Source organism: Leucobacter sp. GX0328, from assembly GCF_053567315.1.
The window spans coordinates 1,301,636-1,531,058 of record NZ_JBSGPC010000001.1 but is presented as its reverse complement, the minus strand read 5'-3'; the positions used below and the strand labels follow the sequence as shown (position 1 = coordinate 1,531,058).

The 229,423-nt window shown below is 68.2% G+C and carries 195 protein-coding genes, 3 tRNA genes, 1 pseudogene and 1 riboswitch (2 of these 200 cut by a window edge); of the genes and pseudogenes, 66 read left to right on the top strand and 133 right to left on the bottom strand.

Annotation, left to right across the window (positions count from 1 at the left end; genetic code table 11):
- Nucleotides 1-2,081, bottom strand: the 5' portion of a protein-coding gene (locus ACUYTF_RS06965) for a glycosyltransferase (RefSeq protein WP_449279521.1). The gene continues 403 nt to the left of window position 1, outside the view; the window shows 2,081 of its 2,484 coding nt (coding positions 1-2,081); its start codon is at nt 2,079-2,081; the stop codon falls past the left edge of the window.
- A gap of 220 nt (nt 2,082-2,301) precedes the next feature.
- Here ACUYTF_RS06965 and ACUYTF_RS06960 point away from each other — a divergent pair, with 220 nt between their 5' ends.
- Nucleotides 2,302-3,393, top strand: coding sequence for an NAD-dependent epimerase/dehydratase family protein (locus tag ACUYTF_RS06960; RefSeq protein ID WP_434141783.1), 1,092 nt, complete (start codon nt 2,302-2,304; stop codon nt 3,391-3,393).
- Nucleotides 3,377-4,543 (top strand): acyltransferase family protein, encoded by a 1,167-nt coding sequence (locus ACUYTF_RS06955; protein ID WP_434141784.1) that lies wholly within the window; start codon nt 3,377-3,379, stop codon nt 4,541-4,543. The genes ACUYTF_RS06960 and ACUYTF_RS06955 overlap by 17 nt, the downstream gene beginning before the upstream one ends.
- 59 nt (nt 4,544-4,602) lie before the next feature.
- On the opposite strand, the gene ACUYTF_RS06950 is transcribed toward ACUYTF_RS06955, so the two are convergent.
- Entirely contained in the window at nt 4,603-5,673 is a 1,071-nt protein-coding gene (locus tag ACUYTF_RS06950) for a glycosyltransferase family 2 protein (protein ID WP_449279520.1), read from the bottom strand.
- A gap of 14 nt (nt 5,674-5,687) precedes the next feature.
- Nucleotides 5,688-6,575 carry a hypothetical protein gene (locus tag ACUYTF_RS06945; RefSeq protein WP_434141785.1) on the bottom strand — a complete coding sequence of 296 codons (888 nt, stop codon included), beginning with the start codon at nt 6,573-6,575 and terminating at the stop codon, nt 5,688-5,690.
- A gap of 230 nt (nt 6,576-6,805) precedes the next feature.
- Here ACUYTF_RS06945 and ACUYTF_RS06940 point away from each other — a divergent pair, with 230 nt between their 5' ends.
- Both ACUYTF_RS06940 and ACUYTF_RS06935 read left to right on the top strand, forming a co-directional pair.
- Entirely contained in the window at nt 6,806-8,866 is a 2,061-nt protein-coding gene (locus ACUYTF_RS06940; RefSeq protein WP_434141786.1) for a hypothetical protein, read from the top strand.
- A 12-nt stretch (nt 8,867-8,878) separates the two neighbouring features.
- Nucleotides 8,879-9,937: a glycosyltransferase gene (locus tag ACUYTF_RS06935; RefSeq protein ID WP_434141787.1), complete on the top strand. Its 1,059-nt coding sequence runs from the start codon at nt 8,879-8,881 to the stop codon at nt 9,935-9,937.
- A 6-nt stretch (nt 9,938-9,943) separates the two neighbouring features.
- On the opposite strand, the gene ACUYTF_RS06930 is transcribed toward ACUYTF_RS06935, so the two are convergent.
- On the bottom strand, nt 9,944-10,609 hold the full coding sequence (locus tag ACUYTF_RS06930) for an acetyltransferase (protein ID WP_449279519.1): 666 nt from the start codon (nt 10,607-10,609) through the stop codon (nt 9,944-9,946).
- A gap of 90 nt (nt 10,610-10,699) precedes the next feature.
- Here ACUYTF_RS06930 and ACUYTF_RS06925 point away from each other — a divergent pair, with 90 nt between their 5' ends.
- Entirely contained in the window at nt 10,700-11,818 is a 1,119-nt protein-coding gene (locus ACUYTF_RS06925) for a DegT/DnrJ/EryC1/StrS family aminotransferase (RefSeq protein ID WP_434141789.1), read from the top strand.
- 41 nt (nt 11,819-11,859) lie between these two features.
- Here the strand turns inward: ACUYTF_RS06925 and ACUYTF_RS06920 are convergent, their stop codons facing one another.
- The 3 genes from ACUYTF_RS06920 to rfbA are packed head-to-tail and all read right to left on the bottom strand — an operon-like array spanning nt 11,860 to nt 14,933.
- On the bottom strand, nt 11,860-13,083 hold the full coding sequence (locus tag ACUYTF_RS06920; protein WP_434141790.1) for an ATP-binding cassette domain-containing protein: 1,224 nt from the start codon (nt 13,081-13,083) through the stop codon (nt 11,860-11,862).
- A 36-nt stretch (nt 13,084-13,119) separates the two neighbouring features.
- On the bottom strand, nt 13,120-14,022 hold the full coding sequence (locus tag ACUYTF_RS06915; protein WP_434141791.1) for an ABC transporter permease: 903 nt from the start codon (nt 14,020-14,022) through the stop codon (nt 13,120-13,122).
- 53 nt (nt 14,023-14,075) lie between these two features.
- On the bottom strand, nt 14,076-14,933 hold the full coding sequence (gene rfbA / locus ACUYTF_RS06910) for a glucose-1-phosphate thymidylyltransferase RfbA (RefSeq protein WP_434141792.1): 858 nt from the start codon (nt 14,931-14,933) through the stop codon (nt 14,076-14,078).
- Between the two features lie 126 nt (nt 14,934-15,059).
- On the opposite strand from rfbA, the gene ACUYTF_RS06905 reads away from it, so the two are divergent.
- The 3 genes from ACUYTF_RS06905 (at nt 15,060) to ACUYTF_RS06895 (ending at nt 18,428) form a co-directional block, all read left to right on the top strand.
- Nucleotides 15,060-15,920 (top strand): glycosyltransferase, encoded by an 861-nt coding sequence (locus ACUYTF_RS06905; RefSeq protein ID WP_434141793.1) that lies wholly within the window; start codon nt 15,060-15,062, stop codon nt 15,918-15,920.
- Nucleotides 15,921-16,023: 103 nt separating this feature from the next.
- Nucleotides 16,024-17,025 (top strand): dTDP-glucose 4,6-dehydratase, encoded by a 1,002-nt coding sequence (gene rfbB, locus ACUYTF_RS06900; protein ID WP_449279518.1) that lies wholly within the window; start codon nt 16,024-16,026, stop codon nt 17,023-17,025.
- Nucleotides 17,026-17,027: 2 nt separating this feature from the next.
- Complete coding sequence (locus ACUYTF_RS06895) at nt 17,028-18,428, top strand: sugar nucleotide-binding protein (protein ID WP_449279517.1); 1,401 nt, start codon at nt 17,028-17,030, stop codon at nt 18,426-18,428.
- A gap of 34 nt (nt 18,429-18,462) precedes the next feature.
- Here ACUYTF_RS06895 and ACUYTF_RS06890 read toward each other — a convergent pair whose 3' ends face one another.
- The 6 genes from ACUYTF_RS06890 to ACUYTF_RS06865 all read right to left on the bottom strand — a co-directional run bounded on the left by ACUYTF_RS06890 (nt 18,463) and on the right by ACUYTF_RS06865 (nt 28,749).
- A complete protein-coding gene (locus ACUYTF_RS06890) occupies nt 18,463-20,559 on the bottom strand; it encodes an acyltransferase family protein (RefSeq protein WP_434141796.1) in 2,097 nt (698 codons plus the stop codon).
- 123 nt (nt 20,560-20,682) lie between these two features.
- Complete coding sequence (locus ACUYTF_RS06885) at nt 20,683-22,206, bottom strand: sulfatase-like hydrolase/transferase (RefSeq protein ID WP_449279516.1); 1,524 nt, start codon at nt 22,204-22,206, stop codon at nt 20,683-20,685.
- 230 nt (nt 22,207-22,436) lie between these two features.
- On the bottom strand, nt 22,437-24,119 hold the full coding sequence (locus ACUYTF_RS06880; RefSeq protein WP_449279515.1) for an LTA synthase family protein: 1,683 nt from the start codon (nt 24,117-24,119) through the stop codon (nt 22,437-22,439).
- Between the two features lie 64 nt (nt 24,120-24,183).
- On the bottom strand, nt 24,184-25,815 hold the full coding sequence (locus tag ACUYTF_RS06875; RefSeq protein WP_449279514.1) for an LTA synthase family protein: 1,632 nt from the start codon (nt 25,813-25,815) through the stop codon (nt 24,184-24,186).
- Nucleotides 25,816-25,958: 143 nt separating this feature from the next.
- Nucleotides 25,959-27,380, bottom strand: a complete 1,422-nt coding sequence (locus tag ACUYTF_RS06870; protein ID WP_449279513.1) for an LCP family protein — start codon at nt 27,378-27,380, stop codon at nt 25,959-25,961.
- A gap of 28 nt (nt 27,381-27,408) precedes the next feature.
- Nucleotides 27,409-28,749 (bottom strand): LCP family protein, encoded by a 1,341-nt coding sequence (locus tag ACUYTF_RS06865; RefSeq protein WP_434141800.1) that lies wholly within the window; start codon nt 28,747-28,749, stop codon nt 27,409-27,411.
- Nucleotides 28,750-29,032: 283 nt separating this feature from the next.
- Between ACUYTF_RS06865 and ACUYTF_RS06860 the strand changes: the two genes are divergently transcribed.
- Complete coding sequence (locus ACUYTF_RS06860; protein ID WP_434141801.1) at nt 29,033-30,175, top strand: glycosyltransferase; 1,143 nt, start codon at nt 29,033-29,035, stop codon at nt 30,173-30,175.
- Between the two features lie 56 nt (nt 30,176-30,231).
- On the opposite strand, the gene purE is transcribed toward ACUYTF_RS06860, so the two are convergent.
- Entirely contained in the window at nt 30,232-30,762 is a 531-nt protein-coding gene (purE, locus tag ACUYTF_RS06855) for a 5-(carboxyamino)imidazole ribonucleotide mutase (protein ID WP_449279512.1), read from the bottom strand.
- Between the two features lie 62 nt (nt 30,763-30,824).
- Between purE and ACUYTF_RS06850 the strand changes: the two genes are divergently transcribed.
- Together ACUYTF_RS06850 and ACUYTF_RS06845 are read left to right on the top strand one after the other, a co-directional pair.
- On the top strand, nt 30,825-32,579 hold the full coding sequence (locus ACUYTF_RS06850) for a DUF222 domain-containing protein (protein WP_449279511.1): 1,755 nt from the start codon (nt 30,825-30,827) through the stop codon (nt 32,577-32,579).
- Nucleotides 32,580-34,371: 1,792 nt separating this feature from the next.
- A complete protein-coding gene (locus ACUYTF_RS06845; protein ID WP_449279510.1) occupies nt 34,372-34,857 on the top strand; it encodes an FHA domain-containing protein in 486 nt (161 codons plus the stop codon).
- A gap of 261 nt (nt 34,858-35,118) precedes the next feature.
- Here the strand turns inward: ACUYTF_RS06845 and ACUYTF_RS06840 are convergent, their stop codons facing one another.
- A complete protein-coding gene (locus tag ACUYTF_RS06840; protein WP_449279509.1) occupies nt 35,119-36,270 on the bottom strand; it encodes a 5-(carboxyamino)imidazole ribonucleotide synthase in 1,152 nt (383 codons plus the stop codon).
- A 167-nt stretch (nt 36,271-36,437) separates the two neighbouring features.
- On the opposite strand from ACUYTF_RS06840, the gene ACUYTF_RS06835 reads away from it, so the two are divergent.
- Complete coding sequence (locus tag ACUYTF_RS06835; RefSeq protein ID WP_449279508.1) at nt 36,438-38,159, top strand: DHA2 family efflux MFS transporter permease subunit; 1,722 nt, start codon at nt 36,438-36,440, stop codon at nt 38,157-38,159.
- A 10-nt stretch (nt 38,160-38,169) separates the two neighbouring features.
- Entirely contained in the window at nt 38,170-38,670 is a 501-nt protein-coding gene (locus ACUYTF_RS06830) for a MarR family transcriptional regulator (protein WP_434141808.1), read from the top strand.
- Between the two features lie 61 nt (nt 38,671-38,731).
- On the opposite strand, the gene ACUYTF_RS06825 is transcribed toward ACUYTF_RS06830, so the two are convergent.
- Entirely contained in the window at nt 38,732-39,430 is a 699-nt protein-coding gene (locus ACUYTF_RS06825; protein ID WP_434141809.1) for an endonuclease/exonuclease/phosphatase family protein, read from the bottom strand.
- A 170-nt stretch (nt 39,431-39,600) separates the two neighbouring features.
- Here ACUYTF_RS06825 and ACUYTF_RS06820 point away from each other — a divergent pair, with 170 nt between their 5' ends.
- Complete coding sequence (locus ACUYTF_RS06820; RefSeq protein ID WP_434141810.1) at nt 39,601-40,005, top strand: TIGR02611 family protein; 405 nt, start codon at nt 39,601-39,603, stop codon at nt 40,003-40,005.
- Here the strand turns inward: ACUYTF_RS06820 and ACUYTF_RS06815 are convergent.
- From ACUYTF_RS06815 to ACUYTF_RS06805, 3 genes are all read right to left on the bottom strand, one after another.
- Entirely contained in the window at nt 39,992-40,648 is a 657-nt protein-coding gene (locus ACUYTF_RS06815; RefSeq protein WP_449279507.1) for an SOS response-associated peptidase family protein, read from the bottom strand. The genes ACUYTF_RS06820 and ACUYTF_RS06815 overlap by 14 nt on opposite strands.
- Nucleotides 40,649-40,702: 54 nt before the next feature.
- The gene (locus ACUYTF_RS06810; RefSeq protein WP_449279506.1) at nt 40,703-41,581 is read right to left on the bottom strand and encodes an EamA family transporter; all 879 of its coding nucleotides are present in this window, start codon (nt 41,579-41,581) and stop codon (nt 40,703-40,705) included.
- A gap of 222 nt (nt 41,582-41,803) precedes the next feature.
- Entirely contained in the window at nt 41,804-41,989 is a 186-nt protein-coding gene (locus tag ACUYTF_RS06805) for a CsbD family protein (protein ID WP_449279505.1), read from the bottom strand.
- A 267-nt stretch (nt 41,990-42,256) separates the two neighbouring features.
- Here ACUYTF_RS06805 and ACUYTF_RS06800 point away from each other — a divergent pair, with 267 nt between their 5' ends.
- From ACUYTF_RS06800 to ACUYTF_RS06790, 3 genes are all read left to right on the top strand, one after another.
- Nucleotides 42,257-43,366: a fatty acid desaturase gene (locus ACUYTF_RS06800; protein ID WP_434141814.1), complete on the top strand. Its 1,110-nt coding sequence runs from the start codon at nt 42,257-42,259 to the stop codon at nt 43,364-43,366.
- 127 nt (nt 43,367-43,493) lie between these two features.
- Nucleotides 43,494-43,796 carry a hypothetical protein gene (locus tag ACUYTF_RS06795; protein ID WP_449279504.1) on the top strand — a complete coding sequence of 101 codons (303 nt, stop codon included), beginning with the start codon at nt 43,494-43,496 and terminating at the stop codon, nt 43,794-43,796.
- Nucleotides 43,793-44,017 (top strand): hypothetical protein, encoded by a 225-nt coding sequence (locus ACUYTF_RS06790; protein ID WP_449279503.1) that lies wholly within the window; start codon nt 43,793-43,795, stop codon nt 44,015-44,017. The genes ACUYTF_RS06795 and ACUYTF_RS06790 overlap by 4 nt, the downstream gene beginning before the upstream one ends.
- A 64-nt stretch (nt 44,018-44,081) precedes the next feature.
- Here ACUYTF_RS06790 and ACUYTF_RS06785 read toward each other — a convergent pair whose 3' ends face one another.
- The 6 genes from ACUYTF_RS06785 to ACUYTF_RS06760 all read right to left on the bottom strand — a co-directional run bounded on the left by ACUYTF_RS06785 (nt 44,082) and on the right by ACUYTF_RS06760 (nt 47,032).
- The gene (locus ACUYTF_RS06785; protein WP_434141817.1) at nt 44,082-44,210 is read right to left on the bottom strand and encodes a hypothetical protein; all 129 of its coding nucleotides are present in this window, start codon (nt 44,208-44,210) and stop codon (nt 44,082-44,084) included.
- A gap of 151 nt (nt 44,211-44,361) precedes the next feature.
- Nucleotides 44,362-44,766 (bottom strand): arsenate reductase/protein-tyrosine-phosphatase family protein, encoded by a 405-nt coding sequence (locus tag ACUYTF_RS06780; protein WP_434141818.1) that lies wholly within the window; start codon nt 44,764-44,766, stop codon nt 44,362-44,364.
- Nucleotides 44,763-45,131, bottom strand: a complete 369-nt coding sequence (locus ACUYTF_RS06775; protein ID WP_434141819.1) for a metalloregulator ArsR/SmtB family transcription factor — start codon at nt 45,129-45,131, stop codon at nt 44,763-44,765. The genes ACUYTF_RS06780 and ACUYTF_RS06775 overlap by 4 nt, the downstream gene beginning before the upstream one ends.
- Complete coding sequence (arsB, locus tag ACUYTF_RS06770) at nt 45,118-46,182, bottom strand: ACR3 family arsenite efflux transporter (RefSeq protein ID WP_449279590.1); 1,065 nt, start codon at nt 46,180-46,182, stop codon at nt 45,118-45,120. The genes ACUYTF_RS06775 and arsB overlap by 14 nt, the downstream gene beginning before the upstream one ends.
- Before the next feature lie 244 nt (nt 46,183-46,426).
- Complete coding sequence (locus ACUYTF_RS06765) at nt 46,427-46,873, bottom strand: hypothetical protein (protein ID WP_449279502.1); 447 nt, start codon at nt 46,871-46,873, stop codon at nt 46,427-46,429.
- A gap of 67 nt (nt 46,874-46,940) precedes the next feature.
- Nucleotides 46,941-47,032: transfer RNA gene (locus ACUYTF_RS06760), tRNA-Ser, on the bottom strand.
- 109 nt (nt 47,033-47,141) lie between these two features.
- Between ACUYTF_RS06760 and ACUYTF_RS06755 the strand changes: the two genes are divergently transcribed.
- Nucleotides 47,142-48,020 (top strand): exodeoxyribonuclease III, encoded by an 879-nt coding sequence (locus ACUYTF_RS06755; protein WP_434141821.1) that lies wholly within the window; start codon nt 47,142-47,144, stop codon nt 48,018-48,020.
- Between the two features lie 27 nt (nt 48,021-48,047).
- Here ACUYTF_RS06755 and ACUYTF_RS06750 read toward each other — a convergent pair whose 3' ends face one another.
- Nucleotides 48,048-48,734, bottom strand: a complete 687-nt coding sequence (locus ACUYTF_RS06750) for a hypothetical protein (RefSeq protein ID WP_434141822.1) — start codon at nt 48,732-48,734, stop codon at nt 48,048-48,050.
- Between the two features lie 83 nt (nt 48,735-48,817).
- Here ACUYTF_RS06750 and ACUYTF_RS06745 point away from each other — a divergent pair, with 83 nt between their 5' ends.
- Nucleotides 48,818-49,687 carry an exodeoxyribonuclease III gene (locus tag ACUYTF_RS06745; RefSeq protein WP_434141823.1) on the top strand — a complete coding sequence of 290 codons (870 nt, stop codon included), beginning with the start codon at nt 48,818-48,820 and terminating at the stop codon, nt 49,685-49,687.
- 25 nt (nt 49,688-49,712) lie between these two features.
- A complete protein-coding gene (trpS, locus tag ACUYTF_RS06740; RefSeq protein WP_434141824.1) occupies nt 49,713-50,723 on the top strand; it encodes a tryptophan--tRNA ligase in 1,011 nt (336 codons plus the stop codon).
- Nucleotides 50,724-50,892: 169 nt separating this feature from the next.
- Here the strand turns inward: trpS and ACUYTF_RS06735 are convergent, their stop codons facing one another.
- Complete coding sequence (locus ACUYTF_RS06735; RefSeq protein ID WP_434141825.1) at nt 50,893-52,218, bottom strand: HipA domain-containing protein; 1,326 nt, start codon at nt 52,216-52,218, stop codon at nt 50,893-50,895.
- Nucleotides 52,211-52,432 (bottom strand): helix-turn-helix domain-containing protein, encoded by a 222-nt coding sequence (locus tag ACUYTF_RS06730; protein WP_434141826.1) that lies wholly within the window; start codon nt 52,430-52,432, stop codon nt 52,211-52,213. The genes ACUYTF_RS06735 and ACUYTF_RS06730 overlap by 8 nt, the downstream gene beginning before the upstream one ends.
- Before the next feature lie 387 nt (nt 52,433-52,819).
- Here ACUYTF_RS06730 and ACUYTF_RS06725 point away from each other — a divergent pair, with 387 nt between their 5' ends.
- The 7 genes and pseudogenes from ACUYTF_RS06725 to ACUYTF_RS06695 all read left to right on the top strand — a co-directional run bounded on the left by ACUYTF_RS06725 (nt 52,820) and on the right by ACUYTF_RS06695 (nt 62,286).
- Nucleotides 52,820-55,036, top strand: coding sequence for a bifunctional lysylphosphatidylglycerol flippase/synthetase MprF (locus tag ACUYTF_RS06725; protein WP_434141827.1), 2,217 nt, complete (start codon nt 52,820-52,822; stop codon nt 55,034-55,036).
- The gene (locus ACUYTF_RS06720) at nt 55,033-55,896 is read left to right on the top strand and encodes a DUF1345 domain-containing protein (RefSeq protein WP_434141828.1); all 864 of its coding nucleotides are present in this window, start codon (nt 55,033-55,035) and stop codon (nt 55,894-55,896) included. The genes ACUYTF_RS06725 and ACUYTF_RS06720 overlap by 4 nt, the downstream gene beginning before the upstream one ends.
- Before the next feature lie 109 nt (nt 55,897-56,005).
- A riboswitch (FMN riboswitch) is annotated at nt 56,006-56,151 on the top strand.
- Between the two features lie 75 nt (nt 56,152-56,226).
- On the top strand, nt 56,227-57,465 hold the full coding sequence (locus ACUYTF_RS06715; protein WP_449279501.1) for a bifunctional diaminohydroxyphosphoribosylaminopyrimidine deaminase/5-amino-6-(5-phosphoribosylamino)uracil reductase RibD: 1,239 nt from the start codon (nt 56,227-56,229) through the stop codon (nt 57,463-57,465).
- Between the two features lie 2 nt (nt 57,466-57,467).
- Nucleotides 57,468-58,061 (top strand): annotated as a pseudogene (locus tag ACUYTF_RS06710) (riboflavin synthase); the annotation flags it as partial.
- 9 nt (nt 58,062-58,070) lie between these two features.
- Entirely contained in the window at nt 58,071-59,582 is a 1,512-nt protein-coding gene (gene ribA, locus ACUYTF_RS06705; RefSeq protein ID WP_434142193.1) for a GTP cyclohydrolase II, read from the top strand.
- Entirely contained in the window at nt 59,579-60,100 is a 522-nt protein-coding gene (gene ribH, locus ACUYTF_RS06700; RefSeq protein ID WP_434141830.1) for a 6,7-dimethyl-8-ribityllumazine synthase, read from the top strand. The genes ribA and ribH overlap by 4 nt, the downstream gene beginning before the upstream one ends.
- 146 nt (nt 60,101-60,246) lie before the next feature.
- Nucleotides 60,247-62,286 (top strand): ABC transporter transmembrane domain-containing protein, encoded by a 2,040-nt coding sequence (locus ACUYTF_RS06695; protein WP_434141831.1) that lies wholly within the window; start codon nt 60,247-60,249, stop codon nt 62,284-62,286.
- Here ACUYTF_RS06695 and ACUYTF_RS06690 read toward each other — a convergent pair.
- From ACUYTF_RS06690 to ACUYTF_RS06675, 4 genes are all read right to left on the bottom strand, one after another.
- A complete protein-coding gene (locus ACUYTF_RS06690) occupies nt 62,238-62,483 on the bottom strand; it encodes a hypothetical protein (protein WP_449279500.1) in 246 nt (81 codons plus the stop codon). The genes ACUYTF_RS06695 and ACUYTF_RS06690 overlap by 49 nt on opposite strands.
- A 163-nt stretch (nt 62,484-62,646) precedes the next feature.
- Nucleotides 62,647-63,867 (bottom strand): acyltransferase family protein, encoded by a 1,221-nt coding sequence (locus ACUYTF_RS06685; RefSeq protein ID WP_434141833.1) that lies wholly within the window; start codon nt 63,865-63,867, stop codon nt 62,647-62,649.
- Between the two features lie 77 nt (nt 63,868-63,944).
- Nucleotides 63,945-64,982: a DNA topoisomerase IB gene (locus ACUYTF_RS06680; RefSeq protein ID WP_434141834.1), complete on the bottom strand. Its 1,038-nt coding sequence runs from the start codon at nt 64,980-64,982 to the stop codon at nt 63,945-63,947.
- A gap of 279 nt (nt 64,983-65,261) precedes the next feature.
- A tRNA-Thr gene (locus ACUYTF_RS06675) sits at nt 65,262-65,333 on the bottom strand.
- Between the two features lie 122 nt (nt 65,334-65,455).
- Here ACUYTF_RS06675 and ACUYTF_RS06670 point away from each other — a divergent pair.
- Entirely contained in the window at nt 65,456-65,950 is a 495-nt protein-coding gene (locus tag ACUYTF_RS06670) for a gluconokinase, GntK/IdnK-type (RefSeq protein ID WP_434141835.1), read from the top strand.
- A 64-nt stretch (nt 65,951-66,014) separates the two neighbouring features.
- On the opposite strand, the gene ACUYTF_RS06665 is transcribed toward ACUYTF_RS06670, so the two are convergent.
- The 3 genes from ACUYTF_RS06665 to ACUYTF_RS06655 form a co-directional block, all read right to left on the bottom strand.
- Nucleotides 66,015-67,592 (bottom strand): alpha/beta fold hydrolase, encoded by a 1,578-nt coding sequence (locus ACUYTF_RS06665; RefSeq protein ID WP_434141836.1) that lies wholly within the window; start codon nt 67,590-67,592, stop codon nt 66,015-66,017.
- Nucleotides 67,589-68,794, bottom strand: coding sequence for a DNA polymerase III subunit delta' (locus tag ACUYTF_RS06660; protein WP_434141837.1), 1,206 nt, complete (start codon nt 68,792-68,794; stop codon nt 67,589-67,591). The genes ACUYTF_RS06665 and ACUYTF_RS06660 overlap by 4 nt, the downstream gene beginning before the upstream one ends.
- A gap of 156 nt (nt 68,795-68,950) precedes the next feature.
- Entirely contained in the window at nt 68,951-69,577 is a 627-nt protein-coding gene (locus ACUYTF_RS06655) for a YigZ family protein (protein WP_434141838.1), read from the bottom strand.
- Between the two features lie 50 nt (nt 69,578-69,627).
- Between ACUYTF_RS06655 and ACUYTF_RS06650 the strand changes: the two genes are divergently transcribed.
- Entirely contained in the window at nt 69,628-69,996 is a 369-nt protein-coding gene (locus ACUYTF_RS06650; RefSeq protein WP_434141839.1) for a S4 domain-containing protein, read from the top strand.
- 282 nt (nt 69,997-70,278) lie between these two features.
- Here the strand turns inward: ACUYTF_RS06650 and ACUYTF_RS06645 are convergent, their stop codons facing one another.
- Complete coding sequence (locus ACUYTF_RS06645; protein WP_449279499.1) at nt 70,279-71,847, bottom strand: LuxR C-terminal-related transcriptional regulator; 1,569 nt, start codon at nt 71,845-71,847, stop codon at nt 70,279-70,281.
- A gap of 117 nt (nt 71,848-71,964) precedes the next feature.
- Here ACUYTF_RS06645 and ACUYTF_RS06640 point away from each other — a divergent pair, with 117 nt between their 5' ends.
- Entirely contained in the window at nt 71,965-72,873 is a 909-nt protein-coding gene (locus ACUYTF_RS06640) for a 3-methyladenine DNA glycosylase (protein WP_434141841.1), read from the top strand.
- Nucleotides 72,874-72,980: 107 nt separating this feature from the next.
- Here ACUYTF_RS06640 and ACUYTF_RS06635 read toward each other — a convergent pair whose 3' ends face one another.
- From ACUYTF_RS06635 to ACUYTF_RS06620, 4 genes are all read right to left on the bottom strand, one after another.
- A complete protein-coding gene (locus ACUYTF_RS06635; RefSeq protein WP_449279498.1) occupies nt 72,981-79,481 on the bottom strand; it encodes a DUF5979 domain-containing protein in 6,501 nt (2,166 codons plus the stop codon).
- 274 nt (nt 79,482-79,755) lie between these two features.
- Complete coding sequence (locus ACUYTF_RS06630; protein WP_434141842.1) at nt 79,756-80,832, bottom strand: Rv2578c family radical SAM protein; 1,077 nt, start codon at nt 80,830-80,832, stop codon at nt 79,756-79,758.
- Nucleotides 80,833-80,895: 63 nt separating this feature from the next.
- Complete coding sequence (locus tag ACUYTF_RS06625) at nt 80,896-81,192, bottom strand: chorismate mutase (protein ID WP_434141843.1); 297 nt, start codon at nt 81,190-81,192, stop codon at nt 80,896-80,898.
- Nucleotides 81,193-81,196: 4 nt separating this feature from the next.
- Nucleotides 81,197-82,483: an adenylosuccinate synthase gene (locus tag ACUYTF_RS06620; RefSeq protein WP_434141844.1), complete on the bottom strand. Its 1,287-nt coding sequence runs from the start codon at nt 82,481-82,483 to the stop codon at nt 81,197-81,199.
- 251 nt (nt 82,484-82,734) lie between these two features.
- On the opposite strand from ACUYTF_RS06620, the gene ACUYTF_RS06615 reads away from it, so the two are divergent.
- The gene (locus tag ACUYTF_RS06615) at nt 82,735-83,148 is read left to right on the top strand and encodes a RidA family protein (protein ID WP_434141845.1); all 414 of its coding nucleotides are present in this window, start codon (nt 82,735-82,737) and stop codon (nt 83,146-83,148) included.
- On the opposite strand, the gene ACUYTF_RS06610 is transcribed toward ACUYTF_RS06615, so the two are convergent.
- From ACUYTF_RS06610 to ACUYTF_RS06580, 7 genes are all read right to left on the bottom strand, one after another.
- Nucleotides 83,141-84,442 (bottom strand): TRAP transporter large permease subunit, encoded by a 1,302-nt coding sequence (locus ACUYTF_RS06610; RefSeq protein ID WP_434141846.1) that lies wholly within the window; start codon nt 84,440-84,442, stop codon nt 83,141-83,143. The genes ACUYTF_RS06615 and ACUYTF_RS06610 overlap by 8 nt on opposite strands.
- Nucleotides 84,433-84,957 (bottom strand): TRAP transporter small permease subunit, encoded by a 525-nt coding sequence (locus tag ACUYTF_RS06605; protein ID WP_434141847.1) that lies wholly within the window; start codon nt 84,955-84,957, stop codon nt 84,433-84,435. Before ACUYTF_RS06605 ends, ACUYTF_RS06610 begins: the two co-directional genes overlap by 10 nt.
- 80 nt (nt 84,958-85,037) lie before the next feature.
- Nucleotides 85,038-86,057 carry a TRAP transporter substrate-binding protein DctP gene (gene dctP, locus ACUYTF_RS06600; protein WP_434141848.1) on the bottom strand — a complete coding sequence of 340 codons (1,020 nt, stop codon included), beginning with the start codon at nt 86,055-86,057 and terminating at the stop codon, nt 85,038-85,040.
- An 86-nt stretch (nt 86,058-86,143) separates the two neighbouring features.
- Nucleotides 86,144-87,148, bottom strand: a complete 1,005-nt coding sequence (locus ACUYTF_RS06595; RefSeq protein WP_434141849.1) for an ornithine cyclodeaminase family protein — start codon at nt 87,146-87,148, stop codon at nt 86,144-86,146.
- A 243-nt stretch (nt 87,149-87,391) separates the two neighbouring features.
- On the bottom strand, nt 87,392-88,627 hold the full coding sequence (locus ACUYTF_RS06590) for a helix-turn-helix domain-containing protein (protein ID WP_434141850.1): 1,236 nt from the start codon (nt 88,625-88,627) through the stop codon (nt 87,392-87,394).
- 4 nt (nt 88,628-88,631) lie between these two features.
- Nucleotides 88,632-89,045, bottom strand: coding sequence for a DUF3151 domain-containing protein (locus ACUYTF_RS06585; RefSeq protein WP_434141851.1), 414 nt, complete (start codon nt 89,043-89,045; stop codon nt 88,632-88,634).
- An 8-nt stretch (nt 89,046-89,053) separates the two neighbouring features.
- Entirely contained in the window at nt 89,054-89,545 is a 492-nt protein-coding gene (locus ACUYTF_RS06580) for a YajQ family cyclic di-GMP-binding protein (RefSeq protein WP_434141852.1), read from the bottom strand.
- Between the two features lie 262 nt (nt 89,546-89,807).
- On the opposite strand from ACUYTF_RS06580, the gene ACUYTF_RS06575 reads away from it, so the two are divergent.
- Nucleotides 89,808-91,274, top strand: a complete 1,467-nt coding sequence (locus ACUYTF_RS06575; RefSeq protein WP_434141853.1) for a cation:dicarboxylate symporter family transporter — start codon at nt 89,808-89,810, stop codon at nt 91,272-91,274.
- Between the two features lie 136 nt (nt 91,275-91,410).
- Here ACUYTF_RS06575 and ACUYTF_RS06570 read toward each other — a convergent pair whose 3' ends face one another.
- The 3 genes from ACUYTF_RS06570 to ACUYTF_RS06560 are packed head-to-tail and all read right to left on the bottom strand — an operon-like array spanning nt 91,411 to nt 93,484.
- Complete coding sequence (locus tag ACUYTF_RS06570) at nt 91,411-92,124, bottom strand: hypothetical protein (RefSeq protein WP_434141854.1); 714 nt, start codon at nt 92,122-92,124, stop codon at nt 91,411-91,413.
- Entirely contained in the window at nt 92,121-93,080 is a 960-nt protein-coding gene (locus tag ACUYTF_RS06565; protein ID WP_434141855.1) for an ATP-binding cassette domain-containing protein, read from the bottom strand. The genes ACUYTF_RS06570 and ACUYTF_RS06565 overlap by 4 nt, the downstream gene beginning before the upstream one ends.
- Entirely contained in the window at nt 93,077-93,484 is a 408-nt protein-coding gene (locus ACUYTF_RS06560; protein ID WP_434141856.1) for a GntR family transcriptional regulator, read from the bottom strand. Before ACUYTF_RS06560 ends, ACUYTF_RS06565 begins: the two co-directional genes overlap by 4 nt.
- Before the next feature lie 123 nt (nt 93,485-93,607).
- On the opposite strand from ACUYTF_RS06560, the gene ACUYTF_RS06555 reads away from it, so the two are divergent.
- Entirely contained in the window at nt 93,608-94,387 is a 780-nt protein-coding gene (locus tag ACUYTF_RS06555; RefSeq protein WP_434141857.1) for a GDSL-type esterase/lipase family protein, read from the top strand.
- A 33-nt stretch (nt 94,388-94,420) separates the two neighbouring features.
- Here the strand turns inward: ACUYTF_RS06555 and ACUYTF_RS06550 are convergent, their stop codons facing one another.
- Together ACUYTF_RS06550 and ACUYTF_RS06545 are read right to left on the bottom strand one after the other, a co-directional pair.
- Nucleotides 94,421-94,921 (bottom strand): glutathione peroxidase, encoded by a 501-nt coding sequence (locus tag ACUYTF_RS06550; RefSeq protein ID WP_434141858.1) that lies wholly within the window; start codon nt 94,919-94,921, stop codon nt 94,421-94,423.
- Nucleotides 94,922-94,955: 34 nt separating this feature from the next.
- Nucleotides 94,956-95,717 (bottom strand): HAD-IA family hydrolase, encoded by a 762-nt coding sequence (locus ACUYTF_RS06545; RefSeq protein ID WP_434141859.1) that lies wholly within the window; start codon nt 95,715-95,717, stop codon nt 94,956-94,958.
- A gap of 348 nt (nt 95,718-96,065) precedes the next feature.
- On the opposite strand from ACUYTF_RS06545, the gene ACUYTF_RS06540 reads away from it, so the two are divergent.
- Entirely contained in the window at nt 96,066-99,812 is a 3,747-nt protein-coding gene (locus tag ACUYTF_RS06540; RefSeq protein ID WP_449279497.1) for an efflux RND transporter permease subunit, read from the top strand.
- A gap of 240 nt (nt 99,813-100,052) precedes the next feature.
- Here the strand turns inward: ACUYTF_RS06540 and ACUYTF_RS06535 are convergent, their stop codons facing one another.
- From ACUYTF_RS06535 to ACUYTF_RS06510, 6 genes are all read right to left on the bottom strand, one after another.
- Entirely contained in the window at nt 100,053-100,448 is a 396-nt protein-coding gene (locus ACUYTF_RS06535; RefSeq protein WP_434141861.1) for a transcriptional repressor, read from the bottom strand.
- Nucleotides 100,445-101,305, bottom strand: coding sequence for a metal ABC transporter permease (locus tag ACUYTF_RS06530; RefSeq protein ID WP_449279496.1), 861 nt, complete (start codon nt 101,303-101,305; stop codon nt 100,445-100,447). The genes ACUYTF_RS06535 and ACUYTF_RS06530 overlap by 4 nt, the downstream gene beginning before the upstream one ends.
- Nucleotides 101,302-102,318 carry a metal ABC transporter permease gene (locus tag ACUYTF_RS06525; protein WP_434141863.1) on the bottom strand — a complete coding sequence of 339 codons (1,017 nt, stop codon included), beginning with the start codon at nt 102,316-102,318 and terminating at the stop codon, nt 101,302-101,304. The genes ACUYTF_RS06530 and ACUYTF_RS06525 overlap by 4 nt, the downstream gene beginning before the upstream one ends.
- Nucleotides 102,318-103,145 (bottom strand): metal ABC transporter ATP-binding protein, encoded by an 828-nt coding sequence (locus ACUYTF_RS06520; RefSeq protein ID WP_449279495.1) that lies wholly within the window; start codon nt 103,143-103,145, stop codon nt 102,318-102,320. Before ACUYTF_RS06520 ends, ACUYTF_RS06525 begins: the two co-directional genes overlap by 1 nt.
- Nucleotides 103,142-104,311, bottom strand: coding sequence for a metal ABC transporter solute-binding protein, Zn/Mn family (locus ACUYTF_RS06515; RefSeq protein WP_434141865.1), 1,170 nt, complete (start codon nt 104,309-104,311; stop codon nt 103,142-103,144). The genes ACUYTF_RS06520 and ACUYTF_RS06515 overlap by 4 nt, the downstream gene beginning before the upstream one ends.
- Nucleotides 104,312-104,701: 390 nt before the next feature.
- Nucleotides 104,702-107,734: a family 43 glycosylhydrolase gene (locus tag ACUYTF_RS06510; protein WP_434141866.1), complete on the bottom strand. Its 3,033-nt coding sequence runs from the start codon at nt 107,732-107,734 to the stop codon at nt 104,702-104,704.
- Nucleotides 107,735-108,363: 629 nt separating this feature from the next.
- On the opposite strand from ACUYTF_RS06510, the gene ACUYTF_RS06505 reads away from it, so the two are divergent.
- Together ACUYTF_RS06505 and ACUYTF_RS06500 are read left to right on the top strand one after the other, a co-directional pair.
- A complete protein-coding gene (locus ACUYTF_RS06505) occupies nt 108,364-109,758 on the top strand; it encodes an amidase family protein (protein ID WP_434141867.1) in 1,395 nt (464 codons plus the stop codon).
- A gap of 126 nt (nt 109,759-109,884) precedes the next feature.
- Nucleotides 109,885-110,967, top strand: a complete 1,083-nt coding sequence (locus ACUYTF_RS06500; protein WP_434141868.1) for a sn-glycerol-3-phosphate ABC transporter ATP-binding protein UgpC — start codon at nt 109,885-109,887, stop codon at nt 110,965-110,967.
- Between the two features lie 75 nt (nt 110,968-111,042).
- Here ACUYTF_RS06500 and ACUYTF_RS06495 read toward each other — a convergent pair whose 3' ends face one another.
- From ACUYTF_RS06495 to ACUYTF_RS06425, 15 genes are all read right to left on the bottom strand, one after another.
- Nucleotides 111,043-112,104, bottom strand: a complete 1,062-nt coding sequence (locus ACUYTF_RS06495; RefSeq protein ID WP_434141869.1) for a Gfo/Idh/MocA family oxidoreductase — start codon at nt 112,102-112,104, stop codon at nt 111,043-111,045.
- The gene (locus tag ACUYTF_RS06490; RefSeq protein ID WP_434141870.1) at nt 112,101-113,117 is read right to left on the bottom strand and encodes a Gfo/Idh/MocA family oxidoreductase; all 1,017 of its coding nucleotides are present in this window, start codon (nt 113,115-113,117) and stop codon (nt 112,101-112,103) included. The genes ACUYTF_RS06495 and ACUYTF_RS06490 overlap by 4 nt, the downstream gene beginning before the upstream one ends.
- A 263-nt stretch (nt 113,118-113,380) precedes the next feature.
- Nucleotides 113,381-114,277: an inositol monophosphatase family protein gene (locus tag ACUYTF_RS06485; RefSeq protein ID WP_434141871.1), complete on the bottom strand. Its 897-nt coding sequence runs from the start codon at nt 114,275-114,277 to the stop codon at nt 113,381-113,383.
- Nucleotides 114,274-115,029, bottom strand: a complete 756-nt coding sequence (locus ACUYTF_RS06480; protein WP_434141872.1) for a UTRA domain-containing protein — start codon at nt 115,027-115,029, stop codon at nt 114,274-114,276. Before ACUYTF_RS06480 ends, ACUYTF_RS06485 begins: the two co-directional genes overlap by 4 nt.
- 131 nt (nt 115,030-115,160) lie before the next feature.
- Entirely contained in the window at nt 115,161-116,351 is a 1,191-nt protein-coding gene (locus ACUYTF_RS06475; RefSeq protein WP_434141873.1) for an ABC transporter substrate-binding protein, read from the bottom strand.
- Between the two features lie 48 nt (nt 116,352-116,399).
- A complete protein-coding gene (locus ACUYTF_RS06470) occupies nt 116,400-117,236 on the bottom strand; it encodes an inositol monophosphatase family protein (RefSeq protein ID WP_434141874.1) in 837 nt (278 codons plus the stop codon).
- Nucleotides 117,236-118,333: an ATP-binding cassette domain-containing protein gene (locus ACUYTF_RS06465; protein ID WP_434141875.1), complete on the bottom strand. Its 1,098-nt coding sequence runs from the start codon at nt 118,331-118,333 to the stop codon at nt 117,236-117,238. Before ACUYTF_RS06465 ends, ACUYTF_RS06470 begins: the two co-directional genes overlap by 1 nt.
- A 1-nt stretch (nt 118,334) precedes the next feature.
- Nucleotides 118,335-120,200, bottom strand: coding sequence for an ABC transporter permease subunit (locus tag ACUYTF_RS06460; protein WP_434141876.1), 1,866 nt, complete (start codon nt 120,198-120,200; stop codon nt 118,335-118,337).
- 327 nt (nt 120,201-120,527) lie between these two features.
- On the bottom strand, nt 120,528-120,923 hold the full coding sequence (locus ACUYTF_RS06455; protein ID WP_434141877.1) for a PIN domain-containing protein: 396 nt from the start codon (nt 120,921-120,923) through the stop codon (nt 120,528-120,530).
- Complete coding sequence (locus tag ACUYTF_RS06450) at nt 120,914-121,171, bottom strand: type II toxin-antitoxin system prevent-host-death family antitoxin (protein WP_434141878.1); 258 nt, start codon at nt 121,169-121,171, stop codon at nt 120,914-120,916. Before ACUYTF_RS06450 ends, ACUYTF_RS06455 begins: the two co-directional genes overlap by 10 nt.
- A gap of 222 nt (nt 121,172-121,393) precedes the next feature.
- On the bottom strand, nt 121,394-122,206 hold the full coding sequence (locus ACUYTF_RS06445) for an SDR family oxidoreductase (protein WP_434141879.1): 813 nt from the start codon (nt 122,204-122,206) through the stop codon (nt 121,394-121,396).
- Between the two features lie 169 nt (nt 122,207-122,375).
- Nucleotides 122,376-123,446, bottom strand: a complete 1,071-nt coding sequence (locus ACUYTF_RS06440) for a Gfo/Idh/MocA family oxidoreductase (RefSeq protein ID WP_434141880.1) — start codon at nt 123,444-123,446, stop codon at nt 122,376-122,378.
- The gene (locus ACUYTF_RS06435) at nt 123,443-124,312 is read right to left on the bottom strand and encodes a TIM barrel protein (protein ID WP_434141881.1); all 870 of its coding nucleotides are present in this window, start codon (nt 124,310-124,312) and stop codon (nt 123,443-123,445) included. Before ACUYTF_RS06435 ends, ACUYTF_RS06440 begins: the two co-directional genes overlap by 4 nt.
- A 64-nt stretch (nt 124,313-124,376) precedes the next feature.
- Nucleotides 124,377-125,606: a Gfo/Idh/MocA family protein gene (locus ACUYTF_RS06430; protein ID WP_434141882.1), complete on the bottom strand. Its 1,230-nt coding sequence runs from the start codon at nt 125,604-125,606 to the stop codon at nt 124,377-124,379.
- A gap of 163 nt (nt 125,607-125,769) precedes the next feature.
- A complete protein-coding gene (locus tag ACUYTF_RS06425) occupies nt 125,770-126,981 on the bottom strand; it encodes an MFS transporter (RefSeq protein ID WP_434141883.1) in 1,212 nt (403 codons plus the stop codon).
- Nucleotides 126,982-127,129: 148 nt separating this feature from the next.
- Here ACUYTF_RS06425 and ACUYTF_RS06420 point away from each other — a divergent pair, with 148 nt between their 5' ends.
- Genes ACUYTF_RS06420 through ACUYTF_RS06410 form a run of 3 tightly spaced genes read left to right on the top strand, consistent with a single transcriptional unit; the run spans nt 127,130 to nt 129,847 of the window.
- Entirely contained in the window at nt 127,130-128,311 is a 1,182-nt protein-coding gene (locus ACUYTF_RS06420; protein ID WP_434141884.1) for a Gfo/Idh/MocA family protein, read from the top strand.
- 52 nt (nt 128,312-128,363) lie between these two features.
- Nucleotides 128,364-129,467, top strand: a complete 1,104-nt coding sequence (locus ACUYTF_RS06415) for a substrate-binding domain-containing protein (protein WP_434141885.1) — start codon at nt 128,364-128,366, stop codon at nt 129,465-129,467.
- Nucleotides 129,468-129,517: 50 nt separating this feature from the next.
- The gene (locus ACUYTF_RS06410) at nt 129,518-129,847 is read left to right on the top strand and encodes a nuclear transport factor 2 family protein (protein WP_434141886.1); all 330 of its coding nucleotides are present in this window, start codon (nt 129,518-129,520) and stop codon (nt 129,845-129,847) included.
- 84 nt (nt 129,848-129,931) lie between these two features.
- Here ACUYTF_RS06410 and ACUYTF_RS06405 read toward each other — a convergent pair whose 3' ends face one another.
- The 7 genes from ACUYTF_RS06405 to ACUYTF_RS06375 form a co-directional block, all read right to left on the bottom strand.
- Nucleotides 129,932-130,852: an ATP-binding cassette domain-containing protein gene (locus tag ACUYTF_RS06405; protein WP_434141887.1), complete on the bottom strand. Its 921-nt coding sequence runs from the start codon at nt 130,850-130,852 to the stop codon at nt 129,932-129,934.
- Nucleotides 130,849-131,895 (bottom strand): ABC transporter permease subunit, encoded by a 1,047-nt coding sequence (locus ACUYTF_RS06400; RefSeq protein WP_434141888.1) that lies wholly within the window; start codon nt 131,893-131,895, stop codon nt 130,849-130,851. The genes ACUYTF_RS06405 and ACUYTF_RS06400 overlap by 4 nt, the downstream gene beginning before the upstream one ends.
- A 32-nt stretch (nt 131,896-131,927) precedes the next feature.
- Nucleotides 131,928-132,938: a substrate-binding domain-containing protein gene (locus ACUYTF_RS06395; RefSeq protein ID WP_449279494.1), complete on the bottom strand. Its 1,011-nt coding sequence runs from the start codon at nt 132,936-132,938 to the stop codon at nt 131,928-131,930.
- Between the two features lie 252 nt (nt 132,939-133,190).
- Nucleotides 133,191-134,120, bottom strand: coding sequence for an NAD(P)-dependent oxidoreductase (locus tag ACUYTF_RS06390; protein ID WP_434141889.1), 930 nt, complete (start codon nt 134,118-134,120; stop codon nt 133,191-133,193).
- Nucleotides 134,121-134,137: 17 nt separating this feature from the next.
- Nucleotides 134,138-134,920: an aldolase/citrate lyase family protein gene (locus ACUYTF_RS06385; RefSeq protein ID WP_434142199.1), complete on the bottom strand. Its 783-nt coding sequence runs from the start codon at nt 134,918-134,920 to the stop codon at nt 134,138-134,140.
- A complete protein-coding gene (gene iolD / locus ACUYTF_RS06380) occupies nt 134,917-136,866 on the bottom strand; it encodes a 3D-(3,5/4)-trihydroxycyclohexane-1,2-dione acylhydrolase (decyclizing) (RefSeq protein ID WP_434141890.1) in 1,950 nt (649 codons plus the stop codon). Before iolD (ACUYTF_RS06380) ends, ACUYTF_RS06385 begins: the two co-directional genes overlap by 4 nt.
- A gap of 207 nt (nt 136,867-137,073) precedes the next feature.
- A complete protein-coding gene (locus ACUYTF_RS06375; RefSeq protein ID WP_434141891.1) occupies nt 137,074-138,546 on the bottom strand; it encodes an aldehyde dehydrogenase family protein in 1,473 nt (490 codons plus the stop codon).
- Nucleotides 138,547-138,659: 113 nt separating this feature from the next.
- Here ACUYTF_RS06375 and ACUYTF_RS06370 point away from each other — a divergent pair, with 113 nt between their 5' ends.
- Nucleotides 138,660-139,538: a TIM barrel protein gene (locus ACUYTF_RS06370; protein WP_434141892.1), complete on the top strand. Its 879-nt coding sequence runs from the start codon at nt 138,660-138,662 to the stop codon at nt 139,536-139,538.
- Nucleotides 139,539-139,783: 245 nt separating this feature from the next.
- Here ACUYTF_RS06370 and ACUYTF_RS06365 read toward each other — a convergent pair whose 3' ends face one another.
- From ACUYTF_RS06365 to ACUYTF_RS06340, 6 genes are all read right to left on the bottom strand, one after another.
- Nucleotides 139,784-140,908, bottom strand: a complete 1,125-nt coding sequence (locus ACUYTF_RS06365) for a substrate-binding domain-containing protein (RefSeq protein WP_434141893.1) — start codon at nt 140,906-140,908, stop codon at nt 139,784-139,786.
- 92 nt (nt 140,909-141,000) lie between these two features.
- Nucleotides 141,001-142,014: a LacI family DNA-binding transcriptional regulator gene (locus ACUYTF_RS06360; RefSeq protein WP_449279493.1), complete on the bottom strand. Its 1,014-nt coding sequence runs from the start codon at nt 142,012-142,014 to the stop codon at nt 141,001-141,003.
- Nucleotides 142,015-142,111: 97 nt separating this feature from the next.
- Nucleotides 142,112-142,909: a glucose 1-dehydrogenase gene (locus ACUYTF_RS06355; protein ID WP_434141895.1), complete on the bottom strand. Its 798-nt coding sequence runs from the start codon at nt 142,907-142,909 to the stop codon at nt 142,112-142,114.
- A gap of 73 nt (nt 142,910-142,982) precedes the next feature.
- On the bottom strand, nt 142,983-143,888 hold the full coding sequence (locus ACUYTF_RS06350; RefSeq protein WP_434141896.1) for an ABC transporter permease subunit: 906 nt from the start codon (nt 143,886-143,888) through the stop codon (nt 142,983-142,985).
- A gap of 9 nt (nt 143,889-143,897) precedes the next feature.
- Nucleotides 143,898-144,833 carry an ABC transporter permease subunit gene (locus ACUYTF_RS06345; RefSeq protein ID WP_434141897.1) on the bottom strand — a complete coding sequence of 312 codons (936 nt, stop codon included), beginning with the start codon at nt 144,831-144,833 and terminating at the stop codon, nt 143,898-143,900.
- Between the two features lie 57 nt (nt 144,834-144,890).
- The gene (locus ACUYTF_RS06340) at nt 144,891-146,207 is read right to left on the bottom strand and encodes an extracellular solute-binding protein (RefSeq protein WP_434141898.1); all 1,317 of its coding nucleotides are present in this window, start codon (nt 146,205-146,207) and stop codon (nt 144,891-144,893) included.
- A gap of 339 nt (nt 146,208-146,546) precedes the next feature.
- Here ACUYTF_RS06340 and ACUYTF_RS06335 point away from each other — a divergent pair, with 339 nt between their 5' ends.
- Together ACUYTF_RS06335 and ACUYTF_RS06330 are read left to right on the top strand one after the other, a co-directional pair.
- Nucleotides 146,547-147,470 (top strand): TIM barrel protein, encoded by a 924-nt coding sequence (locus ACUYTF_RS06335; protein WP_434141899.1) that lies wholly within the window; start codon nt 146,547-146,549, stop codon nt 147,468-147,470.
- A gap of 97 nt (nt 147,471-147,567) precedes the next feature.
- Nucleotides 147,568-148,734, top strand: a complete 1,167-nt coding sequence (locus ACUYTF_RS06330; protein WP_434141900.1) for a Gfo/Idh/MocA family protein — start codon at nt 147,568-147,570, stop codon at nt 148,732-148,734.
- Between the two features lie 150 nt (nt 148,735-148,884).
- Here the strand turns inward: ACUYTF_RS06330 and ACUYTF_RS06325 are convergent, their stop codons facing one another.
- The 6 genes from ACUYTF_RS06325 to ACUYTF_RS06300 all read right to left on the bottom strand — a co-directional run bounded on the left by ACUYTF_RS06325 (nt 148,885) and on the right by ACUYTF_RS06300 (nt 154,751).
- Nucleotides 148,885-149,073, bottom strand: coding sequence for a hypothetical protein (locus ACUYTF_RS06325; RefSeq protein WP_434141901.1), 189 nt, complete (start codon nt 149,071-149,073; stop codon nt 148,885-148,887).
- Between the two features lie 49 nt (nt 149,074-149,122).
- The gene (locus tag ACUYTF_RS06320; RefSeq protein ID WP_434141902.1) at nt 149,123-149,899 is read right to left on the bottom strand and encodes a TIM barrel protein; all 777 of its coding nucleotides are present in this window, start codon (nt 149,897-149,899) and stop codon (nt 149,123-149,125) included.
- Nucleotides 149,900-149,942: 43 nt separating this feature from the next.
- Nucleotides 149,943-150,995, bottom strand: a complete 1,053-nt coding sequence (locus ACUYTF_RS06315) for a Gfo/Idh/MocA family oxidoreductase (protein WP_434141903.1) — start codon at nt 150,993-150,995, stop codon at nt 149,943-149,945.
- A gap of 213 nt (nt 150,996-151,208) precedes the next feature.
- Nucleotides 151,209-152,264: a substrate-binding domain-containing protein gene (locus tag ACUYTF_RS06310; protein ID WP_434141904.1), complete on the bottom strand. Its 1,056-nt coding sequence runs from the start codon at nt 152,262-152,264 to the stop codon at nt 151,209-151,211.
- A 78-nt stretch (nt 152,265-152,342) separates the two neighbouring features.
- Nucleotides 152,343-153,350 carry an inositol 2-dehydrogenase gene (gene iolG / locus ACUYTF_RS06305; RefSeq protein ID WP_434141905.1) on the bottom strand — a complete coding sequence of 336 codons (1,008 nt, stop codon included), beginning with the start codon at nt 153,348-153,350 and terminating at the stop codon, nt 152,343-152,345.
- Between the two features lie 363 nt (nt 153,351-153,713).
- On the bottom strand, nt 153,714-154,751 hold the full coding sequence (locus ACUYTF_RS06300) for a substrate-binding domain-containing protein (RefSeq protein WP_434141906.1): 1,038 nt from the start codon (nt 154,749-154,751) through the stop codon (nt 153,714-153,716).
- Nucleotides 154,752-154,937: 186 nt separating this feature from the next.
- Between ACUYTF_RS06300 and ACUYTF_RS06295 the strand changes: the two genes are divergently transcribed.
- From ACUYTF_RS06295 to ACUYTF_RS06285, 3 genes are all read left to right on the top strand, one after another.
- Entirely contained in the window at nt 154,938-156,140 is a 1,203-nt protein-coding gene (locus ACUYTF_RS06295) for a Gfo/Idh/MocA family oxidoreductase (protein ID WP_434141907.1), read from the top strand.
- A gap of 26 nt (nt 156,141-156,166) precedes the next feature.
- Nucleotides 156,167-157,162 carry a TIM barrel protein gene (locus ACUYTF_RS06290; RefSeq protein WP_434141908.1) on the top strand — a complete coding sequence of 332 codons (996 nt, stop codon included), beginning with the start codon at nt 156,167-156,169 and terminating at the stop codon, nt 157,160-157,162.
- A gap of 88 nt (nt 157,163-157,250) precedes the next feature.
- Entirely contained in the window at nt 157,251-158,270 is a 1,020-nt protein-coding gene (locus ACUYTF_RS06285) for a Gfo/Idh/MocA family oxidoreductase (protein ID WP_434141909.1), read from the top strand.
- Between the two features lie 158 nt (nt 158,271-158,428).
- On the opposite strand, the gene ACUYTF_RS06280 is transcribed toward ACUYTF_RS06285, so the two are convergent.
- A complete protein-coding gene (locus tag ACUYTF_RS06280; protein ID WP_434141910.1) occupies nt 158,429-159,352 on the bottom strand; it encodes a TIM barrel protein in 924 nt (307 codons plus the stop codon).
- A 163-nt stretch (nt 159,353-159,515) separates the two neighbouring features.
- On the opposite strand from ACUYTF_RS06280, the gene ACUYTF_RS06275 reads away from it, so the two are divergent.
- Nucleotides 159,516-160,565 carry a Gfo/Idh/MocA family oxidoreductase gene (locus ACUYTF_RS06275; RefSeq protein ID WP_434141911.1) on the top strand — a complete coding sequence of 350 codons (1,050 nt, stop codon included), beginning with the start codon at nt 159,516-159,518 and terminating at the stop codon, nt 160,563-160,565.
- A gap of 233 nt (nt 160,566-160,798) precedes the next feature.
- Here ACUYTF_RS06275 and ACUYTF_RS06270 read toward each other — a convergent pair whose 3' ends face one another.
- Nucleotides 160,799-162,280 (bottom strand): sugar porter family MFS transporter, encoded by a 1,482-nt coding sequence (locus ACUYTF_RS06270; RefSeq protein WP_434141912.1) that lies wholly within the window; start codon nt 162,278-162,280, stop codon nt 160,799-160,801.
- Between the two features lie 122 nt (nt 162,281-162,402).
- Between ACUYTF_RS06270 and ACUYTF_RS06265 the strand changes: the two genes are divergently transcribed.
- Together ACUYTF_RS06265 and ACUYTF_RS06260 are read left to right on the top strand one after the other, a co-directional pair.
- Nucleotides 162,403-163,218 carry a TSUP family transporter gene (locus ACUYTF_RS06265; protein WP_434141913.1) on the top strand — a complete coding sequence of 272 codons (816 nt, stop codon included), beginning with the start codon at nt 162,403-162,405 and terminating at the stop codon, nt 163,216-163,218.
- Between the two features lie 174 nt (nt 163,219-163,392).
- Nucleotides 163,393-164,478, top strand: coding sequence for a transaldolase family protein (locus ACUYTF_RS06260; protein ID WP_449279492.1), 1,086 nt, complete (start codon nt 163,393-163,395; stop codon nt 164,476-164,478).
- A 120-nt stretch (nt 164,479-164,598) separates the two neighbouring features.
- Here the strand turns inward: ACUYTF_RS06260 and ACUYTF_RS06255 are convergent, their stop codons facing one another.
- From ACUYTF_RS06255 to iolC, 8 genes are all read right to left on the bottom strand, one after another.
- Entirely contained in the window at nt 164,599-165,471 is an 873-nt protein-coding gene (locus ACUYTF_RS06255; protein WP_434141915.1) for a TIM barrel protein, read from the bottom strand.
- Between the two features lie 94 nt (nt 165,472-165,565).
- Nucleotides 165,566-166,582, bottom strand: coding sequence for a Gfo/Idh/MocA family oxidoreductase (locus ACUYTF_RS06250; protein ID WP_434141916.1), 1,017 nt, complete (start codon nt 166,580-166,582; stop codon nt 165,566-165,568).
- Between the two features lie 72 nt (nt 166,583-166,654).
- Entirely contained in the window at nt 166,655-167,578 is a 924-nt protein-coding gene (locus ACUYTF_RS06245; protein WP_434141917.1) for a TIM barrel protein, read from the bottom strand.
- A gap of 275 nt (nt 167,579-167,853) precedes the next feature.
- Entirely contained in the window at nt 167,854-169,779 is a 1,926-nt protein-coding gene (iolD, locus tag ACUYTF_RS06240; RefSeq protein WP_434141918.1) for a 3D-(3,5/4)-trihydroxycyclohexane-1,2-dione acylhydrolase (decyclizing), read from the bottom strand.
- A 36-nt stretch (nt 169,780-169,815) separates the two neighbouring features.
- On the bottom strand, nt 169,816-170,736 hold the full coding sequence (iolB, locus tag ACUYTF_RS06235; protein WP_434141919.1) for a 5-deoxy-glucuronate isomerase: 921 nt from the start codon (nt 170,734-170,736) through the stop codon (nt 169,816-169,818).
- Nucleotides 170,737-170,892: 156 nt separating this feature from the next.
- On the bottom strand, nt 170,893-172,407 hold the full coding sequence (locus ACUYTF_RS06230) for a CoA-acylating methylmalonate-semialdehyde dehydrogenase (protein WP_434141920.1): 1,515 nt from the start codon (nt 172,405-172,407) through the stop codon (nt 170,893-170,895).
- A gap of 110 nt (nt 172,408-172,517) precedes the next feature.
- Nucleotides 172,518-173,417 (bottom strand): Cgl0159 family (beta/alpha)8-fold protein, encoded by a 900-nt coding sequence (locus ACUYTF_RS06225; RefSeq protein WP_434141921.1) that lies wholly within the window; start codon nt 173,415-173,417, stop codon nt 172,518-172,520.
- 2 nt (nt 173,418-173,419) lie between these two features.
- Nucleotides 173,420-174,373 (bottom strand): 5-dehydro-2-deoxygluconokinase, encoded by a 954-nt coding sequence (gene iolC, locus ACUYTF_RS06220; protein WP_434141922.1) that lies wholly within the window; start codon nt 174,371-174,373, stop codon nt 173,420-173,422.
- 165 nt (nt 174,374-174,538) lie between these two features.
- Between iolC and ACUYTF_RS06215 the strand changes: the two genes are divergently transcribed.
- Nucleotides 174,539-175,303: a UTRA domain-containing protein gene (locus ACUYTF_RS06215; RefSeq protein WP_434141923.1), complete on the top strand. Its 765-nt coding sequence runs from the start codon at nt 174,539-174,541 to the stop codon at nt 175,301-175,303.
- Between the two features lie 3 nt (nt 175,304-175,306).
- On the opposite strand, the gene ACUYTF_RS06210 is transcribed toward ACUYTF_RS06215, so the two are convergent.
- Nucleotides 175,307-176,545 (bottom strand): glycosyltransferase, encoded by a 1,239-nt coding sequence (locus ACUYTF_RS06210; protein WP_434141924.1) that lies wholly within the window; start codon nt 176,543-176,545, stop codon nt 175,307-175,309.
- 42 nt (nt 176,546-176,587) lie between these two features.
- Between ACUYTF_RS06210 and ACUYTF_RS06205 the strand changes: the two genes are divergently transcribed.
- The 6 genes from ACUYTF_RS06205 to ACUYTF_RS06180 all read left to right on the top strand — a co-directional run bounded on the left by ACUYTF_RS06205 (nt 176,588) and on the right by ACUYTF_RS06180 (nt 184,629).
- A complete protein-coding gene (locus ACUYTF_RS06205) occupies nt 176,588-178,051 on the top strand; it encodes a SulP family inorganic anion transporter (RefSeq protein ID WP_434141925.1) in 1,464 nt (487 codons plus the stop codon).
- 119 nt (nt 178,052-178,170) lie between these two features.
- On the top strand, nt 178,171-178,380 hold the full coding sequence (locus ACUYTF_RS06200; RefSeq protein ID WP_434141926.1) for a cation transporter: 210 nt from the start codon (nt 178,171-178,173) through the stop codon (nt 178,378-178,380).
- Nucleotides 178,377-180,677, top strand: a complete 2,301-nt coding sequence (locus ACUYTF_RS06195; RefSeq protein ID WP_449279491.1) for a heavy metal translocating P-type ATPase — start codon at nt 178,377-178,379, stop codon at nt 180,675-180,677. The genes ACUYTF_RS06200 and ACUYTF_RS06195 overlap by 4 nt, the downstream gene beginning before the upstream one ends.
- Before the next feature lie 51 nt (nt 180,678-180,728).
- Nucleotides 180,729-181,766: a cation diffusion facilitator family transporter gene (locus tag ACUYTF_RS06190; protein ID WP_434141928.1), complete on the top strand. Its 1,038-nt coding sequence runs from the start codon at nt 180,729-180,731 to the stop codon at nt 181,764-181,766.
- 58 nt (nt 181,767-181,824) lie between these two features.
- Nucleotides 181,825-183,255, top strand: coding sequence for an MFS transporter (locus tag ACUYTF_RS06185; RefSeq protein WP_434141929.1), 1,431 nt, complete (start codon nt 181,825-181,827; stop codon nt 183,253-183,255).
- Nucleotides 183,256-183,336: 81 nt separating this feature from the next.
- Entirely contained in the window at nt 183,337-184,629 is a 1,293-nt protein-coding gene (locus ACUYTF_RS06180) for an AAA family ATPase (protein ID WP_434141930.1), read from the top strand.
- 30 nt (nt 184,630-184,659) lie between these two features.
- On the opposite strand, the gene ACUYTF_RS06175 is transcribed toward ACUYTF_RS06180, so the two are convergent.
- On the bottom strand, nt 184,660-185,700 hold the full coding sequence (locus ACUYTF_RS06175; protein ID WP_434141931.1) for a biliverdin-producing heme oxygenase: 1,041 nt from the start codon (nt 185,698-185,700) through the stop codon (nt 184,660-184,662).
- Nucleotides 185,701-185,796: 96 nt separating this feature from the next.
- On the opposite strand from ACUYTF_RS06175, the gene ACUYTF_RS06170 reads away from it, so the two are divergent.
- The 4 genes from ACUYTF_RS06170 to ACUYTF_RS06155 all read left to right on the top strand — a co-directional run bounded on the left by ACUYTF_RS06170 (nt 185,797) and on the right by ACUYTF_RS06155 (nt 188,986).
- On the top strand, nt 185,797-187,095 hold the full coding sequence (locus ACUYTF_RS06170) for a serine hydrolase (protein WP_434141932.1): 1,299 nt from the start codon (nt 185,797-185,799) through the stop codon (nt 187,093-187,095).
- 78 nt (nt 187,096-187,173) lie between these two features.
- Nucleotides 187,174-187,244: transfer RNA gene (locus ACUYTF_RS06165), tRNA-Gly, on the top strand.
- Between the two features lie 114 nt (nt 187,245-187,358).
- A complete protein-coding gene (locus tag ACUYTF_RS06160; RefSeq protein ID WP_434141942.1) occupies nt 187,359-187,877 on the top strand; it encodes a methylated-DNA--[protein]-cysteine S-methyltransferase in 519 nt (172 codons plus the stop codon).
- Between the two features lie 32 nt (nt 187,878-187,909).
- Nucleotides 187,910-188,986, top strand: coding sequence for an AI-2E family transporter (locus ACUYTF_RS06155; RefSeq protein ID WP_434141943.1), 1,077 nt, complete (start codon nt 187,910-187,912; stop codon nt 188,984-188,986).
- A gap of 2 nt (nt 188,987-188,988) precedes the next feature.
- Here the strand turns inward: ACUYTF_RS06155 and ACUYTF_RS06150 are convergent, their stop codons facing one another.
- On the bottom strand, nt 188,989-189,654 hold the full coding sequence (locus ACUYTF_RS06150) for a TrmH family RNA methyltransferase (RefSeq protein WP_434141945.1): 666 nt from the start codon (nt 189,652-189,654) through the stop codon (nt 188,989-188,991).
- A 78-nt stretch (nt 189,655-189,732) separates the two neighbouring features.
- Here ACUYTF_RS06150 and ACUYTF_RS06145 point away from each other — a divergent pair, with 78 nt between their 5' ends.
- Nucleotides 189,733-190,257 carry a MarR family transcriptional regulator gene (locus ACUYTF_RS06145; protein WP_434141946.1) on the top strand — a complete coding sequence of 175 codons (525 nt, stop codon included), beginning with the start codon at nt 189,733-189,735 and terminating at the stop codon, nt 190,255-190,257.
- On the opposite strand, the gene ACUYTF_RS06140 is transcribed toward ACUYTF_RS06145, so the two are convergent.
- From ACUYTF_RS06140 to ACUYTF_RS06095, 10 genes are all read right to left on the bottom strand, one after another.
- Nucleotides 190,254-191,150: a TIGR01777 family oxidoreductase gene (locus tag ACUYTF_RS06140; protein ID WP_434141947.1), complete on the bottom strand. Its 897-nt coding sequence runs from the start codon at nt 191,148-191,150 to the stop codon at nt 190,254-190,256. The genes ACUYTF_RS06145 and ACUYTF_RS06140 overlap by 4 nt on opposite strands.
- A gap of 49 nt (nt 191,151-191,199) precedes the next feature.
- On the bottom strand, nt 191,200-191,643 hold the full coding sequence (locus tag ACUYTF_RS06135) for a pyrimidine dimer DNA glycosylase/endonuclease V (protein WP_434141948.1): 444 nt from the start codon (nt 191,641-191,643) through the stop codon (nt 191,200-191,202).
- Nucleotides 191,640-193,877 carry an MMPL family transporter gene (locus ACUYTF_RS06130; RefSeq protein ID WP_434141949.1) on the bottom strand — a complete coding sequence of 746 codons (2,238 nt, stop codon included), beginning with the start codon at nt 193,875-193,877 and terminating at the stop codon, nt 191,640-191,642. The genes ACUYTF_RS06135 and ACUYTF_RS06130 overlap by 4 nt, the downstream gene beginning before the upstream one ends.
- Before the next feature lie 151 nt (nt 193,878-194,028).
- Nucleotides 194,029-195,045 (bottom strand): TIM barrel protein, encoded by a 1,017-nt coding sequence (locus ACUYTF_RS06125; protein ID WP_434141950.1) that lies wholly within the window; start codon nt 195,043-195,045, stop codon nt 194,029-194,031.
- The gene (locus ACUYTF_RS06120; protein ID WP_434141951.1) at nt 195,042-195,908 is read right to left on the bottom strand and encodes a TIM barrel protein; all 867 of its coding nucleotides are present in this window, start codon (nt 195,906-195,908) and stop codon (nt 195,042-195,044) included. The genes ACUYTF_RS06125 and ACUYTF_RS06120 overlap by 4 nt, the downstream gene beginning before the upstream one ends.
- Nucleotides 195,909-196,000: 92 nt before the next feature.
- A complete protein-coding gene (locus ACUYTF_RS06115; protein WP_434141952.1) occupies nt 196,001-197,212 on the bottom strand; it encodes a substrate-binding domain-containing protein in 1,212 nt (403 codons plus the stop codon).
- Nucleotides 197,209-198,330, bottom strand: coding sequence for an ABC transporter permease subunit (locus ACUYTF_RS06110; RefSeq protein ID WP_434141953.1), 1,122 nt, complete (start codon nt 198,328-198,330; stop codon nt 197,209-197,211). Before ACUYTF_RS06110 ends, ACUYTF_RS06115 begins: the two co-directional genes overlap by 4 nt.
- Nucleotides 198,327-199,385 carry an ABC transporter permease subunit gene (locus ACUYTF_RS06105; RefSeq protein ID WP_434141954.1) on the bottom strand — a complete coding sequence of 353 codons (1,059 nt, stop codon included), beginning with the start codon at nt 199,383-199,385 and terminating at the stop codon, nt 198,327-198,329. Before ACUYTF_RS06105 ends, ACUYTF_RS06110 begins: the two co-directional genes overlap by 4 nt.
- A complete protein-coding gene (locus ACUYTF_RS06100) occupies nt 199,382-200,974 on the bottom strand; it encodes an ATP-binding cassette domain-containing protein (RefSeq protein ID WP_434141955.1) in 1,593 nt (530 codons plus the stop codon). Before ACUYTF_RS06100 ends, ACUYTF_RS06105 begins: the two co-directional genes overlap by 4 nt.
- Complete coding sequence (locus ACUYTF_RS06095; protein WP_449279490.1) at nt 200,971-202,071, bottom strand: Gfo/Idh/MocA family protein; 1,101 nt, start codon at nt 202,069-202,071, stop codon at nt 200,971-200,973. The genes ACUYTF_RS06100 and ACUYTF_RS06095 overlap by 4 nt, the downstream gene beginning before the upstream one ends.
- Nucleotides 202,072-202,165: 94 nt before the next feature.
- On the opposite strand from ACUYTF_RS06095, the gene ACUYTF_RS06090 reads away from it, so the two are divergent.
- On the top strand, nt 202,166-203,353 hold the full coding sequence (locus tag ACUYTF_RS06090) for an ROK family protein (protein WP_434141958.1): 1,188 nt from the start codon (nt 202,166-202,168) through the stop codon (nt 203,351-203,353).
- A 10-nt stretch (nt 203,354-203,363) separates the two neighbouring features.
- Here ACUYTF_RS06090 and ACUYTF_RS06085 read toward each other — a convergent pair whose 3' ends face one another.
- The 3 genes from ACUYTF_RS06085 to ACUYTF_RS06075 form a co-directional block, all read right to left on the bottom strand.
- Nucleotides 203,364-204,506 carry an alpha/beta hydrolase fold domain-containing protein gene (locus tag ACUYTF_RS06085; RefSeq protein ID WP_434141959.1) on the bottom strand — a complete coding sequence of 381 codons (1,143 nt, stop codon included), beginning with the start codon at nt 204,504-204,506 and terminating at the stop codon, nt 203,364-203,366.
- Nucleotides 204,507-204,577: 71 nt separating this feature from the next.
- Nucleotides 204,578-205,414 carry a glycerophosphodiester phosphodiesterase family protein gene (locus ACUYTF_RS06080; RefSeq protein ID WP_434141961.1) on the bottom strand — a complete coding sequence of 279 codons (837 nt, stop codon included), beginning with the start codon at nt 205,412-205,414 and terminating at the stop codon, nt 204,578-204,580.
- Between the two features lie 165 nt (nt 205,415-205,579).
- The gene (locus tag ACUYTF_RS06075) at nt 205,580-206,536 is read right to left on the bottom strand and encodes an aldo/keto reductase (protein ID WP_434141962.1); all 957 of its coding nucleotides are present in this window, start codon (nt 206,534-206,536) and stop codon (nt 205,580-205,582) included.
- A gap of 122 nt (nt 206,537-206,658) precedes the next feature.
- Between ACUYTF_RS06075 and lipB the strand changes: the two genes are divergently transcribed.
- Nucleotides 206,659-207,324, top strand: a complete 666-nt coding sequence (lipB, locus tag ACUYTF_RS06070) for a lipoyl(octanoyl) transferase LipB (protein ID WP_434141963.1) — start codon at nt 206,659-206,661, stop codon at nt 207,322-207,324.
- Nucleotides 207,321-208,340, top strand: coding sequence for a lipoyl synthase (gene lipA / locus ACUYTF_RS06065; RefSeq protein ID WP_434141965.1), 1,020 nt, complete (start codon nt 207,321-207,323; stop codon nt 208,338-208,340). The genes lipB and lipA overlap by 4 nt, the downstream gene beginning before the upstream one ends.
- A gap of 270 nt (nt 208,341-208,610) precedes the next feature.
- Here lipA and ACUYTF_RS06060 read toward each other — a convergent pair whose 3' ends face one another.
- The 8 genes from ACUYTF_RS06060 to ACUYTF_RS06025 all read right to left on the bottom strand — a co-directional run bounded on the left by ACUYTF_RS06060 (nt 208,611) and on the right by ACUYTF_RS06025 (nt 218,303).
- On the bottom strand, nt 208,611-209,711 hold the full coding sequence (locus ACUYTF_RS06060) for a hypothetical protein (protein ID WP_434141966.1): 1,101 nt from the start codon (nt 209,709-209,711) through the stop codon (nt 208,611-208,613).
- Nucleotides 209,712-209,991: 280 nt separating this feature from the next.
- Nucleotides 209,992-210,714, bottom strand: coding sequence for an aquaporin Z (gene aqpZ / locus ACUYTF_RS06055; protein WP_434141967.1), 723 nt, complete (start codon nt 210,712-210,714; stop codon nt 209,992-209,994).
- 28 nt (nt 210,715-210,742) lie between these two features.
- Entirely contained in the window at nt 210,743-212,098 is a 1,356-nt protein-coding gene (locus ACUYTF_RS06050) for a D-serine ammonia-lyase (RefSeq protein ID WP_434141968.1), read from the bottom strand.
- 87 nt (nt 212,099-212,185) lie between these two features.
- Nucleotides 212,186-213,118, bottom strand: coding sequence for an aldo/keto reductase (locus ACUYTF_RS06045; RefSeq protein ID WP_434141969.1), 933 nt, complete (start codon nt 213,116-213,118; stop codon nt 212,186-212,188).
- Between the two features lie 62 nt (nt 213,119-213,180).
- A complete protein-coding gene (locus ACUYTF_RS06040) occupies nt 213,181-214,110 on the bottom strand; it encodes a diacylglycerol kinase family protein (protein WP_434141970.1) in 930 nt (309 codons plus the stop codon).
- A 34-nt stretch (nt 214,111-214,144) separates the two neighbouring features.
- Nucleotides 214,145-216,409 (bottom strand): AAA family ATPase, encoded by a 2,265-nt coding sequence (locus ACUYTF_RS06035; RefSeq protein WP_434141972.1) that lies wholly within the window; start codon nt 216,407-216,409, stop codon nt 214,145-214,147.
- Between the two features lie 187 nt (nt 216,410-216,596).
- A complete protein-coding gene (locus ACUYTF_RS06030; protein WP_434141973.1) occupies nt 216,597-217,238 on the bottom strand; it encodes a TMEM175 family protein in 642 nt (213 codons plus the stop codon).
- A 192-nt stretch (nt 217,239-217,430) separates the two neighbouring features.
- Entirely contained in the window at nt 217,431-218,303 is an 873-nt protein-coding gene (locus ACUYTF_RS06025) for a shikimate dehydrogenase (RefSeq protein ID WP_434142202.1), read from the bottom strand.
- Nucleotides 218,304-218,482: 179 nt separating this feature from the next.
- Between ACUYTF_RS06025 and ACUYTF_RS06020 the strand changes: the two genes are divergently transcribed.
- The 3 genes from ACUYTF_RS06020 to ACUYTF_RS06010 all read left to right on the top strand — a co-directional run bounded on the left by ACUYTF_RS06020 (nt 218,483) and on the right by ACUYTF_RS06010 (nt 222,755).
- Nucleotides 218,483-220,270: a TIM barrel protein gene (locus tag ACUYTF_RS06020; RefSeq protein ID WP_434141974.1), complete on the top strand. Its 1,788-nt coding sequence runs from the start codon at nt 218,483-218,485 to the stop codon at nt 220,268-220,270.
- Between the two features lie 98 nt (nt 220,271-220,368).
- Complete coding sequence (locus ACUYTF_RS06015; RefSeq protein ID WP_434141975.1) at nt 220,369-222,309, top strand: FAD-dependent monooxygenase; 1,941 nt, start codon at nt 220,369-220,371, stop codon at nt 222,307-222,309.
- A complete protein-coding gene (locus ACUYTF_RS06010; protein WP_434141976.1) occupies nt 222,306-222,755 on the top strand; it encodes a MarR family transcriptional regulator in 450 nt (149 codons plus the stop codon). Before ACUYTF_RS06015 ends, ACUYTF_RS06010 begins: the two co-directional genes overlap by 4 nt.
- Nucleotides 222,756-222,799: 44 nt before the next feature.
- On the opposite strand, the gene ACUYTF_RS06005 is transcribed toward ACUYTF_RS06010, so the two are convergent.
- The 7 genes from ACUYTF_RS06005 to ACUYTF_RS05975 all read right to left on the bottom strand — a co-directional run.
- A complete protein-coding gene (locus ACUYTF_RS06005) occupies nt 222,800-223,501 on the bottom strand; it encodes a TetR family transcriptional regulator (protein ID WP_434141977.1) in 702 nt (233 codons plus the stop codon).
- A gap of 64 nt (nt 223,502-223,565) precedes the next feature.
- On the bottom strand, nt 223,566-224,549 hold the full coding sequence (locus tag ACUYTF_RS06000) for a phosphotriesterase family protein (RefSeq protein ID WP_434141979.1): 984 nt from the start codon (nt 224,547-224,549) through the stop codon (nt 223,566-223,568).
- A 13-nt stretch (nt 224,550-224,562) separates the two neighbouring features.
- The gene (locus tag ACUYTF_RS05995) at nt 224,563-225,582 is read right to left on the bottom strand and encodes a DctP family TRAP transporter solute-binding subunit (protein ID WP_434141980.1); all 1,020 of its coding nucleotides are present in this window, start codon (nt 225,580-225,582) and stop codon (nt 224,563-224,565) included.
- Nucleotides 225,583-225,654: 72 nt separating this feature from the next.
- Nucleotides 225,655-226,929 (bottom strand): TRAP transporter large permease, encoded by a 1,275-nt coding sequence (locus tag ACUYTF_RS05990; protein ID WP_449279489.1) that lies wholly within the window; start codon nt 226,927-226,929, stop codon nt 225,655-225,657.
- On the bottom strand, nt 226,926-227,486 hold the full coding sequence (locus ACUYTF_RS05985) for a TRAP transporter small permease subunit (RefSeq protein ID WP_434141983.1): 561 nt from the start codon (nt 227,484-227,486) through the stop codon (nt 226,926-226,928). Before ACUYTF_RS05985 ends, ACUYTF_RS05990 begins: the two co-directional genes overlap by 4 nt.
- A gap of 167 nt (nt 227,487-227,653) precedes the next feature.
- A complete protein-coding gene (locus ACUYTF_RS05980; protein WP_434141985.1) occupies nt 227,654-227,929 on the bottom strand; it encodes a hypothetical protein in 276 nt (91 codons plus the stop codon).
- Between the two features lie 11 nt (nt 227,930-227,940).
- On the bottom strand, nt 227,941-229,423 hold the 3' portion of the coding sequence (locus ACUYTF_RS05975) for a hydantoinase B/oxoprolinase family protein (RefSeq protein WP_434141987.1). 485 nt of this gene lie beyond the right edge of the window; 1,483 of the gene's 1,968 nt are visible here — the last part of the coding sequence; the start codon falls outside the window, past its right edge — the gene reads right to left on this strand; the stop codon is at nt 227,941-227,943.

Here is a 229,423-nt window from a genome sequence, read left to right as displayed (position 1 = left end):
ACCACCATGGGCAGCTCGGCCCAGAGGTAGTCGAGGATGCGGGTGCGGAAGCTGAAGGTGGTCTCGATGTGCGAGTGATGGGTGCTCACGCCGAGGTCGGCTTCGACCAGATAGTTGCCGCGGTCCTTGTAATCGACCCATGAGCCGTTGAAGAAGACGTTGCTGTCTGCGACGCCGAGCTCCTGGGCGAGGGCACGCGAGTCCCTGACGATCTTCATCTCGGGCACGCCCGGGTGCGGGTGCTTGGTGCCGAGGAAGTAGAGCTTCACCTCGGGGTGGGTCTCGGCGACCTTCGCGACCGCACGGATGAGGGCTATCGGGTCGAACCAGTTGTAGAGCCCGCCGCTCCACAGCAGCAGCTTGTCGTTTTCACCGATGCCCGGGTGCACGCCCTTCAGCACCTTCTTCTCGTGGGCAGGGGGCTCGGCCTCGAGGCCGAACGGCACGACGCTGATGAGGCCGGTGAGGTCGGGGTCGTCGGCGTAGTTCGCGGGATTGATGCGGCCGAGGGCTGCGAGCTGCCCGAGGTAGAAGTGCCGCTGGCGTTCGGAGGCGCACAGGAAGTAGTCGCCGCGGGTGAGCTGCTCGTTGAGCACCGTCGTCGCGTCGGCGGTGGCGCGAGTCCACGCTTCCTCGCCCTGCGGGCGGCCCTGTTCGAGCTGTTCGAGGTGCATCGGGTCGTAGATGTCGACGACGAGTACCTTCTGGGTCTTGCGGATCGACGGGAAGAGCGCCATCGCAAGGCCCTGGAAGATGATGACGTCAGCCCAGCCCTCGTGCTGAGCCATCGCCTTGTTGTCGCCGGGCTTCACGGTATCGATCTCGAAGTCCGCGTCGAGTGGTTCGTTGCCGGCGAGGCTGACAATCCGCACATCGTTGTCGGGAGCGAGAGCTTCGGCCATGTGCCAGGCTCGGATCGCGGGGCCCGCCATCTTCACGCCGAGCGGGTCGCCCGTAATGATGAGCACCCGTGTGCGCGCCGGCTCGTTGAGCACGTCGAACGATTCAGTGATATGTCGATATCCCTTCATGAATTCCTTCCCGACGAATGACGGGGCATTCGTTTCGAGGAAGAGCTTATGCATCGCATGCTCTGGCTTCACTCGGGTCGCTTGGATCTCCTTGCGGGAAGCGGTGAGCGACGGAAGCTCCTGAATGAACTGGTCGATCGCGTAGAGCGTTGCGATCGTGTCCTTCGAGATCGCTTCGGTCAGCTCGTGATCGGCTCCTGCATTGCGGATGTCGTACGACGTCGAGTCCAGGTCGCCTCGAGTGATGCTCCGACGGACTGCGAGCAGCAAGGTCGCTGCGAGGGTTTCATCGATCTGCTCCGAACCGAGGTTCTTGTAGAGCGTGTAGAGCGCGTTGCGCTCGAGCAGGTAGGTCTCTTTATACGCACCGAGCTTATCCATGCTCGCGTGGTGCTTATGGTAGGCGAGCGAGGCCGGTTCGTAGACGTAGCGGTAGCCCTTGAGGTTGAGGCGCCAACCGAGGTCGACGTCCTCGAAGAACATGAAGAAGCGCTCATCGAAACCGCCGAGCTCTTCGTACACGCTGCGGCGCACGAACATCGCGGAGCCGGTGCCGAAGAGCACGTCGTGCGGCACGTCGGGCTTGTCTGGGATCTCGAGCCCGGAATACGGTTTGTAGCCCATACCGAACCACGTGAGACCGGCATCGATGAAGTCGACCTTGTCGCCTTCCCAGTTCAGCACTCGGCTCGCCACTGCGCCGATTCTCGATGATTCGTCGAATCGGCGCACTGCCTCGCGCACCCACCCGGTGTCGGGCTTCGCATCGTTGTTGAGGAAGCCGACGATGTCGCCGGTGCTGTGTTTCACCCCGAGGTTGCAGCCGCCGGCGAACCCGAGATTCTCCTTTGACTTGATGAGCTTTACGTGAGGAGCGGCCGCTGCGATCCGCTCGGCGCTGTCGTCTCCCGAAGCGTTCTCGACGACAACGATCTCGAGCTGCGCCTTCGGCCAGTCGATACTGTCCAGATGGCGAACGGCTTCGATCGTGTCTTCCGCTCCACGAAAATTGACGAGCACGATGGAAACCGACGAATGGTCTGCGTTCATGTAGTTCGATCTCCTCTAGGCGAAAAGCCGGATTGCTCCCGGTGAAGCAGGCGTAGGACAGGTCACGAGCCTCACGTTATATCTACAGCCATCGTAGTTGCTCGCCTTTCGGCGCTCCTGATCGGCCCGGGTTGCACTGGCGAATTCGCCTATATCCCGGGGTGGTCGGCAATAATAGTGAGGTGCGGCCCTTCCGCATCGATTCGTCTAGGAGTGATTTGTGACCGGAACAGACCTTGCCCATCGCCCCCTTGGGCGCACTCTCGTCACCGGTGGGGCAGGCTTCATCGGCACAGCGATCTCTTCGCTCCTCGATACGGCCACTCAGATTGTCGCGTTCGACAACCTGCATCCGCAGATCCACGCGACTGGCGAACGCCCGACAGAGCTCGATAGCCGTGTCGAACTCGTCGTCGGAGATGTCAGTTCGGCTGAGGACTGGGATCGCGTGCTCAGCAATTTCAAGCCCGATACCGTCATCCACCTTGCGGCAGAGACCGGAACTGGTCAGTCCCTGAGCGAATCCACTCGCCATGCGACCGTGAACGTCGTCGGCACGACCCAGATGCTCGATGCGTTCCGTCGCAATGAGGCCATGCCTCAGCGAATCGTGCTAACCAGCAGCCGTGCCGTGTACGGTGAAGGCGCATGGGCCGATGCCGAGGGTGCGCTGCACTACCCGGGTCAGCGTTCCGTAGCACAGCTCGAGGCTGCGCAGTGGGACTTCGAGGGACTCGCTCCCGTCGCGATGGATGCCTTGGTCGTGAATCCGAGCCCGGTGAGCGTCTATGCCGCCACGAAGCTCGCCCAGGAGCATCTCGTGCGCACCTGGGCCGAATCGTTCGACATCGAGGCGGTCATCGTGCGCCTGCAGAACGTCTATGGCCCCGGGCAGTCACTGATCAACCCGTACACCGGCATCATGTCGCTGTTCTGCCGTATGGCTATGGGCGGCAAGTCGATCCCGCTCTACGAAGACGGTGAAGTCCGTCGTGATTTCATCCTCATCGATGACGTCGCCAGCGCTGTCGTTGCTGCCGCGAGCGTCGCCGGCGTCGACAGCGAGCCGATCGATATTGGACTCGGCACGATGCACACCATCGGCGATGCAGCACAGCTCATCAGCGCGGAGTACGGCGCCCCTGCGCCCCACGTCAACGGCGCATACCGCCTCGGCGACGTCCGCCATGCATGGGCGAACATCTCGCGCGCCCGCGAGGTGCTCGGCTGGGAGCCCCAGGTCGATCTCGCTCAAGGCATCCATCGTCTCGCTGCTTGGATCAACGAGCAGCCCGATGTCCAGCCCGCCTAAGGTCGCGATGGCAGAGCCCACGAAAGGTAAGACCTCGAGCCGTCCGAAGTTCGGCGCACCGCTGGACCCGAAGAACAACAGCCTGAACCTCATCAGGTTGTTTCTGGCCTCGCTCGTCCTTTTCGCCCACACCTACTTCATCATCGGGCTCCCGCCGGAATCGCAGCCGCTCCTCGGCGATCAGCACCTTGGGGTCTGGGCGGTGGCCGGATTCTTCGCGGTCAGCGGATACCTCATCACGGCGAGCCGCCAGCGTTCCCGCTTCGCCGACTTCCTGATCCTGCGCATCGGAAGGATCTTCCCGGCCTTCATCGTGGTACTCCTCGTGACCGCGTTCCTGTTCGGGCCGATCGCGCACTTCATCAATCACGGGACTCTCAGCGGGTACCTGCGAACCGGCACGAGCCCGATGAGCTATATCTTCTTGAATCTCTTCCTCGAGGTGCGCACCTACGCGATCGGCGACACGCTTTCGTACGTCCCGTACCCTGATGCTTGGAACGGCTCACTCTGGACGCTCTACTACGAGTTCCTCTGCTATATCTTCGTCGGCGTCTTCCTGATCTGGCGCCGCGCGCGCACTTCCGTGTGGCCGATCATCCTCGCGTTCTTCGTATCGGTGCTGGTCTACGCGAAGATCGATTTCTTCCTGTCATTCGTGGATGGCAACCCCTCTTTCCGGCTGCTGGCGATGCTCTTGCCGTACTTCCTCGGCGGCGCCGTCGCAAGAGTCCTGCTCCCGTACTTCGGTCTCCACTGGCTCTCCGGCGTAGCGTCCCTGCTCATCGTGATCTTCGGGATCGAGTTCGGCCCGAGTTGGACGGCCGAGCTGCTCGCGCCGCTGCTCGCCTACGGCCTGCTCTGGCTCTCCACTGTGATTCCTCAACCCAAGTGGATCGCGCAGAACGATGTCTCCTACGGCATCTACGTGTACGCATTCCCTGTGCAGCAGCTCCTAGCGGTGTTCGGCCTCGTCACGCTCGGGCCGATACTGTTCAGCGTTCTTGCTCTGTCGATCACCGCCGTCTTCGCTGTCAGCAGCTGGTACCTCGTCGAGCGCCCCGCACTGCGCCGCACTCGGTTGGCCACCGGCCGCAGCGCCGACAGAGTCAGTCAACCACCGGCAGAGAAAGCCACGGTCGCCCCTTAGGCGATACGAACAAAGGGCGCGTGCGGTGTATACCGCACGCGCCCTTTGTGTTCTGCGCGCTACTTCCCGCGCAGGCTGCGTACCTTGCGCGTCACCTTCCGCAGGGGCGCGGTCACCTTCCATGACGTGCTGTTCAAGAAGTCGTTCACGACCTGCATATCGACGACGGCACGATCCTCTACTTGCTTCACGGATTCCACGATCGACGCCGGTGCGCCCTCGGGCAGAATCGACGGGCGAGAGTTCAGCTTCTTCCGGACACGATCCTCCGACGCCTTCCACGATGCGCGGTCATGCTCGGTGTAGCTCGACGTCACACCGGTCCAGAGTCGGTAGATTGCAGTCAGCTCGTCGATCGAGTGCACGCCGAGCAGAAATGCGCCGCGGAGGATGAGGTCCCAGTCCTCGCAGACATCCAGCACTTCGTCGAAGCGCTCTCCCCAGAGGAAGAACAGCTCGCGGGGGAACGCCACGGACATGAATGGCGAGTGGTTGACCTCGAGATGCCGCTCGTACTCGAAGTTACGAAGATACTCGGCTTTCGGCCACGTCAGCGTGCGGAACCCCAGGACTCCGCCGGGCCACACTTCGGAGCGAACCTTCTGCGTCGAAGCGATCGCACGCAGCAATCGGCTCGGGTTCTGCTCGGCGGCGCTGTGGAAGGCCTCAACCCAATTGCCGAACACCATGTCGTCGTCATCGAAGAAGACGAAGTATCGACCGCGGCCCACCTCGATGGCTTCATTCAGCGGGCGCGAACGGCCGCCGCCCTGCACATCGATGAGCTGAACACGAGACCTGAAGCTCGGCATCTGCCAGTCGACGATCTCCCGAAGCGACGACAGGACTGCTTCATCGGTATTGTGCGCCATTAACAGGAGTTCGAAGTCCTGATCGGTCTGGCCGACCAGAGTCAGAAGCGCATCCTGCAGCGCTTCAAGCTTCTTACCCTGAGTGCGCATCACGACCGACAGAAACGGCCGATCCTCATCGATCTCTCGCCCGGCTTTCAATACACTCAGCACCTCGGCGAGCGACTTCTTCAGTCGCTCGTCCGCATTGCTACCGGCGATATCTTCGAGCCATCGCTCAGCGGCGGGGCTGTGCACGTCAAACGCATCATTCGTCATCTTCACATGCCCTTCTAGTAGCGGTGCTCGGTGTAGTTGCCGGCCACGAACCTGGCCACTTCGTTCTCCGCGTCAATGCGCGCGGGCAGCTTGCCCTGCGCGCGACGCTGTTCGAATGCGGCCAGCGCCTTCTGCAGGTCGGGATTGCTCGAACGAGAGAACGCGCGGAGGTTCTGCTTGAGCACGTCATCCCGCGAGTACTTGAACGCGAGCAGCAGCGCGGCTTCAGCGGAGTAGTAGCGCTCCGCATTCGATGAAGGCCAGTCACCTGTCGGAGTCAAACGCTTGTCGTGGAAGAGGCGTGCTGCGGCTTGATACACGACGCGCTTGCCCGCCAGACGGACGCGCCAGGAGAAATCGACATCGTCGCAGTAGAGGAAGAAGGTCTCGGAATCGAACCCCTCGAGCTCTTCGAAGAGAGCGCGGGGAATCAGGGCGCAGGCGGTGGAGCCCCACTCGGTGTCGCCGGTAAGAGTGTCATACTCCTTCGGATGCTCGACGGGGATCTGGCGCGCCTCGATAAAACCGATGTCTTCCGCAGCCGTTCGCAGAAGTACAGAAAGAGTATTCGGGTCCATGAGCGCGTCGGGGTTTAGGATCACCAGTTGAGAGTGCGAGCCGAGCTTCGCCAGACGGTTGTGCCCGCCGGCGGACCCGAGGTTGTCGCCGAACACATCATGTTCGAACTCGCCGCCTTGCGCTTCGACCAGGGACCGAATCTGCTCGAGATGGCCGTCTCCGAGAACGGGTACCGGACTGCCATCGCCCAGTCGAAATGCCCAATCCCCCAGGAGCCCGGAGCCCCGAGCGATGCGTGCCGAATTGCTCACAGCTTCTGCAGCTCGGAGCAGATCGGCAGGGTCATTCGTATAGACGACCGACTGCACATCTAGAGATTCCACGGATTGTCTTCCTTCGTTCGGTTTCAAACGTCAGCCCGCATCTTCCTGATGGGACTGCACACAGCGCTTTCGTAGGTGGGACCGACAACGGTCGACCAGGCACACTGCTCAAAACGAAAGCACACTACACTTATTCGGATATGGTCGGTGCTACCAGGAGGCTACCTAGAATGACGCAGAGACGGTCACGGTCTAGTCTACGACACAGACTGCTCACCGGACTCTTCGCCTTGTCGCTGCTTCTCAGCTTTGGCGCAGTTGCAGGCACTCCAGCGCAGGCAGCTCCTGTCACCGGCTTCAATCCCGGCAACATCATCAGCGATGAGAACTTCTATAACAGCAACGCGATGACTGCTGCAGAGGTTCAGGCATTCCTCAATAAGCAGGTGCCCCGTTGCACAATCGGCGACCCTGGTCGCGCACCGGGCACGGCCATCTACGGCACGACCGTCGCAAGCAACTGCTTGAAGGACGCCTACTTCTCTACATCGTCCCGGGCCGCGAATGCGTACTGCGCGAGTTACGCGGGCAGCCCTTCCGAGAGCGCAGCGACGATCATCACGAAGGCGGCTCGATCCTGCGGGGTCAGCCAGAAGACGCTGCTCGTCATGCTCGAGAAGGAACAGTCGCTCGTCTCCGACACCTGGCCCACAGTGCGCCAGTTCAATGTCGCCATGGGGTACGCCTGCCCGGACAGCGGACCGAACAACTCGGCGAACTGCGACCCCTCCCAGACCGGGTTCATGCAGCAGGTCTACCGAGCGGCCTGGCAGATCAAGGTCTACAAGGCGCATCCGAATAACTACAACTATCGCCCGGGATGGAACACCATCCAGTGGCATCCGAATGTCGCCTGCGGTACGTCGCAGGTCTACATCGAGAATTGGGCGACTGCCGCTCTGTACATCTATACGCCGTATCGCCCGAACCAAGCAGCACTCGATGCAGGATGGGGCACCGGAGACTCCTGCTCCACCTATGGCAACCGAAACTTCTACCTGCTCTTCACCACGTGGTTCGGCAACGCCCAGGCGCCAGACGGAACCCCCTTCGGCGAGCTGAAAGACTTGTGGGCGACGAATAACACCATCCACCTCTGGGGCTGGGCGGTCGACCTCGACGACCGTCAGGCGCCGCTCCAGATACATGTCAAGTTCGGCCCGTCCTGGGCAGCCACGACCGCCAACGCCCCGAATGGCAGCGCCGAGGCCCTGTATCCGGGGTCCGGACCCAACCACGGGTTCGGCCTCGCGTTCACCGCACCGCCCGGTGCGCAGCAAGTCTGCGTGTACGCGAAGAACATCGGCTCAGGCGCAGACCGCCTACTCGGCTGTCAGGAACTCACCGTGCCCGACGGCTCACCCGCAGGCAAGCTCGGAGACCTCTGGGCGACTCCTGGGACCATCAGCATGTGGGGTTGGGCGCTCGATCCTGACACTGTCGACCCGATCGTGCTGCATGTCTCGATCAATGGCCGATGGGCAGTTGTGAACGCCGATGCTCAGAACCTGTCGACGCAGGGGCTGTACCCGAATCACGGAACCAACCACGGCTTCAGCGCGAGGATTCCCGCTGACGCCGGATCGAATAAGGTCTGCGTGTACGCGATCAACCAGGGCCCAGGCAGCAACACCACATTGGGGTGCCGCACTGTAACCGTGCCGAGCGGAAGCCCCGTCGGACAGGTGAAGGAGATGTGGGGTGAATCCGGCGTCATCAAGATGTGGGGTTGGGCCCTCGACCCGGACACGGTGAACCCGATCGACCTGCACGTATCCATTAACGGACGTTGGGCCGTTGTACCTGCGAACGCGCAGAATCTGTCGACCCAGGCGAGCTATCCGAATCACGGCACGAACCACGGTTTCGGAGCGGTCATCCCGGCCGATCCCGGCAGCAACAAGGTCTGCGTCTACGCGATCAACCAGGGCGCCGGCTCGAACACGACGCTAAAGTGCCAGGACGTCGTCGTTCCGAGCAGCGACCCTCGTGGCGAGGTGAAGGAACTCATCGGCTTGCCCGGTCAGATCAGCATGTGGGGTTGGGCCGCCGATCCCGACACCACCGACCCCATTGATCTGCACGTCAGGGTCGACGGGACGCAGTGGTACGTTGTTCCCGCAAATGCACCATATTCAGCAATGGCACAGCTGATGCCCGAAGTCGGTTTGAATCATGGGTTCGGGGCCCGCATCCCAGCCACACCGGGTTCGCATGAGGTGTGCGTGTTCGCCGTCAACGCGGGTCCCGGCTCAAGCAAGACCCTGCGCTGCGCCACTGTGACTTCATAGGAGACTATAGGTATGAACATCTCGCATAACCCCGATTCTCCTGCCCCGGGCTCTGTCGGCAACGTAGGCAGCCGCGTCAAGAACCGCGCACTGCGCCTGGCCGGCATTCAGCGTCTGGCCGAGAACCAGGAGTCGGCAGCTCAACAGCGTGCCGCCGAGATCCTCGACGCCGCCGTCGCAAATCGTCAGGAAATGCGTCAGGAGGTCAATGCGCTCGGAGCACAGATGACCGCAATGCTCGCGGAGATCCGGGTCCGCTGGCAGCAGGAAGACGAGCTGCTCCAGTTCCTGTCCAGACGAGTTCGAGTCGAGATCGAGAGCGATCGACTCGAGCGGGCCAGACCGAACGAGATGATCGAGCTCCTACAGGGGATGCGGGAGAGTTCTGACTACAACGCTGCCTGGGAGGAGGAGCTCCCACTGGTATCGGTTCGGATTGCAAGCTACCGCGACACCGAGGCATTGGTGAATCGGGCTATTCCATCGGTCCAGGCTCAGAGTCACACGAACTGGGAACTGATCATCGTCAACGACGGTCCGAACACGGAAACTCGCGCCGCTGTCGAGGCGATCGGAGACAGCCGCATCCGGTACGAAGAGTTCCCGACGAGAAGTAGATACCCTGAGGACCCGCACCTTCGTTGGATGGTCGCCGGCTCTCCGGGCATGAATCGTGGCGCAGAACTCGCTCGGGGCAGCTGGATCGCTCCGCTCGACGACGACGACGAATTCGACTCAGATCACATCGAGCGATTGCTCGATGTCGCGCGCTCCTCCCGTGCCGAGTTCGCATATGGAGCGATCCGGCAGAAGCGCCTGCTCACCGGAGACGAAGCACGCATCTACAGCGATCCCCCCGTCGCAGGACAGATCAGCATGCAAGCCGCCATCTACCATTCCGGTCTGCGGTTCATGGAGTACGACACCGAGAGCTGGAGAGTCGACGAGCCAGGCGACTGGAACCTTATCCGCCGCATGAAGGACATTGGCGTTCGCATGTCGAGCACCGAGGACTACGTCACTACTGTCCATATGCTCCCCTACCATGCGAAGGACGCAGCCGGGGAGTGAATTCAGTCACAGTGCGGTGAGCCAGTCATCCAGCTTTCGCAGCTCCCGCGAGGGACTGCCAACGACCACTGTTCCCGGCGCCACGTCATCGATCACAACCGCACCTGCACCGATCACCGCGCCTTCACCGATTCGCACTCCATCGCGAAGGGTTGCGCCAATTCCCACGAAGACGCCCTGTTCGAGGATGCAGCGGCCGCCCAGTGCTGCACCCGGAGATACGGTGGCGTAATTGCCGACCACGCATTCGTGACTGATGATTGCCCCGGTGTTCACCAGCACGTGATCGCCCAGCACGACTCTCGCCATGACTTTGGCGCCTGGGGCGATCACTACGCCTGCGCCTATCCTGGCACTTGCAGCGATCGTCGCGTCTGCCGCAATGACCCCCCCGTAATGCACACCCGCCCATCGGTCCAGAAGCATGCGTTTGAGGCCAGGCGCCCCGATCGCCGCAATCACCGGAGACTGCGCAAACGCTTCTCCAGGCTCTGCGATATCTACAGTTCTCGGGACGTGTTCTTCGGATTGAAGAAACTGTCGCTCGACTGCGAAGAACTGGACCTCATCCTGACAGTAGTCCAGCATCTCAATGGCTTGTCCGCCTGCCCCAAGGAAACCTACTTTGCGGCTGCTGCCTCGCAAATCGTTCAATCTCTGCGCCTCGCTCACGAACCTCATGGGTAGTTATTGGAACCAGCGTAACCGCCTCAGCTAAGCTGACTGAGGTTTCACCCCTCAACGAGAGGCATCCATACCTGCATGTCTGCACTTATCCCATTCATTCGCCCGGCTCTTCCCACTGCGCAGGTGCTCTCGCACGATCTCGAACGAATCTCCGAAGCCAACTGGTTCTCGAACTTCGGGCCGATCGAGCAGGCATTCCGCACCGAGATCGCCGACTTCATCGGCGATGACGAGCTCGCTGTCGTCACGATGAATAATGCGACAACAGGTCTGATGGCGGCACTCGCCGGGCTACTTCCACGCGGCGATAACACTGAATCGATCGCGGTAGCCACGTTCACTTTCGCGGCCGGAGCGCAGGCAGTCATCTGGCACGGCTATCGACCTGCATGGTTCGATATCGACCCGGTGACGCTTCAGCCAGACTTGGATTCGTTCAATGCTCTGCACGAGAAGAATCCGCGGATTCGAGCGATCCTCCTGACTCAGACCTTCGGAGTCGGGGCTGCCGATATCGACGCTTGGGAGGAATTGGCGAGCTCACACGGGATCCCGCTCATCCTCGACTCCGCCGCAGGTTTCGGCTCCGAGTACCCAGACGGGGAGCGACTCGGTTCACGAGGCGACTGCGAGGTGTTCTCGTTCCATGCCACGAAGCCATTCGCGATCGGTGAAGGCGGAGCGGTCACCACGCGAGATCACACCCTTGCGGAGAACCTCCGAAGCTTCACGAACTTCGGATTCGCTGCCGGTGTCGGAGCTATTGCTGTCGGTCTGAACGGAAAGCTGCAAGAGCTCAACGCGGCAATCGGTCGCCATCAGCTCACCGACTTCGAGGATACGTTGACGAAGCGGAAGGCCGTCCTCCGTCAATACTCCGATGAGTTCGCAACACTACCGGTTTCGTTCCCCACGAACATCGAACGCTCCTCGATCTGTTTCGCTTCGATGATCGTCGATCACCAGGCTTCCGCACCTCGCGTGTTCGCTTCTTTGCAAAACGCTTCGGTGGAGGCCCGTGCGTACTACGCACCCCTCCTGCACCGGCAGCCGTGGCTCGAGCAGTTCCCGCAAATGGTGAGTCTGGAGCACAGCGAATCGATCGCGGATAGGATCGTTTCCCTGCCCGTGCTCACGGACATGCAGCCGGACGAGATCCGCAGAGTCACAGCTGCCGTGCGCGATTCGTTCTGAGCGAGCACCGCGTGACCGGCGACCGCGACGAGTAGGTCTTTTCAGCCTTCGAGGTCGACCCGACCATGGTCGAGCAGTCGCGGCTTGCCGTAGATCACACCGCTGTACAGCGGATCCGGTTCGACGGTGATAGTCGCTGCATCCGGGAACGTGTGGATCTCCACTCCGTCGGCATCCCGAAGCGCGAGCTGGATCGAGTAGGTCCCCGGCCCGGCATGCATGTCATCGAGCACGAAGGAGAGCCGCCGAAGCCCTTCAACCGGAACGGCAGAGGGCTGAAGACGTGCAGTGCTCGTCTCGAACACCTCCGTGCCTCCCCCGACCGGGGCGACGCTGATCACGAGATCCCAGTCTTCCAATGGCTCCTCTGACCGAAGGTCAACGGTCAATTCGAGGCTATCCCCGGGAACGAATTGCTGACCGACTTTGCCGTGTAGAGGCTTCGCCATGGCCCCGACCACTCGGCCGGTTCTCTTCGTTGCTTCTGACCGCCCCGCGACATGCAGGCGATGCTCCTCGAGGATCCTCCGGAACTCGTTCACGGCGACTGCCGGTGATCCGGAGTAGAAGACCCGTCCGTGATCGAGAAGCACGGCCTGGTCGCACATTTCTTCTACGGTCGAGAGGGTGTGGGTGACCAGGATGATCGTACGACCTTCCTGCTGGAACTGACGGATACGGTCCAAGCACTTCTTCTGAAACGCTTCGTCGCCGACAGCAAGCACCTCATCGACAAGAAGCACGTCCGGGTCGGTGTGCACGGCGACGGCGAAAGCGAGCCGAACGTACATTCCAGACGAATAGAACTTCACCTGAGTGTCGATGAACTGGCCGATCTCGGAGAACTCAACGATGTCATCGAAACGGGAAGCGATCTGCTCTTCGGTAAGCCCGAGCATCGACGCATTCAAGTAGACGTTCTCCCGGCCGGTGAGGTCGGGGTGGAAACCGGCGCCGAGCTCGAGCAGCGCAGCCATCTGGCCCCTCGTCGATACGGTCCCACTGGTCGGGCTCAAGATCCCGCCGATCATCTTGAGCAGAGTGCTCTTGCCCGATCCGTTATGCCCGATCAGGCCGACCGTGTGCCCGGCTTCGATCTGAATGCTCACATCGTTGAGCGCCCAGAACTCCTCACGGTGCTCCCTGCCACGCCTACCGAAGGTGACCACCCGTTCCTTGAAGGAATTGTCCTGGCGGATCTTGAATTCCTTCGAGACCCCTTCGACCGAAACCACAATCGGCCGGGCAGTTTCAGAGCTGCTCATTTCACTTCCATATCTCGCGGTAGACGTCGCGGAAAATCAGAGGGCCTGGGCGAAGTTGCCCTGCATGCGACGGAACAGCATGTAAGCCCCGCAGAGAAGGATCGCAGCGAAGCCGCACTCCACCCAGAGCATGGACCAGAGGCCATCCGGGAAGAACCCTGGGTCGTTCCCGGCCCCCCAGAGCGCGCGCTGGAACCCCAGGACCGAGACGGTAAGAGGGTTCGCCGTATACAGGGACAGCAGGATCCCTTCCCCGAGAATGCCCTTCACCATCGACCAGCTGTACACGATCGGAGAAGCCCACATCAGCACCATGGTTCCGACCTCGACGAGATATTGAACGTCCCGCAAGTAGACGTTCATCGCGGCGAGGACCAATGTCATCGACGTCGCAAGCATGAGGGCGAGAAGAAATGCCGGTACGAGGTATCCGAGCTTGTCCCAAGTGGGGGAGCTCCGGAGCACCAGCATCGCGATCAGAAGAATCGTGAGCTGAATAGCAAAGTTGACGAGAGCCGAGCCGACTGATGAGAGCGGGAGGATCTCGCGCGGGAAATACACCTTCTTCACCAGGCCACTATTGTCTACGACCGCGGAGGAGCCCGACATCAGGATCTCGGCGAAGAGACCGTAGACCGCGAGTCCGGTGAAGATGTAAATAGCGAAGTCCGGGATTCCCCGTTCCGCACCGAGGAACTTGCCGAGAACCAGGTAGTAGATCAGCAACTGTGTGAGAGGGCGAGCGAGCGACCAGAACACGCCCAGGACGCTGTCCTTGTAACGCGCCTTCAGATCTCGACGAATCAGGTGCCCCAGCAATGCCCGGTTCATCCAGAGGTCGCGCAACGAGCTCGCAAGCCGCAAGCCCTTGCTCGTCGACCCGACAATGCGCATCGGCTCCTGCGCCAGGCGAGCGTACCGCTCAGGGGCAGAATTCATGCTTTGCCTTTCCAGATATTACGCAGTACGACGTGCGCCGCAAGAGATAAACCTTACCGTAGCGTGGTGAGATACTTCCCGTATCCGCTCTTCAGCAGCGGCCGTGCAAGCTCCGCGAGCTGCGCATCGTCGATCCAGCCGTTGCGCCATGCGATCTCTTCGATGCATCCGACTTTGAATCCCTGACGGTCTTCGATGACACGAACGTATTCCGATGCCTGCATCATCGATTCGAAGGTGCCGGTATCGAGCCACGCGGTGCCACGGTCGAGCGTCTGCACGTTCAAGCGGCCGGCGTTGAGATATTCCTCGTTCACACTCGAGATCTCGAGCTCCCCACGAGCGCTCGGCGTGATCGTCTTCGCGATGCGCACGACGTCGTTGTCGTAGAAGTACAGCCCCGGTACCGCGTAGTTGCTCTTCGGAACGGTCGGCTTCTCTTCGATAGAGATCGCCTTCATGTTGTCATCGAACTCGACGACGCCGTATGCCTCCGGGCTGGAAACGTGATACGCGAAAACAACCGCCCCTTCGATCTCAGTGTGCTTCCGCAGGTTGGTACCGAGCCCCACGCCATGGAAAATATTGTCGCCGAGCACCAAGGCGACGCTATCGTCGCCGATGAACTCCTCGCCGATGATGAAGGCCTGTGCGAGTCCGTCGGGCGACGGCTGCACTGCGTACTCGATCTGCATTCCGAGGTGCGACCCGTCGCCGAAGAGTGCCTGGAACTGCTCGTTGTACTCCGGAGTCGTGATGATGAGGACTTCGCGAACCCCTGCCATCATGAGGGTCGAAAGGGGGTAATAGACCATCGGCTTGTCATAGATCGGCATGAGCTGCTTCGAGATGCCTTTAGTAATAGGCCACAAGCGCGTACCGGAACCACCGGCAAGAATAATGCCCTTCATAGGGGTCACTTCCTTTCAAGAACTGCAGTCAATCCTACGAGGTCACTGCTCCGCATCGCCTCAGCACTGCCGCGAATGGCATTCCGCACAAGTTCGAGAGATTCGCTGCGATCTAGAATGAAGGCCATGGCGAACCCCAGAGTTGCTTTCATCACCGTGAGCTACGGGTCGGGCGAAGCCCTGACCGAGTTTCTCGAATCGCTTCGCGAATTCCACTCGGCGCACCATCCGGTCGTCGTCGTCGACAACAAGCCGGATCATGAGAACGTCGCCGAGATCGCCCGAACGTTCGGTGCTGCGTACGTTCCACTTCCGACTAACCCGGGCTATGGCGCGGGCATGAATGCCGGGGCGCAGGCCGTTGGCGGCGACGTCGATGCTTATTTCTATTGCAACCCGGATGTCGTGTTCCTCGAAGAAACCGCAGAGTCTCTCGCTGCCGTTCTGACTGCCGACAAGCGGCTCGGCTCCATCGGCCCGAAGATTCTGAATGAAGACGGAACGGTCTATCCCTCGGCACGCAACATTCCGTCTGTCTCGACAGGCATCGGGCATGCACTCTTCAGCAAGGTCTGGAAAGGCAACCCCTGGAGTCGCGCGTACCAGAACGCCACGGAGTACGACTCGCCGCGGCCGAGCGGCTGGCTCTCCGGCGCCGCAGTCATGGTCCGTGCAGACGTGAACCGCGAACTCGACGGTTGGGACGAGGGCTACGTGATGCATTTCGAGGACATCGACCTCGGGTACCGCATCGGCCGCGCTGGGTACGAGAACCGCTTCGAACCGTCAGTGGCCATCGTGCACAGCGGCGCCCATTCGACGAAGAAGCATGCCGTCGCGGTTGAGCGCAAGATGACCAACAGTGCGATCAGGTTCATGTCGAAGCGCTATGCGGGAGCGCTCAATGCTCCGCTCCGCTGGGTGATTACAGCAGGTCTGCGAGTGCGAGGCACGCTCAAAGTACGCGCCGCCCAGCGCTCGAATTAGGGCACTGGCACGAGTCCACAGGCATCGCGCTCGCCGACGAAGTTAGGATGGGATGCGTGCGCCCACCCCGGCGCTGTTCTGTCTCATTGTCTGGAGGACCGCCGTGGCCCGCAAGATTCTCGTGACCGGTGCAGCCGGCTTCATCGGATCGAACTTCGTTCACTACCTCGTCGCGAACACCGACGATGTTGTGACTGTACTCGACAAGTTCACCTATGCAGGGAACGAAGCCTCGCTCGCAGGCCTGCCCGACAGCCGGGTCTCAGTCGTGCACGGTGACATCTGCGACGCTGAACTCGTCGACGATCTCGTCGCCGCGAGCGACATTGTCGTCCACTACGCCGCCGAGTCCCACAACGACAACTCGCTGCACGACCCGCGTCCGTTCCTCGACACCAACATCATCGGCACCTACACGCTGCTCGAGGCGGTGCGTCGTCACGAGAAGCGCTACCACCACATCTCGACCGACGAGGTCTACGGCGACCTCGAACTCGATGACCCGAACCGTTTCACCGAATCGACGCCATACAACCCGTCGAGCCCCTACAGCAGCACCAAGGCCGGCAGTGACATGCTCGTGCGTGCCTGGGTGCGCTCGTTCGGCGTGCAGGCCACGCTCTCGAACTGCTCGAACAACTACGGCCCGCGTCAACACGTCGAGAAGTTCATCCCCCGCCAGATCACGAACATCCTCGTGGGCGAGCGCCCGAAGCTCTACGGCGAGGGTCTCAACGTGCGCGACTGGATTCACGCAGACGACCACTCCTCCGCAGTGCTCCGCATCGTCGAAGCCGGCCGCATCGGCGAGACCTACCTCATCGGTGCGGATGGCGAGAAGAACAACAAGGATGTGCTCGAGCTCATCCTGACCGGCATGGGCCAGCCCGCCGACGCCTACGATCACGTCATCGACCGCCCGGGCCACGACCTGCGCTACGCGATCGATTCGACCAAGCTGCGCACCGAGCTCGGCTGGATGCCTTCGTTCCCCGACTTCGAGCAGGGGCTCGCAGCCACCATCGCGTGGTACCGCGACAACGAGGCCTGGTGGCAGCCGCAGAAGGCTGCGACCGAGGCGAAGTACAAGGAGCAGGGTCAGTAAGCATGGCGGCCAAGCAGCTCTCGATCCGCGAGACCACGATTCCGGGGCTCGTGCTTCTCGATCTCCCTGTCCACGGCGACAACCGCGGGTGGTTCAAGGAAAACTGGCAGCGCGAGAAGATGGTCGCACTGGGCCTGCCCGATTTCGGCCCGGTGCAGAACAACATCTCGTTCAACGACAAGACAGGCGCCACTCGCGGCATCCACGCCGAGCCCTGGGACAAGTTCGTCTCGGTGGCCACCGGCAAGATCTTCGGGGCCTGGGTCGATCTGCGCGAGGGGCCGAGCTTCGGCAATGTGTTCACCGCCGAGCTCGACCCGTCGACCGCCATCTTCGTTCCCCGCGGCGTCGGCAACTCCTACCAGACGCTCGAGGACAACACGGCGTACGTGTACCTCGTCAACGATCATTGGAGCGCCGAGGCCCAAGGCGAGTACACCTTCCTGAACCTCGAGGATGAGACCGCTGCCATCGAATGGCCGATCCCGCTCGCAGAGGCTGAGCGTTCGGAGAAGGACCTCGCGCATCCCCGACTCGCGGACGTGGTCCCGATGAAGCCGAAGCGCACCCTCGTGCTCGGCGCGAACGGTCAGCTCGGCAAGGCACTGCAGCAGGTGCTGCCAAGCGCGGATTTCGCCGCACGGGACCGCATCGACCTCGCATCGGCGAACCCTTTCGCCGGCGTGCGATGGGCCGACTACGACACGGTCATCAATGCTGCGGCATACACGAAGGTCGATGAGGCCGAGACCGATACGGGTCGCGTCGACGCGTGGGCGGCGAACGTCACCGGCGTCGCTGCGCTTGCCCTCGCTGCGACCGAGCACGGCCTCACTGTCGTGCATGTGTCTAGCGACTACGTCTTCGACGGCACGAAGCGTCTGTACACCGAGGCCGACGTGTTCGCACCGCTCGGCGTATACGGTCAGACGAAAGCAGCTGGCGATGCCATCATCGCGACGGTTCCGCGGCACTACATCGTTCGCACCAGCTGGGTCATCGGCGACGGGAACAACTTCGTGCGCACTATGGCGTCTCTCGCCGAGCGCGGCATCGACCCGTCGGTGGTCAACGACCAGCTCGGACGCCTCAGCTTCACTGAGGACATCGCCGCCGGCATCGCGCATCTTCTGGGCGTCAAGGCGGATTACGGCGTCTACAACCTCAGCAACGAAGGCCCCGTGATGTCCTGGGCAGAGATCGCAAAGCAGGTCTACGCCGCCACCGGGCACGATGCAGAGCGCGTCAGCGGCATCAGCACTGCCGAGTACTTCGCGGGCAAGTCCGTCGCTCCGCGGCCGCTGAACAGCGCGCTCGCGCTCGACAAGATCGAAGCGACCGGGTTCACCCCGCGCACGGCTCAGGCTGCTCTGGAAGCCTACGTGCGAAGCGCCGTTCTCTGAGCCGCTTGAGGCCCGACTCGTATCCGGGCCGGGCCTAAAGCGGCCACCAGAACGGCTTCGTATTGACTGCACGTTGTGCACGGTCCACTGGCGTACCTTCGGCGTACACGTTCTGCGGCCACCATTCGACCTGATCGGTGATCGCGTCAGTAAATTTCTGCGCGAGCGTTCGCATGTACGTTCCTGTCAGGTGGCTTTCGTCGAAGTAGGTCACCACGCCCCCTTCAACTGGCCTGCAGATGTTGTCCGGGCAGATGTAGTCGTTGATGTCCACCCAAATCGCCCCTATTGATTCGATCTCTCCGATGTAGTCGGGGTCCGGACTCGTGCTGTACCAGTAGACGCATTCGTCGCTCTCGAACCCGTTCTGCACCGCGCATTCGAACAGCGAGCTCGGGTTACGCGGAGTATCCCGCATTGCGACGAACTGCGTGCTGGGTGAGGCCGCGGAGAGGGCCTTCATCCATTCCACGAGTTCGGGCTCAGCAGGCTCGGAATCGAAATCGGTCCGCGTCGCCGGCAGCACGACGAGGTCCGGCTGCTCGTCAACGATGTATGCGGCCACCTGGTCCCACATCACAACGCATTCCTCACCGATGTCGACCCGGTTTGAAAAGTAGCAGAAGGGCGTGAACTGCGTTCGAAATTCCCAACCAGGATTTCGGTTCACCGCCTCCAGAAGCGCACCGTTCAGCTGCGCCGTGTGGGAGCTGCCGACGGTGAGAACGGTCTTCTCGGGTTGCTTCGTCTCAGCGGGAATCTCATAGCATCGAGCGCTGATGTACGGGTCGTCCTGCGCGCATTCGGCGCCGGCGAACACCCAGTCGTTCGATGCCACTGTCTCGGCCGGCACCGGTGCGGGTGTCGCATCGGGATTCCCGATGGCGTTGGCTCCCACGTCGGCGATAACCGTGCCTTCGACGAAGTCGAGGTCGGCCGAGCGCTGCTGCTCGACTGCGTGCGCACCGGCTCCGGCTCCGACGAGTACCAGCGCCGCACTGAGCGCGATAGTGATCGGGCTCCTCCACCCGAACCGCGGCATCCAGAGCTTCTTCGGAGGCAATTCGGCCTTGGTCCACCGCGCGATCGGTTGTTCGACGAGACGCGCGATCACGAAGCTGAGCACAAACGATATGCCCAGCACGACAGCCCCCTGCCACCAGTTCAATCGCTCGAGATCCATGGCGAAGAGGAAGAGGATGAGCACAGGCCAGTGGGTGAGATACAGCGCATAGGTGTACGAACCGAGCGAGTTCAGCACGCCGGTCGCAAGGATTCGATCGGCACCGTACTTGGTGGGCGGCCCGGTCGAGATGATGACGAGCGCTGCAGCGCCCACGGGCCAGAGCGCCGCCCAACCGGGGAAGCTCGACTCGACGGGGAGCACGAAACCGCAGGCGAGCATTGCGCAGATACCCGCCCACGAGGCGACGACACGGAACCAAGTCGCCGCGCGAATCCAGGGATGAACGAGCGCGAGTATAGAACCGACTGCGAACTCCCAAGCGCGTGCTCCGGTATCGAAGTATGCGAACGCCTGGTCTTGGCTCGTCAACCAGACCGAGTAGGCGAACGAAGACGAAGCGGCCACGATGAAAAGCACCAGGAGCACCTTCCGCGGAGACAGCTTCAACGCTCGGGCGACGAGATCCCCGAAAAGGTGGATGAGAACGAATGCGATGAAGATCTGCCCTTGCACGGACAACGACCAGAAGTGCTGGAACGGGCTGGCGTCGATCTGATTGGTATTGAAATAGTCGACCAGTGCATTCTGGAGACGAATGTTCTCAACGTAGAAGAGCGAAGCGACCGACTCCCCGACCGATTCGTTCCACCTGCTCGGCGGCAGGACCAAGAACACACCCGCCAAGATGAGCAGTAGCGCCGATACCGCAGCCGGAAGCAGTCGCGAGAACTTGTGCACGAGGAACGAGAACGGTCGCGTGATCGAACCGCGTTCACTCCGTGCGACCAGCGACCGCGTCATGAGATATGCGGACACCAGCAGGAATACATCCACGCCGCCGGAAACCTTGTCGAACCAGACGTGGAAGGTAGCAACCATCAGCAACGCGACGGTACGCAGGCCCTGAATCTCAGGGATGAACTCTAACTTCACTTCGCGCCGCATCCACCGTTCCCGGATATCAAGACTTGAGCCAAACCTTCAGCTTAGGGAACCAACACTGCATGAACCATCCACTCGAGGTGACGACTGCGTGAACAGGCTCTGAGGCAGAGAGCGTCCACTGCTTCAGCGGTCCGCCGCCTCCGACGTGTTCGCACCTGATTCGTCCCAGAGCTTCTCATACAGCCCCGGAGATCGGGAGGTGATCACCTCGCTGTACTCATCACGAGTGAGACTCGTGATCGCCGACTTATCGTCGTCGAAGCCATCCGGGCTGACGAGCGCCGATACGCCTACGCCGGCACGGTGATCACTGCGGCCGAGGCCCAGCACATCGAGCAACGTGGCGTAGACGGACAACTGGTCGATCGAGGTCCGCTCGATCTCGGTTGCGTCCGGATTCCACAGCCTGTTGAAGAGCGGCCGGTCTGTCAGGCCTCGCATCTCCTCGTAGAACGGTTCGCCCTCGCCCGTCATCTTCGGATGATCACCGGTGATGAATACGACGGTGTCTTCGAGATAGCCCATCTCCCGCATGTAGTCGACAAAGCCTGCCACCTGCTGCAGCGAGCACTCCGTGGCAGCTGCCATCTTCTCCGTCTCATCGTCTGAATCGGTCGGGCAGTACTCATGGATGAACGCCGGAGCATGCGGATCCACGGTAAGCGCTGTCAGGTTGAACGGTTCACCGCTGTCATGCAGGCGGGTAACCTCGGCTTTCGCCTGCTCCATCAAGCGCCCATCCGACAAGCCCCAAGGCGACATCTGGGTCTCGCCCATTTCATGCCAGTCGTTGTAGTCGAGAACTTCGTCATAGCCGTGCGTCTTGAGGAAATCCTTCTTCGAGGCGAAGCTGGCATCCGCGCCACCGAGAAACACACTTCGGTAGCCGGCATCGTCCAGAACGTCACCGATGCAGACGGCGCCGGGCATATATCCATCGCTGTCCGTGCCGATATCGTTCGGGCTGCCCGCCGTCGCAAAGATCCCCGCACCGCGGAGGGGAACACCGCATTCGGTGCCGACGACGCCAGCCATCGTCCATCCGCCGCCTTCGTAGGTCTCCAAGCGGTCGAACTTCTGCCAGTCTGCAGTGGCTTCCTCGAGTGACTCGTTCAAGTTCCGACCGAACAGCGACGGGTCGCTGAAACTTTCTTCTCCTGACTCGAGGAAGATCATCACCAAGTTCTTCGGTTTGTCCTCCCGTTGAACAGCGTTCCGATAGGTCTGTTCGGCGTCGGGCACCATGTAGTACTTCTCCATGGTGACGGAGGTGACGATCGATCGGATGAACGTGTCCAGACCGACCACTTGCACGAACACCGCCAAACCAGTCGAGAATGCCACGATCGCAACGAGCGGCTTGACCGCTCCCCTCCATCGAGAAACCCCTCGAGCACTCGGCAGCTCGGGATGAGTGTGCGCAGCACGAGGCCCGGTAATCCTCCGCGTCACGAACCGTACGAGCAGTGCTGCAACGACCAGAAGTGCGATCGGGATGACGATTGCCTGCCAGATGAACGTTTCGATGTAACCGGACGGGACGCCTTCGCCGCCGCCGACCAAGTTCATGATCATCTGGTCGACCGTGATCGGTCCGAAAGTACGCCGGATCCAAATCGCTGCGCCGACAAAGATGGCGCCGAGCACGAGAAGCAGCCAAAAGACCACTCTGCCGCCTACTCGAAAAAAGCCCCGCCAGAACCGTCGTTCAGAGCTAACCGACTCAGCATCTACCGCTTCGCTCCCCGACACTTCCGACAACCGCAACTCCTCGCATCCCAGGCAGCCGATGCGGCCGCATAAGTGTTTCACCTTACGGGGTGGCACTGAACGTTTCCTTGAACGACGGATACCGTTCACTCTTCGTCGGCGCTCCCCTATCCCCCGAGGGCGATGGCGTCAGTTTCCGCTGAGCGCCCCCAGAGCTGCTCGTAAAGATCCTTGGAGCGCGAGAGGAGGAGATCTTCATAGTCCTCCGGCCCGAGTGCGACCGCGCCCACCTCGGAACTACCATCCATCAGAGCAGACACACCGACACCGGCCCGACCATCGGAGCGGCCGAACCCCAGGGATTCCAGCAGAGTAGGAAACAAACTCAGCTGATCGGTCTCAGAGCGCTTGATCTTCGCCCCGTCTGGGTCCCAGAACCGGTTGAACAGAGGCCTGTCTTCGAGGTCGCCCAGTTCGGCGAGGAATGGCCGACCTTCACCGATCATCCTCTTGTGGTCGCCGGTGATCATTACGACGGTGTCCTCGAGATAACCCATCTCTTCCATGTACTGAACGAAACCGGCGACCTGTTCCATCGAGCAGAGGGTGACTTCCGCCATGACATCATCCGGATCGTCCGAATCTGTCGGGCAGTACTCATGCGCGTACACGGGCATATGCACATCAAGCGTCAGCAACGTGAGGTTGAAGGGTTGACCCGAATCGTGGAGTGCAGTGATCTCCTCCTTAGCCCGCTCCATGAGCCTCCTGTCCGAGAGCCCCCATTCTGCAAGTTCGGTCTCTCCGAGCTCATCGGCCCAGTAGCTTCGGTCCTTCACGGTGTCATACCCGTGCGCGACCAGGAAGTCTCGTTTAGATGCGAACGTCGCATCTGCTCCCCCGAGGAACACGTTGCGGTACCCGGCGCCGCTCAGCACATCGCCGAGACACACCGCGCCGGACATATACGCGTCCTCGGCCTCACCGATCTCGTTCGCGTCCTCACCAGCAAGAACCATGCCAGGCGCCCTCAGCGGCACGCCGCACTCAGTGCCCACGATCCCTGCCATAGTCCAGCCGTTTCCGGGGTACGCCTCGAGGCGATCAAAGCTATCCCAGCCATCGGTCGCAGTCTCAAGCGGTTCATTCAAGTTACGCCCGAACAACGCCTCGTCGCTGAACGATTCCTCGCCGGATTCGAGAAAGATCAGCACAAGATTCTTCGGTTTCTCCTCCACTACTCCGACTGTCCCGGCGGCCGCATCCGGGCTCGGCGCAACGTAGTAGTCGGACATCGAAACGCTCCCGCTGTAGGACTTCACGAACGCGACCAGGCTGACTGTCTGCGCGAATCCCGCCATGCCGATAGCGAAGACCGCGAAGGCCGCCATTGTGCGCAAGGCCGTCGAACGTGGTCGGGAGAGTGCTTCCGTCTCCTGCTGAGCATGCCGAGCAGAGCGCGATTGCCACCGGAGCCGGAACCTCCGCGCCAGCACGAGCGCGAGAACGACTGCGCCGAGCAATGCGAACGGAACCACTACCGCCTGCCAGAAGAAGCTCCGCGCATACAGCCCCGGTGCAGCCTCACCGCCGGCGGTGAGGTTCATGAGCATCTGATCCACGGAGATCGGACCGAAGGTGTGCCTGATCCACCATGTCGCACCGAGAAGCACTGCGCCCAGCACTGCGAGCAGCCAGCAAGCACCGATACCGAATGCTGCCAAAGCCCTCTTGCGAATCCGCCGTTCTGTCGGCACCTCAACACCTCTCCTGTGCACAGCACTGCGCATTTCATTGCGCGTCAGAAACGAGTCCGAATAGCCCCTTACCCAGACGAGCAGTTGTTCCAACTGCTGAAGACCAGGATCGAGTCTAGGTAAACAATGCGTGCAGTTCTACCCGCACGCATGCGATCTATTCTGCAGAGGCCCTGTCCGGGTTCGGATCGTTGGGGTCGAAGAAATCGGCATCGACGGTCTGCCCATGGGGAAGGCCCCACAGCTTCGCGTACAGGTCGCCCGAACGCGACTCCACCGCTTCGCGGTAGTAGGCGGGCCGTAGCGCGAGCATGCCCGTCTTCGCGCTCGCCGGCACCGTCGCCGAAACACCGACGCCGGCGCGGTGGTCTGCGACGTCGAAGCCGAGCAGGTCGAGCATCGTCGCGTACATGCTCAGCTGGTCGACGTCGTCGCGCGCGATCTCCGCGCCATCGGGCGCCCAGATGCGGTTGTAGATCGTACGGTTCTCGATCTTCGCGAAGTCGCGGTACTCCGACTGCGCGACGACGAACTTCTCGTGGTCGCCCAGCAGCACGACCACCGTGTCGTCGAGGTAGCCCTGCTCCTCGATGTGCTCGACGAACCCGGCGACCTGCTCCATCGAGCAGCGCAGCGCCGACGTCAGCGCGACCTCGGTGTCGGCATCGCAGTAGTCGAAGAGGTACACCGGCTCATGCGAGTCGAGCGTCAGCATCGTGAGGTTGAAGGGCCGGCCGGCCTCGTGCAGGCGGTCGACCTCGTCCTTCGCCCGCTCCATAAGCGAGCGGTCCGATGCGCCCCACTCCGACTCCTCGGTGACACCCTCTTCGCGCCAGTACTCGAGGTCGTGCACCTCGTCGAAGCCGTGCGTGCGCAGAAAGTTGCCCTTCGACGCGAACGACGCATCGGCGCCGCCGAGGAAGACGTTCTCGTACCCCGCCTGCTGCAGCACATCGCCGAGGCACGTCGCGCCGGCCATGAACTCGCTCGAGTGCGCGCCGATCTCGTCAAGGCGGCCCGCCTGGGCCGTCTGCGTGCCGCGCAGGGGCACCCCGCACTGCGTGCCGACGATGCCGGCCATCGTCCACCCGCCGCCGTCGAACTGCTTGAGGTTCTCGATGCGCTGCCAGCCCTGCGTGACGCCCTCGAGCGGTGCGAACGCGTTCTCCTCGACGTACCGCTCGTCGCCGAACGCGTTCTCGGCCGATTCGAGATAGATGACGACGAGGTTCTTCGGGTCGGGGTTCTCGGCGACGGTCGGCGCGACGTAGTAGTCGGCGAGCGAGAAGTCGGTCGTGAGCGACCGCACGTACCCGGCGAGGTCGACGGTCTGCGCGAAGAGGCCCGCACCTGCGCACAGCACGCTCACGGCAGCGAGACCGGGCAGCCACTTCGGCGTCGCATCAGCGCCGCGGCGCAGGCGGCCAGGGCGCAGATCCCTGCTGCGCGCGTTGCGCTGCACACGCCAGAGCATCGCCTTCACGGCCGCGTACGCCGCCAGAATCACCGCGGCCGGCATCACGAGCACCTGCCACGCGAAGCTCGACAGGTACCCGTCGGGCACGCCCTCGCCGCCGCCCGAGAGGTTTGTGAGCATCTGGTCGACGGTGATGAGCCCGAAGGTCGTGCGAATCCAGATGGCGGCCCCGATGAGGGCACCGCCGAGCAGCGCCCCGACCCAGCCGAGAATGCGGCGGATAGTGCGCCAAGAGCGGTGCGCGGCGCGCCGGGGTGCGGGCGACGCCGTGTCGCTCCCGCCCTTCTGCGGGCGCAGCTTTCGCAGCAACATCAGCGCACCCATCCCTGCCGTCGATCAAGCGAACACGAACCACCGGCGCACATACGCCAAACAGTCGATTGTAGGTGCGTGAACTGAGGATAAACTCAGTCGGCCCCGGCGCGGAAATCGCCGCGGCGGCGGGTGCGTCTCCCCTACTCCTCGGGAGCGGGCGAGGCTGCCGCGACGCCGTCGGCGACGAGCTGCTGAATCACGGCGTAGTCGGGCAACTCGGGGTCGACCGCGGGCGGTGCGAGCTCGACGGCGACCGGGTCGTACTCCTTCGCCTTCGTCGCGAGCGTCGCGAAGCGGCCGAGCATCGATTCGGGAATGTCGGTGCTCACGACCTCCGTGCCGCTCTTCGCGATCTCCTGGAACCGCAGCAGCACGTTTGCCGGCTTCATCTGCGCGAGAATGGCGCGCTGCAGCTCGCGCTGATGCAGCATGCGGTCGTAGTCGCCGTTCTGCAGCCCGTGGCGCACACGAGCGAAGGTCAGCGCCAACTCGCCGTTCATGTGCTGCACGCCGGGCTCGATGTACGAGTCACCATCGACCCACTCGCCCGTGTACTCGTCTTCGTAGCCGCCGAGCGGAATCGGCTGCTCCACGTTCACGGTGACGCCGCCGAGCGCGTCGATGAGCGACGAGAAGCCGTCCATCTCGATCATGACGTAGAACTGCACGGTCAGACCGGTCGCGCCCGAGACCGCATCCTTCATCGCCTCGAGGCCGGGGCTCGACCCCTTCGACACGGCGTCGGCGTACATGCCCTCGTACGACGGCGAGCCCGACTGGTCGAGCTCGGTCAGCATCGAATTGAGGTAGCCGGTGCCGTAGCAGTAGTAGCCGCCGCCCTCGACGATCTCGTAGTTGTTGACCTCGTCGCAGAACCCCTCGGGGTAGACCGGCGCCATCGGCGACGTCTCGGGGAAGGGCATGTCGGTGAGCTCGCGCGGCAGGCCGACGATCACCGACTGCCCGGTCTTCGCGTCGACGCTCACGAGCGAGATGCTGTCGGGGCGGGTGCCCTCGCGGTCGGCGCCCGGGTCGACGCCGAGCAGCAGGATGTTGTAGCGGCCGTCGACCGGCTCGACCGACGGGGCACCCGCGAAGATGTCGAGCACGCCGCGGCTCGCCGACACCACCGAAGACGCCCACACGGCCCCGCTGCTCGCGAAGAGCGTCAGCACGACCGCCACGGCGGCGACCGGGGCGCGCCAGCCCGGCGACACCTTCACGATACGGGTGAGGCGCAGCGTATCGAAGCCGAGCACGAGCCAGAGCACCGCGTAGGCGACGAGCAGCCACTGCACGACGAGCAGCACCCAGGCGTTGGTGACGACCGTCAGCGTCGCGGTCGGCGCGACGAGCATGCCGACGCCGGCGAGAACGAGCAGCAGCAGCGCGAACCCGGTCGCCGCGAGGCCGAAGCGCCCGAGCCGCCGGTTGCCGGCGAGCACCTGCGCGCTGCCGGGCAGCACGAACCCGAGAAGCACCAGCCACCGCGCCCGCTTGTTCATGAGCGGGGCGGATTCGGCGTCGGGATAGCGGATCGGCCGCTCGAGGTCCTGGCTCACGCGCGTTACTTTATCTCAGCTCGCCGCCTTAGAAGACGGTACGCCCCGAGGTGCACGTTTCTTCTGCCGCGGGCTGGCCCGTGATCGTCGACGGCAGCTGCACCGGCGCATTCGGGTCGGCGCTCGGCGTGTCGGTCGCCGGCGGGGCGATCGTCGCGGGGTCGGTCGGCACGCCCGTAGCGGGGTCGATCGGCCAGCCCGTAGCCGGGTCGACCGGCCATCCGGTCACCGGGTCGATGGGGTAGCCCGTCGCCGGGTCGATCGCGGGAGCGGTGCCCTCTGCGCCCGCGTCGGTGACGCCCTCGCCGACGGCGGTCACCTGGATCGCCTGGCCCGCCTTCACGGCATCCATGAGGATCGCGGCCGACGCAGAGTCGGGGGTGAGGCGCCCCTCCTCGTACGGGTGGGTGAAGGTCGGGTACTGCACGAAGTTGATGCGGTTCAGGTCGATGTCCTTCACCGTGCTCGCGGCCGACTGCATGAAGGGCACGCTCGCCATGTTGTCCGAGAGCGTCATGTTCTCGACCGCAGCCTTCGCGAGGCCGAACACCTTCAGCGGGTCGCCGAGCGTGTCGGCGCTCTTGAGCTGGCGCACCATCGCCGACATGAAGACTTGCTGGTTGCTGATGCGGCTCGTGTCGCCGCCGTCGCCGACGCCATGACGGGTGCGCAAGAACTGCAGCGCATCGAGGCCCTGCAGCCAGTTCTCACCGGCCGGCAGGTCGAGGCCGGTATAGGGATCGCTGATCGGTTCGGCCAGGCACACGCCGACGCCGCCGATCGCGCTCGTCATATCGATGACGCCGTCGAAAGTAATGAGGCCGGCATAGGGCACGTCCATTCCGGTGAGCGACGAGATCGTCTCGGCGACGCAGGGCAGGCCGCCGACGCTGAGAGCGCTGTTGATCTGCTGCTCGCTCATCGCGGGCGTGTATTCGGGCTCGCCGTTCGGCCCCGGGCAGCTCGGAATGGGCACCATCAGGTCGCGGGGGAAGCTGATGACGGTCGCGTTCTGGTGGTCGGCCGAGACGTGCAGCAGCAGGTTGACGTCGTTGAGCTCGCCCTCCTCGCCGTCGTCGAGCACCGAGCCGGCACGGCTGTCGGAGCCGACGAGCAGCACCGTGAACTCGCCCTCGAGCGCCTTGCCGTTCAGGTCGACCGTGTCGACGCCCGGCTCCTTCGCCAGCGTGACGGTGTTCAGGTCTTGCGTCAGCCCCCACACGGCGTAGGCGACGGTCGCGACCCCGCTGAGCCCGAACGCGATCACGCCGGTGAGCAGCAGCTTGAGGCCGTTCGTCCAGGCGTTCGACCGGCGCAGCTGTCCGTGCCTGACGCGGCCGAACTGCTCACCTTCGCGGCTTCTGCTCATCTGTCTATATGGTCCCATCGTGGCACGGGCGCGGGCCCGTTCGATTCTGCTGCTGGCGACCGGGGTGCCGGCCTGCGCCGCTCCCGGCGCGAAAGTACGTGAAGAATCTACCCGACCTTCTTTGGGGAATACCGAGAAGAGCACGGGGAGGTCACAATTCGACGTTCTCGGCGAAGCACGCGATATTCCCAGCCGCGCACTCCATAGAATGAATCATGGATCAGGTGTCACAATCGATGCACTTCGATTCACATGTACAGGCGCAGTTAGAGGCGGGAGACCAGTGACAGCACTCACGCTCATCGCCGAGCCCTTCCCCGACTGGGAGGCGCCGCAGCATCTCGCAGCGGCCCGCGACCTCACCATCGGGGTCGCCGCCACCGCGCCGCGCGCCTGCAGCGCCCGCTACCTCGCGTCACGTGGAGCGCACATCCCCGAGTTCTCCTCTCCGCGCATCCGCGCCGAGCACCTGCCTGTGCCCGCGAAGTCGCTGCCGCTGATCTGGCGGTCGGGGTCGGCCGCGCGCCCGCTCGATGGCGAGTTCGTGCACGCCGTGACGCCGTTCGTGCCGCTGCGCCAGCGCGATGACGACGACGGCTCCCAGAACACCGTCACCATCACCCATGGTCTCGCATGGGAGGCGCCCGAGCTGCTCGGCGCCTCGCAGGCCCGCCTCTACCGCAGTTTCGTGCGCCGTGCCGCGAAGTACGCCGATGCGATCCTCGCGACCTCGCACTCCGTCGCCAACCTGCTGCAGCAGCACTACGGCGAGGACCTGCCCGTGCAGGTGCTGCAGCTCGCGACCCCGCAAGAGTTTCTCGAGCCGGTCGACCGCGCCGAGCGTGCGGCGGCCCTCGGCCTGCCCGAGCAGTACGCCGTCACCACCGCGACTCGCGGCGACCACGGCCGCCTCGAATGGATCTTCGACGCGCTGCGCGCCAACGGATCGCTGCCGCCCGTCGTCGTGCTCGAAGGGCTCGACCCGACGGCGCCGGTGAAGCCCGGGCCGAAGCCCGCCGCGAATGCCGCCCCCGGCGAGCAGGTCGAAGAACCGGCGATCCCTGTCGACCTCGCCGGCCGCGTGCTCATGGTCACCCCACGCGACCTCAGCGACGTCGGCGCCGCCCTCGCGGGCGCCTCGCTGCTGCTGCAGCCGCAGAGCTACGCCACGACCGGATACACCGTGCTCGGCGCGCTCACCGCGAGCGTGCCCGTGCTGCACGCAGGCCACCCCGCCACGACCGAGCTCGTGATCGACGCCGGCATCATCGCGGAGACCTCCGGCGACTTCGGCGCCGAGTTCACCCGCCTCATGGGCGATGCCGAAGAGCACGCCCGTTACACGGTGCTCGCGCTCGACCGCAGCCGCGCCTTCAGCTGGCACAACACCGCCTGGCAGCTCTGGGAGACCCACGCGAACCTGTAGCTCGCGCCGGGCCCGGCCCGAGCTACGAGTTCTCCCGTAAGCCTTTCCCCCGGAAGCTATTCGGCTGCGATGCGCGCCTGCAGCGCAGCGTTCTTCTCCGCGACCATGTCGCTGAGACCGCGCGCGTAGTCGTCGAGCTGCGTCGCGAGCTGCGTGTCGGTCGCGCCCAGAATACGGGCGGCGAGCAGACCCGCATTCTTCGCGCCGCCGATGCTCACGGTCGCGACGGGGATGCCGCCGGGCATCTGCACGATCGACAGCAGCGAGTCGAGGCCGTCGAGCTTCGCGAGCGGCACCGGCACGCCGATGACCGGCAGCGTCGTCATCGACGCGACCATGCCGGGCAGGTGCGCCGCGCCGCCCGCGCCGGCGATGATCACCTTGAGCCCGCGGCCCGCTGCGTCGTGCGCGTACGACACCATCTTCTCGGGGGTGCGGTGCGCGCTGACGACCTCGACCTCATGCGCGATGCCGAAATCGCGCAGCACCTGCACGGCGTCGCTCATCACGTTGAAGTCGCTGTCGGAGCCCATGATCACCCCGACGAGCGGAGTCGTGCCGGCGGTGGTCGATGCGGGTTCAGTCATGGGAATATCGTAGCCGTCCGCTGCCGAAACCGAATGTCGGTGGCATGGTTCATCATCGAAGCATGGACATCTTCACCGACCTCACGACCCGGGTCGTCGCCCTGCGCGACCGGCTCGGCGAGGTCGCGCGCACCGAAGATCTCCCGGCCGCCGTCGCCGCGCTCGACGACGCGGCGATCGTCGAAATCATCACCGCCGTGTCGGGCCTCACCCGCACCATCGAGCAGATCGGGCTCGCAGCCACCGGCGTCGCGAGCGCACGGTCGACGCGCGCGGCCGGGCACTCAGGGCTCGCGCAATCGCTCGGGCACCGGTCGCCGGTCGCGCTGATTCAGCACGCGACCGGGGCGACCCGCGGCGAAGCCCTGCGCCAGGTGCGCGTCGGCGAGTCGTTGCTCGAGGCGTTCGGCCCCGGCGCCGGGCCCGTTTCGGCTGCCGGGGCCGGGGCTTCCGGTGAAGTTGACCGGTCGGTACTGCCGGGCGAAACCGCCGGCCCGCGCCCCGAGCTCTGGCACGCCCCGCTGCGCCGCGCACTCACGGCCGGCGAGATCTCTTCCGCCCAGTTCGATGCGATCAAGAAGGGGCTCGGCGAGCCGCCGCTGCCCGCCGACGCTCTGCCGGATGCGCTCCCTGCTGCGCTGACTGCTGCGCAATCAGGCGATGCACAATCTGGCGATGCGCAGTCTGGCGATGCATCGGAGGCGTCTGCCGCGCACACGGCCGCCGTGCGCGAGGCCTGGTCGCAGGCGGCAACGGCGCTGCTCGAAGAGGCCGAGCACAGCACCGCCGAAGAGCTCGCCAAGTCCGCGCGCAGCCTGCGCGATCTGCTCGACCCCGATGGGGCGAACGCGCGCTTCATGCAGCGCTACGAGGCCCGCTCGTTCCGCATGTGGATCGATGCGGAGGGGCAGCACCGCGGCAGCTTCGTCTTCGATGACGAGTCGGCGGCGATGCTGCGGTCGGTCATCGATGCCGCGCTGCGCCCGCGCCGCGGCGGGCCCCGCTTCGTCGACCCGAATGAACGGGCGCGCGCCGACGCGCTCATCGCCGACCCGCGCACCAACGATCAGCTGAGCTTCGACCTCATGATCGATCTGTTCAAGGCCGGCGCCCTCGCCGATGCGAAGACCGTGCTCGGCGCGAAGCAGGCCGGTGTGCGCATCGTGCGCGTCGTCCCGCCCGCCGTCGATGACGCGACCGGCGCGGCCTTCGGTGCCGGTACTGATTTCGGCGCAGCTGCCGGCAATGCAACCGGCGGAGCTTCGCGGGGCAGCGCGCACTGCGAAGACGGGCTCGCGACGATCCCGACCGCCGTCGCCGACCAGCGCATCTGCGACTCGGGCACCGTCACCGTCGACGTCGCCCCGAACGGCGACCCGCTCAACCTCGGCCGCGAACAGCGCCTCTACTCGTCGCGGCAGCGCATCGCCCTTTCCGTGCGCGACGGCGGGTGCCGCTGGAACGGCTGCGACCGCCCCGCCTCGTACTGCGAATCGCACCACATCGACCACTGGGTCGCCGACGGGGGTCGCACCGATATCGACCGCGGGCTGCTGTTCTGCAGATTCCATCACCTCCAACTGCACAACCGCGGGTGGAAGGTGACGCGGCACGGGCTCGGCCCGTTCATGCTGCATCCGCCCGATGGCGGCGACCCGATTCCGCTCGAACGACGTGCGACGCTCGACTACGCCCTCGCCGATGCCTTCGCAGATGCGTTCGCCAACGCACTGTCACCGCCCGGCACGGGGCACGGAACCGGCATCGGCATCGGCATCGGTCTCAGCACGAGCATCGGCAACCGAAGGGCTGCGTGAGGAATCGGGGCTGTCTTTCTGAGGACGCCCACGAAGCTGCGGGGCGAAACTCTCGGGTGCGCGAGGCGCTGTCTCAGCACATCGACGACAGTGCATGTCTCGTGCTCTCATGCCTCCGTTTTCATGTCTCAGTTCTCATGTCACAGTTGCCTTTCCTCTGGCCGCATGATGTGCGGGCTGCGCTTCTCCCCCGTAGACTTTCGCCATAGGGCGCGCACAGAGATCGACGTGCAACCCCTGAAGCGAAGTCAGATCACAGCAGATCGCGCGCACGGTTCGCCCGTGAGCGCCGGGAGATTCTCCGATGTCACAGCCGAACCCGCCGCACCCCCAGGCGTGGGAGCACCCGGAGAACGCTGCTGCGAATGCCCGGTCTTCTCAAGACGCGCAGGAGCAACCTGAGCCCGCAACACCTCCGCCGCCACAGCATCCGCATCCACAGGCCCTGCCGCCGCAGGCAATGCCGCCCCAATCCATGCCACCTCAGGCCCGCCCTCCTCAGTCCGGCCCACCGCATGCACCGCATGCAGCGGTACCTCCTGCAGCAGCGCCGCCCGGGCCGCCGCAGGTTCAGCCTCAACAACCGCAGCCCCAAGAACCGCAATCGCCGCGATCGCAATGGCAGGGCCAGCAGCAATGGCAGCCGCAGCAGTCTGCACCCCTGCAACCGGCATCCCAACAACCGGCACCGCAGCAACCGGCACCGCAGGCTCCGCAGCTGGCGCAGTGGTCCCAGCAGGCTCGACCCCAGCAGGCACCGCAGCTTCAGCAGGCGCCGCAGCCTCAGCAAGCACCGCAGCCTCAGCAAGCACAGTGGCCCCAGCAGGCACCGTCATTCCAGCAAGCACAGACCCAACCGCAGCAGTACCTCCCGCCGGCCCCGCAGCCCCCGCACGACCGGCAGCAGTTCGCGCGCCCGGCCGAACAGCTGCCCCCGCAGTCACCGATACAGCAACCCTCACCTGCACCCCCAGCGCCCCAGGCCCCCGCGCCTCAAGGATTCGCACCTCAGGGATTCGCGCCTCAGCAGCCTGCGCTTCAGCAGCCAGTGCCTCAGGCTCCGGGCCAGGCTCATCCACACACGCAGCAATTCGCACCTCCGCACTCAGCGCCTCAACAGTTCGCGCCCCCGACGCACTCCCCTCCGCAGTTCGGGCAGCCGCCTCAGGCGCCGATGCCCACTTCGGAACTCCAGGGAGACCCCGCCGCAGCCGCGCCTGCCCCTGGCAAGCCCCAGGAGCGCAAGCAGCGCAAGGCCCGACCGGCGCCCCCGCCCGCGCCGAGGCCCGCGCCGCGATCCCAGCGCGAGGTGAGCGATGTTCCCCTGGTGCTCCCAGGGCCTCCATTACTGACGACCCGCACTCCTGAGCCCGCCGTCTCCGAACTCGACCCCTCGATGCCGGTCCCGTCCGATCCCATCGAGGCCGAGCCAGCGGCTTCCGGGCCGACCCCGCCGGAACCCGCTCAGCCTGGCCTCGCAGAACCCGCCGCACCGGCATCGCAGCCACCGGCGCCTCGACCGCAGGAGCCTCAACCGCAAACGCCTCAGCCACCGGCGTTTCCAGCACCGGCACGGCCTCAGCAACCGATGTCAGCGTCTCCGGTGGCCTCGCCCACACCTGCACCTGCACCTGCGGCAGCGGCGCCTACGGCCCCGGCTCCGGCTCCGGCTCAGTCACCAGCACCAGCATCGGCACCAGCACCGGTCGAGCAGGTGCAACCGCCCCAACCTCAATCGCAGCAGTCGGAGCCGAAGCAGTCGGAGCCGCAGCAATCAGAGCCGCAGCGCTCGATGTTCGCCGCCCCGGTCGCGCAGCAGCCCGCTCAGCCGAACGTGCAGCCGGAGCCCCGGCCCGAGCCGGCAGCCGCTCCCCCGGCAGTCGATTTCGACGACGAAGAGTTCGAGGCGACCATCGTCATCCCGCGCAGCAACACCGCGACGCGATGGAAGCTCATCGACCTCGACGGCACCGCGTACGCGCTGCACGTCTCGAACGTGTTCGGCCGCAACCCGTCGCCGCAGGATGCCCCCGAGAAGGCGCAGCTGGTGTCGCTCTCCGATGCGGAACGCGTGCTCTCGCGCACGCACGCCCTGCTCGAGGTCGACGGCGACACCCTCTACGTCACCGACCTCGATTCGACGAACGGCACCGACGTGATCGACGCCGACGGCGACCTGCTGCTCGAATGCGAACCCCGTGTACGGGTCGCAGTGCCGGCAGGGGGCAGCCTCAGCCTCGGCGGCCGCGACGTCACCTTCGAAGATCCCGGCGCTTGACCGCGTCCGAATAGCAGTGTGCAGCCCCGCCGCTCACGCTCAGACCGAGCGGTCGGACTTGCCTACCACCTGCGACGAAACTGACACGCCACTAGCGACCAAACTCACATCGGGCCAGCGACCAAACTCACGCACGGCCGACCGAGATCCGCATGAGTACGCCGAGTATCGAGGACCTGGGCACCCGCCCTCGATGCACGTAGTGATGCGGTATTCGATCGGCTCGGTTCACACCGCCGGCGTCACGTATGGACCGGCCTATCAGTCGAACATGGCGGCGGCGGCGCGCGCCTCCGCGAGCACGGATTCAAGCTCGTCGCCCGTCACCGTCACGTGCCCGACCTTGCGGCCCGGTCGGGGCTGCTTGTCGTAGCTGTGCACCTTCGCGCCCGGGTGGGCGGCGAGCACCTGCGCGTAGCGCATCGGCATCGGACCTTCTGCGGGGCCGCCGAGCACGTTCACCATGACGGCCGCCGGGGCGGTCATGGCGGTGTCGCCGAGCGGCAGATCTGCGACGGCGCGCAGGTGCTGCTCGAACTGGCTCGTCACCGACCCCTCGATCGAGAAGTGGCCCGAGTTGTGCGGGCGCATCGCGAGCTCGTTCACGAGCACACGGCCGTCGCGGGTCTCGAACATCTCCACCGCGAGCACGCCCGTGACCTGCACGCCCTCGGCGACGGTCACGCCGATGCCGGCGGCGACGTCGAGGTTCTCGGGGTTCTGCACGGGTGCCGGAGCGAGCACCTCGGCGCACACGCCGTCGGCCTGGATCGTCTCGACGACGGGCCAGGTGCGAATCTCGCCGCTCGGGCGCCGCGCGACCAGCTGCGAGAGCTCGCGCACGAAATCGACGAGCTCTTCGACGAGCAGGCGACCGCCTCGGCCGTCTTCGGCGAGAGTCGCGAACCAGTCGCGCACCTCGGCCGCGCTCGAGACGACGCGCACGCCCTTGCCGTCGTAGCCGCCGCGCGCCGTCTTCACGACACCGCGGCCGCCGTGCGCATCGATGAAGGCCTGCAGCTCCGTCTCGTCCGAGACCGCGGCCCAGTCGGGCACGGGGACGCTGAGCTCGCCGAGCTTCTCGCGCATGAGGATCTTGTCCTGCGCGTACTGCAGCGCGTCGGGGCGCGGGTGCACGGCCTTGCCGCGGCGCTCGAGCTCGCGCAGAATCTCGCCGGGCACGTGCTCGTGGTCGAAGGTGACGACGTCGACGGTGTCGGCGAAGGCGTACACCGTCTCGGGGTCGCGGTAGTCGCCGACCATGTCGGCCGCGCGTGCGGCGCTCGATCCCTCTGCCTCTGCGAGCACGCTGATGCGCAGCCCGAGATGGATCGCCGGAGGCACCATCATGCGGGCGAGCTGCCCGCCCCCGATGACGCCGATGTTGATGCTGCCGCTCTCGCCCAAAGCCATGCCCCCTATTCTGCCCTACCGACCTGGTTCCATTCTTCGATGCCGGAATGCGGCAGCCCGCCGCGCCGCAACCCGCTCGACCCCGATGGTTGACGTGCATCAACCATTCACGTATAGTTGACGCTCATCAACCAATTCGTCCGTTCCGGAAGGATCCCGTCACCTCGATGACCCAGACCCAGCAGATGCCGCCCGCGGGCGTGCTCACCGGCCGCGCCAAGAATCTGGCGCTCACCGGCCTCTTCCTCAGCATGTTCGTCTCGATGCTCGCGATGAACGTCGTGGGCACGTCGATGCCCGTCATCATCTCGGACATCGGCGGCACCCAGGCCGCCTACACCTGGGTCATCACCGCGACGATGCTCGCGAGCGCCATCTCGACCCCGATCTGGGGCAAGCTCGCCGATCTCACGAGCAAGAAGGTGCTGCTGCAGCTCGCCCTGATCGTCTTCACCCTCGGCTCCGCCCTCGCGGGCATGGCGCAAGACCCCACCTGGCTCATCGTGTTCCGCGTGTTCCAGGGCCTCGGCGCGGGCGGCCTCGGCGCCCTCGGCCAGATCGTGCTCGCCGAGATCATCAGCCCCCTCGAACGCGGCAAGTACATGGGCATCATGGGTGCCGTCATGGCCGTCGCCACCGTCGGCGGCCCCCTCATCGGCGGGTTCTTCACCGACACCATCGGCTGGCGCTGGAACTTCTACGTCGCCGCCCCCATCGCCGTCGTCGCGATCATCATGCTGCAGCGCACGCTGCACCTGCCGACGCTCAAGCGCAAGATCAGCATCGACTATCTCGGCGCGGTGCTCATCTCGACCGGCTTCTCGAGCCTGCTCATCTGGGTCACCCTCGGCGGCCAGCAGTTCGAATGGTGGTCGTGGCAGACGCTGGCCATGGTCGGCGGCGGCATCGTGCTGCTCGCGCTCGCCGTGGTCGCCGAGTTCAAGGCGGAAGAACCGCTGATCCCGCTCACGCTCTTCAAGAACCGCACCTTCACCATGTCGGTCATCGCGAGCCTCGCGGTCGGCCTCGCCATGTTCGGCACCGCCGTCTTCCTCGGCCAGTACATGCAGCTCGCCCGCGGCCGCTCGGTCATCGAATCGAGCCTGCTCACCATGCCGATGATGGGCGGCGTGCTCATCTCGTCGACCGTCGTCGGCCAGATCATCACGCGCACCGGCAAGTGGAAGCGCTACATGATCATCGGCGGCTTCGGTCTACTCGCCGGCCTCCTCATGATGGGCCAACTGCGCTACGACACCTCGTACTGGTACGTCGGCATCTCAATGTTCGTGCTGGGCGCCGGCGTCGGCATGACGATGCAGAACCTCGTGCTCGTCGTGCAGAACACGGTCGCGCCGACCCAGATGGGCGCCGCGAGCTCGGCGGTCACGTTCTTCCGCACCATCGGCGGCACCGCCGGCATGTCGGCCATGGGCGCGATGCTCGCGGGCCAGGTCGCGCAGTACATCAAGGACGGGCTGGCGCAGCTCGCCCCGACCGACCTCAAGGGCGCCGAGGTGCTCTCGGGCGGCGTACTGCCGAAGGTCTCCGAGCTGCCCGCCCCCATCCGCGAGGTCGTCGAAGCGTCGTACGGCATGGGCATCGGCCACATCTTCCTCGCCGCCGCCCCGATCGCGGTCATCGCGCTCATCGCCATCGCGCTCATCCCGAACATCCCGCTGAGCACGAAGAGCAACTCCGAACTCATCGCCGAGATGCAGGCGAAGCGGGCGAAGAACGCCGGGTCGGGCGACGCCGCGGGCGATGTCGCGGGCGATACCGAGACCGACGCCGAGCGCGCCTCGGACCCGGTGCTGCTCGACGCGTCGACGGGGTCGATCACGCTGCCGACGCACCGGCCGTCGAACGCGGCCGGGTCGAAGCGCTAGGCTCGCGATCATGAGTCACGACGCCGATGTGATCTCCGAGATCATCGTCGAGTTCTCGGAGATCTTCGCGTTCGCCCGCACCCGTTGGGCGAAGTACGCCGAAGAGACCCATGAAGACCTGCGCGGCGCGGGCATGATGGTGCTGCAGCTCGTCACCCGCAAGGGCCCCATCACCGCGACGGGCATCGGCCAACTGCTCGTCATGGACAAGGCCGTCGTGAGCCGCCAGATCACGAAGCTGCGCGAGCTCGGACTGGTCGAGGCCGAGCCCGCGGCCGAAGACCGCCGGGTCGTGCTGCTCACCGCGAGCGCCCGCGCGAAGGAGCTGCTCGAGGGGCTGCACCAGCAGTGGGCGCACACCTATCACGAGCGTTTCGCCGACTGGAGCTCGGCAGACCTCGAACAACTGCGCAACGGACTGCACCGCTTCAACGCGTCATCGGATGCGCAGCGCCCCGACGGGCCCGCGCGCCGCTGCGCCGAAGGCCACCGGCACGAACCGGAGGCATGACGCCCGGTGATCCCTGGGCCGCCCGCTGTTCGAGAGCGGCTCCAGGGATCGCCTCACCCGTCTACGCCGCGGCCATCTCGCGCACGCGCTCCTCGCGCATCGTCGCCGACACCATGATCGGCAGGTGGTCCGAAAGGCCGCGGTCGAGCGTGCGCACGCTCGAGATGTCGAGCCCCGCCGACGTCGCGAAGTCGAAGTGGCCGCGGAACATCTTGTACCGCGTGTAGGTGCGCTTGTCGCTCAGGCTGAGCTCGTACCCGCGCGAACGCATCTCGGTATCGAGGCGCCCCTTGAACACCGGGTAGTTGTAGTCGCCCACCATGAGCGCGGGCAGGCCCGGGCCGAGTTCGCGCAGCTCGGCGAGCGCCGCATGGATCTGGTGCCGGCGCAATGAATTCAGCGCCGTCAGGGGCGCGGCGTGGAACGACGCCATCACGACATCGCGGCCCGTCCGATGGTCGTGCAGCGAGACGCCGAGCAGACGCTCGTGCGCCGGCGCCAGCAGCCGGTCGTGCATCGACTTCTTCAGTTGGAACGTCTTCGCCGCGCGGGCCTCGAAGCGATCGGAGCGCACATACATCGCGAGCCCCAACCGGTTGCGCGACGTCGTATGCGCGAGCTGCATGTGCCCGAGGTGCTCGGGCAGGGCGACCGATTCCGCCTCCTGCAGGCACAGCACATCGGCCTCATGACGCTCGGCCAGCTCGCCGAGCTCGCACACCGCACGGTTCTTGCGCAGGTTGTAGCTGATGATCTGCACTATCGAGCCCTTCGTCGGGAATGCCGACGACCGCCGACAGTCACCACCATACGCGGGAGAGCCTGACGCGAACCTGGCCGTTCGGGCATTCACCTATGTATTCGCTTCGAGTTCGCACGAGAGGCGCATGCTCGAAGTCGGCTTTCAGTCGCCGGGCGTACGCTCGCCGCATGACCGACCCGTACGCGAAAGACGCCGCCCGCGCGCACCGCATGAGCCGGCGCGTCGGCGCCTTCATGGCACGGTGGCGGCGCTGGCTGCAACGGCGGCCCTGGCTGAACACGCTGTACAAGATCATCGTCACCGCGCTCGGGCTCGCCATCGTCGCGATCGGGCTCATTCTCGTGCCGCTGCCCGGACCGGGCTGGCTCATCGTCTTCCTCGGCCTCACCGTGCTCGGCTCGGAATACCACTGGGCGAGGCGTCTGCTCGGCGCGCTGCGCCGCATCCTCGCCCGGTTCTGGGAGCGGTGGCACGCCTGGCGCGCGGCACGCAAGGCGGCGCAGGCGGCGCAGCCCGCTCAGGGGCGCCAGGCGCCTCCGACCTCGCAGATGCGCGCACTCACCTCGCGGTGAGCGCGCGCGAGATCTCCTCGCTCCCGGCCTGCACCTTCGCGACCAGTGCGGCATCACCGGGCCGCGCCGGGTCGAGCCACTCGTCGTGCAAGCCCGCAGGCAGCACGAGCGGCATGCGCGAATCGCCCCGCGAAGTGACGACCGAGGCAGCCTCGCCGATGCCCGCGCGGGTGACGAGCGAGTAAGAGATCGTGGTCGCACCGCCCACGATGCGCGGAGACAGGATCGCGGCCATGCCGAAGGACTCGCCGCCCGGCAGACGCCAGACCTTTCCGCCCTCGGAATACCAGTCGGCGGGCAGGATCGCGCGATGCTGGAACGGCTCCCGCCACTTCACGAGGAGCGCGTCATCGCGGCTGTTGAAGGCCGTGAACCTCGCGGGCGCTCCCCCGACATGCAGCCACCACCAGCCGAGATCGACCCGGCGCGCTCCGCCGGCATCCTGCCAGATGACGGGGTTGAGATTCGTGCGACCGTCCTTGCGCACGCGGCTCGTGGAGGCTTTGCCGCCCCACTCGCGCATCCACGCGGCGACCACCCCGGCGGGCACCGGCTCGTCGAGCGGCGCGACCTGTGCGAACTTCACTCCGGTGCCGGGCCCGTCGTCGCGGCGGCCACCGCCGAGGCCGTAGCTCGCGCACACCGTCAGGCCCCGTACCCGAGTGCGATACGTGCGGCGCGAAGCAGGCTCATGCCGCTACCGTACCTCGGTTTCGGCGGCGCCGACCCGCTTTCCGCTGCGCTGCGCCGCGGCGCCCGCGAGCACGACGAGGGCGATCCCTGCCAGCTTCATCGCCGTCGGCCACTGCTGCAGCGCCACCATGCCGATGAGCATCGCGAACGCCGGCTCGATCGAGAGCAGCGTGCCGAACGCGTTCTGCGTCATGCGGCGCAGCGCGAGCATTTCGAGACCGAACGCCATCACGGGCGAGAGCAGCGCGATGCCGGCGGCCGCGGCGACCACCCACAGCGGCACCTGATGCGCGAAGAGCGGCGGCACCCCGACCGGGGCCGTGCACACGACCGCGATCGGGAAGGTGACCGCGAGACCGCTGATGCCCGAGTAACGGTCGCCCACGAACTGGGTGAACACGATGTACAGCCCCCAGCACGCACCCGACGCGAGCGCGAACGCGATGCCGATGACGTCGGCCTGCCCGTGCCACGGCTCGGTGAGCAGCACGACCCCGCCGAGCGCCATGACGGGCCACACGAAAGCGCGCAGGCTCTTGCTGGCGATGCCAGCGACGACGAGCGGGCCGAGAAACTCGACCGCGACGGCGGTGCCGAGCGGCAGACGCTCGATCGCGAACAGGAAGAACATGTTGTTGCCGCCCGTGACGATGCCGAGCCCGAGCAGCGCCGGAATGTCGCGGCGCCTGATGCTGCGCAGCTTCGGGCGCGCGATGCACAGCACGATGAGCGCACCGAAGGCGAGACGCAGCCAGGCCGTCGCCGCCGGACCGATCACATCGATGAGCGGCACCGAGAGCGCTGCCGCGAGCTGCACGAGCAGCATGGCGGCGACCGCCTGGGTCCACGGCGGGATCCATTCGAGACTGCGGTTCTGATTCATCGCCACTTCGTGCCTGGGGTCGTGCGGGGCCTCGCCGGTTCGAGTTCAGCGGTGCCCGGGAAGGGACGGAATCGGCTCGGAAACGGAAAAGCGGGAACCACACGAATTTACCAGGCGCGCATGGGGCGAACGGCACGGCACTGCCCCGGAGCCGAGCCGAATGCATCGGCCCGACCCCGGGGCAGTCGGTTCGCCGCGGCCGTCAGCGGCGGTCGGTCTCGATCAGCGGTCGAAGGCGTCCTTCGCGGCGTCCTTCGCACGCTCGGCGGCGCCCTTGAGCTCGCCCTTCGCCTGTTCGGCCTTGCCCTCGGCGACCTTGCCCTCATCGCCGGTCATGTGCCCGACCGCCTCTTCGATCTTTCCCTTGGCCTTGTCCATACCGGCCGACATCTTCTCGGATGCACCCATGAGTCGTCTCCTCTGCTCTCGCGTCGGTTGATCCTGCATCCCCGACTCCCGATCGGGAACGGCACCACTCTCGCAAGCGTCGGCGCCGGTCGATAGGGGGTTGCGTTCGCCTCGGCCGGTGTGCAACCCGGGATCGCGCCCTCGACGTCACCAGTATGCATGTAACGCCATGGTCGACCCGTTACGGTGGCACCAGCGATCGGCGCCCGCCTTTGGCTTCACCAGCACTCTTCCGAGAAGAGCTGCATTCAGGAAGCAGGCTGCGCAATGCCCTCTATTCCACCGTCGCATCTCACGGGCTTGAGCCCGCTCCGCCCCACACGAGCGAGAAGCAGCGACTTCCCCCCGGTGGCGAAAGCGTACCGGCAGGTGTCGGAGGTGGCGCGCGAGACCGGGCTGTTCCAGCGCACGCCCTGGTTCTACGTCTGCGTCGGCCTCGGTATCCTCGTGGCGCTGGGTGCCGCCGCTACAGGTTTCGTGCTGCTGGGGCACAGCTGGCTCCAGCTGCTCATCGCTGCAGCGCTCGGCATCATCTTCACCCAGGTCGCATTCCTCGCGCATGAAGCGGCGCATCGCCAGATCCTGCTCCAGGGACCGAAGAACGACCGCCTCGCCCGAGTGCTCGCGGGGTCGATCGGCATGAGCTATTCGTGGTGGGACTCGAAGCACTCCCGGCACCATTCGAACCCCAACCGGGTCGGCAAAGACCCCGATATCGCGGTCGACACGATCTCGTTCATCGAGGAGGACGCCGTCGAGGCGCGCGGCCTGCGCCGCCTGATCACGCAGCACCAGGGGTGGCTGTTCTTCCCCCTGCTCACCCTCGAAGGGCTCAACCTCCACGTGCAGAGCCTGCGGCACCTCGTGCAGCGCGGCCCGGTCAAGCAGCGCTGGCTCGAGCTCGGCATCATCGCGCTGCGGTTCGCGGCGCTCTTCGTTCCCGTGTTCATGCTGCTGCCGCTCGGCATGGCCTTCGCCTTCATCGGCGTGCAGTTCGCCGTATTCGGGGTGTACATGGGGGCGTCGTTCGCCCCCAACCACAAGGGGATGCCGATCATCGCGCACGACGCCCGGGTCGATTTCTTCTCGAAGCAGGTACGCACGTCGCGCAACATCCGCGGCGGATGGTGGGCGACCATCCTCATGGGCGGCCTCAACTACCAAGTCGAGCACCACCTGTTCCCGAGCATGGCCAGACCGCACCTCGCGAAGGCGCGCGAGATCGTGCGCGAGCACTGCCGCACGCTCGACGTCCCGTACACGGAGACATCGCTCTGGCGCTCGTACGCCATCGTGATCGCCTACTTGAACCGCGTCGGGCTCGCAGCGCGCGATCCGTTCGAATGCCCGATCGTCGCGGAGCACCGGCGGGCGTAGAGTCTTCGGCGTGCGACCGACCTCTCGCCCCGGCACACGGCGGGCCTGGGGATGTCTCACCTCCGCAGTGCGATGACAGAGGCATCGCCTACGCTCGTCGCATACAGTTTCGAGAGGAGCCTCCGCCATGTCCCGTGCCGAACCGATCCAGATCGAGGCCGACTCGTGGATGCTCATGCGCAACCCGTCGAACCACCCCGTCGCGATCGTGAACCGCATCACCGATACCACGGGCGAGGCGCGCTTTCTCGTACTGACCTGGCACCCGAACCCGGCGATGCGGCGCATGACGGGCATCTACACCAGCCTGGAAGACGCCGACTCCTCGGTCACCTCCGACATGGCGCCGGTCGAACGCGTGCACCGCATGAACGCGGGCCCGCCGAACGGCCGCCCCGCTCAGCACAGCCCGAACGGGCGGCGCGCATGAGAATCCGCGAGACCCGCGACTTCGGCGAACAGCACTCCCGATTCGACGCATCGGCCGCCGAAGAGACGCTGCGCGAACTCGAGGCGCAGTATGCGGCCGGCGAGGTCGAACGCCACGCCTACTTCGAGAAGAAGCAGTCGCTCGTGCGCCTGTTCCTCAAAGCGACGACGAACCCGAAACGGCGGCGCACCGAGAGCACCGAGAGCGCCGGCGGCGAGTAGCGCGGGCGTTCCCGTTCCGACCTCGGCTTCCGCTCCGGCCTCGGCGCCGGCTCCGGTGCCGGTCTCAGCCGAGCCGTTCGGGTCGATAGGCGGGCAGAGGGATCGTGTCGTCCAGCTCGGCTTCCGGGTGCTGCGGGTCCGAGATCGGGGTCGGCTCCGGCCGTGCCCAGGGGCTGCGCTCTGTCGCGGTCATGCTGCACTCCTTCGTACGGGAAGGCCAGTATCGAGGCGCAAGCTGAGCGCGCATTCACGGGGTGCAGAGGGGAGGCATAGCTACGACGTTCGCCGCGACGCAGAGCCCGGTTCCCCACGACTCGGCGCCCGGAGCGAACGCGCGAACCCCTTCAGACGAGCAGATCAGCGATGAGCCCTTCGACGCGCGCCCTGATCTCATCGCGGATCGGGCGCACGGACTCGATGCCCTGCCCAGCGGGGTCGGCGAGCTGCCAATCCTCGTAGCGCTTGCCGGGGAAGAACGGGCAGGCGTCACCGCACCCCATCGTGACTACCGCGTCTGAGACCTGCACGGCTTCGGGGGTGAGGATCCGGGGTTGTTCGGCCGCGATATCGATGCCGACCTCGCGCATCGCCGCCACAGCGACCGGGTTGATCTGCTGCGCAGGCATCGAGCCGGCGGAGCGCACCTCGACCCGGTCGCCGGCGAGTTCGCGGAGCCAACCGGCGGCCATCTGGGAGCGCCCGGCGTTGTGCACGCAGACGAAGAGCACAGTCGGTTTCCGGTCAGTCATGGTGCGACCCTCTCGTCAGGTGCGGTGAGCGCGGCGACTGCCGGGCCGAGCAGCACCGTCGCGGCTTCCCGACGCGCCTCCGCGATGCGGTAGTAGACCCACGTGCCGCGTCGTTCTGAGGTGAGCCACCCCGAATCCCTGAGCACCTTCAAGTGGTGCGAGATCGTCGGCTGCGACACGTCGGCGAGATCGTTCAGGTCGCAGACGCAGGCCTCGCCGCGGGGGTCGGCGGCGATCGCCGACAGCATGCGCAACCGCAGCGGGTCGGCGATCGATCGCAGCACTCCCGCCGCTTCGGATGCGATGTCGACGCCGAGCGCCCGCGACGACGTCGGAGCGCACTCCGCGGGGTCAGGCGCGGTCATCGGCGATCCCTGCATGGGGGTCCGTACCGAACCAGGCGCGTGCGGCCCGCAGCGAGACGTAGACCAGGCCGACGAGCACAGGGACTTCGATCAGCGGGCCGACGACGCCCGCGAGGGCCTGGCCGCTGGTCGCGCCGAACGTGCCGATGGCGACCGCGATCGCCAGCTCGAAGTTGTTGCCCGCCGCGGTGAACGCGAGCGTCGTCGACCGCGCATAGCCGAGGCCGATGGCCTTGCCGACCCACAGCCCCACCAACCACATGACGGCGAAGTACACGAGCAGCGGGAGCGCAATCCGGGCGACGTCGAACGGATTCGTCGTGATCGCCTCGCCCTGGAGCGCGAACAGCAGCACGATCGTGAACAGCAGCCCGTACAGCGCCCAGGGTCCCGCCTTCGGGATGAAGGTCTCCTCGTACCAGGGGCGCCCGCGACGCCGCTCGCCGATCCACCGCGTAGCGAACCCGGCGACGAGCGGCACTCCGAGGAAGACGGCCACGTTCAGGGCGATCTGCCCGATCGACACGTCGAGCCCCTGCGGGTCGAGGCCGAGCCAGCCGGGCAGGATCGTGAGATAGAACCAGCCGAGAACGGCGAACATCACGACTTGGAACACCGAGTTGATCGCCACCAGCACAGCGGTCGCCTCTCGGTCGCCGCACGCCAGGTCGTTCCAGATCACCACCATAGCGATGCACCGCGCCAGGCCGACGATGATCAGGCCGGTGCGGTACTCGGGCAGGTCGGGGAGCAGCCACCACGCGAGCGCGAACATCAGCGCGGGCCCGATGAGCCAGTTCAGGATCAGGGACGAGAAGAGCAGCTTCGCATCGCCCGCGACCGCGGCGACCTTGTCGTAGCGAACCTTCGCCAGCACCGGGTACATCATCACCAGGAGCCCCAGCGCGATCGGCACGGAGATGCCGCCGACCTCCATTCGCGCGAGCAGCCCGGAGACGCCGGGAATGCAGCGTCCCAGCAACAGGCCGGCCACCATGGCGAGACCGATCCACAGCGGCAGCCACCGATCCAGCATCGACATGCGCCGCATCGGAGGGGCGGCCGCTGTGAGCTCTTGATTCGACACGTGTCTATATTGACGCCTGTCGATACAGGGCGCAACTCACGAGCAGTGCGACCATGCGGGCACCGCTCGCGCCGGCGCCGTTCCTGACCCATGGGCAAGAAGGAGCGGCTGAGCTCCTGGTCACCCCGCGGCCCCGCAGCTCTTCGCAGGGGTCTGTCGTGGAGTGCGGCTCGTCGCAGGACCGCCTGGGATCCCTGACGACCTCCGGCTAAGCGGCGGCCCGGGCGGGCGCTTCCGGCCGGTCACGGCGGACCCAGAGCGCAGCGTGCCCGAAGAACAGGATCGCGCCCGCACCGAAGGTCGTCACGATCAGCGTATTCGTATGCGCGTCACGAGCGGAGGCGCACGCGAGGTCTGCCCGGAGCGATTCGATGTCGTTCTTCAGGATCTGCTGGTTGTGCGTCTGCATGGCCGGGGCCTGATCGCTCGAGAGCTCTTGGCCGCGGTTCACCGTGGGCGGATCCCACCTGGATGGGCCGGCATTGGAGCACCGGAGCGTGATGCCCTCGTTTCCAGCGCCGTCCGAGGCGACTACGGCGGTAGGCGTGTGGAACCAAGTGAACATCACGATCGCGACTGCGGCGAACACCAGCACGAGATAGGCGGGCCGCTTTCCGCGTCCGGGCGAAACGGGCGTCTGCTGGGTTTCATTCAATGCTCTGCTCTTCCTGTCGAGAATAACGAAAGCCCCCGCTCTCGCAGGGGCTTTCGTGTTGTTCAACTGGCGGAGACGGGGGGATTTGAACCCCCGGTCAGGTTTAAGCCCGACCCTTCATTAGCAGTGAAGTCCGTTCGGCCGCTCCGGCACGTCTCCATACGCGAACAACGTCAATCATTCTAACCGGATGAAACCGCGCGCAGGAAATCGCGGGCGCCGAGTGGCGCGGCATCCTCCGCAGTTCGCCGGAAGATAGGCTGGCTGCATGCGCATCGCCACCTGGAACGTCAATTCGATCCGCACCCGTTTCGGCCGCGTCGTCGACTGGCTCGTCCGCGAAGACATCGACGTGCTCGCCATGCAGGAGATCAAGTGCCGCCCCGACCAGTTCCCGGTCGAAGCCTTCGAGCAGGCGGGCTACCAGCTCGAGATCCACGGCCTCAATCAGTGGAACGGCGTCGCGTTCGCGAGCCGCCACGAGATGACCGACGTCTCCCGCGGATTCGCGGGCATTCCCGGCTTCGGCAAACCGATCAAGGGGCAGGAGGAGCTGCAGGCCGGCGGCTCGAACGATCTGCCCGTCGAGGCGCGCGCCCTCGGCGTCACCGTCGGCGACCTGCGGCTCTGGAGCCTCTACGTGCCCAACGGCCGCGGGCTCGACGACCCGCACATGCCCTACAAGCTGAACTGGCTCGAGGCGCTGCGCGCCGACACCGCCTCGTGGCTCGACGAGAACCCCGACCTGCCGCTCGCCCTCATGGGCGACTGGAACATCATCCCCTTCGACTCCGATTGCGGCGACCCCTCGTTCGTGCCGGGCCGCTCCACGCACATCTCGCCCGAAGAGCGCGCGGCGTTCGCGGCCTTCGAACCGTACCTGCAGGATGTGGTGCGCCCCATCGTGCCCGAGGGGTACACGTACTGGGATTACAAGGCGGGCAAGTTCCCGAAGAACGAGGGCATCCGCATCGACTTCATCCTCGGTTCGCAGGCCTTCGCCGACGCCGTCACGGGCGCGAGCATCGAGCGCGAGGAGCGCAAGGGCGACTCCCCCAGCGATCACGTGCCGGTCGTCGCCGAGATCGACGTCGAGCTGCTCGGCGGCACCTTCGAAGACGAGTTCGACCGCCCCATGGTGTTCTGACGCGCGACCCGATGCGCCACCGGCCGGCTACGTCACGCGGGCGTACAGCTCGCCGCCGAGCCCTGGGCCCGCCGACCCGATCTCGGCGATGAGCACGCCGCCCTGCGCCCAGAAGTACACTTTCGACGAGTCGATGCCACCCTCCGACTGCCACACGTATACAGTCTCATCGCCCACCTGCTCCTGCGCGAGCCCGTCGGCTGCGAGGGAGCTCGCGACGGCGGCCAGCTGATCCTCCGTCGCACGCGTCGCGAACAGCGTCGTGCGCGCGCCCGAGTTCGGCACGCCCCACATGCAGCGCACCGTGTCGGGCGACGCCTGCAGCACCCCGCGCACCGTGTCGTTGAACCCGGAGTTCAGCCAGTAGTCGCCCTCGCCCGTGGGTTCGAAGCCCGGGTTGAACATGTCGAGCATGTCGCCGCGGGCCCAATCGGGGCCGCGCATCGCCTGCACATCGGCGAGGGGCAGCACGGTCTCACAGTCGGGAATCGGCGCTCGCGCATGCTCCGGATCCTGCTCGGGATTCTGCTCCGGTTGCTCATCCGGTGGAGGCGAGGTCGGCGGGGCGCTCGTCTCGGCCGGGGCCGACGTCGCGGCCGACGGCGCGGAGGTCGTCGCCTCGGACTCGGCGCCCGCAGCGCAGCCTGCGAGAACGGTCGCACCGAAGAGACCCAGGGCGACGGCCCCGGCACGCATCCTCGCGAGCTTCGGCATACTCCCAGTCTGCCCGCCCCTCTTGCGGAAGGCTACCCGCCACCCCGCGCCACGCACGGGCGACTCGAACTAGACTGGAGCCCATGGCTGAATCTCTGCGTGTGGCATCCGTCAACGTGAACGGCATCCGTGCCGCCTTCCGCAAGGGCATGGGCGAGTGGCTCGACGCCAGCGGCGCCGACATCGTCGCGCTGCAGGAGGTGCGCGCCGCCGATGCCGACATCGCGAAACTCATCGCCGCGGCCGACGACGGCGGCTGGCACGTGCTGCATGATCCCTGCGAGATCAAGGGCCGCGCGGGCGTCGCCCTGCTCAGCCGCACCCCCGCCCTCGCGCACCGCGTCGGCCTCGGCGGCGCCGACCTGCAGGCGAGCGTGCAGTCGTCGGGCCGATGGCTCGAAGCCGACTTCGCCTTCGGCGACTCGCAGATCACCGTCATCAGCAACTACACCCACTCGGGCGAGGTCGACACCCCGAAGCAGGAGGCCAAGTGGGCCTTTCTCGACGCGATGGGCGTGCGCATGAACGAGCTCATCGATGAGCGCGACCACGTCGCCATCGTCGGCGATTTCAACGTCGGCCACCGCGAGCTCGACATCAAGAACTGGAAGGGCAACGTCAAGCGCTCCGGCTTCCTGCCCCGCGAACGCGCCTACTTCGACCGCTTCTTCGGGCCCCGCGGCGAACTCGTCGCCGGCGTCGACGGCAGCGAAGGCACGGGCTTCGGCTGGACCGACGTGGGCCGCACCTTCGCCGGCGAGGTCGACGGCCCGTACAGCTGGTGGTCGAACCGCGGCCAGGCCTTCGACAACGACACGGGCTGGCGCATCGACTACCACGTGGTGACCCCGCAGCTCGCCGAGCGCGTCGCCGACTACCGCGTCGACCGCTACCCGTCGTACGACACCCGATGGTCCGATCACGCGCCCGTCATCGTCGACTACACCATCTGATTCCGAAAGCGAACACCCCCACGCAATGAGCGAGATCACCGCCAAGCCCGTCCTCTTCTCGGGCATGCAGCCCTCCAGCGACTCGCTGCAGCTCGGCAACTACATCGGCGCGCTGAGCCAGTGGACGCAGATGCAAGAGGACTTCGACGCCTTCTTCTGCGTCGTCAACCTGCACGCCATCACCGTGCCGCAGGATGCCGCCGAGCTCGCGGCCCGCACCCGCCGCACGGCGGCCCAGTACATCGCGGCAGGGATCGACCCCGCCAAGTCGACGCTGTTCGTGCAGTCGCAGGTGTCGGCGCATGCCGAGCTCGCCTGGGTGCTCAACACGATCACCGGCTTCGGCGAGGCCGGCCGCATGACCCAGTTCAAGGACAAGTCGCAGAAGCAGGGCGCCGACGCGGCGTCGGTGGGGCTGTTCACCTACCCGGTGCTGATGGCCGCCGACATTCTGCTCTACCAGGCCGAGTCCGTGCCGGTGGGCGAGGATCAGCGCCAGCACGTCGAACTGACCCGCGACCTGGCGACGCGCTTCAACTCGCGCTTCGGCGACACCTTCGTCGTTCCCGAGGCGCAGATCCCGAAGGTGAACGCGAAGATCTACGATCTGCAGAACCCGACGGCGAAGATGTCGAAGTCGGCCGAGACCGAGGCGGGCCTCATCAAGGTACTCGACCCGGCGAAGGTCACCACGAAGAAGATCATGCGCGCCGTCACCGACGACGACAACGAGATCCGCTTCGACCGCGCCGCGAAGCCGGGCGTCTCGAACCTGCTCACGATCTTCTCGGTGCTCTCGGGCCGCACGATCGATGCGATCGTCGAGGAGTACGCGGGCCTCGGCTACGGGCACCTGAAGAAGGGCGTCGCCGAGGTCGTCGAGGCGAGCCTGACGCCGGTGCGCGAGCGCACCGAGGAGCTGCTCGCAGACCCCGCCGAGCTCGATCGTCTGCTGGCCGCCGCGGCCGAGCGCGCGAACGAGGTCGCGAACCGCACGCTCGACCTCGTGTACGAGCGCGTCGGCCTCATCCGCTGACCGTTCGGGGCGCCGACCGATCCCTGGCGAGGCGCCCCGCCCGCGCCTGCCCTGGTCTGCGGCTGCCCGCACTTGCCCGCCGGACGGGCCGTCGCCCTTCGCGCATGCGGGAATATGTGCAGAATCACGCGAGAATTCTGCACTCATTCGGGCACACGGCGGCGATCACTCAGCGCAGCGCGAGTGCCGGCGGCAGACGCCGGGTCCATACCTCGTCCCCGCGCAACAGGTTCTCGGCGCGTTCGCGGAGGTAGCTGCGTAGGCGCGCCAATTCGTGCGCCGTCGACGCCACTGACCTGGTGCCGGCTGCGGGAGCTGCGCCCGGCTCGTCTTCGCCGATACGGGCGAGTACTTCGACGATGCTCTCGCAGGTGGCTGCGATGACCGCTTCCGCGCGGGTCGGCGCCATCCCCCAGCCCGTAGCCTCCGCCATCAGATGTTCACCGGTCACCCCGTTCGCATCGCTGCTTCCCGCGATGCGCATCGCGAGAAGTTCGGCTTCAGCCGAGAAGAGCAGCTGCGGCACCACGTCGTAGATGTCGGCGAGAGTCGCTGCAGCAGTCGGATCGGCGAGCGGCGGCAGCATCACCGAGAAGTTCTTGGCGTGCGCGTCGGTGTTGCCTGCGACGACATTCAGCACGGTCGCCGCGAGCAGCCGCTCCCGATCGGAGGGGCCCGAGTCGAAGAGCGAGCGGCCCCGGTCGAGAAGCGCGGCGATGTTTCGCAGGCTTGCACGGTCATTCACGTTCTCGTACTTGTCGTTGCCACCCCACGGAAGGCGGAGCGCCTGCGCGCAGTCCTCCTGATGGATGCGTTCGATCGTCCCGTCGTCGAGCTTCCGTCGGTCATATCGTTCCACGACCAGCACGCTGCGGGCACCGGCGGATTCGACCGATGCACGATGCTGCGCCAGGTCGAGTTCGCGCGCCAGCCGGTTCATGAAAGCTTCGGCACGCACACGTGCGCCGAACTCCGCCGGTACCGGTTTCAGCAGATGCGTCGACGGGGTGCTGCCTCTGCCGATGAGCCATCTGCCGGTGGGATCGTCGCGCGTCAACGCCACCTTCTGCTGAACGCCGGTCGCGGCCGAACCTCCGCCGCCGACCGCTCTGCCCCGAAAGTAGCCGTAGGCGCGGTCGAGAATGCCGGCGAAGTCCTGCTCCTCGATCTCGATCGGAGGCACCAGGGGCCTCGGCTCCCCCACTGTCACGCTGCCGCCGACGTCGGCTCCGACTTCGGCGAGCAGACCGAAGAGGTCGTTCGACGCCACCCGGGCCTCGCGCGCCAGCCTGTCGAGCCCGACGCCTTCGGGCAGCAATCCGCCGAAGAAGGGCGCCGGGTCGCCCCCATCGGCGCCGAAGGGCAGCGAGTTCGAGAGCACGGCGGAGTTCAGCGGCGCCCAGCCCTCCCAGCCATCGGCCCAGCGGAATCGCCCATCGGGGTCGAGCTCCCCGACCTCGACCCCGGACAACCGTACCGCGAGCGATTCAGGCATCGTCGACGGTCCCGGTGAGGCGGATGCCGAGCTGAGCCAGCACCGCGAAGTAGCGGTCGTTCATCTGCTTGCCTCTGCCCGATTCGAGCTCGGACAGCCAGCGGTGCGTGACGCCGAGCCGGGCCGCGAGCTCGCGCTGAGTCAGCCCGTGGCGCGTGCGCACATGGCGTACCAGGCGCCCCATGTCCTGCGTCGACGAGACCAGCGCTTGCATGTCGCCCCCTGTGATTACGAATTCGTGAACACCCTGCCCTGACTACATTATCGTAATCAACAGCGCCTGACTACCATTTCGTACACCTGACCGTTCGGGGGGGCGGCCGATCCCTGGCGAGGCGCCCCGCGCGTGCCATACGTGCTTCCCCTGAGCTCTCGGCGCGCAAAGCCGTCACCCGTCGCGCGTGCGGGAAAATGTGCAGAATCACGCACGGATTCTGCACCAGAACCCGCACGCGACGCCGTGCCGCCCGTACCGCGAGCGCCGACCGACCCAATGCCGCCCGCAGCAGCCCGACACTGCCCGCAGTCGATCCGCGCACCACTGCAGCGAAGAACGCGGCGAATCTCGAGAATCCGCCCGTCGCAGCCATAGGCTTAGGCCATGGAGAAAGCCCCGACCGCAGTGCCCGCGAACGCCCCCGCGACCCCGCCCGAGCACACGCGCGCGCACCGATTCATGCGGGTAGCGCGTCGCACCCCGTTCACGATCGCGCTCGTGCTCGCGCTGCTGGTCGTCGGCGCCGTCACCGGCACCCTGTTCTCGGTCGCGAACGCGCAGGCCGCGTACGAGACGCTCGGCACCGGCCTCCCCGCATTCGCGGAGGGCCGCTGGTGGACGGTCTTCACCTCACCCTTCATCCTGAAGCACCCGCTCGTCTACCTCACGCTGATGCCGCTCGTCATCGGCGGAGTCGGCTGGGCCGAATGGCGCTTCGGCACGCCGCGTACCATCGGCCTGTTCCTGGCGGGCCACCTCGTCGGTGTGCTCGGCGCCGCCGCGATCCTCACCCCGCTCGCGAACTCGGGGTGGCCGTGGGCCGAGAAGGTCGCCGCGAGCCTCGACGGCGGGCCGTCGTGCGGCGCACTCGCCGCGCTCGTGTTCGCGATCGCGACGCTGCCCGCGCCCTGGCGCCTGCGCGCCCGCCTCGCCGTCGTGCTGTGGGCGGGCATCTCGGTGCTCTACCTCGGCCGCATCGACGATCTCGAGCACGCCGTCGTCATGGCCGCCGCTCTCATCGTGAGCGGCTGGCTGCCCGCGTTCCGCCGCCCGAAGAGCCGCCCGACCCAGCGCGAGTGGCGGCTGCTCGCCTTCGCCAGCCTCATCGCGATCGGGGCGATCCAGGTGCTCGACCTCATCGTGCCCTACTCGGGGCCGCTCGGCAGCAACCGGCCCGAGGCGTCGCTCGTCGACATCGCGATCGACGTCGTCGTCATTCTGCTCATCGCCAACGGCATTCGCAAGGGGTACCGGGTCGCCTGGATCGTCGTGCTCGTGCTCGGCGGCTTCAACGTGCTCACCGCCGCGATCGTGCCGGCCGTGCTGCCGCAGCTGCTCGAGAGCGGAGCAATCGACTCCATCGCCGAGGCGCTCGGGCTGACGCTCGCCCCTGCCGTGCTGTGGCTGCTGCTCATCGTGCTGCTGATCGCGGCGCGCGGGGCTTTCCGCGTCTCGATGCGGCATACGAAGCGGGTGCTCGCGGCCGAGCCGCAGACCCGCGACGAGCTCATCGCACGTCTGCGCCGTTTCGGGGGCGGCACGATCTCGTGGATGACGACGTGGGAGGGCAACCAGCGCATCGCGGTCGACCTGCAGGGATCGGTCGATCTGCAGGGATCACCCGGCGCCGGTGCAGGGAACACCGAGGCCGAGGCCGGCTCGATCGCGTACCAGGCGTGGTCGGGCGTCGCGATCATGCTCGGCGACCCGATCGTGCCGCAGGGGCACGAGGGCGAGGCGCTCGCCCAGTTCGAACAGGTCACGCAGTCTGCCGGCCTCATCCCGTGCGCGTTCTCGGCGGGGGCGGCGAGCGCGGCCGCCGTGCCCGAGGGGTGGCGCTCGGTCATCGTCGCCGAGGACACCATCGTCGACCTGCCCGGCCTGCAGTTCACCGGCAAGCCGTGGGCCGCCGTGCGCACGGCGATCAACCGCGCGGGGCGCGAGGACATCGAGTTCCGCATGACGCGTCTCGCCGACGAGCCGTGGAACGTGCTCGCCCAGGTTCGCGCGATCTCCGAGCAGTGGACGGGCGACAAGGGACTGCCCGAGATGCGCTTCACCCTCGGCACCGTCGAAGAGGCGCTCGACCCCGAGACCTACGTCGGGCTCGCGGTCGACGCCGGTGGCAACCTGCACGGCGTCACCTCGTGGCTGCCCGTGTACGGCCCGGCCGAAGCGGGCGGCGAGCCCCGCATCGTGGGCTGGACCCTCGATCTCATGCGTCGCCGCGACGGCGGGTTCCCGCCCGTGATGGAGTTCTTGATCGCTTCGTCGGCGCAGTGGTTCTCGCAGGAGGGCTACGAGTTCGTATCGCTCTCGGGAGCACCGCTCGTGCGCCCCGCAGAAGCGGCGGCGGGCCCGGTCGATCAGGTGCTCGAGCAGATCGGCGGTCTCATCGAGCCGCTCTACGGCTTCAAGTCGCTGCACAAGTTCAAGCAGAAGTTCAATCCGCGGCACGAGTCGCTGTACCTGCTGTTCCGCGACGAGGGCGATCTACCCCGCATCGGTATCGCCATCACGCGCGCCTACCTGCCCGACGCGTCGCTGCGCGACCTGGTCGCCGCGGGGGCCGAGGCGAGCGCGGGATCGGGGTCGAAGTGACGGGCGAGCACGCGGGTGCGCACGCGGGCGAGCACGCGGGTGCGCACGCGGGCGAGCACGCGGGCGAGCGCGACGAGCCGAGCGCAGCGAGCGACGGCGCAGCGCTGCCGGGCGCGATCCGCCGGACCGGCAGCATCGCGATCCCGAAGACCGCGCGCCCCCTCGACCGGTTCAGCCACCGCGCGCTCACCGCGTTCGCCGTCACGGGCGAGGTGATCGGCCTGCTGCTGCAGCTTCTGCTCGTCTGGGTCGGCGCGTACACCATTTGGGGCACCGACGTGCCGGAGGCCGAGACCGTGCTGCGCTTCATCTGGTGCGGAGTCGCGGCGATCTACCTCGGTGCGACCGTCATCGGGCTGAACATCATCGTGCGTTTCGAGACCCCCGACCCGCGCGCGGTTCGGCTGCTCATCGGCCATCCGCTGACGCGCATGCTCTCGACGGTCGTCGGGCTGGGCGCCAGCCTGCTCGGGCTCACCGTGGCGACCGATCTGATCGCGAGCATCAGCGCAGAGTCGCACGATGTATTCGCCGAACTCAGTTCGATCACGGCGATGCTGCTGTCGTGGGCGATGTTCAACTGGGGCTACGCGCGCATCTACTACTCGCGCTATCACCGTTCACCCGCGGTCACGCTCGTCTTCCCGGGCACCGCCGAACCACGGCTCGTCGACTTCGTCTATCTGGCGTTCACGAACGCGACCACCTTCGCCGTGTCAGACGTGCAGGTGACCGATACGCGTATGCGGTGGACCCTCGTGTGGCACACCACCCTGGCGTTCTTCTTCAACGCGCTCATCCTCGCGCTGACCATGAACGTGATCATCAACGGCCGCATGTTCGCCGATCTTCTGAACTAGGGGTCGCTCCCGAACATCACCGCCCGGTCGACGCCGGCGGTGCCGGGGTCGCTTCGTCCGGCCTCAGCCGACTCACAGCCCGCACCCACGGTTCGGGCGAGTACAGTGGTGAGCGTTCCGGGGTCGGTGAGAATCCGAACCGGCGGTGAAAGCCCGCGACCCTCGCCCATGCGAGGCTGAATCGGTGAAATTCCGATGCCGACAGTGATGGCTGCGATATGTGTCGCAGTCGAGTCTGGATGAGAGGAACGCACCCTTCGCGTACGCGGAGGGTATTTGCCGCACCCCGGTTCGCCTGGCATTCGCCGCCGAGACCTCGGGGAGGAGCACATGCTCGAGCGACAGATCATCGAAGACGCGATGCGCCGCGCCCTCGTGCTCGCGCACCGCGGCCCGTACGACGACCCGAACCCCCGCGTCGGCTGCGTCGTGCTCGGGCCCGGCGGCCGCATCGTCGCCGAGGGCTGGCATCTCGGCTCGGGCACGCGGCACGCGGAGGTCGATGCGCTCGCCCAGCTGACTGCGGAGCATCGGGCCCGCGCTCGCGAGCTCACCGCCGTCGTCACGCTCGAGCCCTGCAATCACACGGGGCGTACCGGCCCCTGCACGGCGGCCCTGATCTCGGCCGGCATCGGTGCGGTCGTCTACGCTCTGCCCGACCCGGGGCGGGCGTCGGGCGGCGGGGCGAACGCGCTGCGCGCCGCGGGTGTGCGCGTCTTCAGCGGCGTGCTGGCCGACGAGGCGCGCGAACTGCTGGCGCCGTGGTTGGCGCGGCAGGGTGCGGGCTCGCGGCATGAGCACCGGCAGCGCCCCCGACAGGGATCGTCGTCGGCTCTGCCCCGCCCAACGGCACCGTACGACCGCCGCCCGCACGTCACCGTGAAGTGGGCGCAGACTCTCGACGGCCGGGCCGCTGCGGCCGACGGGTCGAGCCGTTGGATCACGGGACCCGAAGCGCGCGCGGACGTGCACCGGAGGCGCGCCGGGGCCGACGCGATCCTCGTCGGCACGGGCACACTGCTCGCCGATGACCCGGAGCTGACGGCGCGGGCCGCCGACGGAACGCTGCTCGTGCCCGCGGTTCGGCAGCCGATGCCGGTCGTGCTGGGCCGCCGAGCGATCCCGGCCGATGCGCGGGTGCTGCAGCACCCGGCGCTCGCGGCTCGCGGCTGGGATGCGCCGTGGCAGCTGAGCGGCGTCGACCTCGCCGCCGACCTCGCCGCACTCGCCGAGCGGGGCGTGCACCGCCTGTTCGTGGAGGGCGGGCCCGCCGTCGCGAGCTCGCTCATCGCGGCCGGCGTCGTCGACGAGGTGCTCGTGTACCTCGCTCCGGCACTGCTCGGCGGGCCGCGCCTCGCGCTCGGCGATATCGGCATTGCGAGCATCGACGGCATCGCCCGCCTGCGGGTCGACCGCGGCACCGGCCGCGGCACCGGCCGCGAAGACCTCGGGGTCGAGCGGCTCGGCGACGACCTGCTCGTGCGCGGATCGCTCTTGCACCCTGCTCTGCACCCGGTCGAGACACCCGGTCCACCGGCCGAACCACCCGTCGAGAGAAGGAAGAACTAGACGTGTTCACAGGACTCATCGAAGAGATCGGGGAGATCGTCGCCGTCACCGCGGCGGGCGACTCGACCCGGCTCGAGATCGCCGGCACGCTCGTGACGAGCGACGCCGCGCATGGCGACTCGATCTGCGTATCGGGCGTGTGCCTCACCGTCGTCGACCGCGGCACGACCGCCGACGGGCGCGGCACGTTCACGGCCGACGTCATGGCGCAGACGCTGCGCATGTCGGCCCTCGCCTCGCTCCGCTGCGGCGATGCCGTGAACCTCGAGCGCTCGGTGCGGGCCGATGCCCGGCTCGGCGGCCACATCGTGCAGGGTCACGTCGACGGTACGGCCGAGCTCGTGTCGGTCGCACCCGGCGACGCCTGGCGGGTGCTGCGCTTCGCCATCTCGCGAGATCTCGCGCCGCTGCTCGTCGACCAGGGATCGATCGCGGTCTCGGGCACCTCGCTGACCGTCTCGGCGATCTCGCCCGCAAGCGCGACGGAGCAGTGGTTCGAGGTCTCGCTGATCCCTGAAACACTGGCCGCCACCACGCTCGGCGCGCTCGCCCCGGGCGACCGCGTCAACATCGAGACCGACATCATCGCGCGCCATGTCGCCCGCATGCAGGAGTTCGCGAGCGCACCGGTCGCCGGAGGGATTCCGACCCCGGTCGCCAGCCCTTCGCTCGCGCCTGCGCACGGTTCTGCGCACGATTCTGCGCACGACCCCGCTCAACCCGACGTCTCATCGATCGACGAGGCGATCTCGGCGATCCGAGCCGGCCGCCCCGTCATCGTGGCCGACGATGAAGATCGCGAGAACGAGGGCGACGTCATCCTATCGGCCGAGCTCGCCACCGCCGAGACGATCGCGTGGACGGTGCGCTGGTCGTCCGGTCTGCTGTGCGCCCCGATGACCGACGAGATCGCCGACGCGCTCGAGCTGCCGATGATGGTCGCCCGCAACCAGGATGCCCGGGGCACCGCCTACACCGTGACCGTCGATGCGGCTCGCGGCATCACGACCGGCATCAGCGCGAACGACCGCGCGACGACGCTGCGCGCGCTCGCGAACCCGGATGCCGTGCCCGACGATGTGCGCCGCCCCGGACACGTGCTGCCGCTGCGCGCCGTCGCCGGCGGCGTGCGCGCTCGTGCCGGGCACACCGAGGCCGCGGTCGAGCTCATGCGGCTCGCGGGGCTGCGCCCCGTCGCCTGTATCGCCGAGATCGTCGCCGACGACGGCGACATGATGCGCCTGCCCGGCCTGCTCGAGCTCGGCGACCGGGAGGGGGTGCCGGTCATCACGATCGAGCGCCTCATCGCGTACCTGAATGCCGCCGACGGTGCCGCCAGTACCGTTCGCCGCGCCGGCCGCAGTGTCAGCCGCCGCGCCGAGACCCGGCTGCCGACGCGCCACGGCGAGTTCCGCGTGCTCGCGTATCGCGACCGCCGCGCCGGTATCGACCACCTCGCGCTGCTCGCGCCGACGTCGGCGGGCGAGCAGCCCACCGGCGAAGCCCTCGTGCGCGTGCACTCGGAATGCATCACCGGTGAGGCGTTCGGCTCGCTCCGGTGCGAGTGCGGGCCGCAGCTCGACGCGGCACTCGCGCTCATCCAGCAGCACGGCGGCGCGCTCATATACCTGCGCGGGCATGAGGGGCGCGGCATCGGCCTCACCAACAAGCTGCGCGCCTATCAGCTGCAGGATGACGGCCTCGACACCCTCGATGCGAACCTGCGCCTCGGGCTCCCCGCCGACGCACGCGATTACACGGCCGCCGCCGAGATGCTCGCCGACCTCGGCATCGACCGCGTGCGCCTGCTTAGCAACAACGCCGACAAGGCCGAGCAGCTCGCCGAGCACGGCATCGCGGTCGCCGAGCGGGTGCCCCTCGTCACCGGCATCACCGAGCAGAACGTCGCCTACCTCGAGACGAAGCGCGACCGCATGGGGCATCTGCTCCCCGAGATCATCGCACCGGACTCCGCTCAGGACTCCGCTCCGGCATCCGCACCGGTCCCCGTGCCGATCCCGTTCCCCGTTCCAGCACCCGGCGCCGAACTCGGCGCCGACACCACCGGCACCGGCACCGACACCGACACCGACACCGACCCTGAGGAGCAGCCATGAGCGGCGCAGGCGCCCCCGATCTCTTCGTCGATGCGCAAGGCGTGCGCGTCGCCATCATCGCCGGTAGCTGGCACGAGGAGGTGATGGCGCCGATGATCGCGGAGGCGCAAGCCGCCCTCGAGCGCGCCGGCTCGGAGTCGGAGCTCGTGCGCGTCGCCGGCTCGTTCGAGCTGCCGCTCGCCGCGCAGGTCGCGCTGGCTCCGCACGACGGCGCCCCGCCCCGCTTCGACGCCGCGGTCTGCCTCGGCGTCATCATCCGCGGCGGCACCCCGCACTTCGACTACGTCTGCAACGCCGTGACCGACGGGCTCGCCCGCGTGCAGCTCGACACCGGCCGCCCGGTCGGCTTCGGCGTGCTCACCACCGACGACGAGCAGCAGGCGCTCGACCGGTCGGGCCGCCCCGGGGCCCCCGAGTCGAAGGGCCGCGAAGCCGCCGAGGCCGCCCTGCACCTCGTCGCCGCAGTGCGGGCGCTGCGGGGGCCGGCCGCGTCGTCGCAGACTGCGCACGGGCGATGACCGGCGGGGGTTCGACGTCGGCGATCCCTGGCGAGACCGCGGCCGCAATCATGACCGAGCCCTCGACCGTGACCGCGCCCGAGACCGCGCCCGAGACCAGTGCTCCCATAAGCCCGCGCCCAGGCCGCTCCCATAGAGTGGAAGCCGTGGCAGAGCACCCCGAAGCACCCGCGACCGACCGGGCCGAATCGACCGCCCCGACCACCGCGGCACCGGCGCCGAAGACAGCCCCGACGACGGCGCCGAAGGGGCCCCGGGCCTCGCTGAAGCAGCTGATCCCGTACCTCTTCGAGCAGCGCGGGCCGCTCGTGCTCGCGATCGTGCTCGGCCTTGTCGCCGCGGTCGCGTCGTTGCTGCAGCCGCTGCTGCTCGGGCAGGTCATCGAGCGCGTGCAGCACGGCGACCCGCTCGCGCAGTTGCTCGTCGTGCTGAGCATCATCGTGGTGGTCGGCGCCGTGCTCAGCGGCCTGCAGCATTACGTGCTGCAGCGCATGGGCGAGGGCGTCGTCCTCGCGAGCCGCAGGCACCTCATCGCGAAGATTCTGCGCCTGCCCATCTCGCAGTTCGACCGCCGCCGCACCGGCGACCTCGTATCGCGCATCGGCAGCGACACGACCCTCTTGCGCGCCGTGCTCACGCAGGGCCTCGTCGAGGCGATCAGCGGCATGCTCGTCTTCGTGGGCGCACTCGTCGGCATGCTCGTCATCGACCCCGTGCTCTTCGCGATCGCGTTCGGCGTCGTCGTCTCCGCGCTCGTCGTGGTCGTCGCGGTGTCGCGCCGCATCCGCCCCGCCGTCACGCGCGCTCAGGAGAAGGTCGGCGACCTCGCCGCCCAGGTCGACCGCACCATCTCGTCGATCCGCACGATCCGCGCGGCCGGCGCCGCGGAGCGCGAAGAAGCGGCGACCGTGCAGGACGCGACCGAGGCGTACGAGCTCGGCCTCAAGGTCGCCCGCATCTCGGCGGTCATCGTGCCGATCTCGTTCCTCGCGATGCAGCTCACCTTCCTCGTCGTGCTCGGCCTCGGCGGCTTCCGGGTCGCGACCGGCGCCATCACCATCGCCCAGCTCGTCACCTTCATCATCTTCCTGTTCCTGATGATCATGCCGCTCGGCCAGGCCTTCGGCGCGATCGCCGCCGTGAACCAGGCGCTCGGCGCGCTCGGCCGCATCCAGGAGATCGCGTCGCTGCCCACCGAGACCGAGCACGACGCCGCGCTGTCGCCCGTCGGCCGCATCGTGCCGCTGAGCGAGGCCGTGCCGGCTACGGTGTCGGCGCCTCTCGATGCTGCTTCGGCGCCCGGTGCTGCTTCCCGAGGCGCTTCCGCTGCCGACCTCCCCTCGCCGGCCCCCGCGATCGCGTTCGACGACGTGCACTTCACCTACCGCTCGGCCGCCCCCGACCGCGCCGACGCCCGCGCGCTCGTGCGCCGCGGTTCGCGGCGCGACGCCGAGGCCGCCCCCGCGCCGATCATCGAGACCCCCGTGCTGCACGGCGTCAGCTTCACGGTGCCCCGCGGCTCACGCGTCGCCCTCGTCGGCCCGTCGGGCGCCGGCAAGTCGACCATCCTCGGCCTCATCGAGCGCTTCTACGACCCCGACTCGGGCACGGTCTCGCTCTTCGGCGCCGACCTGCGCATGCTCGACCGCGCCGAGGTGCGCGCCCAGATGGGCTACGTCGAGCAGGACGCCCCGGTGCTCGCCGGCAGTCTCCGCGACAACCTGCGCCTCGCTTCCCCCGACGCGAGCGACGCCGCCTGCGAACGGGTGCTGCGCTCGGTGAATCTCGGCGGGCTGCTCGACAGGGATCCCTCCGCCTCGCTCGCCACCGCCCTCGACCTGCAGGTCGGCGAGAACGGGCTCCTGCTCTCGGGCGGCGAGAAGCAGCGCCTCGCGATCGCCCGCGCGCTCCTGACCGCACCGCCCATCCTGCTGCTCGACGAGTCGACAGCCTCCCTCGACGGCGTGAACGAGCGGCTCATGCGCGAGGCACTCGACTCAGTATCAACGGGGCGAACGCTCATTGTGATCGCGCACCGGCTGTCGACCGTCGTCGACTCCGACAAGATCGTAGTGCTCGACAAGGGCCGCGTCGTCGGCGAGGGCACGCACGCCGAGCTCATCGAATCGACGCCGCTCTACCGCGAGCTCGCGAAGCACCAGCTGCTCGTGCCCGACGAGGCGTAGCCCTCGGCGCTCCGGGTACCGGCACCCTGATCCGGTGCTGCCCGTCGGCGCGCACGGCGATCCCTGGCCCGCAGCGCGCCCTCGCCCTCGCCCTCTCCCTCGCCCTCGCCCTCGCCCTCGCCCTCGCCCTCGCCCTCGCCCTCGCCCTCGAGCGTAGAGTCGTCGACCGGACGTATAGGGGAAGCACGGTGATTCACGTACCCGCCGGTGCTTCACCTATACAGTCGCGCCGATGGAGTGCAGGGCGGCACCGACCGCGCGCAAGGCAGCACCGACCGCGCGCAGGGCAGCACCGGCCGCGCGCAGGGCAGCACCGGCCGCGCGCAGGGCAGCACCGGCCGCGCGGCAGCCGCACACCGCTCAGCCGCGCTTCAGCAGCCAGTCGATCTTCGGCTCGATGACGGGCCCGAACACGACCGTCACCCACCGCATCGACAGCAGCGCCGACAGGGCGACCGCCATGATGACGAGCGCCGGTACGCCGAGCAGCCCCCATGCGTGCACGTCGTCGATCACACCGCTCGTGCGCAGCAGGTAGACGATCGGCCCGTGCAGCAGGTACACGAACAGCGTGCGCGAGCCCCACTTGGTGCAGAACGTGGTGCTGCGGGGCAGCACGATGAGCAGCGCGAAGGTGAGCAGAGCGGCGAGGAAGAGCAGCGCGGCCGTCGCCGGGATGCCGACGAGCGCGGTCGACCACCAGGTGTCGGGCTGCAGCGCGCCGATCGGCGCCCGCTCGAGCGTGGTCTCGTAGCTGTCGCGCCAGGTGAGCCAGCGGTCGAGGCGCCAGATCTTGATGAGGTTCGGCACGCACAGGAACACGAGCGCGAGCGCCGCGAACACCGCCCACGCGAAGACCCGCAGGCGCTTCGTCGGGCGCGTGAACCAGATGCCGTCGATCCAGCCGCGATCCCTGGCGAGCCACCCGAGCACGAAGAACGGCAGGAACACGAGGGTGCGCGCCGCCGAGAATTCGGTGCCGAGCACGGGGCTGAGTCCGCTCGCGAGGGCGAGCACGCACGACACGACGAGCGGGTGCCGCAGCCTCGCGATGTAGGGCAGCAGCAGGCGCATCGTGACGAGGGTGACGAGAAACCAGAGGGTCCACGCCGGTTTGATGAGGAAGCCCTGGCCGGGCGCCTGCCCCTCGAGCACCAGGTGGATGAGCGCCCAGACGCCCTCCCACACGAGCCACACCGCGAGCAGCTGCAGCGTCGAGCGCACGATCTTCGGCGAGCTGTCGGCGCGCGAGAACATGCCCGACAGCAGAATCATCGCCGGCATGTGGAACAGGTAGATGTAGACGTAGATCGCGAAGCCGAACTGCGATTCGGTGCGCACGGTCGACACCATGTGGCCGACGAGCACGAGCACGATGAGTGCGAAACGGGCGTTGTCCCAGAGCGCGATGCGGGGCTTCGGGTGCAGTTTCGGGGCGGGCTCGGCGGTCGCAGCGGCGGGCTCGACAGGGATCGCCGCCTGCGCGGCCGGTGCCTGCGGTGCCAGCGGTGCCGCCTGCCGGGCAGCGTCGTCCCCCGGATGCGGCTCGCGCTGCGCGGTGGGCGGGGGCTGTTCGGTCACGATTTCTACCCTAAGCGCTTCGCGGCGCCGTTCTGACCACCTGTTCAGGGGCGCACGCTGCACCCCCTCCCGGGCGCTCAATCCTCGCGCAGCAGCAGGAGTACGCGCTGCTCGTCGACGCTCAGATAGCGCCTCGCCCGCAGCCGCACCCGGTGCACGCGCGCGATCTCCGCGGGATTCTCGAACGCTTGCAGCACCCGCGGGTCGATGTACGACGACTTCGCTACCGCCGGCGTATTGCCGAGCCGCTCGGCGACGAGGGCGATCGCTCGTCTGCGTGCCGCTGCCGCGTCACGGCTCTCGGCCGCTGCGTCCGACGCGTCGTCGGTGCTCCCCGAGTCGTCGGCGACGTCGCGCGCCCAGCTGAACAGCGCACTGGCCGCGACGACCGTGCCGCCCCAGGTGCGGAAGTCCTTCGCCGTGAACTCCTCGCCCATATGCCGTTTCACATACGCGTTGACATGTCGGCTGTCGAGCCGATGGATCAGCCCATCCTCGTCGAAGAAGCGGAACACCTCATCCCCCGGCAGACTCTCGAGTCGCGCGATCACCCGGGCGACGCGCGCGTCTCGCACCATGCGCCGCTGCCGGCGGCCGCTCTTGCCGACGAAATCGAACCGCACCGCCTCGGCGCCCGGCGTCACATGCTCCCACTCGAGCGTCGTCACCCCGCGGCCGCCGCCGCGCGACGCGTACGCGGCGTTGCCGACGCGGAAGAACTGCTCGTCGATGACCCGGACGACGCAGGCGATGACGCGATCGCGCGACAGGCGCCTCCGCCGCAGGTCGCGGTCGACGCGAGCGCGCATCGCCGGCAGGCTCTCGGCGAAGCGCACCATCCGGTCGAACTTCTCGCGCTCGCGCCTGCGCCGGTATGCGGGATGGTAGATCGCCTGGGTACGGCCCGCGGCGTCGACGCCGGTCGCGAGCACCTTCGCCCTCGGCGACCGGGCGATCTCGACGTCGCGCCAGGCCGGCGGTACGGCGAGGGCGTTCAGCCGCTCGATCTCGGCCGTTCTCGTGATGCGACGGCCCTGCAGACGGTAGATCGCCTCGTCGCCATCGTACTCGCGGGTGATCGGGCGGCGCCGAGCAGCGGCTGATGGTGCTGCCATCGGTTCCTCCGCCCGCATCGATTCTCTGCCCGCCCGGTTCGCTGCTCGCCCGGTTCTCTGCCCGCCCGGTTCTCTGCCCGCCCGCTTCGCGTACTCGTTCGTGCGGGAGCCGGCCCCGGTCGGGCCTGCGCGATCGGCCCGCTCGAGCGGGCCCCAGAGCCGACCCTAGCCTCGCCGAGAGAATGTGTCAGCGGGGTGGCGCATCGGCACGCTTTCCTCTAGACACACGAAAACGGGCCGGACCGGTAGTTTCCTACCGATCCGACCCGTCCGATTCGGAGCCGACTTGGGGATTTGAACCCCAGACCTGTTCTTTACGAGGGAACTGCTCTACCCCTGAGCTAAGTCGGCCTGGCGCGAAACGAGTTCCGCACACGAGCAATAATATTAGCACGATGAACCGTCGCGTCGTGCCACCCCGGCACCGGGGCGCCGCACGACCCGGCCCGAGGTCGAGATCGGAGCCGCACCGCATGCCCGCCAGCACCCGCATCGTCGTTCTGGGCCCGAGCGGCTCGGGCAAATCGACGGTCGGGGCCGCTCTCGCGGAGCGCCTGGGCGCCGAGTTCATCGACGCCGATGACCTGCATCCGGCCGAGAACGTGGCGAAGATGCGTGCGGGCGCCCCGCTCGACGACGCCGACCGCGCGCCCTGGCTCGCCCGCGTCGGCTCCGCGCTCGCGGCACGCGAACGGGCGGTCGTCGCCTGCTCCGCTCTCAAGCGGGCATACCGCGACGCGATCCGCCGCCACGCGCCCGACGCCGCCTTCGTCGAGCTCGCAGTCGATGCGGCCGAGCTCGACCGCCGCATGCGCGACCGGCCGGGCCACTTCATGCCGCCCGCCCTGCTGCGCTCGCAGCTCGCCGCGTTCGAGCCGCTCGCCGATGATGAGCCCGGCTTGCGGGTCGCCGCCGATGAGCCGGTCGACGCGATCATCGACACCATCCGGTCGTGGCTGACGGAGTAGGGATCCCTGGCCCGCCGAACCCGGCACGAACCGCGAACGGCCCGCGGCGCTCAGCCCGCCGCGCTCAGCCCGCCGCGCACTGCGGGTCGCGCGACGGCACCTCGCTCTGCACGAAGTAGGCGTCGACGACCCGGTCGATGCAGTCGTTGTCGCCGTAGGCGGTGTGCCCCTCGCCGTTGTAGGTGACGAGCACGCCGCTCTCGAGCTGCCCGGCGAGCGACTGCGCCCAGCGGTACGGGGTCGCCGGGTCTCCGGTCGTGCCGACGACGAGAATGGGGCCTGCGCCCGCCGCCGTGACGCCGTCGCGCGACTCGACGCCCGAGACCGGCCACGCCGCGCAGCCGATGTCGCCGTAGCCCTGGAACCGCCCGATCGTCGGGGCCAGCTCGGCGAGTTCGGCAGCCTGTTCGCGCATCAGGTCGCGGTCCATGCCGCTCGGATAGTCGAGGCAGTTGATCGCCATGAACGCCTCGGTCGAGTTATCGAGGTAGCGGCCGTTCTCGCGACTGTAGTAGAAGTCGGCGAGCATCAGCCCGACGTCGGCGTCGCCCTCGTTCACGCTCGTGAAGAGGTCGTCGAGGTAGCCCCAGTTGCTCTGCGCGTAGAGCGGGGTGATGATGGCGGTGAGCATCGTGCCGCTGCTGAGCCAGCGGCCGTCGGTGCCCTGCAGCGGAGTCTCGTCGACCTTGTCGAGCTGCGCACCGATCTGCTGCATGCCGCGCGAGACCGGGCCCGTGAACGGGCAATCGGAGCGCTTCAGGCAATCTGCGAGGTAGGCCTCGAGCGCCTGCTCGAAGCCGCGCGTCTGCTCTTTCACGACCTCGTACTCGGTGGTCGTCGGGTCCATCGCGCCGTCGAGCACCATGCGCCCGACTTTGTCGGGGTAGGCGTCGGCGTATCGGGCCCCGATGTAGGTGCCGTACGAATAGCCGAGGTAGTTCAGCTGCGGGTCGCCCACGATCGCGCGCAACAGGTCGAGGTCTTGCACCGTCGCCGCCGTGTCGACGTGCCCGAGCAGGGCGCCGGTGTTCTCGGCGCAGGCCTGCCCGAATTCCTCGGATTCGGCGTATGCCGCGTCGATCCAGGCGTCGCTGCCGGCTTCGAGGGCGGCATCGGCCGCATCGCCGAGCCCGAAGAGGTAGTCGTCGAGCCCGGCCGCGTCGAGGCACGAGACCGCGCTCGAGCTGCCGACGCCGCGGGGGTCCCACCCGATCAGGTCGTAGTCGTCGAGCACCGCGGGCTGCGCCGCGTACTCGGCGCCGTTCCAGACGTAGTCGGCGCCCGAAGCGCCGGGCCCGCCGGGGTTCACGAACAGCGAGCCCTGGGGCTGCTTGCTCTTCGCGACGTGCTTCACCATATGCAGGGTGATGCGCTCGCCCGAGAGGTCGCCCCAATCGAGCGGCGCGTACACGTCGGCGCACTCGAGGCGGTCGCCGCAGGCCTGCCAGACCGGCTGCTGGCTCTGGAATCCGTCGAGGGTCGCTTCGGGCGCGGCCGGCAGAATCGGTTCGGGCTTCACGTGCGGCGTCTGCGAGAACAGGCCGGTGAGGGCGGCGCAGCCGCCGAGTGCCGGGGCGGCTGCGAGGGCCAGCGCGAGCAGCGCGACGGCCCCGACGCGGCGGGCCCGCACGGCGGCGGTCACGCGCGCACTCCCGGCTCGGTCTTCGACGCGGCCGATCCCGTCGCGATCGCGGCGAGCAGCGCCTCCATCACGAGCCCCGGGGTGATGGCGCGCAGCAGCCGGTCGCGCGCGGTCTCGATCGCGGTGACGGCGGCGAGGGCGCGCTCGGCCCCCCAGCGCTCGGCGAGCTCGTCGATGCGGGCGGCACGCTCGCTGTTCACGAGGTCGGGGCGGTCGGAGTGCGCGTTCGAGGCGCCGTCAGCGCCTTCGCCCGCGAACATCGCGGTGAGCAGCACGTCGCGGTACAGCGAGAGCAGGTCGGTGAGGATGCGGTCGAGGCCGTCGACGAGGCTGCGCTTGGCGCGCCGCTTCTGGTCTTCTTCGAGCGCGCGCATCTGGGCGCGCATCTGCGGCGGGATCGCGGCCCCCGCGGCGATGCCGAGACTGCGCATCGCCTCCTCGCGTTCGCGGGCGTCGAGCTGCTCGGTGATGGCCGCCGCATCGGCCTCCGCCAGCTTCACGAGCCGGGCGGAGGCGGCCATCGCGTCGCCGAGCGTCTCGATCGAGAGCGCGGTGTCGAGGGTCTGCTCGCGGCGCTGCAGCGCTTCGGCGTTGCCGGCGAGACGTCGGGCCATGCCGATGTGGCTCTGCGCGAGGCGCGCAGCGCGCTCGGCGAGTTCGAGGTCGATGCCGTCGCGCTCGGCGAGCAGGCGCGCGATCTCGGCGGGCTGCGGCGTCACGAGCCGCAGGGCGCGCGTGCGCGAGCGGATCGTCGGCAGCAGATCGGCCTCGCTCGGGGCGCAGAGCACCCAGACCGTGCGCTCGGGCGGCTCTTCGAGCGCTTTCAGCAGCACGTTCGAGGTGGTCTCGGTCATGCGGTCGGCGTCTTCGATGACGATGACGCGGTAGCGGCCCTCGGCGGGCGAATAGTACGAGCTCGCGACGACTTCGCGGGCCGCATCGATCTTGATGATCGCGGCCTGGGTGGTGAGCACGCCGAGGTCGGGGTGCGTGCGCCCGCTGACCTGCGAGAACACGTGGTCGAGGGTGCGCTCGTCGCGTGCGATGAGCGCGGCGGCGAAGCGGTACGCGATGTTCGAGCGGCCCGACCCGGGCGGGCCGGTGATCAGCCACGCATGGGCGGGTACGGCTCCGGGCGCGGCGGCCTGCTGCAGCGTGCGCACGGCCTCCGGTTGACCGACGATCTCATCCCAATAGCCCACCCAGCAAGCGTATCGCGCGCCTGCGACTTCGAGCTGGGCCGCGGCACATGCAGGCGTCTCGGGGGCGCTTCGGGCGCACCGGGGCGCTGCGGGCGCACCGGGGTGCTTCACGCGCGCCTGTCTCGTCAGGGATCGCGAGGGATCGCCGGGCGCGGCTCAGAGGTCGACGTACGCCGATGCGCCGGCGCGCACCTCCGCGGTCCCGGCGCTCGCCTCGGCGGCGAGCGACGCGAGCGCGGCGACCTCGTCCTCAGCGACCGCGAAATGCTGCGCGACGCGGTCGCTGTACTCCGCCTCGCCGACTGCGTACCCGCGGCGGCGGGCCTCCGCCTCGATCGACCCCGCGACCTCGTAGGAGCAGACGACGACCACGTCGCGCCGCAGCCCGCGCCGCACGCGCCGGGCCTGCAGCACGGCCTCCGCGACCGCGCCGCGGTAGGCACGGGTGAGACCGCCCGCCCCGAGCAGCACTCCGCCGAAGTACCGGGTCACGACGGCGACGACATCGCTGAGCCCCGCCGAGACGAGGGCGTCGAGCATGGGGGCGCCGGCCGTGCCGCTCGGTTCGCCGTCGTCGCTCGAGCGCTGCACGCGCCCGTCGGGGCCGAGTACGAATGCCGAGCAGTGGTGGCGGGCCCGCGGATGCTCGCCGCGCACCTCGGCGATCGCCTCGCGCGCCGCCTCCTCGCTCTCGGCCCGCACGAGCCGGGTGAGAAAGCGGGAGCGCGAGATCTCGATCTCGGTGTCGGTCTGCCCGTCGACGGTCTCGTACTCCTCGCGCATGCCTCCCATTCTGCCCGCCCCGCCCGCCGCTTTCCCGTACGATCGATGCCATGACATCCGATTCCGTGCGCCTCGACGCGTGGGTGTGGGCCGTGCGATTGGCGAAGACCCGCAGCCAGGCCACCACCGCATGCCGCGCCGGGCATATTCGGGTGAACGACAAGCCCGCGAAGGCCGCCCAGGCCGTGCGCGTCGGCGACACGGTACGTGCCCGCCTGCACGAGCAGGAGCGCATCTACCGCGTGATCGGCCTCGCTGCGCGACGCGGCAGCGCGACCGAGGCGGCGAAGTATTTCGAAGATCTCACGCCCCCGCCGCCGCCCCGCGTCGAGCGGCCGGCCGCGGTCATCCGCGACCCGGGCTCGGGCCGTCCGACGAAGAAGGATCGCCGCGACCTCGAGCGGCTGCGCGGGCACTAGCTGCGCCCGCCGGCTCCGTCGCCGGCCGAAGAGTCGCCACCGGCCGTAGGCCCGGGGACAGTCGCATACGCTTCGCAATGGGGGGATCGTGTCGCGCATGCGACTATCCGCAGGCCTACGGCAGCTCCAGCGAGACGTCGCAGCGGCTCACGACCTCTGCAGTGGTCTCGGCATACAGCGGCCACGTTCTCACTTTAGGATCGCTATGCGCCGCACGCTCGCAAAAAAGGGTGGTTCCGGGGGTGAAAGTTCGGAAGCGGGTCGGGCGGTATCCGCTGCCGATCAGAGGAGGCCGCGCTGCTCGCCGGCCGTGACCGCGGCAGCGCGCGACCCGACGCCGAGCTTGCGGTAGAGCGAACCGAGGTTGCCCTTCACCGTGTTGATCGAAATGAACTGCGCTTTGGCGATCTGCTCGCGCGACAGCCCCTGCGCGAGCAGTCGCAACGATTCGAGCTCCCGGTCGGTGAGGTTCTCCTGGCCCTCGCCGATGAACACGAACTGGGGTGCGACCGTATCGTCTGCGGAGGGCCATGCCGGGAAGCGCTGTCGTGCGAAATCGCGCAGGCCGCGTGAGAAGTACGGGATCTCATCGGCGCGGATCGCATCGGGTTCGGCGAGCACCAGCGCGATGATCGCGGCGCACGCTTCCTCCTCCCCCAACGCCCAGTAGCATTCGGCGACCGTCGCGCGGCGCCAGACTTCGAGGCGCCTGAGGCCAGCGGTCGCTTCGCGGAGGTTGAGCCCGATGCGCAGCGCCTCGTCGAATCGGCCGGACGCCATCTCGATCAGGGCGAGCACGAGCCGGGTGAGGTGCAGCGACCGGTCGGCGCTCTCGATCTGCGCTCGCGCCTCGCCGAGATCCCCCTGCGCTGCCGAGGTCACCGCCGAGCAGATCGCTTGGATGCTGCCCGCGTACCCGTCGCCGGCAACGACCGGCAGCGGCAGTTGGGCGAAGACCGCGGCCCGCCGCACGGCTTCGGGGAGATTGCTCGCGCGCTGCAGCGCGTACTGCAGCGCGGCGAAGTAGAACGGCCAGCTCTCGCCGAGGCTGCTGAGCGTCACCGCATCGATACGGGCGAGCGCCTCCGCCGCGGGCGCCCGCACGAGCGCATCGGCAAGCGCGTGCAACGCATCGAGTTCAGGTTCGACCCAACTCGAGGTGCGAGGGATGCTCTCCGCCTCCTCGAGCAGCGCCCGGGCCTTCACGACGTCGCCGTAGAGCGCTTCGATGACCGCGGCGCGCACGCACGCGTCGCGGGTCAGAAAGTGCAGGGCGGGCACGCGTCCGTGCATGCGGGCGTTCGTGAAGCTCACGAGCGCCTCGGCGAATCGGCCCGCGAGCATTGCGGTCAGACCGTACTGCACCGAGCTGAAGAGCGCCCAGCCGCGGTTCCAGTCGTACACCGGGCGCATCGGGGTCTTCCGGGTGAGCAGTGTCTCGGCCCCGGCGAACGCCTCGGTCATGCGGCCCTCCAGCCGCAGACTGAACATGAGGCCCGCGGCGGTCAGGTTCTCGACGACGGCGACGGCCTCCGGCGACTCGGCCTCCGGCGCACCGGCGCCGGCGTCGGGCGCCGCGGGCCGTGGCGCGTTCGGGTCGGTAAGCATGATGGCGCTCAGGGCGCGGAGCGTCGGGCCGACCGCATCGCCGCGCTCGAGCAGGGCGGCCACGATCTCGGCGAACCGGTGGGGTTCGATGCCGAACCAGGCGGCGAGCAGATTCCGTTCGATGAGTTCGCCGACGAGCGAGTACTCGCGCGCGACGAATGCGGCCTCGATGCGACCGACGATTCGGGCCAACGGCTCTGCACGGTCGAAGTCGCCCGTCGAGGCAGGGTGCAATACATCCACAGTGACCCGAGTCTCCCCTATACACGGGACGCCGTTCTCCGCGCGCGGTGCGCGCGGCGCCCTGACCGATCCCCCGCATTGAGAATAACCCAATCGGCGAGGAGATACACTCGCCGGATGCCCCACCGTTCGTCCCCGATCCGGCGATCCGCCGCGCCCGAATGGCGGGCCGCGGAAGCCGCGCATCAGGCGCGCGCCGATGCCCTCGCGGTCGAGCACCGCGAGCGCCGCCACCGCGGCGAGCGGCATCCGGTCCAGGACTTCCTGTGGACGTACTATCCGATGAAGCCGCGCGAACTGCGCCGCTGGCATCCCGGCGCGGGCGTCGTGCTCGCAGACGCCGCCGATCGCGAGGGCTGGCGGTTCTACCGGGCCGCCGATCGTCAGGGATCGCTGACGCTCGACCTCGACGACTTCTTCGCGCGCCGCGGCGCGGCGGTCGACTACGTGGAGACGCTGCTGCGCGGCAGCATGGACCGGCCGCCGCGCTTCAGCTGCTTCGGTCTGCACGAGTGGGCGATGGTATATCGCATGACGCCCGAACAGCTGCGCCACACTTCGCTGCCGCTGCGCGTCGGGCAGGCGGCCACCGATCGGGTCGTCGAGTCGCACCCGATCTCATGCACCCATTTCGATGCCTTCAGGTTCTTCACCGAGCCCGCCCGGCCGCTGAACACGCTGCAGCCGACGCGCGGGACCCAGGCCGAACTCGAACAGGCCGGATGCCTGCATGCCGGCATGGACCTCTACAAGTGGGCCGGCAAGCTCGGCCCGATCGTGCCGGGCGAGCTGCTGCTCGACGCGTTCGTCTTCGCCCGCGACATCCGCGAGGTCGATATGCGGGCGTCGCCGTACGACGTGAGCGCCTACCGCGGGGCGTCGGGAGCAGTGCTCGAGGCGATCCCTGTCGAGACCGCCGAGGGCAAGCGCGAGTACGCCCGTCTGCAGCGCGGCTTCACCGAGCGCGGCAACGCCTTGAGGCACCGCGTGCTCGACGCGATCGCGGTCGCCCGCGCCGCACGGTAGCGAGCCTGAACGGTTCTGCCGCCGGCGCGTCACCGCAGCCGTGAACGCACGGGCCCGGCCTGCTTCCGTTCAGGAAGCGGACCGGGCCCGTGCGCGTGCTCGTGCGGCTACTCGTTCGACGTTGCCGTCGACGTACGGCGCCGGATCAGCAGCCCCGCGCCGACGAGAATGCCGAGCAGCGCGACGATGCCGAGGCCGGCGAGCGAACGGCCGCCGGTGGTCGACAGCCACTCACCGAGCGACTGACCGTTCTCACCGGGAACCACGGGCTTCGGGCCCTCGAACCCGTTGGTGAACAGCACATGCGTGCCCGACTCGTTCAGCACGACGCCCTCGCGCTCGACGCCTTCGGTCGTGTCGCCCGCCACCGTCACCGTCGTCTCGACGGCATGACTGCTGTCGGTCTCGGTGATCGCGCACTTGGCGCCCGCGGGCAGGTCGGTCACGACCTCCTGTTCGCCGGCCTTCACGGTCGCCTTCCGAGTATCGACGGTCTCGCCTGCCACGCACTCGACGAGGAACTCGAAGCTCTGCGCACGCTGCTCAGAGGTCAGGTCGTACTCGCTCGTGCTGCGCACCGACTTCTCGATGACGAGGTCACCGAGCGCGTAGGTGTTCGCGAACGAGAGGAGCGTCGCCTGCGCCGGCTCGGAACCCGCGCCGTTGTCGCGGATGCGGAGCTCCGCCGACAGACCGTCCTCGCTCGGGTTGACCCCGGTCGAGGCCTCGACCGACCGGCCGATCTCGCCGAACTCGCCCACTACGGGCCCGCTCTCGGGGTTCGATACCTCGACGGCGTCGCAGTTCGCACCGATCGGCAGGTTCGGCACCACGACCGACTGGCGCTCGGCGGCCTCGGTGCCGGGAAGGTTTCCGGGAACCTGCAGCAGCGCGTAGTCGCCGAGATCGAGGGCCGTGCGGCCGCCCGTGCCATCGGGCACGGTGCAGCTGAGCGCGACCGGGAACGACTCGGGGGCGTTGCGCGGATCGCCGAGGATGTCCTTCGAGACCACGAGGTCGGCGGTCTTCAGCGTCACACCGGCGACCGGCGGTGCCTTCGGCAGCGGGATCGGCGCTCCCGTTATGTCCCAGGCCATGACGCCGCTCTGGTTCCAGGCGACGCGTGCGTCCTGGTAGTCGGCGAGCGTCGGCTGCAGGCCGCCCTCGGCGTGATCGATCACGCGGTTCTGCGTCTCGAAGTTCACGATGACGTTCTGCCCCGGTGCCAGCGGAGTGGCTGCGAGGTCGAGCGTCACGCGGATGCCCGCGATATCCGCGTCGGAGCCGCCGCCGGCGAGATAGTCGGCGAGCGAGGTCCACACGTTCGCCGGGTTCGCGGTGCTCGAGCAGGTGGGGTCGTCGGTCCACCGGTTCGGGGCCGTCGAGCCCGTGCTGTAGCAGGCCTCAGCGTTCGTCGTGACCTCGATCAGCGCCTGAGTGCCCGCCGGCATCTTCGCGACCTGCAGCGAGGCGGAGTCGATCACGGGTCGGAAGTTCGACCCGCGCTCGAAGCCGTAGCCTGCGAGGAGGTTGTCGCCCGGAGTGGGGAGCATGTCGACGATCACCATCTTCGACAGCGGGTTGGTGCCGATGTTGAAGTAATCGAGGTTCCAGCTATCCGTCGCACCGACCGCCGTGTAGGCGATGCAGGGCGTGCGCGTGTAGCCGTCGGCGCTCCAGCTGCTCGAGGAGCAGGCCTCACCGGTCGGCAGGTTCGTCGCGCGATCGACGCGGCTCCCGCCGTCGACGAGGAACTCGCCGTCGGTCTCGACGATCTCTCCGTTCACGGTCTTCATGCCGTTCACATAGGTGCCGACGAGCGGCGACACGTAGTTGGTGTTGCTGCACTCCTCGTTCGAGGCGGGAGCGTTCGGCGCCTGCCCGTTCTTCGTCGGCTGCGTGCAGGCCGCGAGCGGCTCGCCCGTATCGACGACGACCTCGTTGGTGGCGCGCTGGCCCGTCGTGAGACCGGGCTGCAGAATCAAACCGAGTTCGATGGTCACGACCTCGCCGGGCTTCATGGTCGAACCCTCGGGCCAGGTGAAACCGAGCTCTCGGCCGTCATCGGAGAGCGCCACGGCGATGACAGCCGGATCGACGGTCAGGCCGTCGCTCGTCGAGCTGAAGCCCGGCTGCTCACCGTCCCACACGAGCGTGGTCGGCAGCTGGTCGGTGACCGTCTCGATGGGCAGCAGGCTGTTGCCCGTGTTCGTGAAGATCAGCTTCCACTTGAGCGAATCCAACGGGTTGACCTGATGGTTTCCGGTGTCGTTCGGCGCCCGCTTCTCCACCTTGATCTTGTGCTCGCCCTGCGAGAAATCGATCTCGGCATCGGCACCGTCGGTTGCGGTGTCGGTGTCGGTGCGCGTCGCGATCGTCGTCGCCGAGTTCTCGACCGGTGCGGCCTCGCCGTGCCAGTCGATGCCGGCGTCGGCGCGCAGCTGCACGGTGAACGGCATGGTCGCCGAACCCCAGCCCGAGCTCCACGAGGTGGCGCCGAGCGGGAAGAGCTTGCCGTCAGCACGGTCGAAGACGGTGCGTACACCGATGACATCGGCGAGGCCGCCGCCGTCGGCGGTGAAGGCGCCGAACTCGACCCAGTCGGTGCCGACGAGCACGTACTGCGTCGTCCGGTCGACACTCGTCGGCAGACCCGCTGGGCCGAAGGAGACGAGCTGGAACTTCTGCCAGAAGCCCGGCGTCTGATCCTCGATCGTCAGGTCGTGCAGCGGAGCCGTCGAGTTACCGGGGGTGGCCTTCAGCGTGACGGTCGCCGGCGCCTGCGGGTCGGCCTCGTAGATCGTGCCGTTGTCGGCGCCGGGCAGCGTGTTCGTCACGGCGATCGACTTGGCGAGCTTCACTTCGATGCGCGCCTGCGAGAGATCGACGTGCGCGTCATCGCCGCTGGTCGGGCGGCTGCCCGGGTTCACAACGAGGTCTTCGCCGAGGGCGAAGGCATCGTTCGAGACGCGCACGGCGGAGCCCGTGGGGCCGCCCGTGACGGGGGAGCCGCTCGCACGCTTCTCGGCGCGCAGCTGCACGTCGATGTTCATGACGAACTTATCGCCGGCGATGATGCGGTTGCCGTTGATCTCGGGCGAGGTGCCCTGATACGTCACCGAGACACCGATCACGTCGGCCAGCAGTGCGCCTGCGTCGCCGGCCTCGATCTGCGCGATCGAGAAGCTCTGCGTCGCCCCGAGGCCGTCGTTGTAGAGCCACAGCTCGACGGTGCTCTGCGTCTTGTCGATGTACGCCGGCAGCGCAGCGAAGCTGAGGCCGGTGACATTGAACTGATCGAAGTGATTGGTCGCAGCCTCGTTCGAGAAGACACGACCGGCGAACGGGCTCTGCCCCATCAGGCTGTTGCCCGAGGTCGCGCTCGCGACGTCGGTGACGCGCAGGCGCGACAGCTTCATGATGCCGGCCGCGCCGCCCTCGCTCTCGGAGGCGTTCTTCGCGGTGAGCGAGTACCGCGTCGTCGGGTAGTCGGCCGGATCGAGATCGCCGTAGTTCGGCGCGACGAGCGCACCCTTCGTCACGGACTTCTCGAGGCTTACGTTCGGCGTGCCGTCGATCAGGTTGATCTGATCGTTATCGGTATCGACAGCGGGAGCGCCACCGCCCAACGGGTTCGCCTCGGCCCGGAAGACGTTATCGATGCAGCCGAAGTCGCCGGGCGCGGCACCGCAGTTGAAGCTCGCGTTGGAGGTGACCCACTTCGGCGATTCCTGAGCCGTGCCGCGTGCGCGGTCGCGCAGCTGCCAGTCGAGGGTGTACCCGCGAATCGCTGCCGAGGCGGAGACGCCCGACCCCACTGCGGGGGCTCCGATGTCGCCGACCTCGGGGGCGGCAGCGGCGGCGCGCGACTGCGCGTTCTCCTCGACGGTCAGGCGGATGCCGAGCGCCCAGCCGCGCTGGTTCGCATCCAGCGTGTACCCGACGAAGCCGTTCGACCCCATCCAGCCGTTCGTCGGCGCCGTGACGGCAACCCATTCCGTGCCGTTGTAGAGCTCGACCGCGGTGATCGAATCCCACTGCAGGGCGGGATCCTGCGCCAGAGTGATCGCCTTTACTCCTCGCAGATCGAACGCCTCGAACACGGTGCCGACGCCGTCCGCGGTCGGGTTGTTCGGGTCGGTGAGCACGACGCTCTCGTAGCCGGGCGCGGTCAGCGCCCAGCGCTGCTGCGAACTCGCGGTCGCACCCGACTGAGATGTGAGCAGATCGGGCTTCAGCCAGTTCTTGTCGGCCCAGAGCGGGCCGGGGCCGAACGCCTCATCGGGTCGAATGCTGCCGGTCGCGGTTGCCTCATCGTCATCCGTGACGACGCGGTCGCCCAGGGTGCCGGTGCCGTCGGCGGTCGCCGTGTTCTCGTACGGCGTCGCCTTGAGCGGGTCTTTCTCGTCGACCGGCGCCGTCGGAGCATCGCTCAGACGCAAGGTGTCGCGGGCCTCGAATCGGAGGTTCGGCTTCACATTGGTCGAGGTCGGGAAGCCGTTCGGGTTGGTGTAGACATACCGCACACCGGTGACATCAGCGCCGCCGGGCACCGGGATGTTCACGGCCGAATCGGTCGTGAGCGTCTCGAAGTCGGTCCAACCTCCGTCGGCATCGCGCAGCTGGATGACGAGGGTGCCACCGGCCGGCACCTGCACGGGTGCGACGATCTCGGTGAGGTCGTAGGCATCCCAGAAGGTGCCTGCGCCCTGGATCTCGTCGGTGACGACGATCTTAGTCGGCTTGGTCTGGCTGCCCGAGGCGGTGGCCGTCGTCGGCAGCTGCACGATGACGTCGTCACCGGGCTCGACGATGCTCGGGCTGACGCGCTTGTCGATGACGACATCGATGGCGGGCGCGACGACGGTGAGGTGCGCCTCGGCGTCATCGGCGACGGGGTCGAGGCCGTTGCGCTCGCCCGTGACGTCGACGACGTTCTTGAACGGACCGGCGGGCGCATTCGCCTCGCCGAGGTTCTCGCTCGTCTTGATCGAGTAGCGGATGTCGGCGAGCGCGCCGGGCTCGATGCCGGTCGTGCTGGTGTATTCGATCTCGAAGCCCGTGATCGCACCGGGTGCGGCGGGCAGCGGCGAACCGGCGGTGATGACCGGCAGCGTCTGTCGGTCGCCGTTCGGCAGGATCCAGGTGACGGTCGCCTCGGTCGCACCATTCGGCCAGGCGGCGTCCGGGTTCGTATTGTCGAAGCCCGCGAACGCCAGGTCATCGGAGAAGTACTCGGCGTCGGCGCCGTCGGCCGGTTCGCGCACGGTCAGCGAGTCGAGCGAGGTGCTCGCGGGCACGTTCTTGTTGCGGGCGTGGAGCACGACGCCGACGGTGTCGCCGCCGACCGCGGTGAGCGAGGTCAGTTCATTGCCGGAGGCGTCGAGGAACGACTTGCCCGCTTCGACCTCGATCTGCTCGGGGCCGACGACGAGGTTCGCTTCGGCATCCTTCGAAACCGGGGGCTGACCGTCGACCACGACCGTGGCGCGCACATCGTTCTCGGCCGTGTAGCCCTCTGAGATCTTGCCCTCGGTGGTGCGGTGCGTGCCGCGCTGCTCGACGTCGAAGCTCTGCGAGACGGCGGTGCCCGGAGCGAGATCGCCCGTGTAGGTGGTGCGCACACCGGCGATATCGCTCGGCGTCATCGTGTCGACCCAGGGAGTCCAGTTCCAGCTCGTGCCGTTCCAGTGGTAGACCTCGACGGTTGCCGATTCGGCCCCGGCGGGCAGGTTCGTGGTCGGGTCTTCCGGGTCCGCGAAACCGGCGAAGTCGACGTAGTTGAAGGGATTCGCGGCGTCGAGCGAGGTCGCGCCGTCGGGGGCCGCCGTGGGGTCGGCGGGGTCTTGCAGGGAAAGGCTCGTGGCGTTCACGTTCGAGGACTGCGTACCGCCGATCGTGACCTGCGAAGGCGCGCCGATCTGGAAGCCCTGCTCCGCCGGGCTCCAGGCTTTGGACGGCGTGACGTCGACGACGACGGGCACAGCGACCGAGATCGTGGCGTCATCGGTCTGCGTGATGGCCTCGTTGCCGTCGGCCTCGAACACCGCGGTATTGACCAGGTCCGCGTTGTTCCACTCCCAGTCCGGGGACAGGTCTTCCGGAATCTTGATCTGGTAGGTGAGCACGCCCTGATCATCTGCCGACATGCCGATGATGCCGTCGACTGCACGATTCACACCGACTGTGATCATGCGGTTCTCGACGCCTGCACCGATGGTGCCTGCGTTCCCGCCGCCATCGGTAACGCCGGGGAGCACCGTCGAGACATCGTTCGGGCTACCGTTCACGGTCGCCGAGAGACCGAGGATCTCCCAGCCTTCGAATGCGGCAGGAAGCACATCGGTCACCGTCACCGGGGCCACCACGCTCTGATTCTCGACGCTGAAGTTCACCGAGTAGGTCACGATCGTGCCCGGCGTCAGGTCGCGGACGGCATCCTGCCCGTCCACCTTCTTGACGAGCTGCAGCACCGAACTCGGCCCTGCGCTCGCAGCGGTCGAACCGAGCGCGACCGTGCCGATGCTCAGCGCGAAGGCGGCGATGACCGCTATTGCTTTCCTGGCTTTCGGGCGCCACGAAGTGCGCTCCCCAACGTTGCTACGCATGTGCGAAGAACTCCCCTGATGGTCCATGAACGCGAAGTCGCAGGTGCAGACCTCGGCAGAGATGAGGCGTCGAGCGATCTCCCCCAAGACCATGCTCAATTCGAGCGATGCTTCAGCACCCCCGATGAATCCCCAATGCGATCCTAACCGCTACTGAGAGATGACGCAAAAATTACGGACACAGGGACGATGCGATACGGATTATGGGAATGCCGTCGAGGCAGACACCGGTTCCCTGACACGGGCCGTTCGCACCGGCCGCGGCCCCGCAGCTTCAGAACAGGGTCGGCGCCGGCTCGCCCGGCACCGCCGCGGGCACCCGCTCGGGGCCGCCGGTCGATTCCGCGATCCGCCGCCCACCGCGGCGCTCGAGCCCGTGCTTGCGGATGAGCGGCCTGATGCGCCCCGCGAGCTCGAGCCGGTACGCCTGCGGGGCGCGGCTCGATGCCCCCGGGAAGAGCGCACGGTAGCGCGGCAGCAGCTCCGGGCAACGCTCTTCGAGCCACGCGAAGAACCACGGCTTCACATGCGTGCGCAGGTGCAGCGGGCCGTAGATGACCGAGCGCGCCCCGGCCGCGGCGATGTCGCGCAGCAACCGGTCGAGCTGCGCCGACGAGTCGGTGAGGTACGGCAGCACCGGCATCACGAACACCTCGGGCTCGAAACCCGCATCGCGCGCCGCCGCGATCGTCGCGAGCCGCGCGGCCGTCGTCGGGGTGCCGGGCTCGATCGCCTGCTGCAGCTCGGGGTCGCCGATCGCGATCGACATCGCGATATCGACCGGGGCGCGCTTCGATGCATCGACGAGCGCCGGCAGATCGCGCCGCAGCAGCGTGCCCTTCGTGAGAATCGACATCGGCGTCGAGGCTCGCGCCAAGGCGTCGATGATGCCGGGCATGAGGCGGTAGCGCCCCTCCGCCCGCTGGTACGGGTCGGTGTTGGTGCCGAGGGCGACCGTCTCGCGCCGCCAGCTCGGCCGCGCGAGCTCACGGCCGAGCACCTCGGAGACGTTCACCTTGACCACGATCTGCGAGTCGAAGCCGCGACCGGTGTCGAGTTCGAGGTAGCGGTGCGATCCTCGAGCGAAACAGTAGCGGCATGCATGGGAGCAGCCGCGATACGGGTTGATGGTCCACGAGAACGGCATCGACGAAGCGCCCGGTACGCGGTTGAGCGCGCTCTTCGCGATCACCTCGTGGAAGGCGATGCCCTCGAACTCGGGCACCCGAACGGTGCGCAGATGCCCGGGAACGGCGGCGACCTCGCCGAGCTCGAGCCCGGGCAGCGCCGGCAGCGCCGACGGCCCGGCACCATCCGCCGCACCGCGCGCCGACTGACCGCTCCACCTCATGCGATTATTCGAACACATGTTCGAATAATGCGCAAGGCGGGCGGCCCGGCGGTGGCGAGAACGCTACTTCTCGGCGGCGATCTCGATGTGGTGCTGAATCACCTCGGCGACCACGAAGTTGAACCACTTCTCGGCGAACTCGGGGTCGAGGTGCGCGTCTTCGGCGAGGCTGCGCAGGCGCGCGGTCTGCCGCGCCTCGCGGGCGGGGTCGGAGGCCGGCATCTCGTGCTCGGCCTTCAGCCGCCCGACCTCCTGCGTGCAGCGGAAGCGCTCCGCCAGCATGTGCACGAGCGCCGCATCGATGTTGTCGATGCTCGCTCGGAGGCTCTCGAGGCGCTGCTGCGGGGTCGCTTCGCTCATCGCATCACCCCACCAGGTCGTGCAGCACCACGACCTGTTCGCGCTCGGGGCCGACGCCGACGGCCGAAATGCGCGATCCGCTCATCGCCTCGAGCGTGCGGATGTAGTCCTGCGCGTTCTTCGGCAGATCCTCGAAGGTGCGGGCGCCCGAGATGTCCTCGGTCCAGCCCGGGAACTCCTCGTAGATGGGCTTCGCGTGGTGGAAGTCGCTCTGGTTCACCGGCATCTCGTCGTGGCGCACGCCGTTCACGTCGTAGGCGACGCACACGGGGATCGTCTCGAGGCCGGACAGCACGTCGAGCTTCGTGAGCACGAAGTCGGTCACGCCGTTGATGCGCGCGGCGTAGCGCGCGATCGGGGCGTCGTACCAGCCGCAGCGACGCAGGCGCCCGGTCGTCGTGCCGTACTCGTGGCCGACGGTCGCCAGGCGCTCGCCCATCTCGTCGAACAGCTCGGTCGGGAAGGGGCCCGCGCCGACGCGGGTCGTGTAGGCCTTGACGACCGAGATGACGCGGTCGATCTGGTGCGGCGGCAGGCCCGAACCGGTCGATGCGCCGCCCGCGGTCGCGTTCGACGAGGTCACGAACGGGTAGGTGCCGTGGTCGATGTCGAGCATGGTCGCCTGGCCGGCTTCGAAGAGCACCGTCTTCTCGTTCTGCATCGCCTCGTGCAGCAGCAGGCCGGTGTCGCAGACCATCGGCTCGAGCATCTCGCGGTAGCCCATGAGATCGGTGATCACCTCGTCGGCCTCGATGGCGCGACGGTTGTAGATCTTGACGAGCACCTGGTTCTTGAACTCGAGCGCGGCCTCGACCTTCTGCCGCAGAATGCTCTCGTCGAAGAGATCCTGAATGCGAATGCCGACACGGTTGATCTTGTCGGCGTAGGCGGGGCCGATCCCTCGCCCCGTGGTGCCGATCTGCCGCTTGCCGAGGAACCGCTCGGTCACCTTGTCGAGCGTGCGATGGTAGGCCGTGATGACGTGCGCGTTGGCGCTGACCTTGAGGCGCGAGACGTCGACGCCGCGGCTCGACAGCGCGTCGAGCTCCTGCTTCAGCACGCCGAGGTCGATGACGACGCCGTTCGAGATGACCGGCACGACGCCCGGGGTCAGAATGCCCGAGGGCAGCAGGTGCAGCGCGTACTTCTCTTCGCCCACCACGACCGTGTGGCCGGCGTTGTTGCCGCCGTTGAACTTGACGACGTAATCGACGCGACTTCCGAGCAGATCGGTCGCGCGACCCTTGCCCTCATCGCCCCACTGGGCTCCGGTGATCAGTACTGCGGGCATTTCAGCCCCTTCCTTTGCAGCTTAGGCAGATACTTCCCCAGTCTAGCGAAGCGCGCTCCCGGCAGCATTTCGGCCAGGGATCGCCTCGCGCCCGGCGGCTCGCCGAGGTTCGCTCCCTCCACGGTTCGGCCCGGCTTCGGCGCTACGCTCCTCGGAGCATCAGGTGCCGTGGAGCGGCCGCAGCCCACCCATTTCCGACAGCCCGCCAGCGCTCCGGCACGCGTGGATCACCCGCAGAATCGAGGCCCCGAATGTCGCAGAAGATCGCCGTACGCACCGAGCGCGCCCCGGCCGCACCCCACGCCTTCTCGCAGGGGGTGCGCAAGGGCGGCATGTTCCAGGTGTCGGGCCAGGGCGCGGTCGACCCCGCGACGGGCGAGCACATCGCGCCCGACGATGTCGCCGCGCAGACCGCGCGCACGCTCGAGAACATCCGCGCCATCCTCGAGGCCGGCGATGCGACGGTCGACGATGTCATCATGTTCCGCGTCTACCTGACGCGGCGCGAGGACTTCGACGGCATGAACGCAGCCTACGAGGCCTTCATCGCCGAACATGCTCCGAGCGGGGTGCTGCCCTGCCGCACGACCGTCTTCACCGGGCTGCCGCACCCCGACATGCTCGTCGAGATCGACGCGCTCGCGGTGATAGACCAGTCTACTTAATACCCAGCAACGTCCCCGGAAGCCATAGTGCGAGCTCGGGAACGAACGTCGTGAGCAGCAGCGTCGGCAGGTATGCGAATACAAGAATGCAGAGCATCGGCCGCAGCATGCCCTTCACTGGTGTATTGAAAATACGGGCTCCGAGGTATAGAAATGGAGCCGTCGGGGGCGTCACATTACCCATACCAAGGTTCACGCCCAAGATGGCCGCCATGTGATAGGGGCTGACTCCGAGTTCCAGGCCGATCGGCACAAGGATCGGCGCGCAGAGGAGCGTGCCGCTCACATCATCCATCAACATACCAATGACAATGAGGAACACATTGATCATCAACAGGATGACGTATTTGTTCTCCGAAACCAGCAGCAGTACATCCAGAATCTTGTCCGGAACGTTCTCCATTACCAGAATGCGGCTCAGCACCATGATCACGGCGAGCATCACCATGATGACACCGGTAGTATTCGCTGTCTCAACAAGGGTCTCCTTGAGCCCTTTCAGTGTGAGCTTCCGGTAGAAGAACATGCCGACAGGGATCGCATATACCACCGATACCGCTGCCGCCTCCGTCGGGGTCATGACGCCGAAGTAGATCCCACCGAGAATAATGACCGGCATTACCAGCGCAGGGGTAGCGAACAGAGTCGACTTGCGTGTATTAAGAAGCCACTCGCGCTTCGTGACAGGCGCGCTCAGCACGATGTTCTGATCGCGTCGGGACATCGTCCAACCGACGATCGATATGAGAACTGTCAAAATGAGGCCAGGGATCAGCGTCGAAAGGAAAGCTGCGAGCACCGACAACTGTGCCGACCATGCGAAGAGAATCTGGATCGAACTTGGCGGGATAAGCATGCCGATCGGCGCGGCGGCGGCAAGCACTGCGGCTGCAACACCCATGTTGTAACCGCGTGCACGCATTTTCGGTGCCATGATCGAACCGATCGCAGAGAGCGTGGCCGCCCCACTACCACTGATCGAACCGAAGACGGCACAGGTCACCGTCTGCACGATATTCAGCGCGCCTCGCACTCGGCCGACGAAGTTCTCGACCACGCCGACGAGCGCTTCACCGATTTCGCCCTTCGCCATGACACCGCCCGCCATAACGAATAGTGGTATCGCGAGCAGCACAACTCCGTTCAACGAATTGTAAGCGGTCGGAATCAGGAAGCTCGGCTCGTATCCAAGAGCAATCACCAGCCAGATGATGACCGCACCGAAGGCATACACGATCGGCACGCCGACCACGATCAGTGTAATGAGCAGGAGAAAACCAAAGATCAGCGCCATGAACGTACTTCTTCCATCATGTCGTCGTAGTTGTCATCAGATACCCGGAATGTGCGCACCGCGTGATAGCCCGTGTACAGGAACATCATCACGAAACCCACGAGCAGCGGCACATGCGCCAACACCAGTGGAATCTTGAGCGCGGACGTCCTCGCACCCCGATCAACGCTCCACAGCACATAATCGAAGCTCCACTTCGCAAACACCACGAGCACTAGGAGACTCACTCCAAGCACAAAGAGCCGGTGTACGCGTTTAGCACGAGGGCTCTTCAACAGATTCTCGATCAGGTTGCCCTGAATATGATTATCGTTCCGACTTGCATAGAGCCCACCGACCCAGTACAGCCAGATCGCGATCACACTGACCATCTCCTCCATGCCGAGAAAATCAACATGGAGCACATAACGCGTGATTACACCAACGGTGACGAGGCCCGCGGTGAGGATGCTCGTGATGATGAGCACAGCCCGCTCAAGCCGCAGCAACGGGCGCCACAGTTCTTTTTGCTTCACTCTTACCTCGTTCCAGGACGCACTCCTGCAGAAAGGTGGGGCCGGGGTATGTGCCTGCCTCGGCCCCTCCCTACTCCTGCCTAGTTCTGCGCCTTCATTAGAACGCCGAGCAGTTCCTCGCCGAGCACCTTCTCGTACTTCGGCCAAGCGACTTCGCGAACGTGCGTCGCCATCGCGTCGAGCTCGTCCTGCGTCGGTTCGTAGATGTCGATACCTGCATCCGCCATGGTCTTCATGGCATCCTCATCGAGAGCCTCACGCTCGTCGGCCACCAGGAGCGCTTCGGCAGCAAAGGTCTCCTGCATGATTTCCTGTTGTTCCGGCGTCAGGCTTTCGAAGGTGTCCTTATTCACGATCGTGACTACCAGTTCCATAATGTAGCGAGAGTCGACGAACTGTTTGATGACATCGCCGAACGAAGTCTGATTCACATAGGCGGATCCGCCCACCCAGCCGTCAGCCACACCGGTCTGCAAGGCGGAGTAGAGATCCGCATATGGCACCGACACTGTGTTGTAACCCATTGCTTCGGCGGTCCACAAGAACGAGTCGACCGGAGGAACACGCACAAGCTGCGGATGCTTCTTTCCGGGATCCATCGGATCACTGAGCGGATCGACCATGCCGACACCCATGAAACCGTCGAGATAGATATTCAGGGTTTCAATCCCCTGCTCACCCTGAATCTCATTGAGTTCGTTGAAGAACTCAGAGCCCGGGGCGTAGAGTTCCTTGGCCTCGTCGAAGGTGGTCACAAGGTACGGCATGGTCAGCATTTCGAGGCGCTCGTCAAAGTTTGTGGGAATGGTGATGGTCGCCATGTCAATGGTGCCTGCCATCACTTCTTCATACACCTGTGTATAGTCGCCCAATTGGTTCGACGGGTAGACTGAAATACTCACCTCGCCATCAGTCTGCTTCTCGATCTCGGCTGCTGCCCGCTCAACCGATTGAACATCCGCATGTTCTTCGGGGTACATGGTTGCAAGCTTCAGCTCTGTGCCGCCCGCCGGCGCCCCTCCGGCGCTACCTCCAGAACAGGCAGCGAGCGTGCCGACCATGGCAACCGCCAAACCGACGGATATCATCTTCTTCTTCATTGTCTACATCCTTTCGACCTTGAACTGATTGAAACTTCCGAGCTATGCGGGCCCTGCACAATAGAGCACGGCCATCTTTGGAGCCGCTACAGCGGAAGGACGGTTCCGATGCCCTGGTCAAGCGCTTGCACGTAGAGGTTCTTCGCCGTCGCGATATCGGCGAGACCGGTCCCGATATTAACGGTCATGATGCACTCGCTCTCACTCTCACGCCCCGGATGCTTTCCGACGATCATTTCCCCAAGTTCCAACGGCACTTCGTCGAATCCCCTAAAGAAGCCCATCTCTTTGAAGCTCTCGAACTGCCCCTGGTCGTCGGTGAAGAACTTCGAAAACGGCGCCCCTGATGCTGCCTCAGGCGTGTACAGCGCGAGGTCGTCGACAGGCAGCGCTGTGGCGCCCGGCTTGATCATGTCGGCGGTGATGAACTCCCATTCCGGCTTCACGATGCTGGGAACGGCCGAGAACAGCAGGTCACAATCGATCACCGCCTCTTCCCGCTGCCCCACGATCTGAATATCGAGCTGCGGGTAGAGCGCACTCATCTCCCGGCGATATTCTTCAGCGGCAGCAGGGTTGCCGTCGAACACCCGCACTGACTTAAGATTCGGCATCGTGCAGACCAGTGCTTCGAGGTTGATACGGCCCTGAACTCCGGTGCCGATTACGCCAAGGCTTTCTGATGATTCGTTAGCGAGGTATTTGGCGGTCAGTCCAGTCACCGCGCCTGTGCGGACCATCGTGATCCACGTGCAATCCATCACCGCGAGGGGAATGCCGGTATCGACGTCGTTGAGCAGGTAAAGACCACTGATGTAAGGGTGCCCGAGTTCGCGTGCGTGCACGTATCCCGAGACGACTTTGACTCCTGCAGCTTCCATCGCCGGAATGAACGCGGGCATGGAATGAATGAAATCACCCGGGTGGGTATCGGTCAGGGTATGCAGCGCGGTTTTCGCGGGCATTGCGTAGTCACCGCGCCCCTTCTCCCGATACGCCGATTCCATCCAATCGATCACCGTCGGCATCGTGACACCCAGGCTTTCGACCTGCGCACGGTTGAGGTAGAGGAGATCTTTTCCCAGTTCCATAGAGGTGTTGTCCTTGCTCGCTACGTATACGCGACGCGCCGGCGCCTCGGGGAGAGAACTCGCCGGGCGCCAGATCGCAATCTGCGTCCTATGACGTGGCCTCGCCTCGCAACCGACACCGTAGAATTCGCGGGCCGCCTCAGCGGGGAGCACGTTAAATTACATTCAACGGCAGGCCGCGAGCCGTGTCATTGGCATTCTGACGAAAAGAATCAATGACTATTGCTACAGACGTAGCAATAGCTAGGTCTGTTGTATTTCCTCGACAAGATGTCCGATCGAAGACCTGGTCAAAGCAATCCTCAGCCACAGATCGAACGCAAGGAAGCGATGCCCAGTCATCTGAAGGTTTACTCCCGTCGCACCCTGGAGCTGCTGTATCCGGTAGTGCATCGTCGTACGGTGCACCGACAGCAGTTTCGCGGCTTCTCCGATACCCGCTCCGGAATGCAGCAGTGCCCCGATCGTCTCGAACGCGAAGCCATCTTCATCGAGCAGCATGCTTTCGAGCATCCGAAGCCCCGCCGACTGTGGAGTTCCGGGTGGCAGAGTAAGAGATCTCGCCAACCCCTTGATCTGCGGCCACGCAAGCAGAGGATCCGGTCCGCCAAGATGATGTCCGAGGAATGCGGCTAGAACCGATTGTGCGTACAGTTCGCGCACCGCTGTGATATCTCCGAGCTCACTCAACCCGAAGCTTCCCCGCGTTGGTCCTCGGAACTCGTCTCCGCAGAGTGATGAAGCAGCGAGTGCAAAACGGTCGATCATAGCCGTGAGGTCGGATTCGTTCCCCACTTCCCGACGGTACACCGCGACGCTTAATCCATCTGGCTCTACGCTGCCAACGAATCGGAAACCGTGATCGATAATGTAATCGGGAAGGTCCCGCATGAATGCATCGGCACCCGCACGGAATTCATCACGCACGTCATCGCAGTAATAGCTCACCACGGCGAAGCAATGCCGAACGCCCTCCGGCGCTTCGAACTGCATCAATGACTCCCGATGAGTTGGACGTCCGGAAATCAAATCGAAAAGCTGAGACTGACGACCTGCATCACGGAACGAACCTTTATCAAGACGCTCCGCAAGCAATTCACGCATCCGAGAAAGGTAGCTCTCGATGAGCTCCTCTTGCAGTTCCCTTCCCAGATCCATGAACCACAGGAATGCGACAAGTTGTCCTTCGATATAGATGCGATACCCGATCCTCGGCAGAATCGACAACTCATCATTCCCCGGGACATGGATCGGCCCCTCCGCCCCATGCGCAAGATATGGTGCGAAGAATTCTCGGTACGCAGGCGGAATCTTGCGCTCAAGCATGAGTATCATCCGGTACTCATCAGCATCACCGTAATGCCGACTGACGGCGAGCAAGCGTCCCGCGGCATCGTCGACCGCCACAGACTGATGAATCCGGGCCGCTAGGGCATCGGCAAGGCCCTGCAACTCATCAATGAGACTCGGACGATCCATACTGCTATTGCGCGTCGAGCGCCGCGATCGCCGCGGGGTCGGCCCCGTTCAAGAACTCGGTGAGGCGCTCGACCTCGCTCGTCTCGCCGATGCGGCCGGCGGAGCGGCGCAGCGCGTAGAGCGCCCGCAGCACGCCGCGGTTCGGCTCGTGCGACCACGGCACGGGGCCCGCGCCCCGCCAGCCGGCCCGACGCAGGGCGTCGAGCCCGCGGTGGTAGCCGACACGGGCGAAGGCGTACGCTTCGATCTCGCGCCCATCGGCATTCGCGGCATCGGCCAGCACGGCCCATGCCAGCGGCGAATCGGGGTGCTCGCGCACGATCGCTTCGGCATCTGCGCCCGCGGCGAGCGCGGCCTCGACCGCGCCGTCGGTCTGCAGCAGCGTGGGCTCGGGCCCGAGCAGGTTCTCGCCGATCATGCCCGCGCCTACCGGAAGTTCACGAACTGCAGTGCAGTGTCCACATCGGCGCCCTTGAGCAGCGCGATGGTCGACTGCAGGTCGTCGCGGCTCTTCGACGAGACGCGCAGCTCATCGCCCTGGATCTGCGACTTCACGCCCTTGGGGCCCTCGTCGCGGATCAGCTTGTTCAGCTTCTTCGCGGTCGCCTGGTCGATGCCCTCCTTGAGCTTCGACTCGATGCGGTACTCCTTGCCGCTGGCGTAGGGCTCGCCGGTGTCGAGCACCTTGAGCGACATGCCGCGCTTGATGATCTTCGACTGCAGCACGTCGAGCACCGCGTTCGCGCGCTCCTCGGAGTTCGCCTTGATCAGGATCATGCTCTCGCCGCTCAGCGACACATCGGCCCCGACGCCCTTGAAGTCGTAGCGCTGCTCGACCTCCTTGCGCGCCTGGTTGATCGCGTTCTCGACCTCCATCGAATCGATCTTGCTCACCACGTCAAACGAAGAATCAGCCATGCGCTCCAGCCTACCGGGCAACCCCGACTGCAGGGATCGCTCCCCGCGCCGCCACCCGCATCGTTGAATGTTTCGTAATAGATGAAATAACCTTCACGAATACTTTGCTACACTCTTCGTTGGTTCGGGTGCACTGCGGCCCCGTCGCACAAGCCGCAGCCGCGCCTGTGCGACGGGTCGCGGAGCCGCCCCTCAACTTGTCGCGTCGACGAGCCGCATCGCTCGCACGCGCCACGCTTCGCAACTCTCGGAAGGACTCCTCGTGTCAACACCCACGGCGACCGCCCAGCAAGCCGCCCGCAAGCGCCGCCTCCCTGCCTGGATGACCTCGTTCGGCTGGCAGATCCTCGCCGGCCTCGTGCTGGGTCTCGTGCTCGGCACGGTCGCCCTGCAGCTCGGCTCCGACGCCGAGGGCAACGCGAACGGCCTCCAGGCCACCCTGAAGGTGCTCGGCTCGAGCTATGTCAGCCTGCTCAAGGCCGCCGTCGTGCCCCTCATCTTCACGGCGATCGTGTCGAGCATCGTCGGCCTGCGCAAGGTCACGAACGCCGCCCGCCTCGCCGGCCAGACCCTGCTCTGGTTCGCGATCACGGCCCTCATCGCGGTGTCGATCGGCATCGTGCTCGGCACCGTGCTGCGCCCCGGCGCCGTCGCCTCGCAGAGCCTCGAGACCGGCGACCCGTCGACGGTGGGCACGTGGTGGAACTTCCTCATCGGCCTCGTACCGACGAACTTCCTGGGCCTCGGCGTCGGCGCTTCGGTCGACGAGACCACGGGCGCGATCAGCGCCGCCGCGAACTTCAACGTGCTGCAGGTCATCGTGATCTCGGCGGCCGTCGGCATCGCAGCGCTGAAGATCGGCAAGAAGGCGGAGCCTTTCATCGCGCTCACCGAGTCGGCGCTCGCCATCATCCAGAAGGTGCTGTGGTGGATCATCCGCATCGCCCCGATCGGCACCATGGGCCTCATCGGCAATGCGATCGTCGAGTACGGCTGGGACAAGATGGGCTCGCTCACCGCGTTCGTCGGCGTGCTCTACCTCGGCCTCGCGCTGGTGCTGTTCGTCGTCTACCCGATCCTCGTGAAGACGCACGGCCTCTCGATCAAGCAGTACTTCTCGGGCGTCTGGCCCGCCGTGCAGCTGGGCTTCGTGAGCCGCTCATCGATCGGCACGCTGCCCCTCACCGAGCGCGTCACCGAGCGCAACCTCGGCGTGCCCCGCGGCTACGCTTCGTTCGCGGTGCCGCTCGGCGCCACGACCAAGATGGACGGCTGCGCCGCGGTCTACCCGGCGGTCGCCGCGGTCTTCATCGCCCAGTTCTTCAACATCGACCTCTCGATCATGCAGTACCTGCTGATAGTGATCGTCTCGGTCGTGGGTTCTGCGGCGACGGCGGGCACGACCGGCGCGATCGTGATGCTCACGCTGACCCTCTCGACGCTGGGCCTGCCCCTCGAGGGCGTCGGCCTGCTGCTCGCGGTCGACCCGATCATCGACATGGGTCGCACTGCGGTCAACGTCGCGGGCCAGGCGCTCGTGCCGACGATCGTCGCGAAGCGCGAGGGCATTCTCGACGAACAGCTCTACAACGCTCCGCGCAAGGGCCTCGCGTTCGATAACGACGACGTCGACGAAGCACTGGAGCAGCCGGCCACCGAGGCACCGGCCGCCGAGGCACCGGCCGCCGAGGTCGGCACTGCAGCAGAAGCCGAGCCGGCTCGCGCGTAACCCGCGCTGCTGCACGGGCAGCCCGACCTGCCCGCTCACATGCGAATGCCCGATCTGGTGCGTTATTCCGAGGAATACTGCACCAGATCGGGCATTCGCGTGCGGTGAGGCCCTGAGGTCGTGAGGCCGTGCTCGCCTACCTGACCGAGGCCCTGCGCATCGCGAACCAGGTGGCGACGAGGCACACGATGACGGCGATGACGGTTGCGACGCCGAGGCCCGCCACTGTGACCGAGGCGATGATCTCGCCGATGCGCGGCGCGATGATCAGCACGCCGAGCGCGACGACGAGGCCGAGGGCGAGGCCGACGACGGCGGGTCCCTTCGGGCCGAAGCGCACCCATACCGCACCGAACATGCCGCCCGCCGTCAGGCAGAAGAGCACGCCGACGAACGAGCGCACGACGAGTGCCACCGGGTCGCCCGCGCCGACCACGTAGGTGTCGAGCACGTAGACGCCCGCGAACCAGTGGTTCGTGACGAGCTCGAGCCCGAGCAGCACGAGCAGCAGCAGTGCGATGTACGCCGACTGCACCGCGTTCGCGATGACGGTGCCGAGGATGAAGTCGCGGCGCGTCGTGCCGAGCGCGAGCGCGAACGGATACGTCGTGGCGATGGCCTGCACCCCGTAGTAGATGAGGAACCCCGGCAGCGCCCACATGATGGCGCTGTTGTACCGGGCCCCCTCGATGTACTCGGTCGTCGAGGCGGCATCGCCGAGCGCTCGCTGGATGGCGATCGCGATGACGACCGAGATCGCCATCACGATCGCGAGGATCATCAGGGGCGCCACCATGAAGGTGGAGGCCTTCACCAGATGCAGGCGGGTGACTTTCAGTATGCGGTTCATGATGCGCTCCTTCCGTTGTGCGCTGCTCCGGCGAATGCGCCGGATTCCCGGTCGCCGCCGGCAGTACCTTCGTCCGCACCCTCGACCGATTCGCCGACGCCGAGGGCCGCGACCAGATCCTGCAGCGACACCGCGCTGATCTCGAGCCCGTCGACCTCGGCCGCCTCGCGGTCGGCCTGCGATACGGCGCGGCCGATCACGGCGGTGCCGAGGCCGCCGATCGTGCGCCGCGAGAGCACGGGGCGCCCGGCGACGAACTGCTCGAGCGCGCTCGAGCGACCGGCCACCTGGTAGGCGCCGCCCCTGAACTCGTCGACGTCGCTGTGGCGCACGACGCGCCCCTGGTCGAGCACGATGACGCGCTCGAGCATGCGATCCATCTCGTCGATCAGGTGCGTCGAGAGGATGATGGTGCGCGGGTGCTCGCCGTAGTCGCGCAGCAGCTCCTCGTAGAAGATGCCGCGCGCGGTCGCGTCGAGGCCGAGGTAGGGCTCGTCGAAGAAGGTGATGGGAGCGCGCGACGCGAGGCCGATCACGATACCGAGGGCCGAGAGCTGCCCGCGCGAGAACTTCTTCACGATCGGCTTCTCGGGGATGCGGAAGCGCTCGATGAGCCGGTCGGCCAGCCCGCTCGACCAGTTCGGGTAGAAGATCTTCGCGGCGGCGATCGCGTGCTTGAGCTTGTAGTCGTCGGGGTAGCGCTGGTTGTCGCGCACGAAGCACATGCTCTCGATGGCCTCGGGGCGCTCGAACGGGTCGCGCCCGCCCAACAGCACCTGGCCCGAGGTCGGGCGATCCTGCGCGGTGAGCAGCGACATCAGGGTCGTCTTGCCGGCGCCGTTGCGGCCGAGGAGGCCGGTGATGACGTCGGCCTCGATGTCGAGGGTGACGCCGTCGAGGGCGCGGGTGCCGCGGTAGCTGCGCGTGAGGTCGCGGGTGGAGATGGCGGTGGTCATCGGGCTTCCTCCTGGTTCCGGAGTTCGGGTTCGGCGGCCTGCGCGGCCGCCTCGGTCTGCTGGTCGATGATCGCGACGATCTCGGCGGGGCCGAGGCCGAGCGAGCGTGCCTCCGCGAGCAGCGGGGCCACGAAGCGCACGGCGAACGAGCGGCGGCGCTCCTCGGCGATGAGGGATCGCGCCCCCGGCGCCACGAACATGCCGATGCCGCGCTTCTTGTAGAGCACGTCGCGCTCCACGAGCAGGTTGAGCGCTTTGCCGGCGGTCGCGGGGTTGATCTGCAGGTGCGCCGCGAGTTCATTGGTCGATGGCACTGCTTCCTCCTCTGCGTAGATGCCCCGCAGCACCTCATCGGCGATGCGGTCGGCGAGCTGTTGGAAGATCGGGCGGCTGTCGTCGAACACTCGATCCCTCCGTTCACTGGTTAATTACTTCACTAACGAACCTACGTACCTCGCGCGCATCTGTCAAGCGTTCGAGCGAAATGGCCGACGCGCCGGCGCGGGCGACGCCGTATCCTGGTGTCCGTGAGCGAGGCGGAGCGGCAGCAGTCGGGCATCAGGTACGTCGCCATCGGCGACAGCTTCACGGAGGGCGTCGGCGACGAGCAGCCCGACGGCTCGGTGCGCGGCTGGGCCGACCTGGTCGCGCAGGGCCTCGCCGACGCGACGGGCGAGACGGTGCACTACGCGAATCTCGCCATCCGCGGGCGCCTGCTCGCACGCATCATCGCCGAGCAGCTCGAGCCCGCGCTCGCCCTCGGTCCGACCCTCGTGAGCTTCAACGGCGGCGGCAACGACATGCTGCGCCCGGGCACCGACATGGCCTGGATCACCGCCGAATCCGAACAGGCGCTGCGCCGCATCCAGCAGACCGGCGCGACCCCGCTGCTGCTCGCGGGTGCGAACCCCACGGCGGGCCTCCCCGGCGGCGAGCGCGTGCGGCGCAAGGGCGACGAGCTGGTGCGGGCGGCGACAGGGATCGTCACGCGCCTCGGCATCCCGTTCACCGATAACTGGAGCGACGCCGAGCTCGCTGGCCGTCAGTACTGGTCGCACGACCGGCTGCATCTGGCGCCGGTCGGGCATCACCGGGTTGCCGCGAACGTGCTGCGCACCCTCGGCTACGAGCCGCCGGCCGACTGGGTGTTCGCGGCCGAGGCGACGCCGGCCCCGACGGCGCGCGAGCAGCTGCGATACACGCGCGAGCACGTGCTGCCGTGGATCGGCCGGCGCATCACCCGCCGTTCGAGCGGCGACGGACGCACCGCGAAGCACCCCGCCTGGGTGGCCGTCGACCCGCGCTAGTCGCGGGCGCAGCCGGCAGGCGGCCGACCGACGTCAGCTCGCGAGCGCTGCCTCGATCGCGGCGCGGATCGCGGGGTCTTCGGGCGTCGTCGCCGAGCGGAACCGCACGACCCGAGGCGCTCCCCCGCCGGCCGGGTCGCGGTCGACGACGAACTTCTCGAAGTTCCAGCGCACGAGCCCGGCCTGCCCCTCCGGGTCGCGGCCCTTGCGCAGCTCCTTGAAGAGCGGGTCGGTGCCGCGGCCGTTCACCTTCGTCTTCGCGAGCAGGCGGAACGCGACGCCGTAGTTCAGCGTGCAGAACTCGGCGATCTCGGCATCGGTACCCGGCTCCTGCATCAGGAACTGGTTGCACGGGACGCCGACGACGGTGAGACCGCGCGGGCCGAACTCCTCGTGCAGCGCTTCGAGCCCCGCGTACTGCGGCGTGAACCCGCACTTCGATGCGACGTTCACGACGAGGGCGGCGCCCGGAGCGATGTCGCCGAACTTCGCCCGCTCGCCGCCGGGCAGCTGCACTTCGATGTCCCTGATCATGCCGCCCACGCTACTCCTCGAACCCGTGCGGCGCTCAGGAGACGATCGGCGCCCCGTCGAGCTCCGCGACGAGCGCCGGCAGCTCGCTCATGCGCCGGAACACGCGCGACGCTCCCGCAGCGAGGAGCACGTCGGCGTCGGTCGAGACCGGTCCGCCGTACGAGAAGCCGAGCACGGTCGCTCCAGCCGCGACGCCCGCGGTCACGCCCGCAACGGTGTCCTCGACGACGAGCGCGTCGACGGGGTCGATGCCGAGCGCCCGCGCGGCCGCCAGGTAGACGTCGGGCGCGGGCTTCGAGCGGGGCATCTCCATGCCGCTGAACACCCTGTCGCCGAAGTAGCCGGCGATGCCGGCCTTCGCCAGTTGCATCTCGACCTTGGGCCGGTCGGCGCCGGTCGCGCAGGCGATGCGGCCGCCGAAGTGCCGCGACACCGCGGCCACGGCTTCGGGGGCGCCGGGGATCGCCTCGAGATGCGCTCGCAGACGCTCGTCGCGCAGCGCCCGGAAGCCGGCGAGCCAGTCTTCGGTGATGCGGAACCCCGTGTGCTGCTCGATGACGCGCCACTCGTCCTTCAGCGCCCGCCCGATGAAGCGGCGCAGGCAGTCCTCGGACGAGATCGGCCACCCGAGCTCGTGCAGCATCTCGCGCAGCGTGCCGTTCGTGATGAGCTCAGAGTCGACGAGCACGCCGTCGCAGTCGAAGAGCACGCCCGCGAAGCGGCCGCGCGGCGAGTCGATTCGCCCCTCGTCCCGGTACGTCGCCGCACACTCGTCGACAGCGGTCTCCTCGGCCATGCGCGCTCCTCCGTTGCATCCCGCCCGGTACCCGCGGCACCGGCCGTTCGCCTCCCATTGTGGCCCACCCGCCGCGGGGCTCGGCATCGCGAGACGCACCCGTTTGCGCGAAACGCACCCGTGAACACCGTAGTCACGCCGTCATCTCGGGCACAAGGGGGCGCCTCGCACCACACGCTGAGAGCCTTCGGGAGCATTCCGGTTTTCCCTCTTCATACCGCGGGATGAGCGGAATGGTACTTCAGGATGATGCGGCGCCCCCTCCGCGCACGGCAGTGTGGAATCATCGACCGTTCCGCGGGCTCCGCGCCCCGCCGCGGTCGCCGATGCACGACGACGAAAGCGATCATGACCTTCCTCACACGCACCAGCCTCAAGAACCGGCTCATCGTCGGCCTCACGACCCTCGCCGTCGCGGTGGTCGGCCTCTTCTCCATGAGTGCGCTCAAGCAGGAGCTCATGCCGACGATGCAGGTGCCGATGGCCTTCGTGAGCGTGCAGTCCCAGGGCCTCGCACCCGAGGAGATGGCGCGCACCATCACGGAACCGGTCGAGCAGGCGCTGCAGGCGGTGCCGGGCGTCACGAAGGTCTCGTCGACGACGTCGAGCGGTTCGGCCGAGATCATGGTCGAGTGGTCGTTCGGCGAGAACGACGACGAGACGTTCCGCGCCGTGCAGGGCGCGGCCGATGCGCTGAAGGCGGGCTTCCCGACCGGCACCGAGGTGGCCGCGTTCTCGGGCGGCTCCGATTCCATGCCCGCGATGATGCTGAGCGCCGGCAGCGAGCAGGGCGAAGACGGCGCCGCGTTCGGCGAATCGATCGCCGGCACCGTAGTCCCCGCACTGCAGGGCGTGCCGGGGGTGCGGAAGGCCGAGCTCGCCGGGCAGGAGCAGCAGCGCATCATGATCGATCTGCGCCCCGCAGACGTCGCAGCGCTCAAGGTCGACCCGGCGATGCTCGACGCCGTACTCCAGGCGCACGGCGCGGCCCTGCCCGCGGGCGCCGCCGAATCCGAGAACGGCCAGACCTCCGTCACCGTCGGCGTGCCGCTCGGCGCCGAGGGCACCGCCGAGACCGCCATCGCCGAGATCGGCGCGCTGCCCATCGCGACCGCCGATGCCGAGGGCAACCCGGTCATCGTGACCGTCTCGCAGTTCGCCGACGTGCACCTCGAGACGAAGCCGGCGACGAACATCTCGCGCGTCAACGGCAAGCCCGCGCTCACGCTGCAGATCATGCCCGAGCAGGGCGCCAACGTCGTCGACATCTCGCACGCCGTGAACGCCGAGCTCGACCGCCTCTCCCCGATCGTGCACGCCGAATTCGTGACGATCTTCGACCAGGCGCCGTACATCGAGCAGTCGATCCACGACCTCTCGGTCGAGGGCGGGCTCGGTCTGCTCTTCGCCGTGCTCGTGATCCTCGCATTCCTGTGGTCGTGGCGTTCGACGATCATCGCGGCGATGTCGATTCCGCTGTCGTTGCTCATCACGCTCATCGGCCTGTGGTGGAGCGGCAACACGCTCAACATTCTCACGCTCGGCGCGCTCACGATCGCGATCGGCCGCGTGGTCGACGACTCGATCGTCGTGATCGAGAACATCAGCCGCCGCCGCGGCGACGGGCCGCTGACCGTCGAGGGCGTGGTCGCGTCGGTGCGCCAGGTCGCGGGCGCCATCACCGCGTCGACGCTCACTACGGTCGCCGTGTTCCTGCCGATCGCGTTCGTCTCGGGCATCGCCGGTCAGCTCTTCCGCCCCTTCGCCGTGACCGTGTCGATCGCGCTGCTCGCATCGTTGTTCGTGGCGCTCACGATCGTGCCGGTGCTCGCGTACTGGTTCATGAACCGGCGGGCGAAGCGCGGCGGCCCCGGCGCCGTCCGCGCACCGGGCGCAGACCCCGACCCCCACGACGACCTCGCCGAGATCCACACCGCACCCGACCGCCTGCAGAGCACCATCATGCCGGCGCTGAACGCGACCCGCCGCCACCCGGTCATCACGCTCGTCGGCTCCGTGCTCGTGCTGTTCGGCACGATCGCGATGAGCTCGCTGATCCCGACCGACTTCCTCGGCTCGTCGGGCGCCGAGAGCCTGCAGGTCATGCAGACTCCGACGAAGGAGCAGTCGAAAGATCTCGTGAAGGCCGCCGAACCCGTCGAGCAGGCGCTCGCGAAGGTCGACGGGGTGAGCGACGTCATCACGTCGATCCCGGTCGGCGGCAGCGGCATCGCGGGCGAAGACCCGACCGTGAGCTACGACGTGCAGCTCGACGACGGCGCCGACGCGACCGTCGTGAGCGACGCCGTCGGCGACGCCCTCGACCGGGTGAAGGATGCGGGCGAGGTGAAGCTGCTGACGCAGGACGCCTTCGTGGCGGGAGCCGCGGGCTCGGGCATCGCACTGCAGATCCGCGGCAACGACCCGGCGGCGCTCAGGCTCGCGAGCGAGAAGCTCGAGCAGGAGCTGGCAGATGCGCGGGGCGTGCAGTCGGTCGAGAGCGACATCAAGGGCGATCAGCCCGTCGTACGCGTGAAGCTCGACGAGGTGCTGGCCGCGAAGCTCGGCTTCGACCGCGCCACGGTCGCGAAGGCGGTGCAGGACGCGCTCGAGGGCCGCCACGCCGGCCGACTCATGCTCGAGGGCAACGAGCGCGACATCGTCGTGCGCACGCCGGGGGCCGAGCGCACTGCCGAGAAGATCGGTGAGATCATGCTGCCGGTCACCCCGCAGCAGACCGCCGAGGCGCAGAAGGTCGCGAACGACGCGCTGCGCGAGAAGGCCGAGGCCCAGGCCGAGGAGGCCCGCATCAAGGGCGAGAACGAGCTCGCGAAGCAGATCGGCGAGGCCGCGAACGCGCGCGCCGAGATGGCCGCGCAGCTCGACCAGCTGAACGCCCAGCTGGCGCAGCTCTCAGCCGCCCCGGTCGTGACCGCGCCCCCGGCCCCGCCGGGCCCCCAGCCGTCGCCCGAGGAGGAGGCCGCGGCCGCCGCCGAGGCCGAGCGCCAGGCGCAGATCGCGGCCCTGCAGGAGGCCATCGCGGGAGTGCGCTCAGGCATCGAAGGCGCCGACGAGCAGATCGCCGCGATGCGCGAATCGCAGGCCGAGGCAGCGCAGCAGATGGCCGAGCAGGAGGCCGCCGAGGCCGAGCAGAAGGCCGCCGCCCAGATCACGGGCACCGCGATCCCTGTCTCTGCCATCGCGGCCGTCGAGGAGGAGCAGACCGCCCCCGTGATCATGCGCACCGATGGCGAGCGCCAGGTGACGCTGACCGTCACGCCGAAGTCGGGGCAGCTCGATGCGGCGAGCGCCGCGATCGACCGGGCCATCGCCGAGACCGACCTGCCTGGGGGCGTCGTGTTCGACCTCGGAGGCGTGAGCGCCGAGCAGGATGAAGCCTTCGCGCAGCTGGGCTTCGCGATGCTCGCCGCGATCATGCTGGTGCTGCTCGTGATGGTGGCGACGTTCCGCAGCTTCCGCGGACCGTTCGTGCTGCTCGTATCGATCCCGTTCGCGGCGACCGGCGCCATCCTCGGGCTGCTCATCACCGGCACCCCGCTCGGGCTGCCCGCGCTCATCGGCCTGCTGATGCTCATCGGCATCGTGGTCACGAACGCGATCGTGCTCATGGATCTCGTGAACCGGCTGCGCACGGCGGGCGCCTCGCTCGACGAGGCGGTGGAGCACGGCACCCGACTGCGCCTGCGCCCCATCCTGATGACGGCCGCCGCAACCATCTTCGCGCTCATCCCGATGTCGCTCGGCCTCACCGGAGGCGGCGTGTTCATCTCGAAGCCGCTCGCCATCGTCGTGATCGGCGGCCTCGTATCGTCGACGCTGCTGACGCTCGTGCTCGTGCCGATCCTCTACACGCTCGTCGAGCGGCGGCGCGAGAACGTGCGGCTGAAGCGGGCGCGGCGGCGGGCGCTGAAGATCGTGTGGACGCGCAGGTTCGCGCCGGGGCAGCCGGCAGCGCTCGCGGCCGCCGCGGAGAACGATCGAGCGGTCACCGAGGTGCTCGACGATCTCGGCGACGGTTCCGCCTCGGACGACGGTTCGGGAGCGCGCCCGGGCGGCCCGAACCGCGGGGCCTGAAGCCCCGGGGTCTGAGGCCCGGGACTGAAGCCCCGTGGTCTGAGGCCCCGGGGTCTGAGGCCCCGCCCAGACTCGCCGCCGGGCGCGCAACCGCCTGCAGCGCCCGGCGGCGCACCTACCGTGGAGCCGAATGGTGCACACATCCCCCTTCGGTGCACCGTTCGGCTCCACGTTTCTCTGCGCTCAGCGCGCGGGTTCGCGGGGGAGCATGCACCGGCAGGGATCATGCCCCGGCAGATGTCACGCCGCGCGGCAGCGGGCGCAGAGCCCGAAGAGGTCGACGACGTGCTCGATCTCGGAGAAGCCGTGCTCGGCGGCGACGCGAGTCGCCCACTCCTCGACGACGGTCGCCGACAGCTCCACCGCCGTGCCGCAGCCGCGGCAGATGAGGTGGTGGTGGTGCCCCTGGGTCGCGCACGAGCGGAACAGGTTCTCGCCCTCGGGCGATTGCAGCGAGTCGGCCTCGCCCGTCTCGCTGAGGCTCGATAGCGCACGATAGACGGTCGCGAGCCCGATCGTCGAGCCGCCGCCGCGCAGCGCCTGATGCAGCTGCTGGGCGCTGACGAATCCGTGCGCCTCGGCGAGCGCCGCGCGCACGGCTTCGCGCTGCCACGTGTTGCGCTTCGGCTGCGTCATGCTCCACCTCCGACTCCGATGCCGCTTCCCACCGTAGCGCGAGCTCCGCCGGCCGCGGTGAGCCCGGCGACGAACTCGGCCAGTCGACGCACGCCGAACGCGAGCGCGAAGAGGCCGGTGAGCACGAGACCGATGGCGCCGCCGGCCGAGGCGCCGAACTCGCGCGACACCCACAATCCGATGAGGCCGCCCGCCACGCCGATGACGGCGGACACGACGGGGATCCACTCGAGACGACGCACCAGCACGCGCGCCGCGGCGGCCGGTGCGATGAGCACCGCGACCCCGAGGATGGCCCCGACGGCCGGCATCGCGACGACGACCGCCGCGGCGATCACCCCGGTCACGACGACTTCGACGGGCCAGGCGCGGTAGCCCGACGCCGTGAAGCCGACGGGGTCGAAGGCGTGGAAGACGATGCGGCGCCAGCTCACGAGCAGCAGGCCGCCGCCCACGACGATCACTGCGGCGGTCGCCGCCACGTCGCCGGCGGTGACGCTCAGCGGAGAACCGACGAGCAGCGCGTCGACGGGGACGCCGAGGCCCGGGTTGAGACTCGCGAGCAGCGTGCCGAGCGCGAAGCCGAACGACAGCACGATGCCGCTCGTCACCTGGCGACCCTGGCCGGGCAGTCGCGACAGCAGCGTCATGAGCAGCACGAGCACGAACGCGAAGAGCGCCTGGCCGAGCAGCAGGTTCCAGCCGAGCACCGCGAACACGACGCCGCCCGGGAAGGTCGCATGGCTCAGCGCGACGGCGAAGAAGGAGCGGCGGCGCAGCACGATCAGAGTGCCGGCGATGCCCGAGAGGATGCCGAGCAGGGCGAGTTCGAGCGCGGCGGTGGCGAGGTAGCTCATGCGCGGCCCTCCCGCGCCGACCCGGCGGTCGTCGCGCAGTCGGCAGCGGCCGGCGATCCCTCGCCCGAATTTCGGCTCTCACCCGAATTTCGGAGCGAAATCGCCGTTCTGCTCCGAACGACGGGTGAGCGCCGAAGTTCGGGCGCGCGCAGCATCACCACGCGCACGAACGCCGCGAGCAGGTAGCCCGCGATGAGCAGCAGCACGACCACGGCACCGGGCGAGACGCTCGCGCCGGTGCCGATCGACCATTCGAACGACAGCCACAGGCCGCCGACACCGGCCGCGAGCGGCAGCAGCACGGCGAGCGGGATGAGCAGGGCGAAGCCTCGGGTGAGGAGGCGCGCCGCGGCCATCGGCACTGTGAGCAGCGCGATGACCATGAGCACGCCGAGGGCCTGCACGCCCGCGACGACGAGCAGTGCGACCGCGATGCCGAGCACGATGTCGGCCGCGAAGGGGCGGTAGCCGGCGGCCTCGGCGCCCGCGCTGTCGAAGGCGCGGTAGAGCTGCACCCGCCAGCTCGCGAGCACGATGAGCACTGCGAGGGCCGCGACGATGACGACCTGCACGAGCTGCGCGCTCGTGACGGTGAGGAGGCGGCCGAAGAGCAGATCCTGCAGCTGCGAGACGTAGCCCTCCTGCCGCGACACGAGCACGATGCCGAGGCTGAAGAGGCCGGTGAGCACGACGGCGATCGCAGCGTCGGCGCCGACTCCGCCGCGGCGTTCGATCACGGTGAAGAGCACGGCGGCGAGCACCGCGGCGACGGCTGCGCCCGGCAGCAGGGCCGAAGTGCCGCCGATCGCCGCGCCCACGACGAGACCCGGGAAGACCGCGTGCACGAGGCCGTCGCTCACGAACTCGAGCTCGCGGAAGCTGATGAAGAGCCCGACGACGCCCGCCGCGACCGCGAGCACCGCGACCGTGACGAGCGCGCGCCACATGAAGGGCAGCGCGAAGATCTGCACGAAGCCCGGGTCGCTCACGAGCACGGCCAGATGCGCGGCCATCACTCGACCTCGCGCGCCGTGGTCACGGTGTGCTCGTCGAGCTCGACCGTCTGATCGTGGAACGCGTGCTGCACCGCCTCGAGGGTCAGCGCCTCGTCGACGGGCCCGAACGCGGCAGGGTGGCCGGGCTGCTCGGGGGCGTGGCCGCTCGACAGCAGCAGCGCGTGGGTGCAGGCCCGCTGCGCGATCTCGAGATCGTGGGTCGACACGATGACGGTGCGCCCCTCGTCGCGGATCTCGCGCACGAGAGAGAGCAGCGCGTCGCGGTTCTCGCGGTCGAGGCCGTTGAACGGTTCGTCGAGCAGCAGCAGCCGAGGGTTCGAGACGAGGGATCGCGCCAGAATGCCGCGCTGCTGCTGGCCGCCCGAGAGCTCGCCGAAGCGGCGCTTCGCGAAGGGGGCGAGCCCCACCCGGTCGAGGGCGTCGTCGACCGCCGCACGGCCCGCAGCGCCGATGGGGCGCAGGCCCCGCGAACGGTAGAGCCCCATCGTCACGACCTGCTTGAGCGTGACCGGCATCGAGGTGTCGCGGGTATCGGCCTGCGGCAGCGCGCCGACCTGCGGGCGTGCGCGCACCGGGCTCTCGCCGAGCACCGCGACCGATCCCGATACGAGGTCGGCGAGCCCGAGGATACCGCGCAGCAGCGTCGACTTGCCCGAGCCGTTCGGGCCGATCAGCGCGACGGCGGCGCCGGCCGGCACCTCGAGGCTCAGGTGGTGCACGCGGGCGATGCCGTCGTAGCCGAATGCGGCGCCGTCGAATGTGAGCGCCGGAGTCGGGGCGACCGGGTCTTCCGCAGCCGGAGACTTCGCTGCGGCGGTCCTCACTGCGCCGTCTCCGCCAACGACGCGGGCAGTGGCTCGGGCTGCACGCCCCAGGCCTCGACCATGACGCGGGTATTGTGCACGGTGGCCGAGAGGTAGTCGGCGCCGTCGCTGCCCGGGGCACCGAGCGAGTCGGCGTAGAGAGTGTCGGCATCGACGACCTCGACGCCGGCCTCGCGGGCGATGGTCTGCGCGAGCTTCGGGCTCATCGAACTCTCGACGAACACCGCTTTGACACCGCGGCGTTCGATCTCGGCGACGAGCGCGTCGATGTCGGCGGCGCTCGGCTCGGCGTTGTCCTCGAAGCTCGGCAGGATGGCGCCGGCGAAACCGATGCCGTAGTCGTGGAGGAAGTAGCGCAGCGAATCGTGCCCGCTCACCATGACGCGATCGGCCTCGGGCACGCGCGCGAACTGCGCGGCGGCCCAGGCGTCGAGCTCGCCGAGCTGGGCGATATAGGCGTCGCCGCGCGACGTGTAGTCGTCGGCGTGCGCAGGGTCGACGCGGGCGAGATCGCCGGCGATCATCGAGACCATTCCCTCGGCGTTCCGCGGCGAGGTCCAGATGTGCGGGTTGATGCTGCCGTGGTCGTGACCGTCGTGGTCGTGACCGTCGTGCGCATGCCCGTCGTGCGCATCGTCGCCGGTCGGCTCCTCGGAGTGATCGCCGGACTGTCCTCCGGCGTGCTCGTCGGCGTGCTCGTCCGCATGCGCGTCATGGGACTCGTGCGCGTCGGCGCTCTCCCCCTCGGCGGTGATATGCTCGAGCAGTTCGGGATCGAGGCCCTCCGAGGCCGTGATGATCTCGCCGTCGAAGCCCGACGCCTCGATCGCGCTGTCGATGAAGGTCTCGAGGCCGGCGCCGTTGACGATGAGCACGTCGGCCTGGCCGAGCGCGAGCAGGTCGCCGGGGCTCGGGTCGAAGTGGTGCGCCGATCCCCCCGGCGACAGGAGGCCGGTGAGCGAGATGTCGTCACCGCCGATACGGGCGGCGAAATCGTGCAGCTGGGTCGTGGTGGCGACGACGGAGAGGCGATCGTCGGGAGCGGCGCCCGACGTGCCGTCACCGGCGGAGCAGGCGCTCAGCGCGAGTGCCGCGGCGAGCGCGAGGGCGGGCAGGGCGAGCGGCGCGGGGCGCCGGAGGGTTCGCATGCGCGAAGGTGCAGTCATGAGGAGCTTTCTAAATGAGAATCGATCTCAATGGTCAGAACTCCAAGATAGCGGCTACTGATAATCATTCGCAACAGGGATCGCCGCCGGCCTCGGTCATCCCGCCGCCGTCCTCAGCCCCGCCGCCGGCCCCGGTAGCCCCAGCCCCGGCCCCGCCGCCGGTCTCAACCCCGGCCTCGACCTCGACCTCGACCTCGACCTCGACCTCGGCCTCGACCAAAAAAAGTGATCAGCCCGATATATGCCGCTTCCGCGGCGTGTCGAACATATATCTGGCAGATCACATACCTTCCGGCACCGCCTCAAACCGGCCCGACCCGAAAGTGCGCGGGTGCCGGTGCGGTCACCGCAGCGATGACCACACCGGCACCTCGGCTATACCCCCGGAACCTATGCCCGGTTCACACGCCGACGACGCAGCAGCCACGCGGCCACCCCGAGAAGCACGAGCGCCCCGCCAGCAACAGCAGCGCCTCCCGCACCATCAGCACCGGTCGCGGCCAACCGATCTCCGGTGCCCTGGACACCAGAAACGGTGTCACCGTGAGCCCCAGTGCTGGCACTGCCAGCACCAGCACCAGCACTGCCAACACCACCGTTCACACCATCGGCACCACTCGAGGCCCCGCCACTATCAGCGACACCACCACCGGCGCTGCCACCGTTGCCGCCGTCAGCACCACCGTTGCCGCCGTCAGCACCACCGTTGCCACCATCAGCACCACCGTTGCCACCATCAGCACCACTGTTGCCGCCATCAGCACCGCCGTTACCGCCGTCAGCACCGCCGTTGTTCGAATCGTCGACTGCGGCAAAAGCCCAGTTGTCGACCTCGACCAAGTCAGTCTCGCCGTCTACGCCCTCAGGGGCCTCGAAGACGAAGAATACATCGTGTTCCCCTTCAGCGCCGGTCACGTCGGCCGTCACCGTGGTCCACTCGCCTACCGCGCCCGTGACCGGAATCTCGGAGATAACGGCACCGTCGACATTGTCGAGACGCACCTGGATGCTGGCACCTTCGACGAGCGGCTTGACCTTCGCCGACACGCTCTTTGCGCCAGTTCCGAAGTCCACTCCCGCGATCCCTGCAAAATCACCGTCATCGACGCTTGATAGCACCAGGTTGCCACTGCCATTGTGCTCCGGGAACTCTGCAGACTCGACCTCCGTCTTGTCCATGCTGAGGCCCAATTGCCAGGCAAGCGTTTCAGCCTCAAAGGTGCGATACGGGTCGAAGCTCTCGACCTGCTCGACACCGGCGCGCGTGCCCTCAACAGGCTTGATCGTGCCATCCTCGTTGAACTCGAGCTTGTCGATGTGCACCGAACGGTAGCCCTGGGTCGCACCCGGAGTACCAAGGGCCTCAGCCCATGCTGCGCCGCGCGTCTGCGCGTGGTACGTCAGGTATGTCTCCCCCTTGTAATTGAACATGTCGGAATGGTTATTGCCACCATTGCCTGCACCAAAGAACGTGCCCTGGTTCTGGAAGGCAACTCCCGCATACTTGGATGCGCTCAGATCCATTGGATCGTCGGTCATCATGTATGCGATCGCTCCACGCTCCGGGTACTTGCCCGGCTCCGCCTCCACCTGGAAGTTCGAAGAGTACGAGTAGTAGTACTTGCCGTCTCGCTTGAACATGCTCGATGCCTCGAACATGCCGGGGGCGTCAATCTCGACCGGATCGCCATCGAGGGTGACCATGTCGTCTTTCAGCTTCGCCACGCGGGTCGATTTCGGGTTCTGCGGCCCCTGCACATTCGGCTCCGTGCCGATCTGTGAGTTGCCGCCGAAGTAGAGGTATCCCTGGCCGTCATCGTCAATGAACACCTCAGGGTCGAAGAGCCACATGCCGGCGGGGAAGCCACCCGAAGCGATGTAGTCTGCGGAGACCGTGTCGGGAATGATCTTCTTGCCGAGCGGGTCAGTCCAAGGCCCGAGCGGTGAGCCGCCAATGGTCACAGCTGTTCCGCTGCCGTTGTCGCAGAAGTACAGGTAGACCTTCCCGTCCTTCTCAATCGCGGCGGGTGCCCACGAGTTGCTGGACCAGGGCAGTGCCCCGTCAGCCCTGGAGATCGGAATCGAACCGTGGTCGACCCAGTTGACCATGTCGCTTGTCGACATCACATTCAAACGCGTGATCGCCCCGTATCCGTTTGACTGGGTGGGCAGCCCGTTCTCGTCTTTCGAGTTCGCCTCGTACTGCTGGGTGTCATCCGTCGAGTAGATGTAGAGCCGATCCTTATACACAAGGTGGTGCGGGTCGGCACCGAACTTGTGGCCCACGAGTGGATTGTGGTCGCCGATCGGTTTAGTCTGCACCTTCTCGAGAGTGGTGAACTCAGGTGCTGGCGGAGCATCGGCGATCTTGACCAGCGACAGCTCGTCCACCTTGAAATCTTGCAGCGCGTTCGATCCCCAGGGCGTCTCTACAAAGAACCAGTCGGCCGCTGCGTGCTTGGCCTCCGCGGTGAACTCTTGCGCGAACGCACCCCATTCACCCTGGTTGAAGGTGTGACCATAGTCGGCACAGCCGTTGAAGTTTGACGGGCAGAACGTGAAATTAAACTGCTGCGTTGCATTACCGGAGTCGTACTTCAGCTTTCCACTCATCCGATAACTTGCACCCACTTCTAAAGCGCCAGCGACGCTAGCAAATGGGCCCGACTGCGTGTTTTCGCGCTCGCTCACCTGCAGGGAGTGAGCGCCACTCGCTGCGTCATCGCTGAGCGCGAGGATGCCACCACGGGTCGATGACCAGCCCGTGAAGTCTGACGCAAATCGGCCGTCTGGAAGAAGATTGCCGGGAACCGCCGGAGGCTCAGCCGCAGAGGTGCCACCGCCACCCGCGCTGAGTGAAAAGTCATCGATAACAAACGACTGCACACTCGTGTTCCACGGGGTTTCGAGGAACAGCACATCGTACTCTGCGGCAAGCGGTGTAAAGGTCTCGGTGATGGTGGCCCATTCACCAGCCGCTGCGGTCACCGAAGACACAACATCGCATTTGCTTCGTGATGAGGTACACAGAACCGCATTGAAATCCTGCGTTTCCGGTGCCCCTTCTGCAGCTGCGTACTTCAGAGAAACCGACAGGTTATAGCTCGCGTCGGTCGTGAGCTTTCCTGTCACTGTGGCGGCCGGGCCCGACTGGAAGCCCGTCCGTTCGCTGATCTCAAGCGCTCCCTGCCCTGTTTTGGCGTCAGCACTCGCGGCTAACGTGCCACCGAACGGCGCTGTCCAGCCTGCTATTCCACTTTCAAACGTGCCGTTCGGCACTATCTCGATCGACTCCGCGAAGGCCGCCGCGCCGAAACTTCCGGCCGTAAACGACGAAGCGATGAGCGCCCCGACACCGAGCAGCGACGCAGTACGCGCCAGGTGCCCTTGAGGCCGATACCGGCGTCCAGTTATTGATTCCACTTGATTCTCCTATTCACTGTGTGGATCATTGGCTCGGCCGCGCAACAGCAGCCGCGGTCACCAGAAGCCGCGCGAGTGGCGGCGGGCGCAGGACGCTCGGTCACGGAGCGCGCTTCGCCCGGGGATGCAATTGGCAAGTTGTCCTTGGCGCGGCGACATATTGCGGCGCGGCACATCGCGACACACCGCATCGCGACACACCGCATCGCAGTGCGACGAGCGGCACACCTGAGCGCGGCGCGGCGAGGCGCACGGCCTCTCGGCACACGTCGACATATGTCGACGTGGCGCTGGGCATCACAGCACGGCACGACACCCGCTGCAAGCTGGGTCGGCTCTGGGTTAGGGGGACGCTCATGAATGTCTTCCTCGACGCGGCTGGGAACTATCCCGGATCTGTTATCGCTCACAATCTTTGTGAGCGATAACAGCAAGTCCTGACCCTGAAGTCTAACGAAGTCGGCGTGTCTTGACTAGGGTGGCCCGGGGCGGCACCGGGCGACTTCGGACAGACCGGGGCACCCCAGGGCGGCCCCGAACAGACCAGAAGCCACCCCGAACAGACCAGGAGCAGCCCCGCGGCACGAGAAAACCGTGACGCGCGACGGCGCGGTCAATACAGTGGAGCCATGAACGAACTGCCCCGATCAGCGATCGAACTCCGCGACGCCCTGCGCAGCGGCGATATCACCGCAACCGAGGCCGCCGAAGCGACTCTTGCGCGCATCGCAGCGCGGCCCGAACTCGGTGCGTTCATCGCCCTCACTGCCGAACGCGCCCTCGAAGAGGCGCGCGCCGCTGACACACGCTTCGCGGCGACCTCCCCCGATGCTCGGGCACAGCTGCCGCCGCTCCACGGCTTCCCCCTCGCACACAAGGATCTGCTCGAGGTGGCCGGGGCCCCAACGAGCTACGGCACCGCCGCCATGCCAACCACGGTCGCTGAGAACGACGCCCCCGGGGTCGCGGCGCTGCGAGCGGCAGGCGCGATCTCGCTCGGCAAAACCCAGGTGCCAGAACTCGGCCTGAACGCCTACTCCGAGAACCTCGTCGCCGCCCCCGCACGCAACCCGCTCGATCTTTCGCGCACACCCGGTGGCTCATCCGGTGGCAGCGCCGCGGCTGTCGCGGGCGGCATTCTCGCCGCGGCTCCCGGGAATGACGGCGGCGGCTCCGTGCGTATTCCCGCCCTCGCGTGCGGCCTCGTCGGGTTAAAGCCCGGCCTCGGTGCGATCGAGACCGACCTCGCCGAGGGCCCGGTCGACGCCTTCGGCGCGCCACGGCTCGTCGTCTCGGGCCCCCTCGCACACAACGCCCTCGACGCCGCCATGCTCTACGACGCCATGCGAGGCGAACAGGGCCGCGGCGCCGCGGCCACCCTGTCCGGTGTGCGCGACGCCGACGCACTCACGAGCCTCCGCATCGGCCTCAGCACCGCATCGCCGTTTGAGGCGGCGCATCCGACGCCGCTCTCCCCCGAAGCACGCGAAGCATGGCGCATCGCTGCGGACCGCCTCGCCGCCCGTGGACACCACGTCGAAGACGCCCGCTTCACCTACGACCCGCGCTACCCCGAGATCTTCGGGCACTGCTGGATGGCCGGGCTCTCCCTGCTGCCACTCCCCGAGGGTGCCGATATCCTACTCACCGATTTCACGAGATTCTTCAGGGATCGCGCCCTCGCCCGCACCACCGAAGAGCATTTCGCGGCGGCCGCCACGCTCACACAGATCGCCGCCGACTTCCGCACCCAGTGGGGCGAGTACGATGCCGTGCTCACACCCGGGCTCGCCGCAGCGCCGCCCGAGATCGGCGCGTTCATGCGCCTCGCCCCCGAAGACGACTACCGCGCACAGTGCGAATGGACACCCTTCACCTCGATGGTCAACGTCGCGGGCCTCCCCGCGATCGCCGTGCCGACGCTGCAACTGCCCGGCGGCCTCTCGATGGGCGCGCAGCTCATCGGACGCCGCGGCTCGGAGCCGCAACTCCTGCAGCTCGCCGCCCAGCTCATGGAGAAATGAGTCTCGGCGATCCCTGGAGAAAGTGCTAACCTGAACCCGGCCCAACGACGGGCCGCGGCGGCCGCATAGACCGCCGTTCACTTCACTACGGATCGTCCGGCACGTACCTGCCGGTGGAGGAAAATCATGGCAACTGTTGCGTTCGAAAATATCAGCTGCGTCTACCCCGGGGCCACGAGGCCCTCGGTCGACGACCTCAATCTCGACATCGCGGATGGCGAGTTCCTCGTACTCGTCGGGCCCTCGGGCTGCGGCAAGTCGACCACGCTGCGCATGCTCGCCGGCCTCGAAGAGGCCAGCTCGGGCCGCATCACCATCGGCGACCGCGACGTCACGCAGACGCCGCCGAAGGATCGCGACATCGCGATGGTGTTCCAGAACTACGCGCTCTACCCGCACATGACGGTCGCCGAGAACATGGGCTTCGCCCTGAAGATCGCCGGCGTCTCGAAGGAGGAGCGCCGGGCCCGCGTCGAAGAGGCCGCGAAGATGCTCGACCTCGAGGAGTACCTCGACCGCAAGCCGAAGGCGCTCTCGGGCGGCCAGCGCCAGCGCGTCGCGATGGGCCGCGCGATCGTGCGCTCGCCCCAGGTGTTCCTGATGGACGAGCCGCTGTCGAACCTCGACGCCAAGCTGCGCGTGCAGACCCGCACCCAGATCGCGTCCCTGCAGCGCCGTCTCGGAGTCACGACCGTATACGTCACCCACGACCAGACCGAGGCCCTCACCATGGGCGACCGCATCGCCGTGCTGAACGCCGGCAAGCTGCAGCAGGTCGGCACCCCGAGCGAACTCTACGAGACCCCGAACAACGTGTTCGTGGCGGGCTTCATCGGCTCGCCGTCGATGAACCTGCTGCCGGTCGACCTCACCGCCGACGGCGCGAAGCTCGGCGACGCGCTCCTGCCGGTGCCCGCCGCGACCCTCGCCGCGACCACCGGATCGACCGCGACCCTCGGCGTGCGCCCCGAAGACCTCGTCGTCGGCCCGGCCGGCGGCCCCGGCATCCAGGTGCAGATCGATCTCGTCGAAGAGCTCGGCGCCGACGGCTACCTCTACGGCCACATCGCCGGCGCCTCCGAGCGCATCGAGATCGTGTCGCGCGTCGACGGCCGCAACCACCCCGTCGCCGGCGAGGTCGTCACCCTCACGCCGAACGCGTCGCACCTGCACCTCTTCGACGCGGAGACCGGGCTGCGCGTCTCGTAACCAGTGCTCGGCAGGGGTCGCAGCATGCGCGACGATCCCTGCCGAGACGCGATCCTTGCCGAGCGGCAGGCCCTGCTACGGCAGCGGATCGCCCATGAGTTCGCGCGCCCGCTCCATGAGGGCGACCGTCTCGAGCGTCCGGTCGAGCGGGCGCAGCGGCGACTCGGCGAGACCCGCGTCGAGGCAGCGCGCGACCTCGAGCGCCTCCCAGAAGAGCTGGGTATGCGCGAGCGCGGGCTCGTCGTAGCGCAGTTCGCCGCCGTCGTGGAACCGCACGACGACCGGGCCGGGCTGGTAGAACGGCCCGTCGAGCACGAGGGTCGCCTCGGCGCCCGCGACATATGCGCGGGTCGGGGTGTCGGCCAGCATCGTCGCGGCGACGGCGGCCTGCCGACCGGTTCTCGTCTCGAGCAGCGCATGGAACTGGCCGACCGCCCCGCTCGCGTGCCGCGGCCCGCTCGCCGACCGCACCTGCACGCCGGGCAGCATCTCGTTCGCGAACATCATCACGTAGCTGCCGATGTCGTTCATGGCGCCGCCGCCCTGCGCCGGGTCCATCGCCCGATGGTGGTCGACGAGACGCTCGCCCAACTCGGCCGACACCTGCACGAGTTCGCCGAGCATGCCGCTCTCGATGATCTGCCGCACGACCGAATAGCGCGGCAGCGCCAGCGTCCAGACGGCCTCCATCGCGAAGAGCCCCTTCGCACGGGCGAGGGCGACGAGGCGTTCGGTGTCGGCGAGACGCGGGGTCATCGGCTTCTCGACGAGCACGGGCTTGCCGGCCTCGAGCGCGAGCGTCGCATGCGCGAGGTGCTCGAGGTGACCGGTCGCGACGTAGACGACGTCGACGTCAGCGGCGACCAGGTCTTCGTAGCTGCCGCAGGCCTCGGGTATGCCGTGCTCCGCCGCGAACTCCTCGGCGCGGGCGGTGCTGCGCGACCCGACGGCGACGACCCGCTGGTTCGTGTGCTGCTGCAGGGCCTCGACGAAGCGGGCGGCGATCCAGCCGGTGCCGAGAACGGCCCAGCGCTTGACCGGGCCGGCCAGCGGGTCGGGCACGCGCGGTTGGGGCATGACGCGAGCGGGCGAGGAGCCCGAGAGCGCAGTGCCGGCGGGCGCGGCGCTCGCGGTCATCGGGCAACCGCCGATCCCTGGGTGTCCTCGACCTGCACGAACGCCCCGCCGCTGCGCATCGACGCGACCGCGGCCGCGGCGACCCGGGTCGCGATCGCGCCGTCCTCGACCGTGGCGAGCGTCGGCGCGCGGCCCTCGTTCAGCGCGGTCACCCACTCCTGCAGCTCGAGGCGGTAGGCCTCTGCGAAGCGGGGGCGGAAGTCTTCGGGGATGCCCGTGCGCGTCGACAGCCCGGTCGCGACGGCGAGCCGGTGCGGCTCGGTGATGGCGACGGTGCCGGTCTCGCAGACGACCTCGCAGCGCATGTCGTAGCCGTAGCGGGCGTTGAGGAAGACCTCGACGGTCGAGAGCGCGCCGTCGGCGGTGCGCAGCAGGAGGAGGAAGGGGTCGCGCAACACGCCCGCCGTGCTCGACGGGGTGCTCGGGGCGTGCCAGCTCACCTCGGTGACCGGGGAGTCGAGCAGCCAGGGCACGAGGTCGAGATCATGGATGGCCGAGTTGAAGATGACCGTCTCGTCGGTGGCGCCGGGGCCCGAGGTCACGCCTCGGCCGATCGAGTGCACCATGACGGGGCGGCCGTGCGCGCCGCTCGCGACCTCGCGCTTCTGCGCGAGGTAATCGGGGTCGAAGCGGCGCATGAAGCCCTGGTGCACGAGAGCGGTGCCGCCGTTCACCGCGGCACGGTGGGCGTCGACGACCCGGGTCGCGTCCTCGACCGAATACGACAGCGGCTTCTCGCAGAGCGTCGGCTTGCCCGCGGCGATGCAGGCGAGAGTCTGCTCGGCGTGCAGAAAATCAGGCGACGCGATGAGCACGGCGTCGACGTCGGGGTGGTCGATGAGATCCTGCGCGTTGTCGAATGCGAGGCAGCCGGGGATCGCGGCCGCCGCGGCCCGGGCCCGCTCCATATCGGCATCGGCGACGGCTGCGACCGTCGCCCCCGAGACCTCGGAGTGCAGGCACTGGGCGTGGAAGGCGCCCATCACGCCGGTGCCGATGATGCCGATTCTCATGGTGGTGCTCCTTCGCGCGGCGACCGGGTCACCGGTGCGTCCCGTTTGTGCTGACAAACTGTTCGATTCGAATCTAGCCGCTGGTGGGCTCTCGCTCAAGCAGAACTTGGAGCGCTCCAGAAGTTCTATGTTCTCGGCGCTGGCGCTTCCACCGACCAACCGCCAGGGCCTGGGGACGATGCCGAGGAAGCGCTCGAGAGGAACCTGTGCCGACGGAGCGACGATGGAGTGATGGAGCTCCGCCGGCACAGGTGGTTTTGAGGTCAGAGTTCGTCACGGCCGCTCTGGAACTGGACCAGCTCATCGAGTGCGGGGAAACGTGCGCCGGCAACCGTTCCGACGTAGTTTCCGCAGTAGTGGTCGCGCCTCGGGTCGACGAGTTCGCCGTTGGCGTAGGCCCGATATTCGCCTCCGGCCCGGCGGAGGATGAATGCCCCTGCCGCGACGTCCCACGAATTCGCGCCGAGGTTCAGTACGGCGTCCGCCCACCCGGCAGCGAGGTAGCACATACCCATAGCGCCGCTACCGAGGCAGCGGACCGTAGCGAAATCCTCGGTCATCTGCCGGAACTGCTGCATGGCTTCGTCAGGCGCCCAGACGAGATCACGCGGCCACGGGAAGTGCGATATCACCGTAGCGCATCCCGGCTCGGTGCGCCCGCGAGCATGCAGCTCCTGCGTGCCGTTGAGCCATGCTCCGCCCTCATCCGCGGAGAACATCTGCTCGGCAACCGGGTCGTAGACCACACCCGCCACGATCTCGCCGTCGACCTCGGCTCCGATGCATATGCACCAGAGCGCCAAACCGGTCGCGTAGGCAGCCGTGCCGTCGATGGGATCGACGTGCCAGACGAGACGGGCGTTCTCCGCACCGATGGCGCCGCCTTCCTCGCCCAGCACGGCCGAGCCGGGGTGGCGCTCCAGCAGCACCCGGCGAATCGTCTCTTCGCTGCGGGAGTCGTACTCGGTGACGAGGTCGTGCTTGTCGCTCTTCTCGGAGACCGCGAGATTCGGAAGCCGAAAGCCGGCTAAAGCTTCGACTGCGCCGTCGCGGGCCGCAATCTCAGCAGAAATTCGAAGTGCAACAGTGTCCATACTCGGCATTGAGCCCTTCCTGATTCCTTGCTCTGCACCGCTTGCGGCCCCCTCTTCACGCGTCACGGCGAGGCGATCCCTCGAAGACGATCGTTCTCGGGGTGATTATGATGCGATGAATACTCGTACTGACACCTGGAGTTGAACGAACGGCGTTCTTCTTGAATCACCGGTGTACCCTCCGGAATGCCCATGAATCGCGCCGTGTCGCCCATCGCGAGAACCGCCCGGAACTCGAATTCGGCATGGTGGATGCGCACACCGCTCTCGCGGAGGAGTGCTTCCATGCTCTCGGTTTCCAGTCGTTCCGGCTCGAACGCCACGTACTCGGAGAGCACCCAGTTCTCGAGCACGGCGACGGGTTCATCGTTCGCGCTGCGGTGACGCAGAATATGCACGACAGAGGCCCCCGGCGGGAACTCGCTCAGTTCAGCAAACTCATCATCGACTGTCATCTCCTCGAAGGTCAGCACCTTCGAAAGCGGCTTCCTGGCCGATGCCGAGATCGCGTCGAAGAGAGTGGCGAAGCTGCCCGGTGTACGGCTGATCGGCGCAGCGTGCACGATCCGTGTGCCCTTGCCACGACCGCGTTCGCGCGCCACGATGCCGCGCTCCTCAAGCTTGCCCATCGCTCGCCGGAGTGTCGACCGTGCCACTCCGAACCCGGCGCAGAGCTCGTTCTCGGATGGAAGCAGGGCATCGCGCGAGAGCCTGGCCGACCGCAGGGCATGGTCGAACTGGAAGACGATCTGCAAATACAACGGAATGGAACTCGTATGGTCCACAGGCCGAAAGGTCTCTTCGAATACTGCTCTCACGCCATGTCCCTTTCGGCTTCGATACCGATCAATGATCAGCGGGGGTTTCTTCCAGCCGAGTACTTCGACGTACTCATGTGAGACTGTAGCGGGGCCGCTTTCCGACCCCGCCACAACCATCATCGGCGAGGTCAGCGGTTCGAGCGCCAGAAGTCCTGCCAGAAAACGGTGTTCTTATAGTCGTCTTCGAGATACTCCGTGCTGAAGGGCTGCGCCTCGTCGGCGATCAGCGGATCGAGCCCGTAGGCATCCTCGGGCGCGACGACATCGGGATTGTAGGAGCGCTTGCCGTCGGGCATGATGAACTCCATGCCCTCCTGCGAGGTCGCGAAGTGGATGTACAGCTTCGCAGCGTTCGGGCTCTTCGACTTCGATGCGTAGGCCATCGTCTGCGGCATGGGCCCGGCGACGTAGGGGTCGAGACCTGCGCAGGGGGCCATCTGATAGCCCTTCTCATCATTGTTGCGGAGCTTCGCGGCGGAGGTCTGGCCGACCGGCGGCGCCTCTTGACCGGGCGCGCCGACGGCCTCCGAGACCTCTTCGTCGCTCTTGAACACCGCCGCATTCGGGGCGAGACGCTTCAGCCACTCGTGGAACGCGGTCTCCTCCTCGGTCTCGAGCGGTTCGCCGTAGTGCTCCTCGTAGGCCTTCGCCCACGCATCGGCATGGTCGCGCGCCGACTGGTTCCAGATGTTCGTATACATCGCCCGCGCTTCAGGATCAGGGATCGCGACTTTGCCCTTCCACTCGTCATCGGTGAGCTCCCAGATGTTCGATACGGGGCAGGTGTCACCGTACGTCTCCGAGTTGTACATCCACCACAGCCAGTTTCCGCTCGTCAGGTACGGGTAGCGAGCGTCTTCGGGCAGCTTGTCATAGACGTCGCCCGGCACCCAGTTCGTGAGGATGCCGTCGCGCAGCAGCTCGGAGTAGAAGGCGGGCGGCTCGGAGATCGCGAGCACATCGGCGATGATGTTGCCCGAGTCGTGCTCGCGCTTGACCTTGTCGATCGCGTTCGTCTCGATCTTCACGCCCTCGGCATCGATGCCGTACTTCTCGGTGAACGCTTCGGTGATCTGCGTGACCTTGCCGGTCTCGTCGTAGACCGTGATCGGGCCTTCCTTCTGCGCCGCAGCGACGAGCTCATCGAGGTCGAAGCCCTCCTTCGTCTCATCGGGCTGCAATTCGACCTGCTGCTTCTCGTCCTTCTGCGCCTCGCCGCCACCGTCTACCCCGGGAGGGGCGCATGCGGTCACCCCCAGCCCGAGGGCCAGCAGCAGGCCGGCGGAGGCCCCCAGGCGTCGCGTCATCGTCTTACTCATCTTCGAGCTCCTTACTGTCTTTCTGTTGAGGTTGTAGGTGATGAAATCTCAGTACCCGACCGGGAGCGGCCGTTTGCTCTGGGTGCGCATGATCTCTTCGAGGATCGGGTAATCACCGCCGGGAATCGTGGCGTAGTAGTGCGGGTTCTCATAGTCGCGGCGCTCCGGCAGGCGCTCGCCATCACCGTACGTGGAATACATGCCGCCGGCTTGACGGATGATGAACGCCGACGCGGCGACATCCCATGAATGCGCCTCGAATGAAATGGTCGCGTCGACCCATCCGGCAGCGACCCAACACAGGGTGATGCAGCTGCTGCCGAGCGCGCGCACCTGCGCGAACTGATTCGTCACCGAGGCGAACTGTTCGAGTGCGAGTTCGGGGTAATGAACGAGATCGCGAGGCAGCGGATAGTTCATCACGACGGTCGCCTGCTCGGCTGCGGGGAACCCCCAGCTGTGCATCGGCTCGTCGTTCAGGAACGCACCGCGATCATCAGCCCAGAACATGTGGTCGTTCGCAGGGTCGTAGACCACCCCCACGACCATCTCCCCGTCGAGCGCGATACCGATGCTCACGGCCCACATCGCGATCCCGCGAGCGAAGTTCGCCGTGCCGTCGATCGGATCGATATGCCACGACAGCGGGCCCGATCCTTCGCTCGCGCCTTCTTCCTCGCCCACGATCGTGGAATCCGGGTACGCCGTCAAGATCGCGCCGCGGATATGCTCCTCGCAGGCCCGATCGTACTTCGTGACCATGTCGTGGAAATCGGCCTTCACATCGATGCCGAGGTCCCGGTTACGGAATCCCTCCATCGCGATCGCTCCGGCCTCGCGGGCGATACGGAGCGTGAACTCGCTGAGCTCTTGGATGTTCGTCATTACTGGGCTACCTCTACTCGCTGATCATTCGTATCGAACACATGGACCTGGCTGCCGTTCGCGACGAGCTCGATGTCGTCACCGGTCTGCAGCTCGCCCCGCTGCAATGTCGTCGCGTACACCCGCTGACCGCCCACCGAAGCCTCGACCGTCCACGAACCGCCAGTAGGCATCACCGACTCCACCCGGCCGGGCAGTACCAGCCCGCCCGGCACCCGCGCGGGGTTCGGCTGCTCGACCGCAAGCGTCTCGGGGCGCACGCCCACCGAACCAATCCCACCGGCAGCAACACCGTGGGCTTCCACGAACACAGCAGCGTGAGCCTGCTGCGGCGATGCCTCGCCCATCTCGATGAAGTTCATCGGGGGCACTCCGAGGAAGTTCGCCACGAAACGGTTCACGGGACGGTCGTAGATGTCCATCGGGGAGCCCACCTGCTGCAGCACGCCCTGATTCATCACCGCGACCCGGGTCGCGAGCGTCATCGCTTCCCACTGATCGTGTGTGACGAACACGACCGTTGCATTGAACTCTTCATGAATGCGCTTCAACTCGGCTCGCATCTCCAGGCGCAGACGCGAATCCAGATTCGAGAGCGGTTCGTCTAGCAGCATCAGCTGCGGGTTCACGGCGAGCATGCGCGCCAACGCGACCCGCTGCTGCTGTCCGCCCGACAGCTGGGCCGGATATCGATCCACGTACGGGGCGATACCGAGCTTCTGCGTCATCTTCGTAACGCGTTCGGCGCGTTCCGCCTTGGACACCTTGCGCAGCTTCAGCCCGTAATCCACATTGTCCGCGACCGATAGGTGCGGCCACAGCGCGTAGCTCTGAAACACGAGACCGATATCCCGCTTCTCGGGCGGCACGAACCTGTTCGCCTTCGGCTCGTCCACGACGGTGTCACCGATCGCGATTCTGCCGTCGGTGATGTTCTCAAGACCCGCGATCATGCGCACCGTCGTCGTCTTGCCGCAGCCCGAGGGCCCGAGCAGACACATGAAGTCGCCGTCGTTAATAGTGAGGTCGAGGTCCTCGACCGCATTGGTGTCTCCGCCATAGTTCTTGACGACACCGTCAAGTGTGATCGTGGGCATATCAGCCTCCCATTCCCTGAGCAAGATCGGTTTTCATTACTTTCTGCACTGTGTAGGTGCCGATGAACGCGATCGCCGCGACCAGCAGCACGACCGCATTACCGGCCTGCGAGTAGCCCACATCGAGGAGCCGGATCGACAGCGTCGTCAGCACGTCCATTCCGGGCACGGCAAGGATGACAACCAGCGACAGGCTCTTCACCCCCGAGATGAACGCCATCACCATGCCGGTCGCGAGCGCGCCCTTCTGGATCGGCAGCACGATCGTGAAGAAGCGGCGCCACCAGCCCGCGCCCGACATCTGCGCGGCTTCTTCCGGGTCGGAGCCCAGCTGCATCATCGCGGAGATCCCGGCACGCGAGGCGAACGGCATCTGCTCGGTGAAGTAGATGAGCACGAGGATGGCGGCGGTTCCGTAGAGCGCAGGGATCGGGCCCCGCTGCACGGCGAAGAGCGACAGGTAGGCGACGGCGAACGCGATGCCGGGGACGAGGTACGGGAAGAACACCATCTGCCGCAGGAAGCCCGACACGAACTTCGACTGCGATCGGACGATGACGTACCCGACGATCAGTCCCATGACGCCGGCCATGATCGCCGCGAGGCCGACGATCCACAGGCTGTTCCATGCCGCACCCCACACCTCGGAGTTGAACAGCACCCCATCGGGGAAACCTATCGTGGACAGATCACGGCCGGTCCAGAATGACAACGTGAAGTTCTCGGCCCGGAACACGCCCGGCAGCTTCATCACCGTCGACAGCGCCAGCACGATCAGCGGGATCGCGACGCTGATGAGGAATAGGCCCGTGCACCCGAGCGTTGCGAAGATGCGCGACTTCCCGAGCTTCGCGACGGTATTGCTTGAGCCGCTCTTGCCCGAGATCGTGACGAACCGTTTCGCCTCACGCAGGAAATGCATGTCGACCCACAGCGAGATCGCACCGATCAGCACGATGACCGCGACGATGACTGCGGCCGAACCCTTCTGATCGCTGTAGATATTGCGGTAGAGGCTCGTCGCGAGGACGTTCATGTTCACCGGCAGGCCCAGCACGTAGGCCACGCCGAATTCACCGAGCACCTTCGCCAAGATCAGTGTGACAGCGGAGATCAGCGCGGGCCTGAGCAACGGGAGCACCACCGTGAAGGTGACCTTCGCTCGAGAAGCGCCCAGCAGCTTCGCCGATTCCTCGAGCGTCGAATCAAACCGCTTCAGCGCGTTGCCGACGAGCATGATCACGAACGGCGAGAAGTGCGCAGCGAAAATCAAGATGATGGGGACTTTGCCGTACGACAACCAGTCAGGCACCACGACTCCGAGGTTCTCGAGCCAACCGGCCTGACCGCCCGTCGTCCGATTCTTGAACATGGTCACCCACGCGAGTGCGAACGTCCACGCCGGCAGCATGTAGGGCACGATCAGCGCGGTCGCGAACCACTTGCGACCCCACATATTGGTGCGCACCATGAGCCACGCGGCTGAAATGCCGACCGCCAGGGCGAGCACGATGCTGCACAGCGCGATGGTCAGCGTATTGGCGAGAGGCTCCCAGAAGATCGAAGCCGCCTGCGGCGAAGCGAATACCCGCCACAGATAGTAGGAAGTGAGACTGCCTTCTTCCTGCTGCGTGATCATCGTGTCCTGGCGATGCACCACGGCCCCGTCGATCAGCAACGAGACGATCGGGGCGATGATCAAATAGGCGAACAGAATGAGCGCGAGCACGCCGATCGTGACGACCGGGTTCTGCATATAGAGGCGAAGACGGTACCCCAACGGCGCTTTCGCCGCAGCACGCCGCCGAGACATCTTCGGCTGCTGCCCCGCCTCCTGGGGTTCGGGAATAAGAATCGTCGTAGTCACAAAGACTTCCTTGTCCGAGCTTAAATGTACCGGAGAAGGTACGTTTAAGATTATGTATCCTCGTCGATACCTTTGTCAAAACAAACTCGGTCACGAATTGGAAACGATGCAGGCGTATTTAAGGACTCCTGTCGCGGGACCGATCATCTCTTTCGCGCCGAGAAGCACCACCTCGCCCGCTCCCCTATCGGCGGAGGGCTGAATGCGCGCCCGCAGCGCGCTCCGTACGGTCTCCGCCGACCGAGCGTCCGGACCGTTTCTCTGACAGGTTCGGCACGTCCGACCCGTCGCGAATAGATACGCCCTCCGGCATTTTGCGCCGGAACGTCATCCCTCGAGAATGTTGCGCGCCAATCCGCGAGAGGCCTTCGCGAACCGCTGGTCGTTGGTCCACAGCTCAGCGCAGCCCGCATGCTGTGCCGCCGCGAGGTGCAGGGCATCTGGCGTGCGCAATCCGGTGTGCGCACGGAGCTCGGCCGCCCGCAGGAACACGTCCGTATCGAGTGCGACCCGCTCGAGCCGGTCGATGAACTCGAGGTAGTGGTCCCTCAGCTCGAGATCCCGCGCGCGATAGGGGCCGACCAGGCACTCGTGCGCCACGAGTGGGCTCACCGCCACGACGTCTTCGGCGGCGGCGAGCGCCCCGCGCACTCGTGAACCGCGCTCGCCCGCGTCCTCGACCGCGTAGATGACGATGCAACTGTCGAGGTAGATCACTCCCATGACTCCCGGGTCTCGGCGATCTGCGCGTCGAGTTCGTCGGCGGGGCGCGCGAGGCGCGCCGGGAGCGGATGCGCCGCGAGCCATGCCGCGGCCGCGACCCCCGATGTATCCGGCGCAGCGGGCGCGACCGGCACGAGCTTCACCACGGGCTCTCCGCGGTTCGCGATGACCACTTCCGCCCCGGAGCGGGCCTCGGCGATCAGCCGCGACAGGCCGTTCCGCGCTTCGAACACGCTGTAGGTCGACATGACGCCAGTATAGCCAGAAGTATAGCCATACTGGCGCGTGGCTTTCGAATGCGACGTCGAGGGCTTCTGCTCCCGCGATCGGTCAAACAAAGGGTCGCGATCTGGGGTCCGCGCGCGCGAAAACCCCAAGTCTCGACCCTTTGTCTGGGCAAGAGGAGCGTGGGCGCGTAAGAGCGGAAGCGGAGACGGGGCGGGGCAGGGGCAGGGGCAGGGGCCGCGAGCCTACTGGTCGTAGGCGCCGGGCACGTTCTGGTCCCAGTCGATGAGCGACCCCGTCACGACGCCGCTGCGATCGCTCAGCAGGAAGACGACGGCGTCGGCGATCTCGTCGGGCTGACCGAGCTTGCCCATCGGCTGCGCGGCAGCCGCCTCCGCGAGCCAGTCGTCGGCCGCGCCGTGGAAGGTCTGCTGCGTCACCGCTTCGCCGGGCGTCGCCGTCCAGCCGATGTTGAGGCCGTTGATGCGGATGCGGTCGAAGCGGTGCGCGAAGGCGACGTTCTTCGTGAGGCCTGCGAGGCCCGCCTTCGATGCCGTGTACGGCGCGAGGTAGGGCTGACCGCCGTGCATCGCCATCGAGACGATGTTCACGATCGTGCCGGGTGCCCCGCGCCCCTTCATATCGGCGACGGCGGCCTGCATCGTCATGAACGGCGCCACCAGGTTCACGGCGAGGTGCTCGCCGAGCAGCTCGCGCGTCGTGTCGAGCAGGGTGCCGCGGCTCGTCGCTCCGGCGGCGTTCACGAGACTGTCGATGCGGCCGAACTCCGCGATGGTCTCGGCGACGGCGCGCTCGGCCTCGCCGGCGGCCGCCATGTCGGCGACGATCGGCAGCACTCCCGCGGCGGCGAGGTCGCTCGACTCGTTCGCCGCCAGTTCGCGCAACTGCGCGGCGGCCCGCTCGGCCTTCTCGGCGCTCCGGCCGACGATCGCGACTCCGCTCGCGCCCTCGCGCAACGCCGCCTCGGCGATCGCGAGGCCGAGGCCCTGCGTGCCGCCGGTGACGAGCAGAACCTTGTCTTGCATCAGCTGCTGCATGAGTACTCCTTCGTAGTCGTGTGGGGTGTCAGGTCGCCCGAACTTCGGCTCTCACCCGAACTTCGGAGCAAATCACCGGTTCTCATCCGAAATACGGGTGAGAGCCGAAGTTCGGGTCGTGTGCAGCCGAGGCGGGACGGCCACTCCAGGGATCGCCGAGGCCCGGCGCTCAGCCGAGCAGCCGGCTCGGACGCAGCGGCAGGCCGCTCGCCTCGTAGACGGCGTCGATGAGCTCCATGGTGCGGCGTGAGCGCGCGAGCACGGCCGCGTCGCGCTCGCCGTTCGCGATGGCGGCGCGCAAGTGGTCGAGCTGGTACATGTAGCTCGATCGGGTGCCGAGGTGCTCAACGCGCTCCGAATCACCAGCACCAGCACCGGTACCACCAGCACCAGCACCAGCACCAGCACCGCGCACGATCACGCGGTCGTCCTGCTGCGGCTTCACGTAGTTGGGCGCGAAGACCGAGCCCGCGCTGCCGACGACCTCGAAGCTGAAGTCCCAGCCCTCGTGCACCATGCTGGTGAACATCGTCGCGGGCAACCCGCCGAGCGCGAACATCGCGTCGACCGACGTGTCGATGCGCGGGTCGACCTCGCCCGCCGTGGCCGATGCCGACTGCAGCGTCAGCGGCAGGCCGAACGCCTCGCCGAAGGCCAGCAGCCCGTTGATGGCGTAGCAGCCGACGTCCATGAGGGCGCCGCCTGCGAGGTCGAAGCTCCAGCGAGGGTCGGCGGAGTCGGGTGCGGGCATGGCCATGCGGGCGTGCACGGCCTGCAGCTCGCCGATCTCGCCGGAGCGCACGATCTCGATGATGCGGGCGAAGAGCGGGTGGTCGACGTAGTGGAAGGCCTCCCACGCCCAGCCCGCCGAACGCGAGAGCCGCGCCGCGACGGCGTCGAACTCGGCGAGGTTCGACGCGAAGGGCTTCTCGACGAGCACGTTGCGCCCGGCGGCGAGCGCCTGCACGGTCCATTCGGCGTGCAGGCCGTTCGGCAGGCCGACGTAGACGACGTCGAGCGAATCGTCGGCGAGGAGCGCCTCGTAGTCGTCGTGCACGCGGTCGTAGTCGTGCTCGGTCGCGAATTCGCGCGCACGCTCGGGGTCGCGCGCGGCGACCGCGGCGCGCACGTCGCCGGTCTCGCGGCTCGCGATGGTGATCGCTTCCTCCGCGATGCGCGAGGCGCCCAGGAGCCCGATGCGCATCGACGCTGACGCGGTACCGGGCGCAGTCGTGCTCATGCGGCAACCGCCGCCTTGATGAAGTCGACGCTGCGGCGGGCGTTCTCGAAGGCCCGCACCGCGTCGGCCTCGTTCTCGACGACCGTATCCTGCTCAAGCACGTACCAGCCGCTGTAGCCGGCGGCGATGAGCGCTTCGATGATCTCGGAGACGTGCGCATCGCCCTCGCCGAGCGCCTGGTACATGCCCTGGCGCACGCCTTCGCGGTAGTCGATCTCGCCGGCGCGCACGCGGGCGGCGACCTCGAGGCTGACATCTTTCAGGTGCGCGTGCACGATGCGGGCGGCGTGCTGCTGCACGAACGCGACGGGGTCGCCGCCGCCGAGCGTGTAGTGGCCGGTGTCGAGGCAGAGGCCGACGCGCGAGCCGGCGATGACGCGCTCGACGGCCTCGGGCGCCTCGACGACGGTGCCGAGGTGCGGGTGCAGCGTGGCGACGACGCCGACGGCGGCCGCGGCGTCGAGGGCGCGGTCGAGGTTCGCGAGCAGCGTCTCCCATTCGGCGTCGGTGAGGGCGGCGGCCCCGTCGTAGCCTGCTGCGCCGCTCACGGCCGACAGCACCATGGTGCTCGCGCCGGCGGCGACGTAGGCTTCGAGCTCGCGCTCGATGGCGGGCAGCGGGTCGGCGTCCGAGCGGTGCAGCACGATCGGGAAGAAGCCGCCGACGGCGGTCATGCCGGCCTCGGCGAGCACTGCGGCGCGCTCGGCGGGCGCGTCGGGCAGAAAGCCCTCGGGCCCGAACTCGGTCGCGGTCACGCCGAGCGATGCCATCTCCGAGAGCACGCGACCGCGGTCGAGCTGCAGCCCCCAGCCGGGTACCTCGATGACTCCCCAGCTGATGGGCGCCGAGGCGATGCGAACGTTCATGTTGACTCCTGATTCGGTGGGGAGTGAGGTACGAGTGGTGCCGTCGACGGCGATGCTACAGGGATCAGCGGTCGTTCTGCAGCGAGGCCGTGGTGCCGGCGACGGGGGCGCTCTGCTCCCAGGCGCGCGTCTCGGCGGAGCGCTCGGCGGCGGTGACGACCTGGGCGGCCGACAGCGCATCCTGGATGTTCGAGTTCAGCGCCTCGCGGCCGAGCACGGCCTGCAAGAACTTCTTGGCTTCGATGACTTTGAGGTCGTCGTAGCCCATCGAGGTGCCGGCGCCGGGCTGGAAGCGGGAGAAGTCGCCCATGCCGGGGCGCGCCATGATGCGGGTGTAGCCCTGGTTCGAGGTCTCGAGGCCGCCCGAGAGGTGCAGTTCGTTCATGCGCTCAAAGTCCCAGTGCGCGGAGCCCTCGGTGCCGTAGATCTCGATGCCGTAGCTGGCGCGCGGGCCGACGGAGACGCGGGATGCCTCGAGGGTGCCGACCGCGCCCGACGCCGCGGCGTCGTCCGAGAGGCGCACGAGCATGGCCGCGTAGTCCTCGTTCTCGACGGGCTTCATGTCGCCGTCTTCGATGAGGGCGAAGTGGGTGCCGGTGCCCATGGGCAGTTCGGGGCGCTCGGTGTAGACGGTCGAGGTGAGCGCGGTGACCTCGGCGATGGGGCCGAGCGAGTACTGCACGAGGTCGACGAGGTGCCCTATGAGGTCGCCGAGCACGCCGTTGCCGGCGAGGCCCTTCACGAAGCGCCACGAGAGGGCGCCGCGGGGGTCTGCCGAGTAGTCGGCGAACATCTGGCCGCGCACATTGGTGATGCGGCCGAGCTTGCCCTCGGCGACGAGCTCGCGCAGGTATTCGATGGCGGGCGCGTGGCGGTAGTTGAAGCCGATCGACGACACGACACCGGCTTCTGCCGCGGCTTCGGCGACCGAGCGGGTCTCGTCCTCGCCGCGACCGACGGGCTTCTCGATCCAGAAGTGCTTGCCGGCTTTCGCGGCGGCGATGCCGATCTCGGCGTGCAGGAAGTTGGGGGCGCAGATCGAGACGACGTCGACCTCGGGGTCGTTCAGCACCTCGTGGTAGTCGGCCGAGGCCTTCTCGTAGCCGAGCACCTCGACGGCCTCCTCGGCGCGGGCGGGCGCCGGGTCGGCGGCGTGCACGAGGCGCGGGCGGATCTTCAGGTCGGGGTACGCGTAGCGCAGGTTCGCGTAGGCGCGGCTGTGCAGCTGGCCCATCCAGCCGACGCTGATGAGGCCGACGCCGACCGTCGTGGTGCCGTCTTCGTTGATCTGCATGATCGTTTCTTCCTCTCGAAGTGCCTGCGTCTACGCGGCACCGTGCATCGGCGGTGATCCCTGGGCCCTGAGATGATTCCCTGCGCGTCGCGAGCGCAATATGGACCGGTCCAAATTGTAAGAACCCGGGCGCCGAGATGTCAAGCGAATCGCGGGGTTCGGGCTACTTCTTTCTCGTCAGGGATCGCCCCGCGAAGCACAGCAGCCCGATCACGACGAGGGCGAGCGAGCCGACCGGCAGCGCAGCCACCCCGCCCGTGGCGAGCAGCCCCGCGCCGGCGAGCGAGCCGACGAAGCTGCCGAGGTTGCCGACGCCCGATGGCAGCGACGAGGCGAGACGCGGGAACCGCTTCAGTTCGCGCATGTAGAGCACCTGCCCGGAGGGGCCGGTGCCGCCGAGCACCGCTCCGACCAGCGCGAGGGCGAGGGCCGTGCCGAGGCTGCCGACGGGCAGCATGAGCAGCACCGCCCCCACCGCTCCGGCTGCGGCCGAGAGCACGAAGGCGGGCCCGGCCGCGCGGTCGGCGAACCATCCCGCGACGAAGTTGCCGAGATTCATGCCGATGCCGAAGGCGAGCATGCCGGTCGCGGCGCTGAGCCAGCCGCTCCCCGGGCCGCCCTGGGCCCAGTCGACGACCGGCGCGACGTAGGTGACGATCGCGAATCCGCTCGCCGCGATGAGCACGGCGGCGCCGACGAGCACGAAGAGCGCGCCTCGCAGGCGCCTGCGCGCACCGTCGGTCGAGGCGCTGCCCGTGTCGGCCACGACATAGCCGACGTCGCTCGCGGGCGAGATCGCGAGCAGCGCGACGAAGGGCACCGCGAACAGCAGCGCCGCAGCGGCGATGATGACGCGCCAGTCCCAGCTGGCGCCGAGCGCCGTGAGCACCGGCACCCCGAGCAGATTCGCGCCGGCGAGGCCGCCGTGCACGATCGCGCTGCCGCGGCCGTAGTTGTTGGAGCCCAGCATGTGGGCGGCCGCCATCGCGCCGACGCCGATGTAGCTCGCATGCGTGAGCGCGGCGAGGAAGCGCAGGGCGAGCGCGACCGTCAGCGTCGGGGCGAGGGCCAGGAGCAGGGTCCAGAGCAGCATGAGCCCGGCGCAGACGAGCAGCGCCGAGCGCTCGGAGAGCCGCCGGATGACGAGCGGCGTGACCGCGACCCCGACGACGACGCCCAGCGCGTAGGCCGCGGCGACTCCCCCGCTGGCCGCGAGCGCCGCTTCGGTGTTCGCCGCATACAGCTCGGGCAGGAGGTCGGCGGCCATCTGCGGCAGCAGGCCCATGACGATGAACTCGCTGACGCCGATGCCGAAGCCGCCGCACACCAGGGCGGCGATGAGCACTCGATGCCCCGCCGTGATTCTTCGCGCCATCATGCTCCTTCGCCGCCGACGCCGACGCGGACCGTGCCGACCCCACGATTGACACGAGGGGTCGATCCGCGTTCTAATACTTACTTAGAGCGCTCTAAGTTACTGAGCGATTACCCCTATCTTCCCCCATGAGACGAGGAACACGCGCATGACACAGACCATTCGAGTAGCCGTTGTCGGCGCCGGCTTCGCCGGTCAGGCCCATGCCTTCGGCTACCGCAACGCCGCCATGGCCGACTCCCTCGCGGGCGTGCGCGTCGAACTCGACACGATCGTCGACCCGAACACCGCACTCGCCGAAGAGATCGCGGCGCGCTACGGGTTCGCCCGCACCGCAGCCTCCGTCGACGACATCCTGAGCGACCCGTCGATCGACGCCGTCAGCGTCGCCCTGCCGAACTTCGTCTACCGCGACGTGCTCGCGCGCATTATCGAGTCGGGCAAGCACGTCTTCGCCGAGAAGCCGCTCGGCGTCTCGGCTGCAGAAGCCGAGGAGCTGGCAGCGGTCGCCCAGCGCCACGACGTCGTCGCCGCCGTCGGCTTCTCGTACCGCCATATCCCGGCGCTCGCAGCGACCCGCCGCGCCGTGGCCGAGGGCCGCATCGGCACGCCGACGTTCGCCCGCGCCCACTACTACGCCGACTACGCGCTCGACCCCCGCGGCGCGCACACCTGGCGCTTCGACCAGCAGCGCAGCGGCGGCGGCGCGATCATCGACCTCGGCAGTCACGCCATCGATGCGCTCGCGCACATCCTCGGACCGATCTCGGAGGTCTCGGCGTCGCTGCTCGACACGCGGATCACCGAGCGCCCCATCGCGACCGGCGGCATCGGCCACACGCAGACCGTCTCGGACACCGAGACCGCGCCCGTCACCAACGACGACACCGCCCTGCTCACCGTGCGCTTCGCGTCGGGCGCCGTCGGGTCGCTGCAGATCAGCCGCATCGCAGCGGGCAAGCCGAACGAGCTCGGCATCGAGGTCTTCGGCTCGGGCGGGCACGTGTCCTTCGATTCGAGCAAGTACAACGAGTACACGATCTACGAGCTCGAGGGCGCCCGCCCGGGCGACGACGGCCCCCGCCGCGTCATCGCCGGCCCCGCGATGCCCTACTACAGCGAGGTGTCGCCGATGCGCGCACGCGGCACGGGCACCGGCTACGGCGAAGCCTTCATGGCCGAGGTGCAGGAGTTCGTGGCCGCCGTCGCACTCGGCCGGCCCATCGACACGACCTTCGCGGCCACGGTGCACCCGATGCGCGTCGTGCAGGCAGCGCTCGACAGCTCCGCCTCGGGCCGTGCCGTGCCGGTCGCACCGGTCGCCGGATAGTCTGAGGGCGGCGCGCAATCGCCGCAGACGCCGCGAGAGAGCAGGGAGCCGCATGACCGAGTCGCACCGGGCCGCCCCCGCCTCGGCGACGACCATGGAGACCGTGGCGCGCGAGGCCGGAGTTTCACGTGCAACGGTGTCGCTCGTCTACCGCGGCGCCAAAGGCCCCAGCCGCGCCTCGATCGAGAAGGTGCTCGCCGCCGGCGCGCGCCTCGGCTACCGCCACAACGCGATCGCCGCCCGCCTCGCCTCCAAGCGCACGAACACGATCGGCCTGTCGATTCTCGACCTCACGAACGAAGTCTTCATCGAGATCGCCGAGGGCGTGCGCGACGCGCTCGGCGGCGCAGAACCGGGCGCCGCCGAGGGGGCCGTCGAGGCCGGGGCTCCCGGGCAGAAGCTCGTGCTCGCCGCCGCCCGGCCCGAGCGCGGCGATGAGCTCGCCGCCGTCGAGAGCCTGTTGAGCGCCCGCGTCGACGCGGCCATCGTCTCCGGCAGCATGCTCTCGGATGCGCAGCTCGCCTCGCTCGCCGCGTCGACGCCGTTCGTGGTCGTCAGCCGGCTCGTGCCCGGCATCGATTCGGTCGCCGCGGACGACCGGCTGGGGGGATCCCTGGCGACGCAGCACCTCATCGATCTCGGGCATCGCCGCATCCTGCATCTGATGCCGCCGGTGGCCCCCCACTATTCGGAGCGGCGCGCGGGCTACCGCGAGACGATGCGCGCCGCGGGTCTCCGACCGCTCATCCAGGACACCGGGTTCTCGCTCGCCGACGCGACCGAGACCGCGGCCGCCGTGCTGCGTGCGGCCGACCGCCCGACCGCGATCTTCGCCGACAACGACATCGCCGCGCTCGGCGTGCTCACGGCGGCCGCCGAACTCGGCATCCCGGTGCCCGGCGAGCTCTCGGTCATCGGCTACGACAACACCCGCGCGGCCGCCCTGCCCGGGGTCGCGCTCTCGAGCGTGGACCAGCAGGCGCGCACGCTCGGTCGCATCGGAGCCGAGTACGCGCTCGAGGCGCTTGCCGCGGGCCCCGGCCACCGGCCTGTCGAACCGCGCAGCACGCTGCTCGCGCCGTCGCTGCACCTGCGGGCCTCGACCGCTCCCCCGTCGGTGGCGTCGTCCGGCGCGGGGCGGATCCGCCCTCAGTGATTCCGCGCAGGGGCTTCCGCTTTCGCAGGCCCCGACCCTATGATCGCCGCATGAACGGCAACACGACTCCCGCTCCGCTCCAGGCCTTCGTCGACGCGATCAACAGCGCCGACACCGACGCGTTCGTCGCAGCGTTCACCGCAGACGGCTTCGTCGACGACTGGGGGCGCGTGCTCAACGGCCCTGACGGTCTGCGCAGCTGGGCCGCGACCGATGCGATCGGCGCCGGCGCGCACATGACGGTGCTCGGCACCACCGTCGATGGTGACGAGATCGAGGTGCGCTTCGGCTGGAAGAGCCGCGTCTTCAATGGCGAGAGCACCGCGATCGCCACCGTCGCCGGCGACCGGCTGCGCTCCTTCAAGATCCTGCCGGGCTGAAACCGGGTGGGGCGCTCGCCCGCACAACGCAGCAGGGCGCCCATCCCTGCGGATGAGCGCCCTGCTGACGAGCAGCGGCAAGACCTACTTGCCGTCGAGCTCCTCGGGAGGCACGACGGTCACGGCTTCCGTGACCTGGACGCGGCCGACGCCGGCCGCCTCGTCGCCCTCGATCTCGTCGCGGATCGTGCGAACGGCATCCGTCGACGTACCCACGCTGCGCAACTCGTGCACGAGCTGCTCCAGCTCGGCGCCGCCGGCCATGAGACCGGTGAGCTCCTCGAGCGAGATCTCGCTCTTCTCGTGGTAGCCGATGCTCTGGCCGCGCTTGAGCAGCAAGAACCGGTCGCCTACGGGGTAGGCGTGGTGCGGGTTGTGCGTGATGAAGATCACGCCGAGCCCGCGATCGCGCGCCTGGATGATGTAGCGCAGCACCACGCCCGACTGCTTCACGCCGAGGGCGGCGGTCGGCTCGTCGAGGATGAGCACCTTCGCACCGAAGTACACCGCACGCGCGATCGCGACGCACTGGCGCTCACCGCCCGAGAGGGTGCCGATCGGCTGATCCACATCGCGCAGATCGATGCCCATATCGAGCAGCTCCTGCTTCGCGGTCTTCTTCATGAAGTCGATGTCGAGCCGCTTGAACGGCCCCCACCCCTTCGTGATCTCGGACCCGAGGAAGAAGTTGCGCCACACCGGCATGAGCGGGGCGACCGCGAGATCCTGGTACACCGTCGCGATGCCCTTGTTGAGAGCCTCGCGCGGGGAGTCGAGCTTGACCGCTTCTCCGTCGATGAGGAACTCGCCGCCGGTGTGCTGGTGCAGACCCGCGATGATCTTGATCAGCGTCGACTTGCCGGCGCCGTTGTCACCGAGCACGCACATCACTTCGCCGGCGGCGACCTTCAGGCTGACATCGCGCAGGGCGATGATGTTGCCGTAGCGCTTCTCGGCGTCGCGCAGCTCGACCAGCGGCACCCGGTTGGTTGCTGTCTCGGTCATTTCTTGCCTCCCTTGCCTGCGCGGCGCTGCAGCCAGAGATTCAGCACGGTGGCGCCGAGCAGCATCGCACCGAGGAAGAACTTCAGCCAGTCCGGGTTCCACTCCGCGTACACGACGCCCTTGAGCGCCATGCCGTAGATGAGGGCGCCGATCGCGCCGCCGATCGCGGAGCCGTAGCCGCCCGTGAGCAGGCATCCGCCGACGACCGCGGCGATGATGTAGAGGAACTCGTTGCCGATGCCCTCGCCCGACTGGACGGTCTTGAACGCGAAGAGCTGGTGCATGCCCAGCAGCCACGCGCAGAAGCTGACGCCCATGTACAGGCCGATCTTGGTCTTCGCGACCGGCACGCCCACGGCGCGAGCGGCGTCGGGAGCTCCGCCTGCGGCGAAGATCCAGTTGCCGATCCGGGTGCGGCGCAGAATCCAGGTCGCCACGATGACGAGCAGGATCCAGTAGAGCACCGTGATCTTCACCGAGATGCCGAAGAGCGGGATGTCGGCGGCGAACACGGCGGCTGCGGATTCGAATCCGGGCCACTGCGCGATCGACGGAGCCGCGACGCCGCCGGTGATCATGCGAGTGACGCCGAGGTTCAGGCCCGTGATCATGAAGAACGTCGACAGGGTGACGATGAAGCTCGAGAGGTTCGTCTTCGTCAGCAGCCAACCGTTCACGAAGCCGAGCAGGAGCGAGGTGAAGAGGCCGAAGATCACGCCGATCCAGACGTTGCCGCCGAACCAGTAGATGAACAGGGACGACGAGAGCGCCGAGAAGATGACGCCGACGCCGGTCGACAGGTCGAACTCGCCGCCGACCATCAGCAGGGATACGCCGACGGTCATGATGCCGACCGTCGAGGCGCCGTAGAGGATGGTGGCGATCGATGACGGCTGCGAGAACTGGGGCGCGACCGCGATGAAGAGGATCGCGAGGAGAAGGGCTGCGGCGACCGCGCCGGCCTCCGGCTTCGTGAAGAACCTGGTGAACAGGTTGCCGGAGGCCAGCCGTTCGTCGGCCTTGGGGGCTGCTGTTGTAGACATGTGTTGCTTTCGCTACGCCTGGGAGTCCCGGATTACTCGGACTCTTCGGAGTCGGCAGCCTTCTCGAACTGGGCTGCGACGCTCTCGTAGTTGTCGGCGTTGACGACCGCGGGGCCGGTCAGCACTGCCTGGCCGCCGCCGAGCACGTAGCCGCCCTGCTTGTAGAGACGCACGGCCTCGACCGACTCGTAGCCCTGGATGAACGGCTGCTGGTCGATGCCGAAGAGGATGGTGCCGTCCTTGATCGACTTGTAGACGTCGGCGTTGAGGTCGGTGGTGGCGAGCACCGCCGAGGAGCCCGCATCCTTGATCGAATCCATCGCGGTCATCGCGAACGGAGCCCCGAGGGTCAGGACGCCGTCGATGTCGGCGTTGGTCTGCAGCTTCGAGGTGATGGTCGAGGCAACGTTGGTCATGTCGGTGCCCTGCACGTACAGCACTTCGGACTGGCCGGTGAAGGTGTCGGCGAGCCCCTCGCAGCGACTCTCGAGGCCGACGTGGCCCTGCTCCTGGATCACGCAGACGACACGGGTCAGACCAGCGTTGTTGAACTGCTCGCCCGCGGCCTGGCCCGCGATGAACTCGTTCTGACCGAAGTGGGCGAGCACGCCCATCTCCTTGAACTCGTTCTCACCGGCGTTGATGCTGAAGACGGGGATGCCCGCTTCGACGGCCTTCTTGACCTCGCCCGACATGGCGTCGGCCTTCGCGAGGGTGACGACGATGCCGTCGACATCCTGATCGACCGCCTGCTGCACGAGCTGCGCCTGGCGTGCGCCGTCCGGGTCCGAGCTGTAGAGCAGCTCGATGTTGTTCTTATCCGCGGCGTCCTCCGCGCCCGCGCGGATGGTGTCCCAGAAGGTGTCGCCGGGGGCCGCGTGGGTGACCAGCGCGACCTTCAGCTCCGGCTGATCCGCAGCGGCGCTACCGCCGCCTGCGCCGCCCGCGCCTGCGGGGGTGCCGCACGCCACGAGCGCGAGCGCACCTGCAGCGGCGAGCGCTCCGAGTCCTACTTTGCCCCAACGGGCCATACGTGACTTCATCGTCTTCACTCCATCGTGTGTTTAGAACTAATGTCGTTACAAAGCTTGCGCTTCTGTTCATGAGATTACCCCACAAATACCTCGCCCTGATACCCGGCGGGTAAAGGTTGGGTAACAACCGAGGCTCGCAATCGCACCCGATCGCAGCCGCTGATCCCCCTCGCTGAATCAGGGATCCACGAGGATTGGACCGGTCCAAAGCATACGAGCATTTTTCCGATCCGTCAACAAGGGGTCGAGCCGGAGCCCGGCCTATGAGGCTCTGAACTCCGGCTCGCCCCCTGCGAGCACGCGAGAGACGGCCTCGGCCGCCATGCGGAAGGTGGCCGCCATCGCCGCCTCCGACAGCCCGGTCGTGTGCGGGCTCAGCAGCACGTCCTCGCGACCGGCGAGCGGGTGCGACTGCGCCGGCTCCTCGGGGAACACGTCGAGCCCGACACCGCCGAGCACGCCCTCGTCGAGGGCGGTGCGCAGGGTCTCGACCGCGACGAGCTCGGCCCGCGCACAGTTCACGAGCACGAGCCCGGGCCTCGCCTGCCGCAGCAGATCGAGCGGCAGCAGTTCGCCGTCGCCTCCGGGCAGGTGCAGCGTCAGCGCATCGGCCTGCCGCACGGCGGCCTCGAGCGTCGCGTTCTCGTACTCCTCCGACCGCACGAAGGGGTCGTGCACGACGACGCGCATGCCGAAGGCGGCGCCGTAGCCGGCGATGATGCGCCCGATGCGCCCGAAGCCGATCACGGCGAGCGTCTTCCCGATGGCATCGCCGGGCACGGGCACCGGGTCTGCGACCGCGTCGCGGCCCCACCGGTCGCCCGCCACGTACGCGTGAGAAACTCCGACGCGCTTGACGAGCGACAACAGCATCGCGAAGGCTCCCTCGGCGACCGCCCGGGCGTTGCTGCCCGGGGTGATCGCGACGTGCACCCCGCGTTCCGCAGCGGCGGCGAGATCGACGCGCTCGACCCCCACCCCGGTGCGCGCGACGACGCGGAGGTTCGGCATACGGGTCAGCAATTCGCGATCGACATCGTAGGCCGCGCGCACGATCGCACCCTGCGCCTCGGCGAGATCGCCCGCGCTCGGCTTCGCCGCGAACACCGCGCCCTCTGGCAGGTACGGCACGACGAGCGCGGGGTCGACCGGCCCGAGACCGACGACGACCGGGGATGCGGCAAGTGCCACTGCCGGCCTCTCAGCGCTCATCGCACGCCCATGCCGTCGGGGATCATCGCGTGCACCGCCGCGGCGAGCAGCGTCGCGTCCGACCCGATGGCGACGAATCCGAAGCCCCGCTCGAAGTAGCGTTCGGCGGCCACGCGGTCGTTCGCGAGGATGCCCGCGACCTTGCCGTGCCGTCGGCACGCCTCAACCACCCGGTCGAGCGTCTGCTGGAAGACCGGCGCATCGAACTGCCGCGGCACGCCGAGCGCGTAGCTGAGATCCTGCGGCCCGACGAAGAGCACGTCGGCGCCGTCGGTCGCGGCGATCGCGTCGAGCTCATCGACGGCGCCGAGCGTCTCGATCTGCACGATGCCGATCGCCTGATCGTTCGAGCCGTCGAGCGCCGGGGTGTCCAAGGTCCAGCGGGCGGCACGGTTGTAACTCGCGACACCGCGGTCGCCCTCGGGCGGATACAGCTGGTGGCGCCGCGCTTCGGCGGCCTCGGCCGCGCTCGAGATGCGCGGGAACATGACACCCGCCGCGCCCGCGTCGAGCACGCGCCCGATGCGGATGCGCTCGGGCTGCTCGACCCGCACGAGCGTGGCGGTGCCGTAGGCGCCGGCCGCCGCGGCGACCGCGCCGACCTCGCTCTCATCGCCGCCGCCGTGCTCGAGGTCGACGAGCACCCAGTCGAGGCCGGCGGCCGCGCACACCTCGGCGGCGGTCACCGAGCCGAGACCGAGGAAGGTGCCGATGGTCGGCTCCCCCGCGAGGAAGCGCTCGCGCAACCTGCGCCCGGGCGCGAGCGGGCCCGCGGTCATCCGTGCCACCGCTGCAGCTCGAGGCCCTCGCGGTACTCGACGAGTTTCACGGAGGTGTCGACCCGGTCGAAGACCTCCGCCGGCGAGACGTCCCACCAGGCCTCGGCACCGGGCAGGTCGGCGTGCGGAATCGTCGGCACGACGATGACGACCGGGCCCTGCACGTCACGGGTCTCGTCGAGCGCCGCAGCGACCTCCTCGGCCGTCGTGGGCGTGCGCACCTCAGCGCCGAGACCCGCCGCGACCTGCGCGAGGTCGATCTTCAAGTAGTCGCCCTCGAGCACGCCGGCGTCCGAAGTCGCGAGCGATCCCTCGCCCTCGCGATACCGGAACTCGTTGCCGTAGTGCTCGCCCGTGCGCCACATCTGCAGGCGGCGGATCACCTGGTAGCCGTGGTTCTCGGAGATGACGACGGTGAACGGGATCTTCTCCTGCGCCGCGGTGACGATCTCGGTCGGCATCATGATGAAGGTGCCGTCGCCGATGAACGCGGTGACGCGGTGCGAAGGGTCGGCGTCGGCGACGCGCACCCCCATGGCCGCGGGCAGCTCGTAGCCCATGCACGAGAAGCCGAACTCGAGGTGCGCGTGGCGGCCGTCGGTCGCATCCCACACCTTCTGCAGGTCGCCGGGAGGGCCGCCGGCCGCGGCGACGATCGTGTCGCCCGGGCGCGAGTGCCGCTGCATGAGGCCGATGAGCTGGCCCTGGGTGAGCACCGCGTCGGTATCGAGCAGCTCGGGGTGCTGCTCCTTCGGGAAGCGGGTGTACGGGTCGAGCGCCGCATCGCGCGCGGGCAGCCAGTCGGCGCGCGCCTGCTCGACCTCGGCGGCCCAAGCTGCAGGGATCGCATACCCGTCGAGCACTGCGTCGAGCGCTTCGAGTGCGAGCTTCGCATCCGCCAGCACGGCCGTGGCGCCCTGCTTCACGGCGTCGTGCTCGACGGTGTTGATCGACGCGAACCGCACGTCGGGGTTCGCGAACAGCGACTGCGATGCTGTCGCGAAGTCGGTGAGGCGAGTGCCGATGTGCACTATCAGGTCGGCACGGGCGGCCAGCCGGTTGGTGGTCGGCGACCCCTCGAGGCCGATGCCGAAGACGCTCCACGGGCCGTCCTCGGTGATGGCGCCCTTGCCGCCGAAGGTCTCGCTGACCGGCAGCAGCGTGCGCTTCGCGAGCCCGGTGAGCACGCCCTGCGCGTCGGCGTAGTGCACGCCGCCGCCCGCGATGACGAGGGGGCGCTCGGCGTGCTTGATGAGTTCGGCGACCTGCGCGACCTCGACGACATCGGGCAGACGGCGGCGGATCACCCAGTCGCGCTCGGCGAAGAACTCGACCGGGAAGTCGTAGGCGTGCGACTGCACGTCCTGCGGCAGCGACACGACGACCGCGCCGGTCTCCTCGGCGTTCGCGAGCACGCGGAACGCCTGCGGCAGCGCCGTGAGCAGCTGCTCGGGGCGGTTGATGCGGTCGAAGAAGCGCGACACGGGGCGGAACGCGTCGTTCACCGTCACGTCGGGGGTGCCCGGCAGGTCGAGCTGCTGCAGCACCGGCCCCTGGCGGCGGGTCGCGTAGGTGTCGCCCGGGAAGAGCAGCAGCGGGATGCGGTTCACGGTAGCGAGGCCCGCGGCGGTGATGAGGTTCGTGGCGCCCGGGCCGATCGACGCCGTGACGGCGAGAGTCTGCCGGCGCTTCGACGCCTTCGCGAAGCCCGTGGCCATGTGGCCGAGCGCCTGCTCGTTGCGACCCTGCACGAACGGCAGCGAGTCGGAGTTCTCGGCGAGCGCCTGGCCGAAGCCGGCGACGTTGCCGTGGCCGAAGATGCCGAGCGCCGCGGGCACGAAGCGGCGGCGTTCGCCGTCGGCGACGGAATACTGCGCTGCGACGAAGCGCACGATGGCCTGCGCGACCGTGAGCCGCACGGTCTGCCCGGAGGTTCCCTGAACCATGAAGATGCTCCTTTGCTTACTGTTGTTCTGCGTTTTCTCGAAGCCCGTGCTCATGCACGATGCTGAAGGTCTGGCGTCCGGTGGGATTCGCACATGCGCGACTTGGCCGGGTCTGGCGGGAGCGGGGTGTTCGCACCCCGCGGATGGATGAGGCGCGCATCCCGAAACTCCGTCAACCGCGTCCGCGATCCGCGATCCCTGTAGAAATCAGCCGTGCATGATGACGGTCTTCACTTCTGTCATCTCCTCGACCGTGGAGCGCACGCCCTCCTTGCCGTAGCCCGAGGCCTTCAGGCCACCGTAGGGCATGAGGTCGGCGCGCCACAGCGGCGTCCAGCCGAGATGCACGGAGCCGGCCTCGATCTCGCGCACGGCGCGGATGCCCTCGGTGAGCGTTCCGCCGAAGACGCCGGCGGCGAGGCCGTAGGGGGTGCCGTTAGCGGCGTCGATCGCGGCGTCGAAACCGTCGACGGTGGTGACGGCGACGGCGGGGCCGAAGAGTTCCTCCTGCGCGAAGGCCTGGCGGGTGTCGACGCCGGTCACGATCGCGGGCGAGATGAAGCCGCCATCGCGCTCGCCGCCCGTGAGCAGGTGCGCGCCGTCGCTGACGGCCTGTGCGATGCTGCTCTCGACGCGGCGCGCCTCGCGCTCGGAGATGAGCGGGCCGAGCGTGGTGCCCTCGGCGAAGGGGTCGCCCATCTTGATCTGCGCCACCTTCGGCTGCAGGGCATCGAGAAGATCGGCCTCGACGTCGCGGTGCACGATGACGCGCTGCACCGAGATGCAGACCTGGCCGCCGTTGACGTAGCCGCCCGCCGCGACCGCCGCGGCTGCCTTCTCGATGTCGGCGCCGGGCAGGATCACGGTCGGCGACGACGCGCCGAGCTCGAGCGACAGCTTCTTCACGCCGGCGATCGAGGCGATGCGCTCGCCCACCCCGGTCGAACCGGTGAACGAGATCTTGCGCACGCGGCGGTCGGTGACGAGCGCGTCGCCGAGCACGCCGCCCGAGCCCGTGATCACCGAGATGACCCCCTCGGGCACGCCGGCATCGACGAATACCTGCGCGAGCGCGAGCGCCGTGAGCGGGGTGGCCCCCGCCGGCTTCAGAATGACGGCGTTGCCCGCCGCGAGGGCCGGGCCGACCTTGTGCAGAACGAGCAACGCCGGGTAGTTGAACGGGGTGATGGCGACGACGACGCCGACGGGCTGGCGCAGCGTGAAGCCGAGCTTGTCCTGCCCCGTGCCGGGGTTCGCGTCGAGCGGCAGCGAGTCGCCGTACAGCTGGGTGCCCTCGTGGGCGGAGAGCCTGATGATCGCGCCCGAGCGGCGGGATTCGCCGAGGGCCTCAGTGAGCGGCTTGCCGTTCTCGGCCGAGATGACGGCGGCGATCTCGTCGGCGCGCGCATCGGCGAGATCGGCGGCGCGGTTCAGGATGGCGGCGCGCTCGTGAGCCGGGGTGCGGCCCCACTTCGCGGCGCCGGCGGCCGCTGCAGTCACCGCGGCCTCGACGTCGGCGACGGTGGCGACGGCGACCTCGCCGATCGCGCGGCCGTCGAACGGCGAGAGCACCTCGGCGCGTGCGCCGCCCTGGGCGCCCCGCCACTCCCCGCCGATCAGCAGATCGTAGTTGCCGTATTCACGCGTGTCCTGCGTGTGCTGCGTGCCCTGTGCGCTCATGGGTTCACTCTCTCATCCTTGAAACTTGGACCGGTCCAAATTGTACGCATGTCGCGCCGGTTCCGTCAACCGCCCATGGCACACTGGGTCGAGACCCGACGCGAAGGAGCACCATGACCGCAACGCCCGCCCTGCTCGCCACCTGCTGGACCACGGCGGGCACCGCCATGCCCGGGCCGGAGCGCGATCGGAGCCCGATCCCGATCGAGGATCGCATCGCCGCCGCGGCCGCCGGCGGATGGGCCGGGTTCGGTCTCGCGCACACCGACCTCATGGCGCATCTCGAACGCGGCACGCTCGCCGAGCTGAGGCAGCGGCTCGACGACCACGGCATGCAGCACGTCGAGCTCGAGCTCATCGAGCACTGGTGGGCCGACGACGAACGGCGGGCGACCTCCGACCGTGTGCGGCGCGACCTCTTCGCGGCGGCCGAAGCACTCGGCGCGCGCACCGTGAAGATCGGCCCCGAGACCGCGGGGCTCCCCGTCGACGACGACCGCTTCGCCGCCGCGTTCGACGCGCTCGCCACCGAGGCGGCCGAGCACGGCACTCGCGTCGCCTACGAGTTCCTCCCCTTCGCGACCCATGGCCCGTCGCTCGAAGACGGCATCGACCTCGTCACGAAGGTCGCGAACCCGGCCGGCGGCCTGTGCATCGACATCTGGCACGTCGCCCGCCCGCGCACCGACTACACGGTCATCGCCGAGCGCGTGCCCGGCGAATACGTCTTCTCGGTCGAGCTCAACGACGGCGCCCCCGAACCGGTCGGCACGCTCTTCGAGGACACCGTGCACCGGCGTCTGCTGCCCGGCGAGGGGTCGTTCGACGTGCCGGCCTTCATCGACGCCGTGCGCGCGACCGGGTTCGACGGGCCGTGGGGCGTCGAGATGCTCTCGGATCGCCACCGTTCGCTGCCGCTCGAGCGGGGTCTCGCCGAGGCGCGCGATGCGGCCCTCGCCTGCTTCGCCGAGGCCAACCGCCGGGTCAGCTGAGGCCCGCTGCCGCTGCCCTTCTGCCCCTGCGGGCGCGGGCGCGGGCGCGGCCGCGGGCGCTCGATGCGACAAGGAGGCGCGAATTGGGGTCTCGCAGTGGCGCGAACCCCAATTCGCGACCCTTTGTCGACGAGGTCGGAGCCGGTAGGCCGCCGCGAGGCCCCCACCGGCACCGACGGTAGCCGACCGGCACCGACAGTCGCCCACCGGCACCGACGGTAGCCGACGGGTAGCGACCGAACGTGTCAGCCGGCGACGGACGAGCCGCGCACGACGAGGCTCGGCTCGATGAGCACCTCGTGATGGGGGCCTGCGGCGGCGCCAGTACCCGGGGCACCGGCCGCCGGGTAGGCGGCAGCGAGTAGAGTTTCGGCGGCCTCGCGGCCGATGCGGCGGTTGTCGGGGTCGACGCTGGTGAGCGAGATGCGCGGGATCGCCGATAGCGTCGTATCGTCGTATCCCGTGACACGGCACCCGCCCGGCACCGGCACGCCCGCCGCCTCGAGCGCGGAGATGACGGCGACGGCGGTGAGGTCGTTGACCGCGACGATCGCCTCGGGAAGGCGCTTCTCGGCGAGCAGCCGCTCGACGGCCAGGCGGGCACCGGTCTCGGTGAAGTCGGCGCGCTCGACGCGCGCGTCGGCGCCGAGGCCGCGCTGCTCCGCGATACCGCGGAACGCCCGCTCGCGCGACGCCGACACGGTGCCGCCGTCGCCGCCGACGAAGACGATGCGCCTGATGCCCTGCTCGAGGAGGTGGTCGACGACGAGGCCGATCCCTGCCGCATCATCGGTGCGCACCGTCGCGACGGTGTCGTCGGTCGCGTCGATCGCGCTCGCGACCACCGTCGGCACGGTGTGGGTGAGCTCGGCGAGCCCGCTGAACTCGGGGATCGTGCCGATCGTGAGCAGGCCCGACGGGCGCAGGTCGCGCAACACCGCGAGGTTGTCGCGGTCGAGCACCGTCTCGCCGCTGCCATCGTCCACCTGCGCGCTCACGATCATGGTGCGACGCCCTGCCTCGCCGAAACGGGCCTTCGCAGCGGCGACGATGTCGGCGAAGAGGGGGTTGTGCAGGTTCGAGACGAGGATGGCGATGAGGTCGCGGCGCCCGGCCGAGAGCGACTGCGCGACGAGGTTCGGGCGGTATCCGAGGCGCTCGGCGGCCAGCAGCACGCGCTGCCGGCGCTCCTCGCTGACGTTCTCGCCGCCGTTGAAGACGAGCGAGACGAGCGATTTCGAGACGCCGGCCTCGCTCGCGACGTCGCGGATGGTGGGGGGACGTTTGCGCGCGGGAGCGGGCACCGGCGTCGGCGCGGTCATGGGTGCGCTCTTGCGCTCGGTGCCGCCCGTTTCCTGCTCTGTCTTCACGTCCACGCCTCCATCGCCGCGGCCGCGCCGCTGTCCGCGCACCAGTCTACGCGTGGACCGGTCCAGAGCGCTCGGCGAGCCGAAACTGGGGGTCACCCGCGATTCAGCGACGCCTCAGGAGACCCCGTGATCGGCTGAACGTACGATGCCGTGGTCTCGCGCTTGATGAGCGTCGGCCTCGACGGTGAGTCCTCGGCGTGCCTCGCTGGTTCGGCAATCCGACTCAGGGCGAGTTCCGCAGCTCGACGCCCGAGTTCGAAGCCATGCAGGTCGACAGTGGTCAGCGCCGCACCGGGGAGCCGGCTTCCCGCTGTATTGTCGTGCCCGATCACCGATACGTCTACCCCTGCGCGCAGTCCGCGAGCCGCGAGGGCGTCGAGCACTCCGAGCGCTGCCTGGTCGTTATGCGCGAAAATCCCCGTCGGCCGCTCGACCGAGTCGAGCACCTCTCCAATATCGCGGGCCGCAGCTTCGCGGGACCATTCGCTCTGCACCACCCGAGGAGGAAGGCCCGCCCGCTCCATTACCGCGAAGTATCCGTCGCGCCGCCCCCGGTAGCCGTCGTCGGGCGGATTCGCGAGGAATGCGATCCGTCGGTGCCCCATGCGAATAAGGTACTCGGTAGCGAGGCGACCGCTCTCGAGATCATCGGAGTACACGCTGTCGATGCCATCGATCTTCCGCGTGACGACCACAAGGGGCAAATCCTTCGCCACCTCACTCGCCTCCGCATCGGACATGAGGAGCCCGATGGCGATGGCGACATCGACCCGGCTCTGTTTCAGGGTCTCGAGCGCGGAACGATCGCGATTGCCACCGAGCTCGCCTACTGTCAGCACGAGGGGAATACCCTCCCTGTCAGCGACTTCCCGAACACCGTCGAACACGTCGGCATAGAGGTCGTTGTGCAGATCTTGCAGAAAGACGCCGATCGTGTCGCCGCTGCTGCTCGCGAGCCGCGCCGCAACACGGTTCGGAGAGTAGCGCAGCTCGCGTCCGACCGCGAGAATACGCTCCCGCGTCGCCTCGCTCACACCGGGAAGGTTGCGGTACGCCAATGAGACGAGCGCCCGCGATACTCCCGCGCGCTTCGCAACGTCCTCCATTGTGGTCCGTGCCATCGTGCCCTCCGGCGCAGCCTATGGTCGGGGCCGCTGTTCTTCTTCAGATTGACTAGCTTACATTTGGCCTGTGTCGGCGAAGTCAGACGGTCACCAGCCCGCCGCTGACGTTGAGGGATTCGCCGGTGATCTCTGACGCGAGATCCGATGCCAGGAAGGCGATCGCCGCGGCGATATTCTGCGGCCCCTGCATCCGGCCGAGCGGAATGGGCGCGGCCCACACGCCGTAGGCCTCCTCGTAGCTGATGCCCCGCTCCTCGCTGGTGTGGCGGATGTTGTTCTCCATCATCGGCGTGAGCACAGTGCCCGGGGCTACCGAGTTGACCCGCACTCCCTGGGGCGCGAGCTCCGCCGCCAGGGATCGCGTGAAGCCGATCACCCCGGCTTTGCTCGCGCTGTACACCGTGATACCGGGGTTACCGACCTTCGCGGCCTGCGACGCCAGGTTGATCACCGATGCGCCATCACCCGACCGGATGAGCGCCGGCACGAGCTCGCGCGTGAGCGCGATGACAGCTCGCAGGTTCACGTCGAGCACGAAGTCGAGGTGCGCGTCATCGGTGTCGACGAGTGCGATCTCCTTGCCCACGCCGGCGTTGTTCACGAGGGTGTCCAAGCCGCCCAGGCGCTGTTCGACCTCGCCGGCCGCGCGCTCGATCTCGTCGAGGCTGCTGAGATCGGCAGGGATCGCGATAACCGCTTCCTGCGCCGCTTCCGAGAGCGAGGCCACCGCCGCGTCGAGCGCATCGCCGGGGCGGTCGAGCACTGCTACTCGAGCCCCCGATCGGGCGAAGAGGCTTGCGACGCCGTATCCGATGCCCGAGGCGGCGCCGGTGACAAGCACCCGTCGGCTCGTGAAGTCCCAGTTGAGGTTTCCCATGTCGTGTTGTTCCTTTTTCCTCTCCGCGCCGCATAGCCCCGGAGAATCGTGTTGCGGTTTCCAGCGAGCGTCTCTAACGGAACGAGCCGACGCGGAAGCTCTCCATGATGTGCTTGTGCATTAGCGCGTAGGCCAACACGAGCGGAATGATGCTGATGATCTGGCCGGCCATCTGCGCTCCAATATCGACGCTGTATTGAGCGCTGAAGAGCAGCAGGCCGGGCGCGACCGTCGTGCTCGCCGGGTCGACGAGCAATGGCAGCGTGTGAGACAGGTTGTTCCAGGCGTAGATGAAGCTCAGCAGCACGGTACTGAGAATCGGGCCTTTCGACATCGGCACGGCGATCGTCCAGAAAATGCGGATTTCCGAGGCACCGTCGACCTTCGCGGCCTCGATCACGTCGTTGGGGAACGACGCGAAGAACGCGTACATGAGCACGACATTGAGCGGAAGCCAGCCCGCAGCGAATACGAGGCCGATCATGAACGGGTTGCTGCGGATGCCGAAGTCACCGGTGACACTGAAGAGCGGAATGATCACTGCCAGGAACGGCAGCGCGTACAGCACATAGTAGAGACGTTCGAAGGCTGCCGACATCGGGCCGGTCTTGCGCGCGATCGCGTACGCGGCCATCGTACCGGCGATCACACTTGCCCCGACGGCAGCTATCGAGAAGAGCGCCGTGTTGAGGAAGTAAAGCGACATCGATTCGCCGACCGCAACGCCCTCCCACCCGCGCACGTAGTTATCGAAGACCCAGGTGGTCGGCAAACCCAACGGGTCGGCGACGATCTGCTTCGACTCCTTGAATGAGCCGAGCAGGATGGTAATCGTCGGTAGCACCGTCATGATCGCGTAGAGGCCGACGACGACGGTCGCGACCCACCCCCAGGGGCCTCGAGGCTTGCGTCGGCTGCGAGTTGCTGCTTTGCCCGCATTCGCGGAGGAGATGAGTTGCGTGTGAGTGATCGTGCTCATTTCCGTTCCCTACTGGTTGCTGATCTTCGACGGACGGAAGAAGAGGGTGTATGCCATCGACGCCGCGACGATGATGATGGTGCCGACGAACCCGGCTACGCTCGCGTATCCGAAGTCTCCGAGGGTGAAGCCCTCACGGTAAATGAACGTCGACAGGATGTCGGACGCCTTGCTCGGCCCGCCCTGCGTGAGTGCGTAGACAGTATCGAGCTGCTTGAAGTTGCCGATGATCTGCAGACCAATCACGACGACGAGCACATCCTTCGTCATGGGCAGCGTCACCTTCCAGATCCTCTGCCAAGCATTCACCCCGTCAAGCGTGGCTGCCTCATTGATCGACTCAGGGATATCGTTCATCGCCGACACCATGAGGATCATCGGAATGCCGACGTACTGGATCGTCGCGATGAATGTCACGACCCAGAGCACCAGGTTCGGGTCACTCAACCAGTGCGGCGACCATGCCGGGTTGATCTGCTGCAGCAATGGGTTCACCCACCCGAGCTCGGGATCGAGCGCGTTCTTCCATGCCAACGCGTACATCGTCGGCGGCAAGATGACGGGCAGGAAGATGATGAACTTGAGAGTGTTCGAGAGCGGAATCTTGCGATGGAACGCAATGGCGAACGCCGTACCCAGAATGACCGTGCCGCCCGCTGCGAGCACCGTCAGGGCGAAGGTCCTCAGCAGAGCCCAGAGCGCATCCGGATCGGTGAAAAGTCGGGTGAAGTTATCGAACCCGATCCACTGCGCATTTCCGTAGCCGGGCCAACGCTGGAACATGAGTGGGATCGACGTAAGCGCCGGCCAGATCGTGAACAGAACCACGAGCACGATGGCCGGGGCGGTGAACGACCAGAACAGCTTCTGAGAAGCCCCGTGGGAGGACCGGCCTTCGGCAGACTTCGGGTTTCGCGGTTTCGCTTTGACCTGTGTTGTAGACATGATGACCCTTCCCGGGGGAGCGGTTCGCACCGCTCCCCCGGTCTCGCGGCTGACGGATTAGGAGTGCTGCTCGCGATACGTGCTCGCGGCGTCCTGCAGCGCAGCTGCGGCATCCTTCGCGCTGACGCGACCGGACATCACACCGGAAACCACCGATTCCGAGAACTCCTGCTCGACGCTGGCGGGCAGCATCGTGAACCAGCCGGGCGCCTGCGGCGCCGTCTGGTACTGTTCGACGATGCTCGTGAGAATCGGGGATTCGATGACCTTCGACAGGTCGACATCCTCGCGGGCCGGGACCTTGTTCATCCCGTCCTCGACGACTGCCTTCGAAGTGAGGTACGAGATGAAGCTCTTCGCAAGCTCGGGGTTCTTCGCCCCCTGTGGCACCAGGAACGAGTCTAGAGAAACACCGTGCGCGGTGGGCTCATCGCCGAGCGAGGGGAAGAGCGCCCAATCCCAAGTGAAGCCTTCGGGCTCGTAGACCGGCGGTACCCAGCTGCCCATGATCCAGGTCGGCGACTTCTGCGTGTCGAAGAGCGTCTGTGACTGTTCGAACGTCAGACTGTCAACGCCCTGGGCGAAGTAGCCCTTCTCCCCCCATTCGCCCAGCTGCTCGAGCGCATTGACGACGCACGGATCAGTGTATTCAGCGCTCTTCTCGCCGCCCTTCTGCCAGTTCGTGGAGATCTCGGTGTAGAGGTCTGTGCCGCACGAGGTCTGGAGCAGCGACCCGAAGAGGTATTCAACGAAGGGGTTGCCGGGTACCGAGAGCGGGGTGAGCCCTGCATCCTTCGCAGCCTGGAGAGAATCGCTGAACTCGTCGACGGAGGCGAAGGTGTGCGTCTCGGGGTCGGGAGCCGCGCCGCCGAAGCTCGCCCACTGCTCGGTATCCATGTACACGTACGGCAGCAGCGTAAGTGCCACCGGCACCGAATACTTCTTGCCGTCGGAGGCAGTTGCGAGGTCGACGGTCGTGCCGCTGACGACCGATTCGAGGTCGTTCTCCTTCCACACATCGTCGAGGGGCTGCAGCGCGCCGGCTGCGATCCAGTCTTCCATGTAGGCGTCCTGCAACGTGTACGAGACGACGTCGGGCGCATCGCTCGAGGTGAACAGCCGGCCGCCGGACTCGCGCATCTGCTCGTTCGTGATGCCACCGACCTTGATCTTCGCGTCGGGGTGCTCCTTCATGAACGAGTCGGCTGCAGCCTGCACGAAGGGCCAGTCGCCATACACCTGAACGTTCAGATCACCGGAATCGGGGCTTCCCTCTACTGACGATCCGCTGGCACCGCACCCGGTGAGCGCGAGCGCGGCAGCCAAAGAAAGCGGCAGTGCCGCGGTCATTACACGGCGTGATTTCTGAGACACCGTGACCTCCTTGTCGCTTATGTGGGCGGAACAGCTTCGTTCCGTCGAACTAAAACTAGAGCGCTTTAGTTCGCTTCGTCAAGTACCATTTTCTCTCCACCATGCAATCAGGCGATCCGCTCAGCACCCTCCACAGTCATTAGCCTGGCGAGAATTCGTCATTTATTCATGTCTTATCAGGCATTTATTTACAAACAATCCACTATCAACTACCCAAAAGCAGCAACGACGACACCCACACCTTTCGCGGCAACCAGAAATCACGCTTGACATCAAAAACTAAAGCGCTCTAGCATCGCAATCGTCAACCGCACCCATATGGCGAAGGAGCCGTACCCAATGTCCAGCACGCCTGACACCGCCTCCCGCATCGGCATCGCCCCCGATTCCTGGGGAGTGTGGAACGCCGTGGATCCGGCGCAACCGGGCCCCGAACAGTACTTGCGCGAGGTCACCGAGGCTGGTTTCCACTGGACCGAACTCGGCCCCTACGGCTACCTTGGCACCGACCCCGCAAAGCTCCGGGATGACTTCGACGCGCACGAGCTCGAGCTTTCTGCGGGAACGGTCTTCACTGGGCTCCACCGGGGAGGCAACGAGACCGAGAAGGCCTGGCTCGCCGTGAGCGAGGTCGCAAAGCTCGTCACCGCGCTCGGCGGCGAACACGTGATCGCGCTCCCCGAAATGTGGGAGCGCGGATCCGACGGAACAGTGCAGGGCGCCCGCGAGTTCACGAACCAGGAGTGGCAGGCGTTCACTGCGGGCCACGACGAGATCGGCAGACGCCTCCTCGAAGAATACGGATTGAAGCAGCAGTTCCACTCGCATGCCGAGAGTCCGGTCGGCTCGCATTTCGAGGTGATCCGCCTGCTCGAGAACACCGACCCCCGGTACACGAACCTCTGCCTCGACACCGGTCACCTCGCCTACTACTTCGGCGACAACATGCGCGTCATCTCTGAGCACCCCGACCGTGTCGGGTACCTCCACCTCAAGCAGGTCGAGCCCGATCTGCTCGCCCACGTGCTCAAGAACGACATCTCATTCGTCGACGCCGTCGCGCAGGGTGTCATGGTCGAGCCGCCCCTCGGCGTGCCCGCATATGCACCCATCCTCGAGGCGGCCGCGAAACACAACCCCGGCATCTTCGCGGTCATCGAGCAAGACATGTATCCCGTCGGCGACTTCACCGCCCCGCTGCAGATCGCGAAGCGCACCCACGACTACATCGCGGAGTGCGGCGCGCCCGCACGCTTCCGCTGACCCCTCAATGCATCGGATCGATCTCAAGCCGATGCACGCAGCACCCTTCAGATCGCCACCATCAGAACCCCGTCATTTTTCTCAGAGGAGACCACCTATGTCACAGCCCATCCGCGTCGGCGTGATCGGAGCCGGCATGGCCGGCCAGGCCCACGCCTTCGGTTACCGTAACGCCATGATGACCCCGGCCGCTGACATCGACGTCGAGCTGGTCGCGATCGCAGACCCGAACCTCGCGCTCGCGCAGTCCGTCGCCCATCGCTACGGGTTCACCGAGGCGGTGTCCGATGTCGACGCCTTCATCGCGCGAGATGACATCGACGTGGTCAGTGTAGCCCTGCCGAACTTCCTGCATGCCGAAGTACTGCCCAAGGTCATCGCTTCGGGCAAGCACCTCTTCGCCGAGAAGCCGATCGGTACCACCGCCGAGGAGTCCGCTCGGCTTCAGGCGCTGGCCGAGGCCTCCACCGCCGTCACCGGAGTCGGCTTCTCGTTCCGACGCTTGCCCGGCCTCGCAGCACTCGCCGCTGCCGTGCGCGACGGTCGTCTCGGCGAGATCCACACCGTACGCGGGTGGTACTACGCCGACTACGCCGCAGACCCCGCGGGTGCGCTCTCCTGGCGCTACTCGCAGCAGCAGTCGGGCGGCGGAGCGCTGCTCGATATCGGCGCCCACGCAATCGACGCCCTCCATTTCGTCGCGGGACCCATCACCGAGGTACTGAACGCGACCCTGCGCACGGTGATCACCGAGCGCCCCGTACCGGCCAAGGGCACCATCGGTCACGGAGCCTCCGCATCGACCGAGACGGGCTCCGTCACGAATGACGACACCGCGCTGCTGTCGGTCGAATTCGCATCGGGTGCCGTCGGGCAGATCGCTCTCAGTCGCATCGCTTCGGGCACGCCGAACTCGCTCGGAGTCGAGATCATCGGCTCACGAGGCAGCGCGAAGTTCGATTCGATCTCCTCAGGCGAGTTCCACATCTTCGAGAACTCTGGGAGCGACTCTGCCTACAACGGCGCCCGCCGCGTCTTTACCGGGCCGGAGCACCCCTACTTCGCTGAGGTCGCGGCAATGCCGGGCGCGGGCGTCGGCACCGGCTATGCGGAGGCCTTCACTGCCGAGATCCAGGAGTTCCTCCGCTGCGTCGCGGCCGGCCGCCCGATGGACACGGATTTCGCGACGGCCACCCAGATGATGGGGGTTGTGCACGCCGCATTGCAGTCCGCAGCAAGCGGCACTAGGGCGAAAATCGCCTGATCCCGAGCTTCGGCGGTGAACCTTCGTCCATCGCCGAATCACCGGTGCGCGCTCCATCCTGTGTCGTTACAAGTACACGCGCACCCTCCAGCTGGTCAGGTGATGCTCTCCGCGCGCGATCCTGAGCACCGACTGGCCAGCTGGGCCGTTCTACTCCCCCGCGGGGGCGCCGCCGGGCTGCACCGTCGGGTCGGCGGGCGCCTGGAAGAATTGGAAGATGCCGTTGTCGCCGGCTATCTCACCGCCCTGCGCGAAGTAGAGCAGAAACCCGAGCGCACCGATGATGAGCATGCTGAACACGACGATGCGCAGGATGCGCTGCTGCTTCTGCTCGTCCATCACGCGCTCTCCCTCATTCGACTGCCCGGCTTCTCGTCCAGCACCGAGCCTACGCCGCGAACGCTGCCGCGAACGCATCGAGCGCGATGTCGGGGTCGCCGCTCGCCCAGGCTTCCACCCCGATCACGCCGGAGTAGCCGAGCGAGCGCAGCGCCGCGGCGACCGCCTCGTACCGAATCTCACCGGTGCCCGGCTCGCAGCGCCCCGGCACGTCGGCGACCTGGATCTCGCCGATCCACGGCAGCGCCTCCGTCACGAGCTCGATCAGATTCCCCTCGCCGATCTGCGCGTGGTACAGGTCGAGGTTCAGGCGCAGATTCGGGTGATCGACCCCGCGCACGAGCGCGAGCGTGTCGGCTGCGCGGGCGAACGGCGTGCCCGGGTGGTCGACGGCGAGGTTGAGATTCTCGAGCACGAACGTGCGCCCCGCGGATTCGCCCAGGGCAGCGATTTCGCGCAGCGTGTCGGCTGCGCGCACCCAGTCCTCGCCGGTGACGCTCTCGCGCGGCACGACCGGCAGGCCGCCCTCGCCGAGCCCGGTGCCGTGCAGGTTGAGGCGCGGCGAATCGATGACGGCTGCCGCCTCGAGCGAGAGCTTCGCGGTGGCGATGAGTTCGGCGCGCCCTTCGACGGTCGTGAGGTCGCCGCGGAGGTATCCGGTCATCGATGAGAACTCGGCTCCTGTGGCGGCGAGCGCCTTGAGATCCTTATTGCTCCAGTCCCAGATCTCGACGAGGAAGCCGCGCTCGTGGATGCGGCGCACGCGCTCCTCGATCGGCAGGTCCAGGAACAGCATCTCCGCGCAGGCGGCGAGGCGGTAGCTCATCTTCGGTGATCCCTCTCTCGTGTCGACAGCTCTCATGAGCAGCTCAGATGACCGCGCCGCGGTCGTCGAGCGCGACCGGGGCGCCCCGGGTGACCGATTCGATGCAGGCCAGGGCGATCACGAGCGCGGCGCGGGCATCTGCGCCGGTGGCTCCGGCGACTGGGCCGCCGTTTCGGATCGCGTCGACGAACGACACGAGCTCATCCGTGTAGGCCTGGTGGAACAGGTCGATGTTGAGTCGCGTGGTCGGTGCTGCAGCGCCGGCTCCGGAGTAGTGGCGCGTGCTCGTCGCACGTACGTCGCCGGCGGTGACCATGCCGCCCGAGCCGAACACTTCGCCGCGCACGTCGTAGCCGTAGGCCGCCGAAAAGTTGGCCTCGGCGCTCGCGAGTGCGCCGTTGCTGTAGCGAATGGTGACCATGGCGGTGTCGAGCAGGCCCGACTGCTTGAAGTCGGGGTACGCGAGCGCGTCGGCGACGGCGAACACCTCGACGGGTCGGGCGTCGGCGTTGAACCAGTTGAGCGTGTCGAAGTCGTGGATGAGGGTCTCGAGGAAGATGGTCCACGGCTTCACCGCGCCCGGGTTCGGGATGCCGGGGTCGCGGGTGAGGGATCGCAGCAGCTGCGGGGTGCCGATGCCGCCGTCGGCGACGATCTGGTGCGCCGACGCGAAGTCGCGCGAAAAGCGACGGTTGAAACCGGTCTGCAGCGGCACGCCCGCGTTCTTCGCGGCGAGGATCGCGCGGTCGGCGTCTTCGAGAGTGAGCGCCATCGGCTTCTCGACGAACACGGCCTTGCCCGCCTCGGCGGCTGCGACCACGAGGCCGGCGTGGGTGAACGCGGGCGACGAGATGACCACGCCGTCGACGTCGGGATCGGCGAACACCTCTGCGGCATCGAGCACGGTCTTCGAAACGCCCAGCGGTGCGGCGACGCGCTCGGCGGCGCCCGGCACGGGGTCGGCGACGACCGCGAGTTCGGCGCTGGGAATGCGCTGCGCGATCGTCTCGGCGTGGAAGGCTCCGATCCACCCGGAGCCGATGAGGCCGAGACGGACGGGGGTTGCGGTCTTCGCATGGGTGGTCGCGTCGGTCATGGCGAGTCTCCTGGTTCGTAGCGATGCATCACGGACTCCGCATGCCGTAAAGCAGGTCTCGCCGTGTTCGAGAGCGACGATAGCAGCGAAAACTAGAACGTGCTAGTAGTGGATTCGCGACACGCCGAAACCGGCCGCGAACCACCCCCATGCAGGCCGCGGGCGCGACCTCGACGAGAGCCACGGGACGGTCAGTTCGAGATGACCGGGCGGTCAGTTCGCGGGCGCCGGCCCCGTGCTGCTGCGCACGGCGAGCGTCACCGGCACGCGGTGATGGACGGGGCCGGCGCTGCTTTCGGGGCACTCGATCCGCGCTTCGGCCGCGTCGATGGCGAGCGCCGCCATACGTGCCGGGTCGGGGCGTACGCTCGTCAGATCCAGGTACGGGAGGCGCGCTGCGCTGCTGTCGTCGAACCCCACGACCGACATCCCCTCGGGCACCGCGACGCCCGCGCGGATCAGCATACTCGTCACCCCGGACGCGCAGCGGTCGTTCGCGCAGATGAGCGCCGTCGGCCGCACCCGCCGCGCGAGCAGCGCCTGAGCCGCGCGGCTCCCGCCGACCTCGGTGTACCCGCTCTCGACGACGTCGATGTGGCTCGCCAGCCCGGCCTCTGCCATCGCGGCGGTATAGCCCGTCAGCCGTTCGACGGCGTTCGGGCCTTCGGCCGGCCCGACGTAGACGATATCCCGGTGCCCGAGACCGGTCAGGTGCGAGACCGCGAGAGCGATGCCCGCCTCGTTCTCGACGCGCACATCGTCGTGCTCGTCGCCGTTCGAACGCGGGCCGCCGAGCATCACCGCGGGAATGGCGTCGGGCAGCTGCGTCACGGTGCCGGCTTCGTCTTCGGCCGCGAGCACGATCAGGGCTTCGATGCGCTGCCCCATCAGCTCGTCGAGCGCTGTGCGCTGCGGCCTGCCTGGGCCCATATGGCTCAGCGCGAGCGTGTAGCCGCGCCGTTCGGCCTCGGCGTAGAGCGCGTCGACGAGGTCGGCCTCGAACGGCTGGCGCATAGTGAACAGCACGCCGAGCCGCCGACTGCGCCGCAGTCGCAGCATTCGCGCGGAGTCGTCGGGGTAGTACCCGATCTCGCGCGCCGCAGCCAGCACGCGCTCGCGCGACTCATCCGACGCCCCCGGGGCGCCGCGCAGCACGATCGACACGAGCGGCCGCGAGAGACCGACCCGGTCGGCGACGTCCTGCATCGTCGGGCGCCGCGGGCCGCGACGTCCGTCAGCACGCCCGTCGTCTACCGCTTTCGCCGCCACCCCCTCATTGTGGCACGGGGCCGAAGCCCCTTGCGCGTGCGGCCGACGACGCGCCGCCGTGCGGCCGCAGGCCGGATACTAGAACTCGACCGCGACGACGACGCCCTCGGTCGCCGAGCGCTGCGCGGCATCGGCGAGCACGAGCGCTGCACGGCCGTCTTCGAAAGTCGGGCTCGTCGAGGCCTCGCCGCGAGCGAGCTTCACGAACTCGGCGAGCTCGTCGGAGTACGCGCGGGCGTAGCGCTCGAGGAAGAATTCGGGGTACGGGCGCTTCGCCTCGACCGCGGAGGCGCCCGAGAAGCTCACGAGCGTCGACGGTTCGTTCGAGACCTGCAGCATGCCCTGGCCGCCGAACGCCTCGATGCGCTGGTCGTAGCCCGCCGAGCTGTGGCGCGAGTTCACGATGGTGACGATGGCGCCCGACGCGGCGCGCAACGTGGTGACCGCGGTGTCGTAGTCGCCGTGCTCGCGCGCGCCGGCATCGAAGGTCTGCGTGCCGGTCGCGCTGACCGAGACGATATCGTCGACGAAGAAGCGCGCCATGTCGAAGTCGTGGATGGTCATATCGCGGAAGATGCCGCCCGAGACCTTCACGTAGTCGGCCGGGGGCGCCGCGGGGTCGCGGCTGATGATGACGAGCTGCTCGAGCGCGCCGACCTCGCCGGCCGCGACGCGGGCGCGGGCCTCGGCGAAGGCGGGGTCGAAGCGGCGGTTGAAGCCGAGCGCGACCGGCACGCCGCTCGACTGCACGAGGGGGCGCAGCGCGTCGACACGCGCGATGTCGAGGTCGATCGGCTTCTCGCAGAGCACCGGCAGGCCGGCCTTGACCGACGCCTCGATGAGGTCGACATGGGTCGGGGTCGGGGAGGCGATCAGCACGGCGTCGATCTCGCCCGAAGCGATGAGCTCCTCGGGCGAATCGGTCGCAGTGCCGCCGAAGCGCTCGACCACGTTGTGCGCGCCCGAGATGAAGGGGTCGGCGACCCACGCGAGCGTTGCGTCGGGCGACGCTGCGATGCTGGCGGCGTGGACCTGGCCGATGCGGCCGGTTCCGATCAGGCCGAAGCGGATGGGCTGCTGCGTCATGGCGGGTCCTCTGAATTCTTCTCTGCGGTGAGCGCGGCGCGGAGTTCAGCGCCTGGTATGTGCAGACATTCTGCCGCGTTCAGTATAAGAGGATTGGACCGGTCCGAACAGTGGCGAAACACGGTCTTTTCTCTCCAGGGATCTCCACGCACACTTCCCAGAATCGCTCCGGGCGACATTCCTCGCCCGTCGAACGCTCGACGCCCGCACACGACCGAGCCGTGGAGCCATATGGCCCACCCGCGCGGCACCGGTGGTTCATTCGGCTCCACGACATGGATTCGTGATGCGCGGGAACCGGAGTGCTCTGACGAGACCGGAGGACTCGACAGATGTCGGCGAACTCGACCGAGGTCGGCGAGTTCAGCCGCGGTCGGCCGCAACCGCCGCCGTCGAGCCGCGCACCACGAGCCGCGGCTCGAACAGCTGCTGAGCGCTCGACGCGCGCACGGCATCGGCCCCCGGCCGCGAGCCGATCAGATCCGTCAGCCGCCGCCCGGCGGCCTCGCCGAGTTCGCGCACATCGCCGCTCACCGTCGTCAGCGAGATCAGTTCGTAGGCGGCGAGCGGCGAATCGTCGTAGCCGACGACCGAGAGGTCGCGGGGCACGGTGAGCCCGCGATCCCTGGCCGCGCCGATCACCCCGACCGCCATCGGGTCGTTGACCGCGAACACGGCCGTCGGTGCGGGTGCCGCACCGGGCACCGCGGCCTCGTCGAACAGCACGGCCGCCGCGGCGCGTGCCGCCGCCTCGCTCGTCTGATCGGCCCGCACGACCCGGGGCGCGAGCCCGCGATCGCGCATCTCGACGAGATAGCCGGCCTCGCGCGCAGCGGCGCTCGCCCCGGGAGCCGAGACGCAGACGATCTCGCGGTGCCCGAGCTCGGCGAAATGCGCGGCCGCGAGCCGACCGCCGTGCTCCTCATCGCTCGCGATGACCGGCGCGTGCGGCACCTCGATCGCTCGCGTACCGAGCACCACCGCGGGCACCGTCAGGCGCGCCACCGCGTCGGCCGAAGCCTCGCCCGCGAGCACCACGCCGTCGACGCGCAGGGCGCGGAACGCCTCGAGCGGGTCGAACCCGAGATGCGCGTTGAGCGCCGCGTCGGCGACGCTCAGGCTGTAGCCGTCGGCGGCGAGCGCCGAGCGCAGGCCCGCGAGCGCGTTCGCGAACCAGAGGTTCTCGAAGTCGTCGATCACCACGCCGACGCTGCGGGTGCGCGTGCCCGCGAGCCCGGCGGCGAGGCGGCTCGGCGTGTAGTTCAGCTCGTCGACCGCGGCGAGCACCGCCTCGCGCTTCTCGTCGCTCACCTTCGGGGAGCCGCGCAGCACCAGCGACACGAGCGATTTCGAGACGCCCGCGCGCTCGGCGACGTCGTAGATCGTGGGCGTCTTTCGCATCGTTCCCTCGCTCTCAGAATTCGCTGCGGTGTTTCGCATTGACAACCGGTCGAGGTCAAGGTTACCGTAAACTCAATGGAGCGCTCCAACGCAGTCACAGCAAGGCGAACGACACCGCCGCATCATCGCGTCGCACCGGCAGCACCACCGCATCCGAAGCACCCGAATTCCCCCGAAAGGATCACCATGGCCGCACACTTAGGCGTCGCCGTCATCGGAGCCGGCATGGCAGGCAAGGCGCACGCCGCCGCCTACCGCGCAGCCGCGTCCGTCTACAAGCCGACGCTCCCCGAAATCCGTCTCGTCTCGATCGCCGACATCAACGAGGAGCTCGGCCGCGAGGCCGCCGCCCGCTACGGCTTCGAGCGCCACGACGCCGACTGGCGCGCCATCGTCGCCGACGACTCGATCCAGGTCGTGAGCGTCGTCGTCGCCAACTTCCTGCACCGCGAGATCGTCGAGGCGCTGCTCGCCGCAGGCAAGCACGTGCTCTGCGAGAAGCCCCTCAGCGACACCATCGACGATGCCCGCGCCATGGCCGACGCGGCGAGCGCCGCCGAAGCGAACGGCACGATCGCGCGCATCGGCTACAGCTACCTGCGCGCACCCGGCATCGCGTTCATGCGTCGACTCATCGACGACGGCCGCCTCGGCGAGATCCTGCACTTCTCGGGCCGCTACTGGACCGACTACGGCTGCCGCCCCGACGCCCCCATGAGCTGGCGCTACCAGGGCCCGGCCGGTTCGGGCGCGCTCGGCGACGTCGGCAGCCACCTCTCGTACATCGCCGAGCACCTCTGCGGCGACGTGCGCTCGGTCTCGGGCGGCCGCTTCCACACCTCGATCGCCGAACGCCCGAAGCCCCTCGGCGCCATCGTCGGCCACACCCGCGGCAATGTCAGCGACGAGCTCGCCCCGGTCGAGAACGACGACTACGCGACGTTCAACGCCGAGTTCGAGCGCTGCGTCGGCACCCTCGAGGTGTCGCGCGTCGCCGCCGGCCACCCGAACGACCTGTACCTCGAGGTGTTCGGCTCGAAGGGCGCCGCCCGCTGGAGCCAGCGCGTGCCCGGCGAGATCGAGGTCATGCTGCACGAGGACGGCGAGGGGAGCGACGACGTCGCCGGCTACCGCACGGTCTCGCTCGGCCCCGCGCACCCGCACTACGCGGGCGGTTGGGCGATGGATGCGCCGGGCGTCGGCGTCGGCCAGAACGACCTCTTCGTGCACCAGGCGCGCGCGTTCCTCGAAGAAGTGGCAGGGATCCCTGTCGAAGCATCGCTGCCGCGCTGCAAGACCTTCGCCGACGGCGTGCACAACATGGAGTTCCTCGCAGCGGTCGCCGAGTCGGCAGCCCGAGGCGGGGCGACCGTCGCGGTCGAGAACTGAGAACTGAGAACTAGGGAGAACTGGACATGAAGCTCGGCGTCTACAACGCGATTCTGCACGACCGCAGCCTGCCCGAGGCGATCGAGGTCGTGCAGCGCCTCGGCCTCACCGGCATCGAGATCAACTCGGGCGGCTTCCTCGCCCCCGTGCACATCCCGAACCGCGACGACATCCTCGCCTCCGACACTGCCCGCGACGAGTACCTCGGCCTCTTCGAGGGCACCGGCGTCTCGATCGCGGGCCTCAACTGCAACGGCAACCCGCTGCACCCGAAGGCGCTCATCGGCGACGCGCACGCCGCAGACGTGCGCCGTTCGATCGAGCTGGCGGCCCGACTCGGGCAGGATCGCGTCGTCACCATGTCGGGCCTGCCCGGTGGCGAGCCCGGCGCGACCGTCGCCAACTGGGTCGTGAACGCCTGGAACTCGGCCGCGCTCGACGTGCTCGACTACCAGTGGGACATCGCGGCGAGCTTCTGGCGCGAGATCGACCGCTTCGCCGCCGACCACGGCGTGAAGGTCGCGCTCGAGCTGCACCCGCAGAACCTCGTGTTCAACTCGGCCGACGTGCACAAGCTCATCGAGCTCACCGGCGCCACCCATGTCGGCGTCGAGCTCGACGCCTCGCACCTGTTCTGGCAGCAGATGGATCCCGTCGCCGTCGTGCGCCACCTCGGCGAGCTCGTCTTCCACGCCGCCGCGAAGGATGTGCGCGTGAACCCCGAATTCGCGCAGCTCAACGGCGTGCTCGATAACTCGTTCCGCCGCCTCTCGGCCGACGAGCCCCGCACGAACCTCGGCGGCGACGAGTGGGCCAACGAGTGGCCGAAGCAGTCGGCATGGGATTTCGTGGCGCTCGGCCGCGGCCACGACACCGCGTTCTGGACCGAGTTCCTGAGCGCCCTGCGCGACATCGACCCCGGGATGTGGGTCAACATCGAGCACGAGGACGTGTCGCTCGGCCGCATCGAGGGCCTCGAGGTGGCATCGCAGGTGCTGCGCGAGGCGAACGCGGCGCTCTAGTGTGGTCGACAGGGATCATGACGCCGCGTCACTGATCCCTGTCGAATACTCGAACTCATATCACCGGATCGACCCCTCAGGAGAGCTCATGCGTATCGGACTCGTCGGCTACGGCGCCGGAGGGCGCATCTTCCACCTGCCGTTCATCCAGGCGGCGCCCGAGTGGGAGATCGTCGGCGTCGTGACACGGTCGGCCGGGCGCCGCGCCGAGCTCGCGGCCGACGTGCCGGGGCTTCGAGCCTTCGATTCGCTCGACGATCTGATCGATGCGGGCGTCGACGCCGTCGTGATCACGACCCCGCCGAGCACCCGCCGCGAGCTCGTGCTGCGCGCTCTCGAACGCGGCGTGCACGTCGTCGCCGATAAGCCCTTCGCACCGGATCTCGCGACCGCGCAGGAGCTCGTCGACGCCGCCGCTGCCGCGGGCACCTGCCTCACCGTCTTCCACAACCGGCGGCAGGACACCGACTTCCTGACGCTGCGCGCAGTGGTCGCCTCGGGAGAGATCGGCACGCCGATGCGCGCCGACTTCGTGCTCGACCAGGCAGACCCCGCGTCGCGCGAGATCGCCGTCGGCGGCGGCCTGCTGCGCGACCTCGGCGCGCACGTCGTCGACCAGGCGACGCAGCTGTTCGGGCCGGTCGCACGGGTCGATGCGCACCTCGACTGGCTCGACGTGCCGGGCGGCCGCGTCGACTGCGGCTTCTCGATCGCGCTGCATCACGAGTCGGGCGCCTTCAGCCAGGTGTCGTCGAGCCGGCTCGGCCTGCGCGACGAACGCGGCATGATCGTCTACGGCAGCGAGGGATCGTACGCGTCGCGCATGCACGATGTGCAGGTCGACCAGACCTTCGCGGGGCTGCGCCCGAACACCGCCGAAGACTGGGGCGTCGAGGCCGAGGAGCGCTGGGGCACCCTCGCGACGGCCGCGGGGTCGCGCCGCATCGCGCCGGTCGCGGGCGACTACACCGACTACTACCGCGGCCTGCACGCCGCACTCGCCGCGGGCGAGGAGCCGCCCGTGCGCCTCGCGGAGGCCCTGCACACGGTCGCCATTCTCGATGCGGCGCGCGAGAGCGACGAACTCGGCTGCTCGGTCGAGCTCTAGGCCGGATTCGGCCCGATCCCTCTTCCGCCGCTGTTTCTCGGGATCGGCGCGCGCGACAAGGGGTCGCGAATTGGGGTGTTTTCGCGGGAGTCACCCCAATTCGCGCCCCCTTGTCGCCGGTGGAGCACTGCCGGCGACCCGAGCCGCCGCCGGCGCCCCTACGCCAGCGCTTCGCGCAGCACCGCGGCCGCCTCGGCCACGCCGTCGGCGCCGCCGACCGCGACGTCCTCGTGCTCGATCGAGAGCGCGCCGTCGTAGCCGGCCGCGCGCAGCGCCGCGACGAACGAGCGCCAGTAGGCTGCATCGTGGCCCCGCCCGACGGTCACGTAGTTCCAGGAGCGCTCAGCCGGGTGGTGCACCGTGAGCCCCTCGAGGCGGCTGCGCACGGCGACCGACTCCTCGATGCGGGTGTCTTTCGCGTGCACGTGCTGGATCGCGCCGCCGAGTTCGGCGATCGCGGCGAGCGGGTCGGCGCCCATCCAGAAGAGGTGGCTCGGGTCGAAGTTCACGCCGACGATGTCGCCGACCGCCTCGCGCAGCCGCAGTGCCGAGGGCACGTTGTAGACGAGCTGGTTGGCGTGCATCTCGACGGCGAGCTTTGTGACGCCCTGGGCGCGCGCGAAGTCGGCGAACTCCGCCCAGTACGGCAGGGCGATGTCGTTCCACTGGTGCTCGAGCATCTGCGTCGTCTCGGGCGGCCACGAGGTGGTGATCCAGTTCGGCATACGGTCGCCCGGGGTTCCGGCCGGGAGCCCCGACATGAGCACGACGGTGTCGAGGCCGAGCTCGCCCGCGAGGCGCACGGCGTCGCGAGTCATGCCGTCGGCGCCTGCCTCGGTCGGGTGCAGCTGATTGCCGCTCGCGTTGATCGCCGAGATCGCGAGCCCGTGGTCTTCGACCTTGCGCAGCAGCTCGCCCTGCGCGGCAGGCGAAGCGAGCAGTGCGGGTGCGTCGATGTGCGGCTTGGGCGACCAGGTGCCCGCGCCGAACTCGACGGTCGTGGCACCGACGTCGCGCGAGTGCGCCAGCGCCGCGTCAAGGCCGAGTTCGGCCAGGCTGTCCGTCAGAACGCCGATGTGCATGGATCCGCTCCTTCTGCGCGAGGTGTGTTGACACTCCAGTTTAGAGCGCTCTAACCTGGATGCAAGAGGGAGCACCGAACTCGTCGCCGCCGCGATTCCCGACAGGGATCCACACGCTCGGCGATCCCTGTCGAGGTGCCGCACGCGCCCGAGAAGGAGCCCCATGACCGCAGCAGCGCCCACGACCGCCGATGCACTGCGCATTCCCGACCCGCGCACGCCCGCGCCCGAGACGGCGCCGGTGCTGAACTGGGGCGTCATCGGGCCGGGCCGCATCGCCGAGCAGTTCGTGAGCTCGCTCACCCGGCACTCGACGCAGCGGGTCGCCGCGATCGCGTCGCGCGACGAGGCCCGCGCTCGTACCTTCGCCGACAAGCACGGTATCGACCGCGCCTACGGCAGCACCGAGGCCATGCTCGCCTCCCCCGGCATCGACGTCGTGTACGTCGCGACGCCCCACGTCTTCCACCGCGAGGGAGCGCTGGCCGCGCTGAACGCCGGCAAGCACGTGCTCGTCGAGAAGCCGCTCGCGATGAACGCCGCCGAAGCCGAAGAGATCGCGCGCGCCGCCCAGGATGCCGGCCTCTTCGCGATGGAGGCGATGTGGCCGCGCTTTCTGCCCGTCGCCGACTCGATCAGGCAGCTGCTCGAGACAGGGGCGCTCGGCGAAGTGCGCCACCTGCGCGCCGACCTCGGCGAATACTTCGCTCCCGACCCCGCGGGGCGGCTCTTCGACCCGGCGCTCGGCGGCGGCTCGCCGCTCGACCTCGGCGTCTACCTCACCGCGTTCTCGTCGTTCGTCTTCGGCGGAGCCCCGTGCTCGGTGACCGCGACCGGCCGCCGCGCCTTCACCGGCGTGGTCGCCGACGCCGCCTTTGCGCTCGAGTACCCGACGGGCAGCGCGCAGCTCTACACCACGCTCGAGACCCGCACGCCCACGGCGGCGTTCATCGCCGGCTCGCGCGCGACCCTCGCGGTGGGCTCGCCGTTCTACGCGCCGAGCGAGCTCACCCTCACGGCCGCCGACGGCTCCGAGAGCGTGACGCGCAGCTTCGAGCCGCAGTCGCAGACCGCCGGGCTTTGCTACGAGGCCGCTGCAGTCGCGCGGGCGATCGACGCGGGTCTCACGCAGTCGGAGCTGCTGACCCCGGCCGACAGCATCGCCTCGTTGCGCGTGCTCGACGAGATCGAAGCGGCGATCCCTGGCGCGTAGCTTTCACCCGCGCCGCCCATCACCGGTGCCCTTGCGCACGAGCGGTGCCGTTACGCACTGCGCATAGCAGCACCGCGCGCGCATAAGGGCACCTTCCACCAACAGGGGCACGGGCACGGGCAGCCGCGCACCGGTCCTGGACACGCCTCGGCCCCCGCACCCCGCGCGAAGCGGGAGACGGGGGCCGAGGTGCTTTCCGGGGCGCGTACACGAACGCGCGGCCCGGGCGCGAACTACTTCTGCGCCGAGAGGCGGATCGCGCCGGTGGTGACGTCCTCCTCGAGCTCCTCGAGCGTGCGCCCGCGGGTCTCGGGCACGAACTTCAGCACGAAGAAGAACGAGACGATGTTCACGACCGCAAAGATCGCGAAGAGCCCCATGCCGACGGCGCCGACGATCGACGGCACGAAGGTGGCGAGCACGCCGTTCGCGATCCAGAGCACGAAGACCGCGACACCCATGCCGACGCCGCGCATGTGCAGCGGGAAAATCTCGGAGAGGTAGACCCAGGTCGCGAGGTTCAGGAACAGCTGGATCGAGCCGATCATGATGACGATGAGCACGAGGAACACCCAGCCGCGGGCGAGGCTCGGCTCGGGGAAGATGAGGAGCATGGCGATGGCGATCATGATGTGCGAGATCGCGGTCATGCCGTAGCCCCAGAGGAAGTTGGTGCGACGGTTGACGCGGTCCATCAGGCTCAGGGCGATGATGCCGCCGATGACGGCGATGACGCCGGGGGCGATGTTGACCCAGCCGATCATGTCTTCGGTGAAGCCCGACTCGGCGAGCATGCGCTGGCCGTAGTACATGATGGCGTTGACGCCCGTGAACTGCTGCGCGATGCCGAGGCCGCAGGCGACCAGCAGAATGGCGAAGAGGTGCTTGTTCTTGAGGATCGCCTTGAAGCCGATCTCGCGGTGGTCGGCGCGGCCCTCTTCGACGGTGATCTGCTCGACCTCGGCGAACTCGGCGACGGCGCGGTCATCGGAGCGCACGGTCTTGAGCACGGCGAGGGCCTCGTCGTAGCGGCCCTTCTCGGTCAGCCAGCGCGGCGACTCGGGCATGCGCAGCATGCCGAAGAAGAGGAAGATCGCGGGAATCGCGCAGACGGCGAACATGATGCGCCAGACGCCGTCGTGGTGGCCCCAGATCGCGGCGATGACGGCGTTCACGACGAAGGCGGCGAGCTGGCCGACGACGATCATGAGCTCGTTGCGGCCCGAGAGCGAACCGCGGATCTCGAAGGGGGCGAGCTCGGCGAGGTAGACGGGCACGACGGCGGAGGCGCCGCCGACCGCGAGGCCGAGCATGATGCGGCCCGCGATGAGCATCGAGAACCCGAAGGTGGTGTGGGTGCCGTGCTCGGGGCCGCCGGGCGAGGTGACGACGAGCAGGGTGCCGAGGAAGAACATCGTCGACAGGAGGATGATGGTCGGGCGGCGGCCGATCTTGTCGGAGATACGGCCGCAGATCATCGCACCGAATGCGGCGGCGAAGACCAGCGAGCTGATGACGACGCCGATCTGCAGCGCGTCGAAGCCCATCTCGGCCTGCAGCGGGCGCTCCGCGCCGTTCGCGACACCGGTGTCGTAGCCGAAGAGCAGACCGCCGAAGGTCGCCACGAGGGCGATCATTCCGAGGCGCTTGCTGTGCGGGCCTTGAGTGAGCGGCGGCAGTGCCGGTCTACTCGGTTCGGTTGCTGACGAGGCCATTGTGTGGGCTCCTTCGTAATCCGTTGGCGCCGCCGTCTTTGCGACGCTCCCGCGATCCTAACAATGTAGTTACATTTGGACAAATAATGCCGGAACTACGTGTGGCCGCGTAGAGTTGCCCCGTGCCATTTGCGACGTCACTTGCGTTCCCTGATTTCCCTACTGCGGCGTGGGTGCTGCTCGCGGTCGCGGCCATGCTCGTCGGGCTCTCGAAGACCGCGCTCCCCGGTATCAACACGATCTCGATCGCGATCTTCGCGGCCCTGCTCCCCGCGAAGGCATCGACCGGCGCACTGCTCCTCCTGCTCATCGTCGGCGACATCTTCGCGATCACGATCTACCGACGCCATGCCGACTGGAAAACCCTGATCAGGCTGATTCCGGCGGTGGTCGTCGGCGTCGGCGCCGGTGCGCTGTTCCTCGCCTTCGCGAGCGACGCCTGGGTGCGGCGCTTCATCGGCGTGATCCTGCTCGTGGTCATCGCGCTCACGCTGTGGCAGCGCGGGCGGGCGGCCGCACTCGCCCGTAAGGGCCGCACGGGCAGCGGCGACCCGGCGACCGCCGCCGACGACGCCTCGCACCGATCTTCCCGTTTCACTCGCGCGGCCTACGGCTCGCTCGGCGGTTTCACGACGATGGTCGCGAACGCCGGCGGCCCGGTCATGTCGATGTACTTCCTCGCCGCGCGCTTCCCCGTCAAGGCGTTCCTCGGCACGGCCGCGTGGTTCTTCGCCGTCATCAACATCGTCAAACTCCCGGTATCGATCGGCCTCGGCCTCATCACCGGTGAGACGCTCCTGCTCGCCCTCTGCCTCATCCCCGGCATCGTGGTCGGCGCGATCGCCGGCATGTGGACCGCACGGCGCATCCCCCAGCACCTCTTCGACTGGGCCGTGATCGGCTTCACCATCATCGGCGCCACCTACCTGCTGTTCTGAGCTTTCGTCAGGGATCGCCTCGCCCCGCGACCGCCCCGCATCCGTGCCGTACCCGCGCTCCCGCCGTGTGCGACCGGCCCTGCGAACAAGTAGTGGCCCCAATTCTGAACCGCAGGTATATTTGATAGGACATTAGGTAAAGCTCGCCTGCCCGCGACTCATGGAGGTACCCGCGTGACCACTGCCGATTCCCCGAACCCGACGGCACCGCTCGCCCGCGCGGCCGCCGAGACTCCGACGTCGCTCTGGAACGACTCCGCCGACCCGAACGAGCTCCAGGCCTCCATCGGCTTCGGCGCTGTGGGCGCGACCTGCAACCCCGTCATCGCTTTCACCGCGATCAACAAGTACCCCGAGATCTGGGGCCCGCGCCTGCGCGAGCTCGCTGCCGAGCACCCGACCTGGGGCGAATCCGAGCTCGGCTGGGAGGCCGTGCGCGAGCTCTCGATCGATGCGGCGAAGCTGCTGCTGCCGATCTTCGAGGAGACCGGTGGGCGCAACGGCCGCCTCTCGATCCAGACCGACCCCCGCCTCTACCGCGACGCCGATGCGCTCGTCGCGCAGGCCGTCGAGTTCTCGCAGCTCGCCCCGAACATCATCGTGAAGATCCCCGCGACCGCAACCGGCATCGCCGCGATGGAAGAGGCTGCCTACCGCGGCGTCAGCATCAACGCGACCTGCAGCTTCACCGTGCCCCAGGCCGTCGCCGTCGGCGAGGCGCTCGAGCGCGCGCTCGACCGCCGTGCCGCCGAGGGCCTGCCCGAGCAGGAGTTCGGTCACGTCGTCACCATCATGGGCGGCCGCCTCGACGACTGGCTGAAGAAGTGGGCCGGCGCGGAGCGCATCCTCACGACCCCCGGCGCACTCGACTGGGCCGGCGTCGCGGCGCTCAAGCGCGCGCACCAGATCTTCACCGAGCGCGGCTACCGCAGCCGCATCCTCTCGGCCGCCTTCCGCAGCTTCCTGCACTGGTCGGAGCTCGTGGGCGGCGATCTCGTCGTCTCGCCCCCCTTCGACTGGCAGGTGCGCATCAACGAGAACAACGTCCCGGCCGAGAACCGCATCGATGTTCCGGTCGACGCCGACGTCATGGCCGAGCTCATGGAGCTCAGCGAGTTCCGCCGCGCCTACGAGCCCGACGGAATGAGCATCGACGAGTTCCTCGACTTCGGTGCGACGCGCAACACGCTGCGCCAGTTCCTCGACGCCGACGCCCAGCTCGACGCGCTCGTGCGCGACGCTATCCTGCCCGGCGCGTAAGTCCCGGCCCGCGCGCCCCACAGCGCGCACGCAGAAGCGGCGGTCGATCCTCAGGGATCGGCCGCCGCTCTCGTGCGTACCGGGTCCGCCGAGCGACACAGCGCGCTCAGGCGATCGCGCTCATGCCCCCGCGATCAGCTCCTTGATCTTCGCGAGCTGATATCGCGACGACTCATCGGCATGCTCGTCCTCGGCGAAGACGTTCGACACGATGAGGGCGTCCTCGCGGTCGAGGTACCCCGACGCGCGAAGCGTGCCGAAGAGCTCGGCCCAGTCGACGTCGCCGTCGCCGATGTTGAGGTGCTGGTGCACCCGCACGGCATTGCCGGGCGGGTTGGTGATGTAGCGCAGCCCGTTCGAACGGTTGTGGTCGAAGGTGTCGGCCGTGTAGACGGCGCCGAGGCGGTCGCCGATCTCGGGGATGAGCGAGGTCGCGCGGTCGCCGTAGTGGAAGGTGTGCGAGGCGACGTAGACGAAGCCGACGCGGTCGCTGTTCAGGCCGCGGATGATGCGCCAGCCCTCGAGGCCGTCTTCGACGAAGTCATCGGGGTGCGGGTCGATGTTCATCGTGACGCCCTCGCGCTCGAGCACCGGGATGAGCGCCTCCATGGCGTCGTAGAACGCGTTCTCTGAGTCCTCCTCGCGCTCGGGGCGGCCCGAGAACTCGGTGTTGAGAATGGGGGCCTCGAGCTCGGCGGCGATCTCGATGTAGCGGGTCGTGTTGCGGATCGCGGCCTTGACCTGGTGCGGTTCGGGCCCGCCGAGGCGCTGCACCGGCAGCACGGAGGTGATCGTCACGCCCGCATCCTTCGCGCGCTTCTTCAGCTGCGCGAGCATGGCCGAATCGACCTTGGGGTGGTGGAAGTGGCGACCGAAGTCGGGGTTCGGCGTCAGCTGCAGGTACTCGTACCCGAGCCTCGCGACGAGGTCGGGGAAGTCGAGCAGGTGATGGGTGCTGTTGTACGGCGTCGGGTCGAGCGCGATGCGGACCATGGGTGCTCCTTTGCTGCGGGGTGGTGATGCGCGCGGGCCGGGCGGTCCCTGTCGATATTGCAGGGATCGCCCGGCCTCCGGCGGGGATTTCGGGTCAGGCGTAGAAGGCGGGGCGCTCGGGCGCCTCGACCGTGACGATGCCGCCCTCGTTCAGCGCCTGGACGCCGGCCTCGCACGACAGTGCGACGAGGTAGCCGTCCCACGCGTTCGGGCCGTCGATGAGGTCGCCACGGCGCACGGCGTCGACCCAGCGCTGGATCTGCGCGTCGTAGGCGTCGGCGAAGCGGGTGACGAAGCTCTCGTGCTCCTTGATCTTGAACTGGCCGTTCTCCCAGTGCTGCATGCCGCCCGGCTGGCCGATGCGGGCGATGCCCGACTCGAACACTGCCTCTGTCGCGACCTGGTAGCCGAAGCGCACGCTGACGTTCATCTCGACGTCGACGAGCACACCGTTCTCGAGCTCCATGATCACGAGGATCGGCTCCTTGAGGCGCTCGGGGGCGAGCGAGTTGCGGCGCGGGTGCTTCACCTCGACGCTCTTCACGGGCGAGCCCGCGAGCCACGGCACGACATCGAACTCGTGCACCACCGAGTCGGTGATGAGCATGTTGTTCGTGTAGGTGTCGGGCACCGACGGGTTGCGGTGCAGGGCGCGCACCATGAGCAGTTCTCCGTTGTCGCCCGACTCGACGAGCTTTCGCAGCTGCTGGTACTCGGCGTCGAAGCGGCGCATGAAACCGAGCTGGATGTGCGGACGATCGAGCTGCTGCTCGAGCTCGAGGATCTCCTCTGAGGACGCCGAATCCTGGGTGAGGGGCTTCTCGCAGAGGATGGGGAGCTTCGCGTCGAGCGCCGGCTTCAGCACGGGGGCGTGGAACTGGCCGGGGGTCGCGATGAGCACGGCGTCCATGGCGCCGGCCGCGATCGCGTCTTCGATGCTGGTGAAGGCGGCGGCGCCGGGGGCGTTCGCGGCGGCGGCCTCGGCGCGGCCCGCATCGGGCTCGACGATGGCGGAGACGCGGGCGCCTGCGATGCGGTGGGTGATGCGCTTGATGTGGTCGGCGCCCATCATGCCGGCGCCGACGACGGCGACGCGGAGATCTTCAGTCATTGTTGGTCCTCTCAGGAGATGCTGGTTCGTTGGCGCCGGGCTCGGTGATCGCGGGGCGCCGATCGATGCGTTCTAGGCGATGCGCGCCATGTGGGTGCAGCCGAAGATGTGCTCGCGGGTGCGCTGGGCGATCGGGAAGGGGCGGTCGACGTCGCAGCCGTACATGTCCTGCTCGACGATCGCGAAGATCTCGGGGTCGATCTTCGCGACGGCTTCGATGACTGGCGCGAGGTCGGGGATGCCGTGCGGCGGCTCGATCATGATGCCTTCGGCGACGGCGTCGACGAACGAGGTGTCGTTCTTGAGCACGTCGAAGAGCAGGGTCGGGTCGACCTGCTTGAGGTGCAGGTAGCCGATGCGCTCGGGGCGCTCCTCGATGAGCTTCACGTTGTCGCCGCCGTAGTAGGCGAAGTGGCCGGTGTCGAGGCAGAGGTTCGTGTAGCGCTGGTCGGTCTCGTCGAGGAAGCGCAGCACCTCGCGGGTGGTGCCGATGTGGCTGTCTGCGTGCGAGTGGAACTGCTGCTTCATGCCGAACTCCTCGAGCAGGGCCTTGCCGAGGCGGTCGTGGCCGGCGGCGAGCTTCGTCCACTGCTCATCGGTGAGGGTGCGCGGCTCGAGATTCTCACCGGTGACGTCGCTGCGCCACAGGTCGGGGATCACGACGAGGTGCTCCGCGCCGAGCTTCGAGGCGAGGCCCGCGACGGCGAGCGCCTGGTCCCAGGCGCGCTGCCACTGCTCCTCGCCCTTGTGGAAGCCGGTGAACACGGTGCCGGCCGAGAGCTTGAGGTTCCGCTTGCCGAGCTCGTCCTGCAGCTGGTTCGGGTCGGTCGGCAGGTAGCCGTAGGGGCCGAGCTCGATCCAGGTGTAGCCGGCTTCGACGACCTCGTCGAGGAACCGCTCCCACGGCACCTGCTTCGGGTCGTCGGCGTGCCAGACGCCCCACGAGTCGGGTGCCGTGCCGATGCGCAGGCCCTGGTTCTGAATCGCTTCGCTCATCGAGCGCCCTCCCTCGGGTGCGGTCGCCGAGCCGACATGACACGGTGCCGTGTTTGATATGACAATATGCCAATTCTAGATCACCGCACCCGCATTTCAAGTGGGACTTCCGTGTTTCTCCGCGCAGATTCCCATCCGGGCGCACGGGCAACGCGAAAGCCCCGCTCCATCGTGAGTCCCGGTCCGGTCGAATGCTTCATGCGAAGCATGTCTGACCAGAACCGGATCCCTGACGGAACGGGGCTCGAAGCGCAGTGGCCAGAGGCCGCCTCGGCTCAGCCGAGCAGCGGCTTCTGCGCGGCCTGCTGCTCCTCGTACTCGGCGCGTGCGCGCTGCGTCGACTCGAGCTCCGAGACCTGCGGCACGGGCACATCCCACCAGCCCGCGCCGTCGGGCGCGTAGATGAGCGGGTCGCTGTTGATGTGGATGAAGGTCGAGCGCTCCGATGCCTTCGCGGTCGCCATGGCGGCCTTCAGATTGTCGATCGACGAGGCGCCGGGCTCGACCTCGATGACGTCCATGCCGTAGCTGCGGGCGTTCATCGCGAGGTCGACGGGCAGCACTTGGTCGCCCTGGAAGTTCTTCGCCTCGGCGTCGTACTCGCGGTACCAGGTGCCGAAGCGCTCGGAGCCGACCGTCTCGGAGAGGTGGCCGATCGAGGCGTAGCCGTGGTTCTGGATGAGCACGACGATGACCTTGATGCCCTCGGCGACCGCGGTGACGAGCTCGGTGTTGAGCATCAGGTACGAACCGTCGCCGACCATGATGATGACGTCGCGGTCGTCGCCCGCAGCCGCCAGGCCGCGCTTCGCGCCGAGGCCGCCGGCGATCTCGTAGCCCATGCACGAGAACGCGTACTCGACGTGGTAGCCGAGCGCATCGCGCACGCGCCACAGCTTGTGCAGGTCGCCGGGCAGCGAACCCGCAGCCTGTACGATGACATCCTTCGGATCCGACGACGACTGCACCGCGCCGATGATCTCGGGCTGGCCGGGCAGCTCGAGGCCCGACGGGGCGAAGGCCGAGTCGACCTGCGCATCCCACTCCGCCTTCTCGGAGGCGATGCGGGCCGCGTACTCGGCGTCGACCTTCAGCGACGCGAGCGCATCGATCAGCTCGAGGATGGCCTCGCGCGCGTCGGCGATCACCGGGATCTGCGTGCCGTGCTTGTAGGCGTCGAACGACGCGACGTTGATGTTCACGAACTTCACGTCGGGGTTCTGGAACGCGGTGCGCGAAGCGGTGGTGAAGTCGCTGTAGCGGGTACCGATGCCGATGATGACGTCGGCCTCGGCTGCGAGGCGGTTCGCCGCGAGGGTGCCGGTCGCGCCGACGCCGCCCAGGTTCTGCGGGTGGTCCCAGGCGAGTACGCCGCCGCCGGCCTGCGAGGTGCCGACGGGGATGCCGGTCGCCTCGACGAGCTCGCGCAGCTGCTCCTCGGCGTCCGAGTAAAGCACGCCGCCGCCGGCGACGATCATGGGGCGCTTCGCCGAGCGGATGGCCTCGACGGCGAGCGCGAACGCGTCGCGGTCGGGGCGCGGGCGGCGGATGCGCCACTCGCGCGGCTGCAGGAACTCGACGGGCACGTCCATCGCCTCGGCCTGCACATCCTCCGGCAGCGAGATCGTGACGGCGCCGGTCTCGGCGGGGTCGGTGAGCACGCGCATCGCGGCGAGGGCGATCGAGAAGAGCTGCTCGGGGCGCTGCACGCGGTCGAAGAACTTCGAGACGGGGCGGAACGCGTCGTTGACGGTGAGGCCGATGTCGTGCGGCTGCTCGAGCTGCTGCAGCACGGGGTCGGCGACGCGGGTCGCGAAGGTGTCGCTCGGCAGGAGCAGCGCCGGCAGGCGGTTCGTCGTGGCGAGCGCCGCGCCGGTCAGCATGTTCGCGGCGCCGGGGCCGACCGAGGCCGCCGAGGCGTAGGTGCCGCGGCGGCGGTGCATGCGCGCGTAGCCGACGGCCTGGTGCACCATGGCCTGCTCGTTGCGGGCCTGATGGTACGGCATCAGCTCGGGGTTCTGCACGTTGAACTGCTTGAGCGCCTGGCCGATGCCGGCGACGTTGCCGTGGCCGAAGATGCCGAAGGTGCCCGGGATGGTGCGCTCGCGGATCTCGGTGCCGTCGGCGGCGCGGTCGACGGTCCACTGGTTGGCCAGGAACTCGATGAGGGCCTGGCTGACCGTCATGCGGCGTGTGGTCATGTTGTGCTCCTTGTGAGGATTTCTCGGAAGTGTCCGTCAGTCTGCGGCGGTGAAGGGCAGGCGGGAGTCGAGCTCCTGGCCCTCCCAGGTGTCGCGCACCCAGCCGTGGGCGGGGTCGTCGCTGATGAGCCAGCTGCGCTCGGGGTCGGGGCCCGCCATCACGTTGAGGTAGTACATGTCGTAGCCGGGGGCGGCGACGGCGGGGCCGTGGTAGCCGTAGGGCACGAGGGCGATGTCGCCGGTCTTCACCTGCGAGTCGATCTCGATCGCGCCGGCGGGCGACGAGTAGGTGCTGAACATGCCGAAGGCGTGCTCTTCGCTGACGCCCGCGGGGGCGTCCTTCACCGGGGCGACCTCGAAGTAGTAGATCTCCTCGAGCTCGGACTCGTGGCCCGGCAGGTGCTCGTCGTGCTTGTGGGGCGGGTACGACGACCAGTTCTCGGCCGGGGTGATGACCTCGACGACGATGAAACGGGCGGCGTCGAGCGACTCCTTGCGACCGAAGTTGTGCACCTGGCGGCTCGAGGCGCCGGCGCCGCGCAGCTCGACGGGCACGTCCTCGACGGGCATGTAGCAGCTGGGGCGCACGATGTCGGTGGGCGAGGTGGCGATGAGGAAGCGGGTCTCGCCGGGCGACTGCGCGGTAACCGTGCCGGTCGCGGCCGCCGAGAGGTACATGACGTCGGTGGGGCCGTCGAAGACGGAGGCACGGCCCCTGAGCTCGGTCGTCGTCGCCTCGCCGTTCTCGGTGCTCACCACGGTGAACGCGCCGGTGAGCGGCACGACGAGCCGTTCGATGCCCGTACCCTCGAGGTCGATCGAGGCGCCCTGCTGCAGCCGGGCGACGCGGATGCCGGTGTGCGCCCAGCCCGGGATGCGTTCGTCGACGACGCTCTCCCAGCCCTCGGCGGCGAGTTCGCCGCGGCGGTGGAACCAGCGTTCGGCCTGATCAGTCATGTCGTGCCCTCTCGTGCGCGCCCTGAGCGCAGCATGCTCGCGGAGTGAAATGGAGGAGGTGGTGCTGCGGGAGGCAGCGATTCGTGCACCGGAGTGCGATAAACGGTGCGGGGCGGATTGCTCCGTCCCGCACCGGTTCAACCGGCTACGGTCGCATCAGTCGTTCTGCGGGAAGCCGAGGTTGATGCCGCCGTGGGTGGCGGGGTCGAGCCAGCGGCTGGTGATCGCCTTCTCGCGGGTGAAGAAGTCGAAGCCGTGCACGCCGTAGGCCTTGGCATCGCCGAAGAGCGAGGCCTTCCAGCCGCCGAACGAGTGGTAGGCCACCGGCACCGGGATCGGCACGTTGATGCCGACCATGCCGACGTGGATCTCGTGCTGGAAGCGACGAGCCGCACCGCCGTCGTTGGTGAAGATCGCGGTGCCGTTGCCGAACTGACCCGAGTTGATGAGCTTGACGCCCTCTTCGAAGGTCTGGATGCGCACGACCTGCAGCACCGGGCCGAAGATCTCCTCGGTGTAGGCGCGCGAATCGAGCGACAGGTTGTCGATCAGGGTCGGGCCGAAGAAGAAGCCGTCCTCATGGCCCTCGACCTGGCAGTTGCGGCCGTCGACGACGATAGTGCCGCCGTCGGCTTCGGCGATATCGACGTAGTTCGAGACCTTGTCGCGGTGCACGCTCGAGATGAGCGGGCCGAGGTCGGGCTCGCCCTCGGGGCCGCCTGCGCCGTTGCCGACGCGCAGGCCCGCGATGCGATCCTTGATCTTCGCGATGAGCTCGTCGGCGACGGGCTCGACGGCGAGCACGACCGAGAGGGCCATGCAGCGCTCGCCCGCAGCGCCGTAGCCGGCGTTGACGGCCTGGTCGGCGACGAGGTCGAGGTCGGCGTCGGGGAGCACCAGCATGTGGTTCTTCGCGCCGCCGAGCGCCTGCACGCGCTTGCCGTGCTTGGCAGCGGTCTCGTAGATGTACTGCGCGATCGGGGTCGAACCGACGAACGAGATCGACTGCACCTCGGGGGCGGTCAGCAGGCCGTCGACGGCGAGCTTGTCGCCGTTGAGCACGTTGAAGACGCCGTCGGGCAGGCCCGCTTCCTTCCAGAGCTCGGCGATCCACATCGAGGCCGAGGGATCCTTCTCGGAGGGCTTCACGATGACCGAGTTGCCGGCGGCGATCGCGATGGGGAAGAACCACATCGGCACCATGGCCGGGAAGTTGAAGGGCGAGATGATGCCGACGACGCCGAGGGGCTGCTTCAGCGTGTAGACATCGATGCCGGTCGAGACGTTCTCGGAGAAGCCGCCCTTGATGAGGTGCGGGAAACCGGTGGCGAGCTCGACGACCTCCTGGCCGCGGGCGATCTCGCCCATGGCGTCCGAGAGCACCTTGCCGTGCTCGCGGCTGATGATCGCGGCGAGCTCTTCCTTCTTCGCGGCGAGCAGCTCGCGGAACTTGAAGATGACGGTCTGGCGGCGGGCCATGGAGAGGTTGCTCCAGACCTCGAAGCCGCGCTGCGCCGATGCGATCGCGGCGTCGATCTCCGCCTGGTCGGCGAGTGCGACGTTCGCCTGCACCTGGCCGGTGGCCGGGTTGTAGACGGGGGCGGAGTTGCCGCTCTTCGACTCGTGGATCGCGCCGTCGATCCAGTGGTTGATAACGGGGAGGGTGCTCATATGCGATGCTTCCTAACTGGGGTTGAGGTCTGTGCTGTGATTTCGGAACAGTCCCGCTTTCCATTGTCCAGCGGTTCCGTCCGGGGCGCCACCTGCGCCCGGCCGGGCGGTCAGGCGAGGCCGGGGTGCACCAGCCGCGCCGCGGTGTCGACCGCGGCGGCGACGTCGTCGTCGTGCGGGTAGAGCAGCGTGCGGCCGACGGTGAGGCCGCGCACGCCGGGCAGTGCGAGGGCGCTCTGCCACGATGCGAAGGTCTCGTCGGGGTCGCCGCCGTTGTCGCCGCCGAGCAGCAGCGTCGGCATGGTGGTGGCCTCCATGACGCGCTCCATCTCGGGTACCACGGGCAGCTTCATCCACGTGTAGGCGCTGGAGTTGCCGAGGCCCGAGGCGATGGCCGTCGCGAGGATAGTCGCGTCGGCGGTGAGTTCGTTGACGACCCGGCCGGGCTTACCGCCGGTGCGGTCGCGGCTCGACAGGAACGGCTCGAGCATGATCGGCAGCTCGGCCGCCGCCGCCGCGTCGACGGCGCGGGCCGTGGCCTCGAGCGTGGGCAGGGTGCCCGGGTCGTCGAGGTCGACGCGGATGAGCGTCTTCGCGAAATCGAGGCCCTGGCGCTTCATCGCGGGGATGTCGTAGGCGGTGTAGCGGTCGTCGAGCTCGAACGAGGCGCCGCGCAGCCCGCCGCGATTCATCGAGCCGACGACGATCTTGTCGTCGAGCAGACCGAGCGCCGCGAGGTCGTCGATGATGTCGGGGGTGCCGAGCACGCCGTCGACGCCGGGGCGCGACAGCGCGATGGCCATGCGCTCGAGCAGCTCGTAGCGGTTCGCCATGGCGGTCGGGTTGCTGCCGACCGCGATGGCGCCGCGCGCCGGGTGGTCGGCGGCGACGATGAAGAGGCGGCCGTCGCCCGCGATGACGTCGCGGCGCGTGCGCTCGGCGAGCGCTCGGCCGATACCGGCGGGGTCGGCGGCGCGCATGTCGCGCAGCTGTTCGAAGTCCAAGGCCATGATCAGGCTCCCTTCGCGAGGATGGATTCGACCTCGTCGGCCGTGGGCATCGCCGTCGAGCATTCGAGGCGTGTGGCGACGAGGGCGCCGGCAACGTTGGCGAAGCGGAAGATGCGCTCGAGGTCCCAGCCCTGCAGCAGGCCGTGGCAGAGGGCGCCGCCGAACGCGTCGCCCGAGCCGAGGCCGTTGACGACGTCGACGAAGTGCGGGGCGACCTCGACGCGCTCGTCGCGGGTCTTCGCGAGCACGCCCTTGGGGCCCTGCTTCACGATCGCGAGCTCGATGCCGCGCTCGAGCAGCGCGTCGGCCGCGCGGTCGGGCACGACCTCGCCGACGGCGACTTCGCACTCCTCACGGTTGCCGACGGCGACGGTCGAGTGCTCGAGCCCGAAGGCGGCCTGCGCGGTGGCCTCTTCCGGCTGCTCCCAGAACATGGGCCGGTAGTCGAGGTCGAAGATGGTGTGCTGCTTCCGTCCGCGCGCTTCGAGCGCGGTGTGGTGGGTGCTGCGGCTCGGCTCCTCGCTCAGGCCGGTGAGCGTGAACCAGAAGATGCGGGCGTCGCGCACGGCGTCGAGGTCGAGGTCGGTGCTCTCGATCTGCAGATCGGGCGCCTTCGGCTCGCGGTAGAAGTAGAGCGGGAAGTCGTCGGGCGGGAAGATCTCGCAGAAGGTGACGGGCGTCGGGTACTGCGGGTCGGTCTGCACGAAGCGGTTGTCGACGCCGAGGCGGTCGAGCTCGCGCAGCAGGTAGCGGCCGAAGGGATCGTCGCCGACGCGCGAGATCAGGGCCGATGCGTTGCCGTACTTCGCCGCGGCGACCGACACGTTCGCGGCGCTGCCGCCGAGGAACTTGCCGAAGGTCGATACATCTTCGAGGTGGCCCATCTGGTGCGGGTAGATGTCGACTCCGAGTCGTCCCACTGCCAGCACATCATCAGGACGTCGCTGCTCTGACATTCACTTGCCTCTCGCCATGACACGGCCCGGCGCCGAGTGCGCCGGTGCATTTGTCCTAACAATAGCACGAAGGGGTGTCGGGTGACGGAAAAGTTCCCCGAGGAAGGTAATCTTGTCTTATCAAATGCGCAGGCCCCGTCTCGCATTCGTCTCAAAGGAGAGTGCATGACCCCCGCCGCCACGCCCGTCTGGCCCGACGAGCTGTTCGCAGATCTCGACCGCACCGGCCCCGTTCCCCTCTACTTCCAGATCGCGAGCCGCCTCGAGCGCGCCATCCGCGACGGCATCCTCCCCGCCGGCACCCGCCTCGTCAACGAGATCGCCATCACCGAGCGCCTCGGCCTCTCGCGCCCCACCGTGCGCCGCGCGATCCAGGAGCTCGTCGACAAGGGGCTGCTGGTGAGACGGCGAGGGATCGGCACCCAGGTCGTGCAGGCGCGCGTCAGCCGCCCGGTCGAGCTCACCAGCCTCTACGAAGACCTCAAGCGCACCGGCCATCAGCCGGACACCCGCGTGCTCTCGCTCGAGAAGATCGCGGCCGACGCCGCCTGCGCCGAGCAGCTGCGGGTACCGGCGGGCACGGAGGTGACCCGCATCCGCCGCCTGCGCAGCGTCGACGGCGTCGCCATGTCGATCCTCTCGAACACGCTGCCGCCCGAGTTCGGCGACATCACGGCAGAGGACCTCGAGAAGCACGGGCTCTACGAGATCATGCGCAGCCGCGGCACCAGCCTCAAGATCGCGAACCAGACCATCGGGGCGAGGCGCGCCCACGGCGATGAGAGCGAGCTGCTCGACGTGCCGAAGGGCAGCCCGCTGCTCACCATGGATCGCACGGCGTTCGACCAGTCGGGCAACGTCATCGAGGTCGGCAGCCACTGCTACCGCCCCGACCTCTACTCGTTCGAGACGACGCTCGTCGCCCGGTAGCCGCTACCGCCCGAGCACCTCGTCGTAGGCCCCGAGCAGCCGGGTCGCCGAGGCCCCCCAGCTGCGGGTGAGCGCGTGACGGCGGGCGGCGTCGCGCATCTCGTCGGCGCGCACCGGGTCATCGAGCACGCGCATGATCGCCGCGGCCCAGGGCACCGGGTCGTCGCCCGAGACCAGCATGCCGGTCTCGCCGTCGACGACGGCCTCGCGCAGGCCGCCGGCATCGCGCGCCACCACGGGCACCCCCGACGACGCGGCCTCGAGCGCCACGAGCCCGAACGTCTCGGAGTGGGAGGGCACGAGCACGACGGCGGCGCTGCGGATGCGTTCGGCGAGCTCGCGGCGTCGCAGCGCCCCGTCGAACGAGGTCGTCGCGGCCATGCCGTGTGCGAGCACCGCCTCGTGCAGCCCGCGCACGTAGCCGTCGTCATCGGGCGGGGAGGCGCCGACGATGCGCAGCACGGGCCGCATTTCGACAGGGATCGACGCGACCGCCTCGATCGCGAGGTCGAACCCCTTCAGCGGGTGCAGCCGGCCGACGACGAGCACCTCGGGCCTGCCGCCGCGGGCGAGCCAGTCGCGCTGTTCGGCGCACTCCGCGGAGTCGCAGGGGTGGAAGAGCTCGGTGTCGACGCCGAGCGGCACGACGGTGACCCGGGAGGGGTCGCCGCCGAGGCGCTCGAGCGTGGTCTGCCGCTCCGCCTCGCTCACGGCGATGACGAGGTCGGACTCGTGCGCGAGCCTGCGCTCCCCCTCGAGGCGGCCGGGCGACTCGGGCCGTTCGCCGTCGGCGAGGGGCGACGTCGGCTCGGCGGCGATGGAGTGGTAGCTCTGCACGAGCGGCACGCCCGCGGCCCGGGCGACGGGCAGCGCAGCGATGCCCGAGAACCAGTGCTCGGCGTGCAGCAGTTCGACCGGTTCGCGCTCGAGCTCTGCGGCGAGCGCAGCACCGAACTCCTCCATGACGAGTTCGTGGTCTCCCTTGGCGAGCAGGCGCGTCGGGCCGGCGGTGAGGTGCACGACGACGAGGCGCGGGCCGAGCTCGACCCGGTCGGGCAGGTCGTCGTCGCTGCGGCGGGTGAAGATGCGCACCTCGCGCCCCTGCGCGGCGATGGCTTCGGCCTGCGCGCGCACGACGACGTTCATGCCGCCCGCATCCTTCGTGCCGGGCACGTCGAGCGGTGACGTGTGCAGCATGACGAAGCCGATGGGCGGCCGGGCGGGCCCGGGCTGTGCGTTCATACCTCGAGCGTACTGGGTCGGGCCGTCGCATAGGGTGGAGCGGTGACTGCAGCCCAGACCACCGCCCAGGCCCTGCGCAACCCGCGCCTCTTCACGACCGAGGTGCTCGCGGGCATCGTCACGACGCTCGCGCTCATCCCCGAGGTGATCTCGTTCTCCGTGATCGCGGGCGTCGACCCGAAGGTCAGCCTGATCGCGTCGGTCGTGCTCGCGGTCTCGATGACGATCCTCGGCGGCCGCCCGGCCATGATCACGGCGGCGGCCGGCGCCGTCGCCCTCGTCGTCGCCCCGCTCGTGCACGAGCACGGGGTCGAATACCTCCTCCCGACGGTGATCCTCGCCGGTATCGTGCAGATCCTCTTCGGCGTGCTGGGCCTCGCCCGCCTCATGCGCTTCATCCCCCGCTCGGTCATGCTCGGCTTCGTCAACGCGCTCGGCATCCTCATCTTCGCCGCGCAGGTGCCGCACGTGATCGGCGTCCCGTGGCTCGTCTACCCGCTCTTCGCACTCACCCTGCTCATCACGATCGGGCTGCCGCGTCTCACCACCGCCGTGCCGGCGCCGCTCGTCGCGATCGTCGTGGTGACTGCGATCGCGCTGATCGCGCGCCTGTCGGTGCCCACGGTCGGCGACCAGGGAGCCGTGGGCGGCGGCCTGCCCGGGTTCACGGAGCTCGAGGTGCCGCTGAGTCTCGACACGCTCGCGATCATCTGGCCGACGGCGCTCAGCATCGCCTTCGTCGGGCTCATGGAGACGCTGCTCACCGCGAAGCTCGTCGACGACCTCACCGACACGAAGTCGCAGAAGAACCGCGAGTCGTGGGCGCTCGGCGTCGCGAACATCCTCGCCGGGTTCTGGGGCGGCATCGCCGGCTGCGCGATGATCGGCCAGACGGTGGTGAACGTGAAGCTCGGGCAGGCGCGCACGCGCATCTCGACGTTCGTCGTCGGCGTCTTCCTGCTCGCCCTCGTGACGGTGCTCAGCGACGTCATGGAGCGCATCCCGATGGTCGCCCTCGCCGCAGTGATGATGGTGGTCGCCGTGTCGACCGTGAACTGGCGCAGCGTGAGCCCATCGACGCTGCGGCGCATGCCGCTCTCGGAGACGCTGGTGATGGTCGCCACCGTCGCGATCGTCGTCGCCACGGGCAACCTCGCGATCGGTGTGGGCGCCGGGGTGGTGCTCGCGATCGTGCTGTTCGCCCGCCGGGTCGCGCACGTGGTCGCCGTGTCCCGTCGGGTCGAGAGCGACGGAGGCATCGGCTACGTCGTGCGGGGCCCGCTCTTCTTCGGCAGCAGCAACGACCTCGTCGAGCAGTTCTCGTACGCCGAAGACGCGGGCCCCGTCACCGTCGACCTCTCGGCGGCTCAGATCTGGGACGCCTCGACCGTCGCGGCGCTCGACGGCGTGCGGCAGAAGTACGCCGACCACGGCACTGAGGTGCGCTTCACGGGCCTCGACGAACGGTCGACCGACTTCCACGACCGCCTCAGCGGCACCCTCTGAGCCCGGAGATTCCCGAGCGACTTCCGATTCGGCGGAATACTCTCGAAGGAGCGAGCGTTCCTCCGATCAGATACCCCATGGGGGTATAGTGTTTCGGAGAATCGATCAGAGGGAGCATCATGACCACCACCGAATACGCCGTCACCGGGATGAGCTGCGGCCACTGCGAGAACGCGATCCGCCAGGAGGTCGAGCAGGTCGCCGGGGTCACCGGCATCGAGGTCAGCTCCGCCACCGGCCGGCTCGCGGTCACGAGCGACGGCGCCGTCGACGATGCCGCCGTCATCGCCGCGGTCGACGAGGCCGGCTACGAGGCGACGCGCAGATGACCGCCACCACCCGCCTCGACCTCGACATCGGCGGCATGACCTGCGCCTCGTGCGCGAACCGCATCGAGAAGAAGCTCGGCCGGCTCGACGGCGTCACCGCCTCGGTCAACTACGCGACCGAGAAGGCGCGCGTCGAGATCCCTGTCGACCTCGACCCGGCCCGCCTCATCGAGGTCGTCGAACAGACCGGGTACACCGCGAAGCTCCCCGAGCCGCCCGCCCCCGCAGCCGATGATGCTCGCCAGGGATCGCCGAGCACCCCCGGCGGTGCTGCCGCCGACCCGGAGCTCACCTCCCTGCGGCAGCGCCTCATCGGCTCGATCTGGCTGTCGGCGCCGGTCATCGCACTGGCCATGATCCCTGCCCTGCAGTTCGAGTACTGGCAGTGGGCGTCGCTCGCGCTCGCCGCACCCGTCGTGGTGTGGGCCGGCTGGCCGTTCCACCGGGCCGCCTGGGTGAACATCCGCCACGGCGCCGTCACCATGGACACCCTCATCTCGGTGGGCACCGGTGCCGCCTTCCTGTGGTCGCTGTACGCGCTCTTCCTCGGCACCGCCGGCATGCCCGGCATGACCCACGGCTTCGACTTCACGCTGCAGCACAGCGACGGCGCGGGCAACATCTACCTCGAGGCCGCCGCGGGCGTCACCATGTTCGTGCTGGCGGGCCGCTACTTCGAGAAGAAGTCGAAGCGCCAGGCGGGGGCCGCCCTGCGGGCCCTGCTCGAGCTCGGCGCGAAAGAGGTCGTCGTGCTGCGGGACGGCCATGAGCAGACCGTTCCCGTCGACGACCTGCGAGTCGGCGACGAGTTCGTCGTGCGCCCCGGCGAGAAGATCGCGACCGACGGCGTCATCGAGAACGGCCACAGCGCCGTCGACGCCTCCATGCTCACCGGCGAATCGGTGCCCGTCGAAGCCGGCCCGGGCGACGCCGTCGCGGGCGGCACCGTCTCGACGAGCGGCCGCCTCATCGTGCGCGCGACCCGCGTCGGCGCCGACACCCAGCTCGCGCAGATGGCGCAGATGGTCGAGGACGCGCAGTCGGGCAAGGCCGACGTGCAGCGCCTCGCCGACCGCATCTCGGGCGTCTTCGTGCCCATCGTCATCGGCATCGCCGTCGTCACCCTCGTCGTCTGGCTCGCGCTCGGCTACTCGGCCGCCGACGCCTTCACCGCCGCGGTCGCCGTGCTCATCATCGCGTGCCCGTGCGCACTCGGTCTCGCGACCCCGACCGCGCTGCTCGTGGGCACCGGCCGCGGCGCCCAGCTCGGCGTGCTCATCAAGGGGCCCGAAGTGCTCGAATCGACCCGCCGGGTCGACACCATCGTGCTCGACAAGACGGGCACCGTGACGAGCGGTCGCATGACGCTCACCGACGCCGTACCCGCTTCGGGCGTCGACCGCGCCGAGTTCCTGCGCACCGTCGCGGCGCTCGAGCACGCCTCGGAGCACCCGATCGCGCAGGCCATCGCCCGCGGCGCGCTCGCCGAGCTCGGTATCGCGGCCGCAGAACTGCCGACGGTGTCGAACTTCGCGAACACCGCCGGCCGCGGCGTCTCCGGGCTCGTCGCCGTCGGCGACGGCGGCTCCGCGGCCGATCACGTCGCGCTCGTCGGGCGCCCCGCGCTGCTCGAAGCCTGGTCGGTGCCGATCCCCGCCGAGCTGCGGAGCGAGCACGCCCGCTTCGAAAGCGAGGCCAAGACCGTCGCGCTCGTCGCGTGGGGCGGCGAAGCGCGCGGCGTCGTGGCGGTCGCCGACACCGTGAAACCGACGAGCGCCGAGGCGATCGCGCAGTTCGCGGCGCTCGGCCTCGAGTCCGTGCTGCTCACCGGCGACAACCGATCCGTCGCGGAGCAGGTCGCCCGCGAGGTCGGCATCGCGCGCGTCGAGGCCGAAGTGCTGCCCGGCGACAAGGTCGAGGCGATCCAGCGACTGCAGGCCGAGGGCCACGTCGTCGCGATGGTCGGCGACGGCGTGAACGATGCGCCGGCGCTCGCGCAGGCCGACCTCGGGCTCGCCATGGGCACCGGCACCGACGCGGCCATCGAGGCCGCCGACCTGACGCTCGTGCGCGGCGACCTGCGCAGCGCGGCCGATGCGATCCGGCTCTCGCGCCGCACGCTCGGCACGATCAAGGGCAACCTGTTCTGGGCGTTCGCGTACAACGTGGCGGCCATCCCGCTCGCAGCCCTCGGGCTGCTGAACCCGATGATCGCGGGGGCCGCGATGGCGTTCTCGAGCGTCTTCGTCGTCGGCAACTCGCTGCGGCTGCGCGGCTTCCGGAGCACGGCGGCGTGATGGGCGCGCGCAGCGACAGCCCGCACGGAGAGGATTGATATGGTCGGCGGCATGAACGGTTCGAACGGTATGGGCGACGAGTGCGAGGCCCGTTTCAGCGACTCGCACCCGCCCCGCCCGGGCGGCACGGCGGGCGCGGAGGGCGGTGGCCACGGGCACTCGCACGACCACGGCCTGCAGGGCGCGACCACCGCGACCGGCAAGCACCGGAAGCGCCTCATCGCGGTGCTCGTGATCACGCTCTCGGTCGTCTCGGTGCAGGTCGTCGGCGCGATCATCTCGAACTCGCTGTCGCTGCTCGCCGATGCCGGCCACATGCTCACCGATGCGACCGGCGTCGCGATCGCCCTCATCGCGAGCCTCATCGCGGCACTGCCCGCGACCTCGAAGCGCACCTACGGCTACCTGCGCGTCGAAGTGCTCGCCGCGCTCGCGAACGGCATCGTGCTCGGCGTCATCGCGGTCGTCATCTTCGTGCAGGCCATCGGCCGCTTCGGCGCCGAGGTCGAAGTGCATTCGGGGCCCATGCTCGTCGCCGCCGTCATCGGCGCGCTCGCGAATCTGGTCTCCCTGCTCATCCTGCAGTCGGGCCAGAAGGAGAGCCTCAACGTGCGCGGCGCCTACCTCGAGGTGCTCGGCGATCTGCTCGGCTCGGTCGCCGTCATCATCGCGGGCGTCATCATCCTCTTCACCGGCTGGAACTGGGTCGATCAGGTCGCGTCGCTCCTCATCGCGGTGCTCATCTTCCCGCGCGCCATCAGCCTGCTGCGCGACGTCGTGAACGTGCTGCTCGAGGCCTCTCCGAAGAACGTCGACGTCGACCTCGCGCGGAGCCACATGCTGGCGGTGCCCGGCGTGGTCGAGGTGCACGACATCCACGCCTGGACCATCACCTCCGGCGTGCCCGCGTTCTCGGCCCACGTCACCGTCGCCGACGCCGCGTGGAACGAGCGCGGCTACCACGCCGTGCTCGACGAGCTGCGCACCTGCCTCGACGAGCACTTCGACACCTCCCACGTGACGCTGCAGCTCGAGCCCGAGAGCCACGGCGCGGGCCCGGGCGCCTCCGAGGGCCATCTGCACGCGTAGCCGCCCCCGGGCGTCGCACCGACACCCGCACGACACCCGCCTCGGCTACGCTGACCCCATGAGCGACACCCGCCCGAACGCCGAAACCCCGAACGCGCCGCATGCACCGGCGACGCCCGCCACCCGCAAGCAGGTGGTCTCGTGGGCGTTCTGGGATTGGGCGACGCAGCCTTTCAACACCGTCATCCTCACCTTCGTGTGGGTATCGCTGTACCTCGTCTCCGACTCCTTCCTCGCCCCCGAGGTCGCCGCCGAGAACGCGAACGGCGAGCTGCTGTGCTCGCGCACCGCCGACGCCGCCACCGCCTACTGCGGCGGGCTCGCGAAGCTGTCGGCCGACTACGGCTGGGTCACCTTCGCCGCCGGCATGCTCGTACTGCTGCTCGCTCCCGTACTCGGCCAGCGCGCCGACGCCCGCGGCAACAAGAAGCGCTGGGTCGTCGGCGCGACCGCGGTGCTCGCCCTCGTGCAGTTCCTGCTGTTCTTCGTGCAGGCCGACCCCGTCTACTTCTGGTTCGGCGCCGCGATCGTCGCGGTCGGCTCGGTCATCAGCGAGATCGCCGGCGTGAACTACAACGCCATGCTCGTCGAGGTCTCGACCGAGAAGACCGTCGGCCGTATCAGCGGCCTCGGGTGGGGCCTCGGCTACCTCGGCGGCATCTTCGCCCTGGTCATCGTGGTCGTGGTGACGCAGCTCGACTGGTTCGGGCTCGACGTCTCGAACGGACTCGCCTATCGCATCATCGGCGCCGGGGCCGCGGTGTGGACGATCGCGTTCGCGCTGCCGTTCTTCTTCAACGTGCCCGAGTCGCCGGCGCGCGACGAGCGGCCGCAGGTCGGGTTCTTCCGGGGCTACGTCGTGCTCGTGAAAGACGTCGTCGAGCTGTTCCGCACGCACCGCGGCACCTTCTGGTTCCTCATCTCGAGCGCCATCTACCGCGACGGCCTCGCCGGCATCTTCGCCTTCGGCGCCATCCTCGCCGCCGTCTCCTTCGGCTTCACCTCGAACGAGGTCATGATCTTCGGCATCGCCCTCAATCTCGTCGCCGGCGTCGCGACGATCTTCGCGGGCCGGCTCGACGACCGCTACGGCGCCCGCGCCGTCATCATCTCCTCCCTCGTCATCCTCATCCTGAGCGCGCTCTTCGTCTTCCTCTTCCGCGAAGAGGGCAAGATCATCTTCTGGATCGGCGGCATCGTGCTCTCCGCCGCAGTCGGCCCCGCGCAGGCGGCGAGCCGATCCCTGCTCACCCGCGTCACACCGCCCGGCATGCAAGGGCAGATCTTCGGCCTCTACGCCACCACCGGGCGCGTGATGAGCTTCCTGTCGCCGCTCGCCTGGGCGCTCTTCATCGGCTGGTTCGGCGCCACCCACTACGGCATCCTCGGCATCGCGCTCGTGCTCGTCATCGGTCTGCTGCTCTTCCTGCTGCTGCCGAGCAGGAAGTACAAGGAGGCCGAGGCCGCGAGGCGCGCCGCCGGGGTCTAAGCAGCCGGTCCCGTCTCCAGGGATCGCCCCGCGCTCGCTGCGTCGCCGAACGGGCGCCCGAGCTCGCGGTAGCCTGGGCTGGTGGCACGCCCAGAACTCTCCGCCGAACAGCTCGCCGTCTACGAGCGCATCGAGCACACCCGCGAGCACCTCTTCGTCACGGGCCGCGCGGGCACCGGCAAGTCGACCATTCTGAACCACCTCGCCTGGAACACCTCCAAGATCATCGCCGTGTGCGCCCCGACCGGCGTGGCCGCCCTCAACGTCGGCGGCCAGACCATCCACTCGCTGCTGCGCCTGCCCACCGGCATCATCGCCGACCACGACCTCGACCAGCCGGCCGAGCTGAAGAAGATGCTCGCCTCGATCGACACGCTCGTCATCGACGAGATCTCGATGGTGTCGGCCGACCTCATGGACGCGATCGATCGGTCCATGCGCCAGGCCCGCGGCAAGAAGCACGACCCGTTCGGCGGTGCGCAGATCATCATGTTCGGCGATCCCTTCCAGCTGCCGCCGGTGCCTCCGCGCGACCCCGAGGAGCGCGCCTACTTCGCCGACACTTACCGCTCCCTCTGGTTCTTCGACGCGAAGGTCTGGCAGAGCGTGCCGATGTCGGTCATCGAGCTGGTCGAGGTGCATCGGCAGAGCGACGACCGGTTCAAGCAGATCCTCGGAGCCGTGCGCTTCGGGGTCGTCACCGAGGATCAGGCGGCCGACCTCAACGGCGCCGGCGCACGCCCCGCTCCCCGCGACGTCATCACCCTCGCTACGACGAACGCGACCGTCAACCGCATCAACTCCGAACGCCTCGCCGAGATCGGCGGCGCCTCGCTCAGGGCCGTCGCCGAGATCAACGGCGAGTTCCGCGAGAACACCTACCCCGCCGACGAGGTGCTCGAGCTGAAGCCGGGCGCGCAGGTCATGTTCCTGCGCAACGACCCCGACGGGCGCTGGGTGAACGGCACCATCGGCACCGTCTCGCGCATCTCGGGCACCGTGTGGGTCGAGGTCGGCATCGGGCCCGACGCCGAGGAGTTCGAGGTCGAACCCACGACGTGGGAGCGCTTCCGCTACCGCTACGACCCCGAGACGAAGAAGCTCGAGAAGGAGGTCGTGGCCGAGTTCGAGCAGTTCCCGCTCCGGCTCGCCTGGGCGGTCACCATCCACAAGTCGCAGGGCCACACCTACGATGCGGCCGCGATCGACCTCGGACCGCGGGCGTTCTCGGCGGGGCAGACGTATGTCGCGCTGAGCCGGGTGCGATCCCTCGAAGGCCTCTACCTGAAGCGGCCGCTGCAGCCGCGCGACGTCATCGTCGACCCCAATGTCGTGCGCTTCATCCGGGAGCGCAGCGCGACGACGCCGGCGTAGCGCGCGGGCACCGGTCGCGCCCGCCGGGCGCTACGCGTTCGCGCCCGCCGCCTTCGCCTTGCCGAGGTCGATGAAGACCGCCGTGTTGAAGCCGTAGGCGACGCGCACCTCGTCGAGCATCCGCGCCTGCTCCTCGGCGCTCAGCTGCTCGCCGAGACGATCGAGCTGCCCCCGGTAGCCGTTCTTGAAATCGGTGAGCGAGCCGAGACCCGAGAAGTCGTAGAACTCGATGCCCGCGCGTTCGAGCGCGTGCTGGCGCGAGACGCGCTTGGCGATCATCTGGCCGCCCGAGAGATCGCCGAGGTAGCGGGTGTAGTGGTGCGCGACGAGCCCCGCGACCCATCCCTCTTCGCCGACCTCGCGCATGCGTGCCGCGTAGGCCTCGGTCGCGGGCACGGGCGAGATGCGCTCGCGCCAGTCCTCGCCGATGAGGTGGGCGAGGTCGGCCTCGAGCGCCGGCAGGCGCACGAGCGCCTCGTTGTGGAAACCGGCGAACGCCGGATCGGCGGCGAGTTTCTCGGCAGCCTCTTCAAGCGCCGCGTACATGAAGTAGTGCTGCGCGACGAGGTCGATGTAGTCCTGCAGCGATCCCTTGCCCCGCATGATGTCTTCCATGAAGGTCGCTCCCTCGCTGTCCGAGTGATCGGACCACGAGCCCTCGCGCAGCACGAGCGAGAACGGCTTGACGCCGTCGTGCGCCGGTTCCGCCTCGTCGGCCCCACCGTGGTGGTGGCCGCCCTGCGCGCCGTGGGGGTGCGCCGCCGGTGCTGCACCGTGCTCCTCGCGCGGAGCGACGCCCAGTCGGCCGCAGGCCTCCTGGTAGAGCGCGACGACCTCGCGACGGATCTCGGGACGCTCGGAGATCGAGCCTCCCGGCCATGCGGCAGTGACCTCGCGCTCGCCCGCGGGGCCCTGCACGCGCCAGATGCCGGCTTCATCGGTCACCCCGACCATCTCGCTCGCCGTAGCTTCGGGATAACCGAAAGCACGTGCGATCAGGAGATTGTCTTCGGGGTGGTCACCGTTCATGTGCCCGGTCACGCCGGCAACGACATCTGCAGCAAAGCTCATCACGCTACTCATCCTAGTAAGGGAGCCCTAAGCTCGGCACCACTTCCAGGCCCACCCAGTAGAATCACCATGTTCTGTGCGTAGAATTCAGCACGTTTGTTCCCGAAGATTGGCGGTTCAGTGATTCCGAAGCTCGCACATCACGTTCGAATCGCCGCCATCGGCGCCATCGCCGTCGCGGCGCTCGCACTTACGGCCTGCAGCGGCGGCCAGTCGCTCGCCGTCTCGGGCGACGCGAACACCGTCAGCGGCGACCTCTCCGCGAACATCGATGCGGCGGTCGAATCGGCGATGCAGCTGAGCGGATCCACCGAGGCCGTCGTCGGCGTGTGGAGCGAGGACGGCGAGTACGTGCGCGGCTTCGGCGACGGCATCGACGGCAAGACGCGCTTCCGCGGCGCGCAGTCCACGCAGCCCGTCGTCTGCGCGCTGCTGCTCGATGCAGTCGAGCGCGGCGACGTGAAGCTCGACGATCCGGTGACGAAGCACCTGCCCCGCCAGAGCGGCATCGGCGACATCACCTATGCGCAACTCTGCGAGATGCGCTCGGGCCTCGCCGACTACAAGTCGAGCTACGCCGACATCTTCGTGAACAACCCGACGCGCCCCTGGCCCGAGCAGGAGCTCATCGCCGAGGGCCTCGCGCACTCGCCGAAGTCGAAGCCGGGCACCGACTTCCTGCAGTCCGACACCAACACGGTGCTGCTCGGCCGTGCGCTCAGCGTCGAGGCGGCGCAGAGCCTGCCGAGCCTGCTCTCGGAGCGCGTCTTCAGCCAGGCGGGCATGCCGTCGAGCTACTACCCGGCGTACAGCGCGACCGAGGTCAACGGCGACGCGCTGCAGGAGCTGACCTACCCGTCGGCCGCCGGCGCCCCCGTGTGCGACGCCGGCGTCACCGAGCTCACCGACGTCTCGGCGAACATGCTCGCCGGCGCGGGCGCGACGGTGACCACCGTCACCGATCTCAAGAGCTTCTACGAGCACTACCTCGCCGGCGACTTCGGCGATAAGAAGCTCGTGAACGACGATCAGCCGACCGTGAACCCCGAGCGCGACGGCGAGGGCAACCCGACGAACGAGCCCGAGGACAACGGGGTGCACTGGTCGTTCGGCATGGAGAAGGTCGGCCCGCTCTACGGTCGTGCCGGAGCCATCACAGGCACCATTTCGGCCGCCTACCACGACCCGGCTTCGGGCTACACCGTGGTCGTCGCGCTCAACAATTCGTCGGCGGGGGCGAGCTTCGCCCGCTCGCTCGCATTCGAGCTCGCAGCGATCTCGACGGCCGCGGGTTCGGGCCCCGAGCTCTCGTGGTCGGCCGATGACCAGGCGGCGAACCTCACCGCCGGAGCGGTCTGCCAGGGCGCACCGGCCGAGGAGGCCCCTGCCGAATAGCCGGTTCTTCGCGACCGTCCGTGAACGGGCGGCCACCCGGTTTCTGCTAGGGTTATCGGGTCGAGGATCGCCTCTTCCGGGGCCGTCGTCTAATGGTAAGACATCAGCTTCCCAAGCTGAGAACGCGGGTTCGATTCCCGTCGGCCCCTCTGAAATTAATGAGTGAGACCTCCGCCAGCGGCGGGGGTCTCACTCATTTCGGGCCGATGGGAATCGAACCCCGCAAGGGGCGCGACAGCACGAGCACGCATAGACTGGCGGGCATGACCGGTATCCGTCACGGCACGTTCTCGACGCGGCTCGGCGAGCTGCTGCTCGTCGCCGACGGCGGCGCGCTCACGGGCGTCTACTTCGAGGGGCACAGCTATCCGCCGGCGGAGGACGCGATCGGCGACGACCTCGGCGCGGACCCCGACGACGCGCTGCTCGCGGAGGCAGCGCGGCAGCTGCGCGAGTACCTCTCGGGTGATCGGCGCGACTTCGACCTCATGCTCGCCCCCGTGGGCGATGAATCGTCTCAGCGCGTCTGGGAGATCCTGCTCGGCATCCCGTACGGCGCGACCACCACCTATGGTGCGATCGCCGATCAGCTCGGCAGTCGCGGGCTCGCGCAACGGGTCGGCCAGGCGGTCGGGCACAATCCCGTGAGCATCATCATCCCCTGCCATCGCGTGCTCGGCGCCGACGGGTCGCTCACTGGCTATGCGGGCGGGCTCGAGCGCAAGCGCTTCCTGCTCGCGCTCGAGGAGCCTCCGGCGGCGGAGTCGGACCGGCTCTTCTAGAGCACCGGCACCCCCTCCGATACAGTGAAGCAATGAGCCGCCCCGCCCCGCACTCCCCCGTCGTACCCTCTGCGATGCCGCCGAGCCTCAAGGTGCTGCTCACGCTCGCCGCGGCGGTCGTGGTGCTCGCCGGAATGTCGTTCGGGCGCGAGCTCGTCGGCCCGCTCGCGGTGGCGGCGGTCATCGTCATCATCTGCCACCCGGTGCGGTACCCGCTCGACCGGTGGGGCTGGCCGCGCTGGCTCGCGACGACCGCGGTCATCGTCGTGTCGTACGCGGTGCTGCTCGTGATGGCGCTCATGCTCGCCTACGCGGGGGCCGAGTTTACGGACCTCGCATTCGACTACGCGGGCGAGCTGCGGTCGACGGTCGATCAGGCGGTCGGCCTGCTCGCATCGGCGGGCCTCGATTCGCAGGTCTCGGACGCCGTGACCTCGATGCTGACCCCGGGTCGCATCGTGGGCCTCGTCACCTCGCTCGGCTCGAGCGCTCTCGGAGTGCTCACGACGCTGTTCTTCATCTTCGCGTACGTGCTGTTCATGGCGGCCGACGGCAGCCGCTACGGGCGCGCGCTCACCGAGTTCGGCCCGGCCGCGGCACCCGCGATGGCGCGCTTCCAGGTGTTCAACCAGGGGGTGCGCCGCTATTACGTCGTGAACGCGACCTTCGGGCTCGTCGTGGCGGTCATCGACGGCCTCGCGCTGTGGTGGCTCGGCATTCCGGCGCCGATCGTCTGGGCGATCCTCGCCTTCGTCACGAACTTCGTGCCGAACATCGGCTTCGTGCTCGGGCTCGTGCCGCCGATGCTGCTCGGGCTCGTGGTCGGCGGCTGGCCGATGATGCTCGCGGTCGTCGCGATCTACTGCGTCGTGAACGTCGTGCTGCAGGTGCTGGTGCAGCCGAAGTTCGTGAGCGACGCCGTGAATCTGAGCCTGACGCTGAGCTTCTTCTCGGTGCTGTTCTGGACGTTCATCATCGGCCCGCTCGGTGCGATCCTCTCGATCCCGCTGACCCTGCTCGCCCGGGCGCTGGTGCTCGAGAGCGACCCGAGCGCCCGGTGGCTGCGCTGGCTCTCGGGCGATGCTTCGGCGACCGAGAAGAGCGGATAAGGCTACCGCGGCCGCTGCTGCGAGCGCTGCGTCACCCAGCTGTACATGGCGACTGCGGCCGCCGATGCGGCGTTGATCGAGCGGGTCGACCCGTACTGGGTGATCTCGACGACGGCCTCGGCCGAGGCGACGGCCTCGGGCGAGAGGCCGGGCCCCTCCTGCCCGAAGAGCATGATGCAGCGTTCGGGCCAGTCGAAGGTCTCCATCGGCACGCAGCCGGGCACGTTGTCGATCGCGATGATCGGCAGGCCCTCGGCTTCGGCGCGGGCGACGAGCGCCGCGACATCCTCGTGGTGCTCGACGTGCTGGTAGCGGTCGGTGACCATGGCGCCGCGCTTGTTCCAGCGGCGGCGGCCGACGATGTGCACGGTGTCGGCGGCGAAGGCGTTCGCGCTGCGCACGATGGTGCCGATGTTCATGTCGTGCTGCCAGTTCTCGATCGCGACGTGGAACGGATGCCGCGTCTCGTCGAGGTCGGCGACGATCGCCTCCATCGTCCAGTACCGGTAGCGGTCGATCACGTTGCGTGTGTCGCCGTGCTCGAGCAGCTCGGCGTCGTAGCGCGCGGCGTCGTCGCCCGCGGGCCAGGCCTCGCGGCCGCCGGGCCAGGGGCCGACTCCGGGCCGGGGAGCCGCTTCTGCTGCAGGGTCGACGTCGCGTTCGCTCACACCCCCATTCTTCCAGCCCCGCGCTGGGGGCTCAGCCCTGCCGGTCGGTCGAGGCGGGCCGGTGCGAGAATAGGAGGCATGACATCCGTGCCTCCGAGCAGCGCGCCGAGCGGCGGTGCGCAGCTGCGAGATGCCCTCGTGATGCAGATGCTGCGCTCCGTGCGCGCGTTCGGCGACGCGCACGACCGCATGTCGGGCGGTCTCAAGCACGGCATGGATATGAACGCGAGCGACCTCGCTGCGCTGCGTCTGCTCATCATCCGCGAGGAGCAGGGCCGCAGCGTGAGCCCGAACGAGATCGCCCGGCACCTGCGCATCTCGACGGCGTCGACGACGAAGCTGCTCGACCGCCTGACGACGTCGGGGCATGTGCGCCGCGCACCCCATCCGCACGACCGCCGCGCACGGGTGATCGAACTGACCGACGCCGCGCGCGCCGAGTTCTTCCGGCTGTACGGGCCGCGCCTCGCGGCCATCCGGACCGCCCTGGCCGCGTTCGACGATGCCGAGCTCGAGGCCGCCCATCGGGTGATGGACGCGGTGAGCACGGCGCTCGACCCCGGGACCGGCGCGTCTCCCGGGGCCTCGCCCGGCACCGACTAATCGGCGAGCTCCGCCGTCAGCGCCTGCTGATATGTTTCGTGTGCGAAGACGAAGCCCGAGTCGATGAGCGCCCGGGGCCGCACGTCGGCATCGGGGAGCAGCAGCGAGTCGGCCGCGTCGCCGAGGGCGGTGCGCAGCGCCCACGCGGGCGCGGGCAGCAGGTAGGGGCGGTGCATGGCGCGGGCGAGGCCGCGGCCGATATCGTTCGCCGTGGCGGGAACCGGGCCGCAGAGATTCACGGCTCCGTCGATATCGGCGCCGATGAGATGGCGGATGGCGCGCACCTCGTCGTCGAGCGAGATCCACGGCCAGATCTGCCGACCCGAGCCGAGCGGGCCGGCGAGCCCCAGGCGCGTGAGCGTCAGCATCGGCCGCAGCACCCCGCGTCGATGCAGCAGCGGGGCCGTGCGCAGCAGCACGACGCGGCTGTGCGGCGCGACGGCGCGGGCCGCCGCCTCCCACTCCTGGCAGAGACCCGCGAGAAAAGTGGAGCCCGTCGCGCTCGACTCGTCGAGCCGCTCGCCCGGCCGGTCTCCGTAGATGCCGACGGCGGAGCCCGAGAGGAATGCCGGCGCGCCGGCACCGAGCCGCGCGAGCGCGGTCGCGAGCACGCGGGCGGGCTCGATGCGCGAACGGTGCAGCGTGCGCCGATACCCGCTGGTCCAGGGCAGCCGCGCGATGCTCGCCCCGTTCAGGCCGACGACGGCGTCGGCCCCGTCGAGCACGCCGGGGTCGAGCGGTCTGCCGTCAGTGAGCCATTCGACCTCGTCGGCGGCGCGGGCGGGCCGCCGCACGAGGCGCACGACCTCCGCGCCGTCCGCGCTGAGCGATGCCACGAGCGCCGACCCGATGAGTCCCGAAGACCCCGCGACCACCACGCGCTGCTGCGTCATGGCATTCATTCTCGTCGATCCCTGTCGCGAGCACCGCCCGGGCGACGCATCACGGCCGCTCCCAGGCTTCAACCCCGCCCGGAACGGCGGTGAAGAGCGGGTGCGGGCTCGGCTCCGCATCGTCCCACCGGGCCGCGTACTCCGGGCTGCGCTCGTGCAGCTTGCGGCCGAGATGCGCCCACTCGAAGTCGAGCTGGCCGACCGTCACCGGGATTGGCGCCGGGCTGCCCTCCGCCCGCCCGACCGGGTCGTGCAGGATGCGGTCGCGGTCGAAGCGGTAGCCGCGCGCCTGCGCCTCGTCGGCGACGGCGCCCAGGTAGGCCCCGACCGCCGCGAGCGGCGCATCGAGTTCGCGGAACCGTGCGAGCTGCGGGTGGTTGCGATAGCCGCGCGTGCGGCCCGCCAGCACGGCCTGCGCGAGCAGGGTCTCTCTCCAGCAGGCGAGCAGCCCCATGCGGTCGAGGTGGGCCGGGTGCAGCGACCAGATTCTCACGGCTCGCCCCTCCGCCACAGCTTCGAGGGCCACCAGATCGCCTTGCCGATGTCGGTCGCGAGGGCCGGCACGAGCAGGGTGCGCACGACGAAGGTGTCGAGCAGCACGCCGAACGCGACGATGAACGCGATCTGCACGAGGAAGAGGATGGGGATCACCGAGAGCGCCGCGAAGGTCGCCGCGAGCACGAGCCCCGCCGACGTGATCACGCCGCCGGTGATGGCGAGCCCCCGCTCGATGCCCTCGCGCGTGCCGTGCGCTCGGGACTCCTCGCGCACGCGCGTCATGAGGAAGATGTTGTAGTCGATGCCGAGCGCGACGAGGAAGACGAAGCCGTAGAGCGGCACGGCGGGGTCGGCGCCCGGGAACGCGACGACCCCGTTGAATACGAGCGCCGCGACTCCGAGAGCAGTGCCGAACGAGAGCACGGTGGTGACGATCAGCAGCACGGGCGCGAGCACCGAGCGCAGCAGCAGCATGAGGATCACGAGGATCACCAGCAGCACGATCGGAATGATGAGCGTCCGGTCGTGGATCGACGCCTGATTGGTGTCGACGGAGGTCGCGGTGACACCGCCGACGATCGCGTCGGCGAGGCCGGCGTCGACGAGGTCGGTGCGCAGGGCCGTGACCGTCCCGGCGGCGGCGCTCGAATCGGCGGCGTCGTCGAGCGTGCCCTGCAGCAGCACCCGGCCGTCGCGCACGGTCGGTTCGGGGGCCGGCGGCGGGCCGGCCTCGGGGCCTGCCTCGGGGCCGGCAGTGCCCGTCGCGCCTGCGGTGCTGGAGGGCGGACCGGCGGGCTGGATGCCGTCGGCCGTCACCGGCGCGCTTCCGCTCGGCGAATCCTCGCTCGCGACCGACACCGAGCCGATGCCGTCGCGGGCGAGCATCGTGTCGGCCGCCCCCTGCAGATCGTCGGCATCGGCGAGCACGTATACGGGGCTGCCCGAGCCGCCCGGGAAGTGCTTGCCGAGGATCGTCTGGCCGTCGCGGGCCTCCGACGGGCTGAGCACGAGGTCGGACTGGGGCACCCCCTGGGCGTCGAGCTGAGTGACGCCCGCCGCACCGACGACCAGCACGAGCAGCGTGATGATCCAGATGGGGCGCGGCCTGCGCCGCACCGCACCGGCGAGCCGGCGCCACACCCCGCCGCTCGGCATGCCCGCCTCGGCACGCACCGCGTCCGGTTCGAATCTCGGCCGGCGGGGCCAGTACGCGGCGCGCCCGAAGGCGAAGAGCAGCGCCGGCAGCAGGGTGAGCGCCGAGAGCATGGCGAACACGATGCCGATCGACGCGACCGGGCCGAGGGTACTGTTCGATTTGAGGTCGCTGAGCAGCAGGCAGAGGAGGCCGGCGATCACGGTGCCGCCCGAGGCGACGATCGGCTCGAAGGATCCCTTGACCGCCGCGACGATCGCAGTGCCGCGATCGTGCGTCACCCGCAGCTCCTCTCGGAAGCGCGCGACGAGCAGCAGCGAGTAGTCGGTGGCGGCGCCGATGACGAGGATGAAGAGGATGCCCTGGGTCTGGCCGCTGAGCAGCAGCACCCCCGCGTCGGCGAGGTGCCAGACGACGAACAGGGCGACGCACAGGGCGAAGAGGCTCGTGCTGAGCACGACGACCGGCAGCAGCAGCGAGCGGTACACGATGATGAGGATGACGAGCACGGCGAGCAGCGCGACGAGCAGCAGGATGCCGTCGATGCCGGCGAAGCCCGCGACGAGATCGGCGGTGAACCCGGCGGGCCCGGTGACATGCACGGAGACGCCGGCCGGGGCGGCGTCCCGCAGCTCGGTGCCGAGGCGCTGGACCGCTTCCGAGAGATCGGCATCGGCGTCGATGGGCACGAAGGCCTGGGCCGCGAGCCCGTCCTCCGACGGGATGACGGGCGAGGCGCCCGACACCATGCCGGGCACGCGTTCGGCATCGTTCAGCGCATCGCCGAGCTGCGCGAGCGCGGCGTCGTCGAGCGGGCTCTCGGACGAGAACACGACGACGGCGGGAATCTCGTCGTCGCCGAGGAAATCGGGCAGTGCCCGCTGCACCTCCGTGGCCGCGGAGGATTCAGGGAGGTAGGAGGTCTGGTCGTTCGACGACACCTCGTCGACTTTGCCGAAGAGCGGGCCGCCGAGGCCGGCGCCCACGACCCAGAGCACGATCAGCAGGGCGGGCAGGAGTATGCGCAACAGGCGAACGCCCGGTCTGCGCTGGGTGGTCGCGTGATCCCTGGCCATGGTTGCACTCCCGAAATAGTATTTAGCTAGCTAAGCTAGCTAAATACTACCTGCAGGAAGGCGGTCGCGAAACCGCTTGCGGATCGCGGCGTTCCGTGCGACAGTTGCGCGGATCGGCGGATCAGCCCCAGACGACCCCATACGTGTTCGGCTACTGGTTCGAGAACGCCGAATCGAATGCGGCCTCCGGCTGCTTCCACAGGAGCGACCTGATGCGACCGACCGCCTCGGCGGCGCCATGCAGCCGGTCCATGCCGGCGTCTTCCCATTCGATCGAGATGGGGCCCGTGTAGCCGATCGAGTTCAAGGCGCGGAAGCCGTCTTCCCAGTGCGTGTCTCCGTGCCCGGTCGACACGAAGTCCCAGCCGCGGCGCGGGTCGCCCCACGGCAGGTGCGAACCGAGCACGCCGGCGCGCCCGGTCGCCGGCCGCAGCCGGGTGTCCTTGCAGTCGACGTGGCAGATGCGATCGGCGAAGTCGACGATGAAGCCGATCGGGTCGATGCCCTGCCATACGAGGTGGCTCGGGTCCCAGTTCAGCCCGAAGGCGTGCCGATGGTCGATCGCCTCGATCGCGCGCACCGTCGTCCAGTAGTCGTACGCGATCTCGGAGGGGTGCACCTCGTGGGCGTAACGCACGCCCTCGGCATCGAACGCATCGAGGATCGGGTTCCAGCGCCGCGCGAAATCCTCATACCCGTCGTCGATGACGGATTGCGGTACGGGCGGGAACATCGCGACGTAGGGCCAGATCTTCGATCCGGTGAACCCGGTGACGACGTCGGCGCCGAGCTTCCGGGCGACGCGCGCAGCGCGCTGCATGTCCTCCGAGGCGCGCTGGCGCACCCCCTCGGCGTCGCCGTCGCCCCAGACGTAGTCGCGCAGAATAGCCTGGTGGCGGAAGTCGATGGGGTCATCGCACACGGCCTGGCCCGCGAGGTGGTTCGAGATCGCCCAGACCTTGAGCCCGTAGCGGTCGAGAATATCGAGGCGGGAGCGCAGGTAGGCGTCGTCTTCATCGGCGCGCGCGAGGTCGAGATGGTCGCCCGAGGCTGCGATCTCGAGACCGTCGTAGCCCCACTCAGAAGCGTGGCGCGCAACCTCCTCGAAGGGCATGTCGGCCCACTGGCCGGTGAAGAGTGTGACGGGGTGGGAGGCCTCGTGCGTCATGGTCGGCTGCTCCTTCGCTGCTGCAGGTCGGTGAGGAAATCGTAGGTGATGCGGGCGAGCTCGGTCTGCGTCCGGGCGAGCGGGCGCCAGATCGAGGCCGCGGTGGCGATGGTGTCGTTATCGCCGGTGAAGCTCTCGAGCGTCAAGGGGCCCGTGTAGCCGACCTCGTCGAGCGCATCGAGGAAGGCGGGCCAGTCGGTGTGATCGGGCCCTGCGGGACCACGGTCGCTGCCGCACACCTGCACGACGGCGGTGTGCTCGCCCGCGAGCCGCACGGCGTCGGCGGGCACGCGCTCCTCGATGTTCAGGTGGTAGCTGTCGAGCGCGATGCCGACGCCGCGGCCGAGCAGCGGCTCAAGCGCGTCGAGCGCCTGCTCGACGGTGTTCATGAGGCTGGTCTCGTAGCGGTTGAGCGGTTCGATGGCGAGGGTCACGCCGCGCTCGGCGGCGTACTCCGCGACCGGGGCCAACGCTGCCCGCAGCGCACCGATCGCCGAGGCGCGCGCCTCCGCGTCCATGCGCCAGACGCGACCGGTGCGGGCCGAGAAGGGACCTGCGACCGTCGGCGACCCGACGGCGACCGCGACATCGACGCAATGGCGCAGATACGCCTGCGTCGCCTCGCGCAGTTCATCCACGAGCAGATCGCGCCCCTCGCCCATGGCGCCGACGATGCGAGCTCCCATGCCGAGGCCCGCGAGCCGTTCGGCGGCGAGCCCGGGCGACCAGCCACCCGGGCTCTCGACGGGCAATTCGAGCAGGGTGTAGCCGATCGACCGCGCCGTCTGCGCGATATCGAACAGCCGGTCGTCATCGAGCGGTGACACCCACACCCAGGTGTTCACCCCCAGCTCTCGCTGCATGGTCGTCCCTTCCGCTGGTGGCGCCGTTCCCTTCGACACGCTCAGGGAACGGGGCCCGTCGTCCGGTCCGGGGACCGGGCCCCTACGCCTGTCTACGGGATCACGCGCTCTTGCCAGACGGTCGGATACCCGGGCAGGTCCTCGCCGCCGAACTTGGCGTAGTGCCCGTCGGGCATGCCCTCGTTCGCCTTCAGGTACTCGGGCAGCTCCTCGGCCGTGATGGGGCTCTGCGGCAGCACCCATTCCGTCGGCACGGCCTCGCCGGCGAAGATCTTCTGCATCGCGAGCAGCGGCGTGCGCCACTGGAAATTCGAGTAGACAGGGGCGAGGCCGGTGAGGCCGGTCTCATCCCACTTGCGCAAGAAGCTCATCTCGTCCTCACCCGTCATGACGGGGTAGTCCTTGCCGGCGTCCTCGAAGGCCTCGATGGCTGCGACGGCGCCGTCGCCAGCGTCCATCCAAATGCCCTGCACGTCGCCCTTGGCGAGTTCGTCCGAGATGATCTTCTTGATCTCCGCGGGGTCGGCACCGGTGAAGTAGTCGACCGCTTCGATGCCGTTCTCGTCGAAGATCTTCTCAGCAGCAGCCCAACGCTGCTCAAGCACGTCGACGCCGGGGAGAATGCGCAGGGCCACGACCTTGTCGCCCTCCTTCAGGTTGTCGACGAGGAACTCGGATGTGTCGATGCCCCAGGCGAACCCGCCGATCGGGTGGATGAACGTGACAGCGCAGTCGGTCTCGACGCCGCGATCGAAGACGACGACGGGCTTGCCGGTCTCGCAGGCTCGCTCGACGGCGGGCGTCATTGCGGCGGTGGAGTTCGGCGAGATGATGAAGCCGTCGCAGTTGCCCTCGGAGATGAAGTAGTCGATGTCGGCGATCTGAGTGTCGTCGCTATCCTTCGCGTCGCGGGTCTCCATCGACGAGAACGCGCCGGACTCCTGCAGCACCTTCAGCTGTTCGTTCATCGTGATCCAGCCGGTCTGGCGCCACGGGTTCGAGATCGAGGCATTGGCGAAGCAGAGCTTCTTTGCCCCTTCCGACGCGTACTCGGCCGTGTCGGTCATCGCATCGGCGTTGATGGTCTGCAGATACGGCTTGTCAGCGGGGCCCTCAGGTTCGACCGTCCGCTCCTCGTACTGCTTGTCGAAGAGCGCCTGATCGAACCAGTCGGTCGACGCCTCCTCGCTGCTCGCGGTGCTGTCGTCGGCGCTCTCCACCGAGGGATCGGTGGTGCACCCCGTCAGCAGGATCAGCGATGCCGCACCGACGAGGCACGCCGTGATGCTCAGCGATCGTTTCATGATCGGTTCTCCTTCATGTTCGGACCCGGCTCGGCACCGCTGCCGACGGGATCGGTCGACGGGGTTGCCACCGTCGGTTCTGGCCCGGAAGCCCCGGGAGTCTGTGGGTCGTGCCCTGCAGGGGTCTGTTCCGCAGGGATCGTCGCCCGCCCGCGCTTTCGCGAGGCGAAGGCCGCGCCGGAGTAGGCGACGGCCGCGATGATGATGGCGCCCTGGATGGCGTCGCGCAGCGTCGAGGGCACGGAGGTGAAGTTCAGCAGTGTGAAGAGCGTCTCGAGGGCGAAGGCGCCGGCGAGGGCTCCCCAGACCGAGCCTCGGCCGCCGCCGAGCACGACGCCGCCGAGCACGACCGCGGTGATCGCGATGAACTCGTAGCCGCGGCCGACCGAAGGGTGCACGCCCGCGTAGCCGACGAGCAGCACGCCCGCTACGGTCGACGAGAGCGACGAGAGCACGAACGCCCACGTCTTCGTCAGCCAGACCGAGGCTCCGGCGAATTCGCCCGCCGCCGGATTATCGCCGATCGCGATGAGAGTGCGGCCGAAGGGGCGGCGCGAGAGCCGGGCGGCGATGGCCATGGCCGCGACGAGCACGATGACGGCCCACGGCAGCATGCCGATGACGGGCAGGTCGGTGATGCCGCCGCGGCCGATCTGGCGGAACGAGTCGGCCGGGTTGCCGGTCGCGGCCCCGCCCGTCCACCACATGACGCCGCCGTAGAGCACGAGCATCATGCCGAGGGTGACGATGAACGACGGTACCTTGAGCAGCGTGGTGACGAGACCGTTGACGATGCCGACGAGCACACCGAGCACGACGAGCAGCAGCAGTACCGGCAGCGACTTCGCGTCGTCCTGTCCGATGAGGGTGCCGGCGAGTACGACCTGCGTCGTGACGAGCGAGCCCTGCGACAGGTCGAACTCGCCGCTCACGATGACGAAGTACTGCCCGATCGCGACGATGGCGATGGGGGCGACGCGCTGGATGTAGCGCAGCAACTGCCCGGGTTCGGCGAACGACGGGTTCAGCGCCGTGACGGCGATGAGCAGCACGATGAGCAGCAGGAAGACGGCGCCCTTGGGGCTCACGAGCGTGCGGGCGAAGGCGCGTGCGTTCATCGCGCACCTCCCTCGGCCTCGGCGGTCTCGGAGACCAACGCCGATTGGGGCACCGGCGCGATGCCGCCCGATCTCGTGAAGCGCTCGCGCCTGGCGACGACGCGGCGGCGCGAGTACACAGCGACCGCGATGACGATGACGGCGCCGCGCACCACATCTTTCAGGAACGGGTTCACCTGCAGCACGCTCATGAGGTTGTCGAGCACCGCGAAGATCGCAACGCCGCCGACCGTGCCCCAGATCGAACCGCGCCCGCCCGAGAGCAGGGTGCCGCCGAGCACGACCGCCGCGATCGACAGCAAGTCGTAGCCGCCCTGCACGCCGACGGTCGGGCTGCCGGTGCCGAGACGGCTGGCGAGCAGCAGGCCCGCGATCCCTGCGAAGACCGAGCAGATGACGTGCGCCCAGATGAGCGGCGCCTGGGTGCGCACGCCCGAGAGCCTCGCGACCTCGCTGTTGCCGCCGACCGCGAAGAGGTGGTGGCCGAAGCCGCTGCGGGCGAGCAGGAAGGCCACGACGGCGGCGAGCGCGAGCATCACGATCGTCGAGACGGGCACGGGGCCGACGCCCGTGGCGCCGAAGAGCTGGAACGCCCACGGCACCTCGCCCTCTGTGCCCTTGTAGTTCGTGTCGAGGTAGCCCTTGAGGATGAGGCCGATGCCGAGCGTCGCGACGAAGCCGTGCACCCTGAGATAGGTGACGATGAGCCCGCTCGCGAGGCCGATCACGGCCGAGACGCCGAGCGCCAGCGCCACGGCGGGCACGATCATGGCGGTGCTGCCGTGCATGGTCTGGGCGGCGATGAGGCTCGAGAGACTCACGACGTAGGGCACCGAGAGGTCGAGCGACCCGCCGAGGATCACGAGCGTCTGCCCGATCGCGACGAAGCCGAGCACGCTCATTCCGGTGAGGATGTCGCGGATGCTGCCGGGGCTGAAGAGGTTGCGCCCGGCGGTCGCGACGAGCACGGCGCTCAAGGCGAGCACCGCGATCAGGGCGATGTAGACGATCACCGTCGTATCGAGGCCCCGCAGTCGCGCACCGATGCGGTTCATCGTTCGCCTCCCTCGTCGGTCGTAGGCCGGTCGGTCACGGGCTGTGCACCCGGGGGTGCTGCTTCTGCAGCTTCTGCGCCCGTGGCGAGGGCCAGCACGCGCTCCTCCGTGGGCGCGGCGGGCAACTCGCCCGCGATGCGGCCGTCGCGCATCACGAGAATGCGGTCGGCCATGCCGATCACCTCGGGGAGCTCGCTCGAGACGAGCAGGATAGCGACACCCGACTTCGCGAGCTCGCGGATGAGCTGGTAGACGGCGACCTTCGCACCGACGTCGATGCCGCGCGTCGGCTCGTCGAGCAGCACCACGCGCGGCGCGGTCGCGAGCCACTTCGCGAGCACGACCTTCTGCTGGTTGCCGCCCGAGAGCGCCTGCACCTCCTGCTTCAGACCCTGGCTCACCAGTTCGAGCGATGAGAACACTCCAGGGATCTCCGCGCGCTTCGCCCGGGTGCGCCCCGGGAAGACGCTGCGGATCGCGAGCAGCGCGTTGTCGAGGATCGACTGGCCCAGCGCGAGGCCGGTGCCTTTGCGATCCTCCGTGACGAGAGCGATGCCTCGGCCCACGGCCTGGCGCGGTGCGGCGATGCGTGCGCGCTCGCCGTCGATCTGCAGTTCACCGCGGGTGAAGGGCGCGGCACCGAAGACGGCATGGGCGAGCTCGGTGCGGCCCGACCCCTGGAGACCCGACAGCCCCACCACCTCACCGGCGCGCAGCTCGAGATCGATGCCGTCGAGCTGCGTGTTGCCGCCGCCGCGCACCTCGACGACCGGGGCACCGATCTCGGTGCCGGGCACGGGGTCGGGGAAGAATGCGCTGATGGGGCGGCCGACCATGCGCCGTACGAGCGTCGGCTGGTCAAGATCCGAAGCGGGATCGCATGAGACGAGCGCGCCGTCCTTCATGACGGTGATGGTGTCGCAGAGATCGAAGATCTCTTTCAACCGGTGCGAGACGTAGAGAATGGCGACTCCGCGATCGCGCAGGCGGCGGATCACGCGATAGAGGATCGCTACCTCGTGGTCGGCGAGGGCGGCGGTCGGCTCGTCCATCGAGATGACGGCGGCGTCGACCGAGAGGGCCTTCACAATCTCGACGATCTGCTGCTCGGCGACCGTCAGGCTGCCGACCCGGGCGTCGGGCGCGATGCCCGCGATGCCGAGGTCGTCGAGCAGTTCGGCGGTCGCGCGATGCATCGCCGCGACGTCGACGAGACCGAACCGGCGCGGCTCGCGGCCGAGGAACACGTTCTGGGCGACCGTGCGGTCGGCGAGCAGGTTGAACTCCTGGAACACCGTGGCGACGCCCGCCGCGGCCGCCTCGACAGGGTGACCGAAGTCGACGACTTCGCCGCGCAGTCTGACCTCCCCGCCGTCGCGCCGGTGCACGCCCGCGATGATCTTCATCAGCGTCGACTTGCCGGCGCCGTTCTCGCCGACGAGGCCGTGCACCGAGCCGGGTACGAGGTCGATCGAGACGCCGTGCAACACCTCGACGCCGTAGAACTGTTTGCGGGCATCGGTCACAGAGAGCACCGGAGCGGACCCGGCCTGCACGGGGACCCGCGTCTGCGCGGCTGTCGGCGTCATGCTCCGCTCACCTCCACCCAGGAGCCGCTCGCCGCCGAGGCGAGCACGGCGTCGGTGATGACCGCGGCGCGCGCGCCGTCGGCGAAGGTGGGCAGGCCCTCGCGGTGCTCGCCTCGCACGACGGCATAGGCGTCATCGACGAACGAGTTGAACGCATCCTGATAGCCCTGCGCATGACCGCTCGGCACCTTCGACAGGCGCGCGGCGTCGGGGGCGAGGGTGTCGGTGTCGCGACGCAGAAGCAATGAGTGGCCGCGGCGACCGACCCAGAGCCGCTCCGGGTCCTCCTGCTCGAAGCAGAGAGTCTCGCGCGCGCCCGAGATCTCGAGCACGAGCCCGTTCTTGCGTCCCGGGGCGACCTGCGACACGAGCAGCGTACCGATTCCGCCTCCCGCGAGCTCGACTGCGAGCGCCACCGAATCCTCGGTCTGCACCGTGTGGCCCCCGCGCTCGGGATGCACCGTGCGCGTCGTTGCGACGAGCCTGGAAATGCGGTCGCCGCTCACGAATTCGACGAGATCGACGAGGTGGGAGCCGATATCTGCGAAGGCCCGTGAAGGCCCGCCGGTGTCAACGCCGACGCGCCAGTTGTCGTCCTCCGCCGCGAGCATCCAATCCTGCAGATAGCGCCCCGACACCGTGAGCACGGCGCCGGCTTCGCCCGCGGCGATGCGGGCCCGCGCTTCGCGTACCATCGGGTGGTAGCGATAGACGAAGGGTACGGCGCCCGGCCGCCCCGCTTCATCGGCCTCTGCGGCGAGCGCCAGCGCGTCGGCCGCGTTCGTCGCGAGAGGCTTCTCGCAGATCACGTGGGCGCCCGCGCGGATCGCGGCGCGTGCGTACGAGACATGGCTCGGGTTCGGCGTGCACACGTGGACGAGGGGCAGCCTCGCCGCGATCAGCTCGTCTGCGGCGAGCGCCCGCTCGTAGCCGTACTCGGTCGCGGCCCGCGTCGCGCTCGCATCGGTCGAGGCCGCGATCGCGTCGAGCCGCGCACCAGCGAGGCGCGCGGCGATCGAGTGGGTGCGCGCCATGAACCCCGCGCCGATCATGCCGATGCGTCGGTCGGGTCGTGACAGCTCTGTCTGGCTGGGCATGCCCCCATTGTGCTGGCATCGCAACCACTTTTGTCAAGTCTTCTTCATAAGTGATCAAACTGTTACCAACTTTCATCTGTGCTTAACTGAAAGGGTGCTTCAGCCCTCAGCCCAGAACGGCGCCTCGCTCTCGACGGCGGGCGGCCTGCTGCAGTTGCTGCGCGACGGCAGACCGGTCACCCGGGCGAACCTCGCGCACCTCACCGGCCTCTCCCGACCCACGATCAGCCAGCGCATCGACCAGTTGCTCGAGCTCGGGCTCATCGCCCCCGTCGAAGACGCGGCGTCGACGGGCGGCAGGCCCTCGTCGCAGGTCGCCTTCAATCCCCGGGCGTCAGTCGTCATCGCGGCCGACCTCGGAGCGCTGCACGCCCGCATCGCGATCACCGATCTCGGCGGCGAGCTGCTCGCCGAGACGTCGGCGCAGCGCGACATCGCCGACGGCCCCGATGCGGCCATCGCCTGGATTCTGCGCACCGCCGCCGATCTGCTCCCGGCGCTCGGCTACACGACGCAACAGGTCGCCGGCATCGGCATCGGCGTGCCCGGCCCCGTCGAATTCTCGACCGGGCGCCCCATCAACCCGCCCATCATGCCGGGCTGGGACCGCTTCGACATTCCGGCCGCGGTGCGTACCGAGTTCGATGCCCCCGTGCTCGTCGACAACGACGTGAACATCATGGCGCTCGGCGAGCAGAGCACCGCCTGGCCCGAGGTCTCCGATCTCATCTTCGTCAAGGTCGCGAGCGGCATCGGCGCGGGCGTCATCTCGGGCGGCTCGCTGCGGCGCGGCGCCAACGGAGCCGCGGGAGACATCGGCCATGTCGCACTCGCCCGCGCAGCCGAGACCCCCTGCCCCTGCGGCAACCGCGGCTGCCTCGAGGCCGTCGCCTCGGGTCGCGCACTGGCCCGAGCGCTCAGCACACCCGAGGCTCCGCTCGCGCGGCCGAGCGACGTCGTCGCGCTCGCCAAGGCCGGCGATGTCTCGGCGGTCCAGGCGATCCGCCAGGCCGGCCGCGACGTCGGCGAGGTACTCACCGCCTGCGTCAGCCTCATGAACCCGTCGACGATCGTCATCGGCGGTGCCATGGCGCAGGCGGCCGAGCACCTGCTCGCCGGGGTGCGCGAGGTCGTCTACGCCCGGTCGATCCCGCTGTCGACCGAGCAGCTCACGATCGCGCCGTCGCGCGCGGCCGGCAATGCGGCGCTCTTCGGCGCCGCGCAGCTCGCCATCGACGCCGCGCTGTCGCCCGAACGCATCGCCGCAGCGCTCGACGCCTGACGGCCGCCGCTCAGCCCAGGATGCGCCGCAGCTCCTCCACGAAGCGCGCGATGGTCTCGCGAGCATCGGCCTCCGCCTGCGCCGACGCTTCAGGCCGATTCATGTAGCCGTGCACGGTGCCCGCCTGCACGCTCTCGATGACCGGAACGGTCGCCCCGCGCAGTTGCTCCGCGAACTGCTCGGCCGAGGCGCGCAGTTCGTCGGCATCGGCGTTCACGATCACCGTCGGGGGAAGCAGGGCGAGGCGGCTCGACTCGAGCTCGCCCGCGATCAGCTCGCCGGTCGCATCCGCCGCATCTGCCGGGCCATCCGCGCCCGGCTCGCCCAGATAGAAGCCGTACATGTCGGCGATGCGGGCGGGGCGGAAGCGGCGCTGCTCGGGCAGCTCGGCCACCGCATCGGCGATCGATGCATCCTCCCGCTGCACCCGGTGCAGGGTCGGGTACTCGAGCACCAGGGCATCCGCCGCCCGCACTGCGGCACCCGGCAGCGACGTCGCGGCACTCGATGCCGCGGCGCGATCGGCCTGCCCGAGCGCTGCGAGCACCGCGAGGTGCGCCCCGGCGCTCGCGCCGCCGACCACGAGCGGCCCTTCGCTATTCGCGGCGACCCACTCGACCACGGCGCCGAGATCGTTCACAGGCGCGGGCGCCTTCACCGTGTCGCTCGCGAGCGCGTAGTCGACCGAGTAGACCCGCACGCCGGCCTCGGCGAAGCGCAGCGCGACCCAGTCGGCCTCCGGCCAGTCGAGCCCGCCGTGCACGAACGATCCGCCGTGCGCCCACACGAGCGTCGCCCACGGCGCTCCGCTCGGCACGTACGACCGCACCGTCACCGCGTCGGAGCCGACGCGGTTCACGCCGTCGGCAGCGGTCACGACGTGCGTATCGCCGTCGGCGCCAGCGGCGGGCCCGGGCACCTCGAACTCGCGCACCTCGACGCTCGCCGCACGGATATCGGCGCGGATGCCGGCGGCCTCGCCGCCCCGCCCGTCGCTCGACCCGCCGCCAGGCCCGCCGGCGGTCTCGCCGCGGCCCGGCCGTCCGGGGCCCGCAAGCGCCGCCGCGATGAGCACGGCGATGACGACCAGGGCCGAAACGAGCAGCCCGAAGATCGTCGCCGATCCCTGTCGCCCCGCCCACCGCTGCTGCACGGGCACAGTCTACGTCAGCCGCGCCGCGGCACCGCTGGCGCGTCGCCTCGAGAAGCCGCCGCACCTGCGCATCATGCCCGGCCCCGCCAGTCCGCGAGCCCGACCGGGTCGTCGGTGACCACGAAGTCGACACCGCGATCGTTCGCCGCAGCCCATCGTTTCTCGGAGTTGAGCGTGTAGGCGAGCGTGCCGATGCCGAAGCCCTGCGCACGGTCCATGAGGGCCGGGCGGGCGTAGAGCAGCTTCGTTCGTGCGCCGATCGCCGACACCTGCAGCTGCGCAGCGCGCTCCACGATCGTCGGGGTCCACTCGCGGGTCAGCATGACGAGCGCGAACTCGGGCGCCTCCTCGCGCAGCACCTCGAGCATGCCGAGGTCGAACGACTGCAGCGCGACGCGGTTCACCATGCCTCGCGCCCGCAGCAGATCAAGCGCGGCCTGCACCTGCTCGAGGCGCCACTCCCCCTTCAGTTCGACGAGCGCCCGCGCCGGCGTACCGTCGATCTCGGCCGCGAACTCCTCGAGCGTGGGCACCGGCTCGCCCGCGAACTCGGCGCTGAACCAGCCGCCCGCATCGAGCGTCTTCACCTCGGCGAGCGTGAGCTGCGCGATCGGCCCCCAGCCGTTGGTGGTGCGCTCGACGGTCGGGTCGTGCATGAGCACCGGCACGCCGTCGGCGGTGAGCTGCGCGTCGACTTCGAGAAATTCGACGCCCTGTGCGATGCCGGCGCGCGCCGCAGCGAGCGTGTTCTCAGGAGCGACGGCTGCGGCGCCGCGGTGGGCGATGATGCCGATGCCCTCGCTGCTCTGCAGGGCCCCGGGCAGCGCGAGCGGGCTCACGGCCGCCGCGTACGGATTCGCCCCGAACACGGCGATGAACACCGCGATGACGAGCATTTGGAACGGCATCGCTCGACCTCCCCTCGCTGCACCGCGCCGGAATCCCGGGCCGCTGCGAGCGGGGGTCGGCACGAATGCCGCGCGGCCCGTCGAGCGCTCCGGTGCCCCACAGCATAGCGAAGATCGTTACCGTTCTGTGATAATTTTTTCGCCAGGGATCACCTCCCTGTGCACCTACGCGCCGGCGACTGTGAGCCGCGCGACCTCCTCGGCCGTCAGCTCGAGCTCGAGCGCGGCGAGCAGCGCCGGCAGCTGCTCGAGGTTCCGCGCGCTCGCGATGGGCGCCGCGACCGTGGGCTGCGCGCGCAGCCACGCGAGCGAGACCGTCGCGGGGGCGACGCCGTGCGCCGCCGAGATGCTGTCGAGCTCCGCGAGCACCGCGCGGCCGCGGTCGTCGAGGTAGTGCGCCGCCTCGCTCGCGCGCGGACTCGCCCCTGCGCCGCTCGCATCGGCCGCGTCGCGGTATTTGCCGGCGAGGAAGCCCTTCGCGAGCGAGAAGTAGGTGAACACCGAGAGCCCGGCGGCCTCGGCCGCGGCCTGCAGCCCGTTCGTCTCGAACTTCCGCTCGACGAGGTTGTAGTGCGGCTGCAGCGCGACGGGCAGGTGGTAGCCGCCCTCGCGCGAGATGCGCATCCACTCCTCGAGCCGCTCGGCGGTGTAGTTCGAGACGCCGATCGCGCGCACCTTGCCCGCGTCGACGAGCTCCGAGAACGCCGCGATGGTCTCTTCGAGCGGCGTCTCGGGGTCGTCGAAATGGGCGTAGTAGAGGTCGATGCGGTCGGTGCCGAGCCGCGACAGCGAGGCGTCGGCCGCACGGCGCACGTTGTCGCCCGCGAGGCCCGAGAACTCGGGGTGGGTCGAGACCTTCGTGGCGAGTACGACATCGTTGCGCCGGCCGCGCTGCGCGAACCATTCGCCGATGATCGTCTCGGATTCGCCGCCCTGGTTGCCCGGCACCCAGTGCGAGTACCCGTCGGCCGTGTCGACGAAGTCGCCGCCGCCTTCGAGGAACGCGTCGAGCACCGCGAACGAGGCATCGCGATCGGCGGTCCAGCCGAACACGTTGCCGCCGAGGGCCAGAGGTGCGATTTCGAGTTCCGATGAGCCGATGGTGGTGCGCGCGATGGTCATGCCTCCGACGCTAGCAATTCCGGCCGCCCGTGGCAGCGATCCGTCCGAATGTTTCACGGGATTCCCATCGTCCCGCACCCATGACTTGGTTTGTTGTATCGAGTTCAACTAATGTGTTCCGCATGAACGCAACCATCACTCGCGCGCCCGTGCGCATGGTCGCCGCGGGCTTCGACCCCGATTTCGTCCCCTACGAGCACGGGCTGAACCTGCAGGCCGAGGCGGTGGCCGGCATCCGCGACCGCGGCGAGCGCGGCACCCTGCTGCTGCTCGAGCACGAAGCCGTGTACACGGCGGGCCGACGGGCCCTCCCCGAGGAGTACCCGCACGACGCCACTCCGGTCGTGGCGGTCGATCGGGGCGGCAAGGTCACCTGGCACGGACCGGGCCAGCTCGTGGCGTATCCCGTCGTGCGGCTGCGCAACACGCTCGGCGTCGTCGACTTCGTGCGATCCCTGGAGCGCGTCATCATCGACACCGTCGCCGAGTTCGGGGTCACCGGTTTTCGCGTCGAGGGCCGCGCCGGCGTCTGGACCGACGCGGGCGACCCGACCCCGTCGAAGGTCGCCCAGATCGGCATCCACACGAGCGACGGCATCGTCACCCACGGCATCGCCATCAACTGCTCGAACGACCTCGCCCCGTTCGCGAACTTCGTGCCCTGCGGCATCTCGGACGCCGGGGTCACCACGCTGAGCCTCCTCACGGGGCGCCCCATCACCCCCGCCGATGTCGCCGAGACCCTGCACTCGCACCTGTCGGCCGCGATCGAGGAGGTCGCCGCATGAGCGTCCAGATCCTGCCGTCTACCGGCGCCCGCCCCGAACCCGAGAACCGCAAGCTGCTGCGCGTCGAGGCGCGCAACGCCGAGACCCCCATCGAGCGCAAGCCTTCGTGGATCAAGGCGAAGGCGAAATTCGGCCCCGAGTACCGCGAGGTGCAGTCGCTCGTGAAGAGCGAGGGCCTGCACACCGTCTGCCAGGAGGCCGGCTGCCCCAACATCTACGAGTGCTGGGAGGATCGCGAGGCGACCTTCCTCATCGGCGGCTCCATCTGCACGCGCCGCTGCGACTTCTGCATGATCACGAGCGGCAAACCGCTGCCCCTCGACCTCGACGAGCCCCGCCGCGTCGCCGAATCCGTGCGCACCATGGGCCTGCGCTACGCGACGATCACCGGCGTCACCCGCGACGACCTGCCCGACACGGGCGCCTGGCTCTACGCCGAGACCATCCGGCAGATCCACGAGCTCAACCCGGGCTCGGGCGTCGAGTGCCTCGCCGACGACCTCGGCGGCCGCCCCGAAGACCTCGCGCAGGTGTTCGAGGCCGGGCCCGAGGTGTTCGCGCACAACCTCGAGACCGTGCCGCGCATCTTCCGGCGCATCCGCCCCGGCTTCCGCTACGAGCGCTCGCTCGAGGTCATCACGCAGGCGCAGGCCGCCGGAATGGTCACGAAGTCGAACCTCATCCTCGGCATGGGCGAGGAGCGCCGGGAGATCACCGACACCATGCGCGAGCTGCGCGACGCGGGCTGCGACATCATCACGCTCACGCAGTACCTGCGCCCCTCGAAGCTGCACCACCCGATCGACCGCTGGGTGCGCCCCGAGGAGTTCGTCGAGCTGAAGCACGAGGCCGACGAGATGGGCTTCTCGGGCGTGCTCGCGGGCCCGATGGTGCGCTCGTCGTACCGCGCCGGCCGGCTGTGGGCGCAGACCATGGCCGCGAAGGGCATCCCGGTGCCCGAGCACCTGCAGCACCTCGCCGAGCGCGCGGCGGAGTCGTTCCCCCAGGCGGTGTGAGTCGGCTCGGGCGCCGGCCTCCGGCCCGGCCCGGCCCCCGGCCCCCTGCCCCCGTGCCCCGTGCCCCGGTGCTGCCCCCTGCCCCTCCCCCTGCCCCCTTCTTCCCCATTATTACCCCGGGCGAGCGTGCAGCCGAGTAACGAACGTGCAGCCGGCTTACCGTGAATCGGCTGCACGCTCGCGCTTCGCCTCTACGATCGATCCTCGCGCGGCCCGGAACCCGGCTCCGCCCGGCTCGCCACCAGGGCCACTCACGGGCGTCGGGCCGGTTCACCCGGCCAAGGCGTTCAGAAACGCCTCGACCTCGGGGCCGTACGCGCGCGACGCTCGGCCGGGGAAGGGCACCTGAAACCTCCGCATGCGCTCCGCGAAGCGCGCAACGGTGACGACGTGCCGCGCCTCCCAGCGAACCCCGGCCATGCCCGTGCTGCCGCTGACCCAATTGTGCCGCCGACGTTCCGCCTCGACGACCTGCTCGGGCGTGCGGCCTCGCAAGAAGTCGGGGTCGCTGTACTTGCTCCGACCGTCGCACTCGCCGAACACTCCGGCCGCTGCGAACACGAAGTCGAGATGCAGCGTGCCGCCGTCCTCCGCCGGCACCCGGACCTGCAGTTGGACGTCGAGCCCGAGCTGCAGCGCGCGCAGGCGGCTCACGCTCTCGAGCGGCGACTCCGCGCGCGGATCGGCCAATCGCGCGAGCGCCCTCAGCGCGGCGACGCCGCGCTTCCCCTTCCTGGCCTCCGCGTAGGCGAGCATGCGCTTGCGCCAGCTCTCCCACAGCTCGACGTCGACCGCGCGGTCGCGGGCGGCTTCGACGCGTACCTGCTGATCCGCGCAGGCCAGCGCGACCGCGAACGGTTCCGTCGCGGAGAGGTCGGCGAGCGTGCGGTCGGCCGAGGTGCAGGCGAAGCCCGCGATCTCGACGACCTCTGCCGAACTGCACTCGCCCCGGTGACGTACGACGCGATCACCGAACGTGCCGCTGGCTGCGGGATGCAGCAGCAGGTGCACCGTGCCGGTGGTGTCGGCGACCGGCTCCCGGCCGTGACGCATCCAACCCGACCACACCGGCAGGACGTGCAGCGTGGCCGCGGAGCGATGACTGAATACGCGCGGCGATCCCTGGCCTGCCCGCTTCGCCGATTCCGCTTGCGCCGCATGTGCGGCTTGCACTGCCATCAGTTGACGGGCCTCCGGTGCGGCGAGCCGCCAGCGCTCGCCCTGCGCGTACCAACCGGGGCGCAACCTGACGAGTTCGCCGGTCGCGACCGCCCGAGCGATCTGCCGTGGCGTCAGGCCACCGCGCCGCAGATGCTGGGTCGTGCGCAGCGCCGACCCGGCTTCGGAGAGGCTTCGGGGCATGATGTTCATGCGGTGATCCTGCCCGCTCCCGGCCGGTCCGTGGCGCGGATTGCGCAATCTGTGGAGAACTCGGACGATGCGCACTTGTGGAGGAACATCGCCGCCGGCCGCACTGAGGCACTGAGGGCACTGAGGCACTGAGAGGAAGAGGTGCTGAGGCACTGTGTGGCCAGCGTATAGACGAAGAACGGCCGTGCAGCTCGAATACGGTGTTCGAGCTGCACGGCCGTTCGTTGCCTATACGGTCGCCCGGCGAGGGAGGCGCCGCAGGGCGGGGTCGCGCCGGCGCCTACGCCGAGCGCAGCTGCTGCACGCGGTCGAACAGCGGCGCGAAGAGGAGACCGCCGATGATGCCGCCGAGGGTCGGGAACACGAGGAAGACCCACAGCTGGCCGAGCGCCTCGGGGCCGCCGTAGATCGCGGCGGCGATCGAACGGGCCGGGTTCACCGAGGTGTTCGACACCGGAATCGAGATGAGGTGGATCAGCGTCAGCGTGAGGCCGATGGCGAGCGGGGCGAGGTTCGCGACCGCGCGCTTGTGGGTCGCGCCGAGGATCACGATCACGAAGACGGCGGTCAGCGTCGTCTCGATGAGGATGACCGAGAGCAGGCCGTAGCCGTCGGGCGAGCCCTCGCCGTAGCCGTTCGAGGCGAAGCTGCCGAGGTCGGCATCGGGGCGGCCGTTCGCGATGGCGAAGAGCAGCGAGGAGGCGAGCACGCCGCCGATGATCTGCGCGATGAGGTAGCCGGGCACGTCCTTCCACGCGAAGCGGCCGGCGACGGCGAGGCCGACGGTCACTGCCGAGTTGAAGTGGCCGCCCGAGAGCGGGCCGAAGGCGTACGCACCGACCACGACGGTGAGGCCGAATGCGAGCGCGACGCCGAGGAAGCCGACGTGGCTCCCGGCGAACACGGCGGTGCCGACGCCGCCGAAGACGAGCACGAAGGTGCCGACCAGCTCGGCGAAGAGCCTGGCGGTGGTGGCGGGGGTCTGTACAGGTGCGTCGGGCATCTGTCTTCCTTTCAGTGAGAAGGCCTGATCATTCGACCAGGGATCGCCCCCGAGCCACATACTTTTCCATTTCAGGGGCTGGCACCATACTGCCACCCGTGAGCCAGGCGATGTGAGTGCCATGCGCGAGTTGTGCGATCGTCATGCCGTGCGCCGCCAGGTATTCGGGGTGCGCCGCGACCCGCTCGGGGCCGACGAGGCCGGCCATCGCCGAGGGTTCGGCGCGCAGCCCTTCGGTCCGGTCGAGCAGCGCGAGGTCGCGGTAGAGCCGGTCGTCGTCGACGGTGCAGTAGCCGTCGACGAGGCGCTGCATGGCGGGGCCGACGAAGCCCGAGGGGCGGCCGACCGCGAGGCCGTCTGCGGCGGTGACGTTGTCGATGCCGAAGTCGTTCACCGAGGTCCGCTCGTGCAGGCCGGTGACGACGCCGAGCATGACGCTCGGGCTGTGGGTGGGTTCGACGAAGATCGGGTGCACCTGGTCGCCGAATTCGGTGCGCAGGCCGAAGGCGATGCCGCCCGGGCTGCCGCCGACCCCGCACGGCAGGTAGACGAAGAGCGGGTGCTCGGCGTCGACCTCGATGTCGAAGGCGCGCAGCTGCCCGGCGAGGCGGCGGGCGGCGACGGCGTAGCCGAGGAAGAGGTCGCGCGAGTTCTCGTCGTCGACGAAGTAGCAGCTCGGGTCGGTCTCGGCGATCTCGCGCCCGCGCGTCACGGCCTCCGAGAAGTCGGCGTCGTATTCGACGACCTCGACGCCGTGCGAGCGCAGCTTGTCCTTCTTCCACTGGCGCGCATCGGCCGACATGTGCACGGTGACGGCGAAGCCGAGGCGGGCGCTGATGATGCCGATCGAGAGGCCGAGGTTACCGGTCGATCCGACCGCGATGCCGTACTGCCCGAAGAACTCGGCGAACTCGGGGGTCGCGAGCTTCGCGTAGTCGTCGTCGATGCTCAGCACGCCGGCTTCGACGGCGAGCTGCTCCGCGTGCCGCAGCACCTCGTAGATGCCGCCGCGCGACTTGATGGAGCCCGAGACCGGCAGTTCGCTGTCGAGCTTCAGCCAGAGGCTGCCCGGCAGCTCGCGGCCCGCGCGTGCGGCGAGCTCGGCGTGCAGGCGGGGCGCTCCGACGAGCGGGGATTCGAGAATGCCCTGCGTCGCCCCCGTCTCGGGGAACACGGCGCGGAAGTAGGGGGCGAAGCGCTTCAGCCGGGCCGCCGCGTCGTCGATGTCGGCGCGGGTCAGCCCTACATCGGCGAGCGCGACGGCGGTCGGCGGCAGGCGGGGCGCGAACCACTCGGTCTCGCGCAGCGCGACGAGGTCGGCGATGACCGGCTCGCGCCGCTGCCATTCGGCGAGCGTCGCCCCGTGAATCACTCCATCATGCATACGTCGATTATCGCCGATGCGGGCGACTTCGACAGGGGTCGCCTTCCCCTGACCGGCACCGCGCCGCGCAGCCCGCCCGACGCCGACCTACGGCACGACGGTGCCCGCCGCGCGCACGAGCTCGTACCATTCGGGGCGGGTCAGCACGATGTCGGATCCCTGCGCCGCTGCTGCGACGCGTGCGGGCGTGGTGGTGCCGAGCACGACCTGCATGCGCGCGGGGTGCCGGGTGATCCACGCGACGGCGATCGCCTCGGGCGGCACGTCGTACTTCTCGGCGAGTCGGTCGATCATGGCGTTCAGCTCGGGGTAGCGGTCGGAGCCGAGGAAGGCGCCGTCGAAGAACTGCGCCTGGAACGGCGACCATGCCTGCACTGCGATGTCGTTGAGCCGGCAGTAGTCGAGCACGCCGCCGTCGCGCATCACCGATTGCTCGAGCCCCTGCATGTTCGCGGCGAGCCCCTGCGAGATCATGGGCGCGTGCGTGATCGACAGCTGCAGCTGGTTCACGACGAGCGGCTGATGCAGGCTGCGGCGCAGCAGCTCGATCTGCCCCGGCGTGTGGTTCGAGACGCCGAATGCGCGCACCTTGCCGGCCGCCGCGAGTTCGTCGAACGCGCGCGCCACTTCGTCGGGTTCGACGAGCGCGTCGGGCCGGTGCAGCAGCAGCAGGTCGAGGTAGTCGGTGCCGAGCGCTGCGAGCGATCCGTGCACCGCCTCGATGATGTGCTCGTACGAGAAGTCGAAGTAGGGGCCGTCGTCGACGATGCCGACCTTCGACTGGATCTTCCACTGCTCGCGCTCCGACGGCGTGAGCCGCAGCGCCTCGGCGAAGCGGCGTTCGCAGCCGTGAACGGCGTCTCCGTAGATGTCGGCGTGGTCGAGGACGTTGATCCCTGCGTCTCGCGCGGCGCTCACGAGCGCGCGCACCTCTTCGTCGCTCTGGTGCTCGATGCGCATGAGCCCGAGCACGACCTCGGAGACGGTGAGATCGGTGCCCGGCAGGGTGAAGGTTCGCATTGCGCCAGGCTACCGCCCTCGGGTGACCATCGACAGGGATCGCCTCCCGCGAACGGCCCGCCCTACGCCGGGGCGAGCACTTCGAGCCGCTCGGCGGCCAGGCGGATGCGCACGCGGCCCTCGCCGACCCGCTCGCCGTCGGCGTAGGCGACGAGGCCGGGCGCCTGCGCCTCGACCTCGTTCGCGCGCAGCATCGTCGCCTCGGGGCGCTCGGCGTGGCGGGCCTGCAGCAGCAGGGGGAAGATGCGCAGCAGACGCGCGAGGCCGATCGGCGCGACGTGCGTGATGTCGAGGAAGCCGTCGGCCGGGTCGGCGTCGGGGCACATGGGGATGCCGCCGCCGTAGCTGCGAGTGTTGCCGACGGCGAGCAGGATGCCGGGCCTCGGCTCGGGCGCACCGCCGTCGAGGCGCAGTTCGAACGGCAGCGCGCTCAGGCGCAGCAGCTCGATCGCGAGCGCGAGAAAGTAGCGCAGCCGCCCCTTCGGCCAGCGCAGCCGATTGGTGCGGTCGGCGACGCGGGCGTCGAGCCCGATCGCGCAGACCGTCAGGAAGCGCATGCGCCGCACACCGCCGCCCGGGACGGTGCACTCGATCTCGCCGACATCGATGGGGCGGGTGCGGCCGTTCAGCACGAGATCGATCGCGGCGGCGGCCTGCTCCGCGGATGCAGCCGACCCCGAGCCGACGGGCAGCCCGAGCGCCCGCGCCAGGTCGTTGCCGGTGCCCGCGGGCACGAGCGCGATCGGGATCCCGCAGCCGAGCACGTCGTCGAGGATCAGCGAGAGCGTACCGTCGCCGCCGACGACGGCGATCGCGTCGGGCCGGTCGCGCACGGCGGCTGCGGCGAGGCGGCGCATCTCGTCGCGCGATCCGCCCCGCAGCACCCGCGGTTCGATGCCGTGCTCGCGCAGGCGCGCGACCGCGGCATCGGCGGCCCGGGCTCCGAGCCCGCGCCCCGACACCGGGTTCACGAGCAGAGCGACGGCGGTCACGTCGACCAGTGTGGCACAGGCCGCTCGCGCGGCGTCAGTCGAGCAGCTCGGCCTCGATCACGCCGTCGTCGCCGTCGCCCGATCCACCGGAGCCGCCACCGAACCCGGTGCCGCCCGTGGCGGGCGCCGATCCCTGGCTCTCGAGCATCAGCGCGCTGCCGTCGGAAGCGACATCGACCCGCACCGTGTCGCCGTCGCGCACCTCGCCGCCGAGGATCGCCCGGGCCAGCCGGTCGTCGATCTCGCGCTGCATGAGGCGGCGCAGCGGGCGGGCGCCGTAGATGGGGTCGTAGCCGCGCTCGGCCAGCCACCTGCGCGCGCCCGGCGTCACGGCGAGAGTGAGGCGCCGCTCGGACAGGCGCGTCTGGAGGCGGTCGATCGACAGCTCGACGATCTGCGCGAGGTCGTCGACCGACAGCGGATGGAAGATGACCATCTCGTCGAGGCGGTTCACGAACTCGGGCTTGAAGGCTCGCCGCACGGTCTCGCGCACGGCGCCCTCCTTGTCGGGCCACGACATCTCGGGATCGATGAGGTACTGCGACCCGAGGTTCGAGGTGAGGATCAGGATGACGTTGCGGAAGTCGACCGTGCGGCCCTGACCGTCGGTGAGCCTGCCGTCGTCGAGCACCTGCAACAGCACGTCGAACACCTCGGGGTGCGCCTTCTCGACCTCGTCGAGCAGCACGACCGAGTACGGCCGGCGCCTGACGGCCTCGGTGAGCTGACCGCCCTGCTCGTAGCCGACGTACCCGGGAGGGGCGCCGACGAGGCGCGACACCGAGTGCTTCTCGCCGTACTCCGACATGTCGATGCGCACCATGGCGTGCTCGTCGTCGAAGAGGAACTCGGCGAGGGCCTTCGCGAGCTCGGTCTTGCCGACGCCGGTGGGGCCGAGGAAGAGGAAGGAGCCGGTCGGCCGGTTGGGGTCGGCGATGCCCGCCCGCGTGCGGCGCACCGCGTCGGCGACCGCACGCACGGCGTCGTTCTGGCCGATGAGCCGCTTGCCGAGCTCGCTCTCGAGCGCGAGCAGCTTCTCGGTCTCGCCCTGCATGAGGCGGCCGACCGGGATGCCGGTCCACGCCGCGACCACGCCCGCGATATCCTCATCGGTCACCTGGTCGTTCACCATGCGCGGCTCGCCGTCGCCCGCCGCGGCGCCTGCCTCTTCGGCGTGCTCGGCCTCGATGAGCTGCTTCTGGATGACGGGGATCTCGCCGTAGAGCAGTTTCGACGCTTTCTCGAGGTTGCCGTCGCGCTGGGCCACCTCGGCCTGCATGCGCAGCTGGTCGAGCTTCTCGCGCAGTTCGCCGACGCGGTTCAGCGAGGCGCGCTCGCGCTCCCACCGCTCCTCGAGCACGTCGAGCTCGCGCTGGCGCGCCGCGAGGTCGTCGCGCAGCTTCGCGAGGCGATCCTTCGAGGCCTCGTCCTTCTCCTTCTTGAGCGCCATCTCCTCGAGCTTCATGCGGTCGACGGCGCGGCGGCGCTCGTCGATCTCGATGGGGGCCGAGTCGATCTCCATGCGCAGGCGCGACGCCGCCTCGTCGATCAGGTCGATCGCCTTGTCGGGGAGCTGCCGCGCCGTGATGTAGCGGTTCGAGAGCGCAGCCGCGGCGACGAGCGCCGAGTCGGCGATGGTGACCTTGTGGTGGGCCTCGTAGCGCTCCTTCAGCCCGCGCAGAATGGCCACGGTGTCTTCGACCGTGGGCTCCCCCACGTACACCTGTTGGAAGCGCCGTTCGAGCGCCGCGTCCTTCTCGATGTATTCGCGGTACTCGTCGAGGGTGGTCGCGCCGATGAGGCGCAGTTCGCCGCGCGCGAGCATGGGCTTCAGCATCTGAGATGCCGCGACCGACGATTCGCCGCCGCCCGCGCCCATGAGCGTGTGCAGTTCGTCGATGAAGGTGATGAACTTGCCGTCGGAGTCCTTGATCTCCTGCAGCACGGCCTTCATGCGCTCCTCGAACTCGCCGCGGTACTTCGCGCCCGCGATGAGCGCCGAGATGTCGAGCGAGATGAGCTCCTTGTCCTTCAGGGACTCGGCGACGTCTCCCGCGACGATGCGCTGGGCGAGGCCTTCGACGACGGCGGTCTTGCCGACGCCGGGTTCGCCGATGAGCACCGGGTTGTTCTTCGTGCGGCGGGTGAGCACCTGGCTCACACGGCGGATCTCGGAATCGCGGCCGATGACGGGGTCGAGCCCGCCGGAACGCGCGACCTCGGTGAGGTTGACGCCGAACTGCTCGAGCGCGCTCTGCTCGCCGCCTTCGCCCTGGGCGGGCTGCCAATTCGCCTGCATGCGGGGGTCCTTTCGTTCAGCAGACGCCTGCGATCGGGCCGCTCAACGCACCCGAATCACAAACTTGAGTGATAATGACTCAAGTTTATGCGAGTGCGCGAATTTTCGCCAGGGATCGCCCCTCGCGCTAGCTGTGAGTTCGCCCGTCGCACCCCGATACCGCGGAACCCGGCGCCGCTCGCGCGCATCACGCCTGCCGGGCCGCGGCGCGCTCGCTCATACGGCCCGTCGCGAAGCCGACGGGCACGAGCAGCGCCCAGCACAGCTGCGCCCAGTTCGGGCCGGCGAGATAGGCGACGGGGATCGACGCCGCGAACACCGCGATCTGCGCGACGAGGTCGAAGCGCGCCGCCCGCACCGCCCGCGGGGCGAGGCGCTCCTCGAGCAGGCCGCGGGCCCGCCCGATCTCGACGGTGACGCCCTGCGAGGCGATCGCGAGCGCCACGTTCACCGCGTAGATCGCGGTGGGCAGCGGGTACTCAGAGATCTCGGGGTCGCTGATGCCCTGCGTCGTGAACGCGATGAACACGATGAGCCCGGCGGTGACGAGATTCGATGCGATCACCGCGCTGTCGAAGGCGCGGAACTTCGCGAGAACCGAGGTGTTCGCGCGCCAGAAGATGGCGATCACGATGAAGCTGATCACGAAGCCGAGCAGTTGCGACCCGAGCCCGCCCGAGAGCAGCGTCGCCAGGTCGGTCCACTCGGCCGCCGGCGGCAGGTCGATATTCGCGATGAGTAGCGTGATCGCGAACCCGTAGATGGCGTCGAAGAAGCCGAGCCCGCGCCCGAACTCGGCGCCCTCGCGCCCGAAGACCTGCTCGGCCATGCCGCCCCCTCGCGTATCCGTTGACACGAGAATACGCTCGGGGCGGAACAATGGGTCGCATATCGGGGTTCCGGGACAGGGATCCCCACAATATGCGACCCATCGTCGCCGCAGCGCGGGTGCGGGCCCGCGATTGCAGCCGCTACGAGTCGAAGCCGATGTCGGTGCTGCGTCTGCGATGCCGCTCTCGGCCTACTTCGCCGCGGTCTCCGCAGCCTCCGCGGCGTCCTCGGCTTCGATGAGGCTGCGGAAGTGCGCGTGCATGCGGGCCGGATCGGCCTCGCGGCCGGTGACGAGCCGGAAGGTGTCGACCGCCTGGCCGACGGCCATGTGCCCGCCGTGCATCGTGCGGCAGCCGACCTCGCGGGCGGTGCGCAGCAGCTCGGTCTCGAGCGGCCGGTAGACGATGTCGGCGACCCAGTGGCGGGGGCGCAGCAGCGAGGGATCGAGCGGCGTGCCGGGGTGGTGGTCCATACCGATGGGCGTGCAGTTGACGACGCCGTCGCCGGTCTCGAGCAGCTCGGGAAGCCATTCGGGCCCGGCGGCGCGCACCGGGCGGCCGTGGCGGACCTCGAGCTCGGCGGCGAGCGCGCCGGCCCGCTCGGCGTCGAGGTCGACGATGACGAGGTCTGCGGCGCCGAGGCGCAGCAGCGCATCGGAGACGGCGGAGCCCGCCCCGCCAGCGCCGAGCTGCACGACGCTTCCGGTGGCGGCGCCCGGGAGGGCCTCGCGGAAAGCGCGCTCGAAGCCCGTAGTGTCGGTGTTGTAGCCGATGCGCCCCTCGGGCGTGAGGAGCACGGTATTGACGGCGCCCAGCCCCTCGGCGACGGGGTCGAGCCGGCCGAGCAGCGGAATGACGTCGCGCTTGCAGGGGTGGGTGATGTTGAGGGCGTCGAAGCCGAGGCGCTCGGCCCAATCGAGGATCTCGGGGAGGCGCTCCGGCTCGAGATCGAGCGCGGTGAGGTCGATCGGCCGGTAGACGAGGGCGATGCCCTGCTCCCGCCCCTCGCGCATGTGCATCGGGGGCGTGAGCGACGGAGTGGTGCCCGTGCCGACGAGGCCCATGAGGATCACATTCTTGGGGGGCACGGCCACTCCTTCGTTCGCGGTGCAGTATCGACCGGAGTGCTCTCCGATAGATACTCGGCAGTACATTATGTACTAACCAGTGAGTTAATGCTCCCGGGTCTCCGGCGTTCTTGTCAAGCCTAGTAAATTAACTATCCGGTTGGTACATTATGGGCATGCGCACCTCCATCGCCACTGTCTGCCTGTCAGGCGGTCTCGCCGAGAAGCTCCATGCCTGCGCCGCTGCAGGCTTCGACGGCGTCGAGATCATGGACTCCGACCTCGTCGCCGCCGCCGAGTCGCCCGAAGAGATCCGTGCACTGTGCGCGCGCCTGGGGCTCACGATCGATCTCTTCCAGCCGTTCCGCGACTTCGAGGGCGTGACCTCCGAGCTGCTCGCCGACAACCTGCGGCGGGCCCGCGCGAAGTTCGAGGTCATGCAGCGGCTCGGCGCAGAGATGGTGCTGCTGTGCAGCAACGTCGCCACCGCCACGATCGCCGACCCCGAGGTCGCCGCCGAGCAGCTCGCAGCCCTCGCCGACGTCGCCGCCGAATACGGCATCTCCATCGCATACGAGGCCCTCGCCTGGGGCAAGTACGTCAACGACTACCGCGACGCCTGGCGCATCGTCGAGAAGGCCGACCGCCCGAACCTCGGCATCTGCCTCGACAGCTTCCACGTGCTCTCGCGCGGGCACGACCCGGCCGAGATCGAGGAGATCGCCGCCGATAAGCTCTTCTTCCTGCAGCTCGCCGACGCCCCGTCGATGGACATGGACGTGCTGTCGTGGAGCCGCCACCACCGCCTCTTCCCCGGCGAGGGCGACTTCGACCTCATCCGGTTCCTCTCGCACGTCATGCTCGCCGGCTACCGCGGGCCGCTCTCGCTCGAGGTCTTCAACGACACCTTCCGCCAGACCGACACCGCTCGCACCGCGGCGCACGCGATCCGCTCGCTGCGCTGGCTCTACGACCGCACCGCGGCGCGGCACGGCTGGACCGAGCTGCAGATCGACCCGCCGCAGCCGCCGCGGGCGATCGACTTCGTCGAGATCGCGGGCGAAGACCTCTCCGGCGTCGAGCAGACGCTCGAGCAGCTCGGCTTCGTCTTCAGCGGCGGCCACCGCACCAAGGCCGTGCATCTGTGGCGCGCCGGGCGGGCGAACCTGATCCTGACCGAGAAGCCCCGGGCCCGAGACGCGCACCTCGCCGGCATCGGCTTCGAGGTCGACGATGCGGCATCCGCGGCGCGGCGGGCCGTCTCGATCGGCGCTCCGCCCGTCTTCCGGCGCACTCGCTCGGGCGATGCCGAACTGCCTGCGGTCGCCGCCCCCGACGGCACCGAGATCTTCTGGAACTCGCGCACGGCGGCGGAGTCGTGGCTCTCGGAGTTCGAGGGCGGCCAGGACGCCGACGCGCACGACCTCGAGGGCATCATCGACCACATCAACGTCGCCTACCCCTGGCAGGAGTTCGACGAGGCGGTGCTCTTCAACACGAGCACCCTCGCCCTCGACGCGGAGCCGCCCGCCGATGTGCCCGGGCCCCTCGGCCTCGTGCGCAGCCAGGTCATGCGCACCGCCGACGGCGCGGTACGGCTCGCGATGAACCTCGCCCCGCCCACGGCGCCGCTCCTCCCCCGCCACATCGCGGTGCGCGTCGACGACGCGATCGGCGTCGCCCGCCGAGCGCGCGCGGCCGGGCTGGTGTTCCTCAACATGCCCGACAACTACTACGACGATCTCGAGGCCCGCTTCGGCCTCGCTCCCGCACTGCTCGACGAACTGCGCGAACTCGACCTGCTCTACGACCAGGGCGCCGACGGCGCCTTCGTGCACTTCTACACCCCGGTCATCGGCGAGATCTTCATCGAGATCGTGGAGCGGCGGGGCGGCTACGACGGATACGGCGCCGCGAGCGCGCCGGTTCGCCTCGCGGCGCAGCGGGAACACGGGAAGCGGTAGTCGCGCACGGTCGAGAGGCGCGGTGGAAATTCGTCGTTGAATTAGTTGGGGTACTGATCATATACTGCTCATGACAGCCGAGCCGAAGGAGCCTCATCATGCAGCAGCACTACCGCGACGGTTTTTATCCCGGTGAGCCGACGATCCACCCGCACCCCGTGCAGACCGGCCCACGCGCGCCACTGAGCACCGCTGGCCGCATCGACGAGGTCGACGTGCTCATCGCGGGCAGCGGCCCCGCGGGCCTCATGCTCTCGGCCTATCTCTCGCAGTTCCCCGACATCACGACCCGCATCGTCGAGCGTCGCGACGGCCGCCTGCTGCTCGGGCAGGCCGACGGCATCGCCTGCCGCACGGTCGAGACCTTCGAGGCGTTCGGCCTCGCGCAGAAGCTGCTCGAGGAGGCGTACTGGGTCAACGAGACGGTCTTCTGGCGCCCGGCGGAGGGCGACCGCGGCGACATCGCCCGCACCGGCCGCATCCAGGACGTGGCGGACAACCTCAGCGAGTTCCCGCACGTCATCGTCAATCAGGCGCGCATCAACGATTACCTGCTCGACTTCATGGCGCGTTCGACCACGCGCCTCGAACCCGACTACGGTCTCGAGCTCGTCACCCTCGAGGTCGACCGCTCCGCGGAGCACCCCGTGACCGCGACTCTGCGCGATACGGCGAGCGGTGACGAGCGCACCGTGCGCGCCAAGTACCTCGTCGGCACCGAGGGCGCGCGCAGCAACGTGCGCAAGGCCATCGGCCGCAGTCTGCACGGCGATGCCGCCGGGCACGCCTGGGGCGTGATGGACGTGCTGGTGAACACCGACTTCCCCGACATCCGCAAGAAGGCCGCGATCCAATCGGCCGACCACGGCAGCATCCTGCTCATTCCGCGCGAGGGCGGCAATCTGGTGCGCCTCTACGTCGACCTCGGCGAGATCGACGAGAGCACGCGCGCCGAAGTACGCACCCGCAGCGCCGAGGATCTGCAGCGCACCGCGAACCAGGTGCTGCACCCCTACACCCTCGACGTCAAGGAGACGGTGTGGTGGTCGATCTACGAAGTGGCGCAGCGGGTCACCGACGGCTTCGACGACGTCGCGGGCCGCCCCGAGGCCGCCGATGCCGAGCCGCGCGTCTTCATCGCTGGCGACGCCTGCCACACGCACAGCGCCAAGGCCGGCCAGGGCATGAACGTGTCGATGCAGGACACGCTGAACCTCGGGTGGAAGCTCGCCGCGGTGCTGCGCGGGCAGGCGAAGCCCGAACTGCTCGAGACCTACTCGGAAGAGCGCCAGCCGGTCGCCCAGCATCTCATCGATTTCGATCGCGAATGGTCGGCGATGATGGCCGCGGGCCCGCGCGACCCGGAGCACCCCGAGCGCGGCGGCGTCGACCCGGCCGAGCTGCAGGAGTACTTCGTCAGGGCCGGTCAGTACACCGCCGGCTTCGGCGTGCAGTACACGGAAGACGCGAGCGCGAAGATCTCGCTCACCGGCACGACCGCGCACCAGTCGCTCGCGACCGGTTACGAGGTGGGCCGCCGCTTCCACTCGGCCCCCGTCACCCGCGTCGCCGATGCCTATCGCGGCGAGCTCGGCCATGTGCATCGCGCCGATGGCCGCTGGCGCCTCTACCTCTTCGCCGATGCGGCGGAGGAGCGCTTCGCGTCGCTCTGCGACTGGCTCGAGAACGACCCCGCATCGCCGATCGTCGCGCACACCCCTGCGGGCGCCGATATCGACTCGGTCATCGACGTGCGCGGTGTGCTGCAGCGCCCGCACCACGAGATCGACGTGCGCGAGCTGCCGGCCCTGCTGCGGCCGACGAGCGGCCGCTACGGCCTCATCGACCACGAGAAGGCGTTCAGCGCGATCAGCCGCGAGAACAACCTCGACGCCGTACGCGACATCTTCGAGCTGCGCGGCATCGACCGCGAGCAGGGCTGCGCCGTGCTCGTACGCCCCGACCAGTACGTCGCGCAGGTGCTGCCGCTCACCGGAACGGCGACGCTCACCGCGTACTTCGAGGCGTTCCTGCAGTGACCGGCGCAGATGCCGGCCCGCTCTACCACACGGGTCACCTGCTGCGTCGGGCGCAGCAACTGCACCAGGCGCTCTGGAACCGCGAGGTGTCGAGCGAGGTCTCAAGCGTGCAGTTCGCCGCCCTGCTGGTCATCCGGCAACGTCCCGGTCTCAGCCAGGCCGAACTGTGCGACGAGCTCGACCTCGACCGGTCGACGATCGCCGATCTGGTCGATCGCATGGTGCGGCGCGGTCTACTCGCCCGCGCGCAGAGCACCGAGGATCGCCGCCGCAAGGTGCTCACGATCACTGAGCGCGGCGCGTCGACGCTCGACGAGATCAACCCGGGGGTCGAACGCGTCGACGCCTTGCTCACCGAGACCCTCGCCGCTTCGGAACGCGACGAACTGCGGTCGATGCTGCGCCGCATGCTCGCCCACGGGGTCGAGACGGGCACCCTGCGATAGGGCCCGGTGCCCGGCATCGGAACACGCGATCCCGGGCACCGGATTCAAGCCTGCGCAGCGGTATCCGTGAGCCAGGAGACGACGATGTCGCCGAGCATCCCGCGCAGGCGCCGACGCGTCGCCGGCTCCGACAGGGGATGCTCGAAGAGATAACCGAAGGTGTGCTGATTCGCGATCTGGAAGACGCAGTACGAGCTGATCATGAGGTGCACGTCGAATGCGTCGATGTCGCTGCGGAACTCACCGGCCCCGCGCCCGCGTGCGAGGATGCCGTCGAGCAGGTCGACGGCCGGCCGGCCGAGCTCGCGCAGCGACTCGATCTGTCTGATGAACCGACCGCGGTGGGTGTTCTCGATCGCGACGAGGCGGATGAAGGCCTCGTGCTCGACGTGGTGGTCGAACGTCACCTCGGCGATGCGGCGCACGGCCTCGATCGGGTCGAGCCCCGAGACATCGAGGGTGCGCTCGGCCGCACGGATGCCGCGGTACGCTTCTTCGAGCACGGCGAGGTAGAGCTGCTCCTTACCGCCGAAGTAGTAGTAGATCATCCGCTTCGTGGTACTCGTGCGGTCGGCGATGTCGTCGACGCGAGCGCCGGTGTAGCCCTCCTCGGCGAACACCTCGGTTGCAACCGCGAGCAGCTCGGCCCGGGTGCGCTCGGCATCGCGGATGCGCTCCCCCTCGGCGCGCTGGGAGCGCTCCTTCTTCGGGCGAGCGACCCGAGTCTTCGTCTGCGCATCCGTCATGTTCCGCACCTTACCCATTTCCTCGCCGTTCCGCCCAATTCCATTCGCACTTCCGAGGACGAACTCACGAACCGAGCAACAGCCTCCGGGGATTGTCGACCAGAAGCCGTTCGATCAGAGCATCGTCGGCGCCCCGTCTCCGCAGTTCGGGGAGCATCCCGGTGAAGAAATGGTCCATGCGCCAGGCCGGCGCGTGCTCCCGCCGCCAAGACGGCGGAGTCACCCGGCTGAAGCTTGCGGCGTCGTGCGAGACGAGGATGCGATCCTCGTAGCCGAGCTCGCAGAGCTCGAGCAGCGTGCGGATGCGCTGCTCGTCGGGCGCGGCATGCTCCATGCCGAACCGATCGAAGCCGAGGTACGAACCCCGGTCGGCCATCTCCCGTAAATAGTCGAGATCGGCCGAATCGCCGGCGTGCCCGATCGCCACCCGGTCGAGCGGCACGCCGAGCCCGGCGAGCATCTCCTGCTGGGCCAGGCCGCCGCGGCTCGGGGAATGCGAATGCGTCATGAGCGGCACGCCGGTCTCGGCCTGGGCAGTCGCTGCCGCACGGAACACCCGCGCCGCATCGACGGTGATTCCGGCCTCGTCGGAGGCGATCTTGAGCGCACCGGCGCGCACTCCGGTGCCAGCGATCCCTGTCGTGATGTCCGTGAGGAACATCTCGATGAGCGGATCGTCGCCGTCGATGAGCCGGCCGGGTCCGTTGATGCGGAAGTAGGGCGGCAGCGTCTCGGCAGCGTACCAACCGGTCGCTGCGACGAGCCGTACCGGGCTGCGCTCGGCTACTCGAGCGACGAGCCCGGCGTTGCGCCCGAGACCCATGACGGTGAGATCCACGACCGTGCGCACGCCGCGCGCATGCAGCGCGACCAGGTCGGCGACGGCCGACTCGACCGCGCGTTCCTCATCCCACTCGGGATGCGGAAAGTTGCGGTCGAGCTCGGCGTCCCCGACGAAGATGTGCTCGTGCACGAGCGTCACCCCGACCTCATCGCCCGGAATGTCGCCCGTGTACGTCGGCAGCGCGCGCAGGGGTGTGATCGTCATCGCCGCGGCTCGATCAGGAAGCGCTCGAACGGATCGCTTCGAAGACGGCGAGCGAGTCGCCGCTCAGCTCCTTCGACAGGTAGTCGAGGGCGCGCTCGCGGAAGGCATCGATATCGACGTCTTCGACGACCTCCCACTCGCCGCCCGTGCGCCACTCGTCGAGGGTCGCCTGCTCGTTGTCGGCCACGCACTGCGTGACCTCGCCGACCGCCGTCTGCACGGCGTCGGTCAGGGCGCCCTGCTGCTCGTCGTTCAGGTCGTTCCACTTCGAGCTCATGATGATGAGGTTCGTGTTGAGCTGGTGGCTCGAGAGGCTCAGGTAGTCCTGCACCTCGGCGAGGCCCTGCGCCTCGATGTTGGTGATCGGGTTCTCCTGCCCGTCGACGGTGCCCTGCTGCAGCGCCAGGAAGAGCTCTTCGTAGGCGACCTCGGTCGCGGTCGCGCCGAGCGCCTTGGCGTTCATGAGGAACTGCGGCGAGCCCGGGAAGCGGATGCGCAGGCCTTCGAGATCTTCAGGGGTGCGAATGGGGGTGTTCGCCGTGAACTGGCGCGAGCCTACCGACCACGCGCCGAGCGCATGCACGCCGGTTTCCGCTTCGAAGGCCTCCTTGACCTCTGCCGATGCGTCGCCGTCCATGAAGGCCGCGAGGTGCTCGGGGCCGTCGAAGACGTAGGCGGCGTCGAGCACGCTGATCGGCTCGTAGACCGCGCCGAGCGCCGAGGCGCCCTGCAGGTCGATGTCGATGTCGCCTGACACGACGGACGCGATGCGGTCGGCGTCACCGCCGAGCTGGCTCGAGGGGAAGATCTCGATCTCGAGCCCGACATCTGCGGCCGCGACCTCATCGGCGATGACCTGGGCGCCGCAAGCATGCTGCGGCTGATCTTCCGTGTAGCTGTGAGCGAGGGTGAGCTTGATCGTGTCGCCATCGGCAGCCGCGTCGCTGCCGCCGCCCGAGCACGCCGCGAGTGCGAGCGCCGAAACCGCGGCGACACCGACCCATCCCCAGCGAAGTCCCTGTCGTTTCTGCATGTTCTTTCCTCTCCGTCGAGCGGGCAGCGGGAACTTCCCGCCCCCTTGAGTGTTCGTTTCGTGTTCCATGGATTACAGCCCCAGAACGTTCGGGAGCCACATCACCGCGGCCGGCAGGAGCATGCACAGGAGTGCGACCACCAGCGACGGGACGATGAAAGGCAGGCATCCGCGGAAGACCTCGCCGATGCGGGTCTTCGATACCGCGGCCGTGACGAACAGCACGGTGCCGACCGGCGGTGTGAGCAGTCCGATCATCAGCGAGATGATCAGCACCACACCGAGCACGATGGGGTCGACGTCGTAGCGCTCGGCAATCGGCAGCAGGATCGGCACGATGAGCACCAGGATCGCGGTGGCGTCGATGACGGTGCCGAGGATGAGGCAGATGACCATGCACATGAGCAGGAACACCGAGGGGTTGTCGCTGACGGACAGCATGGCCTCGGTGAGGATCTGCGGGAGACGTTCGCGCGCCAGAATGTATCCGAGCAGCGACGCCGAAGCGACGACGATCATGATGGCACCGGTCGTGAGCACGGTCTCCTTGAGCGCCTGCAGCAGTCCCTTCCAGGGCAGGGATCGCTGCACGAGCGCGACGAGCAGGATGTAGACCACGCCGACCGCTGCCGCCTCGGTGGGAGTGAAGAACCCGCCGAGTATGCCGCCGAGGATGATGAATGGAGCGATGAGCGGCAGGATGACCTGCTTGAACGAGGCGATGACTTCGGCCCGGTCGACGCGACCGGCCTTGATCGCGGGGTTGCGCTTCACGAGGATCCAGACCACGATGCACAGTCCGAGGGCCATGGCGAGCGCAGGGATCACCGAGGCTGCGAACAGCGCGCCCGTCGAAACGGCGGCGAGACCGGCGTAGATGACCGCCGGGATGCTCGGCGGCATGACCGGTGCGATCAGCGACGACGAGGCGGAAACGCCCGTGGCGAAGCGGCGTCCGTAGCCGGCGCGGATCATGGCCGGGATCTGCACCTTGCCGAGCGCGGCGGCGTCGGCGACGGCCGAGCCGCTCATCCACGAGAACCCGACGCTCGTGCCGATGGCGACGTAGCCGAGGTTGCCGCGGACGCGTGCGAGCGCCGCCATCGCGAAGCGGAAGAGGCTGTCGGCGATCCCTGCATGGTTGGCGAGGGAGCCGAGCAGAATGAAGAGGGGGACCGCGAGGAGCGGGAAGCTGCTGCTCGCGTTCGTCACGAGCCGGAGTGCCTGGCCGGCGCTCTGCCCCATCAGCAGCATGTAGACGAGCGATGGCCCGAGGAACGCGAACGCGACAGGAACGCGGAATACGAGCAGCACGGCGATGCCGAGCGCGAGAAGCGTGAGCGTCATGCCACGACCTCCACTTCGTCGTCTTCGATCTCATTGAGCGCGGGCCCGTTCTTCAGGACGTCGAACGCCATGATGAGCGAGCGCACGGTCATACTGACGAGGCCCAGCAGCACGGGGATGTACACGTAGGACATCGGAACCTTCAGCACGGGCGACTTCACGATGCCCTGAGAATCGGCCAGTATCCATGCGGCGTAGGCGAGGCCTGCGCCGATCGCCGCGAGGGCAAGGTACGAGATGACGTGCACGATGCGGACGGCCAGGGGCGACTTCAGCGAGTCGAGGATCTCGAGGGAGATGTGCCCGCGCGAAGTGACGAGCAGACCGGCGGCCGCGAAGGTCAACCAGGTGAGCGAGAACCTCGAGATCTCACCGGTCCATGCGAGCTGCTCCATCGGCAGGTAGCGCTGCAGTGCCTGCAGGAAGATGAGGATGAGGATGGCCGTCAGCGTGACGATGCCGAAGGTCATCTCGATGGCGCCGATCGCGCGGCCGACCCTCGCGAGCGGCGAAACGGGCCGCGGTGTCGCGGACGGTTCTGGTGGGCGTTCGTTCACGGGACTTCCTTGTCGTCGTGGTTCCGGGTTCGGAGTTTTAATTAACGTACCAGATATTACATTAATTCAAAACGGCCTCTCATCCACGGCTCTCCCGATGACACGACGAAGCGCGCTGCCCCGAATCGGATCGGGACAGCGCGCTCGGTCAGTCTTCGGATATGCGTCTACATCCGCCAGCCGCGCACTTCCTCTTCGCCCTTCGGCACGATCTCAGTCGAGAGCAGCGTCAAGCATTCCGGGCAGAAGCGCTGCCGAAGCACGACCTCGCGATCAGAGAAGTTTGCGGGGTCGGCATGCACGCCGGGCCCTGCTGCTCTGGAGTCCTGCTCGCGTCGCACGGCGTTCGCGAACGCGTCGGCGGCGGTGCCGACAGTTGCTGCGCAGTGCTTGCAACGCACCACTCGGTCTTCGCCGAGCTCGAGATTCATATCGATCTGCATGGTCTTTCCTTTCAACTCGCGAGCCCGGCTCGTTCACGACGGAGCTGCTTACGCCGCGCTTCCGAGGCGTCGAGGTCCGCATGCCCGGCATCGTCGAGTACGATGCCGTAGACGGTCGCTGCGGCGAGCCTGGACACCGACCCGTCGGAGACATCGGCGGCAACCCGTTCAGGGGATCGGCGCAGCGGGTCGCCGACACCGCCGCCGCCTTGCCAATGCGTGAAGTACACGTCGGTGTCACTCATATCGGTCTCATGGTGCACCGGCATCAGCTCGTTCGCACCGCCGATCGCTTCGAAACTCTGCGGAATCCGACCCTGTGCGAACTGCTCGCGCACATCGGTACCGCGCATGAGCACATCCCACTGAGTCGCTGCCGGATAACCGCCGGAAAGTCCGGAAGCCTGCGGTACCGCTTTGCCCGTCGCGGAGACGACGAGGTGCACACCTCCGATCGGCGAATCATGAGGAACGAAACAGCTCGATGCACCTACTCCGCCGCGGAACTCGCCGGGGCCGCCCGAATCGACTTCCTCCCGACGCCACAGGTAGAGCATCGGGAAGCTGAACTCGTTGATCTCTACATCGGCGACGCGCCCCATCGGAATGCAGTTGACTCCACCGGTGTCGACGCCGTCGCCGTCAACCTTCGCGCCGAGCCCTCCTGCCATCGAATCGCACAGCATCGTCACGAAGCCGCCCCCGCGCTGGTCGACGCCTGCGAGAAGCGCCAGGTCCCAGGTGCCGCAGCACACGCTCATCGCCGATCCGGCGAGGACTGGGTCGGTGTGCAGCATGCTTGCGATGGTCTCGGAGGCGGCGTTCTGAGTAGCCCACGCAGAGCTCACCGAGGCCTTGCCGATCCCGGCAGGGAAGGTGCAGTTGTTAATGGTGCCCGGCTCGCTGATGATCTCGAGGCAGCGGTAGATACCGCCCGGCGCCCAAGGGATATCGGGGCAGAGCATCGTCAGCACGATAGGCAGGATCCCGCCGCGCAGCCCCGCGAAGGTGCAGTTGATGATGCCCTCGACCTGCTCATCGGTGCCGGTGAAATCGAAGATCAAGCGGTCATCTACCTTGCGCATGTTGAGCACGATGCGGTGGATCTCCCGGTCCCCCGCCCTGCCACCGTCCTGATGCGCGACTGCCGACCATTCGCCGTCAGGAAGCGAGCGCAGCTTCTCGCGCAAGCGTCCCTCAGCATCGTTCATCATGCGCTTCATCACGGCCTTCACCGTGTCGGGACCGTACTTCTCTACGATCTCGAGAATGCGCTCCTTCGCAACATTGTTCGCACCGATCTTCGCACGCAGGTCGAGGCCAATGAGCTTGGGCACACGCGAGCGCCGCAGGTACATGTCCTCGATGTCGACGCGGAGGCGTCCCTTCTCCACCACGGGTACCGGCGGGATCGGCAGCGACTCCCAGAAGACGTCGCGCCCTTCGACCGACCAGCTGCCCGGAGAGACCCCTCCGAGGTCGACCTGGTGCGCG

Bases quoted from the DNA above. Each gene is read 5' to 3' on its own strand.
- ACUYTF_RS06955 (WP_434141784.1), top strand. From the start codon at position 3,377: ATGTCCAGCCCGCCTAAGGTCGCGATGGCAGAGCCCACGAAAGGTAAG.
- ACUYTF_RS06950 (WP_449279520.1), bottom strand. From the start codon at position 5,673: ATGACGAATGATGCGTTTGACGTGCACAGCCCCGCCGCTGAGCGATGG.
- ACUYTF_RS06935 (WP_434141787.1), top strand. From the start codon at position 8,879: ATGAACATCTCGCATAACCCCGATTCTCCTGCCCCGGGCTCTGTCGGC.
- ACUYTF_RS06925 (WP_434141789.1), top strand. From the start codon at position 10,700: ATGTCTGCACTTATCCCATTCATTCGCCCGGCTCTTCCCACTGCGCAG.
- ACUYTF_RS06920 (WP_434141790.1), bottom strand. From the start codon at position 13,083: ATGAGCAGCTCTGAAACTGCCCGGCCGATTGTGGTTTCGGTCGAAGGG.
- ACUYTF_RS06915 (WP_434141791.1), bottom strand. From the start codon at position 14,022: ATGAATTCTGCCCCTGAGCGGTACGCTCGCCTGGCGCAGGAGCCGATG.
- rfbA (WP_434141792.1), bottom strand. From the start codon at position 14,933: ATGAAGGGCATTATTCTTGCCGGTGGTTCCGGTACGCGCTTGTGGCCT.
- ACUYTF_RS06905 (WP_434141793.1), top strand. From the start codon at position 15,060: ATGGCGAACCCCAGAGTTGCTTTCATCACCGTGAGCTACGGGTCGGGC.
- ACUYTF_RS06895 (WP_449279517.1), top strand. From the start codon at position 17,028: ATGGCGGCCAAGCAGCTCTCGATCCGCGAGACCACGATTCCGGGGCTC.
- ACUYTF_RS06890 (WP_434141796.1), bottom strand. From the start codon at position 20,559: ATGCGGCGCGAAGTGAAGTTAGAGTTCATCCCTGAGATTCAGGGCCTG.
- ACUYTF_RS06875 (WP_449279514.1), bottom strand. From the start codon at position 25,815: ATGTTGCTGCGAAAGCTGCGCCCGCAGAAGGGCGGGAGCGACACGGCG.
- ACUYTF_RS06865 (WP_434141800.1), bottom strand. From the start codon at position 28,749: ATGAGCAGAAGCCGCGAAGGTGAGCAGTTCGGCCGCGTCAGGCACGGA.
- purE (WP_449279512.1), bottom strand. From the start codon at position 30,762: ATGACTGAACCCGCATCGACCACCGCCGGCACGACTCCGCTCGTCGGG.
- ACUYTF_RS06850 (WP_449279511.1), top strand. From the start codon at position 30,825: ATGGACATCTTCACCGACCTCACGACCCGGGTCGTCGCCCTGCGCGAC.
- ACUYTF_RS06845 (WP_449279510.1), top strand. From the start codon at position 34,372: ATGTTCGCCGCCCCGGTCGCGCAGCAGCCCGCTCAGCCGAACGTGCAG.
- ACUYTF_RS06840 (WP_449279509.1), bottom strand. From the start codon at position 36,270: ATGGCTTTGGGCGAGAGCGGCAGCATCAACATCGGCGTCATCGGGGGC.
- ACUYTF_RS06835 (WP_449279508.1), top strand. From the start codon at position 36,438: ATGACCCAGACCCAGCAGATGCCGCCCGCGGGCGTGCTCACCGGCCGC.
- ACUYTF_RS06830 (WP_434141808.1), top strand. From the start codon at position 38,170: ATGAGTCACGACGCCGATGTGATCTCCGAGATCATCGTCGAGTTCTCG.
- ACUYTF_RS06820 (WP_434141810.1), top strand. From the start codon at position 39,601: ATGACCGACCCGTACGCGAAAGACGCCGCCCGCGCGCACCGCATGAGC.
- ACUYTF_RS06810 (WP_449279506.1), bottom strand. From the start codon at position 41,581: ATGAATCAGAACCGCAGTCTCGAATGGATCCCGCCGTGGACCCAGGCG.
- ACUYTF_RS06805 (WP_449279505.1), bottom strand. From the start codon at position 41,989: ATGGGTGCATCCGAGAAGATGTCGGCCGGTATGGACAAGGCCAAGGGA.
- ACUYTF_RS06800 (WP_434141814.1), top strand. From the start codon at position 42,257: ATGCCCTCTATTCCACCGTCGCATCTCACGGGCTTGAGCCCGCTCCGC.
- ACUYTF_RS06795 (WP_449279504.1), top strand. From the start codon at position 43,494: ATGTCCCGTGCCGAACCGATCCAGATCGAGGCCGACTCGTGGATGCTC.
- ACUYTF_RS06790 (WP_449279503.1), top strand. From the start codon at position 43,793: ATGAGAATCCGCGAGACCCGCGACTTCGGCGAACAGCACTCCCGATTC.
- ACUYTF_RS06785 (WP_434141817.1), bottom strand. From the start codon at position 44,210: ATGACCGCGACAGAGCGCAGCCCCTGGGCACGGCCGGAGCCGACCCCG.
- ACUYTF_RS06780 (WP_434141818.1), bottom strand. From the start codon at position 44,766: ATGACTGACCGGAAACCGACTGTGCTCTTCGTCTGCGTGCACAACGCC.
- ACUYTF_RS06775 (WP_434141819.1), bottom strand. From the start codon at position 45,131: ATGACCGCGCCTGACCCCGCGGAGTGCGCTCCGACGTCGTCGCGGGCG.
- arsB (WP_449279590.1), bottom strand. From the start codon at position 46,182: ATGCGGCGCATGTCGATGCTGGATCGGTGGCTGCCGCTGTGGATCGGT.
- ACUYTF_RS06755 (WP_434141821.1), top strand. From the start codon at position 47,142: ATGCGCATCGCCACCTGGAACGTCAATTCGATCCGCACCCGTTTCGGC.
- ACUYTF_RS06750 (WP_434141822.1), bottom strand. From the start codon at position 48,734: ATGCCGAAGCTCGCGAGGATGCGTGCCGGGGCCGTCGCCCTGGGTCTC.
- ACUYTF_RS06745 (WP_434141823.1), top strand. From the start codon at position 48,818: ATGGCTGAATCTCTGCGTGTGGCATCCGTCAACGTGAACGGCATCCGT.
- trpS (WP_434141824.1), top strand. From the start codon at position 49,713: ATGAGCGAGATCACCGCCAAGCCCGTCCTCTTCTCGGGCATGCAGCCC.
- ACUYTF_RS06735 (WP_434141825.1), bottom strand. From the start codon at position 52,218: ATGCCTGAATCGCTCGCGGTACGGTTGTCCGGGGTCGAGGTCGGGGAG.
- ACUYTF_RS06730 (WP_434141826.1), bottom strand. From the start codon at position 52,432: ATGCAAGCGCTGGTCTCGTCGACGCAGGACATGGGGCGCCTGGTACGC.
- ACUYTF_RS06725 (WP_434141827.1), top strand. From the start codon at position 52,820: ATGGAGAAAGCCCCGACCGCAGTGCCCGCGAACGCCCCCGCGACCCCG.
- ACUYTF_RS06715 (WP_449279501.1), top strand. From the start codon at position 56,227: ATGCTCGAGCGACAGATCATCGAAGACGCGATGCGCCGCGCCCTCGTG.
- ribA (WP_434142193.1), top strand. From the start codon at position 58,071: ATGCAGGAGTTCGCGAGCGCACCGGTCGCCGGAGGGATTCCGACCCCG.
- ribH (WP_434141830.1), top strand. From the start codon at position 59,579: ATGAGCGGCGCAGGCGCCCCCGATCTCTTCGTCGATGCGCAAGGCGTG.
- ACUYTF_RS06680 (WP_434141834.1), bottom strand. From the start codon at position 64,982: ATGGCAGCACCATCAGCCGCTGCTCGGCGCCGCCCGATCACCCGCGAG.
- ACUYTF_RS06670 (WP_434141835.1), top strand. From the start codon at position 65,456: ATGCCCGCCAGCACCCGCATCGTCGTTCTGGGCCCGAGCGGCTCGGGC.
- ACUYTF_RS06655 (WP_434141838.1), bottom strand. From the start codon at position 69,577: ATGCGCGAGGAGTACGAGACCGTCGACGGGCAGACCGACACCGAGATC.
- ACUYTF_RS06650 (WP_434141839.1), top strand. From the start codon at position 69,628: ATGACATCCGATTCCGTGCGCCTCGACGCGTGGGTGTGGGCCGTGCGA.
- ACUYTF_RS06640 (WP_434141841.1), top strand. From the start codon at position 71,965: ATGCCCCACCGTTCGTCCCCGATCCGGCGATCCGCCGCGCCCGAATGG.
- ACUYTF_RS06635 (WP_449279498.1), bottom strand. From the start codon at position 79,481: ATGCGTAGCAACGTTGGGGAGCGCACTTCGTGGCGCCCGAAAGCCAGG.
- ACUYTF_RS06630 (WP_434141842.1), bottom strand. From the start codon at position 80,832: ATGAGGTGGAGCGGTCAGTCGGCGCGCGGTGCGGCGGATGGTGCCGGG.
- ACUYTF_RS06625 (WP_434141843.1), bottom strand. From the start codon at position 81,192: ATGAGCGAAGCGACCCCGCAGCAGCGCCTCGAGAGCCTCCGAGCGAGC.
- ACUYTF_RS06620 (WP_434141844.1), bottom strand. From the start codon at position 82,483: ATGCCCGCAGTACTGATCACCGGAGCCCAGTGGGGCGATGAGGGCAAG.
- ACUYTF_RS06615 (WP_434141845.1), top strand. From the start codon at position 82,735: ATGTCGCAGAAGATCGCCGTACGCACCGAGCGCGCCCCGGCCGCACCC.
- ACUYTF_RS06610 (WP_434141846.1), bottom strand. From the start codon at position 84,442: ATGGCGCTGATCTTTGGTTTTCTCCTGCTCATTACACTGATCGTGGTC.
- dctP (WP_434141848.1), bottom strand. From the start codon at position 86,057: ATGAAGAAGAAGATGATATCCGTCGGTTTGGCGGTTGCCATGGTCGGC.
- ACUYTF_RS06595 (WP_434141849.1), bottom strand. From the start codon at position 87,148: ATGGAACTGGGAAAAGATCTCCTCTACCTCAACCGTGCGCAGGTCGAA.
- ACUYTF_RS06590 (WP_434141850.1), bottom strand. From the start codon at position 88,627: ATGGATCGTCCGAGTCTCATTGATGAGTTGCAGGGCCTTGCCGATGCC.
- ACUYTF_RS06585 (WP_434141851.1), bottom strand. From the start codon at position 89,045: ATGATCGGCGAGAACCTGCTCGGGCCCGAGCCCACGCTGCTGCAGACC.
- ACUYTF_RS06580 (WP_434141852.1), bottom strand. From the start codon at position 89,545: ATGGCTGATTCTTCGTTTGACGTGGTGAGCAAGATCGATTCGATGGAG.
- ACUYTF_RS06570 (WP_434141854.1), bottom strand. From the start codon at position 92,124: ATGAACCGCATACTGAAAGTCACCCGCCTGCATCTGGTGAAGGCCTCC.
- ACUYTF_RS06565 (WP_434141855.1), bottom strand. From the start codon at position 93,080: ATGACCACCGCCATCTCCACCCGCGACCTCACGCGCAGCTACCGCGGC.
- ACUYTF_RS06550 (WP_434141858.1), bottom strand. From the start codon at position 94,921: ATGATCAGGGACATCGAAGTGCAGCTGCCCGGCGGCGAGCGGGCGAAG.
- ACUYTF_RS06545 (WP_434141859.1), bottom strand. From the start codon at position 95,717: ATGGCCGAGGAGACCGCTGTCGACGAGTGTGCGGCGACGTACCGGGAC.
- ACUYTF_RS06540 (WP_449279497.1), top strand. From the start codon at position 96,066: ATGACCTTCCTCACACGCACCAGCCTCAAGAACCGGCTCATCGTCGGC.
- ACUYTF_RS06535 (WP_434141861.1), bottom strand. From the start codon at position 100,448: ATGACGCAGCCGAAGCGCAACACGTGGCAGCGCGAAGCCGTGCGCGCG.
- ACUYTF_RS06530 (WP_449279496.1), bottom strand. From the start codon at position 101,305: ATGAGCTACCTCGCCACCGCCGCGCTCGAACTCGCCCTGCTCGGCATC.
- ACUYTF_RS06525 (WP_434141863.1), bottom strand. From the start codon at position 102,318: ATGGCCGCGCATCTGGCCGTGCTCGTGAGCGACCCGGGCTTCGTGCAG.
- ACUYTF_RS06515 (WP_434141865.1), bottom strand. From the start codon at position 104,311: ATGACTGCACCTTCGCGCATGCGAACCCTCCGGCGCCCCGCGCCGCTC.
- ACUYTF_RS06505 (WP_434141867.1), top strand. From the start codon at position 108,364: ATGAACGAACTGCCCCGATCAGCGATCGAACTCCGCGACGCCCTGCGC.
- ACUYTF_RS06500 (WP_434141868.1), top strand. From the start codon at position 109,885: ATGGCAACTGTTGCGTTCGAAAATATCAGCTGCGTCTACCCCGGGGCC.
- ACUYTF_RS06495 (WP_434141869.1), bottom strand. From the start codon at position 112,104: ATGACCGCGAGCGCCGCGCCCGCCGGCACTGCGCTCTCGGGCTCCTCG.
- ACUYTF_RS06490 (WP_434141870.1), bottom strand. From the start codon at position 113,117: ATGAGAATCGGCATCATCGGCACCGGCGTGATGGGCGCCTTCCACGCC.
- ACUYTF_RS06475 (WP_434141873.1), bottom strand. From the start codon at position 116,351: ATGAGTAAGACGATGACGCGACGCCTGGGGGCCTCCGCCGGCCTGCTG.
- ACUYTF_RS06470 (WP_434141874.1), bottom strand. From the start codon at position 117,236: ATGACGAACATCCAAGAGCTCAGCGAGTTCACGCTCCGTATCGCCCGC.
- ACUYTF_RS06465 (WP_434141875.1), bottom strand. From the start codon at position 118,333: ATGCCCACGATCACACTTGACGGTGTCGTCAAGAACTATGGCGGAGAC.
- ACUYTF_RS06455 (WP_434141877.1), bottom strand. From the start codon at position 120,923: ATGGGAGTGATCTACCTCGACAGTTGCATCGTCATCTACGCGGTCGAG.
- ACUYTF_RS06450 (WP_434141878.1), bottom strand. From the start codon at position 121,171: ATGTCGACCTACAGCGTGTTCGAAGCGCGGAACGGCCTGTCGCGGCTG.
- ACUYTF_RS06445 (WP_434141879.1), bottom strand. From the start codon at position 122,206: ATGCAGCAGCTGATGCAAGACAAGGTTCTGCTCGTCACCGGCGGCACG.
- ACUYTF_RS06440 (WP_434141880.1), bottom strand. From the start codon at position 123,446: ATGAGCACGACTGCGCCCGGTACCGCGTCAGCGTCGATGCGCATCGGG.
- ACUYTF_RS06435 (WP_434141881.1), bottom strand. From the start codon at position 124,312: ATGAACGTTCGCATCGCCTCGGCGCCCATCAGCTGGGGAGTCATCGAG.
- ACUYTF_RS06430 (WP_434141882.1), bottom strand. From the start codon at position 125,606: ATGCAGATCAACGAAGACGGCACCACGACGGTCGGCGTCGGCCTCATC.
- ACUYTF_RS06425 (WP_434141883.1), bottom strand. From the start codon at position 126,981: ATGGCGCGAAGAATCACGGCGGGGCATCGAGTGCTCATCGCCGCCCTG.
- ACUYTF_RS06420 (WP_434141884.1), top strand. From the start codon at position 127,130: ATGACACAGACCATTCGAGTAGCCGTTGTCGGCGCCGGCTTCGCCGGT.
- ACUYTF_RS06415 (WP_434141885.1), top strand. From the start codon at position 128,364: ATGACCGAGTCGCACCGGGCCGCCCCCGCCTCGGCGACGACCATGGAG.
- ACUYTF_RS06410 (WP_434141886.1), top strand. From the start codon at position 129,518: ATGAACGGCAACACGACTCCCGCTCCGCTCCAGGCCTTCGTCGACGCG.
- ACUYTF_RS06405 (WP_434141887.1), bottom strand. From the start codon at position 130,852: ATGACCGAGACAGCAACCAACCGGGTGCCGCTGGTCGAGCTGCGCGAC.
- ACUYTF_RS06400 (WP_434141888.1), bottom strand. From the start codon at position 131,895: ATGTCTACAACAGCAGCCCCCAAGGCCGACGAACGGCTGGCCTCCGGC.
- ACUYTF_RS06395 (WP_449279494.1), bottom strand. From the start codon at position 132,938: ATGAAGTCACGTATGGCCCGTTGGGGCAAAGTAGGACTCGGAGCGCTC.
- ACUYTF_RS06385 (WP_434142199.1), bottom strand. From the start codon at position 134,920: ATGACCGCGGGCCCGCTCGCGCCCGGGCGCAGGTTGCGCGAGCGCTTC.
- iolD (WP_434141890.1), bottom strand. From the start codon at position 136,866: ATGGTTCAGGGAACCTCCGGGCAGACCGTGCGGCTCACGGTCGCGCAG.
- ACUYTF_RS06375 (WP_434141891.1), bottom strand. From the start codon at position 138,546: ATGAGCGCACAGGGCACGCAGCACACGCAGGACACGCGTGAATACGGC.
- ACUYTF_RS06370 (WP_434141892.1), top strand. From the start codon at position 138,660: ATGACCGCAACGCCCGCCCTGCTCGCCACCTGCTGGACCACGGCGGGC.
- ACUYTF_RS06360 (WP_449279493.1), bottom strand. From the start codon at position 142,014: ATGGAGGACGTTGCGAAGCGCGCGGGAGTATCGCGGGCGCTCGTCTCA.
- ACUYTF_RS06355 (WP_434141895.1), bottom strand. From the start codon at position 142,909: ATGGGAAACCTCAACTGGGACTTCACGAGCCGACGGGTGCTTGTCACC.
- ACUYTF_RS06350 (WP_434141896.1), bottom strand. From the start codon at position 143,888: ATGAGCACGATCACTCACACGCAACTCATCTCCTCCGCGAATGCGGGC.
- ACUYTF_RS06345 (WP_434141897.1), bottom strand. From the start codon at position 144,833: ATGTCTACAACACAGGTCAAAGCGAAACCGCGAAACCCGAAGTCTGCC.
- ACUYTF_RS06335 (WP_434141899.1), top strand. From the start codon at position 146,547: ATGTCCAGCACGCCTGACACCGCCTCCCGCATCGGCATCGCCCCCGAT.
- ACUYTF_RS06330 (WP_434141900.1), top strand. From the start codon at position 147,568: ATGTCACAGCCCATCCGCGTCGGCGTGATCGGAGCCGGCATGGCCGGC.
- ACUYTF_RS06325 (WP_434141901.1), bottom strand. From the start codon at position 149,073: ATGGACGAGCAGAAGCAGCAGCGCATCCTGCGCATCGTCGTGTTCAGC.
- ACUYTF_RS06320 (WP_434141902.1), bottom strand. From the start codon at position 149,899: ATGAGCTACCGCCTCGCCGCCTGCGCGGAGATGCTGTTCCTGGACCTG.
- ACUYTF_RS06315 (WP_434141903.1), bottom strand. From the start codon at position 150,995: ATGACCGACGCGACCACCCATGCGAAGACCGCAACCCCCGTCCGTCTC.
- iolG (WP_434141905.1), bottom strand. From the start codon at position 153,350: ATGACGCAGCAGCCCATCCGCTTCGGCCTGATCGGAACCGGCCGCATC.
- ACUYTF_RS06300 (WP_434141906.1), bottom strand. From the start codon at position 154,751: ATGCGAAAGACGCCCACGATCTACGACGTCGCCGAGCGCGCGGGCGTC.
- ACUYTF_RS06295 (WP_434141907.1), top strand. From the start codon at position 154,938: ATGGCCGCACACTTAGGCGTCGCCGTCATCGGAGCCGGCATGGCAGGC.
- ACUYTF_RS06290 (WP_434141908.1), top strand. From the start codon at position 156,167: ATGAAGCTCGGCGTCTACAACGCGATTCTGCACGACCGCAGCCTGCCC.
- ACUYTF_RS06285 (WP_434141909.1), top strand. From the start codon at position 157,251: ATGCGTATCGGACTCGTCGGCTACGGCGCCGGAGGGCGCATCTTCCAC.
- ACUYTF_RS06280 (WP_434141910.1), bottom strand. From the start codon at position 159,352: ATGCACATCGGCGTTCTGACGGACAGCCTGGCCGAACTCGGCCTTGAC.
- ACUYTF_RS06275 (WP_434141911.1), top strand. From the start codon at position 159,516: ATGACCGCAGCAGCGCCCACGACCGCCGATGCACTGCGCATTCCCGAC.
- ACUYTF_RS06270 (WP_434141912.1), bottom strand. From the start codon at position 162,280: ATGGCCTCGTCAGCAACCGAACCGAGTAGACCGGCACTGCCGCCGCTC.
- ACUYTF_RS06255 (WP_434141915.1), bottom strand. From the start codon at position 165,471: ATGGTCCGCATCGCGCTCGACCCGACGCCGTACAACAGCACCCATCAC.
- ACUYTF_RS06250 (WP_434141916.1), bottom strand. From the start codon at position 166,582: ATGACTGAAGATCTCCGCGTCGCCGTCGTCGGCGCCGGCATGATGGGC.
- ACUYTF_RS06245 (WP_434141917.1), bottom strand. From the start codon at position 167,578: ATGAGCGAAGCGATTCAGAACCAGGGCCTGCGCATCGGCACGGCACCC.
- iolD (WP_434141918.1), bottom strand. From the start codon at position 169,779: ATGACCACACGCCGCATGACGGTCAGCCAGGCCCTCATCGAGTTCCTG.
- iolB (WP_434141919.1), bottom strand. From the start codon at position 170,736: ATGACTGATCAGGCCGAACGCTGGTTCCACCGCCGCGGCGAACTCGCC.
- ACUYTF_RS06230 (WP_434141920.1), bottom strand. From the start codon at position 172,407: ATGAGCACCCTCCCCGTTATCAACCACTGGATCGACGGCGCGATCCAC.
- ACUYTF_RS06225 (WP_434141921.1), bottom strand. From the start codon at position 173,417: ATGGCCTTGGACTTCGAACAGCTGCGCGACATGCGCGCCGCCGACCCC.
- iolC (WP_434141922.1), bottom strand. From the start codon at position 174,373: ATGTCAGAGCAGCGACGTCCTGATGATGTGCTGGCAGTGGGACGACTC.
- ACUYTF_RS06215 (WP_434141923.1), top strand. From the start codon at position 174,539: ATGACCCCCGCCGCCACGCCCGTCTGGCCCGACGAGCTGTTCGCAGAT.
- ACUYTF_RS06210 (WP_434141924.1), bottom strand. From the start codon at position 176,545: ATGAACGCACAGCCCGGGCCCGCCCGGCCGCCCATCGGCTTCGTCATG.
- ACUYTF_RS06200 (WP_434141926.1), top strand. From the start codon at position 178,171: ATGACCACCACCGAATACGCCGTCACCGGGATGAGCTGCGGCCACTGC.
- ACUYTF_RS06195 (WP_449279491.1), top strand. From the start codon at position 178,377: ATGACCGCCACCACCCGCCTCGACCTCGACATCGGCGGCATGACCTGC.
- ACUYTF_RS06190 (WP_434141928.1), top strand. From the start codon at position 180,729: ATGAACGGTTCGAACGGTATGGGCGACGAGTGCGAGGCCCGTTTCAGC.
- ACUYTF_RS06185 (WP_434141929.1), top strand. From the start codon at position 181,825: ATGAGCGACACCCGCCCGAACGCCGAAACCCCGAACGCGCCGCATGCA.
- ACUYTF_RS06175 (WP_434141931.1), bottom strand. From the start codon at position 185,700: ATGAGCTTTGCTGCAGATGTCGTTGCCGGCGTGACCGGGCACATGAAC.
- ACUYTF_RS06160 (WP_434141942.1), top strand. From the start codon at position 187,359: ATGACCGGTATCCGTCACGGCACGTTCTCGACGCGGCTCGGCGAGCTG.
- ACUYTF_RS06155 (WP_434141943.1), top strand. From the start codon at position 187,910: ATGAGCCGCCCCGCCCCGCACTCCCCCGTCGTACCCTCTGCGATGCCG.
- ACUYTF_RS06145 (WP_434141946.1), top strand. From the start codon at position 189,733: ATGACATCCGTGCCTCCGAGCAGCGCGCCGAGCGGCGGTGCGCAGCTG.
- ACUYTF_RS06140 (WP_434141947.1), bottom strand. From the start codon at position 191,150: ATGACGCAGCAGCGCGTGGTGGTCGCGGGGTCTTCGGGACTCATCGGG.
- ACUYTF_RS06130 (WP_434141949.1), bottom strand. From the start codon at position 193,877: ATGGCCAGGGATCACGCGACCACCCAGCGCAGACCGGGCGTTCGCCTG.
- ACUYTF_RS06125 (WP_434141950.1), bottom strand. From the start codon at position 195,045: ATGACGCACGAGGCCTCCCACCCCGTCACACTCTTCACCGGCCAGTGG.
- ACUYTF_RS06120 (WP_434141951.1), bottom strand. From the start codon at position 195,908: ATGCAGCGAGAGCTGGGGGTGAACACCTGGGTGTGGGTGTCACCGCTC.
- ACUYTF_RS06115 (WP_434141952.1), bottom strand. From the start codon at position 197,212: ATGAAACGATCGCTGAGCATCACGGCGTGCCTCGTCGGTGCGGCATCG.
- ACUYTF_RS06110 (WP_434141953.1), bottom strand. From the start codon at position 198,330: ATGAACGCACGCGCCTTCGCCCGCACGCTCGTGAGCCCCAAGGGCGCC.
- ACUYTF_RS06105 (WP_434141954.1), bottom strand. From the start codon at position 199,385: ATGAACCGCATCGGTGCGCGACTGCGGGGCCTCGATACGACGGTGATC.
- ACUYTF_RS06100 (WP_434141955.1), bottom strand. From the start codon at position 200,974: ATGACGCCGACAGCCGCGCAGACGCGGGTCCCCGTGCAGGCCGGGTCC.
- ACUYTF_RS06095 (WP_449279490.1), bottom strand. From the start codon at position 202,071: ATGCCCAGCCAGACAGAGCTGTCACGACCCGACCGACGCATCGGCATG.
- ACUYTF_RS06080 (WP_434141961.1), bottom strand. From the start codon at position 205,414: ATGCCGTTCCAAATGCTCGTCATCGCGGTGTTCATCGCCGTGTTCGGG.
- ACUYTF_RS06075 (WP_434141962.1), bottom strand. From the start codon at position 206,536: ATGACCATCGCGCGCACCACCATCGGCTCATCGGAACTCGAAATCGCA.
- lipB (WP_434141963.1), top strand. From the start codon at position 206,659: ATGAACGCAACCATCACTCGCGCGCCCGTGCGCATGGTCGCCGCGGGC.
- lipA (WP_434141965.1), top strand. From the start codon at position 207,321: ATGAGCGTCCAGATCCTGCCGTCTACCGGCGCCCGCCCCGAACCCGAG.
- ACUYTF_RS06060 (WP_434141966.1), bottom strand. From the start codon at position 209,711: ATGAACATCATGCCCCGAAGCCTCTCCGAAGCCGGGTCGGCGCTGCGC.
- aqpZ (WP_434141967.1), bottom strand. From the start codon at position 210,714: ATGCCCGACGCACCTGTACAGACCCCCGCCACCACCGCCAGGCTCTTC.
- ACUYTF_RS06050 (WP_434141968.1), bottom strand. From the start codon at position 212,098: ATGCATGATGGAGTGATTCACGGGGCGACGCTCGCCGAATGGCAGCGG.
- ACUYTF_RS06045 (WP_434141969.1), bottom strand. From the start codon at position 213,118: ATGCGAACCTTCACCCTGCCGGGCACCGATCTCACCGTCTCCGAGGTC.
- ACUYTF_RS06035 (WP_434141972.1), bottom strand. From the start codon at position 216,409: ATGCAGGCGAATTGGCAGCCCGCCCAGGGCGAAGGCGGCGAGCAGAGC.
- ACUYTF_RS06030 (WP_434141973.1), bottom strand. From the start codon at position 217,238: ATGGCCGAGCAGGTCTTCGGGCGCGAGGGCGCCGAGTTCGGGCGCGGG.
- ACUYTF_RS06025 (WP_434142202.1), bottom strand. From the start codon at position 218,303: ATGGGCCTCGTCGGCACGGGCACCACTCCGTCGCTCACGCCCCCGATG.
- ACUYTF_RS06020 (WP_434141974.1), top strand. From the start codon at position 218,483: ATGCGCACCTCCATCGCCACTGTCTGCCTGTCAGGCGGTCTCGCCGAG.
- ACUYTF_RS06015 (WP_434141975.1), top strand. From the start codon at position 220,369: ATGCAGCAGCACTACCGCGACGGTTTTTATCCCGGTGAGCCGACGATC.
- ACUYTF_RS06005 (WP_434141977.1), bottom strand. From the start codon at position 223,501: ATGACGGATGCGCAGACGAAGACTCGGGTCGCTCGCCCGAAGAAGGAG.
- ACUYTF_RS06000 (WP_434141979.1), bottom strand. From the start codon at position 224,549: ATGACGATCACACCCCTGCGCGCGCTGCCGACGTACACGGGCGACATT.
- ACUYTF_RS05995 (WP_434141980.1), bottom strand. From the start codon at position 225,582: ATGCAGAAACGACAGGGACTTCGCTGGGGATGGGTCGGTGTCGCCGCG.
- ACUYTF_RS05990 (WP_449279489.1), bottom strand. From the start codon at position 226,929: ATGACGCTCACGCTTCTCGCGCTCGGCATCGCCGTGCTGCTCGTATTC.
- ACUYTF_RS05980 (WP_434141985.1), bottom strand. From the start codon at position 227,929: ATGCAGATCGATATGAATCTCGAGCTCGGCGAAGACCGAGTGGTGCGT.